The sequence below is a fragment of the Paenibacillus marinisediminis genome (genome assembly GCF_054343325.1).
In genome coordinates this window covers 57,672-288,357 of record NZ_JBTGUH010000003.1, presented here as the reverse complement: position 1 = coordinate 288,357, position 230,686 = coordinate 57,672, and the positions used below count along the sequence as shown (strand labels likewise).

Below are 230,686 nucleotides of genomic sequence, written 5' to 3'. Positions count from 1 at the left end.
ATATCATTTGGTCGGCGCTGTTCTTCACTTCGACCATTTCTTTACGTTTGTTGTCTTCTTCCGCATGCAGCTCAGCTTCCTTCATCATGCGGTCGATTTCTTCATCCGTCAAACCGGAGGAAGAAGTGATTGTGATGTTCTGGCTCTTGCCTGTTCCTTTATCAAGAGCAGAAACCTTAACGATACCGTTCGCGTCAATATCGAAGGATACTTCGATTTGCGGTACACCGCGTGGAGCCGGTGGAATGTCGGACAGGATAAAGCGGCCAAGCGTTTTGTTGCCGGAAGCCATCGAACGCTCACCCTGCAGGACGTGGATTTCTACGCTAGTTTGGCTGTCCGCGTATGTCGAGAACACTTGTGATTTCTGTGTAGGAATCGTAGTGTTGCGTTCGATCATCTTCGTGAATACACCGCCTGCTGTCTCGATACCGAGGGAAAGAGGTGTAACATCAAGAAGAACGACGTCTTTCACATCACCAGTCAAGACACCTGCTTGAACAGCAGCGCCAAGCGCTACAACTTCGTCAGGGTTAACACCTTTATATGGATCTTTACCAGTCAGCTTCTTGATTGCTTCTTGAACAGCCGGAATACGAGTGGATCCGCCGACAAGGACGATCTTATCGATTTCAGATGGTGTTAAGCCAGCATCCTGCATCGCTTGACGAGTTGGTCCAAGCGTGCGTTCAACCAAATGATGAGTAAGCTCGTCAAATTTAGCTCGAGTCAAGTTCATTTCCAAGTGCTGAGGTACGCCGTCTACTACAGTAATGAACGGAAGGCTGATTGTTGCCGTCAATACGCCGGACAATTCTTTCTTCGCCTTCTCTGCAGCATCCTTCAGACGTTGTACAGCAGCTTTATCTTTGCTCAGGTCAATGCCGTTCTCTTTCTTGAACTCTTGAACCAAGTATTCCATAACCACATCGTCAAAGTCGTCGCCGCCAAGACGGTTGTCGCCGCTTGTCGCTTTAACTTCGAAGAAGCCGTCGCCAAGCTCAAGAATGGATACGTCGAATGTACCGCCGCCCAAGTCATATACGAGGATCGTGTGGTCTTCACCTTTGTCAGCGCCGTAAGCCAACGCTGCCGCAGTTGGTTCGTTCACGATACGCAGCACTTCAAGACCAGCAATCTTACCAGCATCTTTAGTCGCTTGGCGTTGGGAGTCGTTGAAGTAAGCAGGAACGGTAATAACCGCTTGCGTTACCGGTTGTCCCAAGTACGCCTCCGCATCGGACTTCAACTTTTGAAGAATCATGGCAGAAATCTCTTGTGGAGAATACGCCTTGCCTTCAATAGTTTCCGTATGGCCAGTACCCATATGACGCTTGATAGAGCTGATCGTACGATCAGGGTTCGTGATCGCTTGACGCTTCGCTGTTTCACCGACGATGCGTTCACCGTCTTTCTTGAAGCCTACAACGGATGGAGTTGTACGCGCACCCTCTGGGTTAGGAATAACGACCGCTTCGCCGCCTTCCATAACTGCAACGCAAGAGTTAGTTGTACCTAAGTCAATACCAATTACTTTGCTCATGAAACTAGAGCCTCCTTAATTATTTAACATGTTATATGTTAGGGTTAGATTCTCAATCGGTTATGCTTGCTTATTACATACTTACTTTAACCATAGCTGGACGCAGAACTCGGTCCTTCAACATATAACCCTTCTGCACTTCCTCTACTACGAAGCCTTCTTCATACTCATCAGATTCCACCTGCATAATCGCTTGGTGAAACTCTGGGTTAAACGGCTGACCGACAGCGTTCATCGCGGTCACACCTTCTTGCTCCAATACTTGCTGGAACTGGCGATATATCATATCGACACCCTTGGCAAATGACCCTTGATCGCCTTCCGCCACGTCTGCCGCTAATGCGCGTTCTAAGTTATCCAGCACGGGTACCAGCTCGGTTACAAGCTTCGTGGATGCATACTTCGCGAGATCTTCCTTCTCCTTCATCGTGCGGCGACGGTAATTGTCAAAGTCCGCTTGCACGCGCAAATAGCGTTGGTAGTTCTCATCGGCCAATGCTTTTGCAGCATCGAGTTCGGCTCCAGCAGCATCAACTTGTGCTTCTCCAGCTGGTTGATCGTCTGTGATCACTTCTTCCATGATTGGAGTTTCTTCATTCACAGCTTCGTTGGACTGGATATCTTGTTGTTCTGATTTCAAACTTCTTCACCTCCCCTAAATAGTTAACAATCATTGCGATCTATATGAATAGATGCTTTCTTACATCTTCATACATCTTCTCTCATCTTGATCACGGTGTGGATGCGAAGCACAGCCGCAGCCACTTCTCCCGCGGCGGCCAAGGCATGCAGCTTGACTGGCGCCGGATCCATGATGCCGGCATTCCGCATATCCATTAAGCCGCCGCTGTCGCAATTGATGCCGATCGAGCTTGAGCTCGACTGGATCATGGCAGAACGCGCTTCCTCGAGCTTCTCGAGCGGGTTGAAGCCGGCGTTCAGCACCATCTGCGCCATCGGCTTGCGCAGCGCTTCGGCCACCGCCGCGATGCCGAACGCCTCCATGCCGCGTACCGTATCGCGCACGCGCTCGAGCGCGTACGATACGGCGAGCTCGGCGGAGCCGCCGCCCGGCAGCACGCCGCCGCGAATGGCGGCTTGCATCGCTGCCGCCGCGTCGCCCGCGATGCGCGCGCGCTCGCCGACGACTTCGCGCGTGCTGGCCCCAACAAGCAGGGTCACCTGCTTGTTGGGGTTGCCGCGCTGCGCGGAGTCGCTCGCGCACGGCGGCGCGTACAGCCGCACGCGCTCGAGGCGCTCGTCGTAGCGCACGCCGGCGGCGCTGCCGAGCATCTCGGCGAGCGCAGCGGGCGGCTTCGCCAGCGCCGCGCGCTTGAGCGGCCGCGCGCCTGTCATGCGCGCCACGCGCTTAACGTCCTCGCGGCTCACTCGCTGTACGACCATCATATCATGGTCGAGACAGAATTGTTCCGCATCGGGATGTATGCCGCGCTCCAGCACGATCAAGCCGACGTTCAGCTCCTTCAGCACATCCAAATGGCCGATGAAGCTCTCACGCAACATCATATAGCGCTGGAAGCCCGCTTCCGTCGTTAGAATCTGCTCATCCAATTGCTCTGGCTCCAGTGCATCCTGGAGTACGAGCACGCGGCAGCTTCCGCGTTCAGACAGCCACTCGCGATGCAGCGGCATCTGCTTAAGCAGCAGTCCTTCGAACCATTCGTTGCTCGCCTTCTCATGAGCAACGATAGATTCCGCAAATCGATAGCTTGGATCCAGCATACGAGCCCAACCCACCGCGCGTCCAGCTTCAAGCACAAGCTGCACGATATCAATCTGTTCTCTGCCAGCTATATGTACAACTTGACGCAACCGCGGGTCGTCCCAGCCTTCCAGCTGCTCGGCCCGCTCCTGCAGTCTAGCTCTCGCCTCATCTACGCCTTGCATAATGCCCGCAACTACCTTAGCAGCTGGCACGCCGCGCAGCACCTGATCCAACCCGGCTTGTACTAGCGCACCAGCTATTACAGTGGCGGTCGTCGTTCCATCGCCAATCTCTTGCTGCTGCGCTCGCGCCACTTGAATGACAAGCCGCGCGATGGGATGACTGACGTCCATCATATCCAAGATCGTCACGCCGTCATTCGTAATCACGACGTCGCCCTGCGGTCCTACCAGCATCACATCAAGACCCTTCGGCCCTAAGGTGCCTTCCACCGCGGAGCAGAGCGCGCGCACCGCTTGCGCATTATTCTGGAGCGTCGCAAACCGCTCATCGCTTTCTTGCCAACTATTCGCACCTTGAGACATGGCGACGCCCCTCCTTTATCAGAACATAGCCTTTCGGCTTAACCCTTCACGCTACTTATGCCATCGCTGTAAATAAGCGGCTAACTGCGCGGATACATGATGCATCATATTCATGACCTTCGCATAGTCCATTCTTGTCGGACCCAGCAGTCCGATCGTGCCAAGCGGCGTACCGTCAAACGAATACGTTGCAGTAATCAAGCTGCAGTTTGCTATTGCTTCATGAGCATTTTCATTACCAATGCGCACTTGAACACCTGTCGACGCTTCCCCCATCACCTTAATCAAGGTCGGCGTCTCTTCCAGGAGGTCCCAGATCGTCTTAATCTTATCGACATCCTTGAATTCCGGCTGAGACAGCATGTTTGTCGTACCGCTCAAATATATTTCACGATGATCTTCATCACCGCTCAACATATTCTCAATGAGGGCAACCATCTCTTGCGCATGAGCCACATACTTCGATAATTCCTGCCCGACCTCTGTGTAGAGCTGCGCACGCAGCTGAATAAGTGGAGTACCTGTCAGCTTCGCATTCAAGATGTTGACGACCTTCTCCAGCTCACTTGCTGAAACACCCGGCGGAATTGGAACCGTCTTATTCTCTACATGGCCCGTGCTCGTCACGATAATCGCAACTGCTGTATTCTCATCAAGCGGCAGCAGCTGAAAATGGCGCAGCGACGTGTTGAACATCTCTGGTCCAAGCGCAATTGAGGTATAGTTCGTCAACTGCGCCAACACACTGGACGTATGCTGGACAACCTGTTCCATTGCTGTTATTTTTTCCGCAAACATCGATTTGAGTCGTTTCACTTCTTCTGCTGACAAATTGTCCAGGCGAACCAGATGATCTACATAGTAACGGTAGCCCTTCTGAGAAGGAATGCGGCCTGCCGACGTGTGCGGCTGTTCCAAATATCCGAGTTCTTCCAAATCCGCCATCTCGTTGCGGATCGTAGCAGGACTGTAGCCTACATCTCCCCGCTTGGAGATCGTTCTCGAGCCTACAGGTTCAGCAGAGCTGATGTAATCATCTATAATCGCTGTCAATATAAGTCGTTGGCGCTCCGTCAACATGTGCATCCCTCCTCTGATAAGTAACTTGCCATATGTCAATCGCACTGCCCATTTGCCGAAACGCTCGAAACACTCATGTAACGATATAAACAGGCTGCACCCTAACTGCTCATCAGCGAGCATCGGGGCAACCATCATTTCGAAGATCATTAGCACTCATCTCAAACGAGTGCTAACCAGTAATACAAAAATACCAAACGGACGAGATGATTGTCAAGTCAGTTCGGTACTTTAAGCACCTCGGAAATGATCCAAAGGGTTATACGACGCTAATCATGGCAATAGATAAAGTATAAATTTCAATACTTGTACTGGATTAGGATGATGACAACTGAACCCTATTATTGAGATCACGTTAAGATCTATACTGGCATTCGGCGTTATGATGGTAATCACTCGATTACTTGGCAAAGCGACCATCACCCAAATGACCTATCACGACTTCGTAGCTGCTATTACACTGGGCGCTATAACCGGGAACCTCGCTTTTAATATAAAAATGAGCATGTGGCAGCTGCTGATTGCATTAATCGTATATAGTGGAATTGCATATGTATTAATGCGCTTGGCTATGAGCAGCAGACCTATTCGCAAATGGGTCTCTGGTCAGCCCACTGTCCTTATCCAAGAAGGAAAAATTTTAGAGAACAATATGCGCAATCTGAAGTTTACTCTAGATACGTTGAACCAAGAGCTAAGAGAGAAAAACATATTCAACATCGAGGAAGTTGAATATGCCGTGCTGGAGTTGAACGGAAAAGTCTCAGTACTAAGGAAGCAGGAATACCTCCCCGTGTTACGTAAAGATCTAAACTTGCCGAGCAATACGAAGCAGTTGTTTCCAATCGAGCTGATCATGGACGGTGTCATCATTGAAGACAATCTGCAAGTGAACCACATCGACATAGCCTGGCTGCTCAAGCAAGTTAAGAAGCAAGGCCTGTCTGTCGAAGAAGTTAACTATGCGGTAAAAAGCTCAAACGGACATATATATTTCGATCCATACAAGGACAAGATCTCTCATACAGTAGACAAGGAATAATGCTTCATCCGATAAGAAAAAGGGCTTCCTATCGTCATGGACATGACCAATAAGGGGAGCCCCTATTCAAGCAATTCCGTTATCTCCGATATGCTTGATCATAATGGAAGCGTCAGTTCAGAACTTTAAGCACTGCTATCTCGTCACAAGCGTGACGTTTGTTGCAGTACACACAATCCTTCCACACTTTCTCCGGAAAGATCTCCTTCTCAACGACTTCAAAGCCATTCTTCTCAAAGAAGCCTACCGCATACGTTAGTGCCATTAAACGCGGAACCTTGCGCTCACGCGCCAATTCCAACAATTCATCGATGATGAGTGTGCCGATGCCCTGACCTTTATATTCCGGCGAAATGCCTAATGAGCGAATCTCAACGAGATCTGACCCCAAATGGCAGAGAGAGCCGCAGCCGATTAACTGTCCATCCTGCTCAGCTACTATAAAATGTTCGAGCTGATCCAACAACATCTCACGTGTCCGCGGGAGCATAATGGATTGTTCCGCATAGTTTTGTATTAGTTTAAATAAAGACTCAATATCATCCTCAGTCGCTTTTCTGCATCTGGTCTGCATCATTCTGCCCCCCGCCCCAGTTGTTATGGTTTATATTGGTACAACATAATATGAATGAATATACATCAGGATGTATACATTTGCAATAGATAAAATAGAAAAAAGTTCCTAGAACAAGAGAAGGAGCCGAAACGCTATATTCAGCGCTTCGGCTCCTCTATGGGTTGTCGTACAAGATGAAGTTATATTGTGTTGTATTACTGTTTACTTATCTTGCTCCGATTCAGGGCTAGTAGATAAAGCTCCTATGAAGCTGCCAAACACATTATTGCCAAATAGAATACCCCGCTCAGTTAAGCGGTAACCATCTGCGGTTTCCTCTATCAGCTTATCGCCAACAAGCTTATTCAGCTGCTCACCAAACAGATCTTCCGGCTTCTTGCCGTCGAACTGCCGTATGAATCCTTCTCGATTGACCCCCTGCTGCATTCGCAGGCCCAGCATCATGAAGTCTTCCATAGCTTCAGCCTCATCCACCTGGAAGGCATCTATTCTCGGCAATCCTTCACTGCACGCTTTAATGTAAGGATTCACACCTTTTACGTTAATATGACGATGGCGCTGAATATAGCCATGCGCACCCGCACCGAGTCCATAATAATCCTCATTGCGCCAGTACGTCTTATTATGACGGCTATCAAAACCTGGCTTAGCGAAGTTGCTGATCTCATATTGAACGTAGCCGGCAGCCTTCATCCGCTCCATAATGAGTAGATACATATCCAGCTCTTCATCCTCGCTCGGCAGCGGCAGCTCGTTGCGATGATACATCGTGTGGAACAGTGTATTCTCCTCCACCTTCAAGCTGTAGATCGAATAATGAGGCAGATCAAGCTCCAGCGCTTTATCGAGGCTGTGCTCCATCATCGTCAGCGTCTGTTTAGGCAATCCGAACATCAGGTCGATGGACATGTTGGTGAAGCCTACCTGCCGCGCATTCTCAATGCTGCGATAGACATCATCCGTATTGTGAATACGACCTATGCCCTGAAGAAGATCGTTATTGAACGATTGCACCCCGAAGCTGATTCGGTTGACGCCTCCGTCGCGCATCACCCGCAGCTTCTCTGCATCTGTCGTTCCCGGATTAGCTTCCATGCTGAATTCAATCGATTCGTTCCAGTTAGGGAAATACTTGCGTACGGATTCGAGAAAGTACGCCATCTCATCCGGCTTCAACACGGTCGGTGTACCGCCACCGACGAAGATGGTGTCAATTGTTCCTGGCGGATGCAGCTTAACTGTATCAGCCATTTCCTGATTCAACGCATGCAAATAATCCATAACTGGCTGTCCCTTCAACACATAGGAGTTGAAGTCGCAGTAGAAGCATTTATTGGTGCAGAACGGAATATGAATATATACCGCGCGCGGTGCTTGCTGTAACGTCACACTTATCCCTCCTCCTTCTGTGATGAAATGTGATGAAAGTCATTCTCACTCTAACAAGCAGGAAATGGGGGCCTCAGCCCCCATTCACATTAGCTTATTTGGTGTCGTCTATCTTCAAGACCGCCATGAAGGCTTCTTGCGGAATCTCTACGCTTCCGACCTGCTTCATGCGCTTCTTACCTTCCTTCTGCTTCTCGAGCAGCTTCCGTTTACGCGAGATGTCACCGCCGTAACACTTGGCAAGAACGTTCTTGCGCATGGCTTTAACCGTTTCGCGGGAGATAACCTTTGTCCCGATCGAAGCTTGTATCGGCACCTCAAACATCTGACGAGGAATGAGCTCGCGAAGCTTCTCGCAGATCGCTCTGCCGCGATAGAAGGCGCGGTCGCGATGCACGATTACGGACAGCGCATCTACCTGTTCGCCGTTCAGCAGGATATCCATCTTCACGAGGTTGGAACGGCGGTAGCCGCTCAGCTCGTAGTCGAAAGAAGCATAGCCCTTCGTGCTCGATTTCAGTTGGTCGAAGAAGTCATAGACAATCTCGGACAATGGAATCTGATACGTAATCGTAACGCGAGTCGTATCCAGATACTGCATATCTACAAACTCGCCCCGTTTATTCTGACACAGCTCCATGATCGCGCCTACGAAGTCATTTGGAACGATGATTGAAGCTTTAACGAATGGCTCTTCCACATATTCAAGCTTGCCCTGTTCCGGATAGTTGGACGGATTATCGATCTGAATCGTTTCCCCATTCGTCAAGGTGACGCGATAAATAACGCTTGGCGCCGTTGTGATCAACGGAATGTTGAATTCACGCTCGATGCGCTCCTGAATGATCTCCATGTGAAGCAGACCCAAGAATCCGCAGCGGAAGCCGAAGCCAAGCGCTGTCGATGTTTCCGGTTCAAACGTAAGGGAAGCATCGTTCAGCTGCAGCTTCTCTAACGCTTCACGAAGGTCGTTATAGTCGGATGTTTCGATCGGGTATAGACCGCAGAACACCATAGGGTTAATCTTACGGTAACCCGGCAGCGGTTCCAGCGTCGGATTCTTCGCATCTGTTACCGTATCACCGACACGTGTATCGCCGACATTTTTAATACCAGCTACGATAAAGCCGACATCGCCAACATTCAATTGGTCAACCATCGTCATACGAGGCATGAATGCACCGACTTCAATTACCTCAAACGTCTTGTTCGTACCCATCATCTTAATCTTGCTGCCGGCACGAATGGCCCCGTCCACAACACGAACATATACGATTACACCTTTATAAGGATCGTAATGAGAGTCGAAGATAAGAGCTTTGAGCGGCTGATCCGGAGTTCCGGTAGGTGCAGGCACCTTCTGCACGACTTGCTCCAGTATTTCATGTATGCCGATTCCAGCCTTAGCCGAAGCAAGCACAGCATCGGACGCATCCAAGCCGATAACATCCTCTACTTCCTGCTTGACTCGATCTGGATCTGCGCTCGGCAGGTCGATCTTGTTGATGACCGGGATAATCTCAAGATTGTTATCTAACGCCAGATAAACGTTTGCCAAGGTCTGTGCTTCAATCCCTTGGGCAGCATCCACCACGAGCAAGGCTCCTTCGCAAGCAGCCAAGCTTCGAGATACCTCATAGGTGAAATCGACGTGTCCTGGTGTATCAATCAGATTCAAGATATACTCTTCACCGTCATCCGCCTTATAGTTCAAGCGAACGGCTTGAAGCTTAATGGTAATGCCTCTCTCACGTTCCAGGTCCATCGTGTCAAGCACTTGGGCTTGCATTTCTCGATTGGACAGCGCTCCAGTATACTCCAATATACGATCGGCTAACGTAGATTTACCATGGTCAATATGTGCAATGATGCAAAAGTTGCGAATCTTCTTCTGTCGCGACAGCAGTTCTGTCATTCGTAATTCATACCCCCACTACTGAGCCAATATTCAATTTATCTATTATACCGAAAATAACTCCCTCCATCAATGGCAAGGGCACACCACTACATAAATCTAATGGCGTGCCCAATTATTATGTATCAAAATAGTCCGCTAAACAACCCCACAACCGCTTTCATCCCCGCTTCCGACAGCTGAGAGAGCATACCAGCCGCCTTATCTGCCAATTGATTAACCGGAGCATCTTCGACCGGCTGCAGGCCAAGTGTAAGCGGTGGTTCGACTGTATGCTCTTGCTGCGGAACAGTGACATCCTCAGCCGGAACGTAACGCACCTGTTGACGGTCAACATCAATCCAGATTTCTTCCGGCCGCGCACGGTCTGCTGTCCCCCGTTTCTGATCATTCAATTCGTTTGTTATGTTCACCGTTTCCACACGATTATCTATTCGCTTGCCGGTACGATCCGCATCCATAGGACCGTACACACGCTCGATGCCTGCCTGAGTCCACTCTATTCCCACAAATATACCGACCATCAGAATGATAACGAACGCCATCATTTTAGGGGCTAGTCGTTTCATCGTTTCACACCCTCCTCACCGCTCCAGAAGCGGCATATGATCAAGCTATCCACCCGTATTCGATATTTGTTTCTGAACTGAGCCGCTCTCCAGCTTCGACAAGTCCTGTTTCTGCCCAGGCTGGTTTACGGGCTGCACGCCCTGCTTCTCATGCACCAGATCCGCAATTAGCTCGGATAGAACCTCTGCGGTTCGATAGCTTTCCTCCAAGGTGTTGTCTACCCCGCCAATCTCAACAACTACGCTGTTGGGCGATAAGGATTGGTTGTACTCCCCATTGCCTGTAGAAGCATTCTTCCCAAATATTCCCCTGGAAATTCCCGGATACTGCTTCTCCAGCTTATTATGGAGAGATGCCGCGAACTTTTCATTCTGCTTCCAGTTCGGATTGAGCTGACCGATGATAAAGTACACCTTCGCATAATCTTTGCCATTAATCGTGACCGTTGTATTCTTCCGTCTGGCCGCATCGCGATGTAAGTCAAAGAAGAATTGCAATCCGTCATTTTTGTTCATCGCTTCTTTAACGCTATCGCCTGAATACTTATAGGAAAAGTTCCATGAATAACCCTTAACAGTGGATGCATAATCCTTATCGGAATGTACAGCTCCGATTCCACGCTTTTCGAGCTGTTCCTGCAAATATTTGCCCACCTTCGTGATATTGACCTTGGCATCGTTCGGATTAGAAGACTCTTTATCTAGTTCTGGATTCCAGGACTCGCGATTGTGAGAATGATAGATATATACGATCTTATCCAGCTTACCTTCACTGGAGGAAGTATCGTTAGGCTGTCTGCCCGATTTCGGGTCAACCTGTTCAAATTCTTCGTTAACCGGCGTCAAGTCTCCTGGATCTGGAGCACCGCCATGATCTCGGCCTTCATCTCCCGGAAGCGGTGAAAAGTCTGCAGGGCCTGAGGAATTACGATTACCGCTTCCTGCGCGCAGCAGCACCGAAGAGTCGGATGCCGCTCCTGGAAGCTCACCCGCGAGCAGCGTTTTCGGATCTAAGGGATTTACATTTGTTACTAAGCGAAACAGCATGTTTGCCACATCTCGCTTCGTAATTGAGATTTCTTCTCCGCCTTCGACGTTCATCGTTGGCAATTCTAACGCCAGCAATTGCACAAACCATTGTGCCGATAGATGCGAGGCTAGCCCCTTCATCGCTGACGCTGGTGAAGTCTGCAGCTGCTGTCCTACGATTCCGCCGATACTGATCACGATAATAAAAACAGCCGTAGCCACCGTCATCCACAAGAAGGTCCGGCCGGCAGTTAATAGCTTTGCCCATTTATGCTTCCATCTAGCAATATTAAAGGTGCGAAAAGTAGATTTCATCAAATCATCCCCCTTACCTGATGTTGAGCGCTTCAGGAATAGAATCTCTCACATCACACTTTCATAAGCATGCTGTTACTAGAATCTATGAGGACAATGGAATTGATAGAACCTATTTTGTAAAATGAAAGACAATCTTCATATCCAAATCTTTAAGATTCGATACTTTTCTTATCGACAAATAAGGGGCTGTTCCAATGGTAGTCATTCTACACATCGAAAGCCCCTTATCGTTAATGCGTATATGCCGAGACATTATTCGTATCGACTGCTTCATGCAGTGCTGCATTTAAGCCGCTGGCGATGATATTGGCTATATCTTCAACGAATTCATCAACTTCCTTCGGTGTAACGATCAGATCATGACCCAGCGGCTCTAGCACTTCTTTCACCAGCTGAAGACGTGCGTTCTCCCCGATCTCATCAAGCATGCCTAATATATCGCGTGTCTTATCCGTTTCCTGCTTAAAATGGTTGCTCATCATCTCAATCGCATTGTTCACGATCGTCGAAGCATAGCACACCGTCGGGACACCGACCGCTATACATGGTATTCCTAATATTTCACGAGTCAGGCCTTGGCGCTTATTGCCGATGCCGGATCCTGGATGAATCCCGATGTCAGCGATCTGAATCGTCGTATTCACTCGTTCGAGCGCCTTGGATGCGAGCGCGTCAATCGCGATGATGGCATCAGGCTTCGTTTTCTCTGCGATGCTCTGTACGATCTCGCTAGATTCGATGCCTGTTATACCTAGCACACCTGGCGCTACTGCACTTACCTCTCGATAGCCGGGACTTACCTGATCCGGCATGAGCTCGAAATAATGCCGCGTCACCATAATATTCTCTACAACGAGCGGTCCCAGCGCATCTGGTGTTACATTCCAATTGCCAAGCCCTACGATAAGCACTTTATCTGACGGTTTAATGCCAATATCCATCAAGAAGGCTTCAAGCACCTGAGCAAGCTTTGTTGCGACACGATCCTGCAAATCAGAATCCTTGCGGCGCAGGCCAGGTATTTCCAATGTTACATATCTGCCGGGCTGGCGGCCGATCGCTCTGGAGCCTGCCTCATTCTGCACATGAATGCTAGTAAGCTTAATTCCGTCCTTTTCCTCCGTATGCTCTGCAACACCCGGAATCGCAGTCTGCATATCGGGCTCAGCAAGCTCGCGAGCTTCGAGCGCCAAGTCGGTACGAACGGAGTAATGCTGAAGGTCGGCTGTCATCCTAATTCCTCCCGTATTGCCATTGTTCACACTTTCCTAGTGTGCTCTCGGATTTCTATAGTTATACGACTATATGATGTATTGCTTTTTACTAGCTGTCATGATAAACTACTTTAAGTTGTGAATCATTTCAATCGGACCCGTCTGTGAAATTGATTCTCTTGTCGCACTACGATGCAACGGAGGTGAAAGCAATGCCAAACATTAAATCCGCTATTAAACGCGTAAAGACTAACGACAAGCGTCGTATGCTTAACGCTTCTCAAAAATCAGCACTTCGCACAGCTGTTAAAGCCGCTGACGCAGCTTTGGCTAACAACGAAGTAGCAACAGCTCCTGCAGCTGTAGCGCTCGCTTCTAAAAAATTGGACAAAGCCGTAACTAAAGGCTTGATTCATAAGAATGCAGCTGCTCGTAAGAAATCTCGCTTGGTAACGAAATTGAACGCTCTGCTTGCGCAAGCGTAAGCAAGCCTTTCATACTTAGCTTGAAGCGAAACAACCCGAAGATATACGCCATGGCGTCTACCTTCGGGTTGTTTTTTGTTCATTGCGCGGCGACCCTGCCGCAATCCGCATTATAAACAGCTCCAAGCCGAGCGTCTTCTCCACCCTGCCTGTCTTCATCTCATAATCCAGTTCTGCCGCTTCTGCCAACCATTGGGCTAACGAGCCGGCATCATGTCCTCTTCCCTGTTCGGCGGCAACCTTCACCGCGTACGGATGAAGCCCCAATTGGGATGCCGTCTGCTGTTGGCTGAAGCTCTGACCTGTCAACTCCTTAACCTGCAGCATAATACGCAGCTGTCGGATGATCAGTGCGATAATCTTTATCGGCTCCTCCTTCTGCTTCAAGAGTTCATGAAGTGTGCCGATTGCTTGATCCGCGCGCTGTCGAATCACATCCTCCACTAGCTGAAACACGTTCTGCTCCGTATTTTTTGCGATGAGCTGGTTCACGGTCTGAACGTCGATAACACCGCCATTGCCGGCATATAGGCTCAACTTCTCAAGCTCCGCTGATAAGGTCTGGAGCTGTGTTCCCGCACTATTCAGCAGCGCTTCAACTGCCGCATGATCAATATGGGCATTCAGGCTCTCAGCCTGCTTCTTAACCCATTGAATCAGCTCGTCTGCGCTGAAAGGCTGAAATGACAGCACTGAATCTGCCGCTTTGACTGCTTTCACGACCTTCTTGCGTTCATCCAGCTTGTCCGCTTGTACTAGAAAGACAAGAATGCTCGTCTCATTAGGAGACTCCATATAAGAGAGCAGTCGATCTACGCGGTGCTCAAGCTTGCCCTCTTTGCCCGAGGCAAAGATCGTCTGATCTTTAACGAGGATCAGCTTGCGATCGACTAGAAACGGCAGCAGGTTCGCTTCCTCCACTACAACATCGATCGTCGATTCGGAGGTATCCATTTTCATAATCGCCAAGTCACGATGTTCCTCCGGAATAATCGTCTTGATTAAATATTGCACGAACTCATTCATGCGATACTTCTCTGTACCGTACAACACATATATAGGGCGTACATCGCCTTGCTTAATCGCTTTCGCGGCTGATTTCATATCCACACGAGTTCCTCTCCTTCCGTCCATCATCATAACAAAGATCAATACAAAAACAAAGGGACTGCGCGACATTCATCACACAATCCCTTTGTACCCAACATCTATGATAAACGTCAGCGACAACGGCCTAGGTCCGCTGCGCCAGCGATTACACGACATTCGGGAACGATATCCTTCATTTCTTCCTACCTAATTATACGTATCGAAGCTCAAAAGTGTGCATCCTATATGAGCCTTTTTATTGCGGATTTCGAATCGGATTCATCCATACAGATCTTACTTGGAAGAAGCCACTGTCTGATCAGACGTCTGTGTTAAACCCTCGCTGCTGACTTCAAAGGTCGTTTCTACTCTGTTGCCATCTTTATCCGTAGTCACAACCACAATGAACGAACTGTCCTCAGACCATATAAACTCAATCGGCTCATCTGCCCAAGGCATACTTTGAATAGTGGCAATCTTATTGCCATTAACCGAGTTCAAAGTAAGAACATGATCCTTCCAGATCACCTCATAAGCATGATCCGGCGAGAATGCAGTTACATGATTCATAAACGCTATCCCTTTATCGACTGAGCCTGGATTCTGCTCATCCACAGTCTTGACTTCCTTTGTCCCCTGACCGCTTAGCGAATTCACGGAATCACCAGCTTGATCCTCCACTTTAATCGGGTCCTTCTCGTTCAGTTGTTCCTTCTGAAATTGGGCTCTAGGTTCATTAGAAACCTTAGCTGACGGCAAATCATCGCTCTTCTTGTTGCTGCCAGGAGTTGACGTTTTAGCATCATTCTTGTCTTCTTGTTCAGGAGCGATAGACCTCTTGCCCTCCGGTTCGGAGCCGCCAGTGGACTGCCCCTCTTCCGCTTCAGCAGTTGCAGCAACTGGAGTCTCGTCGAAAGTTTTCTGCGGTTCCACCGTTTTCTCTTGCTTCGCCGAATTCGTTTCCAGCTGCTCTGCTTGACTAGATCGTGTATCCATCATCCGACTGTCCTGCTTCGATTGTTGGTTCTCTGACTTTAATTCTGCGAAATCAGCGCTCTCTTGCACCCTCGCTCCTTCGTAATTAACCATAAACAGACCGAATACAAGGCCTGCCGCGACGACCGCACTTGAGGTACGCCAATTAATTCGATCGAACCAACGATTGCGAACAACCGGCCGTTCATCCTCTTTAGCTGGGAACTGTTTAACATTCGTCTGTGTGTTGCTATTCGGCTTCAGTTCAGTTACATCTGCGCTTGCATCCTGCTTAGCGCTTCCATCAGCCGATGATTTCAGCGCGTTCAAACGATCAATCTCATTCAATTGCGGTAATATGGCATCAACTAAGCTTACCTTAGGCATTACTTTTGGAAGCTGCTCCAAACCATCATTCAGCATCTTGAGTCGTTCAAACATTTCGGCGCATGCGGAGCAAGAATGCAAATGTTCTGTCAGCAGGCTGTGTTCCGATTGATCCAAGTCGTGATCCAACTGTCTTTGTATCAGTTCCATCACCTCTGAACAGTTCATCCTCGCACACCACCTTTCTCATAATCTCGTAGCAGCGTTTGCAATTGTTGACGCGCGCGGAATAAGTATGATTTAACTGTGTTCAGCGGCAAATTAAGACTTTCCGCAATCTCGTTGTATGAAAAATCCTGCAAGTAGCGCAATACTACAACTGCGCGATGATGCTCAGGCAGTTGTCCGATCGCTTCACGGATATCTTGCGCCGCATATGCATTAAATACTTCTTTCTCTACACTTTCATTCCCATGAAACACGAGATTGTGCTCATCAATTGAAACGGTTGGTTTGGCTCGGCGGAATTTATCAATAGCGATATTGGTGACAATCCGCTGAACCCACGTCTTGAATTGAGCTTTCTCCTCGTACGAGTTTATTTTCGAATAAATTCGAATCAATGCTTCTTGGGACGCGTCCATAGCATCTTGCTCATTGTGCAGCAAATAGAACGCTGTACGATATACATACGGTTCTATTTCTCGCAAAAGGGTGATGAGCGCTTCGCGATCACCGGATTGAGCGGCTCTGATGAGCTCTGACTCTATCACTAAGATCCCCCTCTCTTGCATATCCATTAACGAGTCAAACTCGAAAATGGTTGCAGCTATTTTATTTTTTTCGTGATATTTCTCGTTAGTTATGTAGGTAGAAGTAACCAGACTCCCATTTATTTCCATATCATTAAAAAGGAGCGGACGCTGGACAGCGCCCACCCCCTATCTTATCAGACGTTACTACCAATGTCTTTGTCTCATTGTCAACACTAGAAATATTTTTGCTAACTTTTTCTATAAAAATGCTGTCTACCCCTTACAGTGCAATCCTAGCACGTTTCCGATCCATCTTCAAATCTACCCTTCCATTCTAATCCAATGTCCCCCCTGCAGCTCTTACTTTTAGCCTATTGCGCATAACCTTGAATTGGATCTCTCCATCGAGATCTGTTCGATAGATCAGACTTCCAGCCTGCTCCAATCTCCTCAGTGCATCGGGACTTGGATGACCGTAACGATTGCCGCGGCCTGCTGAAATCGTGCTCACAACAGGTCTCCACCTCTCCACCCACTCTAAATGGCTGGAGGATTTGCTGCCATGATGCGCTACCTTCAGCATATGTATGCGTTTTGGCAGCATCGCCATGGTCTGCTGTACAGCTTCAATACTCTCCGTATCAGCTACGTTCGTATTTTCCAGTTGAAGAATGGCTCTTTCCTCAGGTATACCAATGTCCCCCGTAAACAGTATGGTAATCGGCTCTGAATGGGGCAAAGCTTGGCTGGACGATTGATTCTGCCCTTGATTCTGTGCAATGCTCAGCAGAAGTACGAGCGTAGCTTCATTTTGATTCTTCAGCTCAGGCAAGCTCGTCGATATTAAGCTGTTGGAATCCGCTGATGCCGAATGCACCGGGAATAATACGTCCAATCGGGTCTGTTTATCCAGCTGCCAGTAATCTCCCTTCTTCCAGCTAATGATCGGGATTCGCTTATTCAACGCAATCTGATACAGCTCCTCAAGCACAACCGAATCTTTCCAAGTACCATTCATAACGACCCGATCCACAGGAATGTGTTGCAGTACAGCTCTTAATCCTCCTGCATGATCTGTATCCCCGTGCGTCACTATAACAGCGTCCAGATGCCGTACACCGCGCTGTTTGAGCAGCGGTACTAGCCTGTCTTCCCCTACCTCGTAAGGTTGACGTCTCTGCTTCCATTCATCTCCCGGCTTGGCGAACGATATCGTCCCGCCGCCATCAATAAGCAGATTGCGTCCGCTGGCAGTACGAATAAGCGTGCAGTCCCCTTGACCGACATCAATAATGGAAATGATCGTGTTCGCAGGCTGGCCGTAATTGTATCCCATCAGAAGCAAGCACGCGAACAAGCTAAGCAGCCCGCTGATTCTTAAGCCCCATCGCCGCTTGCTCCGTAACGGTACTAACATGAAGCCATCGAGCGGAGCTGTATCATCATTTTCCGCAGCAGAAGTCTTAAATTGCGTATCTTCCTCCCACCTGAGTCTTACTTTTAGCAACATACCGAGAGTAAAGTAATAGGCCAGAATCCACCAGAGCGGTACTTTAGGCCATATTACCGTCGTCCCCTCAATCTGGGCAAGCCAATCCATAATGGAAAAAGTCCATTCATTACACTGAGACGTGAGCCACGCTAGAGGCTTGGCAAGATCGATTGACATAAGCGACAACAGCAATATCAGGCTGGCAAGCGGTAGGACGATAAGGCTGATGAAGGGGACTAGTGCGAAGTTAGTGATTAGCGATAAGCTGGAGATCTGGTTGAAATAGTAGACAGTGAGCGGAAATGACACGATCTGTGCTGTCACTGTAACGGCAATCGAAGAGCGAAGCCATACTGGCCATCTGGCAGGCAATAGACGTACAGCCGGTGGAACACCAATAACCAGTCCTGCAGTTACTGCAAATGAGAGCTGAAAGCTGACATCTAGCGCATAATAAGGCTCCCACCACAGCATGAGCAGCAGTGCTGCTGACAGCAGATGCAGCCCATCCTTCAGCCAGCCCTGCCGAAGGCCGATTAGACTGAGCATAGCCATCACTCCAGCGCGAATGACTGAAGGCGATGCCCCAGTAAACAGAACGTAGATCGGAACCAGACAGATAACGATAGTCAAGCCAGTCTCTCGAGTTAGTCGAAATGGCCGCAGCAACAGCAGACATGAAGCTGTGAATACTCCTACATGCAGTCCAGAGATCGCCAAGACATGAGTTAGCCCTAATTGAGCAAAGGTTTGCTCGATTTCCGGGTCCAGCCCGCTTCTTAAACCTAGCACCAGCCCTTCCAAATAAGAGCTCTCATGCGGCGGGAATAGTGCATGGTATACTTCGGCCGCCTTAATCCGCAGCCGCTCTAATTGAATCATGATCCAGCTTGGCAGCTCTCCTATTCTCCATTGATCTTCTTCGCTCATCAAGGATAATGAATTCGCACCTTTAGTCTGCAGGAGCCAATATATATGCTTAGTCTTTAAATATTGACGGTAATTAAAGGCACCGAAGTTCGTTGCCTGAGCCGGTTGCACAAGCTCTCCCGCAATCTGGACTTGACTTCCTTTCTGCCAAGCGGGCAGCATTTCTAGTTCACGCTCCGTTGACAGCTTTAATTGGACGAGCACCATTTCAGATTCTTTGAGCGATACAGGAGCTTTATTCTCTGCATTCCAAGTGTATACTTCCATCTGAAACTGCACACGATCTCCATCTCGTTCTGGTGTAGTATGAATCCGACCGGTTGCCGTTCCTCGAAGCAGAGGATTTCCTTCAACAGATTGCTCAGTCGCAGCCTGCCCCATTGCTTTAATCCCTGTAGGCAATTGTGTAACCTGCTCGCTGTCATAGAGTGTGAAGCTGAATAATGCTGCTGCCATGAGCAAGAAGTACACCGAAGTGAGCCGCACTGTGATTAGACCACGCTTCAGCAGAAGCGGTGTGAATGCGAATATGCCTAGCATCATGAGGAGCGCATGATCCACTTGCATACTCACAGCAAGATATATCCCGATCACCCAACAGCAGGCGGCTACTACGATCGGTCTTTGCTTTAACACGAGCATCACTCTTCCTTCTCAAGATTAGTGCACGTAACCAAAAAGAACCCTTCAGACAGCACACGACAAACGTGTAACAGTCCGAAAGGTTCTTCCCTACGTAACATATATAAGAAATAACAAGAAAGGAGACTAGTTAATCGTCTCCATCATCGTTTCAGCAGGTGGCTGATAGTGTTCCAGTTGTCGGAATACGATGCCCTTCTGAGCCATCATGTCGCTCACCTTATCTTTGTCCTTCGGATAAAGGCGGTGGAACACAATCTCGGATACACCACTGTTCGCCAACATATTAGCGCATGTCCAACATGGCTGATCCGTCACATATACGATCGAGCCTTCACGGTCTGCCCGATCGGTAAACAGCAGCAGGTTCTGTTCCGCGTGAATGGTTCGGATACAACGCTGTTTCTTGACCATCTCTTCTCTGCCGTCTGGATGAACGACCAACTCAAGCTGTTCAGCGATCATGCAGCCTGCTTCACTGCAATCAGGCACTCCCATCGGAGCTCCATTATAAGCTGTTCCGAGCAGCTTTTTGCCCTGTACGAGCACGGCTCCAACGTGCCGACGCGAACATTGCGAACGAGTTGAAACCATATAAGCGATGTCCATAAAGTATGTGTCCCAATCTTTACGAATCGTATCTGTCATCTACCATTGCTCCTATCTTTTTCGCTCCTAGGCTCTGCAGCAAGTCGTGAAGCTTATTATTTCTATTGTAAACAGGCGTATGCAAGCGCGCAACCTATTGTATAACATCAAGCTTAGATTTGAATGTGAGGTTTGAGCTTCTCCAGCACCTTCGGTCCAATTCCTTTGACTTCCAACAAATCTTCCACTTTCTTATAAGCTCCATTCTTCTCACGGTACTCAATGATTGCCTTAGCTTTCGACGGCCCTATTCCAGGCAACTGAGTCAACTGTTCGGCAGTAGCTTGGTTAATATTCATCTTGGACTCACCGCTGCTGTCTGAACTAGTTTCCGACTTAGCCGCTGCACCATCAGCAGCTTTCGTCTCCGTATTCGATTCTATGATCGCCTCAGTCTTCGTGTCTGGTTTGCCCTCTGATGTCGTACCAGCCATTGCAGAAACCGGCTCAACATTGACTTCTACCGATGATATATTTGGGCTCGGTGCATTCATACTATTTTCAGTTGACTTGCTTTCTTTATTGTTTTGAGCGGACGTCTCAGAAGATGAGTTCTTTTCGCTTTCCTTAGACTCAAGCATCGTATGAACCTGTTGACTCACATCCTGCCAGGCGCTTTCGCTCTGCTCCTGCGGCAGCAGCCATACGGCTACTATTAATCCTGCTCCAATTAATACGCTTACTGCAACGAATATCCATGAGTGAAATAAGCTCAATCCAAGCCGATTTCGTTTCATTATATCCCTCCAACATTTTATTTTCACTTCATGTCATGCTTACTAGGAAACACGCATATTGGCCAACCTTGTCACCATATAGTTGGTTAATGATCTGAGCATGAGCTTGACACACTATTTTAATATTTTCATAAAATACGCTATAAAGCGTTAATACAGTATTTCAACAAAGGAGGGAGACCCGTGAAGGTAGGATTTGTCGGAACTGGGAGTATGGGTACGATCTTGATCGAATCCTTCATTCAATCTGGGGCGCTTCTGCCCGATCAGATTACCGTTACCAATAGGACAATTAGCAAAGCCCACAATCTTGCTGCCCGCTTTCCAGGATTACAGGTATGTGCCACAATATCGGAGGTGGCATCTGCTTGCGACATCTTATTCATATGTGTAAAGCCATTGGAATTTAAGCGCGTCATAGACGAGCTGATTCCAGTCGAACGCCCTGAAATGATTACGGTATCGATTACAAGCCCAGTCTTAATTGAGCATCTGGAAAATAGCCTCAAGAGCAAGGTTGCAAAAGTCATCCCCAGCATCACAAACTATGTGTGCAGCGGAGCATCAATATGTATGTATGGAAGTCGTATAGAGGAAAATGATCGCCTCATGCTTGAACAGTTATTGAAGACTATTAGTAGACCGATTCATATTGCAGAGAAGTTCACACGTATGACCAGTGATCTATCGAGCTGCGGCCCGGCCTTTATCGCGTTCTTTATGCAAAAATGGGTAGATGCTGCTGTAGAAATGATCGGTATCGATCGAGAAGAAGCCTCGCGGCTTGGAAGTGAAATGCTATTGGGGACAGGCAAACTGTTGACAGAAGGCAGCATGTCGCTGGAACAGCTGCAACAGCGCGTAGCCGTCCCCGGCGGAATTACCGCCGAGGCGCTGCGCTTGCTGGATAATAAGCTGGGAGGTGTATTCCATCAGCTTATTCAGGTAACTCATGCTAAATATGAAGAGGACCTTGAGAAAGTCAATTCCCTATTCTACGGTCCTTTACAATCTACAAGCGTTAACCCACCACAATGTTGATGAGACGACCCTTGACAGCAATGACTTTGCGGACGGTTTTGCCGTTAATAGCGGCTTGAACGTTCGCTTGGCTCATTGCTTTTTCTTGCATTGCAGCTTCATCGTCATCAGCTGCAACCATGATGCGTTCAACGATCTTACCGTTTACTTGCACGGCAACCTCGATTTCAGCGTCAACTGTCAATTTCTCATCATATGTCGGCCAAGCGACGTAAGTAATCGTCTCTTGATGGCCCAGACGCTCCCACAGCTCTTCAGCGATATGAGGAGCAAGAGGAGACAGCAATTGCACGAAGTTCTCCATTGCTTGACGTGGGAGTTTGTCTTTCTTATATGCTTCATTCACGAAGATCATCAGCTGGCTGATTGCGGTATTGAATCGCATTCCTTCCAGATCCTCAGTAACCTTTTTCACTGTCTTATGCCATGTGCGTATGAAGTCTTCATCGCCGCCATCGTCTACGATCTTGGCTGAAATAGTTTGATCGTCCGAAATGAACAATCTCCATATACGGCTTAGGAAGCGGTGCATACCTTCAACACCGTTCGTATTCCATGGCTTAACTGCTTCAAGCGGCCCCATGAACATCTCGTACATACGCAGCGTATCTGCGCCATATGTGTACACAATGTCATCAGGATTAATAACGTTGCCGCGCGACTTCGACATCTTCTCATTGTTCGTGCCCAGGATCATACCTTGGTTGACGAGCTTTTGGAACGGCTCCTTCGTCGACACAACGCCGATATCATACAGCACCTTGTGCCAGAAACGAGCGTACAGCAGGTGAAGCACAGCATGCTCTACTCCGCCGATATAAAGGTCAACCGGCAGCCACTTCTCCTGCAGCTCCTTGGAGCAGATCTCCTCGTTATTCTTTGGATCGATATAGCGCAGGTAATACCAGCTGCTTCCCGCCCACTGCGGCATCGTGTTCGTCTCACGGCGCGCCTTCATGCCTGTTTCCGGATCAACGGTTTCGACCCATTCCTTCACATTGGCAAGCGGAGATTCGCCTGTTCCAGATGGACGGATCTGGTCGACATCCGGAAGCATAAGCGGCAGCTCGGATTCTGGCACTGTCTTCATCGTTCCGTCTTCCAGATGCAGAATTGGAATCGGCTCGCCCCAATAACGTTGACGGCTGAACAGCCAGTCACGCAGGCGGTAAGTAACCTTGCCTTGGCCGACACCCTTCTCCTGCAGCCATTCAATCATGCGCGCAATGGCAGCTTCGTTGTTCAATCCGTTCAGGAAGTCGGAGTTCACATGCTCTCCATCGCCATCGTAAGCTTCTTCGTTCACATTGCCGCCGGATACGACTTCAATGATCGGCAGTGCAAACTGCTTCGCGAATTCCCAGTCGCGTTCGTCATGTCCTGGCACCGCCATAATCGCGCCTGTACCATAGCCTGCAAGCACATAATCCGCAATCCAGATCGGTGTCTTCACGCCACTTACCGGGTTGATTGCATAAGCGCCTGTGAACACGCCGGACTTGTCTTTCGCCAAGTCTGTTCGCTCCAGATCGCTCTTGCGAGCCGCTTGCTCTTGGTAAGCTTTAACCGCATCAAGCTGCTCCGCTGTCGTTATCTTCTCCACCAGCTGATGCTCAGGAGCAAGTACGCAATAAGTTGCGCCAAAAAGTGTGTCTGGACGAGTTGTGAAGACGACGAGCTCCTCCGCATCGCTATGTCCTTCGATCGCAAAGTGTACTTCTGCACCCGTTGATTTACCGACCCAATGACGCTGCATATCCTTGATGCTTTCCGGCCAATCCAGCTCATCCAGATCTTCCAGCAGGCGCTCAGCATATTCCGTAATCTTCAGTACCCATTGGCGCATCGGCTTGCGAATAACCGGATGGTTGCCGCGTTCTGACAAGCCGTCGATAACTTCCTCATTAGCAAGCACGGTTCCGAGCGCCGGGCACCAGTTCACCGGTACTTCATCAACATACGCCAAGCCCTTATTGAACAGCTGAATAAAGATCCACTGTGTCCATTTGTAATATTCCGGATCAGTCGTACTGATCTCGCGGTCCCAATCGTAAGAGAAGCCAAGCGACTTGATCTGACGACGGAAGTTGTCGATGTTAGCAATCGTAAATTCGCGCGGGTGCTTGCCTGTATCAATCGCATACTGCTCCGCTGGAAGACCGAAAGCGTCCCATCCCATTGGATGAAGCACGTTATATCCGCGCATGCGCTTGTATCGGGACAGGATATCTGTCGCTGTGTAACCCTCTGGATGGCCTACATGAAGTCCTGCTCCAGACGGATAAGGGAACATATCAAGCGCATAAAACTTAGGCGCGCTTTCCTGTTCTATCGTCTTGAACGTCTTGTGCTCATCCCAGTACTTCTGCCATTTCGGTTCAATGGTGAGCGGTTGATAGCCCACTGGTTGTTTCTCTTCTGTACTCATGTGAAACTCCTCCATTACACTTCTATAATCAGCTTAAAGCTCAGTTCCTTCGGTGCTGCTAAGACCACAACAAGCATTCGTGATCTCGCAGCCGCGGGGCCCGTAAGACGGGTTTTACCCGTTACAGCACTCCTGAGTGCACGATTGACACCTCGTAACAGGGTAAAACCCGGTTAGCTCGAGCGAGTTTGCCTCGATGCGACTGATCTGTGCGGCCCGTAAGACGGTTTTTACCCGTTACAGCGCTCACGCGTGCTCGGTTGGCACCTCGTAACGGGGTATAACCCGGTTATCTCGAGCGGGGCCGTTTCGATACGACTGCTCTGCAGCGCGTAAGACGGGTTTTACCTGTTACAGCGCTCCTGCGTGCTCGATTGGTACCTCGTAACGGGGGAATACCCTGTTATCTCGCGCGGAGCCGTTTCGATGCGACTGTTCTGCAGCGCGTAAGACGGGTTTTACCCGTTACGGCACTCCGTCGGCTCATCAGACAATCTGTAACAGGGGAATACCCCTTTACAGAACTCGAGCCTCGCTGAAGGACTGATTGAATGCAAAAAAGTCCCTCATCCTTAGCGAATACGCTAGGGACGAGAGACTTGGTTTCTCGCGGTACCACCCTAGTTAGCGACTGACATGCCTTGTCAAGCGCTCCCTCAACACCCTTAACGCGGGCTAAACGGCACGGTCTACTTCAAGTTCAACCGCGCGACTCAGAGGGGAGTTCACCTGCATTCATCACCGACTCACACCTGCCGTCGGCTCTCTGGGGATGTGCTGCAATGCTACTGATCCTCTTCAACGTCTACTTAAAATATGCTGCTATAACAGTCCAAGACTGTGAGAATTACATCCATCATATGAAAAAACAAGCGCATTGTCAATGGATGTAGCAACTTGTCTGATCTTTACTTGCGCGCTGCGATAAACAGCCTTCCCGTAGTATCATCAGGCTGTTCCAGCTTGAACTCGCCATACAAATCCACATCACGGAAGCCGGCAGCCTTCAGTTCCTGCACGACCCATTCCGGAGAGTACACCCGCTGGGTGTGTGTTTCATCGATCCGGTCATAGCGTCCGCTGTCCTCATCCTCGACGAATATCGTCAATTGATGCTCAATCTGCTTGCGTTTCTCATCATATTCACTGTACCAGATATAAGCGATATCTCCCTCATCCAGCGTAAAAGGCTGCTCGGCCGCGTACTGCTCAAACTGCCGTTCAAGATGCATATCGAGCAGGAACAATCCGCCTGGCTGCAGCTGATTGTATGTGCGCTGAATAACCGCCGTGACGTCCTCTGGTTCCGTTAAATAGTTAATGGAATCGCAAAATGAAATGACAGAATCGACAAGCTCCGGCGCTTCCCATTCCCGCATGTCCTGGCAGACCCACTGTACAGCACCTCGCATGCGGCCTGAACGCATCTCCTTCTCACGTGCGATCGAGAGCATCGTCTCGGACAAGTCGATCCCGATCACGCTGAACCCTCGCTCTGCAAGCGGCAGCGCCACACTTCCCGTCCCGCAGCCAAGATCGGCTACCGTACGAGGTTGAAGCCCATAATGCTCCCATGCTGCTATGGCAAATGCAGTCCAAGCCTCATAAGGCATATCCGCCATCAACCGATCATATACGAGCGCAAATCGGCCATATGCTTCCATCTCAGTCCGCCCCCTCGTTATCGCTGCGGACGACGCTTGTCCGTTCCTGGTCGCGAGTCAGCGCGCTCACCTCTGCGCTCCTGGTCTCCAGATGGGCGATCCGATGCCGGGCGCGGCTTGGCTTGCGCGTCCCCGTTCCACGGCTGGCTGTAAGTCTTGACAGCCTGATTGCCGCTGCGGTTGTGGCCGCCTTCATGCGGACGCGGCTTTCCGCCGCCGCGCTTCGGCGCCCCTTGCCCATGCGCCGGTCGCGCAGGCGCATGACCAGCCTTAGGCGCAGCCGCTGGCTTGCGCCACTCGGACGGCAAGCTGCTAAGCGTCTGTGCTGCAGCAGCAGGATCAACGGACGCGCCAAGCTCAGTTAGCTTCGTCCAGCTGCCGTCCTGCGTGCAGTAGCCCGCCTTCATCAAGCGGCCCATCGCGCGCTTGAACGCCGACTTCGACATCTGGAAGCGCGACTTCACGATGTCGGCAGGCGTCTCGTCCGAATACGGCATCGCCCCATTCGGACGCTCTCTCAGGAAGCCGAACAGCTTCACGGCATCCTGATCCATGCCCACTTCCTTGCGCTCAGCCAGCGTCACGTTGACGCGTCCGTCCTCACGGACATGCGAGATGCGGACGCGGACCCGCGCGCCGACACGCAGCGGCGTCGGACGCTCCGTCTCATGCAGCAGTCCGATCGCACCGAAGCCGAGCGGGCCGCCTTCGACGACAAAGAACGTGCCCTTGCGGAGTGCACGATAAACGACCGCGTCATGCCAAGTGTTCAGCCAGCTCTGCGGCGCGTGGAACACCAGCTTCTCCAGATCTTCTTCGCCAGCCATCTTGGCGACCAGTCGCCCTACCTTATCGTGAATAAGCTTCACGTAGATGCTGTCGCCTAGCTCTGGGCGCAGGGGCTTGAACTCAGGCATCTCGCTCATAGGAAGCAGCAGTTGGCGTCCGATACCCATTTCCAAGAACATGCCGTAACGAGGATGAACATCAGCTACTTTCAGCGCCGCTACCTCATTCAAGGTGATAAGCGGCTTCTTCATCGTTGAAGCAAGACGATCCTCAGTGTCGAAGAACAGGAATACTTCGATCTCCTCATCAATCTCGATCGGCCGCGTCAGCTCTGTATAGTGCAGGATCACGTCCTGCTCCTCATCCGTCATAAAATAACCGTAAGGCGACACTTCACGCGCCACTCTCAGGCGTTGTATCGTACCCGCTTCTAGTGTCATGCCAACGTCACGACTTTCGCGTCAGACCACAGCTTCTCAAGATTGTAATATTCTCGCTCTTCACGATGGAACACGTGAACGATCACATCACCAAGATCAAGCAGCACCCAGCGGCCTGAATTCAGTCCTTCGGTTCCGCGAATATGAGTGCCAGTTTCATGTACACGCTTGCGAATTTCGTTCGCAATTGCTTGCACTTGTGTATCAGAATTACCGTGACAGATCACAAAATAGTCCGCGATTAACGATATACCTTGCAAATCCAGCGCAACGATGTCCATTGCTTTTTTCTCTTCTGCCGCATCAACGCAAATTTCAAGTAATTGTTTAGGTGATATTGCCATTTTTCAGCCTCCCAAGCTTCTTCATCTATCGTCCGGTCGTATCCGATTTAGCCGGAACGGAGCCTTATGATACTAGTGTTGACCCTTCGACCACTCTTCAATCAAGCTGTTGCGAGCTATGATCGTGAGCGGGAAGATTCGTTTATGTTTCAATAACAGGAAAGAGATCGTGGAATCGAAGCCTGCAATCAGGCTTTCTTCCAGATTATGTTTGGCCAGCTCGCGAATATGATCGACTCCGGGAAAGTCGCGGCCAGGCTCGATATAATCCGCCAAGCACACGATCTTATCCAGCTTCGTCATTCTTTCACGCCCGGATGTATGATAACGAATTGCGTCCAGAATCTCCATGTCAGTGACACCGTATTCCTTCTCTGCAATATAAGCGCCGACAGGCGCATGCCACAGCGACTTGTCATGTTCAAGCAGCTCACTTGGTAGCCCCTGCTCGCGGATAATACGCTCCATCTTGTCCGTAGACCAATACTTCACAACATCGTGCAGGAGAGCCGCTAGATCCGCCTTGACCGGGTCTTCCCCGAATCGGTCAGCCAGCTCCACTGCTGACTGCATCACGCCTTCGGTGTGACGCCAACGCTTCTCTGGCATCTGCGAACGAACAGCGAGCATTAATTGCTCACGGCTAAGATTCATACAATCCCCACCTTTGCGAATATTGTAATACCGCATCTGGAACTAGATAGCGTATAGAAAGTCCCTGTTCAATACGCTCCCGAACATCTGTAGAGGAGATATCAATCAGAGGCATCGGTGCAGGAACTACGCGTGAGCGCCATGCTCCAGGAAGCTCATGAATCTTCCAAGTCGAGCCTGGACGTTGAACGCCAATGAACCGAATACGTTCCATCAGCTCGTCAATTCCGTTCCAGTTGGGCAAATAATGCACCATGTCGCCGCCGATAATCCAGAACCACTCGATCTCCGGGTACTCGGACTGCAGCCATTTTACCGTTTCCAAGGTGTAGGAGACCCCTCCATGTTCCATTTCCCAAGTGCACAAATGAAAGGATTCATTCTCCAGTATGGCCAAGCGAACCATCTCGACACGCTGTTCCGCTGTGACTGCAGACTTCTTCTCCTTATGGGGCGGCACGTGAGTGGGCATAAACCACACTTGATCCAGATGCATCGCTTCCTTAGCCGACTCAGCCGCAACAAGATGACCTACATGAATAGGATCAAACGTTCCGCCCAGTACACCGATCCGTTTCATCGGCACTGTCATGCCGTTGTCCTCCTCATTCGCGACTAATTAGGCAGTACAATTTCCTTATGGTCACGGGACTCTTTGTACAAGACGATCGTTTTGCCGATGACTTGCACCAATTCTGAACCGGAGCCCTTAGCAAGCTCCTCCGCGATCTCATTGCGATCATCATCGCAATTGTTCAGTACAGATATCTTGATCAGCTCGCGAGTCTCAATCGCTTCTTCAATATGTCGGATCAACTGATCATTGACTCCGCCTTTGCCGACCTGAAAGATCGGAGTGAGATGATGCGCAAGTGAGCGCAGATGACGTTTTTGTTTGCCTGTTAACATGTTTTTCTTCCTTCCCTGCTCCATAGCTGACCTAAGGAGCCACTCGTTCTACAAGTATTGTTTTATGATTCTGACATAGCCCTCATTACAGCGTCACGCATAACACTGACAGGCGCAGATATTCCTGTCCACAGTTCAAAGGCGATAACACCTTGATATATAAACATCCCCAACCCACTGTGAGTAACAGCGCCCAAGGCACGGGCTTCTGCCAGCAGCTTCGTTTCGAGCGGATTGTAAATAATATCGCTAACGATCATATGCGGCTTCAGATAGGATGCCTGTAACGGCATCTCATCTGGATAAGGATGCATACCGAGCGATGTGGTATTAATGACGAGGTCCACGCGCGCACCGCCAGTTTGAGGCAGACGATCCACAAGACCTACGGCTTCAATGGATCCCATCGACTGCAGGTCCTGTGCAATCCGTTCTGCCCGCTCTATGGTCCGATTCGCAATATATATATGCTTGACGCCTTCACGCAGCAAGCCAAACGCTAATCCTCGCGCAGCGCCGCCGGCACCGATAATAAGCACAGTCGCTCCTGTCAGCTGCACCTCGGTTTCTTCTTTCAATGACCGCACATAACCGGGTCCGTCCGTATTATACCCGATAAGTTTGCCTTTGTCGTTCACAATCGTGTTGACCGCACCGATCATGCGGGCACTCTCATCAATCTCATCGAGATAAGCCATCACATGTTCCTTGTGTGGAATCGTCACATTGATACCTCGTATGCCAAATGCGCGCATTCCAGCGATCGCGTTCTTCAACTGCTCCGGTTCTACGTGAAATGCTGTATAGACTCCATTCCACCCGCATGCCGCAAATGCCGCATTATGCATCAGAGGCGATTTGGAGTGGCCCACCGGGGCTCCGATAACCGCAAATACTGCTGTATCGCTCGTCACCACGGGCGTATTCGTTGCCAGCTTATTATGCATCCATATCGCTTCCCCTTGATTGGATTAGATTAACGAAGGGCGCAGCAGCACCTTAACGCCTTTAGGCGCATGAACTTTCAATAAAGCTCCAGCAGTGCCGTTGCATGTGATCCAGCCCAACCCTGAGATGAACACATCCATCTTCTCTCCGCGTGGTACGCGCAGTTCGTGCTTCGTCCAGGCTGGAATGCTCTCCAATTGTTCACGTGTCGGAGGCGCAAGCATCTCGCCAGCGTGCTCCTCATACAGCTCATCCGCACGTTCAAGCTTTGTACGATGAATATTGATGCCATTTGAAATGTAGCAAGTAAACGACTGGCGTTCTCCCTCAACGAAGTCGAATCGAGCTAATGCGCCGAAGAACAAAGTCTGCTCCGCGTTCAATTGATACACCATTGGCTTCAATGGCTTGTCCGGCAGCAGCGCTCCCAGTACATCACGATCCACCAGCTCTGTTAAACGGCTGCTGTATACAATTCCCGGCGTATCAATGATGTAGTGACCATCATCGAGCGGGATGTGCACCAGATCAAGCGTCGTCCCTGGATAACGAGACGTAGTCAATTCCCTTTCCATATCACTGTAGTCTCGAATCAACCGGTTAATGAGCGTAGACTTGCCCACATTTGTAGCTCCAACCACATATACATCGCGATTGCCACGGTAATGGTCGACTTCTTCAACCAGGCGGTCAAAGCCTAGGTTGCGCTTAGCGCTAACCAGCACGATATCTACGATGCGAATACCGTGTTCCTTAGCTCGGCGCTGCACCCAGTTCTTGATGCGGTTCCAGTTCATCGCTTTAGGCAGCAGATCCACCTTGTTCACGACAAGCAGCACCGGGTTGCTGCCCACGAACCGCTGCAAGCTAGAAATGATGCTTCCGTCGAAATCGAACAGATCGACGATATGAATGACCAGCGCGTCCTCTTGTCCGATCTTTCCGAGCAGGCGAAGGAAATCGTCCTGATCCAACGCTACTGAACTCGCATCATTATAGTTTTTAATTCGGAAGCAGCGCTGACAGATGATCGGGTCACGTTCGAGTGCGCTATCCGGCACGTATCCGGGTCTGCCCGGACTTTCTGTCTGAACCTTCACTCCGCAGCCGCTGCAATTCTTAATGGCTTCCATGTTGTTATGTCCTCCTCTGGTAAAACAGATCTTGCTCTCATACTTATTCCTGCCGCATATGCGAATGTATGTAGATACCGTTATCTAGGGCGGCTTCATTCAACCTGCTCCCTAACGATGAACCGCTTATGCTCGGCACCCGCTTGCATAAATGAACTTATTTCCACTTTCCTTGCTTGCGTAAACGCGCGGTAACAAAACGCTCCAGGCGTCGATTGATACGTGTGGTCCATCCCTCATCCTGCAGCGCAATTGGCTGTACGAGTATCGTATACAATTTCATCCGATTTCCGCCTAATACATCGGTCATCAATTGGTCTCCGATAACAGCCGTTTCCTCCGACTTCAGTCCCATGATATCCATTGCTTTCTGAAAAGGTTTCTGGGACGGCTTGCGGGCAGCAAAGACAAATTGAATATCAAGCGGCGCAGCAAATGTAGATACGCGAATAAGATTATTATTCGATACGATGACCAGCTTAAAGCCTTGACGCTTCACTTCCTCGATCCATGCTTCAAGCTGCGGGGTTGCCAGCGGGTCCTTCGCTCCGACCAACGTATTATCTAGATCCGTAATGATACCTTTTACTCCATTAGCTTTCAACTCTGCTAAATTGATATCATATACCGTACTCACCCGTAGTCGCGGAATAAATCCTTTAAACAAAACGTTCACCTCGTTTTCATACGAAAAACTATACCATATCAATTTGTAGTATGCACGTTTTTGAACATGCTTGAAAATTATACTGATTTGTGTGCATTACAAGCATTCTAAACGATCATTTGCAATGCGTTCGCGAAATATTGGTATCACGAGCGGTATCACAGCTTTAAAAATCAATAAAGCCTCGGACTATTCCGAGGCTTTTAATCTTATTGTTCTTGGTATGAATTGTTCCCATTCATAACATACCGGCATATCCAACAATCCCTCTAGTAAAGGGATTAACGTAAGCAACTCCTTCATTAAATCCATACATCGGATTTGAAAGCGGAAAAGTAACTTTATATACCACATTTCCGTTTAAGAAAAGTGATCGTTGATTGATTTTTTGAGAGAAATTCGAGTTTATTATACTCGGGACGTCCTTTAATTTAACTTTTTCGACTTTAAAATAGCGCCAAGCGCGGTCCCCGAGCGCTTCTTGTTCCTCTTTCGGCAATGAACGAAATACAGCCTGTTGAATAGCATCATTGCTGATATATGCCGTACTTAACTGAATATAGAAAAACCCGATCAAGAGAAGGACTGCAGCACCCACTAGCCACAGTCTCCAATGTTTATTCTTTTTCATGATATAACTCCCCCCATGTCCAGTAGGAGAATTAATAAATATCTAATTACTTCATTTCTCGCTTGAAATTCCGGATCATAACCTTCAATTGACTGCAATCCTGATCAGACATCGTCTCTGCACCGTACTTCGCCTGCTCAAACTGCCGAACAATTGAATTTGCTGCATTCCGTTTATCAGAGTCGTCATGATACCAGCGTTCAATCGCTTCGCGTACCGTTTCGTCCTGTGTTCGCTGCAATCCGCGCCAACGACAATAACTTAGCCAAAGCTCCGTCTCAACGATCATTCGCTGATTCGGCGACAAGCTTCTGCTAATCAAACGAAGCCAGCGAAGGGAGAAGCCTACAGCCTGCCATCGCTTCAAGAGATAAGCAAGCACCAGCAGTACAGCTAATGCCAGCACGATCTGAGCCGCTAATCCTACCCATGATGGCAAAGAAAGCGACTTTTCTTCGTCTAGAGGGGCTGCTGTGTTGTCTGGACTAAGCTCCTGCGGATTCTGAATGGCACTAGGTTCTGCCTGTGGCTCCAAACGAGGCATGGAAAAGCCCGGTGTCGGCTCAAATGCCACCCAGCCATAATCCCCTAGATATACCTCAACCCACGAATGCGCATCTGCATTCGTTACCCGGAACGTCCCCCCTGCGTTCGGATCAGCCATACGTTCGAGTAAATCCTGAGGCTTAAGACCATCTGCAATATCATCTCTACTACCTGGCGCGTAGCCTTTTACCCAGCGAGTTGGAACCCCTATGCTGCGCATCATGACCGCCATCGCAGAAGAATAATAATCGCAGTAGCCCTCTTGGACCTCGAATAGGAAGGAGTCAACGAAATCAGGGCTCTTTCTCTTCGAAATATCCGGCTTATTCGTATACGTAAAATGAGTGCGCAGATAGGTTTCGATAAACATAGCGCGATCATAATCGTTTGTCGCATTCTCGGTCAGCTGCACGGCAAGCTCTTTGACTCGATCAGGAACGAAATTAGGCAGTTGCAAATACTGTTGCCATTCCATTGACTCGTATGATTCCTTGCGCGTTTGAGTAGCTTCTCTCATCTGATCCGGAGTAGCCTCAAGTACGTTGGAGATAATGGTATAGGTCTTCGGATACTTCCTCGTCCCATTATCCAAGTACTTGAGCTCGTCGTCACGCACATTCCACAACAGCTCACCTTCGTTCGTTACATCCAATTGCTCGTAAGAGCTTATAGAAGCCATTCCGAATAATACAGGATACACCTTGTCATCCAGCATGGTAAAGCTTTGCTTAACCATTCGAGTAGGTACGTCGGGAGCTCGTAAATATCCATCCTTAACCGGTGTATCAGGCAGTACATGCTCTGTTAAGTTCATTTTGTTATAGTCAGCCCAACCATCGCCTAAATAAGTGGATTTCGTTTCGCCGCGCCAATATCCCCGATAATCGGATTGCACCGTCATAACCGGCATAAAGTTCATCTCGAAACCGCCGCCAAGACCTTTATCATTCATACTGTATCCCGATAAGCTCCCCGTTCCTCCATGCCCTTGCCCATTCCCCCCTGGACCTGCTCCAAGCTTACCCGACTCAATCCATGACGTATATGGATCTGTCAGCACAGGCTCCAGGCCGGGAACACTGACCCCTGTCGTTATGATCAGCGAAACGAGTACGACCGCACTAACGATCATCTGGAGCGCATAACGCTTCGAGCGCTTCCACTTAGCGGGATATTGAAGCCTGACATTCCTGAAATGGAGTGCGATCAGCCATAGCAGAGATGCTGCCATGATCCATGCCACCTGAACCCATAAGTTCACGGGCGTGAAGGAATCTAGAATACCGAACACGATCAATTGAATAATCATCAGCAGCAGAATATGCCCGCCTGTATTGACCGCTCTCATAAATATTTCATAAGTGAGCCAGATGAGTCCAACCAGCCATATATAGGGATGATAAAGTGACATTCGTTCAAGCCAAGTGACATGCTCCGCATCAGGGGCAATCCAAAGTCCTATATCCGAAAGCTCTCGAAATACAGACCAAAATACGAGCGCAACACCGATCGGTATTCGAATGTGCGGAACGGCTGGGATCAGTAATCCGAGAAACAACATAACACTGAGCATCCGATCGGTCATACTGATGGTTTCTTCGTACCAGTAGGGAACTAATGCATCCACCCATTGTGACATCAAGATGAACAAGCAGATCCATATCAAGCGTTCTTCCCAAAATAATCCTTTGAAGCGAAAAGAGAATCGCTTCTCTCTCATCAGGCCGTTCCCTCCAATCTTGCGGGAAGCTCGTGTAGATCCGATATCTTCACATATTGATAGCGATATTTCATAAGCACAGCAGAAGTCTCAGCCACACTTTCCTGAGCAGCAGCAGTATACTGACCTACATGCAGATAAGTTCCATGCCAATTTCGTTTGGCCAGCGCTGCTATTGAGATAAGCTGACTCCGCTGCACACGTCCTGATATCCATACGACAACGCCGCCTCTCCTTAGCTCAGGATGATTAGACCACTTGTCGATCCAGATCGGTTCTGTCCGCTTATCGCTCAAGTCCCGCTCCCGCTGCACGGAAGCCAGCCATTGGCGGTAAGGCAGCGATTCATAACGAACCGCATCATCTGTCCATATCTTCGGTTCTTCGCCCATGCCGATCACGACAGTTCGCCGCTGCTGCACGCGTGCATAGGCAGCAAGCGATGCAACTGCTGACACGGCCAACTCAAATTGATCTGCTAGATCATACGCAAATACAGATTGATCGAGCACAAGCACCAATTGTGGAAACCCTTCCGGCTCAAACTGCTTCGACTTCATCATTCCAGTCTTCGCCGTCGCGTTCCAATGAACCCGCGAGAGCTTATCACCGTACGCATATTCGCGAATTCCATTGAGATGGGTGGATTCTCTGCGATCCTTCGTTAGCGCATGATCTAGGTGGGATAAGCCGTTCCAAGCCCTGCTCTGTCTCCAGCTGGCGATAGGCACTGTTTGCGGAAGCACATATATGGATTGTGTTGCCTGAAATTCGCCTTTATGTTCGAACAATCCGAATAGATCCTTCGTTCGGCAGATCGTATTTGTGAACTGATAACACCCGCGCGGAAGCGGCGGTGTATGATATTGCACTTCAGCCTGGCGATGGGAGTCCATCGTGACGATAGATTCATACTGCCCAACCAGCTTGCCGAAACGGTATATCTCATCGTTGACAATGATATACGGCAATGGAAGCCAGCCAGGTATGCGAATACTCAACTGAACGGGAATGTTGCTGTCCGCCACGAAATGCTTGTGGCCATCTCCGCCCACTATACGTTGACCGCTGACACGTCGAATTCCTCCGACGGAACCGGCAATCCAATAAACACCAAGCACGGTTGCCATCACCAATAGCATGAATGATGTCTTTCCACCTTGAAACAAAAAGTAAAAAATAAGTGCGACATAGATCAAGACAGCGACAATCCACATCTTAATCATGGACTGTCTACGCGGCTGCGACTGGCTGCTCCCTGTCATCTTTACATCTCCAGCCGCACAGGCACAGCGATCTTCTTCAATACTTGCTGAAGTATAGTGTAAGCCGTCGAACCGTCGATCTTAGCATCAATGCCCAGCACCATACGATGCGCGAGCACATAAGGCACCAACCGCTTCACATCATCTGGAGTTACGTACCTCCGGCCCTGCAGCCAAGCGTATGCCTTGGAAGCCTGCATCAGCGCAATGGAAGCTCGCGGACTTGCTCCGAGCAGCACCTGCGGGTGCTCCCGCGTCTCACGGATAATATCTACCATGTAGGAAACGATCGCTTCATCCATATGGATAAGCTTAATATCCTGCTGAACTTCTTCAATTGTAGCTATATCAGCAACTTGATCAACTCGCTCAGAAGGAAGTCCCTCAGCATGTCTAGCAAGAATGCTTCGCTCTGTTGGACCATCGGGGTATCCGATCCGCAGTTTGATCATGAAACGATCGAGTTGGGCTTCTGGCAGTGCATATGTACCTTCAAATTCGATCGGGTTCTGGGTGGCGAACAGGATAAATGGAGTCGGTAAATCGAATGTTTCACCGTCTATGGTGACGTGGTGTTCTTCCATTGCTTCTAACAATGCGGATTGTGTCTTCGTAGTGGCTCGGTTAATCTCATCAACTAGCAGGAAATTGGTCATCATCGGACCGGGGCGAAAAACGAATTGTTGATCCTTCGGGTGATAAATAAACATGCCGGTTATATCCGTCGGCAGCAAGTCCGGATTGCACTGGACACGGCGAAACTGTCCATTCATCGACCTGGCAAGCGACTTAATCATTTGTGTCTTGCCTGTGCCAGGTACATCTTCAATCAGTACGTGCCCGCCTGCCAGCATCGCGGTAAGCAACAGCTCGATCTCGGTTTCCTTTCCTAATATGCAGCGCTCCAGTGTGGAGCGTAATTGTTGAATGACATCGAATAAATGATTAGTTGATGACATGAATGCAGCCTCCTCGCGAATAACTAGGATAGTCGTATTGCTGAGATCACGGTTACATGCTCTCATATTACACCATATTCTGCCAGCCGTACATGCAGTAAACTAACAAATTGATTCATTTATTCCAACGAAATCCTTGCTGCACATTAAAAATCCTCGCATTCCGTTACGGAAGCGAGGATAAGCAAGCTGAACTTAACCTTTAGGACGACACAGTAAAGCCGCAAAGAAGGAAAACACGATAGCAGCTGATATCCCTGCGCTCGTCGTCTTGAATATTCCCGTCACCGCTCCGATCCAGCCATCCTTTTGCAGATCAGTGATCGCTCCGTGTACCAAGGAATTGCCGAAGCTTGTGATCGGGACAGTCGCTCCTGCTCCCGCAAAATTGATTAATGGCTCATACCATCCGAAGCCGTCGATGATAGCACCTGCTACAACAAGCGCCGCCATCGTGTGGGCGGGGGTTAATTTGGCTACATCGAACATAAGCTGTCCGATTACACAGATCAAACCGCCTACTACAAAAGCCCAAAAATAGATCATAGTTATGCTTCCTCCATTTCCAACGTAACCGCATGGGCTATGCATGGAATCGATTCACCCTGCTGATAGGACAGCGGTGACAAGAGCGCTCCTGTTGCGGCAACCAAGACTCGCTTTAGCTCGCCTTTCTTCATTCGCTTCAGGATATGTCCATACGTCACTACCGCTGAGCAAGCGCACCCGCTTCCCCCTGCTTGTACACCCTGCTTCTTGAGATCATAGACCATCAAACCGCAGTCACTGAAGACGGTGCCGTTAAGTGATAATCCATTCTCCTTAAATAAATCCTTCGCAATAGCATGCCCAACTGTTGCTAAGTCGCCAGTCACGATCAAGTCATAATCAGCAGGCGTACGGTTCAGATCTGCGAGATGAGTTTGAATCGTGTCCACCGCCGCTGGAGCCATCGCTGCTCCCATATTAAATGGATCTTTTAGCCCCATATCGACAACCTTACCGATAGTCGCTGCATATATCTTTGGTCCAGGGCCATTCTTCGCTACGATCGCCGCTCCAGCACCTGTAACTGTATACTGCGCTGTCGGCGGCTTCTGCGAGCCGTATTCCGTCGGATAACGGAACTGCTTCTCGACCGTGCTGTTATGGCTGCACGCGCCGGCAAGCGCATAATCCGCATTACCGGAATCCACGAGCATCGCCGATAGAGCCAGCGTCTCCATCGAAGTAGAACATGCTCCGAACACGCCGATATACGGAACGCCAAGCGCACGGGCAGCGAAGGAGCTGCTAATGATCTGGTTGAGCAGATCGCCACCAATATAATACTGGATCTGATCTTCCTTCAACTTCGCGTGCAGCACGGCAAGCTCGACTGCCTGCTCCATCAGTCTGCGTTCTGCCTTCTCCCAGCTCGGTTGCTGCATATACATATCTTCATGTATATAGTCAAATGTGCTCCCAAGCGGTCCTTCCCCTTCATCAGGTCCAACCACCGTTGCGGTGCTAAGAATGACCGGCTTGTTCTTGAACAGCCAGGTCTGTCGTCCAATGTGCATGTCGCTGCCTCCTTATCGCTTCATCATCCGTGTTTAATATTGATGCCGAAGATCAGGTATACCAATGCAACTACAAATGCGGCAACTGTACCATACACGATAACGGATCCAGCCAGCTTGAACATGTTGCCGCCAACCCCCAGCACCATGCCCTCGCTTCGGTGTTCAAGCGCTGCGGAAGACATCGAGTTGGCAAAGCCCGTGACCGGCACTGCGCTTCCTGCTCCGGCCCATTGCGCGAGCTTGTCATATACGCCAAAGCTTGTCAGAATAACAGAAATGAGTATGAGCAGAACAACAGTTGGAGAGCTTGCCTGTTCCTTGCTCATATTGAAATATTTCATGAAGATTTCTTGGAATCCTTGCCCGATAAGGCAGATGATACCGCCCACGAGAAATGCACGAATGCAGTTCTGGAAGATGGCGCGGGCTGGTTCACGCTTTTGGGCCATCTGCTTGTATTTCTGCTCGGATAAATTCGTCTTTCCCGTCTTCCAAGCGGGTTTCTGGGATTTGTCTGATGACGTCATAGGTACTCCTCCTGCTTCAATATAACGTACATCCAATCGTACGAAGGACAATGGTGTCAGTTACATTATTTGTTGGGAGAAGCTTGTTTATAAGTAGGTTATTTTTGGGGGGAGCAGCAGTTAGAAGTATAGCGGTATCACCACTGGCAGCTGAGACGTCGTTTTTCTACGTCTCAGCTCCCGAGCGGGGTCTTTTTTAGCCTGAGACGTCGTTTTTCGACGTCTCGAGCTCGTTCCGCCACTTGGCGAGGCTGCCTTGGAGGCTGAGACGTCAATTTTTTACGTCTCAGCCCCTGAGCGGGGTCTTTTTCGGCCTGAGACGTCGTTTTTCGGCGTCTCGGGCGCGTTCCACCGCTCGGTGAGGCAGCCTTGGAGGCTGAGACGTCAATTTTTTACGTCTCAGCTCCCGAGCGGGGACTTTTTTAGCCTGAGACGTCGTTTTTCGGCGTCTCGGGCGCGTTCCGCCGCTCGGCGAGGCCGCCTCGGAGGCTGAGACGTAATTTTTCTGCGTCTCAGCCCCTGAGCGAGGACTTATTCGGCCCGAGACGTCGTTTTTCGACGTCTCGGGCGCGTTCCACCGCTCGGCGAGGCGGCCTTGGAGGCGGAGACGTCATTTTTCTACGTCTCAGCCCCTGAGCGAGGACTTTTTCGCCCTGAGACGTCCATCTTCGACGTCTCGGGCCTCAGGGGCTACCTCTAACAAAAAAAGACTGCCCTCAGTCATATACATGATCTGAACGGCAGTCCCTGCGCTTCAAGCATTATGATTTGAAAAATCGGATGCGGCCAAATCGCTCTGGCACATGAAATTGGATCGCTCCTGTTGGTGACCAAGCGGAGAAGCTGCGTGTTCCTTCAGCATCCTGATCAATACGGAACATATTGATTCGCCACTCTTCACCAGGCTGTGGAGATGCATTCAGATCCGCAAACGGAAGCACCGCAGTGTACTCAATCTGCACAGATCCGCGCTGTGACTGCTTATCCGGCTCCGTATAACGAACCTGCGTCATGATTCCTTCTGCGTTCCATTCTGGATGGAACCCTAACGGCTGATCCTTCTCGTGCGTAATCATCGAATCGAAGATCACATTATGAGGGCTGATGTTGAACTCATAATATCGTTGTTCATCTGGAGAAGGGGCTATAAACCACTCTACGACGTCCGCATCAAATAAGGAGTCATCGCGCTTCGTGAACGGACTGACAATGATATCATCCTCACAGCGAAATTGCAGATGAAGTGCGTAATCCGACCAGCACATACGAACATGGGTCAGCAATGCTGGCACTTCACCAGATACAACGTCTGTCAACTGCACATTCGGAAGCTTGTCCCAGGTGCTGGAATTCGGATGATCTTCTACATAATGAACTAAGTATATAGGTACTGGAGCGGTATGGCTGCATACCGCTTGTTCGGGGCTCTCTGTACTTTCTTGTGCTTGCATGGTGCAATCATCTCCGTTTAATTATGCTATGACATGGTGCCATGATGTAAGCTTACAGGCTGCAAACTAACTTGTAAACCCAAATGTAACCCTAATCAGAGCTTACTTAGCCGATTTCCGACCAACTCCAACTTCGAGCCCAGCCCTTGCTTTGACATGGAACGTATTTAACATCACAGCTCACTTTTTATCGATAATATGAGAAGCTTCAATAACGAAAAAACAGCAGTTCTAGATGTAACATCAAGAACTACTGCTCAAAGGTTAGAAACTGATCAGGTAGAGGATTTCGATGGAGGCTGATCTCCTGCTACAACTAACTCTCCACCTTGTGTGATCTCAGCATAGAATATATCTTCGATTCCTTTATAGCCCTGCTTCTTCAGCTCATTGACGAGCCATAGCTGCTCTTTGCTCTTGCGATGCAGAGCATCCAGTTGAATCTCGCCATCCATGATGACGGGGAAGGCTAATTGATTCGCATTCATGTCGTTCTTAAATACGCTAATGTTGCCGTTTGATTCAATAATCGCAAATTTCACTTGATTAACCGAGAAAATATCCTTTTGTCGAAGCAAGCTTAACATTTCATCCAGATCCATATTATTTTTACGCAGCTGCTCCTTATCAACCCTTCCATCATGGATAAAATATGAGGGCATTCCATCAAGAAGCTTGCGCGTATTGCGCTTCTTAATAGATATTTTGTTCATCAGCACGATAAAACTCGTCCAGAGCGTGATCGTGAACAGTATGTGTGCAATATTAACCTCATCTACATAAAGTCCATTGCCCACCAGCTCAGATAATACGATAGCTGAAATAAAGTCATATGGCGACAGCTGTTTTATTTCTCTGCCACCAATTACTTTCGCCGAGATGAACAACGCCATAAAACCAACCGCTAATTTAATTGCAATATGCAAAAACATTTCCATTTCAACACACATCCTTAAGCAACATATTCGAGGACTTGTGTTAGTATTTATCATCCACCAATCAATAATTCACATCTCATTGAATGAAATTCAAATGTTGCAAATCCGATTTCGTACGCAAAGATGTTTAATTTCTTTTTCTGTTTTCATATACTTAGAAATGAGAAGCGGATATGGAGGTTCACGTATGAATGAAGAAGAACTTATCAAGAACATGAAACGGCGGTTGCTTAACTATTCGATCCTAACTGCAGCTATTGTTGTAACGGGAATCTCATTAATAATGTCAATGATCTATGAACTACCTTTACTGACCACATTATCACAGGCTTTACTTGCTACGATTCTGCTGGGCATAGCCATCAACTGTGCGAAACTAGCTACACAGCAGCTAAAATCACACAATTGGAAATTGCGAGATATCCGATTTGGCTTTTATTTTTTATACTTTTCATCTATCTTAAATGCTACTTTAGCCTTGATCATTATGCTGTAGCGGCAGCATGCATGACAATACATAATCCCTTTACGATGCTCTCAGCCTGAGCAAACGACAGCTAAATAGAAACGACCGCATTCCCGAAATGACTCGAGAAGCGGTCGTCAACATAAATATGTTCGCTGTTATCCAGATTTCCTACGATATCTTAATGTTGCGCTTTTTCAGCCTGTTATTCGTTACAATTCGCAATAGCGTATAGATAACCGCAAAGGTTGGAATACCTAGCAGCATACCCATCAATCCAAACAGGCTGCCTCCTATCATAAGCGATAAGAGAACCCAAAGTCCGTTCATGCCAATTGAATTGCCTACAACTCGAGGATAAATAAAGTTCCCCTCCAACTGTTGAAGCACAATGATAAATATGACAAACCAGAACGCTTTCGGCGGATCAACCATCAATATAATAAATGCACTTGGGATTGTCCCAATATAAGCACCGAATATAGGAACAATACTCGTTACCGCAACAATAACACTGACAAGAAGCGCATATGGCATCGAGAAGATCGTCATACCAATAAAGCATAATCCGCCGAGTATCATGGCTTCTGTCAGCTGCCCAGCAATAAATCCGCTGAACGCTCTATTCGTTATGGAGCATACTTCAACCGTCTTTTCAGCTCGTTTTGGAGAAACAAATGCATATAAAAGCTTTTTGGATATCGAAGATAACTTCTCTTTGTTAATGAGAAGGTATGCGGACAGTACAGCCCCCATAACAACGTCTACAAAGCTGGCCGTAAAATTTTTCGTGAATGTTAAGATATACGGTACATAATCTGTAATTAATCCACCGAACTTCTGAACGACCTCGCTCCAATTCAGCGCTATCTTTTCCCAAATGTCACTCTCAAGATTAAATCTGATCGCCAGATCCGTAACAAACACTTTCAAGGATGCCATGTAGCCATGAAGATTGCTTGTTAGCATGGATAAGCTTTCCATTAACTGAGGGATGATGAACCACGCTAGAATCGTAAAAAATATGATCACCGTCGAGTACGTCAACAATATGGAGGCAGGCCGCTTCAGCTTCTTCCATAATGGCTTATCATACTTGTTGATTGGCGCAAATACTCTCTCCTCAAACACCTTCAATAATATGTTGAGCACATAAGCTATTGCAAAACCTAATATAACCGGATTCAACAAATAATAGAGATCGACTAGAAATCCAATAATCGATTTGATGTTGGTTAGTATTAAATATAGCAATACGGTGTAAGTCGCAATCAGCAAATATTTCTTAATATCTGATGAAAATTTCTGGTTATCCATTCGATGTGAACTCCTAACTAGTAAGTGATTGCTGCTGTCCATTCTATAGAATATCACATTTATTTTAAATACGATAAAAAACTGTATTATTGTAATAAATTACCAAAGTTTTCATGAATTAGTGGCGCGGAGCCCACAACATGATCGATACCCCAATCACACAGATAATCCCGCCGATCCAATCGTATAAGTCAGGTGTTTTCTTATCTATCAACCACCCCCATAACAGTGCCAGCACGATGAACACACCGCCATATGCTGCATATACACGGCCAAATGAAGGGAATTTCTGCAGAGTTGGAATAATTCCATACGCGATCAACACGAGACTTCCAATAAGACCATACCACCATGGCTTCGACTCACGCAGCCACAGCCAAACTAAATATCCGCCGCCTATTTCCGCAAGTCCAGCAGCGATGAATAGTGCAATTGCAGCAACCAGTTGCTACACCTCCAAAACGTTAATTTAGTGCTAGAATAATCACTCCATCGATATATTAACCGATAGACAGTATAAAGAAAAGAATCGAGTTTAGCGATTGCCTGACACTAACTTCCCTTTATAAAATACAGATCTATTCCCCGCCCTTCGCGCCACCGCTTCGGCAGCACAGCTCGCGTCGACCAGCACCATATTGGCTTCCATTCCGACTGCAGGCCAAACTCGTATACCCGCTTCATTTAATGGAGTAGTACCGCCTGTTATGAATCCAAGAGCTTCCTCTAATCTGCGTTCATCACTCCAGCCATAGCACTCGGCTAACCTTCCTGCCTTCTCGAGATTATCGCCCGTTCCGAATGGAGACCAATGATCCGTAATGCTGTCTTGACCGAGATGCACGTTCACTCCGTTGCGATGGAGCAGCGGAATCGGCATTACAAGCTTGCCGATCGGCACAGTCGAAGCAATGGATATCTGCTGTGCGGCCAGCATGTCCACCACTTCCTCAGCAATTTGCTCCGGAACGCCTGCCAAGCCAAAGGCATGACTAATCGTAACCCGACCCTGCCATCCAGCCTCTTCTGTAAGCTGAGCTAGGCGCTTCATCGTGAACACACCTAATGAATCGCGATCATGCAGGTGGAGATCGACATTGGCGTCAGCTTCTACTGCAAGCTCCATCATCGCCTGCAATGAGGCCTCGATATTGCCATCGACTGTCGCGGGATCGACACCCCCGACAAGTGAAGCTCCATAGCGCATCGCTTCCCTCACTAGGCTGACGGAGTCTGAACGAAGCAGCCCGTGCTGTGGAAACGCAACGATCTCCCAGGATAGCTTACCTCGATATGCTTCCAACGCCCGCAAGGTCGCTTCAAGATTGCCGAGTCCAGCATACGGGTCAATGTTGCAATGGGTACGCACGTGCGTAGCGCCATTTCGCTGAATGAGCTCAAGCAGCTTCTCTGCTCTTTCTCTCGCGACTGGCAATTGCTTCGGCAGCAGCTCTTCTTCTTCCTTCAGACGGGAGAAGATACCGCGTGCTGCTGGACGAACTGCTTTCCACGGGCCGCCATAGTACGTTTTATCCAAGTGGATATGCATTTCTCTGAATGAAGGCAGCAGAAGTCGACCATGTCCATCGATAATGGGGAGCTCTGTTCGCAATGGACCGCTCATAGGCGCGATCTCCACTATTTTACCTGCTTCTACGTGTATTCTATTAAGTTCCGTCTTAGTGCCTACGATAATGCCATCTTCGTACTCATATCCGCTCTCGAGGCGGACATTGTCTAACCAAAAACTCGAATTCACCTTATATCCTCCTCTATACATCATCAACGCATTCGCTCAAAACTATAATAATCTATTTGCACTCCTATTTTTTCTTCATTTTACACAAAAGAAGCAGCCAGCACTATTGCTGACCGCTTCTAGTTCAATCGCGCGCAGCCGTAAGCTGCGCCTTCCCGCGTTTATTTTGTAATGGTTTTAAATGATTGTGTCTGTTCTTTAATGCCCTTCTCAGCCGCAAATCGCTCAATACTCGATGCCCCAAAGAATCCATCGATTCCTTCTGTTCTTTCAATGACATACGCTGCATCTTCCGGCTCAGCAATAGGACCTCCGTGACAAATGACCATAATATCTGGATTGACTTCTTTCCCTGCTCTAATAATTGCTTCAATTCTCTCGACACAATCATCAAGCGTCAGAGCCGTCTTCGCTCCAATCGTCCCTTTAGTCGTCAATCCCATATGAGCTACAAGTATATCGGCGCCAGCTTCCGCCATCGCTCTCGCTTGCTCAGGATCAAATACATAAGGCGTTGTAAGCATGTCCAATTCATGGGCAATTCGGATCATTTCGACTTCGAGACCATAACCCATGCCTGTTTCTTCTAAGTTCTGTCTGAATACACCATCAATCAATCCTACGGTTGGGAAGTTCTGAACGCCGCTGAATCCTTGATCCTTCAGTTGCTTGAGATATACCTCCATCACTCGGAATGGATCTGTTCCGCAGACGCCTGCCAATACCGGTGTATCCTTCACAACAGGCAATACTTCCGCGCCCATTTCGACGACAATTTGGTTAGCATCGCCATAAGACAATAATCCTGCGAGGGATCCGCGTCCCGCCATTCTGTATCGTCCCGAATTGTATACGATCAGCATATCCGCGCCGCCTGCTTCACTGCTCTTCGCTGTGATCCCTGTGCCCGCGCCTACACCAAGCAGAATCTTTCCATTCTTCACTTCTTCTCTAAAATTTGCGATAATTTCAGTTCTTGTTTGTTTATTCATGTATAACGCCTCCATTACTTATTCAGTCATCTTATTTTTGCATTAAATCGATCAGCTTCTGTGCTGCTGCCTCTGCGAATTCGGTATCATTGATGGCACAATCCATTTCGACGAGCTCAACGACATTTCGATTAATTCCATGTCTTAACGTATCAAATAGCATCTGATCTTCCTCTGGACCATAGAAAGCTTGACCCTCAACATCAATGCCAGAGATGCCTTTGAGAGGTAACATTAATACCGTTTTCTCCTTGGCCATGTTTAATTTCTCGACCAGCTTTTTGCCTAAAGCTTCATTTTCTTCAACCGTGGTTCGCATGAGGGTTACGGTCGGATTGTGCTTATAGAACTTATGCCCGAAGAATTTCTCCGGAATCGTATCGTATGGCCCAAAGTTGCACATATCCAACGCCCCAACAGATACGACCTGTGGGATGCGATGTCTGCCTGCCGCCTCTAACCGATGAGGTCCCGCATTCAGAACACCGCCTATAATTTCGTCAACCCATTCGGTTGTAGTAAGATCTAAGACACCTTCAATAAATCCAGCTTCAATCAACGCTTCCATGGATCGTCCGCCTACACCTGTGGCATGGAACACAAGCACTTCATATCCTCTTGCTTCAAGGTAATTTCTTGCGGCCGTTACGCATGGCGTTGTGACCCCGAACATCGTTGCCGCAACCAATGGCTTTTTCTCGATCACTTGTTTATTCTCGAATTGGACCATCCCTGCGATTGCAAATGCTGCATTCGTAAAGATCTTGGTTGAAATGGAGTTTAGCCCTGCAACATCGACGACGGATGGCATCATGACAATGTCGCTCGTTCCGACATATGGCGCCGTATTCCCTGAAGCGACGGTCGACACCATCACTTTGGGCACACCAATCGGCAATGCCCGCATACCAGGAGTCACGAGTGAAGTGCCGCCAGTTCCTCCAAAGGAAATAATTCCATCAAATTTACCTTGCTTGTATAGTTCAGGTACGAGTTTTTCCATACCTTTCGATAATACTTCTGTTGCTAATGCTCTGTCTTTCTTCGCCGCAAGCTCGCTCATCTCGACACCCGCTACCAGCGCTATTTCATGGTTCGATACATCAGGCGTAAAGGTAGGTTCGAACACACCAGTGTGAATCGTAAACGTATGGAGTCCCAAGCTTTCAATCAAATTTTTGATATACAGGTATTCATCACCCTTGGTGTCAAATGTTCCTGCAATAGCAATTGTCTTCATTTGTTTAACCTCGCTCTCCATAAAAAAAGTATGATTAACTATAAATTAATCATACTGCGGCAGCTCATTTGTGAAAACGCTTTTATGTCTTATGTTTTTGTGTTTATGTTAGATTTATATTGTGTTGGGGTGCAACCCTTATACTTCTTAAACATTTTGCTAAATTGGGCATAGTCTTGGTAACCGACTAAGGGCGCTAACTCCGATAACTGGATGTTTTCGCGGTCTAAGATTTCGGCTGCCTTATCGATCCGGTATTGCACGATATACTTCTGGAAGCTGCAGCCTACACTCTTTGTAAACAGACTGCTTAGATAACTTCTGGATACATGAGCCACCTTGGCTAAATCGATAAACGAAATCTCGTTCATATAATTTTGAGCCACGTATTCCTTCACGAATTCAACATAATCATAGTGTTTGGTAATGCCGTCTAACATTTTGACCATTAAATCTTCTTCATCAAGCTTCCCTGTTACTTTAAAGGCTTTCGTTATATTGGTAATGGACTTCTCCGATGGAATCCGCTCAAAAGCAGATCCCCCGATATACCCCATCAAATTGTCGTTATTGCTATACATATATTGAACATCAATTGGTGTTTTCACAGGACCGCCGTACACGAGCTTGATAACATCCGGCTTTAAAGCATTACATGCACGAAATATGTTGTCCGCTTTGACCTTGGCAGCTTCCAGGGAGAATACTTTCTTGGCGCCCAATAAACCGCCTTCTGTCAGGCCTAAATGTGCACAAATGACATCTGCCCCTGCTTCGATCATCTGTACGGCTTGGTTCTCATCAAATACAAAGGCTACTGTGAACAGTTGCTGCTCATGCGCGATTCTGATTGCTTCTACTTCGAGTCGAAAAAGGTTACCATCTTCTTGAATTGCTTCACCGAACAGACCATCGATTAATCCCACGGTGGGATAGTTATTAATCCCGGCAAAGCCCTTATCTTTGATTTCACGGATGTATGCTTCCATATTCTTGGTAGGATCAGTGGCATTCAGCCCAAAAATAATCGGAATATCCTTAACTAAGGGGATAATTTCTCGAGATGCAAAGTCCATGACCATATCATTGCTATTGCAAAAGGGCAAAAAACCAGCGAGTGAGCTCCTCCCCATTTGACGAAATCGACCTGAGTTCAACATCAAGATGAAATCAGCTCCGCCCTGATTAGCATACTTTGCTGTTATTCCCGCACCTGTGGCGACGCCAATAATATGATTACCCATGTTGATCTGCGATTTGAGATGTGCCAGGATCTTTTCTCTTATCATTCTTACGAATCTCCTCATCCTGTTCGCAATTCACGATTGCAATACAATTAACATTAATAGATATATACAATTTATAACGAACATGGATGGTAACGCAAACGAAGCAAGCCGCATCCCCTCAGGAAGCAGCCTGCAACTTAGACCTTATAATACCTCTATCAACATGACCTATTTGAAAATAGGCAATGGGATTTACTATCTATGCGCGGCGCGCCATTCATCAAGCTGCTTCTGCACCTCAACACGCACCTCTTCGATGCCTGCCTGTCTGAGCTCCTGGTTGAACTTAGGCAGCTCCGTGTCAACGTCCACGCTGCCTGTCATAAGGCTGGGATAATATTTCTCCCAGACCATCTGTATATTCTGCACCTGAATAGGCATCTGCGATAAGTCTGGCGTAAAGCCCAGTATACTCGATTGAACGACATTGGCGTTGAACTTGCGGTACTCGTCCCATTTGTTCAAGGGGTCTGGGTACTCTCCACCCATCGTATTTAAAATGAACCAGTTGCCCTGAGTGAACGTTACCCCCGCATAGTTTGGCGGTGCGTCTGGGATCAATTCGCCGTCTTTGTCCTTTGGAGGTATGGGCACCACCTGACCGTTGTGATCCAGCGTGTAGTGTACGCCTTCAATCCCGTAGTTGAACAGGTTGCGTACCTCTGGATCTGTATTCAGCAGATTGAGAAACTTCACACATTCCTCAGGGTACTTGGTATCTGCATTGACAGCCATGATGCCTCCTCGTACGGACTCTGTTGTAGCCAACATAGGAGTCACAGGATTGGCCACCACCTTGTAGCCGCGATCCTTGCTCCAGCTGCTTTCCGAGAGAGGTCCTCCCCCCGAGGCTTTCCAGAACACGCGCTTGCCCTTCTTTAGCCCTTGCTTCTCCCGCAAGGCGGCATCCTCGTTAATGTAGCCCTTTTGATAGTAACGCCGCAGCGTGTCCAGCACATGCCGCGCTTCTTCGGTTTCGAAGATATTTACCACCGGGGAGTCGGGCTCCACAGAGCGTACCATAAGCGGTAGCTTCGGATTCATGACATACTCGTAGCCATCCAACAAGAAAAAGTTATGGGAGTCCTTGTCCAGTTCCATGGGCAGATAAGTGGGCGACTGTTGCTTGATCATTTGAAGCAGCGGTTCCAAGGAATCCAACGTGTTGTACTTTGAGATATCGATGTTGTACTTTTTCACAAGCTCATCTGGGTACATCCAATGCTCTTGTACAGCCAGCTCTTTGTTCGTCGGTACGCCGTAGATGCCGCCGTCATCCATACGCACACCCTGCCAAAAAATGGGATCGATGCTGTCATACATTTCCTTGCCCACACTGGCGAGATAGTCATCAAGCCGCAGGAACGCGCCGCGCTGCACATAGGTTGCGTACTCTGGAGCATAAGCGATGTCAAAGGGAGTGCCCGCTGACACCATGGTGTTCAGTCGGTCTTCATACTCTTGCCAGCCCACCTTTATGTAGGTGATGGTGACGCCGATCTTTTTGGCCGTAATCTCGTTGATTTTGTCATTCACCATCTTAAGATCCTTATCCGGCTCCCCAATCGTGTAATAAATCAGATTAACCGTATCTTTGGGTAATTGGGCGTGCTCGTCATCGCCGGTCGACGGAGAACAGCCCGCTAAAGCCGGTACCAGCATCACGATGAGCATGAAGGTCAAGGCGATACGACCAATGGTATGATGTTGTCGCATATACGATCTCCTTTTCACCGTTGCTTAACGTTATTCCTATTTCCTTAGATCTGAGGGCGACTTGTCAAAATAACTGTGAAAATGAGTATAAAAATAGTTCAGATTCGGATATCCCACAGAAAGGGCGATACTGGCAATCTTTTCGTCAGTCGATAGAATGCGTTCCCGTGCACGCAGCATACGGTAAGCCATTAGATATTCCGAAAATTTCATCTCTGTCTCTTTAAGGAACAACTGCCCTAGGTATGTTCCGTTCATGCGGAAGCGCTCCGCAACCATTTTCAAGGTAATGTTCTGAGCATACTCTACTTTGACCATCAGCAGGATGCGATTGGTCAGCTTGGACAGATCCTCGTACCGCACACCCAGCACTGGATCCTTGTTCATGTCGTCATGATCCGTACCCTCTAGCGTGCCGTGCAGATCTTCTATAATGATCTTTTCAACTGCATGTTGCAGCTTAGAGCGCTCCACGGGCTTAAGCAGGTAGTCCTTCGCACCGCAGCGAATGGCCTCTTGGGCGTACTTAAAATCATTGAATCCGCTCATGATGATATACTTTGCGGGAAGACCTAACTCATTGAGCCTGCGAATAGCATCGTAGCCGCGATCATTGCCGATACATACATCGAATATAGCTAGATCCGGATAGAACTCCACAGCCTTTGAAATAGCGTCCTCATAGGTTTCACTGGTCTCGATGTGGCCAAAGCCGTACCTTTCCCAATCCAGGGTTCGCTTGATCCCCTCCAGAATCTGAGGCTCGTCATCCACAATCAGAAGTTTATACATATCAAACTGCCTCCTTTGGAATGATCACAGATATCTTAACCCCTGCTTCTAAGTTATTTTCAATCTCCATAGAGAAGCCTTCTCCGTAGAAAAAATGCAGCCGAGTATACACATTGCGCAGACCTATGCTCTTAACAGGAGCATCTTCGCTACTGGACAGGGTACGCCGAATCTCGTCCAAGCGCTCCTCGGTGATCCATCTGCCATTGTCCACAAACTCCAACACATAGTGATCATCTGCTTCCCAGCCATTAACCACTAACAAGTTGAACTCATTGTCACGGTTAAAGCCGTGAACAAAAAAGTTCTCCGCCAGTGGCTGCATCCAGAATTTGACGGTGGATAAAGATAAAAGCTCCTTGTCCACATTGAACTGATAGTAAAACCGCTCTGGAAATTTAAATTCCATGATTTTCAGGTACTTTTCAAGCAAATCCTGCTCTTTTTCTATGGAAATGATATTTTCATTTTTCACAATATCTCGATACAGCGCTCCCAATGTAGCAATGGCATCAGCTGTATCAACGTCATGGTTCACCAGAGCCGTCGAGCGGACAGCCTCTAGCGTATTGTACAGAAAATGAGGATTGATTTGGTGCTGAAGCGCTTTCATTTCGGTCTCTTGTTGCTTAAGCTTTAATAAATATTCGGTTCGGATATGCTTATCAAGCTGTAGCACCATGTCATCCAACTCCCGAGCAATCATGCCATATTCGTTGCGTCGATAGCGGGCTAGAGTATCCGTTGTAAAGTTGGCGCTTTTCACGCGTCCAATCGTATCGATGATCCGTTGAAGGAAGCTCGCATCATCATGCAGGTTGTAAACAATGTACAGCAGCACGCTGATCATTGACGTCAATACGATAAGAAATACGATGAGAAGTACATTCGCTTTATCACGTATCAACGTAGCTAAGTCCACGAGGACGACGAACTGATAATTAAACTTGCTGGAGGGATAGGTCTCGAAAAATACGCGATCCAACCCGCCCTTTGAAAGAAAGCCATGTTTGCGTCCGTCCGCCACCGCTAGACGTGCCAGTTCCTCCGTGTTGCGATCTTCGGTGACGAAATACAGCTCACCGGTAGAACTTACGGCTGCCGCATTGTATAAAGGGTTATTCTGCACGGGCTTAAAAACCCGGTCACTGCTGACCAAGAAACGGAACTCACCGATCTGGCGAGAGATCTGGTTCGGATCCGACAATTTCTTGCGGTATACGAATCCTTTATGGATCGACTCGCGGAAGATTGCATCCGTGTTAGGTACCTGAAATAGGAAACTGGAATTGCCATTGCTGTCAAAGCGAACCACATTACCACGCTGCTCGGTATGCAGACTAATCTGCGTGATGTCTCCCTGCCCCCCGCTATTCAAGAACGATTTAATATCGTCAGGAAAAGATACTAGCGGCTGGCTATAACGACTATCTTGAAGCCTGCTAGAGAGGTACCCTTCTGCACTATTGCCCAGAAAGCAGCTAACATCCGCCATCAAGCCTCTATTGGAATAGACTCGCTGCATGTAAGCCTCGATGCGATCAGCATCATACTGCAGGGTATTTTCAACCTGGGCAAAGCCGCTTGCGGCCTCGTTTCGAGCGTTATCCACCCACTGATACAGAAGTACCGCGCAGGTCAGTACCCCAATCGCCAGACCTATAAATACCACAAATAGCGTGTATGCAATAAACTTGTTGCGATATATCTTAATCTGAAAGAACGAACACATGTGACGCCCCCTTGAAAGTAGGCTCTTGTGGTTATGCATCTAACTCCACCTTATAATGTACTCGTTTAAAAATCAATTGCATATTCATGGAAGATAACTAGCTTATGAACAAGAAAACCCGAACGGCAGATGACTATACCGTTCGAGTTCTCAAGTTGTACATTCGGATTTTACAATTACTTGAAGTAAGCGTCAATCTGCTCTTGAGCAGCCTTCATAATCGTGTCCATACCAGCAGCTTTCATTTCAGCAACGATCTTCGGTACCATTACCTCTGGATCAGAAGCGCCAGACATGAGTTCATAACGGTATTTGTCCCATACAGCCTTGGTATTTGCTACCTCAGTAGAAAGGTCTTTAATGTTTAATGCAAATCCCAAAACGGATGAGGCGGTTGCTTGCTCGTTCAGCTTGCGAACTTGTTCCCATTGATCTTCAGGAGCACCCTTAGTTACAGCCAAGTCGAAGAATGTGCCCTGAGTATAAGCAGCCAATGGCCATGTATCCGATACACGCTCGATGACCTTTTCACCGTCAACATTTTTGTAGTCCACACCATTCTCACCGAAAGCCAGCATATTGCGCAGCTTAGGATCTGTGTTAACCAATTGCAGATACTTCAATGCTTCCTTCTTATACTTGGAATTCGAAGAGATCGCATTCATAGAACCTTGAATTGTGCTGGTAGTGTAAAGAGGGCCAAAGTTCTGAATCATGTCGTACTTTTGAACTCCCTCTGTAATCTGCCAGTTTGCTTCTGCACCTGGGAATGCTTGAGCGCTGAAGAATGGACGAGCTTTGTCCGGCTCTCCCTTGGTAGGAGCGTCAGGGTTAATGATGCCATCCTTGTACCATTGATGCATGAGCTTAAGGTTTTCCATAACGTCAGGCTGCTCTAGCACTGAAACGACCTTGCGAGATGGATCGTCGACCTTCACGCCGATTGGTTGGATACCAAGCGTCAGATCGTCGTAGGGATTCAGCATTCCGCTAAATCCATCGCTTTGGTGCAATGGCAGCGGATAGAAGCTCTTGCCTTCTCCAGCCTTCATGTCATGGAAAGGCTTGTCAAGATCCTTCATAGTCTTGATGCTGTTGAGATCAATACCGTATTTCTGTACATATTTGTCATCGAACATCCAGTACTGTGTTACAGCCGAGTCCTTGTAGGTAGGAACGGAATAGATCTTACCGTCAATCTTGGTACCATCCCAAACTGTTTCAGGAATAAGCTTGTACAATTCAGGAGCTTCACTTTGTACGAGGTCGGTAAGGTCGGCAAATGCGCCCATTGCAACCTGTTGGCTGTACTTCGTGTTGTTCGTAAACATGATGTCGAATGGTTCACCTGTGTTCACGACAGTGTTGATCTTAGTGTCCCATTCGCCCCAGCTAGCTACCTTGATGTCGATCTTCACACCAATCTTCTCAGCTGTGTACTCGTTCATTGCTGCAATAGCTTTGTCGAAGTTGGCAGGAACTTGGCCACCGATCGTCCACCACACTAGAGTAGGGATCTCACCAGAATCGGCAGTCTTGCTTGATTCCGTCTTGGAATCGGAAGCTGTGTCCCCTTCATTGGACTTCGAGCTGCCGCATGCCGTAAGAGAGGACATCAAGAGCATTGCAATACAGAGTGTGGATAGAAACTTCATGGATCTTCTCACTTTTATTTCCCCCTTTTGAAGTTGTTCCACCGTATGCCTTCACGGTGATGTTATGATAAACCCAGTAAACTAGGTTTATTTCAGGTTAACCTTTCACAGCGCCTACTGTTAATCCAGAAATAAAGTATTTCTGGAAGAATGGATACGCAAAGGCCACAGGCAGGACAATGATAATGGCTATTGCCATACGAGCGGTTTCCTTCGGCATGGTGGCTATTAATTCTGCAGCGCTGACACCCATTGTAGAAGCGTTCTTTGCAAGAGCATCGACATTGCTCATCAAGCTGTTCAGCAAGGCCTGCAGAGAGAACAGGTTCTGATCGCTGATGTACAGCATGGACTGGAACCAATCGTTCCAGTAACTAAAACATAGAAACAGTCCAATGGTTGCTATTACCGGCAGTGAAATAGGCAGCACGATCTTAAAGAAAATACGCAGCTGACTAGCGCCGTCAATCTCTGCAGATTCAATCAGACCATCCGGGATGGTGCTTTTGAAGAAAGTTTTGCAAATAATGACGTTAAAGGATGAGACAGCCAATGGCAGAATGAGTGCCCAAACGGTATCTTTAAGACCCAGCAGATTCGCGTTGATAAAATAGCTCGCGACCATACCGCCGTTGAATACCATTGGGATGAATACGATCCAGGTTAGCAGTCCCTTTAGCTTGTAATTCGGTCGGGAGATTACATAGCCCATTGAAGTGGTGAGCAGTATCCCCAACACGGTGCCGACCACCGTAACGAATAAGGATACACCCAACGCTCGTAGGATCATCGTTCCCTGCTGAGCAATAAATTTGTAAGCCTCAAGGGAAAAATCAGACGGTATTACTTGATACCCTATCTGGCGAATCGAATCCTCAGTAGATAAAGAAATCGAAAGTATAACCACTACCGGCACTACGCAAACCAGCGCCAGCAGGATAAAAATGAAGTTGAAAAGCAGGTTGACCCCTTTGCCAATACGGTTGTATTTCTCAAGGCCGGACTGATGTTGAACTGTCGTTGCTGTTGTTGCCATGGTTCTGCCTCCTCTACATCATCGCGCTGTCCGGATCTATTTTACGAACGATCCAGTTAGCGGTGAGAATGGTTACACAACCCATCACGGATTGTACAAATGCAGCAGCGGAAGCCATACCTACTGTAGCGGTCTTGAGCTGTTTATACACTAACACGTCTATGGTGGTGGTCACGTTATAGAGAGAGTTAGAATCCTTCGGAACCTGATAGAACAAGCCGAAATCCGTGTAGAAGATACGGCCTACGGCCAAGATGAACATCATCACGATAACCAGCTTCATCAAAGGCAGTGTAATATACTTCGTCTGCTGCCAAATGGAAGCGCCGTCAATTACGGCCGCCTCATAGTACGTGTTATCGATACCAGTGATGGTCGCCAAGTATACCACCATACCATAACCCAAGCTCTTCCAAACATTAATGAAAATCAGGAAGTACGGCCAGTATTTCGGCTCCATATACCAGTTCACTGGATCATTGCCCATCCCTACGAGAAATTGGTTGACGATACCCTTGTCGAAGCTTAGAAATGCCCAAGCTACTGCGGATACCACCACATAGGACAGGAAGTAAGGCAGGAACATCATGGTCTGATAAACTTTACCCGCTCTGCGGTTATGCAGCATACCGATCATCAGCGCTAAAGCAACAGGTATTACTATATTCAGGATAATGAATATTAAATTGTACCCAAGCGTATTTCGTATGATGATCCAAGCATCATTAGATTTAAACAGGAATTCAAAGTTTTTTAAACCGGCCCACGGGCTGTTAATTACATTGCTTATAAATCCCCCGGATATCTTGAAATCCTTGAATGCGATAATGATACCGAACATAGGCAAGAAGCAAAACAATATATACCACACGGTGGTCGGCAACGCCAAGAGCGTCAGTTCAGTATCATGCTTGTGCCAACGCGTTCTTAGGTGCTTTCGTCCAGTCTTTGTCTTCATGTCGGTCACCCCTTCCGTTTGTTTAATTGTTTTGACAAGTTAATTGTAAAAGAAAACGTTTACTTGGTTCCAGACAAAAAACGTTATTCCACAGTCAACAAACGTTAGATTTATAAAAAAATATGGAGTAGGATAAGGTACAAGTTGCCAGATCCAATGATAACAACAAAGAAAAAACGGACTGTTATGTCCGTTTTTTCTTTGTATTAGTAGCTCTATAAATTTATTTCCGAACGAAAAACTCTCCTGTCAATGGAGCGTCATCCGAGTTAGATCCGACCATTACCTCAAATTTACCCGGTTCCACAACCCATTCATGGTTTCTAGTAAGTGTTCGGAGTTGTCTGTATCCCAGTGTCAGCGTGATGCGCTTTGTTTCGCCTGCTTCAAGGTGAATTCGCTTGAATCCTGCAAGCTCTTTGCATGGTCTGACCGTACTGCTGAATTCATCCCTGATATAAAGCTGAGCAACTTCCTCACCAGCGACATTTCCTGTATTGGTTACGTTAAACGATACATCCACTGTTGAATCCGGAGCAATTTCCTTTGCGGAAATATCAAGATCTGAGTACTCAAATGTTGTGTAGCTCAGACCATACCCAAATGGGTACAATGGAAGCCAGTCCATTTCAACATATTTATGTCCATAGAACGGTCTGCGATTATAGAATACAGGCAGCTGACCTACCGATCTCGGGAAAGACATCGGAATGCGACCTGCAGGATTGAAATCTCCGAAAATAACTTCTGCAATGGCATTTCCGCCCTGCTCGCCAACAAACCATGCCTCGATAATCGCGTGCAGATGCTCTGCCTCCCAAGTGATCGACATCGGACGTCCATTTTGGAGAACAAGAACAACAGGCGTTCCTGTTTCATAAATTCTCTTAACGAGTTCAAGCTGTCTTCCTGGAAGATTAAGATCCGCTCTGTCCAGGTTTTCTCCACAGGTCTGCTCGTTATCACCTACCGCAACAATTGCAACATCAGCCTCTTGTGCCGCTTTAACCGCTGCGTCCATATCGTTGTTGCCAAGGCTGTAACCGAGGATTACCCTTACTCCACGTGAATCGTTGAGATACTCAACCTTTACGTCGTACTCCTCGCCCTCGACAAATTTGAACGCAACCATCTGGTTAGCGTCATGAGCTCCCCAACCGTCAACAATCAACTCGCCGTCTACCCACAGACGCATGCTGTCCATGCTGCTGAGTCCAATGTAACCATCCACTGTAGCATCCGGTTTAATTTTGCCTGTCCAGCGAACAGTGAAGTTATCTGCGTTTACGCCGTCAGCAGGCTTTGTGTAAATCCAGTTGAAGTTGATCTGTCTGTCATTTCGCACGCAAGCAGGTTCTCCCTCAAAAGAAAGAGAATTGTAGTACTCACCTAGAAGCCCATCGTTGCCGGCATTGTCCTTGAGCCATTTGTCTGGTAAAGGCATAAGGTCGGACTCCAGAATCTCGCATCCTTTGGCATAGATAACTTCGGTCTTGTCCGAAACGATGTTTTTGATGCCCTGCAACAGCGTAACCGCATGCTCAGGCACAACAGGGCTGCTGTAATCCCCGTAACGTGGAACATCCGCGCTTGGTCCGATCACGGCAATCTTGCCAATGTCTTTCTTAAGGGGAAGCGTATTTTTGCTGTTTTTCAACAGGGTGATCGACTTTCTTGCAATTTCGAGAGCCGTCTGCACGTGCTCCTCACAGTGGACAACTTTCTTAGAAAGCTCGATATCCGTATATGGATTTTCAAAGAGTCCTACTGTAAATTTAACGGTAAGGACACGTGCTGCGGCTGTGTCTACAACCTTCTCGTCCACCTCGCCTGATCTTACAAGGTCAATAATGCTATCCTGGTATATATCATGTGGAAAGTCATAAAGCTGCATATCAACGCCGGCCTCAAGGCCCATTTTGATAGCTTCACGTTTGCTTTCGGCAACATAGTGACAGGTATGCAGCATGGAGACAGCAGTCATGTCCGATCTTACGAAGCCCTTCATGCCCCACTTGTCGCGGAGTACACCGGTAAGCAGCGAATGGTCGCCAGCTACAGGAACGCCGTCAATGGAGTTATACGAACACATGGTATTCATGGCACCCGCTTGGAAAGCAGCCTCAAATACAGGCAGACAGAAAAATGCATTGTCGAATTGTCCCATCATAGCAGGAGCGCAATTGTGTCCTCCCCTTGGAGCACCGTATCCTGTAAAGTGTTTTGGTTCCGATACTACGGCATCGGGTCTTGTGAGGTCATCCGTCTGGAGCCCTTTAACCATGCTCTCCGCAAACAGAGACCCTAGATAAGGATCCTCTCCGTATCCTTCTTCCACACGTCCCCAACGGATTTCTCTGGCAAGGTCGAGAACAGGTGCCCACACCTCATGTATACCAAAGCTGCGCGCCTCGGAAGCAATTATTCTTGCTTGTTTATATCCGAGTTCAGGCTCAAACGTTGATGCAAGTGCAACCTGCTGAGGGAGCACTGTACAGCCTCTCCATCCAAAACCGTGAAGTCCCTCTTCACTGAAGAGTACCGGAATCCCCAATCTTGAATTTTGGATGATATACTCCTGAATTTTATTGGCTGTTTCTGCTTTGGAGTTTCGGTTTTGGATGCAACCGATTCCAATTCCAGCAGATATCTTCTCCATTTTTTCATAGTTAAGCGCATCTGCATTTAAGCCTTCTACTGAATCGGAAATTTCATTTCCTGAATAAATATCAAGCTGTCTTACCTTTTCTTCAAGTGTCATTCTCGATAAAAGGTCCGCAACTCTTTCTTCAATAGACAAGCTTGCATTCATATAAGGGTATTGTTGTAAGTCTTTTCTTGTGTTCATAGTTGTCTCCTTTTAGCTTTCTGAATGCTTTACACTTTCATTTGTTGCTAAAAAATCTGTCATACTTCAAGTGAACAAGATCACAAACAAGCCCTAATGGCCATATTGACCTCCCCTTACTCACCGACCTGCTTGCGGTAGCACTCGCTGAAGTAATTGCATGACAGACGTCATGCTTGGCTGCGTCGTTAAGCGTAAGAGGTGCTCAGCAAAAGCTTCAGCAGCCGCTCCTCACGGAATTAAAGCGCATCCAATTCATCCAACAGCTTGGCATCCTTCTGGGCCAATTACTCTTCAAATTTACTCCACAGTTCGGTAAAAGCCACCGGCCCAAACAAAGGCTTCTTGTACAGGAGGTACCAATTCATATGGTAACCTCAACCTCGTATGCCGTCAATATCGCAATGCTCATCCTTTCATTCCCTTAGCAAAATGTTTTTTACCAACAAAAAAACAGGCGCCTGTGTTTTCCAGCGCGCCTGCTCATCCCTCACCGCTTCGCTTTATAGAACTCATGGTAAAGCTTCATTAACGCTCGCTTCTCGATCCGCGACACATATGAGCGGCTGATACCAAGCTCCTTCGCGATCTCCCGCTGCGTACGCTCGTCGCCTCCGCCGTCAAGGCCAAAGCGCCCACGGATTACCTCCTGCTCACGCTCATCGAGGATATCGAGATTGCGATATATCTTGCTCTTCTCGATCTTAAGCTGCACCTTCTCCACGACATCGTCTCCGTCGGTGCCGAGGATATCTATCAGAGTAATTTCATTTCCTTCTTTATCAGTTCCAATTGGATCATGCAAAGAAACGTCCTTTTTCGTCTTCTTCAAACTTCGAAGATGCATCAGAATCTCATTTTCTATACAACGTGCCGCGAATGTAGCCAGCTTCGTCCCTTTATTCGGCTGGAAGCTCTCGATCGCTTTAATGAGCCCGATCGTACCGATCGAGATCAAGTCTTCCAGATCCTCTCCGGTGTTATCGAATTTCTTGACGATATGCGCTACTAAACGTAGATTATGTTCAATCAGTATATTACGCGAAACATCATTACCTTCCGACATAAGCTGCAGATGCTTCGCTTCTTCTTCCTCCTGCAGTGGCTGCGGAAAGGCATTATTTTTCACATAAGATACGAGTAACGACAACTGCTTAATAAACAGCGCGAGAGCAGCGAACAATCCCATGAACAAAGCACCCCCAGGTTGAATTACCGAAGGGGAACCCCCTCCCCGGCATACAAGATGATTAGTTTTACATTGTATGTGGGCTGGGGCCTAGATGTGCATGAACGCAAGAAGATTTTCGGTTATTAATTTATTTAATATTCACTTTGTGGGTATCTTAGCTGCATTCGCCTTACTTAATCTAGGTACGATGATGGATATCAAAAACAATAACCACCTTTTTCTTGTCATACTTGCTTTGATGCAGCCTATAGCTATGCTTATGAATATGCTTCTTACTAGCTAACTACAATCTGTTTACTAAAAAGAGAGCTAGTCCCCAAAAAACAAAAAAGCAGATGGAGATAAAACGTGCGTTTATCTCCATCTACTTTTACTTTTTAGTGCCGTATTGGACAGCCCCTAAATAAAGGCTATTATTAATAATTAAGTATCATGTTAATGGGGTATTTCAGAACTATACAGGTCAAGAGGTCAGGGATTATTTTACTTCTGTAAAACTGTTGATCAAATTCGTATATTCGTCTTTATACCCATCCCATTTGCTCTTAAGCGTCCAAGCTACCAATTGACCATAATGTGTAGGTGTTTCGATAACGGTGACTAAATAAGCAACATTTACATTGTCTGCATTACCTTCAAGCGTATATTGTAGCGCCTTATTACCATTAATCGTAACTTCCTTGACTTCTCCTTGGTCTGGAGTGTCCAATGAAGAAATGAATGAATCGGTAACTATATCATAATACGATTGTAGTGAAAAATCGGTGAAATCCTCTTTAGATTCAAGTATTGCCATGAAATATTTTTCTTTTTGAGGATTATAGATTTGAAGGCTGCTATCTGGATGTAGCGTGCCGTTCGCATCTTTCCAACTATCAGAGGCACTTACCTGAAACTTGTTGTCTTCACTCTTAAAAACTGTTAAGTTGTCTTTCCCACCACATCCCGCAAGAATAGCAACCATAGAAATAGTTAATACAAATATTAATATCTTTTTCATTGTTAATTGAGTCTCTCCCTTTGATGTATTCTGAAAATTCAACTGCTGCTAACACCCAAATACTCCCACCTCGAATAACCTTGTGTATGGAAATTCCCCCAAATAAAATAGCCTCCTACCATATTACGGTATTTATTACTGAATTACCAGCTTTTTCGTATAAATATTTACATAAACGCCAAAATTCGCGTGTGACAGGAGGGCACGGTTCTTGATTGTCGCGCAAAATGTCACTTCCTATATATGTTATCTTTGCTCAAACCTATCATTCTACTTATTCTCAAACCGATACCTTTGTATCTGCTTTAATTTCTCAGTCAATATGGATTCCAGCTCTAAAATACACAAAGAGCCCAAGCGTTAAAGACCTTCGGGCTTCTACAAGCAGGTAAATGCGGCTCTTAAAAATGCTACTTCCTTTTGAGCGACACACAGCACTCCACATGTGGCGAGTAGTCAGTAACAACAAAGCACCTCTCATCTGATAAAACAGCATTCCTTCGGGAGTCCGTTCATATTCAACATTAACAAAAACAAGTTCTGCTTTCTTCTCAAGCTCTTCCGAGATAATAAGCTGATTAATGAGCTTACGAGAAAGTCGGTCCGAATCTTGAGACCACCTCAAATCCATTCCTTACTCTGCTGCGACAAGCCATTATCTGTTCACTTAAACTGTATCCACTCTTTGCTTGTTCTTCTGTTGATACTCTTGTGAATATCCCTTCCGACATAAGCTGCAAATGCTTTACTTCCTCTTCCTCCTGAAACGAGCACCGCTCCTGATTGAGTATAGGACCTATATGTTGATGTTCTGGAGTATGTGTATAAGTAACCCTAAATCAACTTAGGAAGAATCCAACAAAAATGACTTCCAAAAAAGATGAAATATTAAAATCTGCAGCTCAATCGGGAATTGCGGCAGAAATCGCGGAAACGGTAAAAACGGAAGTAGCGAATGAGTTATCTCCATTAGAGAATCAACTTAAACAAATGCAACAAATTTTGTCCCAAACTCAACTATCGTCTAATCAAAGCTCGAGCTCGGCTTCGTCGGGATTAACAGGCCAAAATCAACAACAGCTCAATCAACTAATCAGTCAAATGAACCAATTCAGCACTGAAATTCAAAACCAACAGAAACAATCCATCCAGCAATCCCAGCATCAAGCCAATCAAATGACGCACAAGATCGAAATGACAGAAAATCAACTTCAAACGAACATTTTTAATGAACTTAATCATCAGTTGGCCGACGCAGAGATCACAATGGCACAAATTCAGGCTTATCTGGAAATGCTGCATTTGCTCCATGCATTGGAATGCGAATTTAATAATCAAGCTCCATCCATGTCCGAATAGAGCTTTGGCTGTCGAGAAAGTCTCGACGACCGTATATACAAAAGCAGCCCGGTTGCTTCATCCGGGCCGCTTTTATTAGTATTAACTCTAAGTCATTCATGCATTTCTTTGTCTCTTCCTTTGTAAATAGTCCCTGTGTGTTTTTTTAATCAATTTGTACATACGTTTATCAGCTAAATGGGCAAATAAACTGTGAGAGGGATAGTCGAAGTTAACCTCAATGATCCACAGTTGGCCACTTCGGTCTAAAGCGAAATCTATCCCGATTTGTGAGGAATATTTATAGTGGTTGAATCTTTTACAAATGGTATAACTGGTTTTGATAATGGTACTTAAAATATGCTTTTGCCTAGTTTTGTCGGTAGTAAGAGAACGCCGGAGTGCCTCTTCCACGGGAAGGACGAAGCCTTTACCGCGAAGAACATTCGTGACAATGCTCGTCTTCCCTGCTACTTTTGCCAGCATACCTGTATAAAGCCACCGATCATGACGATCCCGCATCATCATAACGCGAATATCATAGGGTCGCTGACTGATTTCAGCGAGGTCTATCGTTCTCTGAACAATATGGGGTTTTCCTCCAGCTTCATTCATGACGGATCGTGTTACTTCGTTCAACGTTTCGAACTTTCGCTGTTTCCCCCTTACTTTAACGAGACGATAGGAACCGCCCATTTTCCAGACTTTCATAATACCTTTTCCTGTATGTTCCATGTTGGGCTTGACGTACACTGAACCGTATCTTCCTACTAATGCTCGAAACGATTTGGAATTTAATAACTGTGTTTCCGGCAGCAGTTTACGAGAATTTGGATCTCTCATATAAAATAGATGTAAGCTCCATTTTCCAGGCATCCACTATGACATCCTTTCATTCCATTGTTTAAAATCCGTGTACGAATTTAATACCGGTACTTCTTTGGAGACTTTCCATGGCCAGTACTTACTCGCATGTGAAGTATTAAACAATATGACCTTCTCACCGGGTTTTATCAATCGTTTTTCGCGCAGCTTAATCAATGCCGACCAAGTCGAAGCACCTTCCGGCGATGCACTGAGTCCGTGATGCCCAAGTTCTTTAACAGTTGCTTCGATCTCAGTTCGACTTACGGAGATCGCGTGCCCATTCATTTTTTGCAAAATGGATATGATAATCCCGAGATCAGGCGGGTTCGGAACGCGTAGTCCCGTAGGACTTGAGGTAACTTCGCTTTCGCTTGTAGAATAGTGATTCCCCAGAAAGCTTTGAACGACCGGTTCACATCCTTGCTCCTGAACAGAGATAATACGAGGCAAGTCACCATGAGCCCATCCGAGCTCTTTAAGTAGTAGGAATGCCCGCCATAATCCGATTATGCCCGAGCCACCACCGGTCGGATAGATAACAACATCTGGGAATGTCCAGCCTAGTTGTTCTACGATTTCTAGCCCCATTGTTTTCTTGCCTTCCACTCTACCCGGTTCCTGTAAAGTGCCTACATGTGACCATCCTTGCTCCTCCTCTCCAGCTGTGACAATAGTTCCAGCATCTTGGATGAGGCCGTTTACGAGAAAAGTATGGGCTCCATAAAGCAGGCATTCCTCCACGATCAGTCCCGGACAGTCCTTCGGAACAAAAACATAAGCCTCCATACCGCAATGTGCCGCGTAAGCCGCTAAAGCCGAAGCAGCATTGCCATTGGAGTTGACTGCTACTTTTAAAATATCCCGTTCATTTAGCAGCGTCACTGCAGACGAAAACCCCCGCGCCTTAAAACTGCCAGTAGGGTTAAGGTCTTCTCTTTTGCAATACAATGGCCCCAAGCCTAATCGTTTCTCCTGCCGATTCAGACGAATTAGCGGAGTGCCGCCTTCTCCTAAAGAAACGATCCGACTTGTGTTTATAATAGGTAATAATTCCTTGTACCTCCACATCGTCCAAGGGCGCTCTTGAACCATCTCGCGCTTCAAGGACATTCTAATTTGTTCTGTATCGAATTCGACTAATAACATTCCGCCACATGTGCATTTGCCCTTGAGTGCGAACGGGAGGCGGACTCCACATCGGGAACATTGCAAAATAAATTTTTTCATATTACGCCCCCCATGCTCATCATATGCCAATTCGTATGCAATGCTTTGTCATACGTTTATTTTATATTGATCACTAGAATAAGCGTCGGCTTTTACCTATAGCATGCAAACAAATAGGTATCTGTACAGTCCTGAGAAGAAGTTGAAGCGTATTTATGTGAAAAAGGAGACCGATCAATGCTTAGATTGATGTGTAAAGGCAAGATTCACCGAGCCACTGTGACGGAAGCTGATCTAAACTATGTTGGAAGCATTACGATCGACGCTAGGCTCATGAAGGAAGCAAACATTTTACCTTACGAAATGATCCAAGTGACCAGTTTGAGGAATGCAACTCGTTGGAAAACTTACGCGCTGCCAGCGGCCGAGAACTCCGGAAAAATATGTTTGAACGGCCCCCCTGCGCACCTGTTTCAACCCGGTGATATCGTGATCATCTTAAGCTTGGGGCTGATGGACGAATCTGAAATAGCCGGTCTGGAACCTAAGGTAGTATTTGTTGATGAGAAAAACCGTATCACCTCTGTTGAAACGAAAACCCTATCGATTTCAGAATCACTTTGATCTTCCTGATAACACCCGATAACTGATTCTGAAATGAAATAGCCACCAATAGGGGCCTAGAAATATGAATGATTTTTATACTTCTGCGAAACAATTGGAGGTAGATCGTGTGAAGAAGGTAAAATATAAAATGGGGAAATTGGGAAAGTATAAATTCATGAAGAAATATAAAATGATACGCAAATTTTTGCCAGACACTCGAAAAGCAACTTTGTCTAACATTAAAATAATGCTGAGATTGTATAGATCAGTTTACTTAAAACCCGATGAGGGAACAGGTGGTCATGGGATATATAAAATCAATAGGGGCAAGAATAGTCTTATTTTACGCACCGGTTCGAATTCACGTATTTTTAGCTCATTAAATGACTTATATATTTCAATTCAAAGTATTCTAATTAGGGGCAAATATATTGTTCAAGAAGGAATTGAACTGTTAGAACACAATAATCGTCCGTTCGATATCAGAGTTATGGTACAAAAGAATGGAAAAGGAACATTAGATGTTACGGGGATTATTGGAAGACAGGCGAAGCGTAATAAAGTAGTCACGAATTTTCATTCTGGAGGAACTCCCTTACCTATAGATACCTTACTTCAATCACATCTGAATGATAAATCTAGGAAACAGTACATTCAAAAAATTGAGAGATTAGGGAGAGATGCAAGCACTGTCCTTGGTAAAAGTTATAGAAGTAAACGAGCATTCGGAGTTGATATAGCAGTTGATAATAAAATGAATCCCTGGGTCTTGGAGATTAATACCCAGCCTGATATGAGCATCTTTAATACTTTGAAGAACAAAACGATGTACAAAAGAATTCAAAGGTACTCAGAAAATAGAGGATGAGCAGTAAGTTCCCAACTTTGTGTCATATCCTACAATCAAGTATATATTTTGTTGTGGATTTCGAAGAGAAGCTAACCTGTACTGGTTGTAATATATAATGGATTGCCTTCAAATCGATTGCCCTTTGAGCATATTCGAACTCACAATAGGCGCTCATAAACATCATTTTGATAGGCTTACCAAGCTCACGAACCTTCTCTGCAAGCTGTAATCCGTCCATCCCGTTCGAACTTATCATCATCGACGACAAGCATTAACGTGTCTATTACAAACTAGAGAACGATAAAAAGTGCCACATCGTATTAAACGATCGTGGCACAGCTACATAATCAAGAACTAATGACTCATTTGCTTCTTCTAACATTACGATTAATCGACTCGTTCGAAGATTCATCAGCTCGTATATGTGGGGGGGCTGGTACCCGCACTTATCTCATGCTTTTAATTGTCCAGATCATCATGCATTGATCCCATAACCGTGATCTTCATGCTGTCCAGATTATCGATTCCTGCTAGCGTTCCTAGCTTTTTATATTCGTGATTGCCTCTCGACAGCTGGCTGTTGTCAATCCACACACGCACATTGTACTCGCCATTCGGCATCTGGGCGTGGGTGTAGACAGGTATGTTCTCAGGATTGACGACGATCGTCACGGTTGTCTTCTCCGTTATCTTATACATCTTCTGAGCGGATTTCACATATTCCCGATAACGGTACTTATCGTAGCTGTCCGCTGTCTTCGAATCCGCATATCCTTCAAGCACTCTCTTCCAGTATTCGTGCGTGAAGCCGGTGCTTTCTTGTGAATGCTTGATTTCTTCCACTTTCTTGCTATAACGCGACGCATCTGCGGTTCGATCCAACACTTGGAGCATCACCTGACCATCTACCCCTTGGTTGTTCTTCGCCGTGAGGACGCCCAGCTTGCGATCGTAGCCAGCTCCGCGCTTCGGCAGCTGTTCATCGCGAAGATTAACCGCATCCTTATGTTGGTTAATATAGATCAGGTCGCTTTCATAACGGAAGGAGTCCACAAGTGTACCCACGAGATCCTTGTGATCCTGTGTATCTCCATTTGTCGGTTTATAAGACACTGTCTCTACAGTAAATGTATAGCTGCCGGCAGGATTAAAATAATAGCCTGACTTGATCGGATAAGCATACTTCTGCAGCTCCTTATCGGTTGCGAATACCGCTTTGTCATATAAGGACTTGCGATCGCTCTTACTCACTGCAGCCTTACGAGCTTGCTCGTATTGCTGTTTCAAGGTGCTCTCGGTCTTCCAATTCACGGAAGCACTCGCCTGCTGCGTGAATGCTCTTTGGTACTGTCCGCCTACAGCAGTCCAGCCATATGCCTCATCCTTCTCATTCAGATGATACATCCAGCGGATCACGTTATAGAGATACGGTTCACTCTCCCACCATAACTTCTTCGCGTGCGAAGTCTCCTCATTTTTCTCAATTTCATTCTTATAGCTAAGCGGAGGCATGGTACTTCTTCCATTATAGACATACATCTCATAGACGGGGCTGTCTGTACCCGAAGGAAAATCAGCCGTTGCCGTGCCCCTATCTGTATACGTGGTGCAATGGGTATTACCCTTTTCATCTTTATCACAGACCTGATAAGTATATTCGTAGTTTCGCTGTACAGAGCCGCTGTAACTTATTTGCCCCGTCTTGGTCAGAGGGATCTCAGGATTTTGAAGATTCAACCATTTCTTGTTGATCGGATCATCTTCAAAGTCCTTGCGGTCGATCGTGAATTTCGCGATTGGTTGACGGGTAATCGTCGCACTTGCTTCATTAACTGGAGGATTGTTCTTGACGGTGAAGTCGCGCAGCAGATCAACCGATTGATTCAAGATGTCAAGCGAACCGCTGGCATTGCCTTTCCATTGTCCCCAAGGCAAGCTAAGATGAGCTGTCATCGCATTCCCTCCCATGATAGGAAGAGCAACCTTTTTCGTCAGCACATTGTATGCAAGCGGCTTCGGTTGAGCCCATATGACTGCGTTTGGAGCTGATTTAATAATATTATTGCCGAGAAACTTTTCAACAGGTGAAGTGCCTTTTTCATTAATCTTGAACTGAATATCCACATCACTTTCCGGCATCGTAAATGTGGCATACAGCAAATATTCCTTCCCGCTTTCTAGTGACAGCTTACCTGCTTCATCCACCGTATGCCCAGAGAACTTCAACTGATGCTCGCTCGACGTCAGCCTCTTGCCGTCACTCTTCTGTGTCAGCACCCAGCTATAGTTTGTGGATTGTGTATCGGGAAATGTCGACGTTACCCGCACTCCAACGACAACTTCCTTGCCCGCATCGGACTTAAGTGGTAAAGTCTCGAACATCGCTGAAATATCTTGCTGTCCTACTGCACCGAGCGCCGATATCGGAATATCAAGATAGGTGATGTGTCCAGTCTTGTTCTCAATATAGACTTTACCGTAGCCCTCTGAATAGTACGTTGGCGGCTGCAGAATAAGTACATAGTCAAGCCATTTCCCGCTTTTGGGCTTACCGTTCAAGTCGTATACTTCTTGACCTGCCAGAGTGGAATTCAGATTTTCGTACATGAATTTTTTATAAATTTGCCCTGCATATTCTTTATTAAGCGCATCTTGGATCGCGATTTCCAGCATTCCGTTTTTCAGAAATTTATTCTGGGTAGCCGAGTCCTTATAAAAGTCACTTTTCACTACCGGAATTCGAGCGTCATTCCACGGTTTTTTGATCAAGTTAAATTTATGGATCTTGATCCCGCTCCAGCCGGCATACCATTTTACGTCTTCTGTGGACACGTCATTACCATCTCGTGTATACCCCGAGTATGGGTACAACCCGTCGTTAAGTATCGTACCGTGATCTCTCCCATAGACAATCTCAAAGCCTTTATAGATTACGTCGCTTCTATTCGACTTATAGAGATTAAGCCTTTTATTAATGAGATCCTCTCTGAGGTTCCAATTGCCAACTCGATTAGGAAAATAATCCCTCTTACCGTACACTTCCTCCACTTCTTGATTGCTCATCTCCAATATCTTCTGCGGAGTTAAACTATTCATATCAAGCTCCCTAGCCACAAGGTGGTTAGGGAGTATCGTGAAGAACATCAGTAATATAACAGAAGCTATAAGATATCGGCTAGTTTTCATGATTCACACCTATTGATACCATACGCCGACACCTGTATCGCCATATGCTGGAGAGCCTACTTTAACTCGATAAGTGCCATCACTGAACCATTTTTGTTCCAGCTCAATTTCACGAGTCTTCTTCTTCCGAATATACTCCATGACATCATCTACTGTATCCGAATCAATCTTTTGGCGAAGTATATCTTCAACCTCTTGGATCTGCATCTCATAATCACCGTCTACACGGTCCATTGCCAATACGAAATTCAGCAAAGCTCTATTCTTCGTACCATATTCATCATAGTCGCCGCGCTCAATATTTAACGTCGATCCCGTAAACAGAGCTACCTTGAAACCGTACATATCCTCAATAACCATGTCTTTATCCCCTGTACCGCCTGTGTACTCTGGAGTACTGATATAGACGGTATTGATCTTCGTATCATATTTCACAGTTGCCCCTAGCCCCTCACTAACGAATCGAATCGGAACGAAGGTACGCTCATCCTTCAGCAATGCCACGGTATCCATACTCTGCTTCTTGCCATCCAATTCATACTCTTTCTTGCCTACCACGAGCGTTATAGTCTTTTTCCCGTACTTCACCGTCGCTGTTCTTGACTTGTTGTCCCAGCCAACTTCAGCCCCCAGCGCCTCACTTACAAATCGTATAGGTACCTGCGTTCTGTTGTTTGCATCAACGAATGGCTGTGCATCGGGAAACAACACCCGTTCTCCATCCACCACCACCCGTAAAGGCAGCGCCGCATTCGTAAGAGTGGGGACTAACAGAGAGATCAGCAATAATAGCGTAAACGTGATTTTTAATTTTTTCATGAATATGAACCTCCATCATTCAACATTTAACGTCAAATTATTTACGAACCACACACCAACACTATTCCAAACAAAATGCTATTAACTCTTATATTGGACGTATCGAGGGTTGAGCTGCTCTAGCTATCTTCGCTTCCACTTCACGGTACTTCGCCACCGATGCTTGTAGAGCTGATGTCTTCTGCTGTAGATTTTCCGTTGCACGTTTATGGTCTGTTCGAATCCGATCGTTTGCCCGCTCTAACCTTCTCTATACCATACGCCAACTCCGACACCTCCAGCTGATCGAGAGTGAATTCTAACTCGATAAGTGTCATCATTGAACCATTTTTGCTCCAGCTCATCTGCAAGCTCTTTCTTCTGACGAACATACGCCATTACGTCGTCAACGACATCCGTTGCGATCTTCTGGCGAAGAATATCCTCTACCTCTTGCTGCTGCATCTCATAATTATCTGTTCTGCCATCGGTAAATTGTCGACCCATTTGCAGTGTAAAAGTCATTAATGCTCTATCCTTTTCCTTATATTTATCATAATCGCCTCTTTCAACATACAACCCTGATCCAGTATCTTTAACGACCTTGAAACCGTACATATCCTCAATAACGACATCTTTATCCCCTGTACCTCCTGTGTACCCTGGAGTACTGATATAGACGGTATTGATCTTCGTATCATATTTCACAGTTGCCCCTAGCCCCTCACTAACGAATCGAATCGGAACGAAGGTACGCTCATCCTTCAGCAATGCCACGGTATCCATACTCTGCTTCTTGCCATCCAATTCATACTCTTTCTTGCCTACCACGAGCGTTATAGTCTTTTTCCCGTACTTCACCGTCGCTGTTCTTGACTTGTTGTCCCAGCCAACTTCAGCCCCCAGCGCCTCACTTACAAATCGTATAGGTACCTGCGTTCTGTTGTTTGCATCAACGAATGGCTGTGCATCGGGAAACAACACCCGTTCTCCATCCACCACCACCCGTAAAGGCAGCGCCGCATTCGTAAGAGTGGGGACTAGCATGGAGATCAGCAATAATAGCGTAAACGTGAATTTTAATTTTTTCATTGCAATGAACCTCCATCATTCAACATATAACGTCAACTTATTCACGAATCGTATACCAACACTATTCCTAGTAAAATGCTATTAACTCTTATATTGGACGTATCGCAGGTTGAGCTGTTCTAGCTATCTTCGCTTCCACTTCACGGTACTTCGCTACCGATGCTCGCAGAGCTGATGTCTTCTGCTGTAGATTTTCCGTTACACGTTTATGGTCTGTTCGAATCCGATCGTTTGCCCGCTCTAGCCTTCTCAATTGTGATTGCACATAGTATTCGCTGTAATTTCTACCTACGTCTGAGGCAACTCTCGATGCTTGGGTCTGAATGCGATTGACCAGGTCTCTTATTTTTTCTTCTTTCCTCTGAATAGTCTTCTGCAGGTCTTCGATTCTATCTAGATTTGCCAGAATCTTCAATCCTCTTGCCGCACTTGAAACACCAACCATAAAACCAGCTATCGTCTTCATCGCCTTAGCCTTTATTTTGTCAATCATACTGTCTTTGAATGAATTAACATTATTTATAAAATTATCTCTCATTTCTTTGACCTTCTCTTTTACATTCCCGACGATATCGCTTAATTTTTGAGCCACTTTGTTCTTTATATCAATCCAGCGCTTCGTTGTCTCTTTGATATGCTGAATCATATTGTTCACGAATTTCTCGAACCCTTTTTTCATATCATCACAAAATTTCTTTGCAGCCTTTCTGACGTTCTCTACAATCTGCCCCACCTTGTCGGCAAACAAATTCATTGCTATGATTGCGTCTCTAACCATATCTGTTATAAAATCTACACTCTTATCCCAGAATGAATGGATGCTTTCCATCAGATTCTTAATGCCTTCCTTAATCCACGGAATGACTTTATCGATAATAAAGCCAATAGCGATCAATCCGAGCAGCGCAGTGACTGCGATTTCAAGTGCAGCCATTGGCCCTATCGCCACAACCGCTGCGATTCCAAGCGCGGCGAAAAAGAAATGTCGGAAATCAATATTTCCATCCCAAATATTGAGTGCCTCAGTTATTATTAATTGCTTGATCGCATCAGGAACGATTTCTAAGCCAACCGTTAAATTGTGCACCACAGAAGGTAAGATGCCGCTCGCTTGCACATCTGAACGCTTAAAGCTGGTTCCGTCCCCCTCTGGAGTAAGGGAGAACATCGAATGATGTTCGATACCAATTCCCTTCGATTCAGTATCGATGTAGATCCCCTTCGAAGGATTCAGGAATAATGCAGGCACGATATCTTCCACATTTCGGAACTCTCTTAGCTTTCCTTGCTTATTCATCTCCTCAATCTGCTTCGAATGTTCAGCTAGAACTTTTCCGTTAAATCCAGGTGCATTAAAGGTCGTTGCTGATATAAGCTTCTTACGCTGCTCATCCGGTAGAATGAAAGAGGAGTAGAGTGCCAGATTGCCGCCTAAGGAATGACCTGTCAGATAGGATGGAAACTTTTTATGATTAATCATATCTAGGATGTATTGTTTTGCTTCCGCTTGCTGTATTGACTCATTGAGATAGGCCGTAGTCGCATTATTTTTCCAATCATTTCGATAGAGCGGGTCATTCGGCGGCTCACTGCCTCGGAAAGCAACCACGTTAACACCTTTTTCAACCTCGATCGTCATGGCTACGAAGCCAGATTCTTCCTTTTTATTATGTGAAACTACATTCGTAATCTTCATTCCCCGATATTTGGGTTTATCCAATTCCCTAAGCAAGTTTTTATACAGATCATATTCGTACTTGTCGTTCACTTTATCAGGAAACCTCGTCTCAAGCTTCTTCACGCCTTCAAGATTACCCTTATAATTCTCTTTACCGAGATAGTAATCGATCACTTCACCTAGAGTGATCTCTTTCTTTTTCCTTAAATAGTCATTATGTAGTTCCGTATTATTGCCATCGGAATCCTGACCGGCCACATCCAAATAAACAATCTGCGCGATCTGACGAAGCTCTACTTCAGTTAGAGGTTCAATCATGGAGATCCCCCTTTAGCTTCGTGCTCTTTACCCTTTCTTCTTTCCAAATATCAAAGCTCTTGTGCAACTCTTCATCTGCTGTGACTATTCGACCCTGTTCATCAATTTTAATACCGTTCGCGGTAACCAAATTCAGTTTTCCCTGTTTTTCTTCTTCATCATTGTAAAAAGTAAGTACAGTCATTTCTGAATTTTTGGCTTCGTCAAATCGATCGTACGCATCAGGCGTAATATACCAGATGTAGATGCTGCTTCTCATGTATTTTTGGTCCGCTAGCTTCTGTGCGAATGCTTTATATTTATCAATCTCAGCTTGTTCATCCATGCCGCCGTTACTGTCGATGTAGCGTTCACAATTTAAATACACCTCTACTAACTGCCGATTCATCGGATATAACTTCAGAAACTGTTCATAGGACATGCTTGTATCTGAATGTTCTGGATAGGTCATAACTGTATCGTTCTCTACATAAACCTTACTCTCTCCCCAGATGCTGTTCGCCATTTCGGTAATTGGTTGTACTGCAGCTTTAGCGACTGCTTTATTCAAATATTTATCGTAGACATCTTTCAAGTCCTTTGTGATTTCTACAGCCACTTTGATCGAAGGGTCATCTTTGGGCTTCACGATGGCTTTTAACGTATTGTTATTCATCGTCCCCCATCCGCCGCCGATCGAATCGACCACAAACTCCTTGCCATACTTCTCCTGCAACGCTTCTACGATCCTTTTCGCTGCTTTCTCATCCTTTGATCCACAGCCTATCATGCTGAATATTGAAAATAACACCATAAGGATCAACACCGCCTTCTTCGTATTATGTTTCAAACGATCCCACTCCTGTTCTGCTTGAAATCTTCCTCCTTACTTAGAAGTCCAGGCGAAATTCCGGCAATCGGAAGAGACTGTTTCTTTGCATTTGGATAATATGATCGACATGCTCACTTATCTGCTCAGCAAATTGTTCTATGCTATCCCCTAATGCAGCCGACAAAGCCATCATCTCATCTTCAAGCATTGTAGTATAGAGCGGCTGATCCGCATTGGCGATAACAAGAGCACCCATCAGGGCGTCCACATATTCAAAGGTTCGCTCAACAATATCTGCTGCTTCAAACATAACCTGATCCACATAGGTGTTGATGACTGTCTCCTCGTCTTCCAATGCAGAATCTTCAAAGCGCTTATTCAACTCACGTTTCCATAGTTGATACTGATGATGCAGCATTCGATCACATTGGCTTACGGTATCACGGACAGCAGTCTTTACTTTAAGGGGATCCAAGCGGTTATGCAGCAGAAGCAGCATTAAGCCATATGGATCATTCGCTGTTTCTTCAAGCTCGAGAGCGCTGTTGAATGCTTTCATCACAGCCTCTGCTACAGGAGATTCTTCATCAGCTACATGATATAGCTTCGAAAGAATCTGGTATATTTCACCTGCCTCTCCTACTTGAACACCGCCTTCCTGATCAAAGCTGAACATGGGATACACACTTTTGTCCATATCGAATATATCGCTATCATCCGTCAATTGCTGTACTGCATATCGCATATCCTCTACATGCGAACCAAAAGCAGACACAAGACTGTTATAGGCTGCGTAATTGACAACAGGTACGGACACTTTCTGTTCAGTGGTAAGACTGTCCGCAATGCCCGGCGCATCAAAGACAACCCCTGCGCGGACACCCGCCGTCGCGGCTGCTGCATATACAGCCATAGCCCCTCCCCATGAATGCCCGCTAACGAGACAGCTGCCTTCACCATGATGATCGTTCATATAGCGTTTTACTGCATCAAAAACACTGCCATCTCCGTTCATTATGACCGGAAAGGCTTCGAGTACATTCGCACATTTATATGAAAAGATATGAATGATATCGTTATCGTCATCTTTAAAGGAATAGGCTTCCGCTTCGCCTGCTTTCATTATAGCGATCAGCTCTAGATTGCCTATATCATGAATAAACAGCTCTTGATGCAGACTGCGTACATCATCATTCAATGGGATATCATCCGAATCCTTGAAAGCTTGCAAAATGTCCTTAATCGTAAAATTAAGATGTTCGTCAGTCATATTGAGTTCCACAAGTGAATTCAGCCATAAATACTGTCTATCCGTCAGCTTCACTTTATTCCCCCCGCATCTGCTACTGCTGCAGCACTATTAAGGTTGACAAGGCAGCCTTTTGTTGCTGACCGCCTTGTCTAATAAGTATGAATTATCTTCCGCGCAGTTTTGCTGCCATATCTTGCTCAGCCTGCTGCTTGATTCTCGCAATCTCACTAAGATTAGAGCTGATCTTCTCTACACAGCCGATCATCTCTTTGAAGCTAGGCATGAGACTTTCGAACTGATCGACGAACGCTTTTTGGGATTCACCTGACCACCAGCTGCTAACGGAGGTAATCTCCTTACGCAGTTGGTTGATAAGTGTCTCAGCGTTTGACGCTTTCGTTTTGATAGACTTCGCTACACTAGTAGCTTGTTCTGGACTAAACGTTAAATTGTTTCCAGCCATTTTTTCACCTCCCTTCATTGCATATCCATTCACTTTTATGGCCTCTTGGATTTCTGTGCCGCTGCGGCAGCTAAAGCAGCCGCTTCTTTTCGTTTCTTTTCTTCCCGCTCTTCATCTGCTCGTCGTACATCATTCGCGAGCTGCCTCATGACCTCAACCAGATCCTCGAGCTGATTCAGCTGCTTCGTTAGATTAGCATCTATTTCTCGAGCCTCCTGTTGGAAGGCCGAGGAAGCTGAGCCTGACCAATACTTGCTTGCGCTTACTATTTCTTTATTGATATCTTTTGATTCTTTCCTTACATCCTGCGTCAATTGATAGATTTGAGAGGCACTTCTATTAATGTCAGAAGGACCAGTAGACATGCTTTCAACCTCCTTCAGAAAGCTCAACGGCATGCTGTCATTTATGCTAATGTTTATTGTTGCTGCATCGCGTATCTGAGACCTGTATATTTATGCTTGACGATCAAGTAGCCGTCGCCATGCTCATTAACTTGTTCTTGAACACCGTATGGCAGATTGACTGAATACAGTGATTGATCCTTCATGCGTCCAAGAAGCACGCCGGTCTGCTCTTCTCTGATCGCTTTGCCAAGTGAATCCCAGTTCGAGGCAAGGTCTCCCGTATTATCAGCTGCTATAATGGCTACTTTCATCCCGCGTTCCTGCTTCACGATTCTCTCCAGCAGTTCATTGAAGTTGTACATCATACCGCTGGTTAATTCACTTAATCGATCGATGACAAATAGGATCTGAGACCATTCATTCATCAGCTCAGCCAGGTTGCCGCCGGACATGCGGCATTGAAGGAGCTGAGCTCGTCGTCGATCAAGCTCTTCCGTGACACTTTCGATAAGCTCTTCCATGTCATCCAAGCTCGATAAGTCGGTGACATGAGGTTCATTCATCATCTGATAGATCCCCATGGCTGATGAATCTAAGGCGTATACTTGAACCCGCTTCAGCTTATTGACCAGCACCTTAACCCATGAAACTAACAATGTGCTCTTCCCGGCGGCTGCATCTCCCGCTACCATGATGACTGGCGTAGCGGCTAGATCAAGCAGAACAGGCTGCAGATCATGGTTGCCTAGACCGATTGCCAGCTTATCTGTGTTCTCATTCAATAGTTGGATATCTAGGCTAGCAGGCATGATCGGAATTGGAGCTGCTCGAGCAATAATCTGACGGCCAACCAATTGGTCAAAGTAATCGATCCATTCTTCTGTATCCCAAGCTTGAAATGCCGGTAGAGCGGTTTGAAATTCAAGCGGAGGTCTATTTCTCACCAGAGCACGTCCCGCTATTCCCGCCGGCTCAAGCCCCTCTGTTCTGCCGACAATACCGTCATATTCACTCTTCTCTGTCATCTGCAGGCTGATAGCCATCTTGAAATTAACCGCCAGCTTATATCGAACTAAGGAGGCATTGGACGCCGTTACAACCATGAATATGCCGTACTTCGTGCCTTCTCTAGCGAGCAGTACCATCTTCTCATCAACCGATTCGTATGTTTCAGACAATGCGAAGTAATTGTCAATGACAACAACGATGGCCGGCAGCTGCCCTCCCTTGCTCTTGTAGTCATAGAAGCTGTCTCGCTTCGTCTCCTCGAGCAGCTTCTTGCGTTCTTCGATGATCCTGAATAGGTACAATACGAATTGATTCAGGCTGTCCTCTTGCTCCAACGTGATCACTCCGCCGCAATGCGGAAGCCGTTCAAACAGCTTAAAGGATGCACCGCCGAAGTCCATAATATAAATATGAACATCGCTGGGAGAATATCGATGCGCAAGCGACATGCACAGCGTCTTCAAGAGAACCGTCTTGCCGGTGCCAGGAGACCCATATACGAATAGATTGCCTTCATTCGCTAGGTCAATTGTGAGCGGTTCCTGTCTCTGACCTCTAGGGTCATCCAATATACCGATTGGGGCACTTAATAGATCGGCATGCTGTGTCCATACCATCTGCTCATAATCGAAGCCTGCGATCGTCGTATAGAGCTCGTCGAGCTGCAATGTTTCCGGCAGCGGAGGAAGCCACGGTCCTTCCAGCGGCTCAATTCCGGCTCGCTCAGCAGATATCACGATATGATCGACCATTGCTTTCAACTGCGTCGGCAGCTCCTTCTTCGCGATCTTCTCTTCTTCGAGCGGATAGATCTGTTCAGATCTGCCATCCAGCGCGATCTGGTATATTCTCGCTACCTGATTCTCGCTCTTCTGCAGCTCGCCTTCAGGGTCATAGTCAGCCCCTGCATAAGCCGATTGGAACAATTCGAATATTTCATCATTTCCAACCTGTATATAAGCGCGCCCCGGCTCTTTGATCATGGCAGCATCCGGCCGCTTAATGACGTCTTTACTGTCTGCCTCATCCTGTACCTTAAGGCATATCTTGAACTTAGAGTTACTCCAGATCTGATCGTCAACGATGCCCGCGGGCTTCTGTGTAGCCAGTATTAGATGAATGCCTAAGCTTCTGCCTACCCGCGCTGTACTGACTAGCTCCTTCATAAAGTCCGGCTGGTCCTGCTTCAATTCTGCGAATTCATCCGCGATCATGACGAGATGCGGGATAGCAGGCATTCCACTGTCATGATTCTGGCTATAGTACTGCTTCTGATAGCGATCGATATTGTTGACGCCGTACTCAGAGAAGATGCGCTGCCTTCTCATCAGCTCACTCTTGATCGATAACAGCGCTCTCGTCGTCTGGTTGCCGCCCAGATTCGTAATGGTGCCGACGAGATGAGGCATTCCCTTGAATATGTCGGCCATACCGCCGCCCTTGTAGTCAATGAGGACAAAGACCACATCATGCGGATGATAGTTAATGGCGAGCGAGATGATAATGCTCTGCAACAGCTCGCTCTTGCCTGAGCCTGTCGTGCCTGCGACTAGTCCATGGGGTCCATGCCCTGTCTCATGCAGGTCCAGGTTGAACAAGGCACCGCCGGCTTTGGCTCCTATTGGAACGCTGATCCCTTTGAAGGTCTTATTCAGCATCCAACGCCCGTACACATTGACCTCAGCAGCCGATTCGGCTTGAAGCATCTCCATTAACGTAATTGTGCTTGGCAGCGAGTAATTGGCGTTAGAGTTCTTAATACGCAGCGGCGCCAATAGACGTGCTGCTTGCTCCATTTGTCTTCGATCCGCTTGATCCGGGGAGAAGATGGACTTCTCACCAGTGAGTCGATCTGCCAGCTCACCGGTCTTGCCTTGAAGTGTGATGACCGACTGACAATTCATCGGAAGATAAGCTTTATTCTTAGCTATGAACACTGACGAAACCCCAAGCTCCACCGACCGATTGAACAGATACTTATGAATCGGAACGCCTTCCAGCATGGACGTATCCTCAATCACAAATACGTAATGAGGAAGATAATGCCCGCCCGCTTTGTTCATTTCACGTTGTTTGAATACGGTGTTCAGCTCTCCAAGCAGTTGATGTCCCGTGTCCTTGCCGCACATCAGAAATCTAATATTGCCGCCATCATCCCATAGATGTGGCAAGCTCTTGAGCCAACTCCACTTGTCGATTCCCTCTTGAGAAGCAAGTACTACAACTTTGACATCATCGTATCCATGATGGGTAACAAGCTGCAGCAGCATCAGCGTAATGAGACTAGCCGTCTTATCATCATCGCCCGCAATCCCGCATATTCCGGAAGTGATCAGGTTAACCGAAACAGGCACTTCCTGAACACGTTCAAATTCTAAAGCTAAGCGCTGCGGCTCCATAAGCAGTGGATCCGACTCCATGATGATGGCCTGCTTCGTATACTTGATCTGAACAGCGGACGGTACACTGCCTACGCCGAGGCGAAGCGAAAGAAAGTCATGATGCGAGGGGGTTCTCTCCCACAATTTATTGTCGGTATGCTTGATCCGCTCGATGCAGGCGGAAGGCTCTGGATTCAGTTCATTCATTGCCTTAACCTGCTGCTCTCTCGAGATCGTCAGATCACTGCGTGTATCAGCGATGAACTGGAGATATTTCACTTCACGCTCTTTCTTTTTCTTCTTGTATTTCTTGATCTGCGAGGTTGCTCCAGACAGAGAGACGAGAAGTGTCATAATGGTCGCCGCTATCGAGATCATCATGAACATCGATTGTGAACTTAAGGCGAGCAGGAACGTTATGATGAGCATGACCGCAGGCGGAGCCAATAAAGAGAACCAACCGATTTCCGGCTTATCTTGGACATGGGGAGGATTCGGGATCTCAACTGTACCGCCAGGCATATCCGGCATAAATCTCGGCTGACGGCTGAATTCAACATTAGGATTCATTCAATTAACCTCTCACATAGGCAGATACAATTACAGGTTGACCGCCGTGTAATGATATTCGATTCCATTCCTTACCGCCCCAGAAGTAGATATGATCCTCAACGATATGTATGTAGTCCACAAGCTCACCGCATATTCGGATCCAGTTGTTGCGCTCGAAGTCTACTCGATAGAGAGTTCTTCCATTCAACTCATTCGAGCAATATAAATACTTGCCATCCGTATTCAGACCAAGCGATGACAGCTCATCAAATGAACGAGTGCTTCTCGTGTTTAGATCCAGCAAGGTCAGCATACCGTTGTTATTCTTAGCTGAGAAAGCAACCTTCTCCCCCAGCATCACCATGTGCAGAGCGACTTGATCAGATATAAGCTCGGAACGGAAACCTTCCAGATCACCCATCCGAATTCCCATTATGGTCGAATAATAGATACAGTCTTCGTGTATCACGAAGCTTGTAACCGATTCATCCGTCAATCTTGATAGGCGTGCGCCGTTTAACTGGCACCGATACAGCTTGCGATCATCATCGTGAATGTAGTACAGCCACTCTTTGTGCCGCGTCAATCCATAACAAGGCTCATCACGAAGCCTCTCTACCGCCTGTGAACTCACATGATAGCGATACAGTGCATTCCCCCGGTGCTGATCGCTGTAATAGATATAGGGATAATCCAAGTTCATAAACCACCATATCCCGTCGACACGACTGCACTCGCCTGAATCCAGGTCTAGAACCGCCGTTCCAGAAAAATGGTGTATATCGGTCAGATACAGCTTGTTTAAAGCCTTTAACACTAAGCCGCCATTAGCCGCGTTACTATTCATGCAGCACACACCTCATTATATGAGCGTCAGCAGGGCACCATGCAGCACCCCCTCTTCCTTCAACGTCAGATTGCCGTCTAGAATTCTTCCAAGCGGTTCGGCTTGAAGCCTGCTATCCGATTGTATAGGCAGATTGAATGTCTCGGACAACATGGCCAGCAAGTCGCATATTTTCACATATTCCGGAACCTTCAGTTCCGCCTGAACCCGTTCACCTGCATGAAATGTTACCAACATCCCATCCAATCGAACGCCTCCCTTCACTCAGTTCTTCACGGAAAGCAATAGCTTGCGTTCTTCGATCAGCTTATAGCCGACATCTTTACCCGCAGCGTCCGCGATCTTCAGATACTTCGTCTTGAACTTATACTCGGACTCCGCCCTTATGGTCACCTTCGAAATCGTTCGCTCTGAAGAGTAATCGGTCGTCTCCTCGAAATCTAGTGTGACGGTGAAGTCGTTATACTTACCATCAATCGATGTGAACGACAATATGTGTCCATCTCGCTTCTTCCGTGTTAGCTGCATCGCATCTTCAAACGATTCCGAGAATAAGTCCACGAATCGATCTTCATCAACCTTAGCATCAAGCTGTCTCTGCGATTCATACACCAGGCTTCTATTCTTAGCAGCCCGTGCCGCATTCGATAAGGCTGAGCCGAGTACAATTCTCTCCCGGTACACGTTTAGGAATTCAACCAACGGTTCGATGAAGATGGATAGCAGGATTACCAATAATAGTCCTAATGCGATGTTCCTCATAATTTCCAGCCCTGCTTAATCAAAGTAATAGTCGAGGTCCTTATAATGCTTCAATCCCGTCGCCGTCAGCGAGAAGGATACAGGTATGACTTGCTCATATTTCTTTCCCCATAACGTAACGGACAGGGGATATTCCGCTTTTATCTCGATCTTGATCGGTTCTCCGCGTTGTCTGTAGGGTTTGTCTCGCTCGGAGGCTGATTCGTAGGTTGTTTCATCATCATTGCCGATGGCCTTGAAGTCGCTCGAGTTGAGCGCGGTAATGACAATCTTATCTGCGCGTTCTCTGAAGACCGGCCGTTCTCGCAAGGATTCGAGGGCATCTTCATAGTAGGTTTGCTTGATGTAGTTATCGCCGGCTGCGACCTGTGAGAGGTTGAATGTTTCTAAGATTAAAGTTGAATACCACGAGAAGAAGAAGATAAAGTTAGTGAAGATCATTAAACCTATGGATACGATAATTGCGATTAGAATCGATTTCGCTATGCCTGCCATCTATTTCATCACCATCGAATTACTTGGTAATACCTTCAAGATTTGTCTTGATTATTTCCCATATATCATCTAACCATTGACCCATTTTTCCTTGAATAAGCGTAATTGACAATCCAACCAGAATAATAATTCCAATCGTAATCGCGATCCCCTTAATACTGATCTCACCCTTCTCCTCTTTCCAAAATGACTGCTTCTTATTATCCTCCATACCTGCTTCCTCCTCAGCTCACTGAAACATCTTCAATGATTCCATAATCGTAAATATGTAATAGATAGCTATATAAACAACGAGCACCACGATAAGTACGAACTGCACTCGCGCATTACTGCGTTCACGCCGCTTCAAGTCATCTTCCAGCGCATGAATTCGGAATTGATCCACTTCATTCTTGAGGTAGGCCATCTGCGATACATTATCATAGCCTTTCAGCCTCGTCTCCATAATGTCGCAGAACTTAATAATATAGTGGAGCGGCACTCGCTTCTTGAACTGCTTCAGCGCATATTCCTCGCCATACTCGATGTTATCCAGCATAACTCCGAGCTCTTCCGACATGTCGTCATTCGCATTCGGCAAATAGTCCTTAATCACATCAGCAAAGTATATATTGACTGACTTGGAGTATTGATAGTAGACCATGCTGTAGAAGGAAGGAAAGTCCAGAGCGATACTTTTATTCCTCTTCTCGATCTTCTCTTCCATCGTGGTCACGGGATATAGCCATCCAACAATGATTAATATTCCAGATACACACCCCAGCAGCCTGTTCGCACTAAACATGAATAGGGTGATCAAGATCGTAACCACAGTGTAGAGAAATTGGTTGAGCCGAACCTCTTCCGGCGTAATCGTAAGATCGAGTCTGTCGATCATCTTCTGGAACCTGAGCCGCTCTGCACTGCTTAGATAATATTTCACGTATTTCCTAGCAAAATTGACCTTCCATCGATTTAATTGATCATGAAACGCCGCATTCTTTCTCTCCTTCACATAACGGCGCGTACGCTTCTTCTGCTTCTTATTGATCGGTCTGATCACCGGGTATAGAAATACTTTCACCAAATAAATGATAGATACTAGCGCGCACAGCTTGGCGATCATGATCATTTCGCGCCAACTCCTGGACCAAGATTCCCTTGCAACGCCTGTGTACGGGCGAAGCTCAAGCAGATAATGCTCACGATGATCGTGTTAATCGTCTTGCCGATATCGGTGTCGAGCATGAACTGTTTGAATTCGGGCACGGACAGCGCGTACAGGAAGAACAAGAGGATCATCGTCGTCTTCAACAGAAAGTCCCGGTTCATTTTACGGAATATACGGTCTTTCCGAGCATTGATCGCACGCAGTACGGCATTTTCATCGACGATATCCAGAAAGATATCCGCCATCCCTTTACGCTCATTGTATTCAAATATGATGGCTTTCTTCGTAAAATTATCAAACTTCGGTCCGAGCTGTCGGTTCAACAATAGAATTGCCTGCCTAAAGGAGTAGCCGTTGTTCTCGCAGTTGTCGATGAACTGTTGAAAATAAGGTCGTATACTCGGCTGAATATATTCATCGCTCTCCATCACCTTCTTGATCGCGACGAGCACGCCTTCACGCGCTAATGGGCAGATAATATCTTCGGCGTCCATGATATGCTCCAGCTTCTCCGCCTTAATCGCCTTCGATTGCATAACGAAGTAGGTCAGCAGTCCGATGAAGAAGGAGATTGTCAGCACGACAGACAACGTAATATTCTGCATAAATAAGATCATCATCAGGGCGAGTATCGCAAAGCAGATGGAGAGAAGGGAATTGAAGCTTTCGAGCGTTAGCGGCATATTGAAATCCAGTATCAACCCCTCTACCAAACGATTGTACTTGGCGAATATGTTCTCTTTCTGCTTCACAATCCGTTCTTTCTTCACACGTTCGATATAACGCTTCGTGTTGTATCTGCCTAGATGCTCAGCCAGTGTATTCAGCATATCCAGAAAGAAGCTCGCCGTCCCCTTAAAGAACTGCACTTGAAACATCGTGTTCACGAGAATAAATGCCGCCACACCCATCAACAGGCTAATGATTAAGGCTGTGTTCATCTAATGTGTACCCCTCTATCTCATCATCTTCAGGATCCGTTGTCAGAAATGCAAACCGGCTCTTCTTAATCCCCGCCTTCAGCATCGATTGCTGCAGCTTCTCTGACAGCTTGCCGACACGTTTATGCCTTCCGATAATCCGCAACACTTTATGCGTCCCTTCCTCTTCTAGGACATCATCGCAGATAAACTTGTAGATCGGATTCACGATCGGATTCAAGCCTTCCGAACCAAGCACCTCGGAGATCGAGGTCACCTTTCTAGTGCCATCTGCCAGCTTCTCCTGGAAGATTACGAACTTAACCGCGCTGCATATATTGCGCAGAGCTAGCTCTGCAGGCTCATTGGATGCCATCAGATATGCGGTTAAGAACCGATAGATCGCTTCCGTATCACCCTCCGCATGAAGCGTTGTAAAGAAGAAATGTCCTGTCTGCGCTGCTCGAAGCGCTGTTGCGAATTCGCCCGGAGTCCGCAATTCGCCTGGACCGATCCAATGCGGCGATTGTCTCATCGCATTAATGAGGAGATTCTCCATCGTTGCGGGACTTGAATCATCCTCCTCTGGAACCGACTCGTACTGAAGCACATCATTGATCACTCTTCCATGCTCGCTGCCGCCTTCTCGCTGCAGCAGCCGCATCTCCGAAGGATTCTCAATCGTTATGATTCGGGATAACGGGTTAATCTCTTTGACGAGCACTTCATTAAGCGTCGTCTTGCCGCTTCCCGTGGGCCCAACTGTGATCCAAGACATATCCGACTTCGGAATCAAGGACAGCAGCCTGAACATGTTAACAGAGAACGAATGATTTTGAACCATCGTCTCATAAGTAATCTTCTTCTTGCTGAACTTCCGAATGACGAAGGCTGGAAGATCATAAGGCGATATCTCTGCATGCGTAGCGTTGACGCGAAAGCCTTCTATCGTTCTGGCATTCACCATCGGGATCTTAGGAGTCAGCCGCATCTTCGAGACGCCGATAAGCTTGGAAACGATTCGTTCCATATGCTCGCGATCGCTGAAGTGCTGATCCCAGATCAGCGTCCTTCCGCCGCTCTCTACGAAGATCTGATCCGGTCCATTTGCTCTAATCTCATCGATCGACGGATCTTCCATCGCCTTCGTGATCGGACCGTAATGCGTAATCTCGTTAATAAGCGCCTGCTTCAAGTCCGCAAGCTCGAAATATCCTTCGACGATTGGCCGCTGAGAATCGACGAATTCATTAATATATGATCTCGTCATCTCGCGTTTTCGAGCTGCATCATTTTCCCGTCGGAATGTATGTGTGGCAATCTTGGTTATGTACTTCTGACACAGCTCTAGCACCTCTTCAAAGCTGATCGTAGTATATTTATGCTTGAGCTCAGCAATATCATCCTTGGCGTTTATCTGATGGGATACTTTCTGCTGCATTTCACTGATCTTGCCGCGTGTTAGCATGTATAGCTCCCCCCTTTACTGGTTGGCAAGAAGATCTGCTAGTCTCTGTATTTCCTTACGGAATTGTTTATTGATCAGTGAAGTGTCTTTCATATATAAACTTCCATCCATAGAGCTGGCGTTGGCTGCTTTCACAAGCGGCAGCGCGGCGACGATATGGAATCCAAGATCCTTAAGAGCTTCATAATCGTAATCGATATTTTGCAGATTCATCATGATGACACTTTTGAATTTGGAAGTGCTGATTCCGACAGAAGCAGCGAAATCAAGCAGCTTTGTCATGTTAATAGACGCTTCGATTCGCTCAGATGCCGTTAAGAAGCCGATGTGGCAATACTTCATCGCACCTAGGCAGAATTCGAGCGGCGGGATGTTTGGTATATCGATCAAGACGATGTCAAACATATTTTTCACGGATGCAATGACCCGCTCCAGATGCTCAAATTCAAAGTCCAGATATTCCTCGATCAGATCATGAGGACTAGGCGACAATAGAAACAATCGCTCATACTTGGTCTGCAGTATCTCTTCTCTATAGTCAATCTTGTCGCTCTTCAGCAGCTTAAGCAGACCATTGCCGCGTTTATTAGGCTTCGCATCTAGAAATTGATACAGGTTAGGATAGAATACCTTAAGATCAATAACGCATGTATTGAGCCCTTTCTGAGCCAAGACGTAGCTAATATTCGATATGAGCAGGGCGTTATCCGCAAAGTCGCTTGCCGGCAAGAAGCCAACTACACTGTATATCAGCTGGCTATCCTGAAGCTCCGCCCCGATCAATTCCTTAGCCGATATCTTCTGCAATACGCTATCTAACGTGAGTTCTGCTTCTCTAGCCATGATTCCACCTCTTTTTGCAATGTAGGAAGCTGATCCACGATAATCTCACTGTTCTGTCTGCTCAGAATTGTTATTAGAATCGAGCTGTTTTCCAGATTGGAGTAGCGAGCATAGTTATTTATCTGCTCTTTAGAACCCTCCAGCAGCAGGGCTCGCGGTTGTATACTTTTCAGAAAGTCTTCACTCTTCATTACTTCTTGTCGCTTATCTTCACTAAGCTTCAGCACTTCTTTATACACTTCGTATATCGAATGGCTGTTGGCGTTCAGCATATCTTTCACGACGATGCTATCGAACAGAATATCCGTCTTGGTGGTTGTACCTTTCGCGGACTGGAACATCGCGTTAGGATTACCGGTTGAAGCGGATGACGCCGTTTCCACCTCATATGTGACGCGAATGCGGATTCGATCGCCTGGAGTCAGAATGTCTCCTCCTGCTGCCAGGTAGTTATATGGAAGAGTCAGCAGCTCTTGTTCTTCTTCCAGTTGGTACAGCCACTCATTTTTCAGAGGACGTTCATCTGATAATTGGTCGCGGTATAGGATACTGCCATCTCTTAAGTAATACTTCGTATATTGGTTAATCACGTTCGGCAGATCTTCGGCAAGCAGCATCTCCTTGGTATATTCCTTCTTGATGAGTGAATAGGTCTCCACTTCTTTCTCCGTAAGAACCGCATAGGCGGATACTCCGCCTTTCTGATTGACGCGAAGCACCTTTATGGTATCCTTGGCATCCTTATTGGCATTCGTTATCACATAGAAAGAAACGACAATAACGGCTAGACTGAATAGAACAGCCATCGTCTTCTTGAACATATTGCGATTCGGGGATACACTCTTAATCTTGCTTAAATCCACGATTACTTAACTCCCTCCATCAATCTCAGCAGTATGTTCCCATAGGCGCTTTCGTAGTCGGCATTTGCATTCACGACTGGCACATCCATCTCGATCTGGGAATCAAAATCATTGCTGTACGGCACACTGCCAGCAACACTCATCTCATATGTAAAGCAGTCGCTTAAACCTGATGTCATGACCTCGCTTACTTTATCCGGCGTAAATATATCTTTTTGGAATCTGGACCTGTCATTATATCTCGTAACGATCACTTTGGACTTCGCATTCAGGTAGGATGCACCCTCCTGATCCAGGACAACCTCCACATTGCGCAGCGTGCTAAGGATGGAGTGCAAATTGTTCGACACACAGAGGCCAAACATGTCCATGTGAATCATAGACTCCCTGAAGGTCCTGAATAGATCCAACGGCATATCTAAGATCACTAGATTGAACTTCGTTCTTAATACGGATAGCAGACCGATTAATTTATTGTTGTTATAGAATTGATCCATCAATTTCTTGTCGTGAAAGCCATAACCGAGCGATATTAACCACAGATTATCACTGATATTAAATGCTGTAGTCATGTAGTCCTGAGGCCGCGCCAGCGAGCGAATCAAGGAGGCGCTCATGTCTTCGTGGCGCTGAGATTGCTCATGGAATCGACTAAAATACATATTCGTGCTTCTATATTCAGCATCCATGTCCACAATAACCGCGCTGAGACCTCGCTTTCCTGCTTCACAGGCAACGTTCACAGCTGTGCTTGTAAGCCCGCTTCCTCTGTGACCGGTGATCGCAATGATCCTGCTGATTCCGCGGCTGATATTCTCGATATCTTTGGTCAAACGGTCTGTCGCATTCACAACGCTCTCAGCCTTAGGTTTGGATTTGAAACGATCTAAGAAAGATCTTCGTTTCTCCGTCTCCACATGAGAGCTTTGATTGTCGGGCTTATGTTTATGTACTTGCTGAACAGGATGTTTGCTGGCTAAAAGCAGTTCAAACGCTTGCATATATTGCAGTCTTGAGATGCGGAGTAAGTCACTGGTTACGAAGTTGAGGTTATGATATCGGCTGGATAGGCTGTGCAAATCTCTTCTTGTCGATTCGAATCTAGTGAGGACGACAATCGGAGCTTGCGGTTTATTGCTATTGGCAATCCACTCCAGCAGGAGCAGCATATCTTCTTTATCGCGCCCTGGCTGCTGGGATAAGGCTTCATCCGTTATGAGTGCAGCTTCAATAACCGGATTCACTTCAGTTAGAAAATGGTACACATCACACAGGGAAAGCGAACGTTTATTAACGACATCGATCTTCTTTATAGGGGTCTCAATCAAGATATGATGAATTCCATTGGAAATTAAAAGAGTCTTCATATTCTCACCCACAGCACGGTTATGGATTGCTAATGAACTAAGCGTACATATTGACCATTTGAAATAAGCGTGAGAAGATACTTCCTATTAATCCCAATATATGAAGGTGGAGTTAGTAGTGGGGATATGGATATGGTTCATTATAGGTTCGTCCTTAGTGCTATGCAGTATATACGATATCAGGGGACGAATTATTCCTAATTATCTGGTTGCGATTATCGCTGTCGCTGGGTTGATAAACAGCATGATCTCCAGCACGATATGGAATGCGTTGATAGGAGCCCTGCTTCCATCCGTTCTGCTGCTCTTGGTTAAAATGAAGTTTAACGGGATCGGAGCAGGAGATATTAAGCTTCTATCAGCGACTGGATTATGGCTGGGATGGCTGTTGAACCTATATGTATTCTTGTTTGCGTGCATCGCCGCATTCGGCTATATAGTATTGCGAAGGTACGGTCTCCGTGACAAGATAAGCTCGATTCCATTCGCACCCTTTGTTACACTCGGAATATTGTCAATATATGTAATTTACATATTATAATTGTATATTTATATATTTTTACCTATAAATACTTTTACTATATTGCTTTCTCTAATACAACATGTAATTAGATCTATTCATCATAATGAGCAATATGAACTACAGGATCGTTGTGGTCATAATCTGATTGTCACATATTTTGTATACTACTGATCTCGAATAACCGTGATACTACTGTTTATTCAGTAAAATAGAGACTCATTGCTTATTCGAATCAGCTTAATCAACCCTTTATCCTAATGTGAATTTTAGCGGATGCTGTTATATTTTGGAATTGAATGGTTCCATGGAGGGATAAGATGATCTAATAATACTAGAGGTAATTAGTCTGAATAGGACGTCATATAAGAGATCAATGGGGTTGGGAGCGGACACACGATCCGCTATTTGACCCGAATAAGCCGTTTAGTGCTGGTCTTGAAGCAAATAGCGTCATCTGTGTCCGCTAGCCCTCAAAAAATACCCCGAAATCATGAAATAGCGGCCCCTGTGTCCGTTCAAGCACGGGTCATACGGCCTTGCTGTCACTGTATCACTAAAGTTCCGAGGCGATCGCACGCCCGGCAACACGTCCTGTGAAGAGGCAGCCGCCAACAAATGTACCTTCAAGGGCGCGATACCCATGTACGCCGCCTCCGCCGAAGCCCGAAACCTCACCAGCCGCATAGAGACCGGGAACAGGTTCACCTGAAGTATTCAGCACCCGGGCAGAAAGATCCGTCTGCAATCCGCCTAATGTTTTGCGGCTGACGATATGTAGTCGTACCGCGATCAGTGGCCCATTCTTAGGGTCCAGCATCTTATGCGGCGCGGCAACACGGATGAATTTATCGCCGATATAATTTCGTGCGCCATGCATCGCTGTAATTTGCAGATCTTTCGTGAACTTATTATCGATCTCTCGATCTCGCGCCTTAATCTGCCGCTCGATATCTTCGAAGTTCAGCAAGTTATCGCCCGTTAACTTGTTCATACCAGCGACAAGGTCTTCTAACCGATTGGCAATGATGAAGTCCTCGCCTTTATCCAGAAATGCCTGCACAGGACCAGGAGCACCTGGCAAAGCCCGGTTCAGCACTTTTCGAATGCTCTTGCCCGTCAGATCAGGATTCTGCTCCGAACCAGAAAGGGCAAATTCCTTCTCCACGATCTTCTGCGTCAATATAAACCACGAATAGTCGTATCCCGTCTTCTGAATCGCCTCAAGTGTCCCTAATGTATCAAAGCCAGGGAAGTTAGGCGAAGGGAACCGCTGTCCCCTCGCATCCAGCCACAACGATGAGGGACCCGGCAGTATTCGAATTCCATGATTCGTCCATACAGAATTCCAATTCTTGATCCCCTCGGTGTAGTGCCACATGCGATCCCGGTTCACGATTCGTCCGCCTGCTTCTTCCGTGATAGTGAGCATCCGTCCATCCACATGCGCAGGCACGCCTGATATCATATGCTTAGGGGGCTGCCCGAGTCTGCTCGGCCAGTTCTGGCGGACAAGCTCATGATTAGCGCCTATGCCGCCGCTTGACACTAATACCGCTTGACCGCGGTATTCAAAGCTTCCAATGACCTCTCTATTGCTGTCTTCTCCACGCTGGGCATCGCTCGGAGCAAGCTCAGAACCGCTTACACCAACAATCGCGCCATTGCTGCTCACCAGTTGATCCACACGGTGGTGGGGGCGGTATTCGACCCGTCCATTGTTCATATGCTCACGGACTCTTCGTTCAAAAGGAGCTACGATAGCAGGCCCTGTACCCCATACGATATGGAATCGCGGCACGGAGTTCCCGTGACCATCAGCGAGATAACCGCCTCTTTCTGCCCAGCCCACTACCGGGAAGAAGCGAACTCCCATCGCATGCAGCCATGCTCGTTTCTCGCCTGAAGCAAAATCCACGTATGCCTCTGCCCATTGTCGTCCCCAATAATCTTCGTCATCTTCCCGATCATAGCCAGCCGATCCAAGCCAATCCTGCCAAGCTAGTTCTTTCGAATCCTTAATCCCCAGCCTGCGCTGCTCAGGTGAATCGACGAGAAACAAGCCGCCAAACGACCACCAAGCCTGCCCGCCCAAAGAGGCTTCAGGTTCTTGATCAAGCAGTAATACCTTCTTCCCCGCATCCGCAATCTCCGCTGTTGCCACCAAGCCGGCAAGTCCTGCTCCGACAACGATTGCATCATAGCTCACCAATCATCCCCCCATTATATCCTCACGAATTATTTGTAAACGGTTTCATAATTATTGCTTATAGGGATAGCACGATGCCTCAATCTATGTCTATTAGAGAAGAATAATTCGCACCTTAGATGATGATATGAAGCTAATATATTTTAGTATATATTTCCATTAAATATATGGTCAACATCGAATTGTGCGGTCGTCAGATCGTATCGTTTGAGAAGGGAGCTAATAAGAAAAACTCCAACAAGTTGTTGGAGTTTGATATTCCGTCTACACTAACCAATCGAATCGATTCTATGTTACAATTCCTCTAAGACTTTCACTGCGTCACCAGTGAAAGTCGAGGATGGTTTTATGCCAGCTTCTGTGGGCCAGAGCAGATTCCATTGCGCCAGCGAAGTCATCTGCCTGGCTCACCACAGTATACGTATCTGGAAGCAGACGTCTCAATGTTGCCTGACAATCCTGCTCCGTCATAACCTTCAATACTTCTCTGAAATCTCGATCTGAGCTGCGACTGCTGCCATAGATCGTGATCCCCTTCTCCAGTACATCCCGTGTATTAATTGGAACACGTTCCTCACTAACTCCCATCGCGATCAAGTGACCGCCCGGCTTCATCAGATCAATTCCTTGATTAATCGCACTCTCGCTGAATTGGCCTCCGGTACACTCTACAACAATATCTGCCTTGCTGCCAGAGGAGAAATCATAGCTCTGCACCATCTCGGTATTAGCAAACGTAAAGTAATCCAGCTTCACCCGATCTGCTCCGAATACGGTCAATCGCTCGCGATCTACTCCGTATGCATGATGAAGCATCGCGGCGGTCAGATAACCGACCGGCCCGTCGCCAAACACTGCAATTCTCGATTTCGGCAGGAGCTCTCCTACCTTTCTCAGCGCCCGGAATGATACGCTGCATAGCTCCGCTAGGACAGCAATTTCATCCGGTATTCCAGCAGGGATCGCGATAACGCACCGTTCTGGAAGCACCAGTCTGTGCTGAGCGATCCCATCCATACTGCTGCCTAGAAATCTACCGCTGCTGCAGTAATTATCGGCTATCTCGCCTCGACAAGCCGGACAGCACTGCTCCGGCTCTATGTCCTGAAGCATATGGCCGGGAACATACGGTACGATCGCTACTCTCTGTCCTTCCGTCAGCGCTGTCGAGTTGCCATTGATCACGACCCCGATGCCTTCATGCAGCAAGGCCAACGGCAGCTTCTGAGCCAGCACTTCCAGCTTCCTTAGTCCGCCATAATACCGTAAATCTGCATGGCATATGCTTGCCAGCTTCGGTTCTACGACGACAAAGCCGTTCGGTATCGTTCTTTCAATCCATTGTTCTTCAACAACGCGGGGCTGTATCAAGCGCAGCGTTCGCGAGCTTATGGTACCTGTCGTTGTGGAACCCACTAACGATAACACCTCCATATGGATAGTATTCCTACGACGAATCGTTCACGACCAAGGTTCCTAGCTGCAAATAAATCATCGTAAGTTAGACCTTAATAACGTTTATGCCATAATCCTGAAATGGCTTCATCTCATAATCAGGCACTTCGACTCCGGTTATCAGCGTGTTGATGCAGCTGTTCGGGGCTACCTTATGCAAGGACAGCTTGCCGATCTTGGAGTCGTCTGCCACGACAATGACCTCCTGCGCTGAAGCGATCATGCCCTGCTTGGCAGGGACAAGCTGAGCTTCCGGATGCATCAGGCCGTGTGTCGGATGAATCGCCGGCGTTCCGATGAAAGCCTTGGACACATGCAGCGAGCGGAGAACATGCTCGGTGAACATCCCGTTCAGCATATAGCTCGAAGGATACAGTTCCCCTCCGGTTACCGTCACCTTCACGCCCGGCGCATCGCGCAGCTCAGCCGCTACATTAATATCGTTCGTGACAACGGTCAGATTCGAGCGATGCACGAGATTCCTCGCGATATGAAGTGTGGTGGTACCGGAATCGATAATAATATGCTCTCCATCCTCAACCAAGCTGGCAGCCATCTTGCCGATTCGCATCTTCTGCTCCAGTTGGACATTCGTCCGTTCATTGAATGATGGCTCTCTGTTGGTGAGCCTCTCGACGATAACTCCTCCATGAGTTCGCTTGAGCAGCCCTTCCTGTTCAATCTCTGCCAGATCTCTGCGTATCGTCGCTTCATGTACAGCGAATTCCTGTGCGAGCGTTGCCACAGATGCGGATCGCTGTTGCCTAACATAGTCGATAATTCTCAGTTTTCTTTCCGCAGCCAACAATGTAGACACTCCCCTTCAATATGAAGCTGAAGATGAACTACTTATGAAGCACAGCTGCAGCTTACTTTTGCAATAAATAGTTCATCTCCGTGATATAATTGCTCATTCCGGGGATTCTAACACTTATTTCCATTATTTTCAATCCCTATTAATTACACAGATTGCTTGGCAGTATGTCTGGACAGCTCTAGCTCAACAAGAGCGGCATGCTCCAGCACCTTATCAACTGGCGTATCGAACTGATATTCGAGAATCGAGCGGAAAGAATGCTTCATACCGCCTAATGCTTGCCAGATTGGCTCCCATTCGATCTTCCCTTCACCGATAGGCTGATGAAGATCGCCGATGCCATCATTATCATGCAGATGCACGGCGCTCAACCGCTGCCCCAAGCTCTGAAGCACATTTGGCGTATTCCATCCGTTAATGAACGCATGACCGACATCGATTAACGCAGTAATCGTCGGGATCTCATCAAACAGCCGAACAAACTCATCTTCATTAAATAAAGCCGTTTCTCCGAATCCGACGTTCTCCACCGCCAGATCAATGCCTATCCTGTAGGCTTCATCACCAAGTCGCTTCAAGTTCTCTTTGGCCCAATACTGAGATTCCCTCCGCAGGAAGAGAGGTGTTGAGTACAAGCTTGGATGCAGCACCATCTGCTCTGCACCGATATGGGCAGACCATGCCAAGCATTCTTTATAGATCTCGTATGAATAATTACGAATCATTTCAAACCGAGCAGACGCCAGATTCAGCTCCCATATCGGAGAATGTACGCTTAACGGACCCGGATGCCCTTGGAATCTCTTAAATTCTGTGCTCCAATTCAGAGGCTCAAGCCAATTCGGACCGTCCATCGATATTTCCAGACCGCCCGACCAGCGCTCCAGCAGCTCCTTACAGTCATCAATACGGTTCATATAAGGCAGCATGTTAATAAATACAGCCATGTGATCGCCTTCTTTCATGTAGTGGTCTTATTCCTTCAAAGAGCCAAGCATGGCACCCTTTACAAAATATTTCTGCAAGAACGGATACACGATCAGAATCGGTATCGTTGTAAACAATATGGCTGCAGCCTTGATCGTTTCAGGGCTCTGCAGAATACCTGAACTGACAGCTACTGCATCCAGCCCGGAGTCGGCGCTGCTAGTTACCACCATGTTCCTAAGCTTTAGCTGCAGCGGGTACAGATCCACCGAGCGGAGGTATATAAGCGCTCCGAAGTAGGAGTTCCATGTCCCGACGGAGTGAAACAGTGCAATGGTAGCCAGCACTGGCAGCGACAGCGGCATTACTAAACGGGTGTACACCCCAAACTCACCGCAGCCGTCGATCTTCATCGCATCTACTAGTTCAGAAGGAATACCCTGAAAGAATGTTTTCATAATAAATACATTATAAGCGCCCAAGGCTCCCGGTATGATTAGCGCCCAGAGCGAGTCGATCATACCAAGCGACTTGATTACCAGATAGTTTGGAATGAGCGGTACTGGAAAGATGAACGTAAACAAGATAAGCTTCGTAATTAATTTGCGCCCCGGCATCATGGGACGAGTAAGTGCAAAAGCTAGAGTCGAGGTCAGAATCAGGCACAGCACTGTGCCCATTATCGTGATATAGACGCTAACGCCCATGGATCTCCACATGTCCTTCATCGCGAACAGCGACTTATACACGTCTAATTGGAATCCCTTAGGCCACAGCATGACCATCTTATTGTTCGCATAGACCGGATCGCTGAGCGAAACCGCCAACAGATGAATTATTGGAGCGATCATCGTAAAGCATAGCAGGATGAAGAAGGTCCCATTGATCCATTGAAATATCTTATCTGAACGATGACTGACGTTCATTTCGCGAGCCTCCTCATCCTAATAGATGCTTTCCCCTGTCGTCTTGCGGCTGATCTTGTTCAGACTGACGACAAGAATGATTCCGATGACCGCCTTGAATATGCCGATGGCTGTCGTATAGCTGTATTGGCCGCCCATCAAGCCGACACGGTATACATAGGTGTCGAATACTTCCCCAACTTCTCTTACTAACGGATTCAGGAAGAAAAGTACCTGTTCGACGTTAGCATCCAGCAGATGCCCGATCCGCAGCAGCATGAGAACGACTATCGTCGGCATCAGTGATGGCAGTGTGATATGCCAAGCCATCTTGAATCGTCCGGCGCCATCCATCATAGCTGCTTCATACAGATTAGGATTGATGCTGGTCATCGCCGCGAGATAGATAATCATCGACCAGCCGACCTCTTTCCATATCCCAAGGCTGGTAAGGATGCCCATGAAATACTTCGGCTCCGTTAGGAATGATACCGCCTCTCCGCCGTAATGCGTAATGACCTGATTCAGAGGGCCGTCAAGCGAGAGCAGCTCGGTAAATATGCCTCCAACGATAACCCATGACAGAAAGTGAGGCAGATATAATAAAGTCTGGGTCGTACGCATAAACCATCTGAGTCGGATCTCATTCAGCAGCAGGGCTAGCAGCAGCGGCGCAGGGAACCCGAAAACGATCGAATACAGACCAAGTCTTAGCGAGTTTTTAAATATCACCATGAATTCAGGATACTGAAACATAAACTCGAAATGCTTGAGTCCAACCCATTCGCTGTGAAGTACTCCCTTGAACATATTGTAATCCTGAAAGGCAATCGCATTGCCCATGATCGGAATGTACTTAAAAATAAGAAAGAAAGCGAGACCGGGCAAGGCGATTAACAGAAGCACCCATGAGTCAACGGATTTGAATTTACGGAACAAGAAGAAAGCCTCCTTTCCTAATAGGTGACAAAGGGCCTCTAACTGTATAGTTGGAGAGGCCCTTTCATGCAGCCTGAGTCAGGCTTATTTCTTGTTGGTGCTGTTATACCAATCTGTCGCTTCTTGAATCGCTGCGTCTCCTCCGCGCTGCTTCCAGTCTTGGACGAATGCTTCAAATCCCTTATCTAGATCTTCCTTGCCAACCACAAGCTTCACAAACGTATCATAGAACAGGCTGCCAGCTACGAAGCTAGGAGTCAGCTCTGGACGCCCTTCCAATGCTTTGAGCGGCGGCATATACATGGCGTCACCATTTGGAAGCATTGTTGATTTCGAATCTTCATATCCCTTTAAAATGACATCGCTGTCCGGCAACACTTTAAGTGCTAGCGGATTGTTCAAGCCGTTCTCCCGCACATTCATCGAGAGCTGGAAGAATTCCTTCTCATTCAGCTCCGAGTTGTTAGGACCCTTCGGATCGAATTGTACCTCGCCATTCGTCTCCGTGTAGTTAAAGTCCTTAATTCCATAAGCGAAGAATTTATCCGCTTCTGGGCTGCTCCAAGCCCAATCCAGGAACTTGATGATTTCCTCCGGATTCTTCGTACTAGCAGGAATCGTCCAGACATAGTAGATCTGATCGTTCGTAATCTGCAAATAGCTGTCCCCGCGCGGTCCTTTCGGAGGAACCGCCATCGTTATTTTCGCATTCGGCTGATTCGGGTACTCTTGAGCGTTTACCGCTGCATATTGGTATGTCGCTGCTCCCCAAGAGGCTACCAAGCCTTTGGTGATATCCGTCCCGCTGTCGCCCTGCTTCTTGGTGATGAAATCCTTCTCGATATAACCGTTATCATAGAGCTTCTTATAGAATGCGATAGCTTCCTTCATTTCCGGTTGGATAATGTCCGGCTCCAGCTTCCCGTTGTGTACATGCCATGTGCCTGGTCTCACACCGAACGATCCCGTAAGCACATCTCTCCAGCCCATAGCGTCCGTTAACGACATTACCCACTCGTTATTCGGATCTCCGTCGCCATTCACGTCCTGTACCTTTACCCCTTCGGCAAGCTGCAGGAACTCATCGAGCGTCTTCGGCACTTCCATATTCAGCTGATCAAGGATATCTTGACGATAGAACAGGATTCGATCGGCCGGTGCCCCGCTAAGAACCGGTATGCCGTATATCTTCCCATCTTTTTTCACCCTAGGACTATTCCAAGCAACCTCAGGAATCTTCTTCTTCAGATTAGGACCGTACTTGTCGATCAATGGACCAAGCTCCAAGAAGATGCCTTGATCCACCGCGCCCTGATGCACATCCGAATTAATGCTATCCGTACGAACAAGGTCAGCCAGATCACCTGAAGCGAAGCGAAGTGATAGCTGCTGTCTGAAGTCCTCACCAGCTCCCAAAAACTCGTAGCTGACTTTGTAGCCTGATTCCTTGCTCAGCTCTTCATAATACTTAACCTTCTTCTCTTCTGGAGCTTTGGAAGCAAACCCTGAATTGTTATGCGATAGCAGGATTGAAATGTCCTTCTTCGCTGGCGCTTCCCCAGATGCGTTCTTATTCACTTGCGTTTCCCCAGATGCGCTCTTGCTCTCTTCTGCTTTTTCAGAGGAGCATGCAGTCAGTACAGTGCTTGCTAGAAGCAAGCTAACCACCGACAAAGACCATATCTTCTTCGTACTTCCCTTCACTCCAATCCCTCCGATTCAGTATCATTCCTAGTTATGGGTTACTGCTCGATTTCATTATAGGAAAGGAGCTTTCAACGATACATGCAATTATCAACGAAATCTTGTATATATTCACACCGATTCATAATCATCAATATTTTCATATCTTCGATACTCCGATGGCGAGAATCCGATATGCTTCTTGAAGGTTTTGGAGAAATAAGCATAGTCCTTATAGCCAACAACTTCCCCTACTTCATAGAGCCTCGTCATCGGGTCCAGCAAATAGGCCTTCGCCTTCTCCATCCGCAGCTGGGTCAGATACTGATTAAACGACATGCCCGCTTCTTTCTTAAACAGATTGCCGAAATAGTTCGGAGACAGCTCAAAATGCTCTGCCGTATCCTTAAGAGAGAGCTCACTATCGTTATAGTGCTGTTCGATATATTCCTGAACTCCCTTCAACAATCGGTTGTATCCCCACCAATTGCGTGATGACCGAATGTATTCGATCAGATCAAACAAGCAATTGGCGAAGGAATCGAGGAGTTCTTCAGCGGTTGCCGCGTTCTCGGGAAGCTGTATTTTGGGCAGGGGCAGACCATTTGAATTCAACTCTGAAAGAGCGCCTTCCATCACGATTAAGAAATATTCCAGTTTCTCCACCAGTTCAAGTTCTGCCTTAGAGTCATTGCTGCGGATCATGCTGCGGGTCCATTCCAGTTCTGTGTCGAGCGAAGTGTGATTCAGATGCCATAGCGCTTTAGCCGTTTGTTCAGCATGCACTTTCCAGGTCCAGATCCATTCCTTGCTCGATCGGCGCTTTAGCGATTTAGAATGGATCTTGGTGTTGATGTTGGACAGTGCGGACAGAAAATAGCTTGGATCGATCGGCTTCAGCATGAAATCGGCCACTCCGTAACGAAGTGCGCTCTGAGCATATTGAAAATCTCCATGTCCTGATATGATGAGATATTCCGGATTGAGACGATGCTCTGACAGGCGGCGTATCAGCTCAAGACCCTCGATTCCCGGCATACGGATGTCCGTAATCACGAGATCGGGCTTATGTTCGATACATTGCTGCAGCGCCTGTTCCCCGTCCTTCGCCTCACTGACTACACGGAAACCTTCCGAGTCTCGCTCGATCATCGTCCTCAGATTCATCCTAACCATACGTTCATCATCCGCAATCAGCACGGTAAACATCGTTAACCACTCCTTTCAGATAAGGCAGCTTCACTTGAATCACAGAGCCCTGTTCCCCTGATCGGGAAATCTCAAGACCATACGGGTGACCGAACGCTAAGCGCAGCCGGGTATGTACATTCCACAAGCCGATCGATGGAAATGGGTTAAAGCCGACTCTCAGCATCCGATCACTCGATATGTTGGCGAATGCCTGATTGTATTGATGCATCGTTTCCTCGGGCATCCCTCGCCCTTCGTCTCTGATATAGATTGAATAATAATCTGGATGGGCGGATCCCGTAATCGTAATTCTTCCGGGAGGCAAGCCATGCTGTTCGTAAGCATGCTGAAACGCATTTTCCACCAGTGGCTGTATGATCAAGCGGAATAGATAAACCTTATCGAGCATCTCTTCTGCAACATTCATTTCATATACCAAGTCGTCAAACCGTTCCTCTTGAATCTCGATGAAATGCTGAATATACGCAAGCTCCATGCGGAGACTGATCACCTGATCCGGATTGCTGATGCTGTAACGGAACATATTCGATAGATTCACCGTCATCTTGCTGATCGGCATAATGTTGGACATGATCGCATACGAGTTGATGATTTCTAACGTGTTGTATAGGAAATGCGGATTGATCTGCGACTGCATCGCGGACACAAGCGCCTCTCTGTTTCTTAGCTCCAATTCCTTTTCACGCATTCTTGTCGTATGAATCTCCACGAGCAGCTTCTTGATTTCTCTGAACATGCGGTAGAACAAGAGAAACGCCAATGTCAATATGAGCGAGCCAATCAGAAGCGTTATAAGCTGAAGCTGGAATAGGCCTCCGAGCATTTCGGATCGAGAGATATCAGATATAATCGTGAAACCGGTCACGGGTGACACCTGATAGAATACATTTTTCTCTCCTTCATCACTATCTACTGTGAACTGTCCATTAGCGGAGTTCATATTCGTATACCAGCTCTCAGAGAGAGGCTCTCCCCATAGCTTGCGATCCGTATGATAGATGATCTGATTCTCTTCATTCGCAATCACGATTGAACCATTCTCTCCATAAGGCTTAATGTCCGCTATCTTCAGCATCTGTTGTAGGGATAGTGACATGACGATCGTACCGGCAGGTTGGTAGGTTACATTGTCATATATTTTTCGGGAGACTGTTATGACAGGGACTCCATTCCATTCAGATATCCCAAGTATCTTGAAGGTTGCATCGGACTCCATCCCGGGTGTTGCTCTCATCTCCCCATAGTAAGCGCCTTTAGCAGATATAAGATTGAAACCATACATATCCTTTCGCAGATTCGGTACCAGCTCATTAGAGATCCGGACTTTTAAAGTGTACATTTCGTACGTGTTCTGAGGGTCAGCTTTAATGAATTGCTGCACAAGCGGATGACCTGGAAGTGCTTGCGAATCGGCCTTTATACTTGTGAAATATTCATCCAGCTGCGTGCTTACTCGATCGATTAGCTGCTCGTTATAGTAAATAACATTCTTTTCTATCGTTTGAGCAGACTTGGCATACCAGATTAGACAGAAGCACAGCAAAGGGGCGCAAAACAAGATGAGGAAAGATAATAGCAAGTTCTTCTTGATCGATAAGGGCTGGCCCAGCCGTTTCATCGCCGTCTCTCCTTTCACGTTGCACATCGGCAACAGAGTCCTTTACATAATCTTCATAAAAAGAAAGCGCTTGCGATAACACGTGCGGCAAATACATGCGATGGACACCACCACATGTGCAATTAAATATTCATGAACAGCTTGCTGGATCTGGACAAACGGCTTGTGTTGAATGAGTTCATTCATGTTCAATTACGCTCATTTATCCTCATTTATGTTTAGCGTAGTCGACTGAAAAGCGCACTGTCAATAAGTAAATCTCAATTTTGGAAAACATTATTTTTAAGTTAATATCTTGACAAATATGGAATCGAGCCATACATTTAATTGCAAAAACGAGCAAAATTGAGTGAGATCCGAACCGTATTAAACATGTGTTCGATCATGTGAAGATTAAGGAGGGACTAGCGTGAACATCTACTGGCAAGCCCATCGAGGCGGAGGCGCATATGAGCGTCCGGATAATACGATGTCAGCTAACCGTTATGCATGGGAGCTTGGAGGAATTCCAGAGGCGGATATTCGAACTACACGCGATGGAGTGATCGTCTGCTTGCATGATGAGACACCTGCTCGAACGACGACGGCTCCTGACGAGGTCAAGAATCGGCCGATATCCGAATTTACATTTGCCGAGACAAGGCTGTGGGATGCTGGGGTTAAATTCAACGAGGCGTTTCAAGGGGAGTGCATTCCTTCATTGGAAGAGGCTTTTCAAGAAATGAAAGGCCGCCCGGAGCGTATGATGTATCTCGATTTGAAGGAAGTCAATTTGACCGACCTTGGCCGACTCATCGATCATTATGAAGTGAATCGGCAAGTCATCTTCACCTATAACATTCAGGACAATTGCCGTCAGATGAAAGAGATCGCCAATGATGTGCGAAGCATGCTGTGGATCGGTGGAAACGCAGCGCAGCGAATGGAGAGGTTCCATGCAGCCGCCTCTACCGGCTTTGCAGGACTGGATCAGGTACAGCTTCATCTGAAGATAGCAGATAGGAATGCGCATTGGGGCTTTGATCTAGAGCCTGCGTTTCTGACCGAGGCGCTAGCCCTTACCGAACGCAGCGGAATTGACTTGGAGTTATTCCCATTCTCATTCGATATCGCCTCTCTGCATCAGCTGCTGGATCTCGGCATTTGCTGGTATGCAACCGATGAGCCTGCTCCATTCCTCGAAGGATTGAACAGCTGGAAGCAATTGAAGCAAGGATGACTTATGCTTTAGGGCTCGTGCGGGCAGCACGAGCCCTGCTTATATTCAACTCATTCGATATCTTTTTGTATCGCAAACCGCGGATTCTGCATAATTTCTTGAACTATCGCTTCAGTCGGACTGTTAGAAGTATCAAGCAGATACTTCTGATTCGCTGCTCGCTCTCCCAATTCTCGAAGCAAGGTTAACGAACGGTCAAGCGTTTCGGGATCCCCGCGTCTGTTGAGCCGCTCCTCTAGAATAGCTTCATCAGCTCTCAGTACAACATACTTGATGTCTAGCTTCAAGTCGGCAAGCTGGTCGCAGAACCATTCCAATTCCGTTTCAACGACAAAGTCGATTACGACTTGAAGATGGTGCTGAACAAAGTTTCTCGTAGCTGCCAGGATGTTATCCCATGCAATGCTCAACCGTTCTTCCCATGGCGGTTCTTGTCCTTCTACATACATTTCCAGGAATACGTCGCCATGGATAAGCACAGCTTGCTTCAGCTGCCGAGACAGCTGTACTGATGCTGTTGACTTGCCGACTCCGCACGGCCCTGATAGGATATAAATCTGTGTTGTCTGATGATTCATTGTGTATTCACTCAATTCTTGAACATATTAGTACCTCTTGAGCATGGCAGTATTGTGGTATTGCAGCATCGCGGGATTCTACACATGCATATGCTCGTCCGCCTCATCCCATGGCACAGCATAGCCCGAGCCCTTGGCGCAGAAGATCGACGATGATGTATATTCCGGATCCGCTTGTTTGTTATAGCCTTTGCGTTCGATCACATCGTCTTCATTATGGCAGCGATCATAGCCGCCATAGGTAAGAGTCATAACTCCTCTCCCCTGTGTATAAGCAGCCAGCTCCGCGCTATAGTTCATAAACGTTGCTACGGGAACTCTCCCGGTCAATACGGCCTGACTCCCCGCCGTTTCCGGCGGATTGAAGCTGCCGCTCGCCTGCGTGAGATCGGACATGAGACGACCGAGATGATCGAGATGAAGCTTGATCTTAAAATCATAGAACGGCTCCAGCACAAGGTTGCGAGCTTTCTCCAGCCCCTGCCGCAGCGCGCGGAACGTTGCTTCCCGAAAGTCCCCGCCGTGCGTATGCTTGTTGTGCGCTCTCCCCTTAAGCAGTGTCACCTTCACATCCGTGAGCGGCGAGCCTGTTAATAGACCATGATGATCCCTTTCACCGATATGCTGAGCGACAAGATTCTGATAATTTACCGGTAGCACATCCGGATGGCAAGCATTGCAGAAGATGATGCCGCTGTTGCGCTCCACAGGCTCCAGCTTCAGATGTACCTCCGCATAATGCTTAAGCGGCTCGAAGTGACCGGAGCCGATCACCGCTGTCTCGATCGTTTCTTTGTATAGAATCTCCGGCTGCGCAAAAGACACACGATATCCAAATCGTTCGAATACAATCCTCTCCAGAACCTCTAGCTGGATAACCCCCATCACCTGAATCTGAATCTCCTGATTGCTTTCATCCCACGCGACACGGAGAGATGGATCCTCAGCGTCCAGAAGGCGGAAGCACTTCAGCATATCCTTTGGATGAATTGCCTGCTCATATTGAACCTTCGAGGTCAGTGTCGGTACCAGTTCATAGTTCGCTCTCAAACGCAAAGTCCCAATGCCTTCACCTGTCTCCGCTGCAGACACGCCTGTCACGACGAACAGATCGCCTGCCTCAACTCGGTCCACGTTGATCAGCTTGCTTCCGTTCACGACCCGAATGCTTGTCACCTTCTCAGCCATGGGCTCTGACTCATCACCATAGTCCAACTCTTCCCGAACACGCAGCGTACCTGCCAAGGCTTTGATATACGTTAATCGCGCTCCTTGTTCATCATGGCGGATCTTATAGACACGTCCGGCAAATGGCTTGTCTACCTCAGCTCCATATGAAGTTATCATTAGTTGGTCCAATTGTGTGAGGAAATGAGCGACCCCGATATTCTGCAGCGCTGATCCGCTGAAGCAAGGGAACAGACGTCTTTCTCGGATCATCTCCGTTACCTTCAGAAGCCACATTTCCGCATGGTACCCTACTTCCATATATCGCTCCAGCAGCAGTTCATCCCGTTCTGCTACGCTTTCGATGAACGATTCGTCCATGATTCCCAGTTCCAGGTCGGTGGACTCCGCGATCATGCAGGCATCCTCGGTCAATTCTGCCCGTATCTCAGCTAACACGCGGTCAACATCGGCCCCAATGCGATCTATCTTATTAATAAAAAAGATCGTCGGCACATGATGCTTCTGCAGCAGCTGCCACACCGTCTCGGTATGTCCTTCCACACCTTCAACCGCGCTGATGACCACAATCGCATAATCCATGACCTGCATCGCCCGCTCCATTTCAGGCGAGAAGTCGACGTGTCCCGGTGTATCGATCAAGTAGTACGTTGACCCGTTGAATTTCATCACCGCCTGATCCGCGAATACGGTAATGCCTCGTTCACGCTCGATATCATGGCTGTCCAGAAAGGCATCGCGATGATCGACGCGTCCTCGTTTCTGTATGCTGTTCGTATAGTAAAGAAGCTGCTCGGCAAGAGTTGTCTTGCCCGCATCTACGTGTGCAAACATTCCAATCGTTATGTTCATGCCATCCCTCGCTTACGCTTGATTCGACTTTATTCTAGCATAGAACACAACAGACCGTCCTTCATATCATAAGGACGGCCTGTCATCTTATATTGCATTAGAGCTTACCACTCTTTATTTTCCTTGAGGATACGACGATACGAATAATTAATACCGTTATAAATACAGCATTCAAGATGTTGATAGCACCATTAATATAGCTTCCATAGTTGAGAGGCAGCGAGATCATCACGGCTAGCACCATCAAGGTTATATTTTCCCGAATATAGCCGCATGTCTTCTGAATGAATAAACGGTAGAACAGCATTCCATATATGAGTATCAATGCGACTACAAAAACAGCATTAGTCAGTATACTTAACATTTCGCACTCTCTTTCAATAGGATGCTTTAAGTATACCCCTACCTGTATGCAAATTCAATTATCGTCTTCTAAACATTCATGTACCGCTTACTGTCGGTAGCCTACCAGCCGAGATATTTCAGCAGCGGCGGTCAATATAGTCTGAATCCATTCCTCACGGTGCGGATCTACCCGATCGCTCGGCCCAACCAAGCTGACGGAAGCATTCACTTGTCCGTCTGCGTCATAGATCGGGGCAGCAATCCCGGTTACCCCGACATTGCGCAGATTCGAGCTGATCTCATACCCCTGCTTCTCGATGCGGCTGATCCGTTTACGCAGCTCATCTTCACTCTTCATCGAATGCTCCGTGAAGGCCGCGATCGGCTCCGCGTATACGCGCTTCTTCACCTCTTCCGGGCTGTACGCCAGAATAACACGCGATGCGCTGGTAGCATAGAGAGGGAAGCGGCGATAGGCATCAATAATAAAACGAATGGGTAAAGGAGAATCAATCTTATCCATATAGATCGCGTCATGTCCTTCACGGACGCACAGGCAGACCGATTCCTTCGTCTCCTTCGCAATTCGCTCCAGATACGGACGAGCAATGCTAACCCAATCATTATTCTTCTTCACTCGATTGCCAAGCTCTAGACATGTATAACCAAGCGAATACTGACGGGTATGCACATTTTGCTTAATGAATCCTTCGCTTTCCAATGTGGCTAGCATCTTGTGGACGGCGCCTTTCGACCATTGCAGCTCCTTGCTTATGTCAGTTACTCCCCATTCTCTCTGGTCTCGCAGAAACAATTTCAGCAATCTGCAGCTCTTTTGCACGGATGTCAACAAATGATCCATGTACAGCCTCCTACTAGCATTCATGTTCTATATGTCAGCTAACAATGAGGGTCAATTCCATTTTCAAGAAAGAATAATGTCAGTTTATACAAATATTCAATGAGAAAATGTGATTAATTTCATTGCTAACACGATTGAATATACCATGTTGCTGTGGTAAAATCAAAAACAATATTCACTATTGTTAAACATCGTTCTCTAATAGTGAACAATTTAATAAGGGGAGATTATTTGATGAAGACACGTCGCTTTGCCTCTATCATTCTCGCTTTAACTCTTATGACCTCACTGTTTACCGCATGCGGAGGAACGAAAACCTCTACTAACAACTCAGACTCTCCTGCATCAAAACCTACTGCATCCAACGAAACCAAAACTGACAGTACACCTGCGATCAAAGGCGAGCTCGTCTTTGCAGGCAACGGCGCTACAGTCGAAGAACTGTTCAAAGATGAAATTTTCAAGAAATTCAACGAGAAGTATCCCGATGTCAAACTGACTTATGTCGCGGGTGTTGCGACGGACATCGTAGCTAAGGTCAAGGCTCAGCAAGGTTCCGCTCAGATTGATATCGCCTTTATCGAAGGAAGCGAGCAGGAAGCAGGACGTGTTGAAGGCTTGTGGGAAGCACTGAACCCTGCTGAGATTCCTAACATGTCCAAAATAAGCGATCAATTCAAGGTGACAGAGAACAGCGGCGTAACCATCAACTATACACCTATGGGCATTTCCTACAACCCTAAGCTGGTCAAGGAGAAGAATCTCCCGATTCCACAATCCTGGAACGACCTGGCTCTCCCTGAAATGAAAGGCAACATTACACTCACCGAAATGTCGAGCAACTTCGGTCGCTCTGCCACGATCATGATGTCGTACGCTAACGGTGGCTCCGAAGCCGATATGACTGCTGGTTTTGAGAAATTGAAAACGATTGCAACTTATATGCCTACCTTCGCGAAGACTGCGGCTCAGATTCAGCAGAACCTGCAAAACAACACGGCAGCTTATACAGCATGGACGATGGCGCGCAGCATCGTGCAGAAGGATGCCGGTGTCGAGCTGGAATTCGTCATTCCGAAGGAAGGCGCCAACGTGGTGCCAACCGTAGCATCTATCGTGAAAGGCTCGAAGAACCAAGAAGCAGCAAAGGCATTTATCGATTTCCTGCTCACAGAAGAAGTGCAATCCCTATTCGCAACGAAGCTGTACTACAACCCGGTTATTGATGTGACATTGCCGGACGACATTGGCAAGCTGCTTAACTTTGACAAGAACAAGATCGTAAACTTCAGCTACTCCACGATCAGTGACAATAAGAAGGCATGGCTGGAAACATTCAATAAAGAAATCGCGCCGCTCGTAGGCAAATAAGCTTATCGGATCATAAGGATCGGAGGAACACATATGACGAAGAGTTATGACGTTGAATTGCATCAAATCCGAAAGCGCTTCGGCAGCACGACAGTGGTGGACAATTTCAATTTACAAGTGGAGCGCGGTGAATGCGTTACCTTTCTAGGTCCGTCCGGCTGCGGCAAGACGACCACCTTGAATATGTTAGCGGGATTTTTGGAGCCTGATGAAGGTACGCTGATCATCAAGGGCAAACCGATGAACGGCGTGCCTGCCAATAAACGTGATCTCGGCATGGTGTTCCAGACTTATTCCTTATTCCCTCATATGACGGTAGCTGAAAATGTGGCTTATGGATTGAAGCTGCGCAAGGTGTCGAAGTCGGATATCGAGACGAGAGTGCGGAAGGTGTTGGATGTGGTCAAGCTTCCGCACTTGACCGACCGCTATCCGAAGCAGCTGTCCGGAGGGCAGCGGCAGCGCATCGCGATTGCTCGCGCGCTTGTCACGGAGCCCTCGCTCTTGCTGCTAGATGAGCCGCTCAGCAATCTGGACGCCAAGCTTCGCGAGGAGCTGCGCGAGGAGATCAAGCGGCTGCAGCAGGAGATCGGCGTTACCACGATATTTGTAACCCATGATCAAGAAGAGGCGATGTACATGTCCGACCGCATCGTCGTTCTCGATCATGGCAAGGTGGAACAGATCGGCACACCTGAAGACATCTACCAGAAGCCGGCAACAGCGTTTGTGCATGAATTTGTAGGCAAGTCGAATGGGTTCCAAGCTGTCATTACTGGTGGGGATGAACATCACTGGCGGCTTAAGACAACGGAAGGAATGACCTTCACCGCCAAGCGCAATGACCGACTCTTTAACTCAGGAGACGAGGTCAATGTATATGTTCGGCCTGAGTACATTAGCTTGGAGAAAGTCGGAAACGTGCAAGAAACTTCTGAAATAACAGATGTCAATTCTATCAACGGCACTGTAAAATTGCTATCCTTCCTTGGCTCATTCATCGAGGTCATTGTAGATGCTGGCGGCCATATCATCACCGTGCGCACCCATTATTCGCCTAACGTCAGCTTCTCTGAAGGCGAGCCGGTCAAGTTAAGCTGGAATGCGCATCAAGTCAATGTTTTCCCGCGGAAGGAGGCATAATCTCATGCCCCAATTGAAGCGATCCAAGGGCTTGATCGCAATGCTTCTGCTCGTTCCGGGACTTATCATCATCCTAGGTGTATTCGTACTTCCGATGATCTACATGCTGATGATCAGCTTGCGCGAAGATATGGGCAGTGGCGCATGGACTTTGGCATCATATGCCCATCTATTCCAAGATTCCTACTACCTGCAGATTCTATGGCGCACCGTGAAGCTCAGTCTGTATACCGTTGTGGTATGCCTGCTATTAGGTTATCCGGTCGCTATGTACATGGCGCAGGCTGCACCGAAGATGCGCGGTCTTATCACGTTCCTGATCATCTCCCCTCATCTCATCAGCGTAGTCATCCGAAACTTCGGATGGGTTGTTATTCTAGGAGATGACGGCTTCATTAACAACACCTTGATGTCGCTAGGGATCATCTCAGAACCGCTGCGTTTGCTTTACAACGAGCTTGGAGTTGTTATCGGCTTAACCGATTCATTGATCGTATACATGGTGCTCGCGATCTCAACCAGCCTTTATGCCATTGACTCTTCTCTCTACAAGGCTGCTGGGATTTTGGGTGCATCGCGAACTAAACAATTTTTCAGCATTACATTGCCGCTCAGCATGCCTGGGGTATTCGCCGGAACAACGCTTGTGTTCAGTCTGGCCATGAGCTCATTCGTAACTCCCGCTCTCATGGGGGGAACATCGGTCAAAGTGCTTCCTGTGCTGGCGTATGAGCAAATGATGGCCTCGTTGGATTGGTCTCTCGGCGCTGCCATCGCATTTCTATTATTAGGCTCGACGATACTCTTAGTCACGATATTCACGAAGCTGGTCGAAACGAAGCGGTATAAGGAGGTATTTTCATCATGATTCATGAGAAGAAACGTTGGCCTACCGTGACCGGAATCATCACCTTTTTCGTCGTGCTGATGGTCATATCGCCCCTCCTTATCATTATACCGACATCTTTCACATCAACAGGCGCGCTGCGTTTTCCACCGGAAGGGTTCTCGCTGCAATGGTATGTGAAGATATTCGATCGCCCGGAATTCGTCGATTCGTTCTGGTTCAGCTTGAAGCTGGCTTTCGTCACAGCCATGATCGCTACGATTATCGGTACGCTTGCTGCGCTTGCGCTTCATAAGTATAAACCGCGTGGAGCTGGAGTCATCAACTCGCTGTTGATGTCCCCGCTGACCGTACCATCCCTGATCATCGGTATCGCTGCTCTTCTGTTCTTTACTCGCATTGGATTAGCGGGCACCTTTATCGGCTTGCTGCTATCTCATATTCTCATATCCGTTCCCTATGTGGTGCGGTTGGTGTATACAGGGTTAAGCACCTTTGATTACACGCTTGAGCGAGCAGCCTCCATATTGGGTGCCAATCCGCTCCGAACGTTTTGGGATATCACATTCCCAATCATTCGACCAGCAGTGTTCTCTGGCATGGTATTTGCATTCTTAACTTCATTTGACAATGTGACGGTGTCGCTGTTTATGGTGTCTCCATCGACGACAACATTGCCGATGGCCATCTTCAGCTATATGCAAGAATCGCTGACTCCGCTTGTCGCTTCGATCTCATCGATCGTGATCTTGCTGAGTTTAGTGTTCATATTCATCTTAGAGCGAGTATACGGCTTGGATCGCTTGTTCGGCTCCAATTCACACGCTCATTAAGGCAGGTAGATCGGCTATGGAAATCGTAACGAGGCTGGAGCAGCTGTTGCCCGACATGCTCCGGCTCTTAGAGCAAAGCGTGAATATGGATTCGCCATCACAGGATAAACGCTTAACCGATAAGATGATCGATTGGTACGAAGCGACCTGCCGAGCGTGGTTGGATGCCGAAGTGATCCGCATCCCGAATGAGCAATATGCGGATCGCTTGGAGGTCTATGTAGGCAGCAGCAGTTCACGCCGTATCCTGCTGGTCGCGCATGCCGATACTGTATGGCCCGCCGGCGAGGCGGAGCGCAGACCGTTTCGGATCGATGGCGATTATGCTTATGGGCCAGGCGTTGTCGATATGAAGGCGGGCATTATTCAAGCGATATTTGCGCTGAAGGTGCTCCAGGAGATGAATCGTCTGCCTGCGGATACAGTCTTCGTGCTGCTCATCAACAGCGATGAAGAGATCGGCAGCCAGACTTCCCGCTCCTGGATCGAACAGCATGCCAGAGCGAGCTCAGCCGCGCTCATCCTGGAGCCGCCGCTCGAGCCCGACGGCGCATTGAAGACGGCCCGCAAAGGCAACGGCCGCTATCACCTGGTGATAGAAGGACGCTCGGCTCATGCAGGGGTTGACCCGGCTTCAGGTGTATCCGCGATCGAAGAGATGGCGCGGCAAATTCTGTACCTTCACCAATTGTCCGATCCTAAGCGCGGAGTTCATGTGAATGTCGGGGTGATGAACGGTGGGATCGGATCCAACGTGATCGCAGCTAATGCAGAAGCATTGATTGACATACGTGTGCAGACGATGGAAGATTTCGAGATGATGGCGCAGAAGATGAAGGAACTAGTGCCGTTTCACTCCGAGACCCGCCTACGTGTGAATGGGCATATGAATCGTCCGCCTATGGAACGGACCGAAGCGATTGAGCGGTTATTCCACATCGCTAAGACAACCGCGCTGGAGAAGCTCGGCCTTACGCTTCACGAAACGAGCACCGGCGGAGTCAGTGACGGCAATTTCATCGCGGCGTGCGGCACTCCCACTTTAGACGGACTCGGTGCTCGCGGAGACGGCGCCCATGCTCTGCATGAATACGTGAGAATCGATGAGATGCCGAAGCGAGCAGCGCTCTTAGCCGGTATCATGGAGAGATTATAACGTCCTTTTGAAATGAAAAATAGCTAACCCAAGCAGTCTTACTTCATCAGGGTTAGCTGTTTTTCATTTTATTACAAAACATTATTCTAAACTTCTATCGCTCCAATGATTGTTTTAATCCGTTCCTGTTCCTCGCTCTTATCAAAGTATTCAAAAAATCCAAGCCGATTTCCCCAAGGGTCTGTGAAAGTTCCCCATTTCACTGAAACTTCTGGTCTTGAGTGTATTTCAAAACTATCAATCTTTAGCTGTTCTACAAGTCTATCTCTTTCAGCTTTAATATTAGTAACTCCTAAACGTAATGGTCCACTACCCTCTGTAACAGTTCCTTCTGCGACCTGCAACCAACAACCAGGAATGAGTTCCCACTCGGCAAATCCATCGTGTGGAATAATGTCAGGCTTCTTATCAAGCAGTGTTTCATACCACTCTAGCCCTTCCTTAATGTTAGAAACCCGAACCTGTATAGTCATTTCAAAAATCATTGGTATCCCACCTAAATATGTATGATTTTACATCCAATATAATCATACCATAATTTGGTTTATGATCCTGTAAGAGTAACGAAACCAATAGAGGTAGTTATCAAGGTATTTTGTAGCTACACCTAATCAGGCGAACTACGACTGTTATGCGATTTCTGTTGAATATACATGTACAATGAATCGACTCTGTAACACGGTTATACCCAGTTATCTCACCTAACTTGCGAGTCTCGCCCGCTGTAACGGGATAATAACCTGTTATCTCGCTCTGACCTCTCCATCTCTGCAGTGTCTCGACTCTGTAACACGTTTATTCCCAGTTATCTCACCTAAACTTGCGAGTCTCGCCCGCTGTAACGGGGTAAATACCTGTTATCTCGCTCTGACCTCTCCATCTTTGCAATGCCTTGTCTTTGCAACACGGTTATTCCCCGTTTTCTTACCTAAACTTGCGATTCTCGCCCGCTGTAACGGGCATAACCTATAAATGCTAACTTAAAGATGTACACAGTAAATGAATAGCGTCTATTCGATCAAATAGACACATGATTCTCATTGATAATTCAAGCGTTTTGGTACAAGCATATGCAATCAAAACTGTACATTTGGATTCAATCATTTACATCCACGTTTTTAATCAGCTATGAAAAATATTAACGTGTTGAATGTAAAAAATTCCTATCTTCACTCGCTGCTTTTGTCGTTCATTGATGGTTTCGTGTTGAATAGTACATGTTAACTTCTATTTCTTGATCGTAATTGCCAAAGCCTTTGCCAAATAACGATACTCCCCCGCAATGTTCTGCTGTTATCAGCGATGCGATGCGCAACGTCAACTCTTTGTTGAACTCGATGCCCAGCATTCGTGTCGTCACATCGGAAACCTGCACACCATCTATATAGGTGCCCACTTCTGTAACGATCAGCGTCTTGAGCTGACCATGCTGAGTACCTTGATTCCACCAATCAGGCGTATATATTCCCGGCTTGCTGCCAAAGTCACCTGGAGATGTCCACATGGCAGCTTCGATTCCATTGATGAAGAAACTAATATCCGAAGGCCAGCGTTCATTGAAGCCTGGTGCCTCTGAGCAGATCTCGAGTGATATTTCCAGCCGCTTGAGCTCTTGGTTTCGCAATAAGAAGTTAGGAATACCATATTCAACCCATCCGCTGCCGAACCATAGATGCTTCGCCTGCACATGTTCGGGATCTGAAAAATAACGCGGATCATCGACCATGCCGATCATCTTCGACTCAGATGCAAGACCGCATGTCGGATTCACCTCAAAAGCGCTATATTGTCCGACTGGTATCGAGAAGGTATAGCTCTTCTTAGGCTGCGGCTTACTTGATCTAAATTGCAGGTTAATTGCATCTAGTTGAAGCGAGCACAGCTTCTGCCTGCCTCTCTTGCCTCCAGTGCTCTCGCAGGCTACAATCCCTGCACTCTCCAGCTTCTGGATATGCTTCGTAGTGATTGCGGAGGAAACGTCCAGCACCTCGGCCAGTTCGCTGATATTCATCGGTCTATCATTCAACAGTTCAATGATTCGAATTCGGGTTCCCGATGATAAACACTCTAGAAATGAAAGATTATCGCTGTTTACTTCGATGGTTTGCATGGTACTGCTCCCTTTCCTCTTCACAATTAAGACTATTATATAACTTTTAAGTTAACGAAAACAAGAAGTTCTCAATTTTACAGCAAACCCTTATATTATGCGGACGATTTATATTGACAGATACTATAAACAAAACTAGTATGACAGTGTATAGTTCTTTTTTAGTTCTTTTTCACTAATACATTAACTTTTAAGTCATGTAAATGGAGGGTTCTTATGCTTATGACCAACATCCCACGACCAGAACATCCGCGACCTCAATTTATTCGTGATCAGTGGATGAATTTGAACGGTGAATGGCAGTTTGAGATCGATCAAGGACGCAGCGGAAAGGCACGCGGTTATCAGTATGATAAAGTGAAGTTAAACCAGTCGATCACCGTGCCGTTCTGTCCCGAAAGCGAATTATCCGGCATCGGCCATACCGACTTCATGCATGCTGTCTGGTATAAACGAAGCTTCACCATGCCTGAAGAATGGTCTGGCAATAGAACTTTACTTCATTTCGGAGCTGTTGATTACAAGGCAGAAGTCTGGGTGAACGAGCAGTTTGTAGGGTCGCACCGTGGAGGCTACTCTTCATTCTCGTTCGATATCACGAACGCCTTGAAGCAGGGTGACAATACGATTGCGGTTTATGCTGAAGATGACACTAGATCAGGTTTGCAGCCGCGCGGCAAACAGTCCGCCGCTTATCAATCGCATGGCTGTGAGTATACTCGAACAACCGGCATATGGCAGACAGTATGGCTTGAATCCGTGCCTCAAACTTATATCTCGTCCTTCCGCATGACGCCGGATCCCGAAAATGCTTGCATTCATGTGGAAGCGAAGCTTAAAGGCGCAGTGAACGGTCTTCAGCTTACATGTGAAGCTTCCTTCGAGGACAAGCCAGCTGGCTCGGCATCTGTAAAGCTTAGCAGTTCATTGGCTAAGCTTACGCTTCCTTTATCTGACGTTCATCTGTGGCAACCAGGCTCGCCTAAGCTTTACGATATGAAATTAAAAATAGTTAGCGACGATTCAACAATCGATTCAGCTAACTCCTATTTTGGCTTGCGCTCTATCCATCTCGACGGTATGGCGTTCCGAATCAACGGAAAATCGGTATTTCAACGCCTTGTACTTGATCAAGGCTTTTATCCAGACGGTATCTATACCGCTCCATCGGATGATGATTTGAAGCGCGATATTGAAATATCGTTAGGTCTTGGCTTCAACGGAGCAAGACTTCACGAGAAGATGTTCGAGCCGCGCTTCTTATATTGGGCGGATAAGCTAGGATACCTGGTATGGGGCGAGCACGCCAACTGGGGATTGAATATCTCTACTTCAGAAGGGCTTATGCAGTTTTTACCGGAGTGGATCGAAGGCGTTGAACGCGACTTCAACCATCCGAGCTTGGTCGGCTGGTGCCCATTTAATGAGACATGGGATGATGGCAACGGCGCACGCCAGAACAACGAAGTGCTGCGAATCGTATATGAAACAACCAAAGCGATCGACCCGACTCGCCCTGTCATAGATACAAGCGGCAATTTTCATGTTGTGACCGATATCTACGATGTCCATGACTACGATCAGAATACGGAATCTTTCCGCGCTCGATATGCGCCTATGGCTGAAGGCGGCGAAGTGTTCAATACATTCCCAGAACGTCAGAAGTACGAGGGCCAGCCTTATTTCGTCAGTGAGTACGGCGGTATCTGGTGGAACCCGAACCAGCAAAACGATAAAGACTGGGGGTACGGAGAGCGGCCGAAGAGCGAAGAGGAATTCCTCGCGCGCTACGAAGGTCTTACCTCAACGCTGCTCAATAACCCATATATGTTCGGCTTCTGCTACACGCAGCTGTATGATGTGGAACAGGAAGTCAACGGCCTGTACACCTATGATAGAAGATCCAAATTCGATCCACAGGTCATTCACGCTATAAATTCGAAAAAAGCGGCAATTGAGGATTAAGTGAACTGATAGTACAAATAAATTAAGCGGCCTTCGTCCTGAATTTCAAAGGACTAAGGCCGTTTAGCTTTTGTTAGAATCGATCATTTCTCAACATCATCGATTGAAAATGCGGTGCTTCTTCACCCATACTCCGAGTGTGAAAGTCCAACACCGTAAAATGCTCTCTCACGATGCGCAGTATATCTTCATCCGGATACATCGCGAAGTAACGCTTCGGTTCATATGAATCATTTTCCCAGATCCCATCTGTTGAGTCCCCGCCATACAATCCTAAGTAGAACTGACCTTCTGGTTTAAGCACACGCTTAATCTCCAGCAGCACCTGAACAAGACGCGCCTTAGGAACATGAAGCAAGCAGTTCAACGCATAGATGCCATCGAATGTATGATCAGGAAACTTGAGTTGATAGAAATCCATCACTCTCGCAGGCACACCCTTCTGTTGACAGAGAGCAACCATTTCATCCGATAGATCAATAGCCAATACATCCAATCCCTGCTGTTGAAAAAATAAACTGTCTCTGCCCGGCCCTGCTCCAATCTCCAGCAGCTTGTTGATCCCTTCACGCTTCCATGTCGACAAGACGACATCACGTTCTTCCTGTTTCCATGCCACAAGCTTCGTTGCTTCTCTTGCTTGAGCAAAAGTGTTATAGGCTTGCTTTAATGTAGATTTGACTATGCTGTCAGTACCCTCATGAACCAGCATTTCTACAAATTTCACATCTGCCGGTGCAAATGTATACTCCAGAAGCTCGTTAAGCCGCACCCATCGGTATTCATCATGATCGATCAACTTGATTGAGCCCCTCACGAATCGGGCTTTATAAGCAATAAGCTGAATGAGCACGTCTCCATATTGATGACTATTCGCTCCATACCGCTCATACGGTTCAATCTCAATCTGCATCTCCTCGGCCAACTCTCGCTTCAAACACATTTCAGCGGATTCCCCCTGCTCCAGCTTTCCACCCGGAAACTCCCACATGCCGGCTTGCGACTTACCCGCGCGACGTCGTGCGATGAGGATCTGCCCTTCTTCGTTCTCAATGATTGCTGCCGCTACTTGGATCAAGTTCATTCACTCCTATTGTTCAGCCAACAAGCTTTATGATGATGAGCTCAAAGCTGTAAATTGTTATTGGAATACACCTATCTTACTGTAAATTGCAGCTCCATTACCATCATTTGCTCTCAATACAATGACTAATAGGACTTTAAGTAGTTCTGTAGTTTGTATTTTCTGGTAAAATGCAATGTGGTTGTACATTTTCCATTTATAAAAAGGGGGGACAGAATGTCAAAATTCAAAAAGCCAATCTCTATTATTGCAGGTATATTGATCATTAGTATAATAGGAATTTTACTTTATCATTCAAATCATGCACAGACGACTTTTTCATTTAACGATTTACTTCGGGAGCATATTAAGGAAAAAGAAATTGAGTCTATTTTTATACAAAAGTTCATGTCAGCAGACAGCAAAGACTATAGTGATATTCGCTTTACCGATAAAAAAGACATAGAGTTCGTCATAAAATCACTTCCTGAAATCCAAGTAAGGAGTGATGCTTCTTTACATGGTTTTCCTGAATATCCAAACTATCAACTTAATTTTATAGGGAAAAACGGAAAGCTATTTTTGGCTTTTATTGTTTCAAGTGAGGAAATCTTATTGCATGATAACGAAACAAAAGATAATTATTCATACAAGATCACAAATGAATTCAGTCTTGATAAGTTAGAATTTTATTGCTCTATGAACCTCATTGGTATAGCCCTCTCCAATAACAAATTGAACACTTTCGAATCGTGCCTAAACATCAATTGGAACTTTTTGCTCATACCTTGCGTCTAACCAATATATACCTACTAACACAAATCTTTCGAAAGGGATGCATTATCTATGAGATTGCCATTATCATTCTACAAAACGCAAACTTCAACTATCCGACATTCCACTATATCAACTCGCTTTAAACCGCTGATCATCGCCATGATCCTCTTGCTTGTCGGGACAGCGATCCCTGTATCCGCTTCTGCGTCGGAAAAAGGAATCCCTGAGGCCATGCAATTCACGCAAGTCGAATCAGGCTACTATTACTCGATCGCGCTCCGCAAGGACGGCTCGGTATGGACATGGGGACGCAATCTATTAGGCGAGATCGGGATACAAGAAACGGTTACCTTCTCGGAAACTGACGGGCCTGTTCGTCTGAGCTCGCTGTCGGGTATCAAGCATATTACAAGCGGAAATGGACATAATCTCGCAGTTAAGTCCGATGGCACAGTATGGACATGGGGCAGCGCAGAGCGTACAGATGACAATAAGATCCATTCTATATTGCCTCAGCAGGTAGCTGGAATAACGAATGCAGCCACTGTAGCAGCAGGCTGGGACTTCGGTGTAGCGCTTCGTCAAGACGGGAGCGTATGGTCGTGGCAGCGCGAGTGGAACAAGAATGATACGAACAGCGTTCGAAAACCTGCTGCTGTTAGCGGCATTGCAAATGTGGTGCAAATTCATGTATTCAACAACAAAGTCTATGCCGTGAAACGAGACGGCACCGTATGGAGCTGGAATGAACCATCACCCGCGAATAACTCCAATATCAAGACTCCTACTAAGCCTGTACAGGTAAAAGGATTATCTAATATTCAATCCGTCACTTCTAATGAAGATGCCTTGTATGCGCTGGATAAGAAGGGCAAGGTCTGGACTTTGGATGCCAAGGGTAAGCCAATTGCCGTCCAACCTAAATTGACGGTTAAAGAAGTACGAGCAGCTGAACGGTACACGCTGTTTCTAACGACAGCAGGCGATGTATATAGCTATGGAAGGACGGTGACAGGCAAGCAAGGCAAGGTTAACGGCTTACCTAAGATCCAATCGATTAGCGCAGGAGCCTATCACAATCAAGCGATCTCGGAACGCGGCGAAGTATGGGGCTGGGGCGGCAACCATTTTAATTCAATTGGCACAGCGACAGATTCACCCGATCACATGGTCTATCTCCCGATAAAGGCCAATATGGCAGTGGATATCATAATTGATGGACAACTGATCAACTCGGCATTTGCTCCGTCAGTAACTGCAAGTACAGTCCAAATTCCGGTAACTACGATTACCCGGGCAATAGGAGCAAAGTTTGCGATCAATCAAGATCCATCAGGCACACTTACCTATTCGATTGATTATGATGGGCAATCCGTTACGTTTCGAGGCGGGGAAAGCAATATATTGGTGAATGACCAATCCATCAAGCTCCCCGAACCTGTATCTTCTCTAACAGGTGCTTTGGCTGCCCCTTATCAACTCTTCGAGAAGGGGCTCGGCCTTTCCGTCACATGGGATTCACAGCTGCAGCAGGTGCGAATAGATACCAAGGTGCATTAAATAGAATAGCGGATGGCCTCTTCTGGCCATCCGCTATTCTATTTCTCTCGTCGTTAGAATCCGTCTACTTGCCCATGTACGGTTTAAATAAGTTCAATTTCTTTATGTACTCGAGCAGATTCATATATGGCATGAATAATATCGACTGCTTTGCGGCCTTCTTCACCATTCACGAACGGCTCGCGATCCTCTAAGATCGCTAATGCCATATCTTCAACATATTTATAATGACCTAATGCAGGAACACGAGATTCTGCTCGCAGTTCGTTGTTTAATGCATCGATATCCATTTCTTCGCCAATAATCTTCCATTCTACTATTCCGCTGTCATTAAAGATGATCGTGCCCTTCTCACCATGCAGCTCGAATCGTGTGCTCTGCTCGGGATAAACCGTAGTTGCGGCTTCTATGACTCCGAACGCGCCATTCTTATATTGGACAAGCGCGACTGCCGTGTCCTCGACTTCAATATGGCGGACAAGTGCGGAAGCTCGGGCGAATACCTTGCTCACGCCGCCTGCCAGCCAGTTGATCATATCGACACCGTGCACACCTTGATTCATCAAAGCTCCGCCGCCGTCCACAGCCCATGTGCCACGCCAGCCTGCGCTGTCGTAATACTCCTGACTGCGATAATATTTTAAGTACGCATCGCACAGCACTAGCTTGCCGAGAACTCCGCTGTCGATTGCCTGCTTCACTCTGACCGCCGTATTCATCATGCGCCGCTGGAACACGGTGCCTAGCTTCACTCCTGCTGTACGGCAAGCAGCGATCATCGCTGACATTCTCTCCGCGTTAATGTCGAGCGGCTTCTCGCATAATACGTGCACACCGGCTTCCGCTGCCGCAATTGTCGCATCTGCATGCAAACCGCTTGGCAAGCAGATCGATACTGCATCCACTTCGCCTGATCGCAGCATTTCCTTATAGTCGCTGTATTGATGCGAGATGATGTGCTTATTTGCAAATTGTGCCGCGCGATCTGCATCGATGTCTGACACCGCTGTTAGCTCCGTATATGGGCATTCGGCTATAGCCTCCGCATGTGACGTTGAGATGACCCCGCAGCCTATAATGCCGAATCTAATTACACGTTCATTTTTCATATGGACTCATCCTCTTCCCTCTGAACTATATTGCTGCAGCTTGCTTTCGCTGATAACACAGCCAATGCCGGGACGATTCGGCAGCGAAACTACAGCTTCATTCACGATTGGGCAGTCTTCGACCGGGTCATCCTGCAGGAAGATCGGTCCATTCAAGTCAACTGGAATATGAATGCCTAGATAATTAAATAAATGCGCGCTCGCGGTTAATCCGATAGATGATTCCGTTAAGCCGCCTCCCAGCAGCCCAAGTCCTGCTTCGCGTGCAAGCTCACCGCACAGCTTCGCAGGCATAAGTCCGCCCATCTTCGTAAGCTTAATCACGATCGTGTCGCAAGCTTCAAGGCGTATCGCCTGCATCATATCACTTGCAGACCAAATGCTCTCGTCGAGCGCGATCGGCACATCGGAGCGGCGGCGAAGCTCAGCATGCCCGAGCAGATTGTTGGCTTTCAGCGGCTGCTCAAACACATCTACGCCAATTCTCGCCATCTCCTTCACGATCCGAAGTGCCTGCGGAAGATCGTAAGCCTGATTCGCGTCGACACGAAAATATAGCTCTGGTGCCTCCGCCTTCACCGCCTCTAGCACGGCAACATCCTGGCTGGGGTTCAACCCGATCTTGACGTCGAGGGCGGTGTATCCCTTCTCTTTCGCATGCCGCGCCATACTCCCCGCTTCCTCCGGTTCACGCGTCGTGATCAAGTAGGAAAGCTCGATGCTCGACTTTCCCTCCGCATACCATAGTTCCGGCAACGACTTATTGTCCAGCTTGCCGATCAGGTCATGCAGCGCCATATCCACTGCGGCCTTCGCGATCGGCTGGCCTCCGCTTACACCTGCTGCAATCATACTGTTCATCGCTCTGTGCATCCCTTGTAGATCATGCACCGGCTTGCCTACTAGAGCAGGACCTAAGTAATGCCGTATCGTCGATACGACGGTCTCCAACGTTTCATAGCTCCATCTGTGGCTGGGACGAGCCTCTCCCCAACCGCTTAATCCATTTTCCGCCGTGACTTTAACATAGATGTGAGGGGCTCCTTGAGATACATCGCCTACCGTTCCGCCCGATATGGCGAAGCTTCGTTTCATCGGCAGCATAAGCGGGAATGCTTCTACTTTCTGAACGTGCATCATAAGTTCTCCTTCCATATCAGTCACAGAGAAGAGGTAACTACTCCGTGTGCTCTCATTATAATAGATATGGATGGTAGTGTCATAAATATTAACATTTTAACCAATAAAGAGGACCTGCGGCCAATTTCCTCATTCCTGCTCACCCAGGCGGGGGCCCCCAAGCAGCTGAGACGTCGACTTTCTACGTCTCAGCCCGCCGGAGGGGCTTTTTTGACCACGAGACGTCGTTTTTTTACGTCTCAGGCACATTTTCCGCCCACGCGGGGGCCCTCAGGCAGCTGAGACGTCGACTTTCTACGTCTCAACCCGCCGGAGGGGCTTTTTTGACCACGAGACGTCGTTTTTTTACGTCTCAGACCCATTTCCCGCCTACGCGGGGGCCCCCGGGCAGCTGAGACGTCGACTTTCTACGTCTCAACCCGCCGGCGAAGCCCCCCAATCTCTCCCAAAATTTGCAACAACACAAATAAAAAGCAGTGACTAGGCACGATTTTATCTGAAAGCACATTTCAGATTAACCGTGCCCATCACTGCCTTTTTTACGTTCATCAACAGTCTGCTTCTACATCAAATATGCCCATACACATACTGGCTTAGATACTTCAACGGAATGCCCAGTGTAAGCAAGCTTGCCGGATGCTGGATCCACCTTAAAGACTGTCATATTGTTCGTATCACGGTTGGCCGCAATAAGATAACGACCACCTGGCAGGATGGAGAAATGACGCGGGTGCTCCCCTTGCGTAGATACGTGCTCGACTAGCGAAAGTTTGCCAGTATTCGAATCTACTGCATACACCACAATGCTGTCATGCCCGCGATTAGATCCGTATAAGTAATTGCCGTCTGCCGAGATTGTAACTTCGGCGCATGAATTGTTGACATTTTCACCTTCTGGCAGGGTCGAGACGGTCTCAATCGCATTCAAAGTTCCGTTATCCGCATCGTACTCGAACGCGGTGAACGTAGAGTCCAGCTCATTGATCACATACGCAAACTTTCCGTTTGGATGAAATACCATGTGTCGTGGACCCGATCCTGGCTGAAGCACCGTATCCCCATGGTGCACAAGCTTACCAGCTGCTTGATCCACTTTATAAGCACGGATAAGATCCAATCCCAGATCACAGACGAATAAATACCGCTCGTCAGGGCTGTAGAAGGAAGAGTGTGGATGCGGCTTGATATCCCCTGCACGATTCACACTACTGCCGTCATGCTGCTGAATATCCAACAGCTCGCCCACATTCCCCTCTTCTGTTAGAGAAACCAAGCTTACGGATCCTTTATGATAGCTCGTCAACGTTAAGTATCGATTATCGCTGCTGCGCTGAATATGGCAAGCAGGACCGTTCAACGCGTAAGCCCGGTTCATTTCGGTCAATGTTCCATCTGTCGGTTGAATCGCGTATGAAATAGCATCGCTTGTCTTCGAGCCATCTTCAGCTGCAGTTTCACCGATTGCATATAGAATACGACGGGATTCGTCCACATTCAGAAATGTCGGATTCTTCAATCCCGCTACGGAATGAAGCTGTTTAAGCTCTCCACGTTCTTCGTTGAACTCGTATACATATACCCCATCTGAGGACGCATCCGCGTAAGATCCCACAAATACCAGCATGCGCTGTTCTTGACTAGCCATTGAATAACCTCCACTTTGTCCTTTTTATAGCATCAATTGTATCATCATCTAGGGTAACTAGACAAAGTTCTTTCGCAGTCCCCCTAGGAACGCAATATCCCCTAGCCGCAGCACTCACCGACTGCAGTTAGGGGATATTTTGGTTCTAAACGTTGTCCGTTCTTGCACGCCATTCAATCAGATTAATAGGATTACCGTCGGGATCGTAGACATCAAAATCTTGGTGAACATGCATCTCGGAAGACCAATTATTCAAGTCTCCAACTTGAATTCCACGCTGTTTAAACAGATCATATAATTCCGTGACATTGCTGCAGTTTAGATTAAAAGCCGGATATTTCAGTGGTTGATGCTCATCCGTCTCTATCAATGTAAGCAAAGGCGAGTGTTCACTAATGAAGTAATTAGCACCCCTGCCTTCGTCCCATTGCTCCACATCTCGCAGTTGAAGTCCAAGCACGTCAGAGTAGAATGGTATCGACACATCCAGATTGCTTACTCTAATAAATACCGCACCCAAGAATTGAATCCCCATGTTTTCTCCTCCTTAACCTACTACATAATGAATCTCGTCGTATCGCTAGAGCTTACTTGTCATACGTCCAATCACAAGCGAGCATGCCATACACAATATGATCGACATAGCGATCACCTAGCCATTCCGCTTGCCGTATCGTTCCTTCGTTCGTAAAGCCTAGTCTTTCAGGTATTGCTCGACTCTTCGCATTATGTACACCAGCTCTAATCTCCACTCGATTCAATTCCATTTCCGTAAATGCATACTGAATCAGCTCTCGACACGATGCCGTCATAATGCCTAACCCTTGGAATTCAGCTCCTAACCAGTATCCGATCGACGTCTTCTTGTTCTGCCAATCCACACTATGGAATCCAGTACAGCCAGCCAAACGATCTTGATAGAAGATTCCGCAATTGAATCCGTTATGACTAGCATATTGCTTTAACGTGAATTCGATATAGTCCTCTAGCTGCTTCGGACTGCTCGTACGATGAATCCACATCAACCATTCTCCCAAGTATTCGCGGTTACGATCTGCTAGTGCATACAGCTCATCAGTATGTCTAAGCTCAAGCATTCGAAGCTTAATATCACGGTTAACATTGTAGTAGAACATTGCCTGCCTCCTATCTCCATAGACCTGTATGCGCTAGTTTCGCCATCAAGACTGTTATTTCCTGCTCTTCATTCCATATAAGTACCTATCTATGAATATCAAATGATCGTATGTGGCCTATACCCTGCTAAGATCACAAAAAAACGCAATGGACTGCGCCATCGCGTTTGATCTATTGCTTGCTCGGTTATGATTTAACGGTGACTTTTACACCGACTGACTCCAGCCACTTCAATACACGTTCGCGATGCTTCGATTGAACGTAAGCATAATACCGTTCCGACTCCTCCGAGTTTGTCAACAGCATATCCTTATACTTGCGAAATACGTTTCTTCTCCCTCTTAGCACATTCGCAAGCTTCTCTCGAAACTCGGTATTCGCTACGGTCTTCGTAAACTCATAAATATCGCTTGACCCCTCACTCAGTGAGACATGTGGAATCAGGAAATAGGTATCATTCAACCCCTTCTCAATTCTCTCCCTGAATTCGCGGTCTCCCTTCTTCTTTCCATCCTCATTCACCATCACGATATCGCCAGTGCTGGCATCTAAGTAATATTGAAAACCTTCCGATTTGACACTATGTGTATAGACGATCTCGTCGAACTGAAACTTCGTCAACGTCAATTCTTGATTCATGACCTCATCCTCCTATAACCTTGGAAACATCTAATATAGCATTTCCAGTGGAACAATGCGATATGAAACATCAAGACACCTCGAAGGATCGACTATAACGACGATGAATCACTTTATCATATCGGATGCGGACACACGATCCGTTATTCCTCCTTACGCTTATTTCAACAGATCATAAGTGACGCACATCGGCTTATCGGTTCGTGGATCACGGCCAATCTCAGCATCGATCTGAAACACTTCCTTCAGTACATCCGCCTGGATCACCTCTTCACAGGTTCCCGCTTTGACTATGTGACCGCCCTTCATTGCAATGATATTATCCGAGAATCGAGCGGCTTGATTCAGATCGTGCAACACCATGATGATCGTTCGCTGCTGCTCTTGATTCAAGCTCTGCAATAATTCCAGCACTTCTAATTGATGCGCCATATCCAAATAAGTAGTAGGCTCGTCCAGAAAGATAATCTCGGTTTCTTGCGCTAATGCCATCGCGATCCATACCCGCTGACGTTGTCCGCCTGATAAGGAATCAACAAGCCGTGTGCGGAATTCATCCGTGCCCGTTACCTTCAGCGCCCAATCGATGACCTCATAATCCTTCTGCGTTAAGCGGCCAAATCCCTTCTGATACGGAAACCGCCCGTAGGAAACCAACTCCGCAACGGTCAGACCGCCGCCGCTGTCAGGCGATTGAGGCAGAATGGCCATTTTCTGCGCCAGCTCCTTTGTATTCTCACTTGAAATGGATTTGCCATCGAGCATAACTTGGCCGGATTGATGAGGTATAATGCGCGTAATGGCTTTCAGCAAAGTCGATTTCCCGCAGCCATTCGGTCCGATAATGGTTGTGATCTGTTGATTAGGAAACGCGACACTTAGATTATTAACGATAAATTGCTGATTATATCCAATGCTCAGATTCTCCGTAAGCAATCGATTCATATGATATCTTCCTTTACTATGGGTCGATCTGTTACAAGCCCACCCTATTTCAACTTGCAAAAATAGACGGTTGCGCTAACCGTCTACTTAAGTGTATTTACACAGAACTCCTTATTTCACGAGGCTTTCCAGAACATCATCGATGATTTGATTGTTAGCCGTAACCCCAGTGTACAGCCAGCTTGAATCAGGCGAATATTCGTACACGTTTCCGTTTTTAACGGCAGGTATGTTTTTCCACAACGCATTATTCAACGCTGTCGAGCCGCTGGAAGTATCGCTGTTGATCAAGAAGATGTGATCCGCATCCAATTCAACTAATTTCTCTAAGGAGATGGGGCTCCAGTTCCCTGTCGCGCTCGCAGAGATCTCTTCTACGACTGCAGGAACTTTTAATCCAAGATCCTCATATAGAACCGCACCGCTGGATAGGTTTTTACTTACGACGAAGAATTGATTGTTCACCAGCCAGATCGCGGCCACGGAAGGATTTCCAACCGAACTCTCAATTTTTTCTTTTGCTGCTTTAGCCTTTTCGTCATACTTCGTGAGCGCGTCTTGAGCCTCTTGCTTCTTATCGAATATTTCGCCGACAGTGAGCAACTCTTGACGCCAGTCATTGTTCATATCCGTCCCTATCACATATGTAGGGGCTATCTTAGAGTACGTTTCATACTTTCCGCCTTCTACCATACTAGCAGAATCCATAATGATCAGATCCGGAGAAAAGCTTTCAACTGCTTCAAACGGCAGATCATGAGGAATTGTAGGTACTCCCGCTAGATCCCCTTGTAAATAGCCTTGTATGCTAGCTCCGTCATTTACAGACCATTGAGCAACTGGTTTAATGCCTAAAGCCACCAGATTATCTTCAAGATAGGAAGCGATCACGCGTTCCGGTTTCGCGGGAATTGTTACTTGATGACCCATCGCATCCGTTAATACGCGCCCTGCTTCAGCTCCACCAGCATCCTTATTCGCTTGTCCCGCATTCTCTGTGGTTGCATTTCCCGACGTATCTTTACCATTTCCGCAAGCAGCTAAAGCTACTGACAGCATGCACACACATAATACCAATAAATATTTCTTCTTATTCAGGTTAAAACTCATATTGCTGCACTTCCTCTATGCGAGTTAATAGAAAATAATTGCTGTTCTAAATGATAACTATTTTCATTCTCAATTACAACCTGAATTAGCAATTACCATAATGTACATCCGCAATGATGATAAACGATTGCCTCACATTGAGATTTAGTTCTCGTTACCTTATAATGATAACGGTTCTCATTTCTTTGCTGTATAGAAAGAAGGATATTCATGTTTAACGGAGATTCATTAACGAAACCATCAAACGATTCGAAATCAAAACAGCGCAGCAGACCGTTATTGGCCTCCGCCATATTAATACTAGGCTCTGGATTATTATTCTTATCGATCATCGCCTCTATTCATTTTGGAGCTTCCGATGTCGACTTCAAGACAGTGTGGCAGAGCTTATTTTCATACGATGATACGGTTTCCTCCCACATTATTATTCGTGAGCTAAGATTGCCTCGTGCGATTGCAGCCGCTTTGGTAGGAGCAGCACTAGCTGTATCCGGCGCTATTATGCAAGGAATGACACGCAACCCGCTCGCTTCACCTGACATTATGGGGGTAACTGCTGGCTCTACATTTATGATGGCGATCGCGTTTGCGCTATTTTCTGGCGCTCCTTACACGATGTTCATGCTCTGTTCCTTTGTCGGTGCCGGATTAGGGACAGGCCTTGTGTTTGGCATCACGTCTCTCTCGAAGGGCGGAATGTCTCCTGTCAAGCTAGCGTTAGCCGGGTCAGCGATCACGTCTCTATTAAGCGCGCTGTCAACCGCTATTGGGATCAAATTCAACGTGGCTAAGGAAATAAACTTTTGGTACGCCGGCGGCGTTGCTGGGGTGCAGATGTCCACGATAAAAGCTGTCCTACCGGTTTTCATCATTGGCATTGGTCTAGCCATCATATTGTCTCGCTCTATTACAATCTTAAGCTTGGGAGAAGATGTAGCTAAAGGCCTAGGTCAGCGTACAGGAAGAGTCAAGCTGTTGGGTACTATAACCGTCCTGATTCTAACGGGTGTCGCGGTTTCCATTGCGGGCATGATTGGCTTCGTTGGACTCGTTATCCCGCATGTTACACGCTTCCTAGTAGGAATGGATTATCGCTGGATTATTCCATGCTCCGCCGTGCTGGGAAGAATATTGCTGGTCTTTGCCGATATCGTCGGACGAATGATCAATGCCCCCTTCGAAACACCGGTCGGTGCGGTAACCGCTATTATAGGCGTGCCATTCTTTCTATATCTTGCGCGTAAGGACGGGAGAAGTTTATGATCAGGCAGCATGATAAGCAAAATATAAAAACTTGGTATATCGGTATTACACTGTTCATCCTCATCGCGATCATGTTCTTTGTCAGTCTTAATGCGGGGTACATAAAGATCCCATTAGAAGACGTTATGAAATCGATATTCGGTATTAGTGAAGGACGATCCAATCTAGTGCTGTTTGAATTCCGCTTGCCGCGCATGGTATTGGCTCTGCTCATTGGCGCAGGAATAGCGGTATCCGGTGCGATCCTGCAGAGCATTTCACAGAATCCGCTTGCTGATCCTGGAATATTAGGAATTAATGCAGGTGCTGGATTCGCGGTTGTACTCTATATGTTCTTCTTTCAGGGAACAGCCTTTATCACCGGCAAGCTGTCGATCTTTGCATTGCCCTTTGCAGCATTAGTCGGCGCCTTTGTCGCTGCGATGCTCATCTATATCCTTGCTTGGAAAAATAAAGGGGTAACACCGACACGTCTTATCCTGGTCGGGATCGGGGTCAATGCCGCATTTAGCGCAGGATTGATCGTACTGCAGATGAAGATGAATCCGAACGACTTTATGGATGCCCTCGTGTGGTTGTCTGGTTCCATATGGGGAACCAACTGGACATTCGTATGGAGCTTATTGCCGTGGATCATCATCTTGATCCCTCTGGCTATCTACAAATCGCGTACGCTGGACATTCTCAGATTAGGCGATCCCATCGCGATCGGTTTAGGAGCACATGTAGAGCGAGATCGTCGCCTGCTTCTGCTCATTGCTGTAGGCTTAGCTGGCGCTTGTGTAGCCGCAGGTGGAGGAATTACCTTCTTAGGATTAATCGCGCCTCATCTGGCAAAGCAGCTCGTAGGTGCTCGACACGCACGTATAATTCCGATCTCGGCTCTGCTTGGCGCACTCTTGCTCCTATCGGCTGATGCTTTGGGTCGTGTCATCATCGCACCTGCTGAACTACCTGTAGGACTCGTCGTATCGATATTAGGAGCCCCCTACTTCATCTACTTGTTAATCAAGACCAATTAAGAGTACAGGTCATATGAGCTATACCGCCCTTTTTTTGGGCGGCATTCTCTCCATTAGATAGGCATTCGCCGTGAACGATCTAGTTAATAGTCCATAGACTGATGATGAATAAACAATCATTGGGAGGATGCACATGGACCCTAACTATTTACGAGATGCCTGCATGACTTGTATGAATAAATATGTTGGAATTCGCACAAATGACGGTCATTCACACGATGGATTTATTGCTCACGTCGATCAAGACGGTGTCACTCTTGCTGTTCCGACGGATGAGATGATGAGCGGTATGCCAGCTCAGCCTTCAACCTACAGGCAGTTCGGATTTCATCCTGGATTTTTCCCGAGACGGCGCTTTTTCTTTAGACGATTCCCGTTTCCATTTATCTCTGACCTGTTCCTGCTGCCTTTCTTCTTCTAATGTAAGAGAACGCCCATGGCCCTGCAATGGTCATGGGCTCTTCCTTGTATACCTGCCTGAGCGTTTACAACAATAAAGGGCTGCCCTCTAGCCAGTTCATGGCTAATAGGACAGCCCCGTCTTATTTATTCGGATGGTTCAACTAGCTTATGCAGCTGCTCCTTAACATTTACAACACTTAAGCCTCCGTGATAACAGATCACACGCTCAATATCTAGGTCTAGAAGCTTCTTAAGCGAATCAAGGGCAATATCCATATCCAATGTGGCCCTTGGAACAGGACCTCTCAAGCTTCCATTCGCACGGATCATCGCATCACCTGCAACTAGTGTACGGCTTGATTTCAGATACAAGCAGATATGACCAGGAGTGTGACCCGGAGTATGTATAACACGCAAGCCGCCGCAATAAGGCAGTTCTTGCCCGTCCTCCAACGTCATATCGACCCTAGCTCTCGGAGGATTCTCATAGATATACTTCATCGCTGCAGGAAGCGACTCCCACTCTTCGCTGCTCATGCGTTTCCGATCAGCCTTAAGGAGAGGCAGCGTCCCCTCAATATACGGCTTATCCATCTCATGCGCATAAACGGCAATGTGCTGGTTAGAACCCTGAACAATTTCCTGAATACTTCCGATATGGTCTATATCCTGATGAGTCAGGATCACCGCCTTCAATCGTTCATAGGGAACTCCTGCCTTATTCATCGCCTCGCGTATGGCTTCCGCTTGACCTGGCATTCCGGTATCCATCAGTATCGCGGTGTCCTCATCCCAGATCAGTGTTGGATTCAATATGAACCCCTGGATGTTAAGTTCTAGCATGGCAACTCCATCAGCAATGTTTATCATGTTCTCCTCCTTAATGGATATGACCAACTCTGACTACAAAAATAGTTTTACCACGCGCTTAACATCCGGTCAATAGATAAATAATATATCATAACATAAAAATAATTATTTGTCAAGTATCAATTGAACGCGATTCTACAGGACGTTGCACATGCGTGAATCAAAACGATATTATGTCTATATACTGCTATTTTATGATTTGTGCGATCGATCTGTAGGAGGGACCATCATGAAAAAGGTCGGACTTGCTTTAGGCGGAGGCGCTGTTCGAGGATTAGCTCATATTGGAGTGTTCAAAGTACTGAAGCAATATCAGATTCCAATCGAATTTATCGCGGGAACGAGCATGGGCGGCGCAATCGGTGGGCTCGTAGCGGCTGGTCTGGATATCGAAGAGGTGGAGGAATTCGCATTATCGCTGCCTTCCTACCGTCTCATGGAGTTGGGATATAGAAAGAAGAGCATTCTAGGCGGAGATAAGGTATTTAACCTGTTGCTTCAATTTCTTGAGGAAAAGGGACTTGGTGATTTTAAGATCGAGGATACCCGGATTCCATTTCGAGCAGTATCTGTTGATCTCATGAGCGGACAGCAATATATATTTGATCAAGGGGACTTAAGAATCGCTATCCGCGCAACAACAGCAGTACCCGGTGTATTCGCTCCAGTCACATACGAGGATAAAGTACTCGTCGACGGCTGTGTACTGAATCAAGTGCCTGCGGATATCGTGCGGAATGCAGGCGCGTCCATCGTCCTGGCGGTAGATGTGGGACCAGAGCTCCAAGAGACGGAGCCAAAGAGTATGTTTGACGTTATGTTCCGCTCATTGAACATCATGATGCTGGATAATGTTCGTCGTACGCTTCCTTATGCTGATATTGTATTCAGACCGGATGTCGGTCAAGTGATGTCCTATGATCTGAAGAAGATTAGACAATGCATCGACGCGGGCAAACAAGATGCAGAAGCACGTATTGCCGAACTCCTGCATCTCCTTTAATGGAGATTACGACAGCTGCTTCACTTTGCCCTCACCCAACCATTTGGCCGTTAACGAGCCTACCAGCAGGCACCATACAGGAGCAGAAATGCCGAGAAACGACACATTCGAAACTGCGATGACAAATGTAAAGGCAGTAGCATATCGATAGGAACTATCGCTGAAGGCGGATTGCATGCTTTGAATAAACACGCCAAGCAACGAGAAGCCCGTTATGAGATGTATAAAGGATAGCGGCAAAATATTGATAAAGGCAATCACTTTCCATGCAAACAATCCGAACAGTGCGACCAATATACCCGATACGATAGCAGCATAGTAGCGATGCTTCCTCGGGCCAGCCTCATCACTGCTGCATAACGTGGTCATCATCCCGCCAATATTAATGGCATGACTGCCGACAAATGCTGCTAACGCCGAAGCGATGCCATTGATCGTAATCGTCTTTCGTATGGAAGGCTCGAAGCCATTCTTACGAAGAGCTGCTAATGCGACGAATAGATCATTGCTGAGCACCAATATCGTCAAAGGCAGTGCGATCGAAACGAAGCCATTCATTGAAAATGACGGTACGATCAAGCTCGGCATCGAGAATGGGATATTTTCATATGGCGGGAAGTCAAAGCTTATCCATAGCCCTATTAAAGCGAAGGCAATAACGCCCAATACAGGGGGAACCTGCTTGAATATCTTCGGAACGAGGAAGAATCCTAGCAGCGCCATTCCGCCAACGATCGGAGCCGTATTGAAGGTAGGCACAATCTTTACGATGTGAATGAAGATCAGTCCTGCCAGCATCGCATCCATAATCGGCTTAGGCAGCAGTTCAAACAATTTGCTAGATATGCCGGTTATGCCAAACAATGCGATAAGCAGCCCTGCCATGATGCTTGCTCCAGCCAATTCCTGTACCGTAAAATGAATCCCCGACGTGCTCAAGAAGGCAACTGCAGTAATCGAATGCGCGCCGCCGAATGGAGTCTTATACAGAATGGACAAGATGATATTCAATATTCCACCGAAGAAATAAACCGCGAACAACCAGGAAATAAGCTCGGCGCTCGTATAGCCTGCCGTTTCTGCACTGCTTACGATGAGCACAGCTCCACCCGTACAGGCCATTAAGGCCGATAGTATACCTGCGAACACATTTTGTGTATTGAAATGCAACTTGAGATCTATCTTGAGTCTACTCACTTCATCTCTCTTCCTTCTCTGAAATAGATGAAAGATATTCTACCAGTCTATTGATGTAAAATGGTGTACACGCCCAAAGTAGCAATAAAAGCGCCACCACTGGCGCTTTTATTGTGTCTACCTATCTGTCTTTACATTAATATAACTCCATTAACATGATATAACAACCACATGTTGTCACCGCTCAGCCTCGGCTATTTTTCTTCCAACTGTCCTTCAAGGGAACGATGCGGTTAAATACAAGTGTATCGCTGGTTGAGTACTTCGTATCCACACAGAAGTATCCGTGCCGAAGAAATTGAAACTGATCACCAGGCCGCGCGTTTCCAATTGACGGTTCAATAACAGCTCCCTTCACCACGATAAAGGAGTCCGGATTCAAGCATGTCTCCCAAGCTGGATTCTCATCTTTCAGCACATCATCATCCAACAGCAGCTTATCGTACAGATGCACATCGACCTTTATACCGTGCTCAGCGGATACCCAATGAATGGTGCTCTTCACCTTGCGCTCATTGAAGCCTGTTCCGCTCTTCGTTCTCGGATCATACGTACAGTGGAGCTCGACGATCTCCCCTGTCCGCTCATCCTTAATCACTTCGTTGCAGCGGATATAATAGGCTCCCCTGAGCCGCACCTCTTGACCGATCGTCAAGCGGTGGAAGCCATGTGTCGGAACCTCCATAAAGTCATCTTGCTCAATATAGACGATTCTTGAAAATGGAACTTCCCTCTTGCCCAGTTCTTGATTCTCACTATTGTTATCAAGCGGCAGCATTTCCGATTCGCCTTCCGGATAATTCGTGATCACGACACGCAGCGGATTCAATACCGCCATCACCCCATTGACCTTCGCCTTGAGATCCTGTCTAATCGAGTGCTCCAGCATAGCGATATCGACTGTATTCTGATGCTTGATTAAGCCAATCTCCTCGACAAAGCTTCTAATGCTCTCGGGCGTGTACCCTCTTCGTCTCAATCCGCGGATCGTCGGCAGTCTTGGATCATCCCAGCCATCGACGAATCCACCTGCCACGAGCTGTCTCAAGTATCGTTTGCTCGTCACCACTCCGGTTAGATTCAATCTGCCGAATTCCCTCTGCTTTGGCGCTTCGACGACCTCCAGTTCATACAGCACCCATTCATATAAGGGGCGATGATCCTTGAATTCAATCGAGCATAAGGAATGGGTGATACCCTCGATCGCGTCTTGAATCGGATGCGCAAAATCATACATCGGATATAGACACCATACGTTGCCAGTCCGGTAATGCTCTGCATGTATGATGCGATAGAGGACAGGATCTCTGAGATTGATATTCGGTGAACTCATATCAATCTTGGCCCGTAGCACCTTGGACGAAGTTGGGTATTCACCATTTCTCATATTCGCAAATAATTCAAGATTGTCTTCAACTGATCGATCTCGGTAAGGACTGTTCTTTCCAGGTTCCGTCAAAGTTCCTCTGTACTCCGTCACTTCCTCTGGCGTCAGATCGCATACATAGGCCTTGCCCTTCTTAATCAAGGTGACTGCCGCGTTGAAGATTTCTTCCGAATAGTCCGAACCATAATAGATGTTGTCCCCTGGCCCATAGCCGAGCCAGTTGAGGTCTTCGATGATCGCGTTCACGTATTCCACATCTTCCTTCAACGGATTCGTGTCATCAAACCGCAAATTGAATGTTCCATCAAAATGCTTAGCTATCGAATAGTTCGTGTGAATCGCATATGCGCTGCCAATATGAAGATAGCCATTGGGCTCTGGCGGAAATCGAGTGCATATGTCTCTGCTGTATGCTCCAGCTTCAATATCATCCTTAATCAGCTTATATATAAAATGTTCACTGCCTGCTATCTCTTCCCTGTTCATGATCGCATCCTCCTGTCTGTGGTTAATCAGCCGTTCAACCCGCCTGCACGCAAAAAAGGACCTCACCTCCAAGACTGTGTGTCTTGGGGACGAGATCCTCGTGGTACCACCCCAGGTTTATTAACATGTCGCCATATTAACCTCATCAAGTACGGCATGACGAAGCATGCTTATACTCTAGCTCTGTAACAGGAGCTCCTGTCATGCCATCGCCATCAACGGGTCCGACATGCCGCTCAGAGGCTTGGTTCAGCAAGCCATTCCTGCTCCTTTTCAGCGACCGGAGCTCTCTGGTGAGGAATGAATTTACCTACTCTTCTCATCATTGCGTTTCAATATTTGCTATATAATATCAGATTATTCCCTGCGATGTAAATAGATATTCCCTATGCTGATCAAGGCTGTATCGTATTATTGGTTGAACAGTGATTCAACTTTATGAGTCCTCTGAGGCACATAAGTGATTGCTTGTGAGCCCATCTGCTCCCATCCTCGTTGGAATGCATCTCTCTTTGCTTTCATTTGCTCATCTAGAGGGTCGTTAAAATAGATGTACTCATCGTCAACACCCGTGATCAAGACGCTATGTTCTTTATACGTAATGTCCAGCCTTCCGCTCGGTGTATTCCAAGTATACCACTGGCTCTCAGGAACGGTGTCGAACAAGCTGTTATGAATAACCCATACAGGCTGCCCTTGCGAGAGAGGATACAACATATCTTGAAAAGACATTTTCGTCATGTCAATGACTCGTTCAGGTAAATACTTCTCTGCCAATTCCGCAATCGGACCATGAAATACGCCTAAGCCTGGATTTGAGAACGAGTATATATCGCCAACAAATCCATCGTAAGGGTTTCCAAAATAAACTTCACCATCTACCTTCTCATAAGGCGTAGTGTCCCTCTTAATGTCCTTTGCAAGCTCCATCTTATCGACGGACACTCCTGCATACTGAAGCAGCATCGCTAAAGCAGTAACTTCACAACCACGTGGCAGTTCAGGCATCTGCAAGATGTTAGGTATATTAATCATGATGGAATTGCGGTTCTGATCGCTTAGAGATTCCCATACCACAGTGCCATTCTTATGAATGATCTTGCCGTTCGTCAATTGCTTCGCAAAGTTTACCGCATCAGAGTATGAATCCATTTGCCGCACATACCGACTATTCTGATAGACAGCATACCTATGATTCATATTCGGTACATTCTGATCCGGCTCTTCTATTGCCGCGGCAGCTGCAAACAGCGATTCCATTGAACTTAACAACATTAACCACAATAATATGGTCTGCATCTCTTCCACCTGCCTTGTTTCATATTGTTATGAAAACCTGCATCTGAGCTTTGCAATAAATATCATAGATTCGTATTTCCCCTTACAAATCCAGCCCAAGCAGCATTGTGGAAGTATCGTAAGATGTGTTCATATTATCGTTAGTCATCGTCGTTATCGGTGGATTAAAGACATGGAATGGGGCAGTTGTCGACGCGATTATGGTCGGTATGGTGGATAAACTTGGTCAGATCTGATTTCCATCGTTCTCGATGGTTATCATCTTCACAGAGGCTATATTATTTTATGACGATATCGTTTATTATTTGCTACTCTATCCTTTTTTTTCATTCACGTGCTGGGAAGGCTGTCATTGGAGAAAAAGAGTATGAGTCCTGCATGAAAGCACTTTGTTACGCGACCCGCTCCTACAAGCTTCTCTTCTACACGTTTTCTGGTAGAAGAACCTTTGGCCATTATCCCAATTACTCAGGGACCTCCTTCCTGAACCTTGAGGATATTAGTCAAATGCTCACTAGGAGGCTCTTCTTGCACTGAACTCATTCACTTCTACTCTTTCTCATCGTCATTTGGCCATTATCCCAATTACTCAGGGACCTCCTTCCTGAACCTTGGGGATATTAGTCAAATGCTCACTAGGAGGTTCTTCTTGCACTGGACGCATTCATCTCTACTCTTTCCCATCGTCATTTGGCCATTATCCCATTTACTCAGGCGCCGCCTTCCTGAACCTTGGGGATATTAGTCAAATGCTCGCTTGGAGGCTCTTCTTGCACTGGGCTCATTCACTTCTACTCTTTCCCATCGTCATTTGACCATTATCCCATTTACTCAGGCGCCGCCTTCCTGAGCCTTAGGGATATTAGTCAAATGCTCACTTGGAGGTTCTTCTTGCACTGGGCTCATTCACTTCTTCTCGTTCCCATCGTCATTTGGCCATTATCCCAATAGCTCAGGGCCGCCTTCCTGAGCCTTGGGGATATTAGTCAAATGCTCACTAGGAGGCTCTTCTTGCACTGGGCTCATTCACTTCTACTCTTTCTCATCATCATTTGGCCATTATCCCAATTACTCAGGCGCCGCCTTCCTGAGCCTTGGGGATATTAGTCAAATGCTCACTTGGAGGTTCTTCTTGCACTGGGCTCATTCACTTCTTCTCGTTCCCATCGTCATTTGGCCATTATCCCAATAGCTCAGGGCCGCCTTCCTGAGCCTTGGGGATATTAGTCAAATGCTCTCATTGAGGCATGTGCGGCATCGCTGGCGAGGAAATGACAGCTACCTAGATATAAAATAGACCGTCCCCTAACAAATCAGGGGAAACGGTCTATGTATCAATCCTATTGTTTGGTTCCCTTATGGTAAGTCCGTCAGCCTGTTTAATCTGTCGCGTCCTTTGTCCTGCAGCCATTCCAGCAGCGGCACCTGACTTGCGTATTGACTCTTCCATTTCTCAATAGGATCTGGTGTCTGAGCTGAATAGTATAAGAAGTACAAGCCGATCCGCGCTACCGCTATCGGAAGAATCATCTTCTCCTCAGCAGTTAGTTCGCCATATGCGGACAGAAAACATCGGTCGAATGTACGGGCGTATCTAGGCAGCAGAATGTAAGACGACCATAAGGCATAAGCGACATCATAGATCCGTATTCCTTCCTGTACATAATCGAAATCTACGACAGCAATAACCTCATGATCGCTCTCCCGGTACAATTGATTCCAATAATGCCAATCTCCATGAATTATCCCCTTCGGAAGTCGAGATTCGATCCTGTCCCACTCCGATAAGATGCGAACGCTCAATCGTTCCGCATGTTCTAGCTCCTGCCGCGCGATTGCTTCATTAGCCTTTAACTTCTCAAATGCATGAACATAGTAGACTGTATCGCGATAGAAGGAGCGCGTCGGCTTCGAACGAAATTCACGCTGCTGAAGCGTATCATGGAATAGCCGCAGCATGCTGCCACTATTGAACACCTGCTGCTCATGGTAGGCGAAGCTGACTCCTTCTACGAAAGGAGTCACTTGAATTAACGTATCTTGATGCCTATAGTAACAGCTTCCATCATCTGTAGTCAGAGGGACTGGAACCGGAACGGCCGCTTCATGCAGCATGACGAGCATCGGCTGCAGTTCCTTCAGTTGAGCCTCGCTGCCCGCAGAATTCAACACCTTGACCACATACTGTCCTCTATCCGTCTTTATTTTGAGCGAAACATTATATGAGCCGCCCAGCCTTTCACAAGTTTCAAGCCACCGTCCCAGCTTGTAAGCCTGACATACTAGTTCAATGATTGGCCGGTAGATGTCTTCGTCCTTATAATTGCTAGCTGCCGTCATATAATCTGCTCCTTTATGCGCATACATGTTCCAGTCATTACTGCACTATATTCTCGCCAACTAGCGGCGACACTCGGACAACTATGGAAATACATCATTTTCATGGAGTTCCACGTTTGTACATGTCAGCCATGGCAGTTGAACATATGAATATAAATATATGACTGCATCTGCGGAAAGGATGTGAATGCGTGACTAAAGCTAAACGTACATCTTCGATCAAGACAGCACCTCCAGCAGCCAAGCAGACTGTATCAGACAATGGAAGTTCCGAGCTCCCTTCTAAATTGGAGATAATGCCGGAAATACCCATACCTGCGCGTTCAACCCCTGCAATCATTTCATCAGCCTATCCCCTGTTTCATCCTTTGCATGTTCTCATGGTTATCGATCAATTAAATGTTGGCGGTACTGAAACCTACACCTTATCCCTTACTCGAGAATTGCTTCGTCAAGGCGTTAAGGTCGTCATTGCCAGCAAGAGAGGAAAGCTGCTTCATCCCTTTATCGGACTAGGCTGCCCGGTATACGAACTGGACTTCGTTATGAGCAATTATGAACCGAATGTCGATTATTACCCGGAGCTGCTGAACCTGCTTGCTTCGATTATCGAAGCAGAACAGATTCATCTTGTTCATGCGCATCAATTCCCTTCCGGCATATTGGCCAAGAAGGCTGCAAATGATGCCCATATCCCATTTGTATTTACCGTTCATGGCACTTATTATGAACCGAAGATGTTAGATGAAATCCGCGAATCAATGGTGATCAGTGTAAGTCCAGCGGTCGAACGCATGCTGTTAACGAACAATATCTCTTCTCGACTGATCCCAAACGGTGTAGATGTCACGGAATATCAGGCATTTAACCCCGATTATAGAGAGCATCTTCGCAGCAAAATGGGAATATCGCCACGTGCGCAGGTTATCGTTTATGCAAGTCGGCTAGCTTGGGAAAAAGCTGATATATGCAAGGAGCTCATCCATGCCGTGGCAAGCTTGCGTAAACAGGGGTACCCTCAGTTGCATCTCATCATTGCAGGCGGCGGCAGAGAAGAACAGGAGATCATCGCGCTTGCAAATCAGATGCAGCAGCAGGTCGGTCAGCCATTTATCACTTTTGCCGGCGAAGCGCTCAACATGCGCAGCTATTATGCTGTATGTGATTGCGCCATCGGCACTGGACGCATAGCTTTAGAAGCTATGGCTTGCATGCGCCCTTTCATCGCCATCGGAAGCAGAGGCTTCCTCGGAGCGATTTATTTCGCCAATTCATCGAAGGCATGGGACAGCTGGTTCGGTGATCATTCTATTACGCCTGAACCGTTCACACGCGAGATGCTGATCGATCAAATCGATTGCGTATTGAGTATGAGCATAGAGGATAGAGTCAATTTATCACGCTGGGGCAGAAGACATATAGAAGAACGCTACCCTATCTCAAACGTCGCCAAAAAAGTAATGGACGCCTACGAACATGCCTTGCTCACAAATAAAATAGCAGCACACTCCGTATAATTCCCAGCAATATTCCCTGTGAAGCATTGTGTTGGGAATGAGCTAATAAGGAGTGTGATTTGCAAGATTGGAGGGTATAGGATTGGAGGCAATAGAATCGGAATCCTATCAGATTGTGCCTTGGGACCATCTTATGACCGCCCCGGAAACCGAAGGTAAACCTGCTGTTGGAACGGTGCTCGAGCAATACGTGCCGCCTGAATTGGAAGCATTGGCGTGGAAAGTGATGGAACAATATGATATGCGCGTATCGCAGATGGTGCTAATCACTTCCAAGCCAGACAAAGGCGGAGCGATATGGCGCATTGACACCGATAAAGGCCCGCGCAGCATCAAGGTGCTGCATCGTACCCCGCAGCGCAGCCTGTTCAGCATTGGCGCACAGCAATATTTAGTAGAACAGGGAGCGAGAGTTCCAGCGCTTATCCCGACCATCGACGACCAGCTCTATGTCGAGGCTGGAGGCAAGGCATGGATCGTCACGGATTGGATCGACACTCTAATACAAGCCTCGAAGATCGACCTCGAAGGCGCATCCGCGCTGTGCCAAGGTCTCGGCGAGTTCCATCTATGGTCGAAGAATTATGTCCCTCCGCACGGCGCGGCGAAATCCTCACGTCTGTACAACTGGCCGAAGCATTATCAGAAGATCTTGACCAAGATCGGCTGGTTCCGCGATATCGCGGAGGCATATCCTGAAACGGCTGGCAGTGCACCGCTGCTTCAAGTAATAGATGAATTTGAGCAGCAGGCGCGTGAAATGCTTGATCGCCTTCAAAACTCGGCATATTCCAGCATGGTAGCCATGGGCGAGTCTTATTGGGGACTCGCGCATCAAGATTATGGCTGGTCCAACGGTCAGATGGGACCAGGCGGTATATGGGTTATCGACCTCGACGGCGTGGCCTATGATCTGCCGTTCCGCGATCTCCGCAAGCTGATGACCAGCACCATGGACGATATGGGCGTATGGGATATCACGTGGATTCGCGGAATGATCGAAGCCTATAACAGAGGCAATCCGCTGGATCAGGAAATGTTTGACCTTCTCTGGATCGATATGGCTTTCCCGAATGAATTCTATAAGCATGTGAAGGAAATGGTGTTCGATCCCGTAAACTTCATGAACCTGGAGCTGGCACCGATCCTGCAGCGTGTGCTCACCACAGAAAGTACCAAGTGGCAGGTACTTCAGGAGCTGCTGAACGATCGTGACAAGTATCCCCCTGGTGACTATATGCCGCAGCATGAACCGCTTCCGTGGGACATCGAAGTGCCTGATTCCGAGCTTATCTCCGCAGGCAAGCAAGGACTCGAGCGAGTCTCTGAAGAATCATTCGATCCGGAACAACCATCCCGTAATGACGATCCGCCTCCCCCACTAGTTTCACAAGAAGTTATCGCTCCAGATCTGCCGCAGCCTGGACCTGCTTTCTTTCCATTGCTGACACTTCCGCGTATAGCTCCTGCTCGACGCGCAGCAAGGCGCCGCAAGCGTCGCAAACTGCGGCCTCGCTTCTCTGTCGCAGTTCGCAAGCGTATCAGAGGCACAGCAAAGAAGAAGCCAAAGCGTCGAGCAGCAGGCAATACCACCCGCTTCGTTAAGACCGCTCGCAAGGCTAACGGCCGACTCGCGATCAGAAAGCGTCTGGCAGCCAGAAGATCAGCGCTATCTGCTAGAAGAAGCCGAAGCAGACGCAAAATGGCGTGACGAAAGGAGGACGATAACAAATGAATGTGCTGATGATATGTACCGAGAAGCTGCCTGTTCCCAACATTCGCGGCGGTGCTATTCAAACCTATATATGCGGAGTTGCCCAGCAGCTAGGAAGGCATCATCGACTAACGATACTTGGCCGCACAGATCCAGAGCTCCTTCCCGATGAAATGGTGAATGGGATTCGATATGTCCGGGTTCCGTCAGAAGGTGTATTTGATGTATACGTTGAGGGTGTCGTCAGCTTTCTGAACGAATCTGCAGAGGTTTATGATGTCATTCACATCTTTAACCGTCCGCGCATGGTTCTCCCTGTCCGTCAGTCAGCTCCTAATTCGCGAATTATTCTAAGTATGCATAACGATATGTTCAATCCGACCAAGCTTCGGCAAGATGAAGGGGAAGCCGTGATCAAGACGACTGAACAGATCATCACGATCAGCGACTTCATCGGCCAAGAAATCACTCGCTATTATCCGCAGGCTGAGCCAAAGCTTCGAACGATATACTCGGGTGTGGATCTGGATCGCTTCGCGCCATGGAAGGAATCACAAGCATCGCAGCAGAATCGGCAATCGCTCAGAGCAGAGCACCAGATTGGCTCCAAGAAGGTCATCTTGTTCGTCGGTCGCTTGTCACGTAATAAAGGACCTCATGTGCTCGTTCGAGCCATGTCCCATTTGCGGCATCAAGATGCCGTGCTCGTCGTTGTAGGCGGGGCTTGGTATTCCGATAACCGAGTCAGCGATTATATCGCCTACGTCCGCGCTTTGGCAGCGCGCTCGCAGCTGCCTGTGCTGACTACAGGCTATGTAGACGCTCATGAGGTTCATCGTTGGTTCTGTGCGGCGGACATATTCGTCTGCACGTCGATCTGGGATGAACCATTGGCACGAGTTCATTATGAGGCGATGGCTGCAGGACTTCCTTTCATCACTACAGCAAGAGGCGGCAATCCTGAGGTTATTCTAAACGATAACGGCATGCTCATTACAGACCCTTACAATCCGCTCGAATATGCCGAGAAGCTGAATCAGATGCTCTCCAACATGGACCAATGCCACCAAATGGGACTGCGCGGCAGAAGACTGGCAGAGCAGCGATTTACCTGGGATCGGGTAGCGCAAGATATTTTATCGGTATGGACGTGAGCTGTATATTTACCCATCACAAACATGCCCGGGCTTCTTTAGCTCGGGCATGTATTGGATTCATCACAATGGGAAGAGCTTAGTACAACTGTCTGACATATGCGATCTCTCTTGCCAACCCGGACTTCAAGTCCATTGTCGGCGAATAACCGAGCAGGTGCTCGGCTTTGCTAATGTCTGCCCAGGTGCTCTTTGGCTCGCCTACTGGAGCGCCTGCCGATTCCACCCTCGCCTTCTTCTGGAGCAGCTCTTCCAGAATCGCGATACATTCATTTACAGACGCACGTTCCTTGCCCCCAATATTAATTGTCTGTCCGACAATTCCCTTAGCGGACGCAGCTGCTGCAACTGCGCGTACACAATCTTCTATATAAGTAAAGTCTCTGCTCTGGCTGCCGTCTCCGTACAGCGTAATCGGCTTCCCATCAAGCATCTGTTTAATAAAGCGATGAAAAGCCATGTCCGGTCGCTGACGCGGACCATAAACCGTAAAGAATCTCATGATGACAATCGGAATACCGTGATCCTCGCCATACACACGGCATAGGTGTTCACATGTCAATTTAGTAATACCATAAGGCGAGAGCGGTTCGGGGATAGCGGACTCATCAACTTTCCCCTTCTTCTCGCCATAAACAGATGATGTAGATGCAAAGATCAATCTGTTGATCGGATATGCTCTGCATCCTTCCAGCAGTCGCTGCGTAGCTACGATATTATAGTTGGCATAATGAACAAAGTCGCTTCCCCAGCTCGATCTTACGCCCGGCATGCCCGCTAGATGATAGATGACATCTACCCCTGGCAGCAATTCGTCCCACGCTGCTGTCATCAGATCAGCAGCATGAAACGTAAATCGAGGGTGCTTAAGCAGCTCCGCCACATTCCTTTCCTTGATCCATACGGGCGTCGTCAGATCTATATAGGCATCCAGCCCAATGACCTGATTCGATTCATTCTTAAGCAGTTCTTCACAAAGATGCGAGCCTATAAAGCCCGCTGCACCTGTCACCAATATCGTCTTCATTACCGTCACCCATTTCCGATTCCTACATACGTAAAGCCCACAGCTTGAAGCCGCTCACGGTTGAGCATATTTCTGCCGTCAACTAATAGCGGTTGCTTCATAGCCTTCTTCAGTGAAGCCCAATCCGCATCAGCGTATTCAGGCCATTCCGTACAGATGATTGCTGCATCTGCCCCACTAAGTGTATCCTGCAGATCAGCAAACTGGGCAAGGTTGTCCGTTAACAATGGAGCAGGCATTCGAACGACGGGATCATGCACTTGAACGATTGCCCCATGCTCCACTAGATAAGAGATGATCGATAAGGAAGGCGCTTCACGCATATCATCGGTTCCTGGCTTGAAGGAAAGTCCAAGAACGGCAATCTGTTTGCCTTGGAACGATCCTAGCCGCTTTCGCATCCTTTCAAGCACATAAATGTATTGCGTTTCGTTAATGGCTACAACATCCTGCAGAAGGCGCAAAGGTTCTCCCAGCATCTTAGACGTATGCAGAAGCGACTTCACATCCTTCGGGAAACAGGAGCCACCAAAGCCAATGCCTGCGCGCAGGAATGACCTGCCAATACGCGTATCGTACCCCATTCCTTCAGCTACATCAGAAATGGATACATCCAATTGATCACATAATCTTGCCAATTCATTCATGAATGAAATCTTGACTGCCAAGAATGAATTGGAAGCATATTTGATCATTTCTGCCGTTGCCGGAGAGGTTACGAGGTACGGGCATTCCAGATCGCGGTACAATCTCTTGAGCTGCTCAGCTCCTGCTTCTGTATCGCTGCCGATAATGATGCGATCAGGGTGAAAGGCATCATGCATCGCACTGCCTTCTCGCAGAAATTCTGGGTTCGATACGACATCGAACGGAATAGACTGCGACTGCGCCTCGCTGATCCACTGCACGACCTGCCGCTGAGTACCGACCGGTACCGTACTCTTCGTTACCAGCAGCTTATAATCATCCATTGAAGCACCGATCGTTGTTGCCGCCTGGCGTACATACTGCAGATCTGCTCCTCCGTCTTCCATGGAAGGCGTGCCAACACAGATGAAGATCACATCATGGTGTTTTACTGCTTCGGATAGATTGGTGCTGAATGATAGTTTTCCAGATTCGATATGCTTCTTCAGTAAAGTATCCAAACCCGGTTCATAAAATGGCAATACGCCATTCTCTAAATCTTGAATCTTGCGTTCATTTGAATCTACTCCTACCACATTCCAACCCAGCTCTGCAAACAACAGCGCAGTAGTCGTTCCTACATACCCTACACCTACAACCAAAATGTTCATACATCTGCCCCCCGAGCAATGGTCACCGCATGATGCTCGTTCACGACAGCATCTGTTATTTCACGCTGGCAAAGAGTCACACCGTCCAATATGATGCTGCCTTTAACCTGACATCGTTCTAACGTAACATTTGGACCAATGACGGTGTAGGGGCCTATCACACTATCGCTCACTTGACTGCTTGGATGAATCATAACAGGCTGTATCACCGTACAATGCTGCACATGCTCATAAGAATCTTCCAACTCTTGCGCTGAATAAGATTGCAGAACCCAACGGGTAGCTTCCAGCCAGCGTTCAATCGTACCTACATCCGTATGCGATAGCTTCGTCACATCATATGCAATTGAAAATTGCCGATCAATCAACCACTGAATGGCATCCGTTATCTCATATTCGCCTCTCCGTGAAGGAGAAATCGCATGAATCGCGTCAAATATATGAGGAGTAAATGCATAGGCGCCTAATATCGCTAGATTGGACTTCGGATGGGAAGGCTTCTCTTCCAGGCCGATAATGCGTTGATTAGCAATCTCTGCAATGCCGTAATCTTGAGGTTTTACTACCTCCCCAAGCAGTAAGGCACCGTCACAGCGTTTTTGCAGGATGGAGTTCTGCAGGCCAGCTAGAGACTGTTCGATCATATTGTCCCCTAGGAGAAGCATAAAAGAATCCGATCCTATAAATACTTCCGCTCGTTTAACAGCGTCTGCGATTCCAAGCGGTCTTTCTTGATACAAGTAAGTAATATCGGCTTCCCATATTGTGCCGTCTCCTACACAATGACGAAACATCGCTTCCTGCGCGGATTGGATCACGATACCGATGTCCTTGATGTTCAGTGCGATCAATTTTTCGATACTATAATGAATAAGTGGTTTGTTCGCTACCGGAAGCAGAGCTTTCGAGATGTCATTCGAAAAAGGTTGGAGCCTAGTGCCTTTACCTGCACAAAGAATCAATCCCTTCATAAGGTTCGCTCCTTGTCTTTCGTCGAGATGCATTAAAATATGATTTCTAGCAACAATGAGGAAGGGCGATTGTAAGCTAATAGGGAAAATATACGGATGTACTTGTCTAGCGGCATGTATTTAGAAAGCTAAACATCCACGATTAGCCTCATACATTTACCCAAACATATAGGAGATAGCATCATAAAATAGCAATGAAACTTATAGAGTTTCGATCTTCTATGAGAGGATTTGATTCGGTTGGGTAAATTCGAAAAGTGTAAATCCGAACTATACAAACACGGGTTTAACGAAATCGAGGAAATCGAGGTCGAGTACGAGGACGGTAGCTCAAGTAAATTCTGCTACGAAGACTTGTTGAATGAAGGCAACAAGGATTCAAAGGACGATGCTCTGCTGGATTGGTTGTCCGATATCGACTGGGACTCCGTTGAAGAAATCGAAGTTGAGCTAATGGACGGCAAGAAATTCGAGATAGACCTGGAAGATGAGGATGATGATAAGAAAAAGCATAAGAAACATAAAAAGCACAAGAAGAAACATAAGAAGAAAGACAAGTGTGATTGCGGCTGTGAAGACGACGATGATGACGATGATGACTGCGACGATGACGATGATGATGACGATGATGACGATTGCGACGATGATGATAAGAAAAAGCACAAGAAGCATAAAAAGCGCAAGAAGAAGAAAGAGAAGAAGCATAAGAAGAAAGACAAGTGCGATTGCGGCTGTGAAGACGACGATGACGATGATGACTGCGACGATGACGATGATGATGACGATGATGATGACGACGATGACGATTGCGACGATGATGATAAGAAAAAGCACAAGAAGCATAAAAAGCGCAAGAAGAAGAAAGAGAAGAAGCATAAGAAAAAAGACAAACATGAACGCGACGACGATGATGACGATGACGACGATGATGAGGAAGACGAAGACTAATAACAACCGGCACCGCTCAATGAGCCGCTTTGATTCCACTGGAGTCAGGCGGCTTTGCCGCATATAGTTATTTTTTTACATTTAATAACATTATTATCACTTGCATTTTTTAATAGGAATGTGTCAAAATCAACAATAAATATTGTAAACTGGAGTTCGGTCAAACTCTACAACATGATAAGATTTCGATTACATTAAGGCAGGTGTTTACCTTGTTACGACTAACGCCGAGATGGCGGTGGATTGTTCATCCATTTATCCTATTTACAATTGTATTGCTCCTGAAGAGTGCTTTAGCGTGGTTTGTTATTTTTGAGGATGGACCTTCTTGGAGCATATTTGTAAAGGAGCTTCCTTTCATATGGTTGTTGTTCTGCGCCATTGAGTGGTTTGCAACGAAGCGAAAGATTCCCATTTATCTAACTGTCAATCTCGTTCTGACCGGGATCCTGTTCGCTGTTATCATGTACTACAAATATTACGGAGTCATCGCTACATACCATGCGCTTGAGCAAGTGAATCAGGTAACTGCGGTTAGCAACAGTGTATTCTCGCTATTGGACCCCTACTTCCTGCTCATTTTCATTGATATCATCGTATTAGCGGTCTGGCTGTTCCGCAGCGATAAAGCGAAGCAATGGCGCAAAACCAATGCCGTAAAACGCAGAAGAGGCTTCGTGCCTGCCATATTCGCCCTTTCGCTGTTCCTGTGTCTGTTCAATGTGCTGCCTAACAGAGCCAGCATGAATGAGATCGTGAAGGCAGAGCAGATGGGAATTCTGAATTACGAAGCTTACACGATCCTTTCCAAAAATAAAGAACCGGAAGTTGTACCTACCGATCAGATTAATCAAGCTGCTATCGATGAACTTAAAGGCATATCGCCGGTGGCCAATCCTCGTTTAGCAGGTGCTGCCAAAGGCAAGAACCTAATCGTTATTCAGATGGAATCTTTTCAGAACTTCCTGCTGGGGTTAGAGATTGAGGGTCAAGAAATTACTCCTAACATGAACAAACTGATGGAAGAAGGCTTATACTTCCCTAATTTCTATCAGCAGGTTGGGCAAGGCAATACTTCTGATGCAGAATTCGTCGTCAATACATCCATGTATATCCCTCGTAACGGTGCAGCATCTGGGGAGTATGCATACAAACAGCTGCCCAGCATGCCGAAGTTGCTTAGTGCTGAGGGATATCAGACCGCTACTTTCCACACGAACGTAGTCGAGTTCTGGAATCGCAAAGAAATGTATGCCGCGCTTGGCTTCGGTACTTATTATGATGCTGAATATTTCAAAGATGAGGACAAAGTTTTCTTCGGATCCTCAGACGAAGTGCTTTATCGCAAGACAACTGAGAAGCTAATGGAGATGCAGGCGTCAAACCAGCCGTACTACGCACAGATCATTTCCATGACCGCCCATCACCCATTTACTATTCCGGAAGATAAACCGCAAGTCCAGCTCCCGGAACGCTATGATAATACATTGGTTGGAGATTACATTCGAGCTCAGAGCTATGCCGATAAAGCATTAGGCGAATTTATTGCCGAATTGAAAGAGAGCGGCATCTGGGATGACAGCTTAGTGGTCATTTATGGCGATCATCTAGGACTGCCTATCTACTCGCTCGATGACCATGAGAAAGATCTCATGGCTGAGATCTACGGTCATGAGTATGGATATGCTGACATGATCAATATTCCATTGATGATCTTCGGGGATGGTATTGCACCCGAAACCGTTAAGCAAACAGGCGGTCAAGTTGACATCCTGCCTACGGTTGCTAATCTATTGGGGATTTCGTTGGATGAGCAGATCCATTTCGGAATCGACTTATTGAATCAGAACACGAATATACTGCCTGAGCGATATTATTTGCCATCTGGCTCCTATCTGAACGATTCGACTTTGCTTGTATCAGGGAGCGGTTATGAAGATGGAACGGAATACCCTTTGAAAGCAAATAGTACAGAGCCGATTCAATCCTCAAATGATGAGTTCGATCGCGCCTTGCAATTATTGAATTTATCCGATAGTTTTGTACAACAGCTGCCTGATCGATCACCGATCGAGCCATAATAACTGCGGCCTCTTTCACAACAGTCTGGTTCTGACTTAGTGAAAGAGGTTTTTTGTATGTCCCCTTCAATGAGATGTAACAAATTCTATAACGTGATCTGCCACCACCTTTAAGCCGCTCGTCTCCGCTTGTTTGAGTTAATTTAGCATAAATATTGGTATGTTTTGTTAAGAGTGCAAACAAAGGTTTATACTAGTCTGGTAGACCTTATTTACAATGGCTGTTATTCTTGATAATAGACGTCCGAACGGGATGACTCTACTCTGATCAAGTCCGGAGGAAATGTTCACATGACTCAAATGAGAGACCGAATCGCACTTATCGCAGAACAAGTCCGAACTCAGATGGACTTAACGGTGTTAGAGAGCGGTTGGTTTTTGTTTCGAAGATTTGCAATTGTATCGCTTCAGCCAGAGGAAAACTCCTTCATAAAAGCGGAAGTGAGAGATAAACAGGCCTATGAGGTCTTATTACATACTGAAACATTAAGCCTAAGCAAATGTTCCTGTGACAGCGGTCCATTATGCCGCCATCTGGCTGCCGCTTTCTTTCAAGCTTACAATATGTACGGTTATCATTCAGCAACCTTCCTGGCTTCCTGTCGCCAGTACCAACAGTGGCTGTTGGAGGAAAAGCCCCAGATCGCTGCCGCGCCGGCTGCTCCTGAAATGATGGCTAATACGAACACTACGCTCTTTCGTACACCTAAAAAGATAATCGACAGCGCTGCCCTCCCCCTTCCAATACATACACCAGGGGAGTGGCACGCTTTCTTTGCCGCTAACTTTGACTTCAAGGAAGATGTCATTGATACTTCAATTGTGCATACGGCACAAGCCTATTATGAATATGCCAACTCCGATACATGGGAACCGACTGTACGGCTGCTATATCAGCTTCACGTTCAGCTGTTTCTGCTGCAGGCCATAGATCGCAATATGCATGGTCAGGCGTCAGACTGGTCATTTGTCCGTATCCAGTGGAAGATGGAAGATCAATATATGGCCGCCCTGCAGGAAATAGAGCAGCTGCTTGAGCAATTATCGCCGGAGGAAGCCTATCATAGCTATCCACAGGCGGTAGCGTCCATCAAGCAATATGTGATCGACAGTGAAGCCAATATTGAACGGTCCAGCATAGATTGGACATCCATTTATCAGCTTCTGTGGGAGCAATTGCTCAGGCAGGCTGATTGGCAGGAAGTCGAATATACTAGAATCGAAGCCAGTCTTCGATATGCTACACCTGAGAGCAAGACCTGGAGATACCTGCAGCGAATCGCAGCCTGGCAGGAAGTGCTCCAGGGACTCGATGCTGCGGCCATTGATCGTCTGAAGTCCGTTGGAACGCAGGACAAATTGGTATACTATTGGAGAATTATGTATTACCACGCTGACCGGAATCAGTGGTCAGCGCTGCTCCGCTGGATCCACTTCGTAATGCCAGCTATGGAACGTGCTTCACGCAATGACTGGGCCGTATTTATGCGGGCATGGGGTCAGGGCGCTGAACATCAACCGGATGCGAAAGTCTGGCATCAAGTGATGGTCAGCTACCTACATCTTACCTATTGGTACTATTGTGACTATCTCATGAAGAAAGGCTTGTACCGAACCTGGGTTGATATTCACTTGTACCGCGGCATCTCACCGCGGGAGATCAACAAGGATATGCTGCGGCAGCTGGAGCAGCAGGATCGTGAACTGCTGCTGCCCCTGTATCATCAGTCCGTTGAGCGCGCGATCGCAGGGCGGAACCGCGAAGCATATCGTGATGCGGTGAGGCTGATGAAGAAGCTCAAGCAGATCTATAAGACGCTAAACCGCGTCCCTGTCTGGGAGCGGTACATACAATATATTTCTCACCAGCACTCGCGGCTGCGTGCGCTTCAAGAAGAAATCAAGAAAGGAAAGCTCCTTTGATGATAACGACTAAACCAATCGTCCCCCGCTGCAAGATGTTGGATAACGGCAGTGTATTTCTATGGAAAGAGCTTGAACATGGGTATAATCCTGTTGCCTTCAAGCACCTGCTGTTCGGCTGGCATGCACCTTCCTGCTACGGTACGATGCTGGAAATCCATGAACAGCGAGGCGTTGAAGGCTTCATCGTGCCGCCGCTCATGGCGATGCATTACTTCTGTCAGGTATCGCCGATTGAAGCGGCTGTTATTCATTGGAGCGATGAAGCACAACTGCTGATGCGTATCGCATCGTTGCTGCGCGAAGCCCTCAAACACGGCTGGTACACTCCCGATATTGATAAATGGAATGAAGGTTCATTTGGCTGGAAACTCAAGCTGCCAGAATCTCTAGTCGGGACTGCTGCATCCCTATGGCAGGAAGCCAAGCGGCTGGAACTCGGACCCGTTCATATATGGCTGGATGCGATCATAGCAGAGCTTATCGAGCAGCATGAGCCTCTCGAATCCGCGTGGAGCAACTTGCGTTCCGAACAGCCTATGCTGCCGGATCAGGCGGATCTTATGGGGATCGATAGACGCGCTCCGTGGCAGAGAGACGAAGAAGATTGGCTTGTCTCCTTGGGGATTAAGGAGGATCCGCTGCCATTCCGCACAGGCTTGCGGCTGTTGGAGCCATATGGTGATGAGCATAGCTGGTCGCTTGAGCTCGTCCTGCAAGATAAGGAGAAGCCCGAGCGTCTCCTTCGACTGGGGCATGATTCGTGGGATAACAGCAATACCGTGACTACGGATAACAGCGTGTCGGAAGAACATCGCATTCCAGCACATTGGGAGCCATATATCAAGGAGCGTGTGGATAAGAGCTTAAGCTTGTGGGCGCTGCAGCTTCCCGAGTTAACAGACAGCGAGTATCCTGAACGGCTTCGCAACAAGCTAACTAACGATGAGGCATGGAAGTTTCTTTCGGAATACAGCGCTCGACTGCTCGCGGAAGGCACAGCTGTCTTCCTCCCTTCCTGGTGGGAATCGTTAAAGCGCAGCAAGCTGCGGATGAAAGCCAAGATGAAGTCATCAGCAGGCTCAGCGGGAAGCTCCATGCTCGGAATACAGCAGTTGCTGGACTTCGACTGGAAGTTTGCGGTCGGCGACATGACGCTGACCGAAGACGAGCTGGAGCAGCTGGCACGTCAGCAGCAGCGGCTCGTGCGATTTCGAGATCGCTGGATCGAGCTCGACCCTGCAACGTTAGCTCGAATTCGCGCTGTTATGAACCGCGTGCGTAAGAAACGCGGCCTAAGCTTCAGAGACGTGCTTGAAATGGTGCTGCAGGATGACATGAACAACTGGGACGAAGATTCCTTGTTGGAACGCGATGACGAGGACTACTTAAAGTTCGAGATTGAGCTTAATGAAGCGTTAACCGATATGATCGCTAAGCTCCAGCAGAAACAATCAATGCCGCTCATTCATGCACCGGAGAGCTTCTTAGGCTCGCTTCGCAAATATCAGACCGAAGGCTTATCCTGGCTGCTCTTCCTCCGACAGTTTGGACTTGGAGGGTGTCTGGCAGATGATATGGGACTCGGCAAGACGATACAATTTATAAACTATCTACTCGTGCTTCGCGGACAGAACCAACTGTTAAGTCCCGCAATTTTGATCTGTCCGACCTCAGTTCTCGGGAACTGGCAGAAAGAGCTGGAGCGCTTCGCACCTAGTCTGCGCGTCTACATTCACTATGGCAGCAACCGCAAGCGCGGGCCTGCTTTCGTGCAGGTTGTTGAAGATGTAGATCTCGTCCTGACCTCGTACACGACTGCGCAGATGGATGAAGATGATCTGGCACAGATAACTTGGAGCTGTGTATGCCTAGACGAAGCACAGTACGTAAAAAATGTATACACGAAGCAATCAGCCGCTGTTCGTCGCTTGGAAGCCCAGCATCGCATCGCATTGACGGGTACTCCGATCGAAAATCGTTTAACTGAGTTGTGGTCGATCTTCGACTTTATTAATCCCGGTTATCTCGGAAGCCTGAATGAGTTTAGACATCGCTACATTTTGCCGATCGAACGCGATCGAAATGCTGAAGTGATTCAACAGGTACAGAAGCTGATTAATCCGTTTCTACTCCGACGTGTTAAGAAAGATCCTGCCATCCAGCTCGATCTGCCGGACAAGAATGAGATGAAGGTATATGTCCCATTAACGGTTGAGCAGGGCACGTTGTACGAAGGTATTATTCAAGATATGCTCGACAAGATCGACCGCCTAACTGCGATGGAACGCAGAGGGCTCATCCTAGCTACTCTGACCAAGCTAAAGCAAGTATGCGATCTGCCTGATCTGCTGTTGAAAGGGCAAATGGATGAACCATGGGTATCCCGCTCCAACAAAGTGGAACGCCTGCTCGATATGGTCGAAGAGCTGAGGGCGGAGGGAGACCGATGCCTTATCTTCACTCAATTTGTCGGCATGGGTGAATGGCTGCAGCGCACGATATCCCAGCATACCGGTGAGCAAGTTCTATTTCTGCACGGCGGCGTTCCTAAGAAGAAGCGCGATGAGATGATTGCAAACTTTCAGAACACTGACGCTGCTGACGCGCCTGCTATCTTCATTCTCTCACTTAAGGCTGGAGGCACGGGGTTGAACCTTACGGCGGCCAATCATGTGTTTCATTTTGATCGCTGGTGGAATCCGGCAGTTGAGAACCAGGCTACAGACCGCGCCTTTCGGATTGGCCAGACGCGGGATGTTCAAGTTCACAAGTTCATTACGCTTGGTACGCTGGAAGAGCGAATCGATGAGATGCTTGAACTGAAGCAGGGCTTAAGCGATTCAATCGTGACTGGCGGCGAGAATTGGATCACAGAAATGTCCACCGAGCAGCTTCGAGAGCTGTTCACACTGCGCAGAAGCTGGGAGCAAGAGGATTAGTTCGCATCCCGTGAGCATCCCTTTCGAAAGGAGCTGTAGCATATGGCCGATGAGCCTGATAAGCCGGTGCAAAGAGAAGGACTGCGTCCTGAGAGTGCTGATTCGCAGCAGCATAACCTCTCGTTGGAGGAGCGGGCAGCGATGGACGCCTTTCTGCGTGAACATCCGCATCTCAAGCAAGCATCACCCGCTTGGCAGCAATTCTATTATCGAGTCAGAGCCGCCATACTGAGCGGAGACTAGGCGATAAGCATAGTTTACTATACGCATGTCAGGCTGCTGTTCTGGACATTCTATCCATGAGGATATGTTTTCATGTCCACCATATCATGGGGAGCCGCGTTATGGAACAGCAGCCGTCTGAACAGGTAGAAGCGTTGGCATTAAAGAAGAAAGCCGTTTGGGAGAAGAATATACTGCATTCTTTGCTTAGATCAATGCTTGCCAGTGCGTTTATCGGCTTCGGTGTCGTCGTCGCTTATTCAACCGGCAATTTGTTTGATGCTGTTCATTCCCCATTCGCTTATCCGCTTGCAGCCTTAACCTTCGGCGCGGCTATCATATTGATCGCTTATGCGGGGGGAGATCTGTTTACAGGCAATACCTTCTACTTCACTTTCGCAACCTTGCGAGGCAAGACTACGTGGAACGATACACTTAAGATTTGGAGCACCAGCTATTTGGGCAACTTAATCGGCGCTATTCTATTTGCCTTGCTGCTATGGGCATCCGGTCTATTTGATGGAACATTAAGCAATCCCATGTTCATACATGCGGTTGAAAAGAAAATGTCCGTACCTATAGTTCAAGTTTTCTTTCGCGCGATATTATGCAATTGGCTCGTATGCATGGCTTTTTTTGTCCCGATGGGTCTTAAGGGCGACGGACCGAAAATGTTCGCAATGATCCTGTTGGTCTATTGCTTCTTTATTGCCGGATTAGAGCACTGCATCGCTAACTTATGCTCATTCTCAATTGCACTGGCTGTGGATCATCCCGCTTCGATCAGCCTGCAAGGTGCCCTTCACAATCTAATTCCTGTTACGATCGGCAACATCATCGGCGGCAGTGTATTTATGGGTATGGTCTACTACTACTTGTATCCGAATAATAAGTCCGAAAGCTTTTGAGTAAAAAGTCCTTCCCTCTCTCTTTGCCCTCTCGTATACTGTAGACAGTGATATGTTTACATGCGATAACCAGCATAGGGAGGGGGTTTTTTTGTGAAAATTGCTCGTCGATGGCTGGCATTTATGCTCATATTGGTGCTATTGTTACCCAGTGTCATATATGCAGATCCAATTCCGCCTAAAGATGGCTTAGTTCAAGATACAGCAGGTATGATTCCTAAGGAATCGTTAGACAGCATTGAACAGGCCGCGCAAGGCAGCTTGTACACCTTTTACTTTCTGACGATAAACAGTCTAGATGGCGAGAATCCGGCTGACTATGCCTCTTCTGTCTATGAAGCTTGGCAATTGACTGCTGACGATGTCATAGTTCTGTTATCTAAGAATGATCGCCGAGTTGAAATGAACTTCAATAATCCCGCATTGCAGGCTAAGATTGACGCATTGCCTGAAGACTATAATGGGGATGGATCTTCTAAGTCGAAATTAAGTGAATTCGTCGATCATCATTTCATTCCATCAGCGAAGGAAGGACGCTTCGCGGACGGTGCGATCGCCTTGATGAATGCCACGAATGAGCTAAAGGCGCCTGCTGGTTCCGTGTCTCCTGTGACACCGACACCTTCGCCTGTAACACCGTCTAAGCCTGAAGGCAATACGCCTAAATCGGAGACTCAGACACCTCCTGCTTCTAACAAGCCGTCTAATCCAGGCAGCTCTGCTGCTGTCAATCCGATCAGCAATAGTCAGCCGATTCACATTCCATGGTCGACTATACTGATTGTCTTAGCCGCTCTATTGGTCGTTGCAACGGCGGGATTCTTCTTCTGGTCCAAGATTCGCCATCAGCGGCTTCAGAAGCGTATCCCAGGAATAATGGCTGATCTGAACCGTTCCTCTGAACGGAATCGACCATATGCAAGCCTATATCAAGGCATAACCTTGCAAACTGCTGAAGCGATTGACCGTGAGATTAATGAGCTGCTAGTTACGCTGAAGGCGGTACTTGATCAGCTTCAACAGATCGGCAGCGTACAATATTTCCGCCGCTCGGTATACACCCAGCTTAAGCAAACGATCGTACAGCTTAAGGATTATGAAGCGAAGACTGCCTCTATCATGCAGCGTGTAATCGTGATTGAAGAGACCGAAAAGCACGTTAGCTCCGGCCTCATAACGGAGAAGAGCGACCTTCGACAGGTGCAGTCCACGCTAACGCAAGAGCAGACTTCGCGCAAATGGTCGCTTGGGAAGCTTGAAGAACGCAGTAAACAGCTGGCGCAAGAATTTCAAGCCATTGATGATTTGGACGCGTTCGATCCGCTTCAAGCGGATACGCGCTTCATCGAGGCTCAAGCGGCGCACGATCGCTTGGAGCAGGATGTTGCAGCGGTGCCTCGTTTTGCGGAAGCATACCGCCAGTTCCCGAACGAAGCAGCAGCGCAACGCAATCGCTTCGAAGCCATTGTGCAAGAGCACAGCCTGAAGCTCGTGCATATTGATCCTTATTCGCGAATTGAGGAAGCTCGCGCAACTATGGAACGGATGTTCATTGTACTGCAGGATGGGGATATACCGGAGGCAGAACGATTATCGGAACGTTCTGGTCAACAACTGGCTGATGCTGTGCAAATGGTACAGCGGCTTGCTGATCTGAAGCTTAAGAATGCGGCAGATATCGATCGAGCAGCAGGCAAGCTTACGGGCTATCCAGAAGAGGACCAACAGTTGCGTGTCCTAACTGATCGCGTTCGACATCTCTACCGCACAAAGCACTGGGAAGCGCAGTGGCAAGATTATCTTGGCATTCTGCATGTTCTTCCAACAGCCGCTCGTCAGCTCAAGCAAGTACGCACATGGAGCGAAGTCGAAGTTCAAGAGTACGAGCTGGCACGAACCGCGCTAGATGAGATATTTCATCATTTGCAGGAGCGGGATAAGCGTGCCCAAGTATATTCGGAGTTGGTCCACAGCTTGGATCAACAACTTGAGGAGTCTAAGCGTCGGTTCACCGCAGGTGACAAGGCATTAAGATCAGGCGGCAGCATCATCAGCCGCAATCAACTGGTTCGCCAGTGGAATCAGTTGGAGCAGCAGCTGCAGCAGTTGAACAACAGCATCATGTCCATGCTAAATGAGCCGCCTTACGATGTAGATCTTCTTCTTGAACTGAGCAGCCGCTTCGTTCAAGATGCTGAAGCTTACCTACAGGATGTTGAACGCACCGCTGCGCTTAAACAAAGCGCTGAGAGCAAGATTCATGATCTAGAGCGCAAATATCAATCCACATACAGTCGAACACGCAGCAAAGTAAATGCATCACGGTACAACCGAGATTACTCTAATGTTCAGAACCAGGTTCGCAATCTGATGTCTCAAGGGAGATATGAGGATGCTGCTTATCAAGCTGGAGCTCTAGCAGGCATTATATCCGCTATGAATTCCGCTTATGAGCACGTAATTGCTGAGGAACGTCGGGAAGAAGCTGCTCGACGCGCAGAGGAACAGCGGCGGTCGATGAATAATTCTTCAAGTGGTTCGAGCTGGGGCAACAACTCCAACAGCTCAGGAGGATCATCGTGGAGCAACAATAACAACAACTCTTCGGGCGGATCAAACTGGTAGTTAGAGTGGATTCAACCTATTGAAGGCTGAGACGTCATTTATATGCATCTCAGCCTTCGATCATTTCACCGTTCATATAATAGGAATATAGATATAGAGCTTTGATTCATCGGATTCTCTCCCCTTGAACTCAGGGCCGTACAGCTCAAAGTCATCACGGCAATCGAGACTTAGATCCGTGTTAGACAGCCACGTGCCCCAGATATATTCATAGCTGGCAGGCAGCACCTTCGTCGGCCCCAGATGCTCAAAAACGGCATATCGCCCCGGTTGCAGTACGCATGCGCACATCTTATCGGGAACGGTACTCTCAGGATAAACCTCATATCCCGCCATCTGTTCAAACGGTGATTGCTCGGTAAACTCCTGAAACGATAATGCGCTGGTCGCCCTGCATATTCCATATCCCGTGCGATGATCCTTAATCCCCGCTATTTCCTGCCGTCTCGTTATCAACTCATCCCAGATGTCCGGAATTCGATTATGCTCCAGTGAGGTCCATCCCCTCGTCCCGATAACGTGGATGGAGCGCTCTAACACCTGAATCGTCGGCTCGATCGTAATATGATCCAATCGATGATACAGCCTCTTGCCGAGGAGCTGCCCTTTCTCACTCATAACAGGTCGAGTTCCCCGTGCGCGAAACTGGTACGGAGCAGTTCCATACACCCGCTTGAACGAACGGCTAAAAGCAGCCTGTGATTCAAATTGATAGTCCATCGCGATGTCCATGATCGGGCGATTCGTTCCTAATAGCTCCCGCGCTGCTTCCGTCAGCCGTCTTTTGCGAATATAGTTGCCGATGGTCTCTCCTGTTAACGCCATAAATATCCGATGAAAATGTGAATGAGAAATATGCACTTCACGTGCAACATCTTCTGCCCGGAGCGGCTCACAAAGATGTGCCTCGATATATTGTACAGCGCGTTCAATCGTGTTTTTCGTCATCAGCCGCCCCTCCTATCAGGCTTGTGTATGATCTGCCCAGAATTGTGGGCCGTATTCCTTCGTCTGGAGCTTTACCTCAAAGGTATGAGCTTCTAACTTATCTCCAACCTTAAGCTTATACCACGGGTTCAACAATGGTGAGCCAAAGCATACATCTACTGATCGATCCTCCAGATCGAACAGCATCGAACGCAGCGTACCAAACCATTGCTCATAATTGTGAATCGCTAGCCCTGTCGGGTATTCCGTCTCCATCAATCGCAGCAGATCGCCCTTCGCAATAAGCCGCTCTTCCTGATTCATCACACGCTCCAGCGTCTCAAGCCGTACCATCGAATTACCCATAATCCGTGGTTGAACCTGAGCGACTTCAGTGAATAGAGGGTGATTCGTAGCGATAAGATGCGACATTTCGCTCTCAACGTCCACTAACCTTGTTGCATATATCCCATCATACGTCTCAATGAGCGCAGTCTGTCCCTTTAGATCCGTGACAAGCATATTCATATTCGAGGCGATCGGTATTTCCTTTAAGGTATCTAATGCTTCACTTACAGTGCTGCATTTTTCTAACAGCAGGCGCACGACAGCCCAGAACTGCAGTCCCTCTGCACGCGGCTTGCGCATTCCAGGGAGGTCTCCAACAGGCTGCCCACACGCGGAAAATGTCACACATAATCCATGCTCATTCATTCCCTCACTGCGTCCGAACAATTGGATGGAGAATCCGGTATGCGTATACGCACCCGTCATTCTCGTAGAGCACAGCCGCATATCATCCATATGCGGGGCCAAATCATAAGTGCGCAGTACATAGGTACGCTTATCAGCTGTCCGATTCGGAAGCACTGCGCAATGACTGCAGCCTGACGCAATCTGAGTGTTCGCATAATAGATCAGTTTCGACGAAGGTACCTGCAGTTCCTCCGCAAATGCTCCCAATTCCTCGTTCCACGACGGATTTATGCTCTCAAATATTCTCTTTTTTGCAGTTAATACATGCGCAGGCAGTTCCTCCTTCAACACAGACAAATCGAGCAATTGCGGCTGCCGCTTTACTTCCAGCCCCTGCTGACGCCCAATCTCAGTCGCACTGCCTTCAAGCATCGTAAAATAAGCAGTCACTTTATCCTTCATCTTCATCATCATTAACTCCTCTCTCCTAACAACTAAGCTACTCACTCATTGTAGAACAACTGCATTTTATTAATTTGATACTTTTTACCTTGTTCACTATCTTCTGTTTTCAGTTTCCATATCTTTCGTCATCTATCTCCTAATGAAGCAGGAGCCCCCTCGAGAGTATGCCCCTTTATTTCCCTTTATGACCCTTTACGTCCCTTTATGTCCTTCAGCAGCCCATTTGACTGCTATCCCTTTCTCTCAGGATCCTATTTTTCTTGGGCTTTCTCCTTGCTTTATAGGCGCACCTCTCAAACTCTACTTGAACTTTACTTGAACTTTACTTGTACACTTCCTGAACTCTTCTTGAACTCCTCTTGATCTCTTCTTTAACTCTTCTTGAAATGGATATCCTCTCACAGCCCATTTGACCAATATCCCATCTTCTCAGGTAACATCCATTTTCAAACTCAGTCTCTCTTCAGACTTTAGCTTCGATTTATACATCAGAAATTTACTAATAATGGTTGATAAACGAACATTTGTTTGGTATAATTTACTACAGATAGGAACATACATTCGTGCATTGATGAGGAGTGAGAATGATGAACAAATTGAATGAGTGGAATACAATTGAGGAATTATTACTACATTTTTCTGACGAACAGGTTTGTGTTTCCTATCTATATAATATAAAGTGGCCTCATGGGTTTAAATGTCCCCGCTGCGATTATTCATATGCCTATATTATAAGTACACGACGTTTGCCTTTATATGAATGCGGCGCATGCAAGCATCACACCTCGCTCACAACAGACACCATTATGGAAAATAGCCGCACCTCTTTACAGAAGTGGATCACCGCAATATGGCTAGTTTCTCAACATAATATCAACATCAACACAGTTCAACTCAGCTCGATTATTCAAGTAACTTATAAGACCGCCTGGTCCATTCTGCATAAGATTCGAGCCATTATTAGCGCTTCAGATAACGAACAGCCTCTGAAAGGTGTCATTCAAGGGATTGTTGATTATCATGGAAAACCATATTTTCGTTCTACAATGGAGCTTCTTCCTAAAGAGCATCCACTTATTGTAGCTGCATCCATGGACACAGATGAGCAGATGGTCTGCCTCAAGATGAAACGCGTCGATCGACAGCAACTTAGCGGTAGAACTTTACGCCCTATCGTTTGCAGTGATTTCATCAATCATCATACATGCACAGATATATCCAGCATTACGATAATTCCTCATCCTTATCGAGCTATACGATTTCGTCATCTGAAAAAAGTGTTTCAGCAAGCCCGCAGTTGGATGATTGACACCTTCCAAGGAATTGGACCAAAGTATCTGCAGAGGTATTTGGATGAATTCTGTTTTCGCTTCAACTCCTTATCCAAGCCCTATTCTGCATGGGATCAATTAATCAGCCTATCCATGTCTACTCATTACAATTTCGTATCCAGACATCATACAATGTCCTCTGTATACGTTGCCGCATAAGCCTGTGTTTTACGACACATTCTTAACAATTCATAGTTTTATATTTGTTGCTCTCTTAATGCTATCTAATCGACCCAATAAGCATTCTTCTAGCTTCTCTCGCACTTTCAATACTGCTTGGCCGTCGACACTTACACTTGCACTTGCACTTGCATCATTCTAGTTTCTCGCGTACCTTTCCTGAGCTTGTGGGATATTGGTCAAATGCTCGTACCATCACTCATTACATTGGGCACTCATGCACTTCGTGCTTGGTTTTTGAGCTGCTCAATATTTACACCTGCGTTATTCTAGGTTCTCACAATTCTAGATTCTCGCATCCCCTTCCTGAGCCCTTGGGATATTGGTCAAACGCTCTGCAAGACATATAACTCTCTTTATCCTGTCACAAAATAAATAAAGGAGCAGACCAAAGTCATTTACACGACCCTGGAACCACTCCTACTAAATGTGAATGTATAATGATAATGTTATATGATTGCATTAACTCTTAGAGAGCACCCACCGTCTCTAGCCAAGCCTTCGCGATCAGCGCATGTCCTGCTGGACTTGGATGCACGCCATCTGGCGCCCAATAAGCACACGGTGCTTTCGTAGAAGCCTGAGCAAACAGACCGTCTAGCGGCACTAATGCGGCACCATATTCACGAGCAAGATGGCGTACAACATCTATCTTTGGATCCAGATCTTCACGCCAAGTCTTACGATCTTCAGGCACCGGCAAGACAAATGGCTCTACCAAGACAAGCTTGGCGTTGGTTCGGGAAAGTGTGCGCTCTATTATATCTCGATACCCTGCTTCGTAGCTTGCGGTAGAAGTAATATCATTGCCGTCATAGCGACGCCATGTGTCATTGATCCCTATGTAGATCGATACGATCGTCGGCTCTAACGCGATGCAATCGATATCCCAGCGTTCTTGCAAATCCTTGACTCGGTCACCGCTTATCCCGCGATTATAGAAAGTCACATGCTTGTCAGGATATTTGGCGCCAAATAATCCTGCCGCCATTAGAGCATAGCCGTGCCCCATGTCTGTCGCACTCGTACGAACACGACAGCAGTCTGTTATACTATCGCCTTGAAATACTACGATATCATTTTCCTTCAGCAACATTACCATGGACCTCCTCATCATCACTATCTATTCATTATAAGATCATTTTACATATTATTCTACATAATTCGCTCACCAAGGAGCGAACAGATCATATCCACCGCCACTTCAGCGGTTCTATTGCGATGATCGAGCAGTGGATTCACTTCTACTACATCAACCGAGGTTAAAATGTTGGCAGCAGCCAGCATCTCCATAACCAAACTGCCTTCTCGATACGTAAGTCCTCCTTGAACAGGAGTCCCTACTCCGGGAGCCTCGATCGGATCGAAGGCGTCCAAGTCCAAGCTAAGATGCACACCATCCGTATCGCGACTGGCTATGCGAATCGCTTCTTCCATCACGCTGGCGATGCCGATGCGATCAATCTCATGCATCGTGAACACCGTTATTCCGGCTTGCATCAGCAGCGTCTTCTCACCCGGATCAATTGAACGCGCGCCAACAATAACGATGTTGGAGGCGTCTATTCGCTTAGCGGCTCCAACCACCTGTACTAGGTTAGGATGCCCCATTCCGATTGCGACTGCGAGCGGCATGCCATGCACATTGCCTGAAGGTGTCGTTTCATCGGTGTTGATGTCTGTATGCGCATCAAACCAAATTACACCAAGCCGGGGCACTGCTCGCTTAACGCCGGCCAAGCTTCCGATCGCAATTGCATGGTCTCCGCCGAGTATGATCGGAAATCGTCCGCTGCGCAGCTGCTCCTCCACTCGAGTTGCAACTTCAACTGATACCGCCGCGATTTCCTTTACATTTTTCAACTTATCGGGCATCTCGCTTCCCGACAAGGAATGAGGTAAAGGTACCGGCACATCGCCTATGTCCATCACATCACAGCCAAGCGCTGTGAGCCGATCCGTCAAATTCGCATATCGTATTGCCGCAACCCCAAGGTCCACTCCTCGGCGTCCTTGTCCCAAATGAAGCGGTATTCCAATTATGCTGACTTGCTGTCTCATAAAGAAGCCCCTCCCCGCCTTCACTCAATTGATGCCTATACTGTAAGCACTCGCTCGATCCGTTCCAGCGCCCAATCCAGTTCTTCATGGGTAATCGTCAGCGGAGGAGCTAAGCGAATCGTCTTGTCATGTGTTTCTTTGCACAGCACCCCGAGCTCCATCAAGCGCTCGCACGTTGGACGCGCCGCTTCATACAGCTCCACGCCTATAAATAATCCGCGTCCGCGCACCTCCTTAATGAGCGGACTGTGAATCGATTGCAAACGATCGATTGTATAGGCTCCTAAGTCAGCCGAACGCTCAACCAATCGCTCATGCTCTATCACATGAAGCGCTGCTATTGCCGCAGCACAACCGAGCGGATTGCCGCCAAAGGTCGAGCCATGCGAGCCAGGGCTGAACAAATCTAATATGTCGTGATCGGCTGCAACTGCAGAGATCGGATAAACACCGCCGCCTAAAGCTTTGCCCAGCACATAGATATCCGGCTTTACTTGTTCCCAGTCGCAAGCAAACAGCTTGCCTGTTCGTCCGAAGCCCGTCTGAATCTCATCCGCAATAAAGAGTACTTGTTCTTGCGAGCACAGCTCGTAAGCATTTCTCAAATACCCTTGTTCAGGAATCACGATTCCAGCTTCACCTTGAATGGGCTCAATAAGGAGCGCTGCTGTATTCGGGCCAATCGCCCGTTTAAGCGCTGTCAAATCACCATACGGCACTTGCTTGAAGCCTGGTGTAAATGGACCAAAGCCCCGCTTATAGGCCTCTTCAGTTGAAAAAGAAGTTACGGTTATCGTACGACCATGAAAATTGCCTGCGCAAACGATTATTTCCGCTTCATCTTCAGGTACCCGCTTTACTTCATACGCCCAGCGTCTCGCAGCCTTCAGCGCAGTTTCAACCGCTTCTGCACCCGTATTCATTGGAAGCACGGCGCTCTTTCCGGTTAGCTCGCATAGCTTCTCATACAGCATAAACAACTGGTCATTATGAAAAGCTCTCGAAGTCAGCGTCACTCGATCCAATTGATCCTTTAATGCCTGCACGATAACAGGATGCCGATGTCCGTGGTTAAGTGCAGAATAGGCACTAAGCATATCCATGTACCTGCGTCCTTCTGGATCTTCAACCCATACTCCTTCGGCGCGTGCAATAACGATCGGCAGCGGCATATAGTTCGGAGCCCCGGTTTGATCTGTTCGCGCGATGATCTGCTCTGTATTCAACATATGAACTCTCTCCATTTCACTAATTTGTGATGCAATCGTTGGAGTATCATTGAGTTCTCCCAATGAAGTATATGAACAATGGCTAATGGGCATGTTCTGAAATTAGTGAAATTAATCGGCAGCGAAGGTTCCTTCATTTGCAGGACGTTTCATAGTCCGCTACAATTGAATAATAAGAATGGGAACGTTGCTTATCCATTGTAAGGTTCCGTTTGAAAGGATATGAAAGAATATGGCTGATACTCATACATACACGAAAGGTGAGGAGATAGCTAATGCCATCACGCACGAAATCGGTGTCGTGCTGAGCATTGCCGCTCTAACCTTATTGATCGTTTTCGCGGCGATTTATGGCGAAGCCATTCATGTGGTCAGTTTCACAATATATGGGGTGACGATGGTTCTGCTATACACCTCTTCGACGCTTGTTCACAGCTTTCCGCCTGGAAAGGTCAAGGATCTGTTTGAAACCTTCGATCATTCATCCATTTATTTATTCATTGCAGGCACGTATACGCCTCTTGTCTTGATCGCGCTGCCTCCAGCGCTCGGCTGGACACTGTTCGGTATCGTTTGGGCTATAGCAGCAGGCGGAATCGTGTTTAAAGCATTTTTCACTAAAAAATTTCTGTTTGCCTCTACCGGAATGTACATTCTGATGGGCTGGATCATCGTATTTGCTTGGGGTCCGCTCGTCGATTCGATGCCGCAGATCGGATTAACATTACTCGTTACCGGCGGTATCTTATATACAGTCGGCACGATATTCTATGTATGGCGGGGATTTCCGTATCATCATATGATCTGGCATTTATTTGTTCTGGCAGGGTCAGTCGTACACTTTCTGTCCGTGCTCACGCTTGTACAAATCCCTGCATAATACAAAAACAGGCTGCCTATTCATGAGGCAGCCTGTCTTATTATTGGGATACACTTGTAGTTGATTGTCTAATCCTCAGCTTCGGCGCAATCATAATCTTCTCATAACGTCCATCTCTTGAGTTTCCTGCAGGCTTCTCCAACAGATCGGCAAGCGTACTCGCTGCAAGACGTCCAATCTCCGCTTCATTCTGATCAATGTGGGTAAAGTATCCGTTATGTCCGTTCGGACTGCCGGGATCATCAAAGCTGACGATGGAGATATCCTCAGGCACACGGAAGCCGTGTCGCTCTGCAATCATTTTCAGATAGATTCCAAGCTGTCCGTTCAGGGCAATGTAGGCAGTGGCCATTTCACTCTTCATATAGCGGGCCAACTCAGAATTCATCATCGCTTCCGGTTCATTGGGTACTGTGAAATCTGTTAAGATTAATGCTGGATCAATCAGTTCTCCCGACTGCTGGAAAGCATCCATATATCCATGTATGCGGTCCTGAACACTCATCGTTCCACGGTAAGCATCCGTACAGATCGCAATCTTGCGATGTCCAAGCTCCATAAGATGCTGCACGGCCATCTTCGCTCCCATGCGATTGTCGGAGCATACATAATGCGTCTCCACTCCAGGCAAATAACGATCGATCAGCACAAACGGAAATTGATTCACTTTAAGTGACAGAATTTCCTCATTGTACAAGTCCTCATCTACTGGAAATAGCAGCAGTCCGGCTACGCCTATGTCCATAAATTGACGTATCTGCTGTTCTTCCCGCTCTTTGTCCCCATCGCTGTAAGCTAACAGCATATTATAGCCGCGTTCCTTCAAGGTTCGCTTAATTGCGTTTATGATCCGTACCTCAAAATAATCGTTCAATGTCGGCATAACAAAGCCTATCGTTCGTTCAATTCTGCGCGCAACATTAGGTGCAGGTGTGTCCTTAACTGAAGGGCTGGCTTCAAGCACTGTCTTAATCTCTTGATTAGGTGCTGAATCAGTTGGCGGAGCTTCAGACACAAAGCTGCCTCTGCCTGGCACACGATATATAATTCCTTCTTTCGCAAGCGAAGCCAAGGCATTAACCACAGTAATTCGACTCACTTGAAACTGATCCATCAGTTCTTTCTCGGTTGGTATGCGGTCATTCGGCTTCAATTCTCCATGCTCAATCTGATTCTGGATATATTGCTGCACTTGCATGTAGAGCGGTGAGCGCGAATCATAACTCATACGGGTATCAGTCCTTTTGACGTTCAATAGTAATTAAATAATATATATAATATATCATTTTCACAACAATGTAACAATAGAGATCGGTGCTCAGGAATCCCACTGTTACCAAACTCACCCTATTGTTCTCCGAATACAGATATAATTTACGATTAAACAAAGTTTGATTAACTTTGATCAGTTCGTTATGCTGGATGATAACTGAATATTTTAAAGTGAAGGGGGTATGATGGTTATGCAGAAATGGGTCGATTATTGTATGACGAAGCGCGGGACAAGCTTGACGAATCCATTTGGACCCGATGTAAATGTAATGAAGGTGGGCAACAAGATGTATGCCTTGCTTCCTGCTGACGGCGGTCCGCAGATCAGCTTGAAGTGCGATCCGCTGCGCGCCGACGCGTTGCGTGAGCAGTACCCCGAGATTACTCCGGGTTATCACCTAAACAAGCAGCATTGGAATTCGATCGCATTGGACGGCAACTTGACGGATGAAGAGATCATCGATCTCATCGATCATTCTTACGATTTGGTCATCAAGAAGATGACCAAATCTGAGCGGGCCAGCATCGGCACCTAATATTAATCATACAAAAAAAGACGTAACCGGATGATCCGGATTACGTCTTTTTTGTACTAGCCGATGCTCTAGCGCTTGGAAGCACCGCGACCGCGCGGCGCACCGCCCGACTGGCGTCCGCCTGAACGGCCGCCAGAGCGTCCCTCTTGCGCCGTTCTGCCGCCGCGTGCGTTCCGTTCCTTAGTCCCGCGGGATGCCGTGCTGCCTGAGCGGCCCTGCGCGCTTTCATCGCGACGGCCGCGTGCATCCTGCCTGCCGTCGCCTGATGCTCTGCCTCGACCGGATCGACCGCGGTCCGAAGTGCTGCGCTCATCGCGCTTGCGTGTGCCCTTGCCGTCGTTGCGGCTGTCATTCCCGCCGCGGCGGTTGTTGCCGCTGCTGTTGCGCGCGCCTCTACCACCGCTGCGGCTCGACTTATCTTGCTTCCGCTCACCGGAGCCGCGCTCCTCGAAGTCATCCTTCATCGCCTTCGCGGCTTGCTTATCGATCGTCATGCGAATGCCCTTTTCGATCAGGCTCACATACATCTTATCGCGAGGCGATGCGAATGTAATCGCCATTCCCGTTCCGCCCGCGCGCGCCGTTCTGCCGATGCGATGCACGTAGCTCTCCGCATCATGCGGAATGTCATAGTTGAATACGTGTGTTACACCTTCAACGTCAAGTCCGCGCGCCGCCACGTCAGTAGCGACCAGGAACTGCAGCTTCGCATCGCGGAAACGCTGCATCACTTGCTCGCGCTTCTGCTGCGAGAGGTCGCCATGGAGCTCGTCTGAAGAATAGCCGAGCTCCTGCAGCGCTTCATTCAGCGTGCTCGCTCTGCGCTTCGTGCGGCAGAAGATGACCGCCAAGTACGGGCGATACAGCTCCATGGCTTCAATCAACGCGGCCTGCTTGCCGCGGTCCGTCGTTTCGACGATGCGCTGCTTAATGCCCGTTACCGTGATCTGCGGTGCGGCAACGCGCACATCGGCTGGTTTCCGCATGAATTGCGCAGCCAGCTCGCGAACCGCCTGCGGCATCGTGGCCGAGAACAGCATCGTCTGACGTGCAGTAGGCGTCTGACGGATAATGTCCTCGACCTCGTTCAAGAAGCCCATATGCAGCATCTGGTCTGCTTCATCCAATACCAGCGTGGACAGCTTGCCCAGATTGATCGTCCCGCGGCGCATATGATCGAGCAAACGCCCTGGCGTGCCAACCACAATGTGCACGCTGCGCTGCAGCTTGCGCATCTGCCGCTCTACATCTTGCCCGCCATAGGCTGCCAAGACTCTGATCTCGCGATCCGGCGCATCCAGCAGCTTCTCCAGCTCTGCTGTAATCTGCAGCGCAAGTTCGCGTGTCGGCGTTACGATCAGCGCTTGGATCTGATCGCGGGCAGGATTAACCTTCTGCAGGATAGGCAGAAGGAACGCGAGCGTCTTCCCTGTGCCTGTCTGCGCCTGCGCGATAAGATCCTTCTCTTCTAGCGCGATCGGGATCGCTTGCTGCTGCACAGGAGTCGGCGCGCTGATGCCGTACATCTGCAGCCTGCGAACCCACTCTGCCTGAATGCCGAGCGGGGAAAATCCATTTTTATCAAAATTACGAGCTTTATCGTTCAAATTCATCACCATTTCTGTATCAGATTCAACCCATATTACAGGATAATGCATGTAAATGCTAGATAAAAGTAGAGGCGCGGCCGCTTATCCGTTGCTTGTATCCTGCTGCGAAGCAGATTTGGCTGCAGATGATGCAATGATCGCCTTCACTCTGCCAACCTGCCCGTCTTGCAGTCTAACCTTTATACCGTGGGGATGAGTCGGTGAATTCGTTAAGATGTCTTTTACGATCCCGCGCGTCAACTTGCCTGTACGCTGATCCTGCTTCAATACGATATTCACTTCTAACCCTGGCACGATATGTTTACGATTCTGTCCATTGCTCATATGAATGCTATACTCCAATCTAAAGATGTGGCTGCTGCACGAAATGTATCAACGAAATGTATCAACGAAATGCGTCAAAGAGATAATAAAAGCTGCCTTCCCTCATTATACACAATTCACAGCACTCCATATCCGAACATAATTGACGATGTGATATACTATTACCGAATCTATGACGATAGGAGCATCACCCATTTATGCTGACTTATGAACAGAAGCAGGCGGTTATCGAAACATTTCCAGAATTGACACGCAAAAATGTATCTCTAGGCCGCATCAATTATCATTACGAAGACAGCGCATTTGATAAGAAAACGGTCGTTTATCATCTCCACCCTAACGGAAATGGCTACGTATATGCTGGTCAGACAGCCGACTGGAAGACGCAAGCCGATGACCGCGGATTCGTGAATATCCGCGACTTCGATGAAGCATCGCTAAAAGCCATTATCCGCGCTTCGATCGAATCGCTTCAACCGACGGAGCACGAGCCGTCATCTGTGCAAGAACAAGATGACACTGCAGAACAATGGTTTGATGCAGATGAACAACGTGTCACGCTGAAACATGACGATGAAAACGACATGTGGATGATATTTGCGGAAGATACGCTTCAAGACGCATTCGAATCGTACGAAGAGGCTGTTGAATATTTGTTGGATGAGGGCTTTGCTCGCATCTAAGCTGCAACGACTTGCTTACAATACCAAAAGGGTAATTTAAGAAGCTCATCCGTCTTTCGCGACAGGCGGAGTCTTAAATTACCCTTTATTTTTATTTCAACCAAGGCGATGGCTCGCCAACTGCTACAATATCCAATTCATGAAGCGCTCGCGTGCACACGGTATACAGCAGCTTGCGATCCTTCTCTTCTCCGTAACTGGCAGCATCCGCATCGTACACGATAACCGCGTCAAACTCCAGCCCTTTCGCCAAATAAGACGGCATAACCCAATAACCTGCCACGAATTGACGAGTGTGCTTCGTGACGCGCCGCAGCTCAGGCAGCTCAGCTTCCAGCTCCGCATAGACACGATTGCAAGTTACTTCATCTTTCGTGATAACGGCTGCGGAATGGATCCCCGCTTCCTTCAGCTGCAGCAGCCGAGCGCGCACGAACTGGATTCGCGCTTCCTCATCATCTACGATGGTCAATCGCGGTTCATTGCCTTCGCGGTTGAACGGCTCGGCAGGCTCGCCTTCCGGCAGAATATGCTGCGCATACTCCGTAATATTGCGTGTCGATCGATAGCTCTTCGTCAATCGAATAACCTCGCTCGAGCGATCCGCAAACATCGCCTGCACAGACGCGACAGAATTCATGCGATTCGCTTCATAGATCGCTTGATTCCAATCTCCCAGTATCGTGAACTTACTTCGTGGAAATAGTCTGCTGAGCAGCGCATATTGAAACGGTGAATAGTCCTGCGCTTCATCAATGACGACATGTCGTATGTGATTGAACGTATCGAAGCCTTCAACTGACTCCAGCAAATACAAGTATGCGGATGCATCTTCATATGTGAGGTTGCCGTCCTTCAAATTCTCAAACGAACTTCCCCATATCCGGGCAAATGTTAACTGCTCAGGGGTATCGTTCGGAATATTAGCCGCCTCTACCCATAGCGGTAGATTGTGCACTAGGCCGGCATACACCGCGTCCCAATGGATATGAGCTTTGGCGCGCACTTCTTTCTGCATCGCCCGCACCCATTTTCGTACCTGCTTGCGGCTCATTTCCTTCATCTCTTGCTCCGTGCCCCAATACTCCTTCTGCTTCAGAAAACGGCGGTACACCTTCTTCTCCTCTTCCGCAGCCCATTGGTCCAGATACGCCATGATCCAATCCTTCAGCTTGCTCACGCGAGCAGGCAAGGACCAATCCGCCAACGTAACATAGAAATACTCGCGCATCATCTCTGTCGTAATAATCGTGCGCTTCGGTGTGCCGAGTGGCAAAAATGCCATCCCTTGCTTATGCAGATGCTCTACATAAGCATCCACTACCTTCATAAAGGCTGAGGATGACTTCCAACGCGCCGCTTCCGCTTGAGCCTCTGCCTGATCTCTCTCTTCTTCTGATGCAAAGGCGTTCGCGCTGCCAGCCATCAAGCGCTCCGCTTGATCGTACACATCTTCGATCTTCATTGAAGTAGGCAGACGATAATCCAGGTAGTCCTGATAAGTCGTCTGCGTCATGTTGGCCTCGCCCAGCTCCGGCAATATATTGGACACATAATCGTTAAACAGCTCGTTCGGTGAAAATAGCAGCACTTGCTCTGAACGCATGCTGTCTCTGTATTTATACAGCAGATACGCAATTCGCTGCAGCGCAGCCGATGTCTTGCCGCTTCCCGCAGCGCCCTGCACGAACAGCACGTCATGCTGCTCGTCACGGATAATGCGGTTCTGCTCCCGTTGAATCGTGCTGACGATGCTCTTCATCTTCGTATCCGCACTCTTCGTGAGCATATCCTGCAGCATATCATCTCCGATCTGGATCCCGGTATCGAATACCGCCTCCAGAGCGCCGTCACGTATGACATATTGACGCTTCATCGTCATCTCGCCTTCAATCTGCCCCATCGGCGTACGGTAACGGGCAGGTCCTGGCGCATAATCATAGAACAAGCTCGCGATCGGCGTGCGCCAATCATAAACGAGATGATCGTCTCGACCAGCATCGGTCACCGACATCAAGCCGATATAGATATCCAGATCCTCGGTGTCGCCTTCTTCTCGAAACCGGATTCGTCCAAAATACGGGTTGTCGATATGCTTCTGCAAGCGGTTCAGCAACCTGGAGGCATGCTCCTGCACGCGCTCATAGTTCGCCAAGTCCTTCGCTTGCTGCATCACACTAACATACGTTTCAAACATCGCGTCGCTGTCGACCGTAACTTCATCCCAGAAGTTACGTTTCATCTCGACGATCTCACTCTGCTGGCTGCCAATCGTTTCACGGAGCGTATGCATCTGGTGGTCCATCACTCGGATGACCTTATGCAGCCTCGCTTCTTCTTCTTGGCGCTCTAATTCATTTATGGAATCACTCATTATGTTCTCCTCCCGAATCTTATTCGCCGTGCAATATACCTGCAGCAATCTCGCTTCGTTCTGGCAGAGCTGCGGCAGCAATGGCCGCCTTCAGCCCGAGTACGATCTGATCGAGGCTCATGCTCGCTTTTCCAGGATGGTGAAGCGCTTGTTCTGGTAAAAATGGAATATGAATAAACCCGCCCTTGCAGCCGCTTAGCTCCGGACTAGTCGCAAGCTGATGCATAAGCGCGTAAAATATCGTGTTGCAGACAAATGTACCCGCAGTGTAGGATATGCTGCAGGGTACTCCCGCTTCTCTGACGGCAGCCATCATTGCCTTTATCGGCAGCGACGTCCAATAGGCTGCAGGACCATTCGCTGCAATTGATGTATCAAGCGGCGCTTCACCATCGTTATCCGCAATTCGAGCCTCCATTAGATTAATCGCTATGCGTTCCAATGTCAGATCCGGTCTTCCTCCCGCTTGCCCGACACATATAACGTAATCCGGTTCTATTTCCGTTAATAACTGCTTCAATAAGTGCTGCGCTCTTGCAAATGATGTAGGGAGCAATCTAGCGGCGACTGTATAGTCCCCCTCGTATTCTCCCTCCAGCCTGCGCACCGCTTCCCATGAAGGGTTCAAGCTTTCCCCGCCAAATGGATCAAAGCCAGTAACAAGTATAGTCTTCATAATCGTTCCCCCTATGCTTATCCTCAATTCTCTATTTTCACAAACTATGTTAAAAAGAAGCATGATCTTCGAGTGAAAAGTCGATCGTATGGACAATCTGTTAGTATGCTCATGTTCAAATGAACCTGTTTATGTTAAGGTAAGAGTCGTTGGAAAGGAGTGCTTTAATATGTTGTCACAGATCGATGCGCCTGCTCTAATCTTGTTAGGTCTGGCCGCTCTTGGCATTATTAGTGGAAATTCTACAATTACTATCGCTATGGTCGTGCTGCTGTTTCTGCGCGTTACGAATTTGCATGCGGTATTTCCATGGATTGAAAAATATGGTCTAACCATCGGTATCATCATCCTGACGATCGGTGTCATGTCTCCAATTGCAAGCGGAAAAATATCTGTGGAGACGTTGACTTCCTCGCTTCTGAATTGGAAGTCATTGCTCGCTATAGGAGTAGGTATGTTAGTAGCCTATCTTGGCGGCAGAGGCGTCACTCTTATGTCACAATCACCGACCGTAGTAGCTGGACTGCTCATAGGTACAGTTCTTGGTGTTGCATTTTTCCGCGGTGTCCCCGTGGGACCTCTTATTGCTGCCGGCATCCTGTCATTGCTTATCGGCAAATCATAGATGCAAGCCCGTTCACGTCATTACATCATCACTTCATCATACTGAAAAAACAACCCTCAGGCAAATGTTTCTGGCGTGTTCAGAAGGAGTCCGTTACTTGACAGATGTGCGATCTACAAGGTGCTGACTCCCCGTTACACGAAACAGCGGCGATCTAAGACTTGAAAGTAAAGTCAAAGACCGCCGCTGTTTTTAGCTCTAAACCTTCTGAACTATTTTCTTATCCTCAATGTGATATACGAGCTCAGCTACATTCTCCAGCAATCGCGCATCATGCGATATGAAAACAATCGTACCCGCATAGCTCCTCATCAGATTTTCTAAAGCCTCCACTGCTGCCAGATCAAGAAAATTGCTCGGTTCATCCATAAGCAGGATGTTATATCGCCCGAGCAGCATTTTGGCTAGCTGCAATTTAATGATCTCGCCGCCGCTTAGCATGGACAGCTCTTTCCGAATATCGTTAGACGAAAACCCCAAGGACGCCAGTACAGCTCGAATGTCCGATACCTGATAATCACAGCTTTCCAGCATGAAAGCCATCACACCCTGATCGCGATTAAACTTGTAGCCGTTTTGAGCAAAACAGCCAATTTCCGCTTTGGGCGACAAGGAGATGCCGTCTTCTCGATTCAGGATCATGTTGAATAGCGTCGTCTTACCTGACCCATTTGCACCCGTTACCGCAATCTTTGCGCCCAGCGGAAATTGAAACGCCGCATCTTCAAAGATGACCTTGCCCTCATACTGCTTGTTAATTCCCTTCCCCATGATCGGAAATGGATGATGAAGCTCCAAGGCTTTGCTCTGCCGGAATTGGAAGGAGCGAATCGCTTCCGGCGGCTTGACATCACCAAGCACTTCGATGCGATGCTCCATATTTTTCGCGGCATTGTGCAGCTTCTTCTGCTTGCTTCCCACCGGCTTTTGATGACTGAGACGACCGCCGCTTTCTGTGCTGTTCTTTTTGGATGATCCCTTCGCTTTCTGATCTAACTTCCGAGCTTGAGAGTGCAGCTCGGTAATGGCTTTCTTCAGCCGATCTTGTTCAGCGAGAAACCCCTTATATTGAGCTTCCTGAGCAAGACGCTCCTCTTCCTTCTGTGCCAAGTAATCGGAATATCCGCCCCAATACTCGGTGATCCTCCCATCCTTCAGCTCCCAGATCTTATCAACGACTTGATCCAGAAAATAGCGGTCATGGCTTATGACAAGTACAGCTCCAGAATAGTATCGAAACTGATGGATTAACAAGTCAATACCCTCGCGGTCGAGGTGGCACGTCGGTTCATCCGCAAATATAACTTGCACCATTCCGGACAGAGCTTGTGCAATCTTCAGCCGTGTTTCTTCACCGCCGCTCATGCGTTCTGTATTCAGATTGTTAACGCCCAGCTTGCCCATTAAGGCGTAATCCTTCACCTCTTGGACAACTATATCTTCCAACTGTGGAATGTAGGCAATATTGCCGTCCTTGACGACTATGCCATCCGATAAAGGACATTCGCCGAGCAATACTTTGAGCAATGTGCTCTTTCCAGCTCCGTTAGCGCCGACCAGACCGATGCGATCATAATCATAGAGCTCCAGATGATCAATATCCAATACATCGCGCCCCGAATACTCCACATGAATATCTTTTGCTTTTATCAATAACATCCTATATTCCTCCTTCAGAAATCGCAGTTTTCTGTTCGCAGGGTATCCTGCGATTTACGAAAGGAAGATTAAATATAGATGAACATTAGCATGCGTAACATATTTCGCATAAGATTGACTCCTTTACAGATCATTTACTTGTCATTCAATCACTGCGCGTCGTTGTTAGACGGGTTCATTTTGGGCAATAAAAAAGCAGATCCAGGTCCCGATGCGGGCTTAGATCTGCATTTATCACGTGTGAGAATATAGCGAAAGAAGGTATAGCACAAACGCTATCCGAATCGCGATCTATGTCTGCATACGTATAAATAAGCAACTCTAAAAAGCCCACCACAAGGGTGTTATCCGCTTCTTATCGCCAACTTATCGAGTACGCATGGAATTAAACATAGATAACGAGCCTCCTCCTATTTAATGTCTTAAATGGTAACACTCATCAATCTTGCTGTCAATCTGATAGGGCACATCTTCTTTAAACGGACATTCGACTATTAGCGCGTGTACCTGTGTACCTTTGTACCGCAATTCCTCTTTCAAGTATTTCCAAAATGCGCTATACTAACAAATTGAAATCCTATTATGCTTATCGGAGTGAGACTCATTATGTCTTCCAGTAAAACATCGCGTTACTACGCCCTATTATTTGTTGGCATCATTGCTGTATCCTTCTCTGCGATCTTCGTAAAATGGTCGGAAGCACCGGCATCCATACTCGGAATGTACCGTCTGCTTATGACGAATGTGCTTCTCCTTCCATGGGTGTGGGTGTATCGCAAACAATGGCGCGGTCTTGGCCACAAGGATGCGCTCAAGCTCGCAGGATCGGGCTTCTTTCTGGGGCTTCATTTTCTGCTGTGGATGGAGTCTCTTCGTCATACAACTGTCGCCAGCTCAACGATGATCCTTGCACTTGAACCGATTCTCGTTATGCTGGGCTCATTCTGGTTGTTCAAGCATCGGACCTCGCGCGCAGCGATCATTGGAGTCGGAATCGCACTGATTGGCGTTGCCATGATCGGCTGGGGTGATTTCTCCATCTCCAAGCAGGCGCTATACGGAGATCTGCTGTCTGTGCTCGGCACAGTGGCAGTCGTTATCCATCTTCTGCTCGGGCAAGATTTGCGCCAGCGTGTATCGTCCTACGTTTACAATTTCTCTGTCTTTCTTATCGCCGGCTTATGTCTCGCGCTATATAATGTGGGGGCTGGGATACCGTTAACCGGTTATCCGATAAATGAATGGCTGATCTTCTTCCTGATGGCCGTTATCCCAACTGTACTTGGACATATGCTGTTCAACTGGCTGCTGAAATACGTCAGTGCAACTGCGATATCCATGAGTATATTGGGAGAACCAGTAGGAGCCAGCATTCTTGCTTGGATCATGCTCGGCGAAGTCATGACTCCATTACAGATTAGCGCATGCATTCTGCTGCTGTTCGGCGTGTGGCTGTTTCTATCGAGAGATCGTCATGCTCCCCCTGCTTCAGTCGCAGTGGAGACGACGAATTAAAGGCTTTATAATGTCCAGTTCTTCTGCCCCTAAATTGATGATAGGGATGCATACAAAATAATTAATATGTATTTAATTGTTCAAATATGGATTGACAACACTTTTATGGCAGTGCTAGAATCAACAAAGCAGACACGGTAAACGTGTATATTCCACAGAGAGGCAGGTGAGATCCATGTTGTTCATTACTGATCGCGGCGGAGATATTCGCCATACACATAACTTCATACATGGAGCCCTGCATATCGAATGCTTGTGGAATGAAGACAGCAACAGGTCTAATCACTAGTTCTGATGGACGCTGCTGCTGAGCCTTCCTCACTATAACTGTCATTCATCTATTTGCGGGCCCATCAGCCCGTAAGCTAATACACTCGTTGCCCACAAGGTATATCGTTTACGACGATATACCTTTTTTAATGCCATAATGCATGTACTCGAATCCAAAAGGAAGTGAAATGGAATGTTTGATGTCATACGCAAGTTATCTTGGTTCTATAAAGAGCATAAGGTGCGATATTCAGTCGGTATCTTCATGCTTATCTTTGTCGGTGTGCTTGAGCTGATCCCGCCCCGCTTGCTCGGTCAGGCAATCGATGAGATTGTGTACGGCTTAATCACCTGGGATAACCTCATCCTGTATATGTTCTTAATTGCGATAGCGACGATCGTGATATACGCCGTCACTTATGTGTGGATGTATCAGATCTTTGGAGGAGCTTATCTGGTGGAACGGATGCTGCGCTCCAGATATATGCGTCACCTTCTCAAGATGACTCCTACCTTCTTCGAGAAGTACCGAACTGGCGATCTCATGGCGCGCGCGACCAATGACCTTCGTTCCGTATCTACGACAGCAGGCTTTGGCATGCTGCTGATCACAGATTCCACGATATTTCTGTTAGTCGTGCTGTCCGCCATGATCTTCTTCGTCTCCTGGAAGCTGACTTTAGCGGCGATGCTGCCGTTGCCGATTATCGCTATCGCGATGAAAGTATTCGGCAAGAAGATCCATGAGCGCTATATGATCTCGCAGGACGCCTTCGGTGTGATGAATGATCAGGTGTTGGAATCCGTTGGCGGCGTGCGCGTCTTACGCGCCTATGTGCAGGAAGCGAATGATGAACAACGCTTCCGCGACATCGCGCAGGACGTATATCGCAAAAATGTCGAGGTAGCGAAGATCGATGCGATGTTCGATCCGACGATCCGTCTCGCCGTCGGACTCAGCTATACCATTAGTCTTGGATACGGCGCGTATCTCATTATCCATAACGCGATATCATTCGGTGACCTGCTTGTGTTCAATATGTACCTTGGTATGCTGATCTGGCCGATGTTCGCTATCGGTGAACTCATCAACGTCATGCAGCGAGGCAATGCTTCACTGGATCGTGTGAATGAAATGCTCGATTATACGCCAGACGTTCAGAATGCGGATGTCACCCAAGACGTCCAACAACCGGAAACGATCGAATGGAGTAATTATCAATTCCGTTACCCATCTTCAACTTATAACAATCTGGAGGATATGACCTTAACGCTTCGGAAAGGGCAAACGCTCGGTATCGTCGGGCGAACTGGAAGCGGCAAGTCTACCTTCGTTAAGCAGTTATTACGAGAATACCCGATTGGCAGTGGTGAGATTCGCATCAACGGTGTTCCCTTGCAGAGCATGCCTCTGGAACGGATTCGCAGCTGGATCGGTTATGTGCCGCAGGAGCAGATCTTATTCTCCAAGACCGTTAAGAACAATATCCTATACGGCAATCTGAATGGCAGCGACGATCATGTAATGCGAGCGATCGACACCGCCTCCTTCACACATGATCTGCCGACATTGGCAGATGGCGTTGAAACGATCGTCGGCGAGAAAGGTGTTGCCCTGTCAGGCGGACAGAAACAGCGGGTATCTCTCGCCCGCGCCTTTATCTCGGATGCTGATATTCTCATCCTCGACGATGCATTGTCAGCCGTTGACGCTCGCACAGAGGCGAACATTATTGAAAATATTCGCGAAGAGCGCGCAGGCAAGACGACACTGATCACGACTCACCGCTTATCGGCAGTCGAGCACGCTGACCTCATCATCGTGCTGGATGAAGGTCGAATCGTAGAGCAAGGCACACATGATCAATTAATGAATCTGGACGGTTGGTATCGAGAGCAATACAACCGCCAGCAGTTGGAATCCTCCTTGTAAGACCGGGATGTTTCCATACCCAATCAAGCATCAGATAAAGGAGGAACGTCATGATGAACCACGAACACGAAGTACAGCCAGACGCCGCACAACCCAAAAATGTCGGCAAACGGCTATGGAAATATGCACTTACCTATAAATGGACCTTCATCATTTCGATGTTGATGCTCTCCATTGCAGTCGCCGCGGAATTGGCTGGACCTTTTATCGCCAAGACCATAATCGACCAGCACATTCTCGGCATCGAGCAGCCGTTCTATCAAACGTCGACTGACTCCAAGTATAACGTTGACTTTGAAGGTATAACGTATAAGCGGAGTGACCGTTTCGCGGAAGGTGAAGCCAAGGGAAACAAGGCGATTCACATCATTCAAGGCGGAACGACATTCTATCTCGTTGATGAAGTCATTCCCGAACCGAACGGAACGCGTGATTATGCGGACGGTGTACTGACGATCACTTCCAAGTCCGGCGAATGGCAGGGACCCGCCCATAAGCTGTCGCTGAACGATATCCTGTTGTTTTACAAGCCGGAGATCAATGCGATGATCGGCTGGCTCGTGATTTACGTGCTGCTGCTCATCCTTAGTATCGCTTTGAGCTTCGGCAAGATCTTGGGACTACAGACAGCGGCTAACAAAGTAATCCGCAAGCTGCGTGGAGACGTCTATGCTCACGTGCAGCGCTTGCCGATTCCATACTTCGATAACTTGCCCGCGGGCAAGGTCGTATCGCGCATAACGAACGATACAGAAGCTGTAAAGGATCTATTTGTCGCCGTCCTTTCTAACTTTACATCAGGCATCATTACGATCACTGGCATATATATCGCGCTATTCATCCTGGATGCCAAGCTTGCTGCGATCTCATTGGTCCTGCTGCCCATGATCTGGATGTGGATCGTTCTGTATCGCAAGTTCGCTACTCGCTATAACAAGATCATTCGCTCACGCTTGAGCGCTATTAACGCGATCATTAATGAATCGATTCAAGGCATGCCTGTTATTCGCGCTTTCCGCCGTGAGAAGGAAACGTTGAAAGAATTTGAAGAGCTAAATGAGGACTATCTGAAGCACCAGAATAAGCTGCTTAAGCTTAATGCATATACGTCGCATAACCTGGTTACCGTACTGCGCAACATTGCCTTTGCGATCGTGCTCTGGTACTTTGGCGGCGGCGCTCTAGACGCTAACGGTGTCATTTCAATGGGCGTGCTGTACGCATTCGTAGACCTGTTGAACCGGTTGTTCCAACCGATTACAGGTATCGTGAACCAGCTTGCGAACCTGGATCAATCCCTTGTCTCTGCCGGCCGCGTATTCGAGTTGATGGATGAGCCGGGAGAAGATCGCCATGAGGGCACCATGCCGCGTTATAAAGGTCATGTCGAATTCGACCAAGTGTCATTTGCCTATAAAGAAGATTACGTGCTGAAAAATATTAGCTTTGAAGCGAAGCCTGGTCAAACTATCGCGCTTGTCGGTCATACCGGTTCAGGCAAGAGCTCGATTATGAACCTCTTGTTCCGCTTCTATGACCCGCAGGTTGGCGAGATTCGGATCGACGGTCAAGTGATACGCGACATTCCGAAGCAATGGATTCGCCAGCACATGGGGATCGTGCTGCAAGACCCTTATTTATTCAGCGGTACGATTGCATCGAATGTCAGCTTGGGTGATCCGGCCATTTCCCGGGAAAAGGTTGAAGCATCACTGAAAGCTGTTGGTGCGGACCGAATCTTGAAGCAGCTGCCAAAAGGCATTGATGAGCCAGTAATTGAGAAAGGCAGCACGTTATCCGCTGGTCAGCGTCAATTGATTTCATTTGCGCGCGCACTCGCATTTGAGCCTGCCATTCTCATTCTGGACGAAGCAACGGCTAACATCGATACCGAGACGGAAGCATTGATTCAAGATGCGCTTGAAGTACTGAAGCGCGGACGTACGACATTTATTATCGCGCATCGTCTCTCCACGATTCGCAGCGCGGACGTCATTCTCGTTCTCCATCGCGGAGAAATTGTCGAGCAGGGCTCGCATGACGAGCTCATGGCGCTGCAAGGGCGTTACTATCGGATGTACCAGCTGCAGCTTGGAGGGCAGACGGATACAGCTTCCAATTTCAACACGGACGCGAAGGAAGCGGAGCCTGTACAAAACAGAACTTCTTGTACTGTATTGGCATAAAGAATAAAAGAGGATCGGCACTGTAAACTGTACCCTATCGAGTAGACACTTTAAAAAAGTCTCTCGATAGGGTACTTTTGTTTTTAACAACTAAATGAGAATGGGGAATTGTAATGAGCAAAAAAATATTTTCAGATAACGAAATCAAGATGCTATCTAACAATCCTTACGTGAAATCCGTTTCTTCTAAGGCAATTACGTATACAGATGCATTTAAAGAATTGTTTATTTCAGAGAATAACAAGGGCAAGCTGCCATGGGAAATATTTAAGGAATGCGGTTTTGACGTATCAATCATAGGAAGACAAAGAGTTAAATCATCAGGAGATAGATGGCGCGCCAGTTACCAGAAAAACGGTATCTTAGGTTTGCAGGACACAAGAAGTCAATCGTCAGGAAGACCCCTTAAACGGGAACTGACACTAGAAGAGAAGTACGCTAGACTGGAGGCTCAGAATGCCTTACTAAAAGCAGAGAACGAATTGCTAAAAAAGATTCGTTATGCGGAGAGGGGGCAGAACAAAGGATAAAACTGTCACCCAATAAAAGATATATCCTTATCCGTGCCATCGTTAAGAAATATCAATTCCACCGCATGATCAACTACTTATGCAAGGTGGCCGGGGTTTCTAGAAGCAGATATTACAGGCATTGGTCTTCTGAAGCAGAGCAAAAGAGAAGTCAACGTGAGCGACAAGATGAACAGGTAAAAGAAATCGTCTTAATGGCTTATCATTTCAAGAGACGCAAGAAAGGGGCCCGATCCATCAAGATGACACTGGAGGGTCAATTTAAGATTGTCTACAATCTGAAACGCATCAGGAGGATTATGAAGAAGTACGACATTGTGTGCCCTTTCAGGAAGGCTAATCCCTATAAAAGGATGATGAAGGCTACCCAAGAACACAGGGTCGTTCCCAACCTGCTAAACCGTGAGTTTAAGCAGAAGATCCCCGGTAAGATATTACTGACGGATATCACCTATTTATTTTACGGTTCAGGCAAGAAAGCCTATTTATCAACTATCAAGGACAGTTCAACCAATGAAATCTTGGCATATCATGTGTCAGACCGAATCACGATGGATCTTGCGACAGATACCCTCCTGAAGCTTAAGAAAAACCGAAGGTTTAAGAAAGCAGAGGGTGCCTTCATTCATTCTGACCAAGGATCCCATTATACACATCCAGATTTTCAAAAAATGGTGAGAAAGATGAATTTAAAGCAGTCTATGTCCAGGCGGGGAAACTGCTGGGACAACGCACCTCAGGAATCATTTTTTGGTCATTTTAAAGATCAGGCCTCCATTAAACCCTGTTTGACTTTGGACGAGTTAAAACGGGAGATTAAGGACTACATGACTTATTACAATCACTACAGATACCAATGGAATTTAAAACAGATGACCCCTGTTCAATACAGAGATCATCTTCTTCAATCTGCCTAGACTTTTTTAGAATGTCCTTTACAAGGGGTACAGTTTACAGTGCCGATCCCTTTTATAGCTTGAATTAGTCATACTTCATATTCACAATCCACTTTACAGCTGCTCCATGACTGATTCCTTCTCGAGGCTACGCGTTGTAAGATAAGAAATGATCACGGGGATCATTACTGTAAAGAGCACGTAACCGAGTAAATACCAGGTTGGGAATCGGTAAGTCATATAGAAATCTGCACCTTGCTTAGCCATTGCCTCGTAGACGACGTATCCTAGTACCCCTCCGAATAATGTCGATAATATAACATTACCTGCAGCTAATAGCATACTTTCTCCTTGAATCATGAATGATAACTGTTTCCGTGTCATCCCCACTGCCTGCAACAAAGCAAATTCATGCTTGCGAGTCATCACATTCGTGACAATGGTATTGATCAGGTTAATGACACTGAATACAACAATGAACAAAGTTAGTCCAAAGAAGACCATCATCACGCTTGAAAAAAATACGGATACCTCTGATACACGATCTTTGAGACGATCTATTTTCAATGATGAAGAATTCCCAATGATCTCATAAAGGCTCGCATAAACAGCCGCTTCTTGAGATGGATCAGATACAATTTCAAATTGGGAGTTAATATTAGTCTTCATCATTTCATGAGCCGTTTGTTGTGGAAATAGGAACCATCCATCCGTACCGCCGCCTTCGACTATCGTACCTGCTACTCTAAACTCTTTTTCTACCATCTGACCATTATAATATTTTAGACGTACAGTATCTCCAACCTGGAATCCCCCGCCATAGTATTTTTCGAGCGTTTCATTTCCTCTGACAATAATCTCATGTTGTTGAACAAGTTGCTCATAATCGATTGGACCTTCAAGCAGCTCCTGATTAATCTGTTGCATATCCCGCTGTGTGATGACAGCAGCTGTTGTCCAATCTTCTTGATTATCCAGATATCGGAATGAAACATTAAAGCTTTCAGTAGGCACGATCTTCTGGACACCAGGGATAGCAATAATTTGTTGTGCCAATTGGTCAGATAGAGGATTCGCGAGCTGTAATCCACTCTTGCCATGATCTGTCGTCTGGATGGCGTTGCTAGATAATTTCACTAGGAATTGTCCGTTGGGCATGTCAAATTCATTGCGTGCGAACTTCTCTATGTCCATTGCATTATTCCAAGTCGCGATTGCCATAAATAGCGTGCCGCCTAAGCAGAGGGATATGATGGTAATGATCGTTTTCTTGCGATTACGTGAAAAGTTGATTGCCGCTAAGCGAAACGTTGTCATGCGACGATGTAATTTTTTCGTTTGTGCGATCTCTTTAATACCAGAATATGCCGAATAGTTCGCAGCCTCAACAGGAGAGACGGTAGCTGCAAGCTTCGCTGGTTTATGAATTGCAAAACGTACCGTTATTACATTCAGTACGATTGTAATCAGCATAACAAACAGCTCATTGGTCCAGCTCCATCCAGCAGGGATAATCAGATAGGTAACTATACCTCCTAATAGTAGCCCTATAGGAATGGCAATGATACAAAGTATGGTTCCTTCTTTCTTAAGCAATCTACGTATTTGCCTCTGTGTGGTACCAATGGTGGCAAGCTGTCCGTATTCCCTGATCTTACCGATAACGGATATGTAGAACGTACTGTAAATAACGAGCGCACTAGCGATAAGAACAACCACACTGATCCCAGCTGCCGCCAACAGATTCGTAGTATTCGGTTTAAGAAGATTAACGTAAAACCCATTCTCACTAATATTTTGATGCGGAATTCCCGCATCATCAGCAATTAGCTGAACTTTATTACTAAAGCTGTCTGGCATGAGGTTATCTGCGCCCTTGACCCGAATTATAGCGTTATAAGCAAACTTTTCTAGCTGCTTACCTTGATCTGCATAGGCTTTAGATACATATATCGGATGTGTGCTCGTCCGAGCTCGTTCATTAACCAAGCCACTGACCGTGAACGTTTCTGTTGTTCCGTCTAGAAATGTTAACGAGATCTCAGCGCCAACCCTTGGCTCTTTCCCTAATCGTTCCAGATACGGTTTGCTTACAGCGATTTCATGGGTCTGCTGGGGTGCACGTCCTTCGATAACAGACATGGTCTTGATCTGCTCAGAATCGGCATCATAGTAAGCAAGATATATTCGGTAATCGTCGACTTCTAGCAATGATCCTGTTTTATACAGCGTCATGGCTTCAATCTCTGAATGATTCTCAAGTTGCTGGATCTGTTCATCTTGTACACCTATGAAATGGGCTTGTCCTTCATGTGCTAATTCACGTTTCTGCTCCATCGAGTAACTGCCTGGCAATGCTCCAAGTGCCATTAATAAGGTAGTTGCTAGAATGATGCTCAGCATCACCAATACATGATGCATCTTACCTGCGCGCAAGCTGCGCATTACGAGCCTGTTCATGATTTTCTTATTGTGTGTTTCGTACATCGTCATTCACCTGCCTTATACGATGTGACCATCTTCAATGCGGATGATGCGATTAGCTGTTTGCGCAATTTCCTCATTGTGAGTGATCATCACAATCGTTTGTTTGAATTGTTGACTGGTGATCTTCAATAAGCCGAGAACATCCTGACTCGTTCTGCTGTCCAAATTGCCTGTTGGCTCGTCTGCAAGCATGATAGCTGGCTTGGTTGCAAGTGCTCTTGCGATTGCGACCCGCTGCTGCTGTCCCCCTGATAGATGATTAGGCATGGTGTTCATTTTGCTCTGAAGTCCGAGTAAGTTTATGATCTGCAACACATAGGATTGATCCACTCGCTTTCCATCTAATTCAATAGGGAGCACAATATTTTCATATACATTCAAGATAGGTACAAGGTTAAAGTTTTGAAATACAAACCCTATATGACGGCGACGGAATATCGTCAATTCTTCTGCGCCCATGGTGAACAGCTCATTGCCATCGACAATTACTCTTCCGCTAGTAGGACGATCTAGACCGCCTAGCATATGAAGCAAGGTGCTCTTCCCGCTGCCAGAAGTACCGACAATCGCGACGAACTCACCTTCTTCTATCGTTACATCAACACCGTTCAATGCTTTTACAAGATTCGGTTCTTTGCCGTAGACTTTATACAATTGATGTGTCATTAAGATCGACATGCTGTTCAACCCTTTCTTGATTGATACCATCATTCTAGCTTGTAATAGTAACTCAAAAGTGTCCCAATAATAACAGATTCGATACTTTTCTATAAAACAAGGGACTGCAGACGCAGCCCCTATTTAGGCAGGAAAATGGAGAAATCAGAGCCCTTCTCCAATTCAGATTGAACTTTCATATAGCCTTTTTGTGCCGTTATGATGCTTCTTGCCAGATACAGTCCCAATCCGATTCCTTCTTCTTGGGACACCTGCTCAGAACGATAGAACCGCTCAAAGATGCGCGGTATTTCCGATTCCTCTATTCCAATTCCCGTATCCTTGATATGAATTCGAACAAATAGCTCATAGGGTTCAACAGAAATGCTGACCTTGCCGAATGGAGGTGTATATTTCACGCTGTTCTCAAGTACATTCGTGATCGCTTCCTGTGTCCATTTGGCATCGAATTGCGCTTCTAACTGCGGATCACAAGAGTACTCGATATGAATTTGCTTCTTAGTGGCAGTGGAATACACACTATTAATGACATCTATTAGCAATTTAGATAGATTACGCTGTTGAATATCGCAATGGATAATACCATTTTCTAGCCTGGACATATGTATAAGTGAACTGATTAACCACTTTAGCTTCTGAGATTGTGCAGCGACTAGGTGTGAATATCGATTCAATTCAGGATCGTTTATCGTTTTTTCTTCTAGCAGCTCACTGTATAGCAGGATATTAGAGATGGGGGTCTTGGTTTGGTGAGATATATCTGCAATAAAGCTCTCGATCTGCTGTTTCTGTTGATTATTATCCCGAAGCCCTTGATCACGCATACGCGTATATTTAGCTAGCTTCGCAATGAATAATGCCAGTTCTGTTTCTTCATTTTTAACCACAATAGGTCTGTCCGCAATCGCATCATCTATAGTGTGGTCAAGAACAGTAAATAGCCGCAGCACATAGTACTTCATATTGTACACAAAACATATCGCTATCAAGAAGATTGCTGCTAGTAAACAAGGCAGTACAACCTTGAGATGATAGTTATTCACCACAGCCGCATAAACAGCCATACACCATGCAGCAAGGAGACAACCATAGATTAGATATATTTTATAGAACATGTGATTGCTGATCTTAAGCTTCATTGATCTCTTCCTTCACCCATGTATAGCCGATGCCATACACATTCTTAATGTATTGAGGCTGAGATGGATCTTCTTCCAGCTTACTTCTCAGACGTTTAATGCTGACTGTAAGGGCATGCTCATCTACATCCTCGGATTCATGATCCCAAACGAGATCAACCAGCCGCTCTCGACTTATAATGTTGCCGCGATTCACAACCAAGATCTTTAGCAGCTTCTGTTCAATTTTGCTCAGCGTTATCTTCCGCTCCTTACGGGTGAACATCATATTATCGAAATCTATGGCAAGATCGCCAATTATAATCGTATTCGCTTGACTGCTTGAATGACGCCGAAGAACAGCTTTCACTCTTGCTCGCAGCACCATCAGACTGAATGGTTTCGTGATATAATCATCACCGCCCATTTCCAAGCCTCGTACAATGTTGAGCTCCATATCTTCAGCCGTTAGAAAAATAATCGGGACAGAGGAGGTTTGTCGAATATCTTTGCACAGCTCAAAGCCATTCCCATCTGGCAGGTTGACATCCAGCAGGATCAGATCAAATTTATTATTCTTCAACAGCCCTTCAGCACTCTTGATATTATAAGCTTGTGCAACTGTCGTATCTGCATGATCCAATATTAATTTAATGCCTTCATTCAGATCCTTATCATCCTCAACGATTAATATGTGTTTCATCTGTTCCTCCTTGAACCTGTTCAACTACATCAACCTTAATAATCGTATTGTATCAGATGATCCTACAATCTTCATGTGATGCAGGTATGTATGATAGACTAAATCTTCCATCAGAAATAGAAAAGGCACCTTCCCTATTAGCTAGGATAGATGCCTCTCGTGTCATTTAATTCATTAACGCAAACCACATTTTGTCTTAATAAAATGAAGCTGATTCTTCACATGGTTTAATTGCTCCTCCAATTCAGGAGAACCGTCTTGCTGCGCTTGAAGCTGCTGCAGCTGCTTCATGAGGTGCGGCACATCAGAATTGGCATTTGCACAGGAATAGTCACTAGTCAGATCGAGAGATTTAGAATAATTAATCATTGCATGCCTCCTGCTCTACCGACGTTTGCCTTTGGCGTTGTTAGCGTCTGCCGTCCGAGTTGACTTATTCAGATTCGAATGTCCTGGTTGCTTATGGGCCATGTCTGGAACTCCTTTCATGCTGCCTTCATAATGAAGTCAGATCAGCCTACTTTTCCTGCTTTGAAATGTTGTTCAGACTTGGAGCTCGGCGTGCTGCCTTGTATGACTTCAACGTGATGCTCTGCTCCGCGAATCTAGCTTTGTTGCGTTGTTGATGAATGCGTTCCGCCTTGTTATAAGGCATAGCGACCACCTCCAACCTTATGATACCCACGAGCCATCACTTTATGTTGATTGCCAACGGTTTACGGCAAATGCGGATTAATGCTGCTCACGCTTATGGGGCAGCTTAACACCGATTATTCGCCACACGATACGTTCAAATACGCGCCATGGAAGCATGGCCCGTGCTGCCAGTGACTGTCTTACACCTTTCCCTACAATATACCTTAACCTTCTTCTCCCATGAGGCAGCGCAGCGATTCGCAGAATTAATCGTGACACCTGTTCGGGCGGCGACGCTGTTCTGCTCGTCTCCGCTACACTTGCCTTCAGCTTGCTGGTGTAGATGGCATTTGGCGAGTTTGGTTGTTCATCGAGCATCGACAGACTTCGATCCCATATATTCGTCTTGTAGCTGCCCGCTTCAACAAGCACGACATCGACGCCGTGAACGAGCGCTTCATATCGCAAGGACTCCGAGAATCCTTCAACGGCAAATTTAGAAGCCGCATAAGGCCCCATTCCAGGGAACCCCATGCGGCCGCTAATGCTGCTAAGCTGAATAATGCAGCCTTCCTTCTGCTCGCGCATGATTCGCATTGCTTCGCGGGAGGTCTGAATAACAGCGAATACATTCGTATCGAACTGCTTCCGCCATTGTTCCATCGGAATATCTTCCGCAAAGCCGCCAACCGCAAAGCCTGCGTTATTCACGAGAATGTCCAGCCTGCCGAAAGTAAGCTTAATACGTTCTGCCGTCTCCGTTACGGCCTGCTCGGATGTGACATCCAGTTCCCATATGTGTAAGCGGCTTACCGCCGCGCCCTCAGCGCGTTCCAGCACACTGTTTGTTACTCCCTCTTGTCGGCTGTCTGCCTGCCTCATCGTCGCTACGACTGTCCATCCCGCTTGCAAAAAGGAGGCAGCCGTAAGCAGTCCGAAGCCGCTGGCAGCGCCAGTAATCCACACGACTTTTTCCTGCTTCATAGCTGCCTCATCTCCCCTTACTGCTTCTCTTCGATATATGATACCTTAAACTTAGCAATCTGCGCTTCCAACTGCGTACTCAGCGATTGCAGCTGGTCAACGGATGCTCGAATCTGTTCGGTCATCGCTGACTGTTCTTCAGTTGCCGCCGCAACGCGCTCCGATGAAGAGTGGCTCTGACTCGCGATCTCACTTAATTGTTCCAGAGATGCCGTAACTTCTTCACTTGCAGCAGACATTTGCATCGAAACGACACTGCCTTCCTTTACTTGTTCCGATATATTCATGACCTCGGTAGTAATCTCCATGAAGGCGTCGTCTGCAGCGCGAACAACCTTTAACCCGTATTCAACGGATTCTTTCTGATGCTTCGCCGCTCGTTCTGTATTCGCTCTATAGGTATGAACTTCAGCAATAAGCTCCATAATACGATTAAGTGATGTCTTAGAGCTATCAGCAAGCTTGCGCACCTCCGTAGCAACTACTTGGAACCCCTTGCCGTGCTCGCCTGCGCGTGCAGCTTCAATGGAAGCATTTAAAGCCAACAGTTCCGTCTGCTTTACGACGCCTTGTATGAAGTGAACCGCCTCACTAATCTGATTAACCTCATTCGACAGGCGCTGTAATGCATCGTAAGTAATATCGGACGCTTCTTGTATTCGCTCCATCTGCAATACAGTTTCGTTAACAATCTGGCGCCCGTTCTCTGCCTTCGATGCCGAGATCTCCATCTTCTCCAGCACATTAGTCGAAGTTTCGGTTATCTGATGAACGCCAGCCGCAATTTCCATCATAGCCCGCTTCGTCTCCTCAGCGCTTAACTGCTGCATCTGCGCCCCTGATGCAACCTGCTGCATCGCAGCGCTGACCTCAGTCGCTGAAAGCGCTGTCTCTTCTGCGCCTCTTGCTAACTCGATCGTCGATTGCGATACTCCCTTAGATGCCACTTGTATTTCATGCAGCAAACCGTTTAACCGTTCGATCATTTGATTAACAACTGATCCGATACGACTGAATTCATCCTTGCCCTTTACATGTAAACGAACAGTCAGATCGCCCTCTGCAGCCTGCTCAGCCAATCGACGAACTTTGTTAAGCGGTCGTAATTGCAAGCTGATGTAGATGGCTACGAATACAATGCATAACAATTCAATGGAGGCGCAAATGCTGATCGCGGACCATAACATATCATTCAGCTTGTTCTTAATCATACTATAATCATAGTCTACGCCCAAATATGCTAATGTTTGACCCATTTCATTAGTAATCGGAACTAATGTCGTGATGATCTGCTTCCCGTCCGAGGTGTATTCCTTAGTACTGGCGGCATCATTTGTCTTCAGCTTCTGAACAGCCTCCATCTTTCCTTCATCCATAGGGAATACCGATCCAGCAATGAAGCCCTGCTCGTCCATCCCGTTATCACCTTGAATCATGGTCATGTGTGGATTATCGAGAGTCGAGCTGGCGGGAATTTTAGTAGACAGAAGGTACATATGTTCCATATCTTCTTTAAGAAGGGCGTTCAGCTTCTGCCGAATCTGCATAAAATTAATGTTTTCAGTAAAGTTCATCCCGGCATTCTTGGTGTCTTCCATCGTTAAAGAAGCCTGTCGAACTGCCACGCGAAGTTCCTGTATCTGCAAGTCCACAATCTGATTTAAGCGCTGTTCAAAAAATTCCATATACATCTTGTTTTGTTGTTTGACCTGCACAGAGAAAAGTGTGGTTCCAAGCACGAGTACCATTATCGTAATGATGAGAATAATCCGTACTACGATGCTGTGTATTAACTTCGACATATGGCCAAATCCTCTCTATAATGTGTTTCAATAATGTCAGCCGCAATTTTCAACCATATAATACCAGGATTCGATTCTATTCGCTGCCTATATTGAAAGGAATTATAGCACATACAAGGTTATTTTTACCATCATTTCATATAGATAATTCCGATATTTTCTGCAACCGTTTTCGGCAATCTTCATCATAAAATGTAAAAAGCAGCGCTGGGCGACTTCCGCTCAGCACTGCTGCTCTTGAATGGCGGTTATCCGCCCAATACAACTCGATCATCCACAAATTTCTCGCCGCGCAGCAGTTCAAACTGTCGCAACAGCTTCTCAACTGTAAGATTGCGTTTCTCTTCCGCTTTGATATCTAATATGATCTTCCCTTTATCCATCATAATGAGTCGATTGCCTAGACGAATCGCCTGCTCCATATTGTGCGTTACCATGAGTGTCGTTAGCTTGGTTTCCTTCACGATCCGTTCCGTCAACCGCGTGATCATTTCCGCGCGTGCCGGATCGAGAGCTGCCGTATGCTCATCAAGCAGAAGCAGACTCGGCTGCATAAAGGTAGCCATAAGCAAACTGAGCGCTTGTCGTTCACCGCCTGATAAGAGTCCTACCTTAGCAGTTAATCGCTCCTCCAGATACAAGCCCAGCGTACTCAGCTGCTCCCTATACCAGGTGCGTCGGCTGCGGCTCACTCCGAAGCTTAAGCCTCGCTTCTTCCCACGGGAATAGGCGATAGCTAAGTTCTCTTCGATCGTCATGGAAGGCGCTGTACCTGCCATCGGATCTTGGAACACGCGTCCAATCCATTGGCTGCGCTTATGCTCTGGCATGAAGGTAACGTCATGACCGTTAATGTTCACAGTACCAACGTCAGGCTGTATCACTCCCGCGATCACGTTCATCAGTGTTGATTTCCCTGCGCCGTTGCTGCCAATCACCGTTACAAAGTCCCCTGGCTGAAGCTGCAGTGAGATATTCGTCAAGGCCAGCTTCTCGTCAGCTGTACCTGGATTAAACAGCTTGCTTACATGTTCGATGTTCAGCATTAGAGTTCACCTCCAGATTGTGCAAGCTCGGCAGCCCGCTTCCGGCTTGCGGATCTCTGCTTGTAGGAACGCTGGACCATCGGCAATGTCAGCGCGAAGATTACGATAACGGATGTAAGCAGCTTCAAGTCAGTTGCATTCAGCTCCATTTGCAGCGCAATCGCGATAATGAGGCGGTATAACACAGCGCCGAGCAGCACCGCAAGCGTTGTGCGAGCGATTGTCTTATGACCAAATATCGCTTCACCAATAATGACGGATGCCAATCCGATGACGATCATGCCGACGCCGGACTGAATATCCGCAAAGCCTTGGTATTGAGCGATCAGTGCCCCAGACAAAGCGACCAATGCATTGGATAAGCTCACTCCAAGAATGATCGTCATATGGGTGTGTACCCCAAAGCTTCTAACCATTCGCGAATTGTCACCTGTCGCACGAAGCGCAAGTCCGATTTCTGTGCGCAAAAACCAATCCAGCAGCAATTTGACTCCAAATGCGAACAGCCCCATCACGATAACAAATGTAAAACCTCCAGACAGCGGGGTTAGTATCGTTTCCTTATTCAATAAGCCAATGTTGGCTTTACCCATGATACGCAAGTTAATCGAATACAGGGCGATCATCATCAGTATCCCGGACAACAGCGGATTGATGCGGCCTTTCGTATGAATAATACCTGTCAGAGCGCCAGCTATGCCTCCGCCAATAAAGGCAAGCAGCGTGCCAATCATGGGATTAACACCGTTGCTAATACATAAGGCCGCGATAGCTCCGCCTGTCGTAAAGCTGCCATCCACCGTCAAATCCGGAAAGTCTAATATCCGGAACGTGAGGTATACACCTAACGCCATCAATGCATATAGCAATCCGAGTTCCAAAGACTTATGCATCGCAGTCAAAAATCCAATATCAAACATGCTTTATCCTCCTCTGTTGAAACGATATGCCCCTTGCGAGGCTTCTCAGCGTTTCAAATGTTCATCAATTGAGTCTTCCTGTCAGGTCAGAGCTGGAACAGCATGCGCTGCAGCTTTGAAATGGGATGGTAGCGAAAAGCCCGCCCCCTGAAAGGGAGCGGACCGCAACATCATACGCATCAATACTTGTTGCAGACAGGATCATTATTTGAACAGGTTCTCTGGCTTCACTTCACTCTTGATCGCATCTGTTACCTCAAAGCCTTGATCTGCGGCAGCTTTCATATTAAGAGCAAGATCAAGCGTCTCTGGGATGCGAACCGCCATATCTGCCGGCTTCTTGCCATCTTTCAAGATCTCGACAGCCATCTTGCCAGTGGTATATCCCAGATCGTAGTATTCGAAGCCGTACGAGGCCACTCCGCCTGCTTTCACCGAATCCTTCTCTGCTACGAACAATGGAATCTTATTCTCATTCGCTACCCCAATAACCGCGTTGAGTGCGCTGACGATTGTGTTATCCGACGGTACATAGATCGCTTGTACCTTGCCGATCAACGATTCTGCAGCTTGCTTCACTTCAGAAGAGTTGGATACTGGCGCCTTCACAACCTTAATACCCAGCTTAACTAGTGCGTCTTCAGCTTGCTTCAGGTTTGTCAACGTGTTCTGTTCGCCTTCGTTAGCCATAATGCCAACAGCCTTTACGTCTTTTACATTTTTGCTGATGAACTCCATCAGCTTGGAGACCGCTTCCGGATGAAGGTCGGTCGTTCCTGTCACGTTCATGCCAGGCTTCTCAATGCTTTGCACAAGACCAGCGCCAAGCGGGTCCGTTACCGCCGTAAACAATATTGGTACATCCTTAATGTTCTGAGCCGCTGTCTGAGCGGATGGTGTCGCAATCGCAAGTATTAGATCCTTGCCATCTGATGCAAACTTTTGGGCAATTGTAGCTGCGTTATTTTGATCATTTTGCGCGTTCTGGAAGTCAATCTCAAGGTTCTCGCCTTCCACATAGCCCGCATCCTTCAATGCTGCTATAAAGCCTTTGCGAGCTTCATCAAGAGATGGATGCTCGACAATCTGGGTAATTCCGATCTTCACTTTCTCTTTGGCTTGGATGCCGGCATTTCCAGATGCCGCATTATTTGCGTCTTTGTTCTTCTCACCGCATGCTGTCATAAACGTCAATAACCCGATCAACAGCAGCGACACCAATACATAACTCTTCGATTTCATGACATTTGTCCCCTTCCGTTTATGAAGCATATAATAAATCCCTCTACCCCACCGTTCTCATTCTCTGTATCGAGTGGTTGGTCTGCCTCTGCGCTAATTTGATCCATAACTTATAATGGTTTAACGCATAAAAGCATAAATGCATAAATCTATTAAAGTATATTGTACAGCTGCTTTAAAGTCTGTCAATGATAATTTCTATTTTAAATGACTATTTTGAGATACTCCCTTCCCGGAATCAACAAAAAACCCGCATCCCCAAGCATGCAGGGAATACGGGTATTATGGATTCTATAGATAGCACAACTATTTCAATCTTCTATCAGTGCGAGCTCTTCTCTCTGAAATCTCTGCGGCGAGCTATGCCTTCTTCATACGCTGAGTTGATAACAGCATCTCTAACCCTAGGCACAACTTTATCGTTGAACACTGACGGAATAATGTACAGCTCACTTAATTCATCATCCGTGACGACCTGAGCAATGGCATGTGCAGCAGCAAGCTTCATCTTCTCTGTAACTCTCGATGCCCGGCTGTCAAGCAGACCTCGGAACAATCCAGGGAAGCACAGCACGTTATTGATCTGGTTCGGATAGTCAGAACGTCCCGTCGCAATGATGCGCGCAATGCCCTCGATCTCATCCGGATCGATCTCCGGCGTCGGGTTCGCCATCGCAAATACGATCGGATCCGATCCCATGGCCAGCACATCCTCTTTCTTCAACACGCCTGGGCCAGATACGCCGATGAAGATATCCGCACCACGGATAACTTCTGATAAACTCCCTGACTCTTCATTCGGATTCGTCTTCGCTGCATATTGATTCCAAGCTTCATTCTCATACGGAATCGTACGAACAAGCGCGCCTTGGCGGTCGACACCGATAATATTTTTCGCGCCTGCTTCCAGAAGTATATTCGTACATGCCATTCCTGCAGCACCGATGCCGCACAATACGATCTTGCAATCTTCAAGCTTCTTCTTTACGATGCGCAGTGAATTTATAATTGCAGCCAGAAGGACGACTGCGGTACCATGTTGATCGTCATGGAACACGGGAATATCCAGTGCTTCCGTTAGTCGTTTCTCGATGTCAAAGCAGCGCGGCGCGGAAATGTCCTCCAGATTAATTCCGCCGAAGCCTGGCGCGATCGCTTGAATCGTTCTGACGATCTCGTCCGGATCCTGCGTATCCAAGCATATCGGGAATGCATCAACACCTGCAAACTGTTTGAACAGCATGGCCTTTCCTTCCATTACCGGCATAGCTGCTCGGGGTCCAATATTGCCAAGACCTAACACGGCTGTACCGTCTGAGATGACCGCAACTGTATCACGCTTGATCGTCAACGTAAAGGCGCGCTTCGGGTCCTCGTGAATCGCCATACATACGCGTGCTACACCCGGAGTATATACGCGGGACAAGTCATCCCGATTGCGAATCGGCACCTTAGGCTGCATCTCTATCTTGCCTCCCAAGTGAAGAAGGAAGGTCTGATCTGAAATGTTTACGATATTTACCCCATCAATCGGTTTAAGTCTTTCTACTACTCGATCTCCCACACTTCCATCATACACATTGACCGTAATATCTCGTACAGTCGAAGTGTTCGTGCTGCGAATGACGTCAATCGCTACGATATCGCCACCGCTTTCTCCGATAGCAGACGCTACTTGGGCAAACGTGCACTTGCTCTTGTCAATTTCCATACGAATAATGATGTTAGTATTAGAGCCTAATGATTTGGACATAAGTGCTACACTCCTTTGAGCGGATGCTTTCTACATCGCCACCAGCTTCCACAGCCTGATTCAATTGCTTCAGATGCGAATGAAGGTGAACAATTGTAACCTCTTTCATTTTCTCCACCCATTGTCAAAATCCTCCAACAAATTGAATAAAAATCAATTGTCACTCTTATAAATACCTCTTTATGGGGTATAAATACGAAAAAGCTCAACCCTAAAGAGTATCTCTTTAAGCTTGAGCTTTCGCTAATCAATCGTGATTATTTACGTTCTAAAATAACATAATCTACATCTCCACCTGGTTCAAAGCCTACCTTAGCGCCTAGAAGCTCTCCGATCGACCGGAGCGGAACGTATACCGTCGTGCCGTCTTTCAGTACAGGCGCACCTTGCAGCTTCTTCGCAACACCGTCAACTGTTGCCTGACTGCTGTTTATGGTCAATACGATTACACTGCCCGTAATATCGTCTACGATACGAACTTGCTTCAAGGCACCATCCCATTTGACATCCGCATCAAATTGTTCAGCTACATAACGGAGCGGCACCATCGTCGTACCATTGGTTACATAAGGAGCAGGGCCCTCATACAGCCAGTCACCATACGGATCATCCGTGATTGGCAGCACGATGTACTTGCTCGTTATTCCAGCATTAATGAGCAGTTCATAGGCGAGGGAATCCTTCTCAAAGTTTCTCAGCATTTGACCTGGAGTCAGAGTATCTTCTGCCATATTAATCGCATTCTTCGTATCCACTTTGTCTATTGTTACTGGTTGGTTGATATTTATCATCTCGGATACAGCTTGGAAGCTGATGCCCTTCAATGGGATTTCTTCCATTTCTGGCAGTGCAATGTTGAACTCAACGTTGGTCTTCTTGGTATTCAATGCACCATCAACATACATGTCCAGCTTCAGCTTCGTCTTATCGCTAAGGATGACAGCAAGCTCTGGTGACTCTTTCGTCATCTCTTTCCAGCCCGTTTCAAGCTCATCCAGCATCTTGATGCCGTTCTCTTTCAGCCACTTATATGCAATGACAGAGAAAACTTCGCCATCCTTCATGATCGAAGATTCATCGTACATAAGCTCTTCATACAATGGTCCGTACAGCTTGCCGATCTCAGCAAAAAAAGCTTTCGTCCCTTGCTCGTCGGCAATCATGGACTTCATGAAATCACGAACCCAGCCAAAGGATTCATCAGCACCGAATTCCATATGTATCTTCTTCAGCGATTCATTCTGTCCGAATATCGGCTCCATAACAGAAGTCACTGTCGTTACCTTCGGATTAGGCGCATGCTTCGTGAAGAACTTAACGAATGTCTTCTGCAGCTTAACCATCTCAGCATTATCAAGCTGTAGACTTGCAAATTCATCCAAGTCCTCATCAGCTGTCAACGGAAGGACAAATGGTTTCTTCGCCCCTTCTACGTTGAAGGCAAGTTGTTCTTTATCTAGACTAAGCTGAAATGGAAGCGACTTTCCTCCCATCTTCAAGTTACCGTTCATTGATACTTGTTCGGATGATTGCGCTTTCGTGTTTAGATCAAGCTGAAGACCATTTATAAGCGTAAACATCTGCTTATCTTCTTCTGTCAGCTTAGCTTTCTCGTTTACATCAAACTTAATGGATAACGTACTCTTGCTTTCGCTAGAAGTTACTTCTGCAGATCGTGTCATTACGCCTGCTATGTCCACTCCGCCTACTGATTGACAGCCAGCGAGCACAAGAAGCAGGGCAGATAGCATAACTGCTATCCCTTTACGAATACGCATGTTTCTCACACCTCCATAATGTGTAGGCAAAATATAGTAATATCATGCCATATCCATTATGAATTGCGATAAGTAGATTGTAAAGACTTTATCTCACATGCGCTGCCCGCTGTTGATTAGCACTTTCGACTCCCGAGACGTCGTTTTTTTACGTCTCGGGCTGGGTTGGCGGCTGCGCGAGGCCACTTCGGCGGCTGAGACGTCAGTTTTCTACGTCTCGGCTCACGCGCGAGCCATTTTTGGAGCTGAGACGTCGTTTTTTTACGTCTCAGCCTGGGTTGGAGGCTACGCGAGGCCACTTCGGCCGCTGAGACGTCAGTTTTCTACGTCTCAGCCCGCGCATGAGCCGTTTTTGGAGCTGAGACGTCGTTTTTTTACGTCTCAGCCTGGGTTGGAGGCTACGCGAGGCCTCTTCCGCGGCTGAGACGTCAATTTTCTACGTCTCGGGCTTAGCTTACGGCTGCGCGAGTAAATGTGAAAAAGAACCATCAAGCCACAATTAACGGCTTGATGGTTCTCTTGTTAGTTATCTAAGGGATCCCCTAGCATCCTGACTGAATGGGATAACACCCAAATGCTCACGGAGAGACATATTAGGCAGCACCATACAGCCATTACCACCAACGCTTCCCTGCGACTTCATTATCGCTCCATTAATTTCTCGACGCTCATATTCGGTGTAATACGCCATCTCTCCGTATGCTCAGCCGTCTCACTCGGCTCAATCGTCGACAGCACTCCTAACGACTCCAGCTCGAGCATATGCTCGTTTGTATAGCATTCGAAGGAACATCCGCCGTCAGGATATACGGCACCTAGTTGATGTTCATGGCGAATTTCAAATGCAACGCCATTATTAACATAAGCCGCCCAGCCCGGCTCATTGCTGGTACCGATCTTGAACGCGCAGTCCGCAGTAACAGATTGACGAACGGTAATGAAATCCTCACCCCACTGGACACGCTCATCGTTCATTCGAGTATAAGGCCACAGCGTAAGCGTACGGTTAGGCAGCACTCCCGTTTCGCGCTTCGTTTGCGGGATGACGGCCGTTCCGCCCTGCGCCATCACGCTGATTGACCAAGGCGTCACTGTAATGGGATAAGCGCCTTCATTTGTAATTCGGTGATGCAGAATAACCTCCTCTTCTGTCATCACAATTTCAATCTGCTTCTGTACGAGAGTCCATTGCTCAACTGGAGAAGTTAGAATGACACCTTGGTTCGTAGCTGTCCATTGAATGGGCTGATCATCAGCAGAATAACTGCGTGGAAATGCCTCAGGACTTACCCATAGGCGATGGCCGCCGCGAATCTGCCAGCCTTCGCTGCCCATTTTCTTAAACGCCTCACCCTTTTGCGAAATGTTCCCATCCACATCATGGAGGAACACATTGTCACCGCCGCGCAGACTAAAGTGCATAATACGAATACCGTAATCCAACGGAATTAACATCGTATAACGATCATTTTCCACATGAAGACTGCGTCCAAATGGAGTTTTCTCTACTATATCCAACTTTACATTTGTCATAAATACACCTCGTTCTCTAGATTTGAAATAGCCCTAGTTGCTCTGTGAATCTAATAAATGCGCGCTGGCCTTCCTCATCTCGTTTGTAAACGCCTGCATGACCCAGTATCTCAACAAATGCTCGTCCCAGCTCGGTCTTCACGATCCGTTCCGCTTCTACCGCACTGCTGCCGCAGCCGTAGCGTTCGACCAGCATATCGATCCAGTCGCGATGAATTGTGAGCTCATCATGCTCGTTCATCTGAGCCTTCCGCTGTTCCCAAGACTCCGCTCCTGTCAGAAGCGCGCTAATTCCTGCGATAGATTGCAATAATCTTGGAGGCAGAATAGCTAAGCCCATTACCTCGATGAGTCCGATATTCTCCCGCTTAATGTGATGCATCTCGCGGTGCGGATGATAGATACCTTCCGGATGCTGCTCACTTGTACGGTTATTGCGCAGTACTACATCGACTTCGTACGCTGTCCCCCGTCTGCGAACAATCGGAGTCACCGTGTTATGCGGAGTACGCTGCTCACCATCCCCTGAATAAGCATATATACCGACAGAAGGATCGCTGTACTGCTTCCAAGCTTCGAATACCGTATTAACTGCCTGCAGCAATGTATCTCGATCCTCTCCAGCAAGACGGAGCACCGACATCGGCCAACGAACGATGCTGACGCGGACACCAGCAAATTGCGGATATGTAAACGAATGATCCGCGCATGCTTGCTCGATAGGGAATGTATGACATCCCGCCTGGAAATGGTCATGGCTCAGAATAGAACCGCCGACAATTGGAAGATCCGCATTCGAGCCGATGAAATAATGCGGGAACTGTTCCGTAAACTCCAGCAAGCGCTTGAAGCTGGCTTCTGTCAGCTTCATCGGGACGTGTTCACTTTTAAACACGATGCTGTGTTCGTTATAGTAAACATAAGGCGAATATTGAAAATACCAAGCTTCCTCATTTAATGTCAACGGTATGATGCGTAAATTCTGCCGGGCAGGATGATTAGCGTGTCCTGCAAAGCCAACATTGTCAGCACACAGCAGGCACTGCGGGTAAGATGAACTCGGCTGCTGTCTGGCGAGTGCTATCTCCTGCGGACTTTTCTCGGGCTTGGAAACGTTGATCGTCATCTGAATCGGACCATATTCACTCTCATGCTCCCATTCTACATTTTTCCGTACACGATCCATCCGAATATAATTGCTGTCGATACTCAAGTTATAAAAATGACGTGTCGCCTGTACAATTCCTTCAGTCCGAGCCGTTTGCCAAAATTGATTAGCCGCCTCTGAAGGACGCGGCATGAGCATACCCATTATGCTCGCATCCAGCAGATCGCGCTGCGTAGTCGAATTGTCCGGGATCAATCCGATTGCATATCCATAATCCAGCAGCAAAGCTAGCATGTCTTGCAGCCCTCGTACAGCTTCCTGCTCAGCGCCATACTCCGTACAGTAGCCGTCATACGGCTCCGGCAATCTGAATAGATTCAGAAGCTTGTTGCGCACATCCGGGCAATCTAATGCGCCGATCATCCCTTTGGCACGCGCATATTGAATCAGCTGTTCTATCGTCTCGCACACTTCTTCTGAGAAAGACAGCGCTTTACAGGTATCCGCGGCTTGAAGATCGCCGTCACTCATGCCGCTCACCTGATGTTCATTCATCGTTCCCATGATAAGAGCCTCCCCAGTTGGTATTGGTTCATCTGATTACTAAGATTCCAAATATCCATTTGGATGGCTCACATGCCAACGCCATGCACTTTCGATGATGACATCCAGACACTCGCGTTTCGGCTTCCAGCCGAGTACCTGCTTCGCGCGCTCAGCTGAAGCAATCAGTATTGCCGGGTCTCCCGCGCGACGGTCACGAATAACCGTCTTGATCGCCCGTCCAGTCACCTTCTCCGCAGTCTTAATGACTTCCAGCACTGAGAAGCCCTGTCCGTTGCCAAGATTAAACGTATCACTGTCCCCACCGTTGCGCAAATATTTTAGTGCCATTACATGCGCATCTGCCAGATCAGTGACGTGGATATAATCTCGAATACACGTTCCATCCGGCGTCGGATAATCGCTGCCGAACACCGATATTTCATCACGTTTGCCAAGCGCGGTCTGGAGAACAAGCGGCACGAGATGAGACTCAGGACGATGGTCCTCGCCGATCAGCCCGCTTTCATGCGCACCAGCAGCATTAAAATAACGCAGCGCCACATACTTCATGCCGTACGCGCGATCAAACCAACGCATCATACGCTCCATCGTCAGCTTCGTCTCACCGTAAACATTGGTCGGCTCCGTGCAGTCGCCCTCTTCAATCGGTGTGCGCTCAGGCTCACCATACGTCGCCGCTGTTGAAGAGAACACGATCCGCTTAACACCGTGCGCTTGCATCGCGTCAAGCAGCACCTGCGTTCCGTGAACGTTGTTATCGTAGTATTTCGCCGGGTTAGTCATGCTCTCCCCAACAAGTGAATAAGCCGCAAAGTGAATAACCGCTTCAATCTCATGCTTTGCAAATACTTGGTCCAAAAAGCCGCGGTCACGAATATCGCCAACTTCAAGTGTACCGCCCAGTACCGATCCTCGGTGCCCGGTCTCGAGAGAGTCAACGATGACCACCTCTTCACCTAATGCGATTAGTTCCGCTACAGTATGAGATCCGATATATCCCGCTCCGCCCGTTACAAGAACTGACATGATCCTACGCCTCCTGTTGTTGTGCTGCTAAGCTCACAATCTCTTCTACACCGTTGCCGACATCGCACACATAATACTCGCCTTCTAATCCTGTACGCTCCTTATAACGTGATCCGACTGCAGCAATAAACGTTTCCACCGCTTCTTCCGCTACGAGTGAAACCGTGCATCCTCCGAAGCCGGCACCAGTCATGCGCGATCCGATCGTTCCGTCCACTGCGAGCGCTTCTTCAACCATAATATCCAGCTCGGTACAGCTCACTTCATATAAGTCGCGCAACGATTCATGAGAAGCGATCATTAGCTTGCCGAAAGTGAGAAGCTCTCCTGCTTCGAGCGCCTGAAGGGATTGTTCAACGCGTTTATTTTCATACACAACATGCTCTGCTCGCTGTCTGACCACTTCATCACTAATAAGGTGCTTCGCTTCTTCGAATTGTTCTGGGCTAAGCTGTGCCAGATGCTCCAGACCGTCAATATGCAGCTGAAGTGCTGTTAACGCTTGTTCGCACTGTGAGCGGCGCTCATTATACTTGGAATCTACTAAACCGCGGCGCTTATTCGTATTGCCGATGACGAGCTTATAGCCATGAATCCGAAATGGCACCAGCCTATATTGGAGCGAGTCGCAATCCAGCATGATTGCGTGATCCTGCTTGCCTTGAGCAACGGCAAATTGGTCCATGATGCCGCTGTTGACCCCAACATAGCGATTCTCCGCACGCTGCGCAAGCAGAGCTAACGCTGTTCGCTCAATCTCATAACCTTCCATTGTAATGAAGGCGTATCCAGCAACGACTTCTAGTGAAGCAGATGAGGACAGACCCGCGCCATTCGGAATGTTCCCAGATACGAGCACGTCATAGCCTCTTCGAATCGGCATATTTGCTTTCTTCATTTCATCTAATACGCCAAATACATAGTCCGACCATACACCAGACTTCGTCGCTGGCAGTTCATCACAATTAGCTTCAGCTCGCTCTGAAAATTGAAGACTGACCAAACGAATCTTCTGATCCTGACGAGGTCGAATTAATAGAGTCGTTCCGATCTGGAGCGCGGCTGGCAGAACCCAGCCTCCGTTATAGTCAATATGCTCTCCGATTAGATTCACACGACCTGGCGCATGGAAAAATCGAACCGGCAAATCACTTGCACCAAAGCAATCCAAAAACGGTTTGAGTAAGATTTGATCATTCTTCAAGGACGAAACCTCCCATTAGCATGATTATTAATGCTGTATGAATACCATTATGTAATATCTATTGTAATGGTGCTGCCAGAAACGAGTAAGTGCCGGATGTGAACACCATATGGACATATGTGATATCATAGTTATTAACCAATGATATACTTAACCCTAACTTGGAGGTAACGCAATGTCATCAAGCCAACAAGCTAATGAGCCTACCTATGAAGTTTCTCCTAATCCATCGCTTATCGAACGCAAAGCACTTCATATTCTGTTTGCAGGCGAGAGCCAAACGAAGCCCAATCACAAGCTGGGGCCCAAACTCTATGACTACTATTTGCTGCATCATATATTAGAGGGATACGGAACTTATATAACGGAAGCACGAACCTATGAGCTCGGACCAGGCGATGCCTTTCTGATCGCGCCAAATCAGCTCGTAAGCTATGTTTCTGATTCAATACAGCCATGGAAATATCGTTGGGCTGCCTTCAAGGGAGATGAAGCAAAAGCCCTCATCAGACGCGCAGGCTTCACGGAATCGAAGCCAACCATCCATGCAATCGGTGATGCGACTGCAGCTGAGGGCTTGGAGCGTATGCGGACCGCATTTCAGAAGCGTGAAATGGCATGTGATCTATCAGCATGCGGCTCTCTATATCTCATCATGGCAGCATATGCAAACTATCAATCTGTATCAGAGGATGCAGAGCATCTTAAACCTGAAAATGAAGCTCAGCAAATTGTGCGCCAAATGATCCGCATGATGTCTATTCAATACGCGCATCCGTTTACAATGGAGCAGATGGCTGGCAGCCTCGGTTACAGCCGGGCCTATCTGTCGCGCCTGTTCAAACAGGTAACAGAAATGTCGCCGATTACCTTCCTGCTCAAGCTTCGCATCGATAAGGGCAGGCAGCTGCTTAGAGATCGGCCTGATCTATCTGTTGAGCAGATTGCAGCCTCTGTCGGCTTGACAGATCCGTTATATTTCTCCCGTCAATTCCGGAGATTCTATGAACAGTCGCCAACACAATATCGCTCGTCTATCTTGTCCTACCAGACGAACCGCCCAACGAAAAAGTGATGTCGGGCATTCATCTAATCTTGAATAATATTCCTTAGCGCTTGCTCCAGATTCGTATACTTAAAGGAGAAGCCCTCATCCTGCAGGCGCTTCGGGATACAATTCCGCCCAGAGAGCGCCAATTCTGGATCAGCGCGCATGATCATATAGGCTCCCAATCGTACGATCGGAGCAGGCGCAGCAGGCGCCCAGCCTTTATTCATCACCGTCCGCAGCGTCTTCATAAACTCTCGGTTCGTGACAGGCTGCAGACCCGTTGCGTTATATATACCTTCCGCGTTTGGATTCTGAATCACATAATCGATGATCTGATTTAAGTCGTCCAGATGAAGCCAGCTAATCATCTGATCTCCGCGGCCAACAGTACCTCCAAGGCCATACCGGGTGAGCTTCATTAACGGCTCGAGCGCTCCACCTCCTGGACCAAGTGCGAAGCCTATTCGAAGAGCCACTTTGCGCACATTCGGAATCGAGGTCTGAAAGAATACCTTCTCCCACATCTGGCACACTCTTACGGAGAAGCCCGTTCCGTGCACTCCCTGTTCATCTCGCGGTTCCTTCGTATTGCCGAATATGGCAAGCGAGGCTGCCTGCACGAGGACTGGAGGACGCTGCTTAGCTCGAAGCAGCGCCTCGTCGATCACTTTGACGGAATCGAGTCGAGAGCGGATGATTTCCTTCTGGTTAGCTTCAGAGTAGATACAGTTCACACTTTTCCCGGTAAAATTAACGACAGCGTCAGCCCCGTCCAGTTCCCGTTCCCAATCACCTATTGTGCGTCCATCCCATTGCACATATCGGATACCGTCACGTTCATTTGTTCGGCCGCGAGTTAATATCACGACTTCATCTCCCTGGTTCCGTAGAGACTTCGCATACGACTCTCCAAGAAATCCCGAGCCTCCTGCCAGTACTACCTTTCGCTTCATCCTAATTCCTCCTCTCGATATCCAGTGCGGCATCCCCGCAAGCACTATACTTGGATGTGATCTAATTTAGTCATCGTTCTTTCGGTCATAGCGGCTGTTACGACAATCCGCGCAGCATCGCAGCTACTGGCTCAAACGTCCGCACGTAGCGCTCATGGTATCGCTCATAGCGCGCCTGATCTGGCGCGTAGCGTGTCACACCTCTGCGCTCGGCCAGCGCTTGCAGCTCCTGCGCCCCCTTCACATGCCCTGCCCCAAGCAGTGCTGTGAATGCCGCACCCAGCATCGTGGCTTCCTTAACGGGCGGAACGATAATCGCCGCGTTCATAATATCCGCTTTCATCTGCAGCCACGATGACAGACGTGTACCGCCGCCAACTGCGCGAACCTCTCGGATCGGATGACCCGATACCTGTTCTGCGCTGTTCTTAATCATATTCAATTGATAAGCTGTTCCTTCTAATACAGCACGAATCATATCCGACTTGCCGTGCGCATAGGACAGTCCGATAAAGGAAGCGCGCGTCTTCGAGTTCGGATACGGAGCCCCGCTTCCCGATAAATATGGGAAGAACAGCACTTCACCCGGGCCGTCCTGAATGTCAGACATCATCTGTATAATATCATCATACCCAAGAGCTTCATCCGCCAACTGCTTGCGCAGCCACTCGACTGCACCGCCCGACGCAGGATTGCCTCCCATCCAGAATTGGTAGCCTGGAATGACATGAAAACCGTAGGACAGACCTGTATCGAATTCAGCTTGCCCCAGCTCTCTCGGGTTCATCATCCCTACTAAAGTCTCAGCGGTTCCCATCGAAGCAAAGACCTCGCCTGGCTGAATAGCGCCAACCGCAAGGGAAGCGCACACATGGTCATGACCGCCGATCGCTACAGTTGTCTCAGTGGACAGCCCAAGCTCCCGAGCTATATCCGGCAGGACAGTTCCAAGCGGTGTGCCGCTTGGCAGCACCTCTGGGAATAAATCGGCGGGCAGGCCAAACGATGCGATCCAATCCTTATCCCATTGCTTAGTACGCATGTCATAAGCAAAGGTACGCGTTGCAAGCGAAGGATCACATGACATCCTTCCGCTTAATCGATAAGCAATATAGCCCGATACACTCAGCCATACCGCATCGCGGAACATGCCCGAATCTTGATTATGCAGCCATAACAGCTTCGGAAGACCGTGCTTGAACGAGAGATGCAGTCCTGTTCGTTGAAATAAAGCTAAGGCGGTGTCTGAGCTGCGCACTCGCTCAGCCTGCGGTGATGAGCTCGTATCAAACCATGGCAGAAGCGGGGATTGGACCGTTCCATGGTCCCGGTGGACGAGCAGTCCACTCTCCGCCATACTCGCGATACCGATCACTTGAATGCCGGATACTCCGCTCTTAGTGGTAACCTCCTTGATCATGTCCGCCACGTCCTGCCACATCTGCTCAGGATCATACACAGAGTAACCCTTTCCGGTATCTATTACTAACGTTGGTCGACTCGCAGAAGCTACTTCACGGCCATCTTCATCGAATATGCCTACTTTACGATTTGTCGTTCCAAGATCAATCCCAAGCATGTACATCCTCTATGTACCTCCCCTATGTGCGAATGATTGAATAGGTAACGGAACCTCTTCGAGCACTTCTGTATATATATTGTTTATTACTCATCTTGCTGCAGCTTAAACATGAACCGACACGCTTCCTCTAGCAGTTGACCTACCGGTTCGCGATACACTGCATCAGCATGACGATCTATTGCTGTCGCTGTGCGATTAATGAGCACCAGCTTCGAAGTTGGGCGGCGCAGCTGCACGAAGCTCGCTGCGGGCTGAACGGATAACGAGGTTCCCGCAACGATGAGCAGATCAGCCGCTCTCACATGGTCAACGGCACGTTCAATGACATCATCGTGCAGCGATTCGCCGTACAGCACCACATCCGGCTTCAATATGCCATCGCACGCGGGGCACCGGGGCACCTCGGCATCACTGTTCAAAACCGCGGTCAGATCATACTCCGCACCGCAGCTCAAGCAATAGTTGCGATGCACCGTTCCATGCAGCTCTAGCACCTCCCGGCTTCCGGCAGCTTGGTGAAGACCGTCAATATTTTGCGTGATAACCGCCTTCAGGCTTCCCTCTTGCTCCAGCTTAGCTAAAGCCCGGTGACAACCATTGGGCTGAGCATGTGGATGCAGCAATTTATCTCGGTAAAAGGTATAGAACCCTTTCGGATCTTCATAAAAATAGGGGCGGCTTACCATCTCTTCCGGTGGGTAGGGATACTTCGACTCCTTATCGAATACACCTCCCGCTGACCGAAAGTCAGGAATGCCGCTCTCGGTAGAGGTACCTGCACCTCCGAAGAACACAATTCGTTCGCTGTGCAGCAGATCGCGCGCCAGCTTGATAGCTTGCGCTTCTAGGCTAGAATCATTCAATTTACAGCGCCTCCTTCAAGCTTATTCTGATTCCTATAGTATACATGTATTTGGCGAATAGAGAAAATTGAGGGAATACTGAGCGCAGCCCAATAACGCTAAAAAGCCTCCCTCACCACAATGTCGTGTGGATCAGGAGGCTTGGATTCAGATATCCGAGCTATGGCTCAATATCAGCTTATAGATAAGGACTTTCGTGCTTCGCCTTCAACATGTTCCAGCGGCGCTCTACTTCAGTTTCGAACGCTTTGAGTGCATCCGCATTCTCTGGTTTCTTCATATGGCGAGTCTTGCCCATCGTCATTAGCCAGTCTAAGAGCGGAACCTTCTTGTTCTTCTCTTCAGGATTGTACGTAATATTGGTAACGCCGTGCTCCACTTCATACAGCGGGAAGAAGCAGGAGTCAACTGCCGCGTTTACAATGTTCGTGCCTTCCTTGTCTTCCGACAACCAGTTCAGCGGACAAGCAATCAGAATCTTACCATACACAAGTCCTTCGTTCTGTGCATACCACTGTGCCTTGGCAGCCTTCTTCACCAGATCCTGCGCGAATGCTTCACTTCCAGTAAACACATACGGAATATGTGTAGCAGCCATAATCTGAGCGGTATCTTTGTGGTGGAACAGCTTGCCTGCTTGAGCACTACCGACGTTAGAAGTCGATGTGCGGTGACCAAGCGGCGTCGAATAGGACAACTGCGCACCTGTATTCATGTATCCTTCATTATCATACTCAAGGATAATCATCTTATGATTGCGCAGAGCAGCTCCAATCGCTGGTCCCATACCGATATCCATACCGCCGTCGCCTGTAACCATAACGAATGTGAAATCATCCGGCAGGTTCAAATAATCCAATTCTCCGCGACGTTTGCGTTCCCAGAACATCTCAACAACACCGGACAGCGTTGCAGCGCCATTCTGGAACAGATTGTGGATATAAGTCGCCTTATGGGCCGAATACGGATATCCAGTCGTTACGACCATCGCACAGCCTGTATGGAACAAGGCGACAATATCGCCCTCGATTCCTTTAAAGAACAGCTCCAGACCAGAGAAGATGCCGCAGCCTGGGCAAGCGCCGTGACCTGGCGCTATGCGCTTCGGCTTCCGTGTCAGGTTGCGAAGCGGCGGAATACGCACATTCAGCTTGCCTGTCTCTTCGTTAGGTGTAACTGTAATGAGCCCTGTTTTCAGCTCCTCATATTTCATCGGCTCTATGACACGCTTCGGAGCGTTAGCCGGATCACCTGGCGTATGTCCATGATAGTCGAACGGTTTCGCCACAACACCTGTTTCAGCTGCTTCAATAGCCGCTTCAAACAGCGCGTGACCGTCTTCTGCGTAGAAGTCTTTACCGCCGAGTCCATAGACGCGGCTGATCACTAACGTATCGTGAACGCCATGCGTCAGGAATGCCGCCTTGATCTCGTTCACCATGTTACCGCCATGGCCGCCGTAGGAATCAGCGCGATCACCGACCGTAACAGCCTTCACATGCTTCAACGCTTCCGCGATTTCCTTCGCTGGGAACGGACGGATAATGTTCGGCGAGATAGAGCCCGCTTTAATCCCCATCGCTCTTAATTGATCCACGACATCCTTAATAATCTCGGCTGCGGAGTTCAACAAGAATACAGCGACTTCTGCATCTTCCATACGATATTGATCCAGAATCGGGTAATCGCGTCCAGTCAGTACCGCATATTCCTTGCGGATACGATCGAATACTTCGCCAGCCTTATACATCGCCATAGATTGCTGATAGCAGTTGTTGATGTAGTCCGGCTCGTTCATGTACGGTCCAACTGTGATCGGATTGTTGCGGTCAAGCGTATCTGCAAAGCCGCGTACTGGCTGTTCACCTACGAAAGCATGCACATCTTCACGATTCGCAAAGGTTTGCACCTTACGCTTCTGGTGAGATGTAAAATAGCCGTCGAAGGCTACCATTACCGGCAAACGAACTTCAGAATCCTCAGCGAGCTTAAGAGCCATTAAGTTCATATCATATACAGCTTGCGGATCACGGCAGAGCAAGATCGGCCAGCCCGTGTTCAATGCAAAATACAAGTCGGAATGATCCCCATGTATATTAAGCGGTCCGGATACCGAGCGGCACACGAGGTTCAGCACCATTGGGAAGCGAGTACCGGATTGAACCGGCATTTGCTCCAGCATGTACATATAACCATTCGCGCTTGTCGCGTTAAATACGCGGCCGCCTGCAGTAGAAGCACCATAGCAAATACCAGCAGAACCATGCTCACCGTCGGCTGGAATCAGCTTAATATCGTGTTGACCGTTAGCTTTCATTAGATCTAAAAATTGTGCGACCTCAGTGGAAGGAGAGATCGGATAATAACCCATAATATGATAATTTATCTGATGCGCAGCGTAAGCCGCCATCTCATTGCCGGACTCATAGACCATCCGTTGTTCTACGGTTCCGGTTGTGACCTCTTTGTCGTATTCAATCGCCACAGGTCCTCATCCCCCTTAATCGATCTTTGGCTGAAAACGTGTCATTAAAGCATCTGGGCTAAGGAAAAACGGTGCGGTGTCCGGTGCTCGTCCGAATAGCCGTCCTCTTCCCGCGCTTCAGCGAGCGCGTCTGTCGGACAAGCGTGAACGCACTTGAGACAACCTTTGCAATATTGATAATCAATGCCTTGCAGGAACATTTGCGGACGTCCCTTCTTGTCCGGCTTCTCTTCCCATACAAAACAGAAGTCAGGGCATACATTATCGCACGCAGCGCAATGAATGCACTTGTCTTCTAGGAAATGAGGCATCATTCCTGCCCGAGAAATGCTTAGGTCCTTTAATATCGAGTTACCAGGGTTAACGACAACTCCACCGATCGGTTGAGTTTCATATCCCAGCACAGGTACATCCCAGCGTACAGGTTCTGGCATCGTCACACCTTCAGGCACTGCAAATGTTTCAAACTTAACTTCATCATATCCGCGTTGGAACGTATTGATCGCGGGCTGCACGGTTTGCGGGTATTTCTTCTCCAGCGATTTGCGAATAACATCCTTCATCTTCTCTGCATCAAGGAAGTCACATAGACGGAATAAGGCGCCCAGCATCGCCATGTTCACGCGATTCTTCTCTTCCAGCGCAATATTAACCGCGTCTACAACAGCGATCGTACCTCCGAGCAGGCCGAGCTTATCCTTTAATTGCTGTGGAGTTTTAGCGGAATTCACGAGTACCAAGCTGTCTTCGCTGACGCCGCTCGTAACATTTACCGACTTATAAAGTGATTCATGAAAGATGCCTACAATATGCGGTCGTTCAACAGGCGTTGTGTCCCGAATAAGCGTCCCTGGCATACAGAAACGGATATGCGCCTTAACGGGAGAACCTTTCTTCTCTGAACCGTAGGAGGAAAAGCTGACACCATTCAACCCGCTGCCAGTAACTCCGGCTTCCGCGAGCATCTTGCCTGCAAGATTGGCGCCTAGCCCCCCGATGGACTCGAGACGAATCTCGAAGAATCCAAGATCGTTCACTTTGGGCAATGTGACCATATAATAGGTCTCCTTTCCAAAAAATCCTTTAACCTATTGGAGGCAAGGAACGTGATGATATGTTGATGTCCCGCTGCAGATCGTACTTCTTAAATAGAAGAAACCCGCAGAAAGACAAGTAGAGCCATATTGTAATAGGCTGACAAGATCGTACCGCATTACAAAAAGCTTTTTTTGTGACATGCGTCACTTGTAGGCGATTACACTTTGACAATTGTGTGAATTGAAGAAATTCAAATTTGAGGTATCACGTACAGACCGAACGGAATTCGTGACTAATTAGCCAAAGATTATGGAGGTATAAGCATGATGCGTATGCAATTACGCGCAGTAGGATAATTCTAAACGGAATCATTACTTCTAATTTATTCTCATCTACAGCTCATATGCACTATTCGACGTCAGCCGTCTATTTCCTGCCTGTTGAGCCGGCTATAATGTAAATTACATCACTGCGTTCAACGTTCTGTCATTATACAGGGAGTATCCACGCTCATAGTTGTGACTATCATCACAATGTATTGCTATTTCATATGGTAAATTAGTTGTAAAAAAATGAACTGTTTCACATGAACCCCTGCTTGACTTCTAGGATTCACTTAGGGAGGATTAGAACATGTTGGCGCACTTCAGACGCTGGTTTAACAGGTCCGGAGTAAGTCCGAAAGACTCGCCTTGGAGTGGAGAGATCTTCGGATTGAACCTAAGATTTCTACTTATTGTCACGGTATTCGTATCGAATGCCATCGAACCGCTTATCTATAGGATTCCGGAAATGAAAGCAATATTCTTATGGATCTATACGTTCCATATGCCGCTGTTCGTCGGAGTTACAGGATACTTTGCGCGTCGAAGCTTAACGGGACCTGCTGGCAATCGAGTATTGATCCAGATCGCTCTACAATATATCATTTTTCAGTCGATATATTCCTTCTTCGACTACACCTTGTTTCAGGTGCCTGGCACTAAGCATTCCTTCTTCGTGCCTTTCCTGCTGCTATGGTTCTTAGTCGGGCATGTCATATGGCGATTGCTCATGCGTTTGTTTATACATTGGAAAGTTCGTTACCCGGTCTTACTGTCTATTGTACTAGGAATTCTGGTTGGCTTTATTCCAGTTAGCGGAACGTGGCTTGCATTGAGCAAAACTTTCGTTTACTTTCCGTTCTTTATTATCGGTTATTCCTGGAACTTTAACTGGTTCCGTTCTCATATGCACGTCTGGAAGCGACTTACTGGCGCCGCTATTTCAGCCTTATTATTAGTCGGTATGTTCTATGCAGCTCCTTACATGGAGCCGTCTTGGTTGATGAACAGCATGACATTCCGCGAGCTTGGCTGGTTAAGCAGTGACTTGCATCCCATCGTATATCGATTGTGCATCTATGGCATTGAGTTTATCGCAGCCGCCGCCTTTCTCGCATGGGTTCCACAAAGAACCTGTGCCGTCACTGATCTTGGCAAACGTACATTATATGTATTTCTAATCCACGGATTTATTGTCCGATTTGCCGAATATTTCGGCCTATATAACAACATTCATGATGGCTTGGGCTGCGCGCTGCTCATTCTAGCATCAATAGGCTTCACCGTGATGTTAGCTCATCCTAATGTTAAAAGATTTGCGCATGTTATCATTGAACCAAATAGCGAAGCAGTATTTGGATGGGTCCGGCGCGGCGTTTGGCGTCGCAGTCCGAAGCAAGGTTAGCTCCCCCCCCCCCGCTAACGCTTCACCCCCCGATTCGGGCCCTGATGAATGCTTCACATATACACCCATACGCTTCACTCCTACACAAAGGCACAGCATAAGCTGTGCCTTTGGTGTGTAATCCTCTTCTATTCTCTGGATGAGAGACATCCGCCCATAATGGTCTTTCCTTGGAGGAACTTGCTAGAAATGTGCCAAACCATGTGATAGACTCTAGTAAATATACATGATCACGCAATTATGTGACAAATGAAGTGGAGGAATGAATAATGGCAGCCCCTAAAATGCGCTCTGACATGATTAAGAAAGGCTTCGATCGTGCGCCTCACCGCAGTTTGCTGCGTGCAGCTGGCGTTAAAGAAGAGGACTTTGATAAACCGTTTATCGCGGTATGCAACTCTTATATCGATATCATTCCTGGTCACGTTCATTTGCAGGAATTCGGCAAGCTTGTGAAAGAAGCGATTCGTGAAGCAGGCGGTGTACCGTTTGAATTCAACACGATTGGAGTGGATGATGGTATCGCTATGGGTCATATCGGAATGCGATACTCGCTCCCAAGCCGTGATATTATTGCAGACTCTGTTGAAACCGTCGTTTCTGCTCACTGGTTTGACGGTATGGTATGTATTCCGAACTGTGATAAGATCACACCTGGAATGATCATGGGCGCTTTGCGCTGCAACATTCCTACCGTATTTGTCAGCGGCGGACCTATGAAGGCTGGTAAAGACTCCAATGGACGTTCCATCTCGCTCTCCAGCGTATTTGAAGGCGTTGGCGCTTATCAATCCGGTAAGATCGATGATAAAGGCTTAATGGAGCTTGAACAATTCGGATGTCCTACATGCGGCTCCTGTTCCGGCATGTTCACGGCCAACTCGATGAACTGCCTCGCAGAAGCGCTCGGCATCGCGCTCCCTGGTAATGGTACGATCCTAGCGGTATCTGAGGACCGCCGCGAGTTTGTTAAACGATCCGCACGTCAATTGATGGAGATCATTAAGAAGGACATCAAACCGCGTGATATTGTGACACAGGAAGCGATTGATAATGCCTTCGCATTGGATATGGCAATGGGCGGTTCCACGAATACCGTCCTTCATACACTTGCGATCGCATATGAGGCAGGCATCGATTATCCAATCTCCCGCATCAATGAGGTTGCCGCTCGAGTGCCTCATTTGGCTAAGGTAGCTCCTGCTTCTGATTATCATATTGAAGATGTACATGAAGCTGGCGGCGTTAGCGCTGTTCTGCACGAGCTGTTCAAGAAAGAGGGCGCGCTTCACGGCGAATGCATCACGGTAACAGGCAAGACTCTTCGTGAAAATGTGGAAGGCTGCGACATCCTTAACACAGATGTTATCCATACATTAGATAACCCTCATTCCGAACGCGGCGGATTGGCTGTGCTGTTCGGCAACTTGGCGCCAGAAGGCTGTATCGTCAAGGTTGGCGCTGTAGATCCATCTGTTGGCGGACGTCACACAGGCCCTGCAATCTGCTTCAACTCACAAGAAGAAGCACTCGCAGGCATTGCGAATGGTCAAGTTAAAGAAGGCCATGTCGTTGTCATCCGCTACGAAGGACCTAAAGGCGGTCCAGGAATGCCTGAGATGCTTGCGCCAACTTCTCAGATCGTCGGCATGGGATTAGGCGCCAAAGTTGCGCTCATCACGGACGGTCGTTTCTCCGGCGCATCTCGCGGGATCAGCATCGGTCATATCTCGCCGGAAGCTGCGGAAGGCGGTCCTCTCGCATTCGTGAACGATGGCGACATTATTGACCTGGATATGAACAACCGTAAGATTGAGCTTCAAATTTCTGATGAGGAAATGGAACAGCGTCGTGCGAAGTGGGCAGGCTTTGAGCCTAAAGTGAAGACTGGCTACCTTGCTCGTTACTCTAAGCTCGTAACTAACGCAAGCCAAGGCGGCGTATTGAAGATCTAGTTCGTTTCGAATAAGGGCTGAGAGAGCAGACTATATGCTACTCCTTCAGCCCTTTAATGTTGTCCATATTCTATATAGTAATGAAATAAACACCCCTCATAAGAAGAGAGCCTTGCACTCTCTTCTTATGAGGGGTGTTGTGTGTAATCTTACTATTAGAACTGTCCCGCGAAGTGACAGGCCACAAAGTGGTTGCCGCCTGCGTCTTGATACTTCGGAACTTCCTGTTTGCATACTTCCTTTGCAAACGGGCAGCGTGTATGGAACTTACAACCGCTCGGCGGGTTCGCCGGGCTCGGAATATCGCCCTCAAGTACGATACGTTCTGCTTTGCGAGTCGGATCTGGTACAGGAATCGCGGATAGCAGAGCCTTTGTATAAGGATGCAGCGGATTCTTAAACAACTCTTCACGAGTTGCCGTCTCGACCATAGAGCCTAAGTACATAACACCTATACGGTCGCACAAGTGCTCTACAACGGACAAGTCATGTGATATAAACAGATAAGTTAAGTCCTTCTGCTCTTGCAGATCACTCAACAAGTTGATGATCTGTGCCTGAATGGACACATCAAGCGCAGATACGGGCTCATCCGCAACGATGAATTCCGGATTCATAATTAAAGCGCGAGCAATACCGATACGCTGACGCTGACCGCCAGAGAATTCATGCGGATAACGGTCAATATGATAAGGAGCTAATCCGCAGATCGTTAGTATTTCTTTGACTTGATCGCGGATGTCCTTCTTGGAGACGATTCCATGGTCAACCAGTGCCTCGCCGATCGCATCTCCGACCTTGATACGGGGATTCAATGAACTGTATGGATCTTGAAATACGAGCTGCATCTTAGGACGCATCTTACGCAGATCACGACGATTCAATTCGTGAATATCCGTGCCCTTAAATTTAACGATACCGTCTGTTTTCTCAATCAGTCGCAGGATGGCTCGGCCAGTAGTCGATTTACCGCAGCCTGATTCGCCAACAAGGCCAAGTGCTTCACCTTTCTGCAAGGTAAAGGAAACATCATCAACAGCTTTGACATGACCAACAGTCCGCTGCCAGATGCCTCCCTGAATAGGGAAGTATTTCTTTAGATTCTGAACTTCCAGCAATGGTGCCGTCATGATACTTCCCCTCCTTTCTCATACAACCAACATGCAGCTTTATGCTTCTTATCATAGGTTTGCAAAGAAGGCTGCTTATCTACGCATATCGCCATGCAGTGCTCACAACGATCGTTAAAGTAGCAGTTGTTCCCTAGCTCAATCGGGTTAGGAACCTGTCCAGGTATCGTATACAAACGTTCAATACGTTCATTAATAATTGGTTTAGCGCGTAATAAACCTTGTGTGTATGGATGCTTCGGATTCTGGAACAATTCGATAACCGGCGCTTCCTCAATTACTTTACCCGCATACATAACGACAACATGATCGGCCATCTCTGCCACTACACCGAGATCGTGGGTAATCAACATAATCGCTGTATTGAATTCACTCTTAATATCACGCATCAGATCCAATATTTGAGCCTGAATCGTAACATCAAGCGCGGTGGTAGGTTCATCCGCAATGAGCAATTTAGGATTACAGCTTAGCGCGATCGCGATCATGATCCGTTGACGCATACCTCCAGATAATTCATGAGGATACGAATCAAAGATTTGCGCTGCACGAGGGATATTGACAAGCTCAATCAATTCGATTGCGCGCTTCTTAGCATCCTGCTTGCTCATTCCTTTGTGCAAACGAAGCGGCTCCGTAATTTGTTGACCGATCTTAAATACAGGATTAAGCGATGTCATCGGTTCTTGGAAGATCATCGCGATCTCATTTCCCCGAATCTCACGCATTTCTCGCTCTTTAATCTTAAGCAAGTCCTGATCTTTATATAGAATCTGTCCGCCTTCAATCTTACCTGGGTGCGAAATTAATCGCATCAAAGACATCGCTGTTACACTCTTGCCGCAGCCTGATTCACCTACGACACATAGTGTTTCTCCTTCACGAATAGAGAAGCTGACGTCGTTAACAGCTCTTACAACGCCGCCACTGGTGTAGAAGTTTGTTTGCAGGTTTCGAAATTCGACCAATGTATTAGCCATAACGTCCTCCTATTTCTTCGACTTCGGATCAAGAGCATCACGCAGCGCGTCACCCATAATATTGATCGCTATTACGGTTATGAATATAAATACACCAGGCGGTATCCACAGCCATGGGCGTTTTCTGAAGTCAATCAAGTTGTTCGCGGCAGATATCATATTCCCCCAGGAAGGTGTCGGTGGTACAACTCCAACCCCAAGGAAGCTTAGCGTCGACTCTGATAGGATTGCATTCGCAACCGATAGTGTCGCAACAACTATAATGATAGGAATCGTATTCGGCAATAAATGATTGAATATCTTTCTTTTATCACGCAAGCCAAGAACTTCAGCTGCCTGCATAAATTCTTGTTCACGCAGCGCGAGGATCTGTCCGCGTACGAGCCGCGCCAAGCCAGGCCAGTGTAAGAAACCTAACAGGAACATGATGACGTAAATACGTTTATCCGGTGGTATCTGAGTATCAGATAGTAGGGTGCCTAGAATAATCAAGACAGGCAAACTTGGGATCGACATCATAATATCCGCAAAACGCATAATGATTGTATCGACCCATCCGCGATAATAACCCGCTAAAGCGCCAAGTACGCTGCCGATTGATACCGACACCAGCATAGAAACGAGACCCACTAATAATGATATCCGCCCTGCCAGCATAGTTCGCAGCAGAATGTCTCGACCCAGCTTGTCCGTTCCAAACCAGTGAGCCGATGACGGCGGCTTATTGGCCATTGAAAGATTCATCGTATCAATGGTGTAAGGTGAGAACAATGGACCTATGAAACATACTAAAAACATCATTACAAGCACAACAAGTCCAGAAACCGCCAGCTTGTTTCTTCTAAATTGACGTAATGCCAACATCCAAGGGGATGCGGGTCTCGTCTTAGGTGTATTAGCTTCCACGACCGTAGTCGGTGTGTTGGTTACTTGTGACACTGGTCATCCCCCTTTCTATTTCAGTCGCACACGCGGATCTGCGACTCGATACATCAGATCTGCCAAGTAATTACCTAACATTGTCAAAGCAGCCAGCAATATCGTATATCCCATTAGCAAGAAATAATCCCGAGCATTCATAGATTGCAAGAATAATTTACCGATACCCGGCCAATTGAATATGCTCTCGGTTATCATCGCACCTGAGAATAGTGCTGGCAACTCGAATCCAAGCAAGGTAATGGCTGGCAGCAGAGCATTCCGAAGCGCGTGCTTGAAGATAACCGTAGAAGGCTTGAGGCCCTTAGCGCGTGCTGTACGAATGTAATCCTGACGAATGACATCCAGCATGCTTGTCCGGAAGTAACGAGTTAAGCTGCCTACGCTCAATGCTGTCAACACAGTTACAGGCAGAATCATATGATAGATCAAATCCGTAAACTTATCCCATCCTGTAGCAGTGCTTCCTGTTGTATACATGCCTCCAATCGGGAACCATGTATGATCTACCGCAAATATTTTAATTGATAGCAATCCGACGAAGAATGAAGGCAATGCCATCAGAGCAAATACGAGAAATGTGACTGCGGCATCAAATAAGGAATATTGCCTTATCGCTGAATATACACCCACAAATATCGCTATCGTCCAGGAAAGCACCATTACGACACATGCTATCATGAATGAATTCCAAATGTACGTATTGATAACTTTAGTAACGGGCTGCTTCTGTTGAATGGAAAAACCTAAATCACCTTGAAGCGTATTACCAGCCCATATAAAATACCTCTCATGCAGAGGTTTGTTCATCCCAAACTTTTCTTTCAACTCATCTTTTCGTTCTTGGGAGATGGTCTGATTGCTGTCGATGAAATTACCAGGAGTCATCGCAAATAAAGTAAATAAGATGATGGAAACACCGATTAATGTTGGAATGATCTGCAGGAATCGTCGAATCGCGTACTGCTTCACATCTGCTCCTCCCTTCTATATAAGCCCAAATGCCCAGCCGTGAACTGGCTGAGCATTTGGCGTATTGCACTTACACACTTTACGCTTATTACTGAATTTTAATCGTATCTACACTCTTTACAAAATTCTTGTAAGGTGAAATATCGAAACCTTGCAGACGAGCGTTGATAGCGAACAAGTCGCGGCGTTGATACATGAAAATCATTGGTGCATCTTCGTTAATCAATTGATAGATCTGCTTGAAGTATTCTTTTCTTTCATCCATGTTCAGAGTAGAACCAGCTTTCGTCCACAACTCATCAACTTGTGGGTTGCTGTAATTGTTCTTGTTCTGCGCACCGCCTGTACGGAATGTGCCTTCGCCGCTTTGTGGATCAGGTGTCATTTGTGCAGCTAGGAATACCATTTCATAATCGCCTTTGTTAAACTTGTCAAGCAATGCGTTGAAGTCCATTTGGTCAGCGACAAAGTTGATACCCAAATCTTTATAGTTCTTAGTTGCTACAGGAATCAGTGCTTCGTTAACTGCGTTTGGTGTAGAAGCAGTGAACTTAATGTTGAACTTCACGCCGTCTTTTTCACGGATGCCGTCAGCGCCGACTTTCCAGCCAGCTTCGTCAAGCATTGCTTTAGCTTTCTCCGTATCGAATTCATATTGATTAACTTCGTTCGTATAGGACCAAGATACTTTGGATTGCGGTATATTAATTACGTCAGCATATCCTTGGTAAACCGCATCAACGATTTCTTGACGGTTCAAACCGATCGTCAATGCTTGACGAACTTTCTTATCAGTAAATTTAGGATCTTTATTGTTGAATGCAACATAACCGTAACCGTTCGTTGGGTTCAACCAAGTATCTGCGAAACCAAATGCTGCAATTTCATCCAATTGGTCTTGTGAAACAGTTCCGTCAGTCAAGTCCGTTTCACCCGTTTGCAGCAATTGAAGTTTAGTTTCATCAGTAGTAGTCTTGAAAATAACGTTCTTAATCGGAGGAACACCTTTGTAATAGTGCTCGTTAGCTGTCAAACGCACTTCTTGTCCTGGAAGGTATTCAACAAGTTTGTAAGGACCAGCGCCAACCGGCTTCTGGAACAGGTTGCGGACCGTATCAAGGTTGCCCTTCTTATAATCTTTACCATATACGCTCTTAGGAATCGGCCCATCGCCCAATGTGGAAAGTGCCAAAACTTTAACTTCTGCCAATGTAAATTCAATTGTCTTCTCGTCGATTACTTTAATACCGGAGATGGATTCTGCGTTGCCTTCTTTATACTCTTTCGCGCCTACAAGCGGTGCATACTGCATGACATCAGAAGGACCGTCATAGTCAGGATCGTACATAAGCGTTGTTGTGAATGCAATATCTTCAGCTGTTACAGGAGATCCATCACTGAACTTAACGCCGTCTTTCAGCTTGAAAGTGATGACCTTGCTGTCATCTGAAACCGTGTAATCTGCCATATCAGGTTCATAAGTTCCATCTGCTTTAACCTTGATCAAACCACCGAAAATAGTATTAACAATGTAAACGTCATATGAAGATTCTGCCCACAGAGGGTTAAATACACCGGAAGGATCTGTGATACCGAAGATCGCTGTGTCCGTGCGGCTTGCTGCTGGTGCAGGATTCAAGCTCTTGTCTGCAGCAGGGATGAGGCCTTCAGTGACCAATTCAGGCTTCTTCTCTTCTTCTTTCTTAGTATCTTCCTTCTTCGTGTCATCAGTCTTTGGTGCCGATGTTGTGTCAGGAGTTTTGCCTGGATCTGCTGTCTCTCCGCCACCGCATGCGGACAGTACTAGTGAGAATGCTAGTACTAAGCTCAGTACCATGAGTAATTTTTTCTTCACGATGTGCCCCCCTAATAAACTTATATTTAATCATAATTTCGTATATCTATAATCACCGCAGTGGTTATAGATTCCATTCGCCTCTGCTTATTAGAACACTGGTCAAATGCATACATATGTCCACCCTTCCATAAGCAGGAAATGAATATTTTTCTAAATGTTACTTTATATTTATCGTTTTGTAAATCCCTTTCCTACCTTTCTCGTAAAATTATTTCATATTGTTATGATAATATTTTTTTATCAATTACTACTCTAAAGCCGAACTAAACATCCGCAAGGTTCGACAAATCATTCGTTTTTAGCTAATTTCAAGGACATTTGTCTACTCAGCGTAAACAAAACTTTACCACGTCTTTCATGGGCGTTCATTCTGAAAACTATCATAGTTTGCATACTTTTTGCATAATAGCTCAAGGAATGGATAAAAAAAAGGCCCATAATCCTCATAGCATGAAGATTATGGAGCCTATGTTAGATTATAAAGTTATAACGCGTGAGGCGCTTCACCTACCCGATGCTCAGAAGCAAATGAAGAACTATCCAACACCGGTGTATCACCCATGTATAATTGACCATATCTTTTCAATAATGTATCAGTAGACATCATCATTGTTTTAGGGACCAATTGATTCGGCTGCTGGCGCAATCGACGCTGTCCCATCGGATGCATGACGCGCATCAGCAATCGCAGATAATGTTTCGTCATCCAGGAAAACAAGCCTCTAGGAAGATCTCTGACCGTAAAACCAAACTGCTCCGGTCCTCTGTTAATAAAGCTAACGCCATACAGCGCCTTTACCTGAGTGCGCAAGCCTTCATGAAGCTGAATGTATTCAGCCAGCTCAGGAAGTGCTCGCTCCACATCTCGGATCATCTGTATAGCAAGCTGCATAGAGCTCCGTGAGCGTTTGCCAATCTCGTACAAGCGCTTATTATCGAAGTGAATCTCCATTACCTGATCATCGGGGTTAAGCGTGACTCCATCGTCCATCACAACCGTATCACCATGATACGGTCTAATCCGAAAGTGAAACACAGGTGATTCCGTGTTCGTCGTTTTCATTCCGAAAATAAGATGGAACAGCTTCTCGTAGCCAAGCCAGCAATTAACGATAAATCGTTTGATGGCGGAAGGATTCTTTGAGCAATAAGCATCTGTTTCCTTAATCAGCTCATCAATTCGTATACATTTTAAGTTCTGTTCCTCAACATCGTTCAAGAACCGCTCCAAGGCTATCAGCATATTACCCGGAGCTTCCGGATCGGCTCCAAGCGTCAAGCCGCAATCGTGCAGCAGCAGAACTTCACCCGCACGGCAACGCTTTTTCATTCGTTTATAGAGCCGCTCTGATCCAAGCTTCTTGCGCCAGTCTCCAAATAAAACTGACCATAAAATAATTTGAAAATGTCCCATGTTGCCAAAGTCAAATAAATTAACTACTCCCCATGGAGGGCGGTAAAAAACAGCTGGTTTTCCTGTTACTTGCTCGATGATGTCAGATGTCTGCTTGATGTGACGTTTAACTGTCTTGGGTCTCATAATCCAATTGGATTTATGAACATAATTATGAATACCGATCAGGTGACCTTCATCATGCATCCGTTGCAACAGTTCTGGATGCTTCTCCGCTTGTATACCTACGACAAAAAAAGTCGCTTTCGCATTATGCTTCTTCAGCATATCCAAAAGCTGCGCAGTATACACTGGGTCCGGCCCATCATCGAAGGTTAGTGCAAGCGATTGTGATGCTTTCCCTCTCTTAAACACGCGAAACCCAAAGAGTCGGCTCACAACACCAGGAAGGAACGCATAGAACGTTAGGAAATAAAAAGTCCATAACAGTAATACTTCCATCCACTTTCCTCGTTTCTAAATTTCGTTATTAACTACCTTTATTGTAACATATCCTCCATTAAAAATAGACATTACAATTCCATTTCATGTACAATATGTTCAGCCTATATGATTGTATACGTGAATAGAGCGATAAAGGAGTCATGTCCATGTTAGCTTTTTATCAAAAATATTGGAGAACAGCTTTTGATATTGGACTCATTGTGCTGACCGTATATCTTACTATGTTTGCATTCAGTTCATTGTATGCAATAGCGGCCCCGATATTTTTGGCGTTGCTCATCTTCTGGATCATTGAACCGTTTGCTTCATTTCTCAACAGGAGAGGATTGAAGAAGTTCGTAGCATCCGCTATTTCGATCATGCTGTTTGTTCTCCTCATACTTGCTGCGCTTATTGGAGCAGGTGTCATATTTACAAATCAGATCAATGACTTGATCATGAGCATTCCAGATTACCGTGATTTGCTGGTCAGTGAGACAGGCAAGATCGCCTCATTTCTTCAGTCCAAGTACGAAGCATTGCCTAATGATGTAACCGAACGCATCCAATCCTTCATCAACGATGCGACGTTGTGGGTTATGAAATGGTTTAAACTCTTCTTAAGTACCCTCATCTCTCAGATAACCGTATTCTCAGGCTTCATTTTCAAATTTGGTATTGGTATCGTGCTAGCCTACTTCTTAAGCACTGAGATTGAAACTTGGCGCAAGGTCGCCACTGAGAAGACACCTCGTACGTTTAAGAATGCTTTTCATTTTCTTAAGGAAAATGTATTCCGCGGACTAGGTATTTACCTGAAAGCGCAGATGAAGCTCATAACCGTTACTTTCACCCTTGTATTCATCTCGCTCTTGCTGTTGGATGTAAGCAACGCGTTCTCGATTGCGCTGTTATCAGCGTTATTCGACATACTGCCCGTGCTTGGCGTTCCGGTCATCTTCATTCCATGGGCGCTCTACTGTTTCATTGTAGGCAGTACGTGGAAGGGCATCATGCTTCTTGTTATTCTGGCTGTTGTGATGGGCACTCGTCAAATACTGGAACCTAAGATTACCGGCAATTCGCTTGGCGTATCGGCATTCACCATGCTATCGTTCATGATTATCTCCATGTCATTGTTCGGTGTTGCTGGATTGATCTTATCGCCAATTCTGTTGATCTTAGTTAAGGCCTTGTATGATCAAGGACACCTAAAGAGATGGATACGAATGCCGCAAGAGGAATTTGATTCTAACCCGCTTGCTCCTGAATCAACGGAGCTGAATCAGACTTCAGATAACAAATAGATCATATTAACTAACGGGGCTGTCCTATAAGTACTAGGGCAAGCCCCATTTTTTATTTATGCGCTCCATATCGGTTCTGTTTATCATATTCAGCAAGCGACTTCATTACTTGTTTGAATGCCGCTGTCGCTCGGTTTCGTCCTGAAGATGTTTCGTCCTCAGAAACGACCGTTACAGCATAACGAGGCTTGCTCGATGGACCATATCCTGCAAACCACGTATGCAGAAGCTCTGTTCCATATGCACTCGCCTGCGCCGTGCCGCTCTTTCCAGCCAGCGGCCATATACTGTCTTGCAATAAGCTCCCTGTTCCATCCGTTACCGTTAGACGCATCCACTTCATGAGCAGCTTCGCCGTTTGCGGCCGCAGCCTCATCTCCGTGCGCGGCTGCGCTGGAAAGCTCACAATCGAATTCCCCTTAGCATCCTCGATTCTGGATACAAGCCGCGGATTGCCATAGGCGCCTCCTTGCAGGATCGTAACAACCGCATTCGCGGCTGCAAGCGGCGTTATACGCACATCGCGCTGACCTATAGCTGTCTGTGCTCGGATACCTCCATCCGTAACAACAAGACCTAGCTGATTGCGCAGGAATACCCGTCCCTCCTGTTCACCGTCGAAATGAACCAAGGCTTCATGGCCTAACACATCGTTAGACACCATGCCAACTGTTCCAGTTAACCCTAATTGTGCGGCGTATTGCTCGATTTCCTTCGAGCTCAACCGCTCCCCTAATTGTGCAAATACTACGTTGCAGGAGTTTGCAAATGCTTCTTCCAATGTAATATTTCCATGACCGCCTTTCTTCCAACAAGCCAACCCGTATTTGTGATAATGCCCATCACAATGAAATACCTCCTGCTTGCTGGTCACACCCGTTTCAAGAGCTGCTGCCGCGATAGCCAATTTGAATACGGAGCCTGGTGTGATCACTTGAACTGCTTGATTGTTCCAGTTACTGCTGTCCGGCTCGATATGATTCGGATTATAAGCCGGTCTCGATTCCATCGCCACAACATCGCGTGTCTGAGCATCTAGTACGACGATCGCACCCTTCTTGATGTCGAATTGATCCATGATACGACCCATCTCTCGTTGAAGCGTCATATCTATCGTCGTCACTAGGCGCAGCGGATAATAGGGGTTCTTATGCTGACTCAGCCTTACTCCTAACCCCTGCATCGGACTGCCTGCAGCATCTGTATAATGCACGTATGTAGATGTCTTAACTGGCATCAGCAGCCCGTCGAAGGAACGTTCCAGCCCATAGGCCCCCGCCTTCTGAACATGCGAGCGCGTCGATTGCAGCGTCTCTTGGAGCATGCTCGTATATCCAATCCAATGCGGAGTATGCTCTCCCATAGGATATGGCACGGTGTAGGGGAGCACCTTAACACCATTCCAGTTCCTGCTGTTGAGGAAGCTTGCTTCCTCATTTGTCAACGAGCGCACACTCTTGCTGTCAGCAGAATCTCGCCAGATGATCGGCTCTCCTGCTTCCGCCCAGCGCCTCTTCAATGAATCTGCATCTACATTCAACAGACGGCTTAATCCGCGAACTGCTTCAGACTGAATTGCTGCCTCATTCAGCGGAAAGAGAATTAAAGCCTGAACGGTCTGACCTGTAATGTACTGGCCGTTGCGATCCACAATTCTTCCTCGTCCTTCATCCAGAACAACGCCTCTTTCGCGTTGAATGACGGATTGCCGAACCAGCGTGTGGGGATCATGCGGCAATGAGCGATGAACATCTATGAATTGCAGCCAAGCGATTCTGCAAGTGAATGCAAGCATAACGGCGGAGATTGCCAGCGTAACCCAGTGTATTCGAATCCAGCGATTCAACCGCTCAACGGAGGGATTTATTTTCATCGTGTTCACAGTTCCTTGTCATATGTATTACTTATTTAAAGTTAGGTTAGATGTCCGCATTAGCAGTATGTTCATGCACCAACATGAGCAAACCTTAGATTAGTCAAAATCTTTATTTCTAACTAAATGGCAGATACGTAAAAAGGGGCTGTCTTAAAAGACTGGATCAGCGGTTTTTTTATCCGATAGCACATACGATGACAGTAAGGCCGTATTACTCGCACTGGAACGGTCACAGGGGCCGCTATTTCATGATTTCGGGGTATTTTTTGAGGGCTTGCGGACACAGATGACGCTATTTGCTTCAAAACTAGCACTAAACGGCTTATTTGGGTCAAATAACGGCTCTACACTCCGCTAGTATGGCGAATTAATGGTATTTGCTTCAAATAGCGGCTCGTGTGTCCGCTCCCGGTCCTTGTAGATACAGAACTAGGAATGGATAACCTTGAGCTCGCCATTATCGAAGGTCTATCTCAGATGAGGTGTCAAAAACCTGCATCTCAGCTCCAAAATCAGCTCATGTGAGGGATGAGGCGCTGAAAAATGACGTCTCAGACGCCACAACCGCATCGGCGAACCGAAAAACAAGGGGCTTTCCCGGGTAGAAAAAATCTACTTGTGGGACAGCCCCTCATTCATCTTGCTAATATCTATTGCTTGGATCAAGCATATCCATTCGAGCGTCGGTTAACGGTTTTTCTTGCGCATCATATCAAAGTAATGAACCGGCTCATTCACCTTGATCTTTACTAATTGCAGCGGATGACGAGCTGCATCCAATTCATTGCCTTCCGTATCCCAGATCTGCTCAACAGTCTGTTTGAAGAAAGTGCCGTTAGGTCCGAAGAATTCCACTTCAGCACCAGGCTTGAAGTTGTTGCGCTGTTGAATCGTAGCCATCCCAGTCTCTGCATCGTAATCCATGACAAGACCTGCAAAGTCATATGGCACAGCCTTCACTTCAGGCTCATAGATATGATCTTCATGGTCAGGCTCTTCGTAGAAGAAGCCCGTGTTGACTGGTCGGTTAGCTGCCTTATTAATCTCTTCGATCCATTCTGGCTTCAAGACATAATGTTCTGGATCAGCCATATAGGAATCAATGATTTGACGGTAAACATTAACGACTGTTGCCACGTAGTGGATCGATTTCATTCGACCTTCAATCTTAAAGCTGTCTACCCCTGCATCGATTAGGTCCGGCAGGTGTTCCGCCATGCACAGATCCTTAGAGCTCATGGAGAATGGATTCTGCTCTTCCTTGAATAACGGAAGCTGTGTAATGCCGACACGGAAATGCTCAAGAGCAGAATCAGTTGAAGCCTCTTCCGCTGTCACGATATCATTCAATTCTGGTCTGGCATCCTCGAACAGATCATATTTCCAGCGGCAGGATTGGCAGCATCCTCCCCGATTCGAGTCACGATCCGTGAAGTGATTGGACAGCGTGCATCGTCCCGAATAGGAAGAACACATCGCGCCGTGAATGAACGCTTCAATCTCGACATTCACATGCTCCTTGATCTCTGCGATCTCATCCATGCTTGTCTCACGCGCTAGTACGACGCGAGGCGCGCCTTCGTCTTTCCAGAATTGCACGGTTTGCCAGTTCGCAACGGACTGCTGCGTGCTGACATGCACTTCAAGACCAGGCACAGCGCGCTGTGCCGTCTCGATAATAATTGGATCGGCAGCTATTATAGCGTTGATGCCAGCCTCATATAGATTCTTGAGATATTCTTCAATACCGTCTAGATCCTCGTTATGGGAGTAAATATTCGTTGCTACGAACACTTTAGCTCCGTATTTCTTCGCAAACTCGACTCCTTCACGCATTTCCTCAAAGCTGAAGTTGTCAGCGTTGGAACGCAAACCGTAGCTCTGACCGCCAATGTAAACCGCATCGGCGCCGTAATGTATGGCAAACTTCAATTTTTCCAAATTACCGGCTGGCGCAAGCAGTTCGGGCTTGTCGAGACGGTACCGCTTGCCGTTGTATTTCCGTTTTGTGTGGGTGCTCATCTGCATCAAGCCTCCTTCTTAATACACTTGTTCTTTATAGAAGAATCCGAATGTCAATTCACGCTCCGGATCCTGTACTTTGCGAATTCGTTCCATCCATTCAGGCTGGAAAGCATACCCCTTCGGGTCGGCTGCATAGGCATCGATCGCAGTGCGGTATACATTAATGACGACTTCATTATAGGCTAACGGCTTATAGAAGCCTTCAACCTTAAAGCTGTCAATTCCGCCTGCCATCAGCATATGCAAATCTTCCAGTATGCACATGTCGTCGGAACTCATGATATGAGTTCCATTCTCATCCTCATAGATCGGAAAGCGCTCATCTTGACGCTCTTCCTCAATCAGAAACATCTTGCGCCCTTTGCCGACATCAGATGTCTCGTCAACTCGACCCGTATGCCGCATGTAGTGCTGCAGCAGATGGCGCTTGGAGTGATAAATATTCGTCATGCCATGTATCTGAACTTCAACTTCCATGTCAGGCAGATTGCGCTTCATCTCCAACAGCTCATCCATATTAAGCTCACGAGCAGCAACGATGCGGCTCGCACCGCGCTTCTGCCAGTAACGAGCAGTCGCGTAGTTCGTTGATGTCATCTCCGCATTCCAATGCAGCTTCGTATTCGGAGCTGACTGCTTCACTGTCATGAGCACAGCAGGATCGCCATACACGATGGCATCCACACCGATTCGTTCCAGCTCCTGCAGGTAGGCTGGAAGCTCCTTCAACGCATCATTGTGCAGTATATTGTTCACTGCGACATACAGCTTGGCGCCGCGTTCGCGGACTACAGACATAGCTTGTTCAATCTGCTCCAGCTTCATTTCGCCAGGCATGCGCATTCCATACTTCGACTCGCCGACGATAACGGCGTCAGCCCCCGCTTGAATCAGTCGCTCAATCTCATGAATTGAGCCAGCCGATATCAACAGTTCTGGTTTCTGTGTCATTATAACTCACCACTTTATTGTTTACTTTTCTGGATATTCTTCTCGTGCTCAGCAAATGTCTTGGCAAACAAATGCGTATTGCTTCCATCCTTCTTCGTCACATAGAACAAATATTCCGACGCCTCCGGCTTCAATGCTGCTTCAATTGAGGCAATGCTTGGATTCGCAATCGGTCCAGGCGGCAGACCCTCAATCTTGTAGGTATTATACGGAGAATCGATCTCCAAATCTTTATAATACAATCTTTCCTTAGGCTCGTCGAGCGCGTATTGAACCGTCGCGTCAATCTGAAGCTTCATCCCCTGATCGATTCGGTTGTAGATAACTCCCGCTACGAGCGCCCGTTCTTCGTCTACAACCACTTCACGTTCGATAAGCGATGCGACCGTCAGAAGCCCGTTCAGATCTAAACCGCGCTGCTTCATGTCAGCTTCCCAATTCGGGATAGCGGCGATTCGCTTCTCCATTTCCTGCAGCATTCGATTGATGATATCCTCCGCCGTGCTGCCTACCTTCATCTCATAGGTTGACGGGAAGAGATATCCCTCAAGCGGATACTTGGCTTGCTTGGAAGGCACTGCGCCATAAGGCAGCTTGCCTGATGCCTGAATCTTTTCAGCAGCCTTCAGGAACTCATCCTTCGTCACGATGCCTTCTTCATTCAGCTTGTCCGCAATCTGCTCTACGGTATACCCTTCTGGAATCGTAAATCGCACCATCTCTTCTTTCACGACATCACCTGCGTTGAGCTTAGCAATGATCTCATCATAGGTCATGCCTGGTTTGAAATCGTAGGTGCCCGCTTGGAACTTAGAGCCTTCTTTATGATATTTCAAGTATCCTTGGAATAATAAGCTATTCTGAATAATGCCGTTTGTTTCTAACTGATTCGCAATAGTCGATATGACTGAGCCGCGCTCAATCTCAACACGTACCGTTTGATCTTGCTTCGGCATAGGCTGCATCTCATTCCAGGCATACCATGTTCCCCCCGCTGCCAGAAGCACCAATAGTCCGATAATGACAAGAAATACTTTAAGACCTGTCTTCATCCCATCACACTCCTACACATGCCGAAAACGGCTTTGCCGTCCAATAGACCGGACAAGAGCCGTTTTCTGTATCATTCCGCGATATACGTTCAACGAAAGAACACTGTTGTCTATGACATTACTCGTTAACCGTCCAACTCTTCCGAGAATGCCATCTCATCGTACTGCTCCATGACGTCTTCCCATTCTTCGTCTTCTTCAATCGTTTCCAGCTGCCATCCGCCGTTCTGATCTGGCGTTATACGCAGGACATCGGCATCCTCTTCTCCATCAGCGGCTTGCACGACAGCATAAGCGCTGCCATTGTACTCAAACTCCGCCAATAAGTCATAGGTACGCGTTTGTCCTTGTTCATCCGTCATCTCAAGCGAGCTGCCATAGGCTGTGGACAAGCGATCGATAAATTGGATTCCTTCACGTTCTGCCACGATTAGTTCTCCTCTTCCATATCGACAAGTGTGTTAAATGTTTCTTCGACAATGTTCCACTCTTCTTCATCATCAATGATGAACAGCTTGAGATCGTCGCCTTCTTCTTCATAACGGAAAGCATAAACCTCATCCGCTTCATCATCATCGGAATCTACAGGTACAACCATCATGTATTTGCTGTCTGAACCGTCAACCTCGAATTTCATGATGACTTCGAATTCTTCCTCATTTCCTTCATCATCCGGGATGTAAATGATTTCTGGCTCGTCATACGCGTGTTTGTCTTGTGTCATCGCTAACCCCTCACCTTCTAGATTGATAGTCGAGATATGTTTGCAAAATTATGGTTGCCGCCATCTTGTCGACAACTTGTCTGCGCTTCTTGCGGCTGACATCAGCCTCGAGCAAAGTTCGCTCCGCAGATACGGTGCTCAAGCGCTCATCCCACAGGTGAACAGTTAGCCCAAACTTGTGCTGCAGCGTTTCGGCGAATTCCTTGCTCAGTTCACCGCGAGGACCGATCGTGCCATTCATATTCTTCGGCAGGCCGAGTACGATTTCCTCTACCCCATGCTCACGGATGATCGTTTCCAGCCGACGCAGTACCTCGTCGTCGTCACGCCGAACGATAACTTCCACACCTTGAGCCGTCCAACCGAAGGCATCGCTAATGGCAACCCCGATC

The 230,686-nt window shown here is 47.3% G+C and carries 195 protein-coding genes, 2 pseudogenes and 2 other annotated features (2 of these 199 only partly in view); of the genes and pseudogenes, 46 read left to right on the top strand and 151 right to left on the bottom strand.

What is annotated here, in order from left to right; genetic code table 11:
* The 4 genes from dnaK to hrcA all read right to left on the bottom strand — a co-directional run.
* Positions 1-1,543, bottom strand: partial view of a molecular chaperone DnaK gene (gene dnaK, locus ACXX53_RS10640; protein WP_458568622.1) — the 5' portion only. The gene continues 290 nt to the left of window position 1, outside the view; only the first 1,543 of its 1,833 coding nucleotides appear in the window; its start codon is at positions 1,541-1,543; the stop codon falls past the left edge of the window.
* A gap of 73 nt (positions 1,544-1,616) precedes the next feature.
* A complete protein-coding gene (grpE, locus tag ACXX53_RS10635) occupies positions 1,617-2,183 on the bottom strand; it encodes a nucleotide exchange factor GrpE (protein WP_458568621.1) in 567 nt (188 codons plus the stop codon).
* Positions 2,184-2,251: 68 nt separating this feature from the next.
* Complete coding sequence (locus ACXX53_RS10630; RefSeq protein WP_458568620.1) at positions 2,252-3,814, bottom strand: TCP-1/cpn60 chaperonin family protein; 1,563 nt, start codon at positions 3,812-3,814, stop codon at positions 2,252-2,254.
* A 51-nt stretch (positions 3,815-3,865) separates the two neighbouring features.
* Positions 3,866-4,894, bottom strand: coding sequence for a heat-inducible transcriptional repressor HrcA (gene hrcA, locus ACXX53_RS10625; RefSeq protein WP_458568619.1), 1,029 nt, complete (start codon positions 4,892-4,894; stop codon positions 3,866-3,868).
* Positions 4,895-5,225: 331 nt separating this feature from the next.
* Between hrcA and ACXX53_RS10620 the strand changes: the two genes are divergently transcribed.
* Positions 5,226-5,936, top strand: coding sequence for a DUF421 domain-containing protein (locus ACXX53_RS10620; protein WP_458568739.1), 711 nt, complete (start codon positions 5,226-5,228; stop codon positions 5,934-5,936).
* A gap of 112 nt (positions 5,937-6,048) precedes the next feature.
* Here ACXX53_RS10620 and ACXX53_RS10615 read toward each other — a convergent pair whose 3' ends face one another.
* The 6 genes from ACXX53_RS10615 to gpr form a co-directional block, all read right to left on the bottom strand.
* Positions 6,049-6,510, bottom strand: coding sequence for an N-acetyltransferase (locus ACXX53_RS10615; protein WP_458568618.1), 462 nt, complete (start codon positions 6,508-6,510; stop codon positions 6,049-6,051).
* Positions 6,511-6,714: 204 nt separating this feature from the next.
* Complete coding sequence (hemW, locus tag ACXX53_RS10610) at positions 6,715-7,902, bottom strand: radical SAM family heme chaperone HemW (RefSeq protein ID WP_458568617.1); 1,188 nt, start codon at positions 7,900-7,902, stop codon at positions 6,715-6,717.
* Positions 7,903-7,996: 94 nt separating this feature from the next.
* Complete coding sequence (gene lepA / locus ACXX53_RS10605; protein ID WP_458568616.1) at positions 7,997-9,817, bottom strand: translation elongation factor 4; 1,821 nt, start codon at positions 9,815-9,817, stop codon at positions 7,997-7,999.
* Positions 9,818-9,942: 125 nt separating this feature from the next.
* Positions 9,943-10,386, bottom strand: coding sequence for a hypothetical protein (locus ACXX53_RS10600; protein WP_458568615.1), 444 nt, complete (start codon positions 10,384-10,386; stop codon positions 9,943-9,945).
* Between the two features lie 45 nt (positions 10,387-10,431).
* The gene (locus ACXX53_RS10595) at positions 10,432-11,730 is read right to left on the bottom strand and encodes a stage II sporulation protein P (RefSeq protein WP_458568614.1); all 1,299 of its coding nucleotides are present in this window, start codon (positions 11,728-11,730) and stop codon (positions 10,432-10,434) included.
* 233 nt (positions 11,731-11,963) lie between these two features.
* Positions 11,964-12,965, bottom strand: a complete 1,002-nt coding sequence (gene gpr / locus ACXX53_RS10590) for a GPR endopeptidase (protein ID WP_458568613.1) — start codon at positions 12,963-12,965, stop codon at positions 11,964-11,966.
* A 194-nt stretch (positions 12,966-13,159) separates the two neighbouring features.
* On the opposite strand from gpr, the gene rpsT reads away from it, so the two are divergent.
* Positions 13,160-13,432, top strand: coding sequence for a 30S ribosomal protein S20 (rpsT, locus tag ACXX53_RS10585; RefSeq protein ID WP_458568612.1), 273 nt, complete (start codon positions 13,160-13,162; stop codon positions 13,430-13,432).
* Between the two features lie 57 nt (positions 13,433-13,489).
* Here rpsT and holA read toward each other — a convergent pair whose 3' ends face one another.
* The 6 genes from holA to ACXX53_RS10555 form a co-directional block, all read right to left on the bottom strand.
* Positions 13,490-14,542: a DNA polymerase III subunit delta gene (holA, locus tag ACXX53_RS10580; RefSeq protein ID WP_458568611.1), complete on the bottom strand. Its 1,053-nt coding sequence runs from the start codon at positions 14,540-14,542 to the stop codon at positions 13,490-13,492.
* Between the two features lie 273 nt (positions 14,543-14,815).
* Entirely contained in the window at positions 14,816-16,033 is a 1,218-nt protein-coding gene (locus ACXX53_RS10575; protein WP_458568610.1) for an anti-sigma factor family protein, read from the bottom strand.
* A gap of 14 nt (positions 16,034-16,047) precedes the next feature.
* On the bottom strand, positions 16,048-16,596 hold the full coding sequence (locus tag ACXX53_RS10570) for an RNA polymerase sigma factor (RefSeq protein ID WP_458568609.1): 549 nt from the start codon (positions 16,594-16,596) through the stop codon (positions 16,048-16,050).
* 316 nt (positions 16,597-16,912) lie between these two features.
* On the bottom strand, positions 16,913-19,636 hold the full coding sequence (locus ACXX53_RS10565) for a DNA internalization-related competence protein ComEC/Rec2 (protein ID WP_458568608.1): 2,724 nt from the start codon (positions 19,634-19,636) through the stop codon (positions 16,913-16,915).
* A gap of 132 nt (positions 19,637-19,768) precedes the next feature.
* Positions 19,769-20,290 (bottom strand): deoxycytidylate deaminase, encoded by a 522-nt coding sequence (locus tag ACXX53_RS10560; RefSeq protein ID WP_458568607.1) that lies wholly within the window; start codon positions 20,288-20,290, stop codon positions 19,769-19,771.
* Between the two features lie 113 nt (positions 20,291-20,403).
* Complete coding sequence (locus ACXX53_RS10555; RefSeq protein WP_458568606.1) at positions 20,404-21,027, bottom strand: ComEA family DNA-binding protein; 624 nt, start codon at positions 21,025-21,027, stop codon at positions 20,404-20,406.
* Positions 21,028-21,210: 183 nt separating this feature from the next.
* Between ACXX53_RS10555 and comER the strand changes: the two genes are divergently transcribed.
* Entirely contained in the window at positions 21,211-22,068 is an 858-nt protein-coding gene (gene comER, locus ACXX53_RS10550; protein ID WP_458568605.1) for a late competence protein ComER, read from the top strand.
* Here comER and leuS read toward each other — a convergent pair.
* The 19 genes and pseudogenes from leuS to ACXX53_RS10455 all read right to left on the bottom strand — a co-directional run bounded on the left by leuS (position 22,049) and on the right by ACXX53_RS10455 (position 41,646).
* Complete coding sequence (gene leuS / locus ACXX53_RS10545; protein ID WP_458568604.1) at positions 22,049-24,496, bottom strand: leucine--tRNA ligase; 2,448 nt, start codon at positions 24,494-24,496, stop codon at positions 22,049-22,051. The genes comER and leuS overlap by 20 nt on opposite strands.
* Positions 24,497-25,079: 583 nt before the next feature.
* Positions 25,080-25,307 (bottom strand) — a binding site (T-box leader).
* A 97-nt stretch (positions 25,308-25,404) separates the two neighbouring features.
* A complete protein-coding gene (locus tag ACXX53_RS10540; RefSeq protein ID WP_458568603.1) occupies positions 25,405-26,160 on the bottom strand; it encodes a class I SAM-dependent DNA methyltransferase in 756 nt (251 codons plus the stop codon).
* A gap of 356 nt (positions 26,161-26,516) precedes the next feature.
* Positions 26,517-27,389 (bottom strand): annotated as a pseudogene (locus ACXX53_RS10535) (CvfB family protein); the annotation flags it as partial.
* Positions 27,386-27,733: a ribosome silencing factor gene (rsfS, locus tag ACXX53_RS10530; protein ID WP_458568602.1), complete on the bottom strand. Its 348-nt coding sequence runs from the start codon at positions 27,731-27,733 to the stop codon at positions 27,386-27,388. The pseudogene ACXX53_RS10535 and the gene rsfS, both read right to left, overlap by 4 nt.
* 72 nt (positions 27,734-27,805) lie before the next feature.
* Positions 27,806-28,387 (bottom strand): bis(5'-nucleosyl)-tetraphosphatase (symmetrical) YqeK, encoded by a 582-nt coding sequence (gene yqeK / locus ACXX53_RS10525; protein WP_458568601.1) that lies wholly within the window; start codon positions 28,385-28,387, stop codon positions 27,806-27,808.
* A complete protein-coding gene (locus ACXX53_RS10520; RefSeq protein WP_458568600.1) occupies positions 28,377-28,979 on the bottom strand; it encodes a nicotinate-nucleotide adenylyltransferase in 603 nt (200 codons plus the stop codon). Before ACXX53_RS10520 ends, yqeK begins: the two co-directional genes overlap by 11 nt.
* 23 nt (positions 28,980-29,002) lie before the next feature.
* The gene (yhbY, locus tag ACXX53_RS10515) at positions 29,003-29,296 is read right to left on the bottom strand and encodes a ribosome assembly RNA-binding protein YhbY (protein WP_458568599.1); all 294 of its coding nucleotides are present in this window, start codon (positions 29,294-29,296) and stop codon (positions 29,003-29,005) included.
* Between the two features lie 62 nt (positions 29,297-29,358).
* Entirely contained in the window at positions 29,359-30,243 is an 885-nt protein-coding gene (aroE, locus tag ACXX53_RS10510) for a shikimate dehydrogenase (RefSeq protein WP_458568598.1), read from the bottom strand.
* 24 nt (positions 30,244-30,267) lie between these two features.
* Complete coding sequence (yqeH, locus tag ACXX53_RS10505; RefSeq protein WP_458568597.1) at positions 30,268-31,377, bottom strand: ribosome biogenesis GTPase YqeH; 1,110 nt, start codon at positions 31,375-31,377, stop codon at positions 30,268-30,270.
* Between the two features lie 157 nt (positions 31,378-31,534).
* Positions 31,535-32,044 (bottom strand): YqeG family HAD IIIA-type phosphatase, encoded by a 510-nt coding sequence (locus tag ACXX53_RS10500; protein ID WP_458568596.1) that lies wholly within the window; start codon positions 32,042-32,044, stop codon positions 31,535-31,537.
* A gap of 238 nt (positions 32,045-32,282) precedes the next feature.
* Positions 32,283-32,675: a hypothetical protein gene (locus ACXX53_RS10495; protein WP_458568595.1), complete on the bottom strand. Its 393-nt coding sequence runs from the start codon at positions 32,673-32,675 to the stop codon at positions 32,283-32,285.
* 46 nt (positions 32,676-32,721) lie between these two features.
* Complete coding sequence (locus ACXX53_RS10490) at positions 32,722-34,941, bottom strand: DUF4129 domain-containing transglutaminase family protein (protein WP_458568594.1); 2,220 nt, start codon at positions 34,939-34,941, stop codon at positions 32,722-32,724.
* Positions 34,941-36,206, bottom strand: coding sequence for a DUF58 domain-containing protein (locus tag ACXX53_RS10485; protein WP_458568593.1), 1,266 nt, complete (start codon positions 36,204-36,206; stop codon positions 34,941-34,943). The genes ACXX53_RS10490 and ACXX53_RS10485 overlap by 1 nt, the downstream gene beginning before the upstream one ends.
* A gap of 2 nt (positions 36,207-36,208) precedes the next feature.
* On the bottom strand, positions 36,209-37,165 hold the full coding sequence (locus ACXX53_RS10480; protein ID WP_458568592.1) for an AAA family ATPase: 957 nt from the start codon (positions 37,163-37,165) through the stop codon (positions 36,209-36,211).
* A gap of 195 nt (positions 37,166-37,360) precedes the next feature.
* Positions 37,361-37,711, bottom strand: coding sequence for a stage V sporulation protein AE (spoVAE, locus tag ACXX53_RS10475; RefSeq protein WP_458568591.1), 351 nt, complete (start codon positions 37,709-37,711; stop codon positions 37,361-37,363).
* Positions 37,712-37,713: 2 nt separating this feature from the next.
* On the bottom strand, positions 37,714-38,727 hold the full coding sequence (gene spoVAD, locus ACXX53_RS10470) for a stage V sporulation protein AD (RefSeq protein WP_458568590.1): 1,014 nt from the start codon (positions 38,725-38,727) through the stop codon (positions 37,714-37,716).
* A gap of 23 nt (positions 38,728-38,750) precedes the next feature.
* Entirely contained in the window at positions 38,751-39,257 is a 507-nt protein-coding gene (gene spoVAC / locus ACXX53_RS10465) for a stage V sporulation protein AC (protein ID WP_458568589.1), read from the bottom strand.
* Between the two features lie 761 nt (positions 39,258-40,018).
* Positions 40,019-40,708 (bottom strand): carbohydrate-binding family 9-like protein, encoded by a 690-nt coding sequence (locus ACXX53_RS10460; RefSeq protein WP_458568588.1) that lies wholly within the window; start codon positions 40,706-40,708, stop codon positions 40,019-40,021.
* Between the two features lie 275 nt (positions 40,709-40,983).
* Positions 40,984-41,646, bottom strand: a complete 663-nt coding sequence (locus tag ACXX53_RS10455) for a DUF421 domain-containing protein (protein WP_458568587.1) — start codon at positions 41,644-41,646, stop codon at positions 40,984-40,986.
* Between the two features lie 187 nt (positions 41,647-41,833).
* On the opposite strand from ACXX53_RS10455, the gene ACXX53_RS10450 reads away from it, so the two are divergent.
* Positions 41,834-42,142, top strand: coding sequence for a hypothetical protein (locus ACXX53_RS10450; RefSeq protein ID WP_458568586.1), 309 nt, complete (start codon positions 41,834-41,836; stop codon positions 42,140-42,142).
* Between the two features lie 141 nt (positions 42,143-42,283).
* On the opposite strand, the gene ACXX53_RS10445 is transcribed toward ACXX53_RS10450, so the two are convergent.
* From ACXX53_RS10445 to ACXX53_RS10375, 15 genes are all read right to left on the bottom strand, one after another.
* Positions 42,284-43,429: an AI-2E family transporter gene (locus ACXX53_RS10445; protein ID WP_458568585.1), complete on the bottom strand. Its 1,146-nt coding sequence runs from the start codon at positions 43,427-43,429 to the stop codon at positions 42,284-42,286.
* Positions 43,430-43,547: 118 nt separating this feature from the next.
* Positions 43,548-43,874 carry a YnfA family protein gene (locus ACXX53_RS10440; RefSeq protein WP_458568738.1) on the bottom strand — a complete coding sequence of 109 codons (327 nt, stop codon included), beginning with the start codon at positions 43,872-43,874 and terminating at the stop codon, positions 43,548-43,550.
* Between the two features lie 90 nt (positions 43,875-43,964).
* On the bottom strand, positions 43,965-45,188 hold the full coding sequence (locus ACXX53_RS10435; RefSeq protein ID WP_458568584.1) for an amidohydrolase family protein: 1,224 nt from the start codon (positions 45,186-45,188) through the stop codon (positions 43,965-43,967).
* A gap of 161 nt (positions 45,189-45,349) precedes the next feature.
* Positions 45,350-46,180 (bottom strand): phosphoenolpyruvate hydrolase family protein, encoded by an 831-nt coding sequence (locus tag ACXX53_RS10430; RefSeq protein ID WP_458568583.1) that lies wholly within the window; start codon positions 46,178-46,180, stop codon positions 45,350-45,352.
* Between the two features lie 31 nt (positions 46,181-46,211).
* Positions 46,212-47,420, bottom strand: a complete 1,209-nt coding sequence (locus tag ACXX53_RS10425; protein ID WP_458568582.1) for a Tm-1-like ATP-binding domain-containing protein — start codon at positions 47,418-47,420, stop codon at positions 46,212-46,214.
* An 89-nt stretch (positions 47,421-47,509) separates the two neighbouring features.
* Positions 47,510-48,709: a phosphoenolpyruvate hydrolase family protein gene (locus ACXX53_RS10420; RefSeq protein WP_458568581.1), complete on the bottom strand. Its 1,200-nt coding sequence runs from the start codon at positions 48,707-48,709 to the stop codon at positions 47,510-47,512.
* A 195-nt stretch (positions 48,710-48,904) separates the two neighbouring features.
* Positions 48,905-50,425, bottom strand: coding sequence for an ABC transporter substrate-binding protein (locus ACXX53_RS10415; RefSeq protein WP_458568580.1), 1,521 nt, complete (start codon positions 50,423-50,425; stop codon positions 48,905-48,907).
* A 36-nt stretch (positions 50,426-50,461) separates the two neighbouring features.
* Positions 50,462-51,217, bottom strand: coding sequence for a response regulator transcription factor (locus ACXX53_RS10410; protein ID WP_458568579.1), 756 nt, complete (start codon positions 51,215-51,217; stop codon positions 50,462-50,464).
* 1 nt (position 51,218) lies between these two features.
* Positions 51,219-52,949, bottom strand: a complete 1,731-nt coding sequence (locus tag ACXX53_RS10405; protein WP_458568578.1) for a sensor histidine kinase — start codon at positions 52,947-52,949, stop codon at positions 51,219-51,221.
* Positions 52,950-53,125: 176 nt separating this feature from the next.
* Positions 53,126-54,616, bottom strand: a complete 1,491-nt coding sequence (locus ACXX53_RS10400) for an ABC transporter substrate-binding protein (protein WP_458568577.1) — start codon at positions 54,614-54,616, stop codon at positions 53,126-53,128.
* Positions 54,617-54,701: 85 nt separating this feature from the next.
* Entirely contained in the window at positions 54,702-55,640 is a 939-nt protein-coding gene (locus ACXX53_RS10395; protein WP_458568576.1) for a carbohydrate ABC transporter permease, read from the bottom strand.
* Positions 55,641-55,653: 13 nt separating this feature from the next.
* On the bottom strand, positions 55,654-56,598 hold the full coding sequence (locus ACXX53_RS10390; RefSeq protein WP_458568575.1) for an ABC transporter permease: 945 nt from the start codon (positions 56,596-56,598) through the stop codon (positions 55,654-55,656).
* Positions 56,599-56,821: 223 nt separating this feature from the next.
* On the bottom strand, positions 56,822-59,446 hold the full coding sequence (locus ACXX53_RS10385) for a glycoside hydrolase family 3 C-terminal domain-containing protein (RefSeq protein WP_458568574.1): 2,625 nt from the start codon (positions 59,444-59,446) through the stop codon (positions 56,822-56,824).
* Between the two features lie 490 nt (positions 59,447-59,936).
* Positions 59,937-60,635 carry an RNA polymerase sporulation sigma factor SigK gene (gene sigK, locus ACXX53_RS10380; protein ID WP_458568573.1) on the bottom strand — a complete coding sequence of 233 codons (699 nt, stop codon included), beginning with the start codon at positions 60,633-60,635 and terminating at the stop codon, positions 59,937-59,939.
* A 481-nt stretch (positions 60,636-61,116) separates the two neighbouring features.
* Positions 61,117-61,638 carry an LptM family lipoprotein gene (locus ACXX53_RS10375; protein WP_458568572.1) on the bottom strand — a complete coding sequence of 174 codons (522 nt, stop codon included), beginning with the start codon at positions 61,636-61,638 and terminating at the stop codon, positions 61,117-61,119.
* An 864-nt stretch (positions 61,639-62,502) separates the two neighbouring features.
* On the opposite strand from ACXX53_RS10375, the gene ACXX53_RS10370 reads away from it, so the two are divergent.
* On the top strand, positions 62,503-62,997 hold the full coding sequence (locus ACXX53_RS10370) for a hypothetical protein (protein WP_458568571.1): 495 nt from the start codon (positions 62,503-62,505) through the stop codon (positions 62,995-62,997).
* 96 nt (positions 62,998-63,093) lie between these two features.
* Here the strand turns inward: ACXX53_RS10370 and ACXX53_RS10365 are convergent, their stop codons facing one another.
* Both ACXX53_RS10365 and ACXX53_RS10360 read right to left on the bottom strand, forming a co-directional pair.
* Entirely contained in the window at positions 63,094-63,852 is a 759-nt protein-coding gene (locus ACXX53_RS10365; RefSeq protein WP_458568570.1) for a YheC/YheD family protein, read from the bottom strand.
* 3 nt (positions 63,853-63,855) lie between these two features.
* Positions 63,856-65,070 (bottom strand): threonine synthase, encoded by a 1,215-nt coding sequence (locus ACXX53_RS10360; protein WP_458568569.1) that lies wholly within the window; start codon positions 65,068-65,070, stop codon positions 63,856-63,858.
* A gap of 177 nt (positions 65,071-65,247) precedes the next feature.
* On the opposite strand from ACXX53_RS10360, the gene panD reads away from it, so the two are divergent.
* A complete protein-coding gene (gene panD, locus ACXX53_RS10355; protein WP_458568568.1) occupies positions 65,248-65,634 on the top strand; it encodes an aspartate 1-decarboxylase in 387 nt (128 codons plus the stop codon).
* 64 nt (positions 65,635-65,698) lie between these two features.
* Entirely contained in the window at positions 65,699-66,484 is a 786-nt protein-coding gene (locus tag ACXX53_RS10350; RefSeq protein ID WP_458568567.1) for a YheC/YheD family protein, read from the top strand.
* Positions 66,485-66,925: 441 nt separating this feature from the next.
* On the opposite strand, the gene ACXX53_RS10345 is transcribed toward ACXX53_RS10350, so the two are convergent.
* The 20 genes from ACXX53_RS10345 to ACXX53_RS10250 all read right to left on the bottom strand — a co-directional run bounded on the left by ACXX53_RS10345 (position 66,926) and on the right by ACXX53_RS10250 (position 89,067).
* Positions 66,926-69,562 (bottom strand): hypothetical protein, encoded by a 2,637-nt coding sequence (locus tag ACXX53_RS10345; RefSeq protein WP_458568566.1) that lies wholly within the window; start codon positions 69,560-69,562, stop codon positions 66,926-66,928.
* 99 nt (positions 69,563-69,661) lie between these two features.
* Entirely contained in the window at positions 69,662-70,471 is an 810-nt protein-coding gene (locus tag ACXX53_RS10340) for a stalk domain-containing protein (protein WP_458568565.1), read from the bottom strand.
* A gap of 240 nt (positions 70,472-70,711) precedes the next feature.
* Positions 70,712-71,542 carry a copper amine oxidase N-terminal domain-containing protein gene (locus ACXX53_RS10335; RefSeq protein ID WP_458568564.1) on the bottom strand — a complete coding sequence of 277 codons (831 nt, stop codon included), beginning with the start codon at positions 71,540-71,542 and terminating at the stop codon, positions 70,712-70,714.
* Between the two features lie 88 nt (positions 71,543-71,630).
* Positions 71,631-73,538, bottom strand: coding sequence for an Mbeg1-like protein (locus ACXX53_RS10330; protein ID WP_458568563.1), 1,908 nt, complete (start codon positions 73,536-73,538; stop codon positions 71,631-71,633).
* Positions 73,531-74,367 carry a hypothetical protein gene (locus ACXX53_RS10325; RefSeq protein WP_458568562.1) on the bottom strand — a complete coding sequence of 279 codons (837 nt, stop codon included), beginning with the start codon at positions 74,365-74,367 and terminating at the stop codon, positions 73,531-73,533. The genes ACXX53_RS10330 and ACXX53_RS10325 overlap by 8 nt, the downstream gene beginning before the upstream one ends.
* Before the next feature lie 40 nt (positions 74,368-74,407).
* Positions 74,408-75,673: a hypothetical protein gene (locus ACXX53_RS10320; RefSeq protein ID WP_458568561.1), complete on the bottom strand. Its 1,266-nt coding sequence runs from the start codon at positions 75,671-75,673 to the stop codon at positions 74,408-74,410.
* Positions 75,674-75,764: 91 nt separating this feature from the next.
* Entirely contained in the window at positions 75,765-76,064 is a 300-nt protein-coding gene (locus ACXX53_RS10315) for a WXG100 family type VII secretion target (RefSeq protein ID WP_458568560.1), read from the bottom strand.
* Positions 76,065-76,099: 35 nt separating this feature from the next.
* Positions 76,100-76,429 carry a WXG100 family type VII secretion target gene (locus tag ACXX53_RS10310; RefSeq protein WP_458568559.1) on the bottom strand — a complete coding sequence of 110 codons (330 nt, stop codon included), beginning with the start codon at positions 76,427-76,429 and terminating at the stop codon, positions 76,100-76,102.
* Positions 76,430-76,482: 53 nt separating this feature from the next.
* The gene (essC, locus tag ACXX53_RS10305; RefSeq protein WP_458568558.1) at positions 76,483-80,370 is read right to left on the bottom strand and encodes a type VII secretion protein EssC; all 3,888 of its coding nucleotides are present in this window, start codon (positions 80,368-80,370) and stop codon (positions 76,483-76,485) included.
* Positions 80,371-80,374: 4 nt separating this feature from the next.
* A complete protein-coding gene (locus ACXX53_RS10300; protein ID WP_458568557.1) occupies positions 80,375-81,199 on the bottom strand; it encodes a DUF5050 domain-containing protein in 825 nt (274 codons plus the stop codon).
* A gap of 15 nt (positions 81,200-81,214) precedes the next feature.
* A complete protein-coding gene (locus ACXX53_RS10295; RefSeq protein ID WP_458568737.1) occupies positions 81,215-81,436 on the bottom strand; it encodes an EsaB/YukD family protein in 222 nt (73 codons plus the stop codon).
* 27 nt (positions 81,437-81,463) lie between these two features.
* Positions 81,464-81,961, bottom strand: a complete 498-nt coding sequence (locus tag ACXX53_RS10290) for a hypothetical protein (RefSeq protein ID WP_458568556.1) — start codon at positions 81,959-81,961, stop codon at positions 81,464-81,466.
* Positions 81,962-81,976: 15 nt separating this feature from the next.
* A complete protein-coding gene (locus ACXX53_RS10285) occupies positions 81,977-82,456 on the bottom strand; it encodes a hypothetical protein (RefSeq protein ID WP_458568555.1) in 480 nt (159 codons plus the stop codon).
* Between the two features lie 19 nt (positions 82,457-82,475).
* Positions 82,476-82,667, bottom strand: coding sequence for a hypothetical protein (locus tag ACXX53_RS10280; RefSeq protein ID WP_458568554.1), 192 nt, complete (start codon positions 82,665-82,667; stop codon positions 82,476-82,478).
* An 18-nt stretch (positions 82,668-82,685) separates the two neighbouring features.
* The gene (locus ACXX53_RS10275; RefSeq protein ID WP_458568553.1) at positions 82,686-83,567 is read right to left on the bottom strand and encodes a hypothetical protein; all 882 of its coding nucleotides are present in this window, start codon (positions 83,565-83,567) and stop codon (positions 82,686-82,688) included.
* Positions 83,564-84,547 carry a hypothetical protein gene (locus ACXX53_RS10270; RefSeq protein ID WP_458568552.1) on the bottom strand — a complete coding sequence of 328 codons (984 nt, stop codon included), beginning with the start codon at positions 84,545-84,547 and terminating at the stop codon, positions 83,564-83,566. Before ACXX53_RS10270 ends, ACXX53_RS10275 begins: the two co-directional genes overlap by 4 nt.
* Complete coding sequence (locus ACXX53_RS10265) at positions 84,525-85,994, bottom strand: CpaF family protein (protein ID WP_458568551.1); 1,470 nt, start codon at positions 85,992-85,994, stop codon at positions 84,525-84,527. Before ACXX53_RS10265 ends, ACXX53_RS10270 begins: the two co-directional genes overlap by 23 nt.
* Before the next feature lie 15 nt (positions 85,995-86,009).
* A complete protein-coding gene (locus tag ACXX53_RS10260; RefSeq protein WP_458568550.1) occupies positions 86,010-86,837 on the bottom strand; it encodes a hypothetical protein in 828 nt (275 codons plus the stop codon).
* Positions 86,810-87,700, bottom strand: a complete 891-nt coding sequence (locus ACXX53_RS10255) for a hypothetical protein (RefSeq protein ID WP_458568549.1) — start codon at positions 87,698-87,700, stop codon at positions 86,810-86,812. Before ACXX53_RS10255 ends, ACXX53_RS10260 begins: the two co-directional genes overlap by 28 nt.
* 2 nt (positions 87,701-87,702) lie before the next feature.
* Positions 87,703-89,067 (bottom strand): hypothetical protein, encoded by a 1,365-nt coding sequence (locus tag ACXX53_RS10250; protein ID WP_458568548.1) that lies wholly within the window; start codon positions 89,065-89,067, stop codon positions 87,703-87,705.
* Between the two features lie 100 nt (positions 89,068-89,167).
* On the opposite strand from ACXX53_RS10250, the gene ACXX53_RS10245 reads away from it, so the two are divergent.
* Positions 89,168-89,608, top strand: coding sequence for a prepilin peptidase (locus ACXX53_RS10245; protein ID WP_458568547.1), 441 nt, complete (start codon positions 89,168-89,170; stop codon positions 89,606-89,608).
* Between the two features lie 535 nt (positions 89,609-90,143).
* Here the strand turns inward: ACXX53_RS10245 and ACXX53_RS10240 are convergent.
* On the bottom strand, positions 90,144-91,796 hold the full coding sequence (locus ACXX53_RS10240) for an FAD-binding dehydrogenase (RefSeq protein ID WP_458568546.1): 1,653 nt from the start codon (positions 91,794-91,796) through the stop codon (positions 90,144-90,146).
* A 167-nt stretch (positions 91,797-91,963) separates the two neighbouring features.
* Here ACXX53_RS10240 and ACXX53_RS10235 point away from each other — a divergent pair, with 167 nt between their 5' ends.
* The gene (locus tag ACXX53_RS10235) at positions 91,964-92,104 is read left to right on the top strand and encodes a hypothetical protein (protein ID WP_458568545.1); all 141 of its coding nucleotides are present in this window, start codon (positions 91,964-91,966) and stop codon (positions 92,102-92,104) included.
* Between the two features lie 13 nt (positions 92,105-92,117).
* Here ACXX53_RS10235 and ACXX53_RS10230 read toward each other — a convergent pair whose 3' ends face one another.
* The 8 genes from ACXX53_RS10230 to ACXX53_RS10195 all read right to left on the bottom strand — a co-directional run bounded on the left by ACXX53_RS10230 (position 92,118) and on the right by ACXX53_RS10195 (position 101,352).
* The gene (locus ACXX53_RS10230) at positions 92,118-93,212 is read right to left on the bottom strand and encodes a zinc-binding dehydrogenase (protein WP_458568544.1); all 1,095 of its coding nucleotides are present in this window, start codon (positions 93,210-93,212) and stop codon (positions 92,118-92,120) included.
* Between the two features lie 85 nt (positions 93,213-93,297).
* Positions 93,298-94,059 (bottom strand): DeoR/GlpR family DNA-binding transcription regulator, encoded by a 762-nt coding sequence (locus ACXX53_RS10225; RefSeq protein ID WP_458568543.1) that lies wholly within the window; start codon positions 94,057-94,059, stop codon positions 93,298-93,300.
* Positions 94,060-94,211: 152 nt separating this feature from the next.
* On the bottom strand, positions 94,212-95,015 hold the full coding sequence (locus tag ACXX53_RS10220) for a sugar phosphate isomerase/epimerase family protein (protein WP_458568542.1): 804 nt from the start codon (positions 95,013-95,015) through the stop codon (positions 94,212-94,214).
* Between the two features lie 27 nt (positions 95,016-95,042).
* Positions 95,043-95,921, bottom strand: coding sequence for a carbohydrate ABC transporter permease (locus ACXX53_RS10215; protein WP_458568541.1), 879 nt, complete (start codon positions 95,919-95,921; stop codon positions 95,043-95,045).
* Positions 95,922-95,939: 18 nt separating this feature from the next.
* On the bottom strand, positions 95,940-96,839 hold the full coding sequence (locus ACXX53_RS10210; RefSeq protein WP_458568540.1) for an ABC transporter permease: 900 nt from the start codon (positions 96,837-96,839) through the stop codon (positions 95,940-95,942).
* Positions 96,840-96,923: 84 nt separating this feature from the next.
* Positions 96,924-98,543, bottom strand: coding sequence for an extracellular solute-binding protein (locus ACXX53_RS10205; protein WP_458568539.1), 1,620 nt, complete (start codon positions 98,541-98,543; stop codon positions 96,924-96,926).
* A 111-nt stretch (positions 98,544-98,654) separates the two neighbouring features.
* Positions 98,655-99,731, bottom strand: coding sequence for a response regulator transcription factor (locus ACXX53_RS10200; RefSeq protein WP_458568538.1), 1,077 nt, complete (start codon positions 99,729-99,731; stop codon positions 98,655-98,657).
* The gene (locus ACXX53_RS10195) at positions 99,706-101,352 is read right to left on the bottom strand and encodes a cache domain-containing sensor histidine kinase (protein WP_458568537.1); all 1,647 of its coding nucleotides are present in this window, start codon (positions 101,350-101,352) and stop codon (positions 99,706-99,708) included. Before ACXX53_RS10195 ends, ACXX53_RS10200 begins: the two co-directional genes overlap by 26 nt.
* Before the next feature lie 409 nt (positions 101,353-101,761).
* Between ACXX53_RS10195 and ACXX53_RS10190 the strand changes: the two genes are divergently transcribed.
* Positions 101,762-102,571: a glycerophosphodiester phosphodiesterase gene (locus ACXX53_RS10190; RefSeq protein WP_458568536.1), complete on the top strand. Its 810-nt coding sequence runs from the start codon at positions 101,762-101,764 to the stop codon at positions 102,569-102,571.
* 50 nt (positions 102,572-102,621) lie between these two features.
* On the opposite strand, the gene ACXX53_RS10185 is transcribed toward ACXX53_RS10190, so the two are convergent.
* From ACXX53_RS10185 to ACXX53_RS10170, 4 genes are all read right to left on the bottom strand, one after another.
* Positions 102,622-103,149 (bottom strand): AAA family ATPase, encoded by a 528-nt coding sequence (locus ACXX53_RS10185; protein ID WP_458568535.1) that lies wholly within the window; start codon positions 103,147-103,149, stop codon positions 102,622-102,624.
* 78 nt (positions 103,150-103,227) lie between these two features.
* Positions 103,228-105,189: a GTP-binding protein gene (locus ACXX53_RS10180; protein WP_458568534.1), complete on the bottom strand. Its 1,962-nt coding sequence runs from the start codon at positions 105,187-105,189 to the stop codon at positions 103,228-103,230.
* 97 nt (positions 105,190-105,286) lie between these two features.
* Positions 105,287-105,553 carry a hypothetical protein gene (locus tag ACXX53_RS10175; protein WP_458568533.1) on the bottom strand — a complete coding sequence of 89 codons (267 nt, stop codon included), beginning with the start codon at positions 105,551-105,553 and terminating at the stop codon, positions 105,287-105,289.
* 87 nt (positions 105,554-105,640) lie between these two features.
* Complete coding sequence (locus tag ACXX53_RS10170) at positions 105,641-106,396, bottom strand: IclR family transcriptional regulator (protein ID WP_458568532.1); 756 nt, start codon at positions 106,394-106,396, stop codon at positions 105,641-105,643.
* Between the two features lie 234 nt (positions 106,397-106,630).
* On the opposite strand from ACXX53_RS10170, the gene ACXX53_RS10165 reads away from it, so the two are divergent.
* From ACXX53_RS10165 to ACXX53_RS10145, 5 genes are read left to right on the top strand one after another with little or no spacing between them, the layout of a single operon-like run.
* A complete protein-coding gene (locus ACXX53_RS10165) occupies positions 106,631-107,767 on the top strand; it encodes an ABC transporter substrate-binding protein (RefSeq protein WP_458568531.1) in 1,137 nt (378 codons plus the stop codon).
* Positions 107,768-107,800: 33 nt separating this feature from the next.
* Positions 107,801-108,910, top strand: a complete 1,110-nt coding sequence (locus ACXX53_RS10160) for an ABC transporter ATP-binding protein (protein ID WP_458568530.1) — start codon at positions 107,801-107,803, stop codon at positions 108,908-108,910.
* Between the two features lie 4 nt (positions 108,911-108,914).
* Positions 108,915-109,778 (top strand): ABC transporter permease, encoded by an 864-nt coding sequence (locus ACXX53_RS10155; RefSeq protein ID WP_458568529.1) that lies wholly within the window; start codon positions 108,915-108,917, stop codon positions 109,776-109,778.
* Positions 109,775-110,590: an ABC transporter permease gene (locus ACXX53_RS10150; RefSeq protein ID WP_458568528.1), complete on the top strand. Its 816-nt coding sequence runs from the start codon at positions 109,775-109,777 to the stop codon at positions 110,588-110,590. Before ACXX53_RS10155 ends, ACXX53_RS10150 begins: the two co-directional genes overlap by 4 nt.
* Positions 110,591-110,606: 16 nt before the next feature.
* Positions 110,607-111,746: a M20 family metallopeptidase gene (locus ACXX53_RS10145; RefSeq protein WP_458568527.1), complete on the top strand. Its 1,140-nt coding sequence runs from the start codon at positions 110,607-110,609 to the stop codon at positions 111,744-111,746.
* 86 nt (positions 111,747-111,832) lie between these two features.
* On the opposite strand, the gene ACXX53_RS10140 is transcribed toward ACXX53_RS10145, so the two are convergent.
* Together ACXX53_RS10140 and ACXX53_RS10135 are read right to left on the bottom strand one after the other, a co-directional pair.
* Positions 111,833-112,231, bottom strand: coding sequence for a VOC family protein (locus tag ACXX53_RS10140; RefSeq protein WP_458568526.1), 399 nt, complete (start codon positions 112,229-112,231; stop codon positions 111,833-111,835).
* Positions 112,232-112,935: 704 nt separating this feature from the next.
* A complete protein-coding gene (locus ACXX53_RS10135) occupies positions 112,936-113,856 on the bottom strand; it encodes an ArsR/SmtB family transcription factor (RefSeq protein ID WP_458568525.1) in 921 nt (306 codons plus the stop codon).
* 216 nt (positions 113,857-114,072) lie between these two features.
* On the opposite strand from ACXX53_RS10135, the gene ACXX53_RS10130 reads away from it, so the two are divergent.
* Positions 114,073-115,821 (top strand): glycoside hydrolase family 2 protein, encoded by a 1,749-nt coding sequence (locus ACXX53_RS10130; protein WP_458568524.1) that lies wholly within the window; start codon positions 114,073-114,075, stop codon positions 115,819-115,821.
* Positions 115,822-115,894: 73 nt separating this feature from the next.
* Here the strand turns inward: ACXX53_RS10130 and mutT are convergent, their stop codons facing one another.
* A complete protein-coding gene (gene mutT / locus ACXX53_RS10125) occupies positions 115,895-116,899 on the bottom strand; it encodes an 8-oxo-dGTP diphosphatase MutT (RefSeq protein WP_458568523.1) in 1,005 nt (334 codons plus the stop codon).
* A 222-nt stretch (positions 116,900-117,121) separates the two neighbouring features.
* Here mutT and ACXX53_RS10120 point away from each other — a divergent pair, with 222 nt between their 5' ends.
* On the top strand, positions 117,122-117,682 hold the full coding sequence (locus ACXX53_RS10120; RefSeq protein ID WP_458568522.1) for a hypothetical protein: 561 nt from the start codon (positions 117,122-117,124) through the stop codon (positions 117,680-117,682).
* A gap of 48 nt (positions 117,683-117,730) precedes the next feature.
* On the top strand, positions 117,731-119,221 hold the full coding sequence (locus ACXX53_RS10115) for a stalk domain-containing protein (RefSeq protein WP_458568521.1): 1,491 nt from the start codon (positions 117,731-117,733) through the stop codon (positions 119,219-119,221).
* Between the two features lie 83 nt (positions 119,222-119,304).
* Here the strand turns inward: ACXX53_RS10115 and ACXX53_RS10110 are convergent, their stop codons facing one another.
* From ACXX53_RS10110 to ACXX53_RS10075, 8 genes are all read right to left on the bottom strand, one after another.
* Positions 119,305-120,330: a Gfo/Idh/MocA family protein gene (locus ACXX53_RS10110; RefSeq protein WP_458568520.1), complete on the bottom strand. Its 1,026-nt coding sequence runs from the start codon at positions 120,328-120,330 to the stop codon at positions 119,305-119,307.
* Positions 120,331-120,336: 6 nt separating this feature from the next.
* A complete protein-coding gene (locus ACXX53_RS10105; protein ID WP_458568519.1) occupies positions 120,337-121,467 on the bottom strand; it encodes a mandelate racemase/muconate lactonizing enzyme family protein in 1,131 nt (376 codons plus the stop codon).
* A 565-nt stretch (positions 121,468-122,032) separates the two neighbouring features.
* On the bottom strand, positions 122,033-123,115 hold the full coding sequence (locus ACXX53_RS10100; protein WP_458568518.1) for a lactonase family protein: 1,083 nt from the start codon (positions 123,113-123,115) through the stop codon (positions 122,033-122,035).
* A 145-nt stretch (positions 123,116-123,260) separates the two neighbouring features.
* Positions 123,261-123,650: a VOC family protein gene (locus ACXX53_RS10095; protein ID WP_458568517.1), complete on the bottom strand. Its 390-nt coding sequence runs from the start codon at positions 123,648-123,650 to the stop codon at positions 123,261-123,263.
* A 52-nt stretch (positions 123,651-123,702) separates the two neighbouring features.
* Positions 123,703-124,251, bottom strand: a complete 549-nt coding sequence (locus tag ACXX53_RS10090; protein WP_458568516.1) for a GNAT family N-acetyltransferase — start codon at positions 124,249-124,251, stop codon at positions 123,703-123,705.
* Between the two features lie 187 nt (positions 124,252-124,438).
* The gene (locus ACXX53_RS10085) at positions 124,439-124,891 is read right to left on the bottom strand and encodes a UPF0158 family protein (RefSeq protein WP_458568515.1); all 453 of its coding nucleotides are present in this window, start codon (positions 124,889-124,891) and stop codon (positions 124,439-124,441) included.
* 159 nt (positions 124,892-125,050) lie between these two features.
* On the bottom strand, positions 125,051-125,836 hold the full coding sequence (locus ACXX53_RS10080; protein ID WP_458568514.1) for an ABC transporter ATP-binding protein: 786 nt from the start codon (positions 125,834-125,836) through the stop codon (positions 125,051-125,053).
* Between the two features lie 111 nt (positions 125,837-125,947).
* Positions 125,948-126,946 carry an iron-hydroxamate ABC transporter substrate-binding protein gene (locus ACXX53_RS10075; protein ID WP_458568513.1) on the bottom strand — a complete coding sequence of 333 codons (999 nt, stop codon included), beginning with the start codon at positions 126,944-126,946 and terminating at the stop codon, positions 125,948-125,950.
* Between the two features lie 210 nt (positions 126,947-127,156).
* Here ACXX53_RS10075 and ACXX53_RS10070 point away from each other — a divergent pair, with 210 nt between their 5' ends.
* The 3 genes from ACXX53_RS10070 to ACXX53_RS10060 all read left to right on the top strand — a co-directional run bounded on the left by ACXX53_RS10070 (position 127,157) and on the right by ACXX53_RS10060 (position 129,652).
* A complete protein-coding gene (locus ACXX53_RS10070) occupies positions 127,157-128,209 on the top strand; it encodes a FecCD family ABC transporter permease (RefSeq protein ID WP_458568512.1) in 1,053 nt (350 codons plus the stop codon).
* Entirely contained in the window at positions 128,206-129,231 is a 1,026-nt protein-coding gene (locus tag ACXX53_RS10065; protein WP_458568511.1) for a FecCD family ABC transporter permease, read from the top strand. Before ACXX53_RS10070 ends, ACXX53_RS10065 begins: the two co-directional genes overlap by 4 nt.
* A 133-nt stretch (positions 129,232-129,364) precedes the next feature.
* The gene (locus tag ACXX53_RS10060) at positions 129,365-129,652 is read left to right on the top strand and encodes a phosphatidylinositol kinase (protein ID WP_458568510.1); all 288 of its coding nucleotides are present in this window, start codon (positions 129,365-129,367) and stop codon (positions 129,650-129,652) included.
* A gap of 125 nt (positions 129,653-129,777) precedes the next feature.
* On the opposite strand, the gene ACXX53_RS10055 is transcribed toward ACXX53_RS10060, so the two are convergent.
* Positions 129,778-130,500: an MBL fold metallo-hydrolase gene (locus ACXX53_RS10055; protein ID WP_458568736.1), complete on the bottom strand. Its 723-nt coding sequence runs from the start codon at positions 130,498-130,500 to the stop codon at positions 129,778-129,780.
* Between the two features lie 232 nt (positions 130,501-130,732).
* Here ACXX53_RS10055 and ACXX53_RS10050 point away from each other — a divergent pair, with 232 nt between their 5' ends.
* The gene (locus ACXX53_RS10050) at positions 130,733-131,506 is read left to right on the top strand and encodes a patatin-like phospholipase family protein (RefSeq protein ID WP_458568509.1); all 774 of its coding nucleotides are present in this window, start codon (positions 130,733-130,735) and stop codon (positions 131,504-131,506) included.
* A gap of 6 nt (positions 131,507-131,512) precedes the next feature.
* Here ACXX53_RS10050 and ACXX53_RS10045 read toward each other — a convergent pair whose 3' ends face one another.
* The 4 genes from ACXX53_RS10045 to ACXX53_RS10030 all read right to left on the bottom strand — a co-directional run bounded on the left by ACXX53_RS10045 (position 131,513) and on the right by ACXX53_RS10030 (position 138,215).
* A complete protein-coding gene (locus tag ACXX53_RS10045; RefSeq protein WP_458568508.1) occupies positions 131,513-132,676 on the bottom strand; it encodes a benzoate/H(+) symporter BenE family transporter in 1,164 nt (387 codons plus the stop codon).
* 211 nt (positions 132,677-132,887) lie between these two features.
* Positions 132,888-134,576, bottom strand: a complete 1,689-nt coding sequence (locus ACXX53_RS10040; protein ID WP_458568507.1) for a glutamine--tRNA ligase/YqeY domain fusion protein — start codon at positions 134,574-134,576, stop codon at positions 132,888-132,890.
* Between the two features lie 82 nt (positions 134,577-134,658).
* Positions 134,659-134,911, bottom strand: a binding site (T-box leader).
* A 76-nt stretch (positions 134,912-134,987) separates the two neighbouring features.
* Complete coding sequence (locus ACXX53_RS10035; RefSeq protein ID WP_458568506.1) at positions 134,988-135,851, bottom strand: C39 family peptidase; 864 nt, start codon at positions 135,849-135,851, stop codon at positions 134,988-134,990.
* 1,380 nt (positions 135,852-137,231) lie between these two features.
* Complete coding sequence (locus tag ACXX53_RS10030; RefSeq protein WP_458568505.1) at positions 137,232-138,215, bottom strand: phosphotransferase enzyme family protein; 984 nt, start codon at positions 138,213-138,215, stop codon at positions 137,232-137,234.
* Between the two features lie 191 nt (positions 138,216-138,406).
* On the opposite strand from ACXX53_RS10030, the gene ACXX53_RS10025 reads away from it, so the two are divergent.
* The 3 genes from ACXX53_RS10025 (at position 138,407) to ACXX53_RS10015 (ending at position 142,600) form a co-directional block, all read left to right on the top strand.
* Positions 138,407-139,732 carry a glycosyltransferase gene (locus ACXX53_RS10025; RefSeq protein ID WP_458568504.1) on the top strand — a complete coding sequence of 442 codons (1,326 nt, stop codon included), beginning with the start codon at positions 138,407-138,409 and terminating at the stop codon, positions 139,730-139,732.
* Positions 139,733-139,814: 82 nt separating this feature from the next.
* Complete coding sequence (locus ACXX53_RS10020) at positions 139,815-141,443, top strand: CotS family spore coat protein (protein WP_458568503.1); 1,629 nt, start codon at positions 139,815-139,817, stop codon at positions 141,441-141,443.
* 20 nt (positions 141,444-141,463) lie between these two features.
* Complete coding sequence (locus tag ACXX53_RS10015) at positions 141,464-142,600, top strand: glycosyltransferase family 4 protein (RefSeq protein WP_458568502.1); 1,137 nt, start codon at positions 141,464-141,466, stop codon at positions 142,598-142,600.
* A 79-nt stretch (positions 142,601-142,679) separates the two neighbouring features.
* On the opposite strand, the gene ACXX53_RS10010 is transcribed toward ACXX53_RS10015, so the two are convergent.
* The 3 genes from ACXX53_RS10010 to ACXX53_RS10000 are packed head-to-tail and all read right to left on the bottom strand — an operon-like array spanning position 142,680 to position 145,896.
* Positions 142,680-143,627, bottom strand: a complete 948-nt coding sequence (locus tag ACXX53_RS10010) for an NAD-dependent epimerase/dehydratase family protein (protein ID WP_458568501.1) — start codon at positions 143,625-143,627, stop codon at positions 142,680-142,682.
* A 5-nt stretch (positions 143,628-143,632) separates the two neighbouring features.
* On the bottom strand, positions 143,633-144,925 hold the full coding sequence (locus tag ACXX53_RS10005) for a UDP-glucose dehydrogenase family protein (RefSeq protein WP_458568500.1): 1,293 nt from the start codon (positions 144,923-144,925) through the stop codon (positions 143,633-143,635).
* Positions 144,922-145,896 carry a sugar phosphate nucleotidyltransferase gene (locus tag ACXX53_RS10000; RefSeq protein ID WP_458568499.1) on the bottom strand — a complete coding sequence of 325 codons (975 nt, stop codon included), beginning with the start codon at positions 145,894-145,896 and terminating at the stop codon, positions 144,922-144,924. The genes ACXX53_RS10005 and ACXX53_RS10000 overlap by 4 nt, the downstream gene beginning before the upstream one ends.
* Before the next feature lie 240 nt (positions 145,897-146,136).
* Between ACXX53_RS10000 and ACXX53_RS09995 the strand changes: the two genes are divergently transcribed.
* From ACXX53_RS09995 to ACXX53_RS09965, 7 genes are all read left to right on the top strand, one after another.
* Positions 146,137-146,844 carry a hypothetical protein gene (locus ACXX53_RS09995; protein WP_458568498.1) on the top strand — a complete coding sequence of 236 codons (708 nt, stop codon included), beginning with the start codon at positions 146,137-146,139 and terminating at the stop codon, positions 146,842-146,844.
* Positions 146,845-147,056: 212 nt separating this feature from the next.
* A complete protein-coding gene (locus ACXX53_RS09990) occupies positions 147,057-148,925 on the top strand; it encodes an LTA synthase family protein (RefSeq protein ID WP_458568497.1) in 1,869 nt (622 codons plus the stop codon).
* Between the two features lie 291 nt (positions 148,926-149,216).
* Positions 149,217-150,848 carry an SWIM zinc finger family protein gene (locus ACXX53_RS09985; protein ID WP_458568496.1) on the top strand — a complete coding sequence of 544 codons (1,632 nt, stop codon included), beginning with the start codon at positions 149,217-149,219 and terminating at the stop codon, positions 150,846-150,848.
* Positions 150,848-153,790 (top strand): DEAD/DEAH box helicase, encoded by a 2,943-nt coding sequence (locus tag ACXX53_RS09980; RefSeq protein ID WP_458568495.1) that lies wholly within the window; start codon positions 150,848-150,850, stop codon positions 153,788-153,790. The genes ACXX53_RS09985 and ACXX53_RS09980 overlap by 1 nt, the downstream gene beginning before the upstream one ends.
* Positions 153,791-153,832: 42 nt before the next feature.
* Positions 153,833-154,033 (top strand): hypothetical protein, encoded by a 201-nt coding sequence (locus ACXX53_RS09975; RefSeq protein ID WP_458568494.1) that lies wholly within the window; start codon positions 153,833-153,835, stop codon positions 154,031-154,033.
* A gap of 101 nt (positions 154,034-154,134) precedes the next feature.
* A complete protein-coding gene (locus tag ACXX53_RS09970) occupies positions 154,135-154,920 on the top strand; it encodes a formate/nitrite transporter family protein (protein WP_458568493.1) in 786 nt (261 codons plus the stop codon).
* A gap of 93 nt (positions 154,921-155,013) precedes the next feature.
* On the top strand, positions 155,014-157,545 hold the full coding sequence (locus ACXX53_RS09965; RefSeq protein ID WP_458568492.1) for a TPM domain-containing protein: 2,532 nt from the start codon (positions 155,014-155,016) through the stop codon (positions 157,543-157,545).
* 72 nt (positions 157,546-157,617) lie between these two features.
* Here the strand turns inward: ACXX53_RS09965 and ACXX53_RS09960 are convergent, their stop codons facing one another.
* Together ACXX53_RS09960 and ACXX53_RS09955 are read right to left on the bottom strand one after the other, a co-directional pair.
* Complete coding sequence (locus ACXX53_RS09960; RefSeq protein WP_458568491.1) at positions 157,618-158,493, bottom strand: AraC family transcriptional regulator; 876 nt, start codon at positions 158,491-158,493, stop codon at positions 157,618-157,620.
* Positions 158,494-158,508: 15 nt separating this feature from the next.
* Positions 158,509-159,642, bottom strand: coding sequence for a C45 family autoproteolytic acyltransferase/hydolase (locus ACXX53_RS09955; RefSeq protein ID WP_458568490.1), 1,134 nt, complete (start codon positions 159,640-159,642; stop codon positions 158,509-158,511).
* A 575-nt stretch (positions 159,643-160,217) separates the two neighbouring features.
* Between ACXX53_RS09955 and ACXX53_RS09950 the strand changes: the two are divergent.
* Both ACXX53_RS09950 and ACXX53_RS09945 read left to right on the top strand, forming a co-directional pair.
* A pseudogene (locus ACXX53_RS09950) lies at positions 160,218-160,403 on the top strand (transposase); the annotation flags it as partial.
* Positions 160,404-160,439: 36 nt separating this feature from the next.
* On the top strand, positions 160,440-161,123 hold the full coding sequence (locus ACXX53_RS09945; RefSeq protein WP_458568735.1) for an IS1595 family transposase: 684 nt from the start codon (positions 160,440-160,442) through the stop codon (positions 161,121-161,123).
* A 490-nt stretch (positions 161,124-161,613) separates the two neighbouring features.
* On the opposite strand, the gene ACXX53_RS09940 is transcribed toward ACXX53_RS09945, so the two are convergent.
* Genes ACXX53_RS09940 through ACXX53_RS09930 form a run of 3 tightly spaced genes read right to left on the bottom strand, consistent with a single transcriptional unit; the run spans position 161,614 to position 164,434 of the window.
* On the bottom strand, positions 161,614-162,240 hold the full coding sequence (locus tag ACXX53_RS09940; protein ID WP_458568489.1) for an SGNH/GDSL hydrolase family protein: 627 nt from the start codon (positions 162,238-162,240) through the stop codon (positions 161,614-161,616).
* 59 nt (positions 162,241-162,299) lie between these two features.
* The gene (gene rocF / locus ACXX53_RS09935; protein ID WP_458568488.1) at positions 162,300-163,205 is read right to left on the bottom strand and encodes an arginase; all 906 of its coding nucleotides are present in this window, start codon (positions 163,203-163,205) and stop codon (positions 162,300-162,302) included.
* Between the two features lie 35 nt (positions 163,206-163,240).
* Positions 163,241-164,434 carry an ornithine--oxo-acid transaminase gene (locus ACXX53_RS09930; protein WP_458568487.1) on the bottom strand — a complete coding sequence of 398 codons (1,194 nt, stop codon included), beginning with the start codon at positions 164,432-164,434 and terminating at the stop codon, positions 163,241-163,243.
* Positions 164,435-164,666: 232 nt separating this feature from the next.
* Between ACXX53_RS09930 and trhA the strand changes: the two genes are divergently transcribed.
* On the top strand, positions 164,667-165,314 hold the full coding sequence (gene trhA / locus ACXX53_RS09925) for a PAQR family membrane homeostasis protein TrhA (RefSeq protein WP_458568486.1): 648 nt from the start codon (positions 164,667-164,669) through the stop codon (positions 165,312-165,314).
* Between the two features lie 40 nt (positions 165,315-165,354).
* Here trhA and ACXX53_RS09920 read toward each other — a convergent pair whose 3' ends face one another.
* Positions 165,355-166,542, bottom strand: a complete 1,188-nt coding sequence (locus tag ACXX53_RS09920) for a GntR family transcriptional regulator (RefSeq protein ID WP_458568485.1) — start codon at positions 166,540-166,542, stop codon at positions 165,355-165,357.
* 235 nt (positions 166,543-166,777) lie between these two features.
* Here ACXX53_RS09920 and ACXX53_RS09915 point away from each other — a divergent pair, with 235 nt between their 5' ends.
* Positions 166,778-167,122 carry an MmcQ/YjbR family DNA-binding protein gene (locus tag ACXX53_RS09915; RefSeq protein ID WP_458568484.1) on the top strand — a complete coding sequence of 115 codons (345 nt, stop codon included), beginning with the start codon at positions 166,778-166,780 and terminating at the stop codon, positions 167,120-167,122.
* Positions 167,123-167,190: 68 nt separating this feature from the next.
* On the opposite strand, the gene ACXX53_RS09910 is transcribed toward ACXX53_RS09915, so the two are convergent.
* Together ACXX53_RS09910 and ACXX53_RS09905 are read right to left on the bottom strand one after the other, a co-directional pair.
* A complete protein-coding gene (locus ACXX53_RS09910; RefSeq protein ID WP_458568483.1) occupies positions 167,191-168,780 on the bottom strand; it encodes a DEAD/DEAH box helicase in 1,590 nt (529 codons plus the stop codon).
* Positions 168,781-168,813: 33 nt separating this feature from the next.
* Positions 168,814-169,056, bottom strand: coding sequence for a YwbE family protein (locus ACXX53_RS09905; RefSeq protein ID WP_458568482.1), 243 nt, complete (start codon positions 169,054-169,056; stop codon positions 168,814-168,816).
* A 197-nt stretch (positions 169,057-169,253) separates the two neighbouring features.
* Between ACXX53_RS09905 and ACXX53_RS09900 the strand changes: the two genes are divergently transcribed.
* Positions 169,254-169,739 carry a hypothetical protein gene (locus ACXX53_RS09900; RefSeq protein ID WP_458568481.1) on the top strand — a complete coding sequence of 162 codons (486 nt, stop codon included), beginning with the start codon at positions 169,254-169,256 and terminating at the stop codon, positions 169,737-169,739.
* A gap of 91 nt (positions 169,740-169,830) precedes the next feature.
* On the opposite strand, the gene helD is transcribed toward ACXX53_RS09900, so the two are convergent.
* A complete protein-coding gene (gene helD / locus ACXX53_RS09895) occupies positions 169,831-172,113 on the bottom strand; it encodes an RNA polymerase recycling motor HelD (protein ID WP_458568480.1) in 2,283 nt (760 codons plus the stop codon).
* Positions 172,114-172,132: 19 nt separating this feature from the next.
* A complete protein-coding gene (pcp, locus tag ACXX53_RS09890; protein WP_458568479.1) occupies positions 172,133-172,789 on the bottom strand; it encodes a pyroglutamyl-peptidase I in 657 nt (218 codons plus the stop codon).
* Between the two features lie 181 nt (positions 172,790-172,970).
* Here pcp and ACXX53_RS09885 point away from each other — a divergent pair, with 181 nt between their 5' ends.
* On the top strand, positions 172,971-173,414 hold the full coding sequence (locus ACXX53_RS09885; RefSeq protein ID WP_458568734.1) for a DUF441 domain-containing protein: 444 nt from the start codon (positions 172,971-172,973) through the stop codon (positions 173,412-173,414).
* A 198-nt stretch (positions 173,415-173,612) separates the two neighbouring features.
* On the opposite strand, the gene ACXX53_RS09880 is transcribed toward ACXX53_RS09885, so the two are convergent.
* Positions 173,613-175,073, bottom strand: coding sequence for an Msr family ABC-F type ribosomal protection protein (locus ACXX53_RS09880; RefSeq protein WP_458568478.1), 1,461 nt, complete (start codon positions 175,071-175,073; stop codon positions 173,613-173,615).
* Positions 175,074-175,679: 606 nt separating this feature from the next.
* Between ACXX53_RS09880 and ACXX53_RS09875 the strand changes: the two genes are divergently transcribed.
* Positions 175,680-176,588: a DMT family transporter gene (locus ACXX53_RS09875; RefSeq protein WP_458568477.1), complete on the top strand. Its 909-nt coding sequence runs from the start codon at positions 175,680-175,682 to the stop codon at positions 176,586-176,588.
* Positions 176,589-176,691: 103 nt separating this feature from the next.
* Here ACXX53_RS09875 and ACXX53_RS09870 read toward each other — a convergent pair whose 3' ends face one another.
* Positions 176,692-176,922, bottom strand: a complete 231-nt coding sequence (locus ACXX53_RS09870; protein ID WP_458568476.1) for a hypothetical protein — start codon at positions 176,920-176,922, stop codon at positions 176,692-176,694.
* A 129-nt stretch (positions 176,923-177,051) separates the two neighbouring features.
* Here ACXX53_RS09870 and ACXX53_RS09865 point away from each other — a divergent pair, with 129 nt between their 5' ends.
* From ACXX53_RS09865 to ACXX53_RS09855, 3 genes are all read left to right on the top strand, one after another.
* Complete coding sequence (locus ACXX53_RS09865; protein WP_458568475.1) at positions 177,052-178,791, top strand: ABC transporter ATP-binding protein; 1,740 nt, start codon at positions 177,052-177,054, stop codon at positions 178,789-178,791.
* Between the two features lie 53 nt (positions 178,792-178,844).
* Positions 178,845-180,977, top strand: coding sequence for an ABC transporter ATP-binding protein (locus ACXX53_RS09860; protein WP_458568474.1), 2,133 nt, complete (start codon positions 178,845-178,847; stop codon positions 180,975-180,977).
* 113 nt (positions 180,978-181,090) lie between these two features.
* Positions 181,091-182,424, top strand: a protein-coding gene (locus ACXX53_RS09855) for an IS3 family transposase (RefSeq protein WP_458568473.1) whose coding sequence is annotated in 2 segments (ribosomal slippage) — positions 181,091-181,472 and positions 181,472-182,424 — 1,335 coding nt in all. Because the reading frame shifts where the segments join, the coding sequence is not laid out codon by codon here.
* A 93-nt stretch (positions 182,425-182,517) separates the two neighbouring features.
* On the opposite strand, the gene ACXX53_RS09850 is transcribed toward ACXX53_RS09855, so the two are convergent.
* The 17 genes from ACXX53_RS09850 to ACXX53_RS09770 all read right to left on the bottom strand — a co-directional run bounded on the left by ACXX53_RS09850 (position 182,518) and on the right by ACXX53_RS09770 (position 202,988).
* Complete coding sequence (locus ACXX53_RS09850; RefSeq protein WP_458568472.1) at positions 182,518-184,863, bottom strand: ABC transporter permease; 2,346 nt, start codon at positions 184,861-184,863, stop codon at positions 182,518-182,520.
* A 42-nt stretch (positions 184,864-184,905) separates the two neighbouring features.
* On the bottom strand, positions 184,906-185,568 hold the full coding sequence (locus tag ACXX53_RS09845; RefSeq protein ID WP_458568471.1) for an ABC transporter ATP-binding protein: 663 nt from the start codon (positions 185,566-185,568) through the stop codon (positions 184,906-184,908).
* A 119-nt stretch (positions 185,569-185,687) separates the two neighbouring features.
* A complete protein-coding gene (locus ACXX53_RS09840; RefSeq protein WP_458568470.1) occupies positions 185,688-186,707 on the bottom strand; it encodes a sensor histidine kinase in 1,020 nt (339 codons plus the stop codon).
* A complete protein-coding gene (locus ACXX53_RS09835; protein ID WP_458568469.1) occupies positions 186,697-187,389 on the bottom strand; it encodes a response regulator transcription factor in 693 nt (230 codons plus the stop codon). The genes ACXX53_RS09840 and ACXX53_RS09835 overlap by 11 nt, the downstream gene beginning before the upstream one ends.
* 174 nt (positions 187,390-187,563) lie before the next feature.
* On the bottom strand, positions 187,564-187,758 hold the full coding sequence (locus ACXX53_RS09830) for a DUF2524 domain-containing protein (protein ID WP_458568468.1): 195 nt from the start codon (positions 187,756-187,758) through the stop codon (positions 187,564-187,566).
* Positions 187,759-187,906: 148 nt separating this feature from the next.
* On the bottom strand, positions 187,907-188,044 hold the full coding sequence (locus tag ACXX53_RS09825) for a hypothetical protein (RefSeq protein ID WP_458568467.1): 138 nt from the start codon (positions 188,042-188,044) through the stop codon (positions 187,907-187,909).
* A 77-nt stretch (positions 188,045-188,121) separates the two neighbouring features.
* Positions 188,122-189,009: an SDR family oxidoreductase gene (locus ACXX53_RS09820; RefSeq protein ID WP_458568466.1), complete on the bottom strand. Its 888-nt coding sequence runs from the start codon at positions 189,007-189,009 to the stop codon at positions 188,122-188,124.
* Positions 189,010-189,026: 17 nt separating this feature from the next.
* A complete protein-coding gene (locus ACXX53_RS09815) occupies positions 189,027-190,811 on the bottom strand; it encodes a methyl-accepting chemotaxis protein (RefSeq protein ID WP_458568465.1) in 1,785 nt (594 codons plus the stop codon).
* Between the two features lie 248 nt (positions 190,812-191,059).
* Positions 191,060-191,857 carry an ABC transporter ATP-binding protein gene (locus ACXX53_RS09810; RefSeq protein ID WP_458568464.1) on the bottom strand — a complete coding sequence of 266 codons (798 nt, stop codon included), beginning with the start codon at positions 191,855-191,857 and terminating at the stop codon, positions 191,060-191,062.
* Positions 191,857-192,777, bottom strand: a complete 921-nt coding sequence (locus tag ACXX53_RS09805) for an ABC transporter permease (RefSeq protein ID WP_458568463.1) — start codon at positions 192,775-192,777, stop codon at positions 191,857-191,859. Before ACXX53_RS09805 ends, ACXX53_RS09810 begins: the two co-directional genes overlap by 1 nt.
* Before the next feature lie 204 nt (positions 192,778-192,981).
* Positions 192,982-194,019, bottom strand: coding sequence for an ABC transporter substrate-binding protein (locus ACXX53_RS09800; RefSeq protein WP_458568462.1), 1,038 nt, complete (start codon positions 194,017-194,019; stop codon positions 192,982-192,984).
* Positions 194,020-194,341: 322 nt separating this feature from the next.
* On the bottom strand, positions 194,342-195,772 hold the full coding sequence (locus tag ACXX53_RS09795) for a malic enzyme-like NAD(P)-binding protein (protein ID WP_458568461.1): 1,431 nt from the start codon (positions 195,770-195,772) through the stop codon (positions 194,342-194,344).
* A gap of 257 nt (positions 195,773-196,029) precedes the next feature.
* Positions 196,030-197,550 (bottom strand): copper amine oxidase N-terminal domain-containing protein, encoded by a 1,521-nt coding sequence (locus ACXX53_RS09790; RefSeq protein WP_458568460.1) that lies wholly within the window; start codon positions 197,548-197,550, stop codon positions 196,030-196,032.
* A 642-nt stretch (positions 197,551-198,192) separates the two neighbouring features.
* Entirely contained in the window at positions 198,193-199,083 is an 891-nt protein-coding gene (locus ACXX53_RS09785; RefSeq protein WP_458568459.1) for a hypothetical protein, read from the bottom strand.
* 16 nt (positions 199,084-199,099) lie between these two features.
* The gene (locus tag ACXX53_RS09780; protein WP_458568458.1) at positions 199,100-200,755 is read right to left on the bottom strand and encodes a UDP-glucose--hexose-1-phosphate uridylyltransferase; all 1,656 of its coding nucleotides are present in this window, start codon (positions 200,753-200,755) and stop codon (positions 199,100-199,102) included.
* A gap of 39 nt (positions 200,756-200,794) precedes the next feature.
* Positions 200,795-201,784 (bottom strand): UDP-glucose 4-epimerase GalE, encoded by a 990-nt coding sequence (gene galE / locus ACXX53_RS09775; RefSeq protein WP_458568457.1) that lies wholly within the window; start codon positions 201,782-201,784, stop codon positions 200,795-200,797.
* 4 nt (positions 201,785-201,788) lie between these two features.
* Positions 201,789-202,988 (bottom strand): galactokinase, encoded by a 1,200-nt coding sequence (locus tag ACXX53_RS09770; RefSeq protein ID WP_458568456.1) that lies wholly within the window; start codon positions 202,986-202,988, stop codon positions 201,789-201,791.
* A gap of 175 nt (positions 202,989-203,163) precedes the next feature.
* Here ACXX53_RS09770 and ACXX53_RS09765 point away from each other — a divergent pair, with 175 nt between their 5' ends.
* Positions 203,164-204,063, top strand: a complete 900-nt coding sequence (locus ACXX53_RS09765) for a helix-turn-helix domain-containing protein (protein WP_458568455.1) — start codon at positions 203,164-203,166, stop codon at positions 204,061-204,063.
* Positions 204,064-204,077: 14 nt separating this feature from the next.
* On the opposite strand, the gene ACXX53_RS09760 is transcribed toward ACXX53_RS09765, so the two are convergent.
* From ACXX53_RS09760 to ACXX53_RS09740, 5 genes are all read right to left on the bottom strand, one after another.
* Positions 204,078-204,992 (bottom strand): TIGR01777 family oxidoreductase, encoded by a 915-nt coding sequence (locus tag ACXX53_RS09760; protein ID WP_458568454.1) that lies wholly within the window; start codon positions 204,990-204,992, stop codon positions 204,078-204,080.
* Between the two features lie 97 nt (positions 204,993-205,089).
* Positions 205,090-206,577: an FGGY-family carbohydrate kinase gene (locus ACXX53_RS09755; protein WP_458568453.1), complete on the bottom strand. Its 1,488-nt coding sequence runs from the start codon at positions 206,575-206,577 to the stop codon at positions 205,090-205,092.
* A gap of 80 nt (positions 206,578-206,657) precedes the next feature.
* Positions 206,658-207,437: an NAD-dependent protein deacylase gene (locus tag ACXX53_RS09750; RefSeq protein ID WP_458568452.1), complete on the bottom strand. Its 780-nt coding sequence runs from the start codon at positions 207,435-207,437 to the stop codon at positions 206,658-206,660.
* Positions 207,438-207,615: 178 nt separating this feature from the next.
* Positions 207,616-209,922, bottom strand: coding sequence for a thiamine pyrophosphate-dependent enzyme (locus ACXX53_RS09745; RefSeq protein WP_458568451.1), 2,307 nt, complete (start codon positions 209,920-209,922; stop codon positions 207,616-207,618).
* Between the two features lie 44 nt (positions 209,923-209,966).
* Positions 209,967-210,977, bottom strand: a complete 1,011-nt coding sequence (locus ACXX53_RS09740) for a 2-oxoacid:acceptor oxidoreductase family protein (protein ID WP_458568450.1) — start codon at positions 210,975-210,977, stop codon at positions 209,967-209,969.
* Between the two features lie 616 nt (positions 210,978-211,593).
* On the opposite strand from ACXX53_RS09740, the gene ACXX53_RS09735 reads away from it, so the two are divergent.
* Positions 211,594-212,688: an acyltransferase family protein gene (locus tag ACXX53_RS09735; RefSeq protein WP_458568449.1), complete on the top strand. Its 1,095-nt coding sequence runs from the start codon at positions 211,594-211,596 to the stop codon at positions 212,686-212,688.
* A 269-nt stretch (positions 212,689-212,957) separates the two neighbouring features.
* On the top strand, positions 212,958-214,643 hold the full coding sequence (gene ilvD / locus ACXX53_RS09730) for a dihydroxy-acid dehydratase (protein ID WP_458568448.1): 1,686 nt from the start codon (positions 212,958-212,960) through the stop codon (positions 214,641-214,643).
* A gap of 155 nt (positions 214,644-214,798) precedes the next feature.
* Here ilvD and ACXX53_RS09725 read toward each other — a convergent pair whose 3' ends face one another.
* From ACXX53_RS09725 to ACXX53_RS09700, 6 genes are all read right to left on the bottom strand, one after another.
* Entirely contained in the window at positions 214,799-215,773 is a 975-nt protein-coding gene (locus tag ACXX53_RS09725) for an ABC transporter ATP-binding protein (RefSeq protein WP_458568447.1), read from the bottom strand.
* Entirely contained in the window at positions 215,770-216,753 is a 984-nt protein-coding gene (locus ACXX53_RS09720) for an ABC transporter ATP-binding protein (RefSeq protein WP_458568446.1), read from the bottom strand. The genes ACXX53_RS09725 and ACXX53_RS09720 overlap by 4 nt, the downstream gene beginning before the upstream one ends.
* A 9-nt stretch (positions 216,754-216,762) precedes the next feature.
* Entirely contained in the window at positions 216,763-217,617 is an 855-nt protein-coding gene (opp4C, locus tag ACXX53_RS09715; protein ID WP_458568733.1) for an oligopeptide ABC transporter permease, read from the bottom strand.
* A gap of 90 nt (positions 217,618-217,707) precedes the next feature.
* Positions 217,708-218,664, bottom strand: coding sequence for an ABC transporter permease (locus ACXX53_RS09710; protein ID WP_458568445.1), 957 nt, complete (start codon positions 218,662-218,664; stop codon positions 217,708-217,710).
* An 88-nt stretch (positions 218,665-218,752) separates the two neighbouring features.
* Positions 218,753-220,519 (bottom strand): ABC transporter substrate-binding protein, encoded by a 1,767-nt coding sequence (locus tag ACXX53_RS09705; RefSeq protein ID WP_458568444.1) that lies wholly within the window; start codon positions 220,517-220,519, stop codon positions 218,753-218,755.
* Positions 220,520-221,006: 487 nt separating this feature from the next.
* The gene (locus tag ACXX53_RS09700) at positions 221,007-222,377 is read right to left on the bottom strand and encodes a polysaccharide deacetylase family protein (RefSeq protein WP_458568443.1); all 1,371 of its coding nucleotides are present in this window, start codon (positions 222,375-222,377) and stop codon (positions 221,007-221,009) included.
* 149 nt (positions 222,378-222,526) lie between these two features.
* Here ACXX53_RS09700 and ACXX53_RS09695 point away from each other — a divergent pair, with 149 nt between their 5' ends.
* Positions 222,527-223,666, top strand: a complete 1,140-nt coding sequence (locus tag ACXX53_RS09695; protein ID WP_458568442.1) for an AI-2E family transporter — start codon at positions 222,527-222,529, stop codon at positions 223,664-223,666.
* Between the two features lie 52 nt (positions 223,667-223,718).
* Here the strand turns inward: ACXX53_RS09695 and ACXX53_RS09690 are convergent, their stop codons facing one another.
* From ACXX53_RS09690 to ruvX, 7 genes are all read right to left on the bottom strand, one after another.
* Positions 223,719-225,512: a peptidoglycan D,D-transpeptidase FtsI family protein gene (locus ACXX53_RS09690; RefSeq protein ID WP_458568441.1), complete on the bottom strand. Its 1,794-nt coding sequence runs from the start codon at positions 225,510-225,512 to the stop codon at positions 223,719-223,721.
* Between the two features lie 717 nt (positions 225,513-226,229).
* Positions 226,230-227,564 (bottom strand): peptidase U32 family protein, encoded by a 1,335-nt coding sequence (locus tag ACXX53_RS09685; RefSeq protein WP_458568440.1) that lies wholly within the window; start codon positions 227,562-227,564, stop codon positions 226,230-226,232.
* Positions 227,565-227,582: 18 nt separating this feature from the next.
* Entirely contained in the window at positions 227,583-228,518 is a 936-nt protein-coding gene (locus tag ACXX53_RS09680) for a peptidase U32 family protein (RefSeq protein ID WP_458568439.1), read from the bottom strand.
* A gap of 14 nt (positions 228,519-228,532) precedes the next feature.
* Positions 228,533-229,570: an endolytic transglycosylase MltG gene (gene mltG, locus ACXX53_RS09675; protein ID WP_458568438.1), complete on the bottom strand. Its 1,038-nt coding sequence runs from the start codon at positions 229,568-229,570 to the stop codon at positions 228,533-228,535.
* A gap of 125 nt (positions 229,571-229,695) precedes the next feature.
* Positions 229,696-229,998 (bottom strand): DUF1292 domain-containing protein, encoded by a 303-nt coding sequence (locus tag ACXX53_RS09670; RefSeq protein WP_458568437.1) that lies wholly within the window; start codon positions 229,996-229,998, stop codon positions 229,696-229,698.
* A gap of 2 nt (positions 229,999-230,000) precedes the next feature.
* Entirely contained in the window at positions 230,001-230,294 is a 294-nt protein-coding gene (locus tag ACXX53_RS09665; protein WP_458568436.1) for a DUF1292 domain-containing protein, read from the bottom strand.
* Positions 230,295-230,304: 10 nt separating this feature from the next.
* A protein-coding gene (gene ruvX, locus ACXX53_RS09660) for a Holliday junction resolvase RuvX (RefSeq protein ID WP_458568732.1) crosses the window boundary here: on the bottom strand, positions 230,305-230,686 show its 3' portion. The gene runs 35 nt beyond the window's last position; only the last 382 of its 417 coding nucleotides appear in the window; the start codon falls outside the window, past its right edge — the gene reads right to left on this strand; its stop codon occupies positions 230,305-230,307.

Excerpts from the sequence above, each read along its gene's own strand:
- ACXX53_RS10630 (WP_458568620.1), bottom strand. The coding sequence starts at position 3,814 with ATGTCTCAAGGTGCGAATAGTTGGCAAGAAAGCGATGAGCGGTTTGCG.
- hrcA (WP_458568619.1), bottom strand. The coding sequence starts at position 4,894 with ATGTTGACGGAGCGCCAACGACTTATATTGACAGCGATTATAGATGAT.
- ACXX53_RS10615 (WP_458568618.1), bottom strand. The coding sequence starts at position 6,510 with ATGCAGACCAGATGCAGAAAAGCGACTGAGGATGATATTGAGTCTTTA.
- lepA (WP_458568616.1), bottom strand. The coding sequence starts at position 9,817 with ATGACAGAACTGCTGTCGCGACAGAAGAAGATTCGCAACTTTTGCATC.
- ACXX53_RS10600 (WP_458568615.1), bottom strand. The coding sequence starts at position 10,386 with ATGAAACGACTAGCCCCTAAAATGATGGCGTTCGTTATCATTCTGATG.
- ACXX53_RS10595 (WP_458568614.1), bottom strand. The coding sequence starts at position 11,730 with ATGAAATCTACTTTTCGCACCTTTAATATTGCTAGATGGAAGCATAAA.
- gpr (WP_458568613.1), bottom strand. The coding sequence starts at position 12,965 with ATGACAGCCGACCTTCAGCATTACTCCGTTCGTACCGACTTGGCGCTC.
- rpsT (WP_458568612.1), top strand. The coding sequence starts at position 13,160 with ATGCCAAACATTAAATCCGCTATTAAACGCGTAAAGACTAACGACAAG.
- ACXX53_RS10575 (WP_458568610.1), bottom strand. The coding sequence starts at position 16,033 with ATGGAACTGATACAAAGACAGTTGGATCACGACTTGGATCAATCGGAA.
- ACXX53_RS10560 (WP_458568607.1), bottom strand. The coding sequence starts at position 20,290 with ATGACAGATACGATTCGTAAAGATTGGGACACATACTTTATGGACATC.
- ACXX53_RS10555 (WP_458568606.1), bottom strand. The coding sequence starts at position 21,027 with ATGAAACGAAATCGGCTTGGATTGAGCTTATTTCACTCATGGATATTC.
- leuS (WP_458568604.1), bottom strand. The coding sequence starts at position 24,496 with ATGAGTACAGAAGAGAAACAACCAGTGGGCTATCAACCGCTCACCATT.
- ACXX53_RS10540 (WP_458568603.1), bottom strand. The coding sequence starts at position 26,160 with ATGGAAGCATATGGCCGATTTGCGCTCGTATATGATCGGTTGATGGCG.
- rsfS (WP_458568602.1), bottom strand. The coding sequence starts at position 27,733 with ATGGCAATATCACCTAAACAATTACTTGAAATTTGCGTTGATGCGGCA.
- yqeK (WP_458568601.1), bottom strand. The coding sequence starts at position 28,387 with ATGAATCTTAGCCGTGAGCAATTAATGCTCGCTGTTCGTTCGCAGATG.
- ACXX53_RS10520 (WP_458568600.1), bottom strand. The coding sequence starts at position 28,979 with ATGACAGTGCCGATGAAACGGATCGGTGTACTGGGCGGAACGTTTGAT.
- yhbY (WP_458568599.1), bottom strand. The coding sequence starts at position 29,296 with ATGTTAACAGGCAAACAAAAACGTCATCTGCGCTCACTTGCGCATCAT.
- aroE (WP_458568598.1), bottom strand. The coding sequence starts at position 30,243 with ATGCATAATAAGCTGGCAACGAATACGCCCGTGGTGACGAGCGATACA.
- yqeH (WP_458568597.1), bottom strand. The coding sequence starts at position 31,377 with ATGGAAGCCATTAAGAATTGCAGCGGCTGCGGAGTGAAGGTTCAGACA.
- ACXX53_RS10495 (WP_458568595.1), bottom strand. The coding sequence starts at position 32,675 with ATGAAAAAGAATAAACATTGGAGACTGTGGCTAGTGGGTGCTGCAGTC.
- ACXX53_RS10490 (WP_458568594.1), bottom strand. The coding sequence starts at position 34,941 with ATGAGAGAGAAGCGATTCTCTTTTCGCTTCAAAGGATTATTTTGGGAA.
- ACXX53_RS10485 (WP_458568593.1), bottom strand. The coding sequence starts at position 36,206 with ATGACAGGGAGCAGCCAGTCGCAGCCGCGTAGACAGTCCATGATTAAG.
- ACXX53_RS10480 (WP_458568592.1), bottom strand. The coding sequence starts at position 37,165 with ATGTCATCAACTAATCATTTATTCGATGTCATTCAACAATTACGCTCC.
- spoVAE (WP_458568591.1), bottom strand. The coding sequence starts at position 37,711 with ATGATCTATTTTTGGGCTTTTGTAGTAGGCGGTTTGATCTGTGTAATC.
- spoVAD (WP_458568590.1), bottom strand. The coding sequence starts at position 38,727 with ATGCACATTGGACGACAGACCTGGCTGTTCAAGAACAAGCCGGTCATT.
- spoVAC (WP_458568589.1), bottom strand. The coding sequence starts at position 39,257 with ATGACGTCATCAGACAAATCCCAGAAACCCGCTTGGAAGACGGGAAAG.
- ACXX53_RS10460 (WP_458568588.1), bottom strand. The coding sequence starts at position 40,708 with ATGCAAGCACAAGAAAGTACAGAGAGCCCCGAACAAGCGGTATGCAGC.
- ACXX53_RS10455 (WP_458568587.1), bottom strand. The coding sequence starts at position 41,646 with ATGGAAATGTTTTTGCATATTGCAATTAAATTAGCGGTTGGTTTTATG.
- ACXX53_RS10450 (WP_458568586.1), top strand. The coding sequence starts at position 41,834 with ATGAATGAAGAAGAACTTATCAAGAACATGAAACGGCGGTTGCTTAAC.
- ACXX53_RS10445 (WP_458568585.1), bottom strand. The coding sequence starts at position 43,429 with ATGGATAACCAGAAATTTTCATCAGATATTAAGAAATATTTGCTGATT.
- ACXX53_RS10430 (WP_458568583.1), bottom strand. The coding sequence starts at position 46,180 with ATGAATAAACAAACAAGAACTGAAATTATCGCAAATTTTAGAGAAGAA.
- ACXX53_RS10425 (WP_458568582.1), bottom strand. The coding sequence starts at position 47,420 with ATGAAGACAATTGCTATTGCAGGAACATTTGACACCAAGGGTGATGAA.
- ACXX53_RS10420 (WP_458568581.1), bottom strand. The coding sequence starts at position 48,709 with ATGATAAGAGAAAAGATCCTGGCACATCTCAAATCGCAGATCAACATG.
- ACXX53_RS10415 (WP_458568580.1), bottom strand. The coding sequence starts at position 50,425 with ATGCGACAACATCATACCATTGGTCGTATCGCCTTGACCTTCATGCTC.
- ACXX53_RS10410 (WP_458568579.1), bottom strand. The coding sequence starts at position 51,217 with ATGTATAAACTTCTGATTGTGGATGACGAGCCTCAGATTCTGGAGGGG.
- ACXX53_RS10405 (WP_458568578.1), bottom strand. The coding sequence starts at position 52,949 with ATGTGTTCGTTCTTTCAGATTAAGATATATCGCAACAAGTTTATTGCA.
- ACXX53_RS10395 (WP_458568576.1), bottom strand. The coding sequence starts at position 55,640 with ATGGCAACAACAGCAACGACAGTTCAACATCAGTCCGGCCTTGAGAAA.
- ACXX53_RS10390 (WP_458568575.1), bottom strand. The coding sequence starts at position 56,598 with ATGAAGACAAAGACTGGACGAAAGCACCTAAGAACGCGTTGGCACAAG.
- ACXX53_RS10385 (WP_458568574.1), bottom strand. The coding sequence starts at position 59,446 with ATGAACACAAGAAAAGACTTACAACAATACCCTTATATGAATGCAAGC.
- sigK (WP_458568573.1), bottom strand. The coding sequence starts at position 60,635 with ATGGGATTGTTCGCTGCTCTCGCGCTGTTTATTAAGCAGTTGTCGTTA.
- ACXX53_RS10375 (WP_458568572.1), bottom strand. The coding sequence starts at position 61,638 with ATGAAAAAGATATTAATATTTGTATTAACTATTTCTATGGTTGCTATT.
- ACXX53_RS10370 (WP_458568571.1), top strand. The coding sequence starts at position 62,503 with ATGACTTCCAAAAAAGATGAAATATTAAAATCTGCAGCTCAATCGGGA.
- ACXX53_RS10365 (WP_458568570.1), bottom strand. The coding sequence starts at position 63,852 with ATGCCTGGAAAATGGAGCTTACATCTATTTTATATGAGAGATCCAAAT.
- ACXX53_RS10360 (WP_458568569.1), bottom strand. The coding sequence starts at position 65,070 with ATGAAAAAATTTATTTTGCAATGTTCCCGATGTGGAGTCCGCCTCCCG.
- panD (WP_458568568.1), top strand. The coding sequence starts at position 65,248 with ATGCTTAGATTGATGTGTAAAGGCAAGATTCACCGAGCCACTGTGACG.
- ACXX53_RS10350 (WP_458568567.1), top strand. The coding sequence starts at position 65,699 with ATGAATGATTTTTATACTTCTGCGAAACAATTGGAGGTAGATCGTGTG.
- ACXX53_RS10345 (WP_458568566.1), bottom strand. The coding sequence starts at position 69,562 with ATGAATAGTTTAACTCCGCAGAAGATATTGGAGATGAGCAATCAAGAA.
- ACXX53_RS10340 (WP_458568565.1), bottom strand. The coding sequence starts at position 70,471 with ATGAAAAAATTAAAAATCACGTTTACGCTATTATTGCTGATCTCTCTG.
- ACXX53_RS10335 (WP_458568564.1), bottom strand. The coding sequence starts at position 71,542 with ATGAAAAAATTAAAATTCACGTTTACGCTATTATTGCTGATCTCCATG.
- ACXX53_RS10330 (WP_458568563.1), bottom strand. The coding sequence starts at position 73,538 with ATGATTGAACCTCTAACTGAAGTAGAGCTTCGTCAGATCGCGCAGATT.
- ACXX53_RS10315 (WP_458568560.1), bottom strand. The coding sequence starts at position 76,064 with ATGGCTGGAAACAATTTAACGTTTAGTCCAGAACAAGCTACTAGTGTA.
- ACXX53_RS10310 (WP_458568559.1), bottom strand. The coding sequence starts at position 76,429 with ATGTCTACTGGTCCTTCTGACATTAATAGAAGTGCCTCTCAAATCTAT.
- essC (WP_458568558.1), bottom strand. The coding sequence starts at position 80,370 with ATGAATCCTAATGTTGAATTCAGCCGTCAGCCGAGATTTATGCCGGAT.
- ACXX53_RS10300 (WP_458568557.1), bottom strand. The coding sequence starts at position 81,199 with ATGAATAGTAACGCGGCTAATGGCGGCTTAGTGTTAAAGGCTTTAAAC.
- ACXX53_RS10295 (WP_458568737.1), bottom strand. The coding sequence starts at position 81,436 with ATGTTGGTAACATTTCATGCAGGTGAACGGGTTCAGGCGGAACTGAAG.
- ACXX53_RS10290 (WP_458568556.1), bottom strand. The coding sequence starts at position 81,961 with ATGAGGAACATCGCATTAGGACTATTATTGGTAATCCTGCTATCCATC.
- ACXX53_RS10285 (WP_458568555.1), bottom strand. The coding sequence starts at position 82,456 with ATGGCAGGCATAGCGAAATCGATTCTAATCGCAATTATCGTATCCATA.
- ACXX53_RS10280 (WP_458568554.1), bottom strand. The coding sequence starts at position 82,667 with ATGGAGGATAATAAGAAGCAGTCATTTTGGAAAGAGGAGAAGGGTGAG.
- ACXX53_RS10275 (WP_458568553.1), bottom strand. The coding sequence starts at position 83,567 with ATGATCATGATCGCCAAGCTGTGCGCGCTAGTATCTATCATTTATTTG.
- ACXX53_RS10270 (WP_458568552.1), bottom strand. The coding sequence starts at position 84,547 with ATGAACACAGCCTTAATCATTAGCCTGTTGATGGGTGTGGCGGCATTT.
- ACXX53_RS10265 (WP_458568551.1), bottom strand. The coding sequence starts at position 85,994 with ATGCTAACACGCGGCAAGATCAGTGAAATGCAGCAGAAAGTATCCCAT.
- ACXX53_RS10260 (WP_458568550.1), bottom strand. The coding sequence starts at position 86,837 with ATGGCTAGAGAAGCAGAACTCACGTTAGATAGCGTATTGCAGAAGATA.
- ACXX53_RS10250 (WP_458568548.1), bottom strand. The coding sequence starts at position 89,067 with ATGAAGACTCTTTTAATTTCCAATGGAATTCATCATATCTTGATTGAG.
- ACXX53_RS10245 (WP_458568547.1), top strand. The coding sequence starts at position 89,168 with ATGAAGGTGGAGTTAGTAGTGGGGATATGGATATGGTTCATTATAGGT.
- ACXX53_RS10235 (WP_458568545.1), top strand. The coding sequence starts at position 91,964 with ATGGTCAACATCGAATTGTGCGGTCGTCAGATCGTATCGTTTGAGAAG.
- ACXX53_RS10220 (WP_458568542.1), bottom strand. The coding sequence starts at position 95,015 with ATGGCTGTATTTATTAACATGCTGCCTTATATGAACCGTATTGATGAC.
- ACXX53_RS10215 (WP_458568541.1), bottom strand. The coding sequence starts at position 95,921 with ATGAACGTCAGTCATCGTTCAGATAAGATATTTCAATGGATCAATGGG.
- ACXX53_RS10200 (WP_458568538.1), bottom strand. The coding sequence starts at position 99,731 with ATGTTTACCGTGCTGATTGCGGATGATGAACGTATGGTTAGGATGAAT.
- ACXX53_RS10195 (WP_458568537.1), bottom strand. The coding sequence starts at position 101,352 with ATGAAACGGCTGGGCCAGCCCTTATCGATCAAGAAGAACTTGCTATTA.
- ACXX53_RS10185 (WP_458568535.1), bottom strand. The coding sequence starts at position 103,149 with ATGAATCATCAGACAACACAGATTTATATCCTATCAGGGCCGTGCGGA.
- ACXX53_RS10180 (WP_458568534.1), bottom strand. The coding sequence starts at position 105,189 with ATGAACATAACGATTGGAATGTTTGCACACGTAGATGCGGGCAAGACA.
- ACXX53_RS10175 (WP_458568533.1), bottom strand. The coding sequence starts at position 105,553 with ATGTTAAGTATACTGACTAATGCTGTTTTTGTAGTCGCATTGATACTC.
- ACXX53_RS10170 (WP_458568532.1), bottom strand. The coding sequence starts at position 106,396 with ATGGATCATTTGTTGACATCCGTGCAAAAGAGCTGCAGATTGCTGAAA.
- ACXX53_RS10165 (WP_458568531.1), top strand. The coding sequence starts at position 106,631 with ATGAAGACACGTCGCTTTGCCTCTATCATTCTCGCTTTAACTCTTATG.
- ACXX53_RS10160 (WP_458568530.1), top strand. The coding sequence starts at position 107,801 with ATGACGAAGAGTTATGACGTTGAATTGCATCAAATCCGAAAGCGCTTC.
- ACXX53_RS10155 (WP_458568529.1), top strand. The coding sequence starts at position 108,915 with ATGCCCCAATTGAAGCGATCCAAGGGCTTGATCGCAATGCTTCTGCTC.
- ACXX53_RS10150 (WP_458568528.1), top strand. The coding sequence starts at position 109,775 with ATGATTCATGAGAAGAAACGTTGGCCTACCGTGACCGGAATCATCACC.
- ACXX53_RS10145 (WP_458568527.1), top strand. The coding sequence starts at position 110,607 with ATGGAAATCGTAACGAGGCTGGAGCAGCTGTTGCCCGACATGCTCCGG.
- ACXX53_RS10140 (WP_458568526.1), bottom strand. The coding sequence starts at position 112,231 with ATGATTTTTGAAATGACTATACAGGTTCGGGTTTCTAACATTAAGGAA.
- ACXX53_RS10135 (WP_458568525.1), bottom strand. The coding sequence starts at position 113,856 with ATGCAAACCATCGAAGTAAACAGCGATAATCTTTCATTTCTAGAGTGT.
- ACXX53_RS10130 (WP_458568524.1), top strand. The coding sequence starts at position 114,073 with ATGCTTATGACCAACATCCCACGACCAGAACATCCGCGACCTCAATTT.
- ACXX53_RS10120 (WP_458568522.1), top strand. The coding sequence starts at position 117,122 with ATGTCAAAATTCAAAAAGCCAATCTCTATTATTGCAGGTATATTGATC.
- ACXX53_RS10115 (WP_458568521.1), top strand. The coding sequence starts at position 117,731 with ATGAGATTGCCATTATCATTCTACAAAACGCAAACTTCAACTATCCGA.
- ACXX53_RS10110 (WP_458568520.1), bottom strand. The coding sequence starts at position 120,330 with ATGAAAAATGAACGTGTAATTAGATTCGGCATTATAGGCTGCGGGGTC.
- ACXX53_RS10105 (WP_458568519.1), bottom strand. The coding sequence starts at position 121,467 with ATGCACGTTCAGAAAGTAGAAGCATTCCCGCTTATGCTGCCGATGAAA.
- ACXX53_RS10100 (WP_458568518.1), bottom strand. The coding sequence starts at position 123,115 with ATGGCTAGTCAAGAACAGCGCATGCTGGTATTTGTGGGATCTTACGCG.
- ACXX53_RS10095 (WP_458568517.1), bottom strand. The coding sequence starts at position 123,650 with ATGGGGATTCAATTCTTGGGTGCGGTATTTATTAGAGTAAGCAATCTG.
- ACXX53_RS10090 (WP_458568516.1), bottom strand. The coding sequence starts at position 124,251 with ATGTTCTACTACAATGTTAACCGTGATATTAAGCTTCGAATGCTTGAG.
- ACXX53_RS10085 (WP_458568515.1), bottom strand. The coding sequence starts at position 124,891 with ATGAATCAAGAATTGACGTTGACGAAGTTTCAGTTCGACGAGATCGTC.
- ACXX53_RS10080 (WP_458568514.1), bottom strand. The coding sequence starts at position 125,836 with ATGAATCGATTGCTTACGGAGAATCTGAGCATTGGATATAATCAGCAA.
- ACXX53_RS10075 (WP_458568513.1), bottom strand. The coding sequence starts at position 126,946 with ATGAGTTTTAACCTGAATAAGAAGAAATATTTATTGGTATTATGTGTG.
- ACXX53_RS10070 (WP_458568512.1), top strand. The coding sequence starts at position 127,157 with ATGTTTAACGGAGATTCATTAACGAAACCATCAAACGATTCGAAATCA.
- ACXX53_RS10065 (WP_458568511.1), top strand. The coding sequence starts at position 128,206 with ATGATCAGGCAGCATGATAAGCAAAATATAAAAACTTGGTATATCGGT.
- ACXX53_RS10060 (WP_458568510.1), top strand. The coding sequence starts at position 129,365 with ATGGACCCTAACTATTTACGAGATGCCTGCATGACTTGTATGAATAAA.
- ACXX53_RS10050 (WP_458568509.1), top strand. The coding sequence starts at position 130,733 with ATGAAAAAGGTCGGACTTGCTTTAGGCGGAGGCGCTGTTCGAGGATTA.
- ACXX53_RS10040 (WP_458568507.1), bottom strand. The coding sequence starts at position 134,576 with ATGAACAGGGAAGAGATAGCAGGCAGTGAACATTTTATATATAAGCTG.
- ACXX53_RS10035 (WP_458568506.1), bottom strand. The coding sequence starts at position 135,851 with ATGTTGTTAAGTTCAATGGAATCGCTGTTTGCAGCTGCCGCGGCAATA.
- ACXX53_RS10030 (WP_458568505.1), bottom strand. The coding sequence starts at position 138,215 with ATGACGGCAGCTAGCAATTATAAGGACGAAGACATCTACCGGCCAATC.
- ACXX53_RS10015 (WP_458568502.1), top strand. The coding sequence starts at position 141,464 with ATGAATGTGCTGATGATATGTACCGAGAAGCTGCCTGTTCCCAACATT.
- ACXX53_RS10010 (WP_458568501.1), bottom strand. The coding sequence starts at position 143,627 with ATGAAGACGATATTGGTGACAGGTGCAGCGGGCTTTATAGGCTCGCAT.
- ACXX53_RS10005 (WP_458568500.1), bottom strand. The coding sequence starts at position 144,925 with ATGAACATTTTGGTTGTAGGTGTAGGGTATGTAGGAACGACTACTGCG.
- ACXX53_RS10000 (WP_458568499.1), bottom strand. The coding sequence starts at position 145,896 with ATGAAGGGATTGATTCTTTGTGCAGGTAAAGGCACTAGGCTCCAACCT.
- ACXX53_RS09985 (WP_458568496.1), top strand. The coding sequence starts at position 149,217 with ATGACTCAAATGAGAGACCGAATCGCACTTATCGCAGAACAAGTCCGA.
- ACXX53_RS09980 (WP_458568495.1), top strand. The coding sequence starts at position 150,848 with ATGATAACGACTAAACCAATCGTCCCCCGCTGCAAGATGTTGGATAAC.
- ACXX53_RS09975 (WP_458568494.1), top strand. The coding sequence starts at position 153,833 with ATGGCCGATGAGCCTGATAAGCCGGTGCAAAGAGAAGGACTGCGTCCT.
- ACXX53_RS09970 (WP_458568493.1), top strand. The coding sequence starts at position 154,135 with ATGGAACAGCAGCCGTCTGAACAGGTAGAAGCGTTGGCATTAAAGAAG.
- ACXX53_RS09960 (WP_458568491.1), bottom strand. The coding sequence starts at position 158,493 with ATGACGAAAAACACGATTGAACGCGCTGTACAATATATCGAGGCACAT.
- ACXX53_RS09955 (WP_458568490.1), bottom strand. The coding sequence starts at position 159,642 with ATGATGATGAAGATGAAGGATAAAGTGACTGCTTATTTTACGATGCTT.
- ACXX53_RS09945 (WP_458568735.1), top strand. The coding sequence starts at position 160,440 with ATGGAAAATAGCCGCACCTCTTTACAGAAGTGGATCACCGCAATATGG.
- ACXX53_RS09940 (WP_458568489.1), bottom strand. The coding sequence starts at position 162,240 with ATGTTGCTGAAGGAAAATGATATCGTAGTATTTCAAGGCGATAGTATA.
- rocF (WP_458568488.1), bottom strand. The coding sequence starts at position 163,205 with ATGAGACAGCAAGTCAGCATAATTGGAATACCGCTTCATTTGGGACAA.
- ACXX53_RS09930 (WP_458568487.1), bottom strand. The coding sequence starts at position 164,434 with ATGTTGAATACAGAGCAGATCATCGCGCGAACAGATCAAACCGGGGCT.
- trhA (WP_458568486.1), top strand. The coding sequence starts at position 164,667 with ATGGCTGATACTCATACATACACGAAAGGTGAGGAGATAGCTAATGCC.
- ACXX53_RS09920 (WP_458568485.1), bottom strand. The coding sequence starts at position 166,542 with ATGAGTTATGATTCGCGCTCACCGCTCTACATGCAAGTGCAGCAATAT.
- ACXX53_RS09915 (WP_458568484.1), top strand. The coding sequence starts at position 166,778 with ATGCAGAAATGGGTCGATTATTGTATGACGAAGCGCGGGACAAGCTTG.
- ACXX53_RS09910 (WP_458568483.1), bottom strand. The coding sequence starts at position 168,780 with ATGCATTATCCTGTAATATGGGTTGAATCTGATACAGAAATGGTGATG.
- ACXX53_RS09905 (WP_458568482.1), bottom strand. The coding sequence starts at position 169,056 with ATGAGCAATGGACAGAATCGTAAACATATCGTGCCAGGGTTAGAAGTG.
- ACXX53_RS09900 (WP_458568481.1), top strand. The coding sequence starts at position 169,254 with ATGCTGACTTATGAACAGAAGCAGGCGGTTATCGAAACATTTCCAGAA.
- helD (WP_458568480.1), bottom strand. The coding sequence starts at position 172,113 with ATGAGTGATTCCATAAATGAATTAGAGCGCCAAGAAGAAGAAGCGAGG.
- pcp (WP_458568479.1), bottom strand. The coding sequence starts at position 172,789 with ATGAAGACTATACTTGTTACTGGCTTTGATCCATTTGGCGGGGAAAGC.
- ACXX53_RS09880 (WP_458568478.1), bottom strand. The coding sequence starts at position 175,073 with ATGTTATTGATAAAAGCAAAAGATATTCATGTGGAGTATTCGGGGCGC.
- ACXX53_RS09875 (WP_458568477.1), top strand. The coding sequence starts at position 175,680 with ATGTCTTCCAGTAAAACATCGCGTTACTACGCCCTATTATTTGTTGGC.
- ACXX53_RS09870 (WP_458568476.1), bottom strand. The coding sequence starts at position 176,922 with ATGACAGTTATAGTGAGGAAGGCTCAGCAGCAGCGTCCATCAGAACTA.
- ACXX53_RS09865 (WP_458568475.1), top strand. The coding sequence starts at position 177,052 with ATGTTTGATGTCATACGCAAGTTATCTTGGTTCTATAAAGAGCATAAG.
- ACXX53_RS09860 (WP_458568474.1), top strand. The coding sequence starts at position 178,845 with ATGAACCACGAACACGAAGTACAGCCAGACGCCGCACAACCCAAAAAT.
- ACXX53_RS09850 (WP_458568472.1), bottom strand. The coding sequence starts at position 184,863 with ATGAACAGGCTCGTAATGCGCAGCTTGCGCGCAGGTAAGATGCATCAT.
- ACXX53_RS09845 (WP_458568471.1), bottom strand. The coding sequence starts at position 185,568 with ATGTCGATCTTAATGACACATCAATTGTATAAAGTCTACGGCAAAGAA.
- ACXX53_RS09840 (WP_458568470.1), bottom strand. The coding sequence starts at position 186,707 with ATGAAGCTTAAGATCAGCAATCACATGTTCTATAAAATATATCTAATC.
- ACXX53_RS09835 (WP_458568469.1), bottom strand. The coding sequence starts at position 187,389 with ATGAAACACATATTAATCGTTGAGGATGATAAGGATCTGAATGAAGGC.
- ACXX53_RS09830 (WP_458568468.1), bottom strand. The coding sequence starts at position 187,758 with ATGATTAATTATTCTAAATCTCTCGATCTGACTAGTGACTATTCCTGT.
- ACXX53_RS09825 (WP_458568467.1), bottom strand. The coding sequence starts at position 188,044 with ATGCCTTATAACAAGGCGGAACGCATTCATCAACAACGCAACAAAGCT.
- ACXX53_RS09820 (WP_458568466.1), bottom strand. The coding sequence starts at position 189,009 with ATGAAGCAGGAAAAAGTCGTGTGGATTACTGGCGCTGCCAGCGGCTTC.
- ACXX53_RS09815 (WP_458568465.1), bottom strand. The coding sequence starts at position 190,811 with ATGTCGAAGTTAATACACAGCATCGTAGTACGGATTATTCTCATCATT.
- ACXX53_RS09810 (WP_458568464.1), bottom strand. The coding sequence starts at position 191,857 with ATGCTGAACATCGAACATGTAAGCAAGCTGTTTAATCCAGGTACAGCT.
- ACXX53_RS09805 (WP_458568463.1), bottom strand. The coding sequence starts at position 192,777 with ATGTTTGATATTGGATTTTTGACTGCGATGCATAAGTCTTTGGAACTC.
- ACXX53_RS09800 (WP_458568462.1), bottom strand. The coding sequence starts at position 194,019 with ATGAAATCGAAGAGTTATGTATTGGTGTCGCTGCTGTTGATCGGGTTA.
- ACXX53_RS09795 (WP_458568461.1), bottom strand. The coding sequence starts at position 195,772 with ATGTCCAAATCATTAGGCTCTAATACTAACATCATTATTCGTATGGAA.
- ACXX53_RS09790 (WP_458568460.1), bottom strand. The coding sequence starts at position 197,550 with ATGCGTATTCGTAAAGGGATAGCAGTTATGCTATCTGCCCTGCTTCTT.
- ACXX53_RS09785 (WP_458568459.1), bottom strand. The coding sequence starts at position 199,083 with ATGACAAATGTAAAGTTGGATATAGTAGAGAAAACTCCATTTGGACGC.
- ACXX53_RS09780 (WP_458568458.1), bottom strand. The coding sequence starts at position 200,755 with ATGGGAACGATGAATGAACATCAGGTGAGCGGCATGAGTGACGGCGAT.
- galE (WP_458568457.1), bottom strand. The coding sequence starts at position 201,784 with ATGTCAGTTCTTGTAACGGGCGGAGCGGGATATATCGGATCTCATACT.
- ACXX53_RS09765 (WP_458568455.1), top strand. The coding sequence starts at position 203,164 with ATGTCATCAAGCCAACAAGCTAATGAGCCTACCTATGAAGTTTCTCCT.
- ACXX53_RS09760 (WP_458568454.1), bottom strand. The coding sequence starts at position 204,992 with ATGAAGCGAAAGGTAGTACTGGCAGGAGGCTCGGGATTTCTTGGAGAG.
- ACXX53_RS09755 (WP_458568453.1), bottom strand. The coding sequence starts at position 206,577 with ATGTACATGCTTGGGATTGATCTTGGAACGACAAATCGTAAAGTAGGC.
- ACXX53_RS09740 (WP_458568450.1), bottom strand. The coding sequence starts at position 210,977 with ATGGTCACATTGCCCAAAGTGAACGATCTTGGATTCTTCGAGATTCGT.
- ACXX53_RS09735 (WP_458568449.1), top strand. The coding sequence starts at position 211,594 with ATGTTGGCGCACTTCAGACGCTGGTTTAACAGGTCCGGAGTAAGTCCG.
- ilvD (WP_458568448.1), top strand. The coding sequence starts at position 212,958 with ATGGCAGCCCCTAAAATGCGCTCTGACATGATTAAGAAAGGCTTCGAT.
- ACXX53_RS09725 (WP_458568447.1), bottom strand. The coding sequence starts at position 215,773 with ATGACGGCACCATTGCTGGAAGTTCAGAATCTAAAGAAATACTTCCCT.
- ACXX53_RS09720 (WP_458568446.1), bottom strand. The coding sequence starts at position 216,753 with ATGGCTAATACATTGGTCGAATTTCGAAACCTGCAAACAAACTTCTAC.
- opp4C (WP_458568733.1), bottom strand. The coding sequence starts at position 217,617 with ATGTTGGCATTACGTCAATTTAGAAGAAACAAGCTGGCGGTTTCTGGA.
- ACXX53_RS09700 (WP_458568443.1), bottom strand. The coding sequence starts at position 222,377 with ATGGAAGTATTACTGTTATGGACTTTTTATTTCCTAACGTTCTATGCG.
- ACXX53_RS09695 (WP_458568442.1), top strand. The coding sequence starts at position 222,527 with ATGTTAGCTTTTTATCAAAAATATTGGAGAACAGCTTTTGATATTGGA.
- ACXX53_RS09685 (WP_458568440.1), bottom strand. The coding sequence starts at position 227,564 with ATGAGCACCCACACAAAACGGAAATACAACGGCAAGCGGTACCGTCTC.
- ACXX53_RS09680 (WP_458568439.1), bottom strand. The coding sequence starts at position 228,518 with ATGACACAGAAACCAGAACTGTTGATATCGGCTGGCTCAATTCATGAG.
- mltG (WP_458568438.1), bottom strand. The coding sequence starts at position 229,570 with ATGAAGACAGGTCTTAAAGTATTTCTTGTCATTATCGGACTATTGGTG.
- ACXX53_RS09665 (WP_458568436.1), bottom strand. The coding sequence starts at position 230,294 with ATGACACAAGACAAACACGCGTATGACGAGCCAGAAATCATTTACATC.